Source organism: Paraburkholderia tropica (genome assembly GCF_914484835.1).
In the GTDB taxonomy this organism is placed as follows: domain Bacteria; phylum Pseudomonadota; class Gammaproteobacteria; order Burkholderiales; family Burkholderiaceae; genus Paraburkholderia; species Paraburkholderia tropica_A.
Window position 1 is genome coordinate 115,344 of sequence record NZ_CAJZAR010000037.1, and the last position, 230,686, is coordinate 346,029.

189 protein-coding genes and 4 pseudogenes (1 of these 193 running past the window's edge) are annotated in these 230,686 nt (G+C 64.7%); 88 read left to right on the top strand and 105 right to left on the bottom strand.

Annotation, left to right across the window (positions count from 1 at the left end):
• The 3 genes from dctA to LDO54_RS08755 form a co-directional block, all read right to left on the bottom strand.
• On the bottom strand, positions 1-932 hold the 5' portion of the coding sequence (gene dctA, locus LDO54_RS08745) for a C4-dicarboxylate transporter DctA (RefSeq protein ID WP_224009252.1). The gene continues 427 nt to the left of window position 1, outside the view; 932 of the gene's 1,359 nt are visible here — the first part of the coding sequence; its start codon is at positions 930-932; its stop codon lies beyond the left edge, outside the window.
• A gap of 68 nt (positions 933-1,000) precedes the next feature.
• The gene (locus LDO54_RS08750) at positions 1,001-1,900 is read right to left on the bottom strand and encodes an ABC transporter substrate-binding protein (RefSeq protein ID WP_224009704.1); all 900 of its coding nucleotides are present in this window, start codon (positions 1,898-1,900) and stop codon (positions 1,001-1,003) included.
• A 59-nt stretch (positions 1,901-1,959) separates the two neighbouring features.
• Positions 1,960-2,811 (bottom strand): amidohydrolase family protein, encoded by an 852-nt coding sequence (locus tag LDO54_RS08755; RefSeq protein ID WP_224009254.1) that lies wholly within the window; start codon positions 2,809-2,811, stop codon positions 1,960-1,962.
• Positions 2,812-2,954: 143 nt separating this feature from the next.
• Between LDO54_RS08755 and LDO54_RS08760 the strand changes: the two genes are divergently transcribed.
• Complete coding sequence (locus LDO54_RS08760; RefSeq protein WP_224009256.1) at positions 2,955-4,193, top strand: LysR substrate-binding domain-containing protein; 1,239 nt, start codon at positions 2,955-2,957, stop codon at positions 4,191-4,193.
• Positions 4,194-4,308: 115 nt separating this feature from the next.
• On the opposite strand, the gene LDO54_RS08765 is transcribed toward LDO54_RS08760, so the two are convergent.
• From LDO54_RS08765 to LDO54_RS08790, 6 genes are all read right to left on the bottom strand, one after another.
• Positions 4,309-5,148 (bottom strand): IclR family transcriptional regulator, encoded by an 840-nt coding sequence (locus LDO54_RS08765; protein ID WP_224009258.1) that lies wholly within the window; start codon positions 5,146-5,148, stop codon positions 4,309-4,311.
• Between the two features lie 144 nt (positions 5,149-5,292).
• A complete protein-coding gene (locus LDO54_RS08770) occupies positions 5,293-6,018 on the bottom strand; it encodes an HpcH/HpaI aldolase family protein (RefSeq protein ID WP_224009260.1) in 726 nt (241 codons plus the stop codon).
• 159 nt (positions 6,019-6,177) lie between these two features.
• The gene (locus LDO54_RS08775; RefSeq protein WP_224009262.1) at positions 6,178-7,554 is read right to left on the bottom strand and encodes an MFS transporter; all 1,377 of its coding nucleotides are present in this window, start codon (positions 7,552-7,554) and stop codon (positions 6,178-6,180) included.
• A 333-nt stretch (positions 7,555-7,887) separates the two neighbouring features.
• Entirely contained in the window at positions 7,888-8,841 is a 954-nt protein-coding gene (locus LDO54_RS08780) for a DMT family transporter (protein ID WP_224009263.1), read from the bottom strand.
• A 159-nt stretch (positions 8,842-9,000) separates the two neighbouring features.
• The gene (locus tag LDO54_RS08785; protein WP_224009265.1) at positions 9,001-9,507 is read right to left on the bottom strand and encodes a 6,7-dimethyl-8-ribityllumazine synthase; all 507 of its coding nucleotides are present in this window, start codon (positions 9,505-9,507) and stop codon (positions 9,001-9,003) included.
• Between the two features lie 110 nt (positions 9,508-9,617).
• Positions 9,618-11,090, bottom strand: a complete 1,473-nt coding sequence (locus tag LDO54_RS08790) for an aldehyde dehydrogenase (NADP(+)) (RefSeq protein ID WP_224009267.1) — start codon at positions 11,088-11,090, stop codon at positions 9,618-9,620.
• Positions 11,091-11,273: 183 nt separating this feature from the next.
• Between LDO54_RS08790 and LDO54_RS08795 the strand changes: the two genes are divergently transcribed.
• From LDO54_RS08795 to LDO54_RS08810, 4 genes are all read left to right on the top strand, one after another.
• Positions 11,274-12,656 carry an LLM class flavin-dependent oxidoreductase gene (locus LDO54_RS08795; RefSeq protein WP_224009268.1) on the top strand — a complete coding sequence of 461 codons (1,383 nt, stop codon included), beginning with the start codon at positions 11,274-11,276 and terminating at the stop codon, positions 12,654-12,656.
• 29 nt (positions 12,657-12,685) lie between these two features.
• Positions 12,686-13,672, top strand: coding sequence for a flavin reductase (locus LDO54_RS08800; protein WP_224009270.1), 987 nt, complete (start codon positions 12,686-12,688; stop codon positions 13,670-13,672).
• Positions 13,673-13,718: 46 nt separating this feature from the next.
• A complete protein-coding gene (locus LDO54_RS08805) occupies positions 13,719-14,501 on the top strand; it encodes a 2-keto-4-pentenoate hydratase (protein ID WP_224009272.1) in 783 nt (260 codons plus the stop codon).
• Between the two features lie 87 nt (positions 14,502-14,588).
• Positions 14,589-15,323, top strand: coding sequence for an SDR family NAD(P)-dependent oxidoreductase (locus tag LDO54_RS08810; protein ID WP_224009274.1), 735 nt, complete (start codon positions 14,589-14,591; stop codon positions 15,321-15,323).
• A gap of 366 nt (positions 15,324-15,689) precedes the next feature.
• Here the strand turns inward: LDO54_RS08810 and LDO54_RS08815 are convergent, their stop codons facing one another.
• Positions 15,690-16,052 carry a carboxymuconolactone decarboxylase family protein gene (locus tag LDO54_RS08815; RefSeq protein ID WP_224009276.1) on the bottom strand — a complete coding sequence of 121 codons (363 nt, stop codon included), beginning with the start codon at positions 16,050-16,052 and terminating at the stop codon, positions 15,690-15,692.
• Positions 16,053-16,172: 120 nt separating this feature from the next.
• Positions 16,173-17,129, bottom strand: a complete 957-nt coding sequence (locus LDO54_RS08820; RefSeq protein ID WP_224009278.1) for a LysR family transcriptional regulator — start codon at positions 17,127-17,129, stop codon at positions 16,173-16,175.
• A 135-nt stretch (positions 17,130-17,264) separates the two neighbouring features.
• On the opposite strand from LDO54_RS08820, the gene LDO54_RS08825 reads away from it, so the two are divergent.
• From LDO54_RS08825 to LDO54_RS08835, 3 genes are read left to right on the top strand one after another with little or no spacing between them, the layout of a single operon-like run.
• Positions 17,265-17,819, top strand: coding sequence for a flavodoxin family protein (locus tag LDO54_RS08825; RefSeq protein ID WP_224009280.1), 555 nt, complete (start codon positions 17,265-17,267; stop codon positions 17,817-17,819).
• 57 nt (positions 17,820-17,876) lie between these two features.
• The gene (locus tag LDO54_RS08830; RefSeq protein ID WP_224009706.1) at positions 17,877-18,782 is read left to right on the top strand and encodes an aldo/keto reductase; all 906 of its coding nucleotides are present in this window, start codon (positions 17,877-17,879) and stop codon (positions 18,780-18,782) included.
• Between the two features lie 35 nt (positions 18,783-18,817).
• On the top strand, positions 18,818-19,384 hold the full coding sequence (locus LDO54_RS08835) for a cysteine hydrolase family protein (RefSeq protein ID WP_224009282.1): 567 nt from the start codon (positions 18,818-18,820) through the stop codon (positions 19,382-19,384).
• A gap of 148 nt (positions 19,385-19,532) precedes the next feature.
• Here LDO54_RS08835 and LDO54_RS08840 read toward each other — a convergent pair whose 3' ends face one another.
• On the bottom strand, positions 19,533-20,246 hold the full coding sequence (locus LDO54_RS08840; RefSeq protein WP_224009284.1) for a hypothetical protein: 714 nt from the start codon (positions 20,244-20,246) through the stop codon (positions 19,533-19,535).
• 171 nt (positions 20,247-20,417) lie between these two features.
• Here LDO54_RS08840 and LDO54_RS08845 point away from each other — a divergent pair, with 171 nt between their 5' ends.
• Together LDO54_RS08845 and LDO54_RS08850 are read left to right on the top strand one after the other, a co-directional pair.
• Positions 20,418-20,645 carry a hypothetical protein gene (locus LDO54_RS08845; protein ID WP_224009286.1) on the top strand — a complete coding sequence of 76 codons (228 nt, stop codon included), beginning with the start codon at positions 20,418-20,420 and terminating at the stop codon, positions 20,643-20,645.
• Positions 20,646-20,758: 113 nt separating this feature from the next.
• On the top strand, positions 20,759-22,339 hold the full coding sequence (locus tag LDO54_RS08850) for an isocitrate lyase (protein ID WP_224009288.1): 1,581 nt from the start codon (positions 20,759-20,761) through the stop codon (positions 22,337-22,339).
• 93 nt (positions 22,340-22,432) lie between these two features.
• On the opposite strand, the gene LDO54_RS08855 is transcribed toward LDO54_RS08850, so the two are convergent.
• Complete coding sequence (locus tag LDO54_RS08855; RefSeq protein WP_224009290.1) at positions 22,433-23,323, bottom strand: LysR family transcriptional regulator; 891 nt, start codon at positions 23,321-23,323, stop codon at positions 22,433-22,435.
• A 110-nt stretch (positions 23,324-23,433) separates the two neighbouring features.
• Here LDO54_RS08855 and LDO54_RS08860 point away from each other — a divergent pair, with 110 nt between their 5' ends.
• Entirely contained in the window at positions 23,434-24,801 is a 1,368-nt protein-coding gene (locus tag LDO54_RS08860; protein WP_224009292.1) for an amidohydrolase family protein, read from the top strand.
• 43 nt (positions 24,802-24,844) lie between these two features.
• Here the strand turns inward: LDO54_RS08860 and LDO54_RS08865 are convergent, their stop codons facing one another.
• The gene (locus tag LDO54_RS08865) at positions 24,845-25,798 is read right to left on the bottom strand and encodes a LysR family transcriptional regulator (RefSeq protein ID WP_224009294.1); all 954 of its coding nucleotides are present in this window, start codon (positions 25,796-25,798) and stop codon (positions 24,845-24,847) included.
• 117 nt (positions 25,799-25,915) lie between these two features.
• Here LDO54_RS08865 and LDO54_RS08870 point away from each other — a divergent pair, with 117 nt between their 5' ends.
• Positions 25,916-26,998 carry an aromatic ring-hydroxylating oxygenase subunit alpha gene (locus LDO54_RS08870; RefSeq protein WP_224009296.1) on the top strand — a complete coding sequence of 361 codons (1,083 nt, stop codon included), beginning with the start codon at positions 25,916-25,918 and terminating at the stop codon, positions 26,996-26,998.
• A gap of 5 nt (positions 26,999-27,003) precedes the next feature.
• Positions 27,004-27,966: a PDR/VanB family oxidoreductase gene (locus LDO54_RS08875; protein ID WP_224009298.1), complete on the top strand. Its 963-nt coding sequence runs from the start codon at positions 27,004-27,006 to the stop codon at positions 27,964-27,966.
• An 18-nt stretch (positions 27,967-27,984) separates the two neighbouring features.
• On the opposite strand, the gene LDO54_RS08880 is transcribed toward LDO54_RS08875, so the two are convergent.
• Positions 27,985-28,701: an IclR family transcriptional regulator gene (locus LDO54_RS08880; protein ID WP_224009708.1), complete on the bottom strand. Its 717-nt coding sequence runs from the start codon at positions 28,699-28,701 to the stop codon at positions 27,985-27,987.
• 197 nt (positions 28,702-28,898) lie between these two features.
• Between LDO54_RS08880 and LDO54_RS08885 the strand changes: the two genes are divergently transcribed.
• The 10 genes from LDO54_RS08885 (at position 28,899) to LDO54_RS08930 (ending at position 40,154) form a co-directional block, all read left to right on the top strand.
• Positions 28,899-29,600 (top strand): RraA family protein, encoded by a 702-nt coding sequence (locus tag LDO54_RS08885; protein WP_224009300.1) that lies wholly within the window; start codon positions 28,899-28,901, stop codon positions 29,598-29,600.
• A complete protein-coding gene (locus tag LDO54_RS08890) occupies positions 29,600-30,550 on the top strand; it encodes a hydroxyacid dehydrogenase (protein WP_224009302.1) in 951 nt (316 codons plus the stop codon). Before LDO54_RS08885 ends, LDO54_RS08890 begins: the two co-directional genes overlap by 1 nt.
• A 25-nt stretch (positions 30,551-30,575) precedes the next feature.
• Complete coding sequence (locus tag LDO54_RS08895; protein WP_224009304.1) at positions 30,576-31,505, top strand: SMP-30/gluconolactonase/LRE family protein; 930 nt, start codon at positions 30,576-30,578, stop codon at positions 31,503-31,505.
• 186 nt (positions 31,506-31,691) lie between these two features.
• On the top strand, positions 31,692-33,005 hold the full coding sequence (locus tag LDO54_RS08900; protein WP_436975542.1) for an MFS transporter: 1,314 nt from the start codon (positions 31,692-31,694) through the stop codon (positions 33,003-33,005).
• A 128-nt stretch (positions 33,006-33,133) separates the two neighbouring features.
• Complete coding sequence (locus LDO54_RS08905) at positions 33,134-34,255, top strand: porin (RefSeq protein WP_224009710.1); 1,122 nt, start codon at positions 33,134-33,136, stop codon at positions 34,253-34,255.
• An 11-nt stretch (positions 34,256-34,266) separates the two neighbouring features.
• Positions 34,267-35,310, top strand: a complete 1,044-nt coding sequence (locus LDO54_RS08910) for an amidohydrolase family protein (protein ID WP_224009308.1) — start codon at positions 34,267-34,269, stop codon at positions 35,308-35,310.
• The gene (locus LDO54_RS08915) at positions 35,307-36,623 is read left to right on the top strand and encodes an MFS transporter (protein WP_224009310.1); all 1,317 of its coding nucleotides are present in this window, start codon (positions 35,307-35,309) and stop codon (positions 36,621-36,623) included. Before LDO54_RS08910 ends, LDO54_RS08915 begins: the two co-directional genes overlap by 4 nt.
• Positions 36,620-37,882 (top strand): MFS transporter, encoded by a 1,263-nt coding sequence (locus LDO54_RS08920; protein WP_224009312.1) that lies wholly within the window; start codon positions 36,620-36,622, stop codon positions 37,880-37,882. The genes LDO54_RS08915 and LDO54_RS08920 overlap by 4 nt, the downstream gene beginning before the upstream one ends.
• A 21-nt stretch (positions 37,883-37,903) precedes the next feature.
• Positions 37,904-39,217, top strand: a complete 1,314-nt coding sequence (locus tag LDO54_RS08925) for an MFS transporter (RefSeq protein WP_224009712.1) — start codon at positions 37,904-37,906, stop codon at positions 39,215-39,217.
• Position 39,218: 1 nt separating this feature from the next.
• Positions 39,219-40,154, top strand: coding sequence for an amidohydrolase family protein (locus LDO54_RS08930; RefSeq protein ID WP_224009314.1), 936 nt, complete (start codon positions 39,219-39,221; stop codon positions 40,152-40,154).
• Positions 40,155-40,265: 111 nt separating this feature from the next.
• Here LDO54_RS08930 and LDO54_RS08935 read toward each other — a convergent pair whose 3' ends face one another.
• Positions 40,266-40,949 carry a potassium channel family protein gene (locus LDO54_RS08935; protein WP_224009316.1) on the bottom strand — a complete coding sequence of 228 codons (684 nt, stop codon included), beginning with the start codon at positions 40,947-40,949 and terminating at the stop codon, positions 40,266-40,268.
• A gap of 303 nt (positions 40,950-41,252) precedes the next feature.
• Here LDO54_RS08935 and LDO54_RS08940 point away from each other — a divergent pair, with 303 nt between their 5' ends.
• The 5 genes from LDO54_RS08940 to LDO54_RS08960 all read left to right on the top strand — a co-directional run bounded on the left by LDO54_RS08940 (position 41,253) and on the right by LDO54_RS08960 (position 46,001).
• Positions 41,253-41,813: a YSC84-related protein gene (locus LDO54_RS08940; RefSeq protein ID WP_224009317.1), complete on the top strand. Its 561-nt coding sequence runs from the start codon at positions 41,253-41,255 to the stop codon at positions 41,811-41,813.
• 126 nt (positions 41,814-41,939) lie between these two features.
• Complete coding sequence (locus LDO54_RS08945) at positions 41,940-42,272, top strand: hypothetical protein (RefSeq protein ID WP_224009319.1); 333 nt, start codon at positions 41,940-41,942, stop codon at positions 42,270-42,272.
• Between the two features lie 183 nt (positions 42,273-42,455).
• Complete coding sequence (locus tag LDO54_RS08950) at positions 42,456-43,610, top strand: LssY C-terminal domain-containing protein (protein WP_356789341.1); 1,155 nt, start codon at positions 42,456-42,458, stop codon at positions 43,608-43,610.
• Positions 43,607-44,860, top strand: coding sequence for an LssY C-terminal domain-containing protein (locus LDO54_RS08955; RefSeq protein WP_224009323.1), 1,254 nt, complete (start codon positions 43,607-43,609; stop codon positions 44,858-44,860). Before LDO54_RS08950 ends, LDO54_RS08955 begins: the two co-directional genes overlap by 4 nt.
• A 91-nt stretch (positions 44,861-44,951) precedes the next feature.
• Complete coding sequence (locus LDO54_RS08960) at positions 44,952-46,001, top strand: esterase/lipase family protein (protein WP_224009325.1); 1,050 nt, start codon at positions 44,952-44,954, stop codon at positions 45,999-46,001.
• Positions 46,002-46,109: 108 nt separating this feature from the next.
• Here the strand turns inward: LDO54_RS08960 and LDO54_RS08965 are convergent, their stop codons facing one another.
• Positions 46,110-46,757, bottom strand: a complete 648-nt coding sequence (locus LDO54_RS08965; RefSeq protein ID WP_224009327.1) for a response regulator transcription factor — start codon at positions 46,755-46,757, stop codon at positions 46,110-46,112.
• An 877-nt stretch (positions 46,758-47,634) separates the two neighbouring features.
• Here LDO54_RS08965 and LDO54_RS08970 point away from each other — a divergent pair.
• The gene (locus tag LDO54_RS08970) at positions 47,635-48,495 is read left to right on the top strand and encodes a DUF2092 domain-containing protein (RefSeq protein ID WP_224009329.1); all 861 of its coding nucleotides are present in this window, start codon (positions 47,635-47,637) and stop codon (positions 48,493-48,495) included.
• Positions 48,492-49,313, top strand: coding sequence for a hypothetical protein (locus LDO54_RS08975; RefSeq protein WP_224009331.1), 822 nt, complete (start codon positions 48,492-48,494; stop codon positions 49,311-49,313). The genes LDO54_RS08970 and LDO54_RS08975 overlap by 4 nt, the downstream gene beginning before the upstream one ends.
• Before the next feature lie 103 nt (positions 49,314-49,416).
• Here the strand turns inward: LDO54_RS08975 and LDO54_RS08980 are convergent, their stop codons facing one another.
• Together LDO54_RS08980 and LDO54_RS08985 are read right to left on the bottom strand one after the other, a co-directional pair.
• The gene (locus tag LDO54_RS08980; protein ID WP_224009333.1) at positions 49,417-50,235 is read right to left on the bottom strand and encodes a hypothetical protein; all 819 of its coding nucleotides are present in this window, start codon (positions 50,233-50,235) and stop codon (positions 49,417-49,419) included.
• Positions 50,236-50,627: 392 nt separating this feature from the next.
• Positions 50,628-51,758: a porin gene (locus LDO54_RS08985; protein ID WP_224009335.1), complete on the bottom strand. Its 1,131-nt coding sequence runs from the start codon at positions 51,756-51,758 to the stop codon at positions 50,628-50,630.
• A 525-nt stretch (positions 51,759-52,283) separates the two neighbouring features.
• Between LDO54_RS08985 and LDO54_RS08990 the strand changes: the two genes are divergently transcribed.
• Positions 52,284-53,342 (top strand): LLM class flavin-dependent oxidoreductase, encoded by a 1,059-nt coding sequence (locus tag LDO54_RS08990; protein WP_224009337.1) that lies wholly within the window; start codon positions 52,284-52,286, stop codon positions 53,340-53,342.
• Positions 53,343-53,400: 58 nt separating this feature from the next.
• A complete protein-coding gene (locus LDO54_RS08995) occupies positions 53,401-54,372 on the top strand; it encodes a sulfonate ABC transporter substrate-binding protein (RefSeq protein ID WP_224009339.1) in 972 nt (323 codons plus the stop codon).
• A 142-nt stretch (positions 54,373-54,514) separates the two neighbouring features.
• On the opposite strand, the gene LDO54_RS09000 is transcribed toward LDO54_RS08995, so the two are convergent.
• The 7 genes from LDO54_RS09000 to LDO54_RS09030 all read right to left on the bottom strand — a co-directional run bounded on the left by LDO54_RS09000 (position 54,515) and on the right by LDO54_RS09030 (position 61,280).
• The gene (locus tag LDO54_RS09000) at positions 54,515-56,515 is read right to left on the bottom strand and encodes a family 2A encapsulin nanocompartment cargo protein cysteine desulfurase (RefSeq protein ID WP_224009341.1); all 2,001 of its coding nucleotides are present in this window, start codon (positions 56,513-56,515) and stop codon (positions 54,515-54,517) included.
• On the bottom strand, positions 56,490-57,422 hold the full coding sequence (locus LDO54_RS09005; RefSeq protein ID WP_224009343.1) for a family 2A encapsulin nanocompartment shell protein: 933 nt from the start codon (positions 57,420-57,422) through the stop codon (positions 56,490-56,492). Before LDO54_RS09005 ends, LDO54_RS09000 begins: the two co-directional genes overlap by 26 nt.
• A 164-nt stretch (positions 57,423-57,586) precedes the next feature.
• A complete protein-coding gene (locus tag LDO54_RS09010; protein WP_224009345.1) occupies positions 57,587-57,850 on the bottom strand; it encodes a helix-turn-helix domain-containing protein in 264 nt (87 codons plus the stop codon).
• Positions 57,847-58,821, bottom strand: a complete 975-nt coding sequence (gene epsC, locus LDO54_RS09015; RefSeq protein ID WP_224009347.1) for a serine O-acetyltransferase EpsC — start codon at positions 58,819-58,821, stop codon at positions 57,847-57,849. Before epsC ends, LDO54_RS09010 begins: the two co-directional genes overlap by 4 nt.
• 60 nt (positions 58,822-58,881) lie before the next feature.
• Complete coding sequence (locus LDO54_RS09020; RefSeq protein WP_224009349.1) at positions 58,882-59,349, bottom strand: rhodanese-like domain-containing protein; 468 nt, start codon at positions 59,347-59,349, stop codon at positions 58,882-58,884.
• 240 nt (positions 59,350-59,589) lie between these two features.
• Positions 59,590-59,859, bottom strand: coding sequence for a hypothetical protein (locus LDO54_RS09025; protein ID WP_224009351.1), 270 nt, complete (start codon positions 59,857-59,859; stop codon positions 59,590-59,592).
• Complete coding sequence (locus LDO54_RS09030; RefSeq protein ID WP_224009353.1) at positions 59,856-61,280, bottom strand: YeiH family protein; 1,425 nt, start codon at positions 61,278-61,280, stop codon at positions 59,856-59,858. The genes LDO54_RS09025 and LDO54_RS09030 overlap by 4 nt, the downstream gene beginning before the upstream one ends.
• Before the next feature lie 492 nt (positions 61,281-61,772).
• Here LDO54_RS09030 and LDO54_RS09035 point away from each other — a divergent pair, with 492 nt between their 5' ends.
• The 5 genes from LDO54_RS09035 (at position 61,773) to LDO54_RS09055 (ending at position 67,764) form a co-directional block, all read left to right on the top strand.
• Positions 61,773-62,681, top strand: coding sequence for a homocysteine S-methyltransferase family protein (locus LDO54_RS09035; RefSeq protein ID WP_224009354.1), 909 nt, complete (start codon positions 61,773-61,775; stop codon positions 62,679-62,681).
• A 113-nt stretch (positions 62,682-62,794) separates the two neighbouring features.
• Positions 62,795-64,360 carry an ABC transporter substrate-binding protein gene (locus tag LDO54_RS09040; RefSeq protein ID WP_224009356.1) on the top strand — a complete coding sequence of 522 codons (1,566 nt, stop codon included), beginning with the start codon at positions 62,795-62,797 and terminating at the stop codon, positions 64,358-64,360.
• Complete coding sequence (locus LDO54_RS09045) at positions 64,345-65,370, top strand: ABC transporter permease (RefSeq protein ID WP_224009358.1); 1,026 nt, start codon at positions 64,345-64,347, stop codon at positions 65,368-65,370. Before LDO54_RS09040 ends, LDO54_RS09045 begins: the two co-directional genes overlap by 16 nt.
• Positions 65,367-66,209, top strand: coding sequence for an ABC transporter permease (locus LDO54_RS09050; protein ID WP_224009360.1), 843 nt, complete (start codon positions 65,367-65,369; stop codon positions 66,207-66,209). Before LDO54_RS09045 ends, LDO54_RS09050 begins: the two co-directional genes overlap by 4 nt.
• A complete protein-coding gene (locus LDO54_RS09055) occupies positions 66,199-67,764 on the top strand; it encodes an ABC transporter ATP-binding protein (protein ID WP_224009362.1) in 1,566 nt (521 codons plus the stop codon). The genes LDO54_RS09050 and LDO54_RS09055 overlap by 11 nt, the downstream gene beginning before the upstream one ends.
• 104 nt (positions 67,765-67,868) lie before the next feature.
• Here LDO54_RS09055 and LDO54_RS09060 read toward each other — a convergent pair whose 3' ends face one another.
• The 6 genes from LDO54_RS09060 to otnK form a co-directional block, all read right to left on the bottom strand.
• Positions 67,869-69,167 (bottom strand): MFS transporter, encoded by a 1,299-nt coding sequence (locus LDO54_RS09060; protein ID WP_224009364.1) that lies wholly within the window; start codon positions 69,165-69,167, stop codon positions 67,869-67,871.
• Between the two features lie 86 nt (positions 69,168-69,253).
• Positions 69,254-70,198, bottom strand: coding sequence for an amidohydrolase family protein (locus LDO54_RS09065; protein WP_224009366.1), 945 nt, complete (start codon positions 70,196-70,198; stop codon positions 69,254-69,256).
• Positions 70,195-71,124 (bottom strand): amidohydrolase family protein, encoded by a 930-nt coding sequence (locus tag LDO54_RS09070; protein ID WP_224009368.1) that lies wholly within the window; start codon positions 71,122-71,124, stop codon positions 70,195-70,197. The genes LDO54_RS09065 and LDO54_RS09070 overlap by 4 nt, the downstream gene beginning before the upstream one ends.
• Positions 71,121-72,536, bottom strand: a complete 1,416-nt coding sequence (locus LDO54_RS09075) for an MFS transporter (protein ID WP_224009370.1) — start codon at positions 72,534-72,536, stop codon at positions 71,121-71,123. Before LDO54_RS09075 ends, LDO54_RS09070 begins: the two co-directional genes overlap by 4 nt.
• A gap of 57 nt (positions 72,537-72,593) precedes the next feature.
• On the bottom strand, positions 72,594-73,241 hold the full coding sequence (otnC, locus tag LDO54_RS09080; RefSeq protein ID WP_224009714.1) for a 3-oxo-tetronate 4-phosphate decarboxylase: 648 nt from the start codon (positions 73,239-73,241) through the stop codon (positions 72,594-72,596).
• Between the two features lie 11 nt (positions 73,242-73,252).
• Positions 73,253-74,545 carry a 3-oxo-tetronate kinase gene (otnK, locus tag LDO54_RS09085; protein WP_224009372.1) on the bottom strand — a complete coding sequence of 431 codons (1,293 nt, stop codon included), beginning with the start codon at positions 74,543-74,545 and terminating at the stop codon, positions 73,253-73,255.
• Between the two features lie 192 nt (positions 74,546-74,737).
• On the opposite strand from otnK, the gene LDO54_RS09090 reads away from it, so the two are divergent.
• The 4 genes from LDO54_RS09090 (at position 74,738) to LDO54_RS09105 (ending at position 78,871) form a co-directional block, all read left to right on the top strand.
• On the top strand, positions 74,738-76,123 hold the full coding sequence (locus LDO54_RS09090; RefSeq protein WP_224009374.1) for a homoserine dehydrogenase: 1,386 nt from the start codon (positions 74,738-74,740) through the stop codon (positions 76,121-76,123).
• Positions 76,124-76,244: 121 nt separating this feature from the next.
• Complete coding sequence (locus tag LDO54_RS09095; protein WP_224009376.1) at positions 76,245-77,597, top strand: GntT/GntP/DsdX family permease; 1,353 nt, start codon at positions 76,245-76,247, stop codon at positions 77,595-77,597.
• A gap of 48 nt (positions 77,598-77,645) precedes the next feature.
• Complete coding sequence (locus LDO54_RS09100; protein WP_224009378.1) at positions 77,646-78,476, top strand: DeoR/GlpR family DNA-binding transcription regulator; 831 nt, start codon at positions 77,646-77,648, stop codon at positions 78,474-78,476.
• A 92-nt stretch (positions 78,477-78,568) separates the two neighbouring features.
• Positions 78,569-78,871 (top strand): hypothetical protein, encoded by a 303-nt coding sequence (locus LDO54_RS09105; RefSeq protein ID WP_224009379.1) that lies wholly within the window; start codon positions 78,569-78,571, stop codon positions 78,869-78,871.
• Between the two features lie 134 nt (positions 78,872-79,005).
• Here the strand turns inward: LDO54_RS09105 and LDO54_RS09110 are convergent, their stop codons facing one another.
• The 4 genes and pseudogenes from LDO54_RS09110 to LDO54_RS09125 all read right to left on the bottom strand — a co-directional run bounded on the left by LDO54_RS09110 (position 79,006) and on the right by LDO54_RS09125 (position 81,255).
• Positions 79,006-79,569 carry an RBBP9/YdeN family alpha/beta hydrolase gene (locus LDO54_RS09110; RefSeq protein WP_224009716.1) on the bottom strand — a complete coding sequence of 188 codons (564 nt, stop codon included), beginning with the start codon at positions 79,567-79,569 and terminating at the stop codon, positions 79,006-79,008.
• A gap of 74 nt (positions 79,570-79,643) precedes the next feature.
• Positions 79,644-80,317: pseudogene (locus LDO54_RS09115) on the bottom strand (alkene reductase); the annotation flags it as partial.
• Positions 80,318-80,485 carry a hypothetical protein gene (locus tag LDO54_RS09120; RefSeq protein ID WP_224009381.1) on the bottom strand — a complete coding sequence of 56 codons (168 nt, stop codon included), beginning with the start codon at positions 80,483-80,485 and terminating at the stop codon, positions 80,318-80,320.
• Positions 80,482-81,255, bottom strand: coding sequence for a glutathione S-transferase family protein (locus LDO54_RS09125; protein WP_224009718.1), 774 nt, complete (start codon positions 81,253-81,255; stop codon positions 80,482-80,484). The genes LDO54_RS09120 and LDO54_RS09125 overlap by 4 nt, the downstream gene beginning before the upstream one ends.
• Positions 81,256-81,382: 127 nt before the next feature.
• Between LDO54_RS09125 and LDO54_RS09130 the strand changes: the two genes are divergently transcribed.
• Positions 81,383-82,309 (top strand): LysR family transcriptional regulator, encoded by a 927-nt coding sequence (locus tag LDO54_RS09130; protein WP_224009383.1) that lies wholly within the window; start codon positions 81,383-81,385, stop codon positions 82,307-82,309.
• On the opposite strand, the gene LDO54_RS09135 is transcribed toward LDO54_RS09130, so the two are convergent.
• From LDO54_RS09135 to LDO54_RS09145, 3 genes are all read right to left on the bottom strand, one after another.
• Positions 82,286-83,002 (bottom strand): SDR family oxidoreductase, encoded by a 717-nt coding sequence (locus LDO54_RS09135; protein WP_224009385.1) that lies wholly within the window; start codon positions 83,000-83,002, stop codon positions 82,286-82,288. The genes LDO54_RS09130 and LDO54_RS09135 overlap by 24 nt on opposite strands.
• Before the next feature lie 75 nt (positions 83,003-83,077).
• A complete protein-coding gene (locus tag LDO54_RS09140; RefSeq protein WP_224009387.1) occupies positions 83,078-83,749 on the bottom strand; it encodes a peroxiredoxin-like family protein in 672 nt (223 codons plus the stop codon).
• A 40-nt stretch (positions 83,750-83,789) separates the two neighbouring features.
• A complete protein-coding gene (locus tag LDO54_RS09145) occupies positions 83,790-84,365 on the bottom strand; it encodes a carboxymuconolactone decarboxylase family protein (RefSeq protein ID WP_224009389.1) in 576 nt (191 codons plus the stop codon).
• Positions 84,366-85,196: 831 nt separating this feature from the next.
• Between LDO54_RS09145 and LDO54_RS09150 the strand changes: the two genes are divergently transcribed.
• Complete coding sequence (locus LDO54_RS09150) at positions 85,197-85,733, top strand: hypothetical protein (RefSeq protein WP_224009391.1); 537 nt, start codon at positions 85,197-85,199, stop codon at positions 85,731-85,733.
• A gap of 475 nt (positions 85,734-86,208) precedes the next feature.
• Here LDO54_RS09150 and LDO54_RS39005 read toward each other — a convergent pair whose 3' ends face one another.
• From LDO54_RS39005 to LDO54_RS09200, 10 genes and pseudogenes are all read right to left on the bottom strand, one after another.
• On the bottom strand, positions 86,209-86,412 hold the full coding sequence (locus LDO54_RS39005) for a zinc-binding dehydrogenase (RefSeq protein WP_224009393.1): 204 nt from the start codon (positions 86,410-86,412) through the stop codon (positions 86,209-86,211).
• Positions 86,369-86,587 (bottom strand): hypothetical protein, encoded by a 219-nt coding sequence (locus tag LDO54_RS09160; protein ID WP_224009734.1) that lies wholly within the window; start codon positions 86,585-86,587, stop codon positions 86,369-86,371. Before LDO54_RS09160 ends, LDO54_RS39005 begins: the two co-directional genes overlap by 44 nt.
• Positions 86,588-87,224: 637 nt before the next feature.
• Positions 87,225-87,482 (bottom strand): annotated as a pseudogene (locus tag LDO54_RS09165) (integrase core domain-containing protein); the annotation flags it as partial.
• Between the two features lie 1,364 nt (positions 87,483-88,846).
• Positions 88,847-90,694, bottom strand: coding sequence for a type VI secretion system baseplate subunit TssF (gene tssF, locus LDO54_RS09170; protein ID WP_224009395.1), 1,848 nt, complete (start codon positions 90,692-90,694; stop codon positions 88,847-88,849).
• Between the two features lie 102 nt (positions 90,695-90,796).
• Positions 90,797-91,060, bottom strand: a complete 264-nt coding sequence (locus LDO54_RS09175; RefSeq protein ID WP_224009397.1) for a PAAR domain-containing protein — start codon at positions 91,058-91,060, stop codon at positions 90,797-90,799.
• Positions 91,061-91,101: 41 nt separating this feature from the next.
• Entirely contained in the window at positions 91,102-91,503 is a 402-nt protein-coding gene (locus tag LDO54_RS09180) for a hypothetical protein (RefSeq protein WP_224009399.1), read from the bottom strand.
• Positions 91,504-91,525: 22 nt separating this feature from the next.
• Positions 91,526-91,840 (bottom strand): hypothetical protein, encoded by a 315-nt coding sequence (locus LDO54_RS09185; RefSeq protein ID WP_224009401.1) that lies wholly within the window; start codon positions 91,838-91,840, stop codon positions 91,526-91,528.
• A gap of 108 nt (positions 91,841-91,948) precedes the next feature.
• Positions 91,949-93,613, bottom strand: coding sequence for a type VI lipase adapter Tla3 domain-containing protein (locus LDO54_RS09190; RefSeq protein ID WP_224009403.1), 1,665 nt, complete (start codon positions 93,611-93,613; stop codon positions 91,949-91,951).
• On the bottom strand, positions 93,613-95,904 hold the full coding sequence (locus tag LDO54_RS09195) for a T6SS effector phospholipase Tle3 domain-containing protein (RefSeq protein WP_224009404.1): 2,292 nt from the start codon (positions 95,902-95,904) through the stop codon (positions 93,613-93,615). The genes LDO54_RS09190 and LDO54_RS09195 overlap by 1 nt, the downstream gene beginning before the upstream one ends.
• An 18-nt stretch (positions 95,905-95,922) precedes the next feature.
• A complete protein-coding gene (locus tag LDO54_RS09200) occupies positions 95,923-98,706 on the bottom strand; it encodes a type VI secretion system Vgr family protein (RefSeq protein ID WP_224009406.1) in 2,784 nt (927 codons plus the stop codon).
• Between the two features lie 645 nt (positions 98,707-99,351).
• Here LDO54_RS09200 and LDO54_RS09205 point away from each other — a divergent pair.
• From LDO54_RS09205 to LDO54_RS09225, 5 genes and pseudogenes are all read left to right on the top strand, one after another.
• Positions 99,352-100,428: a TauD/TfdA family dioxygenase gene (locus LDO54_RS09205; protein WP_224009408.1), complete on the top strand. Its 1,077-nt coding sequence runs from the start codon at positions 99,352-99,354 to the stop codon at positions 100,426-100,428.
• A gap of 250 nt (positions 100,429-100,678) precedes the next feature.
• Positions 100,679-101,374, top strand: a complete 696-nt coding sequence (locus LDO54_RS09210; protein WP_224009410.1) for an RraA family protein — start codon at positions 100,679-100,681, stop codon at positions 101,372-101,374.
• 203 nt (positions 101,375-101,577) lie between these two features.
• On the top strand, positions 101,578-102,552 hold the full coding sequence (locus tag LDO54_RS09215) for a LysR substrate-binding domain-containing protein (protein ID WP_224009412.1): 975 nt from the start codon (positions 101,578-101,580) through the stop codon (positions 102,550-102,552).
• A gap of 99 nt (positions 102,553-102,651) precedes the next feature.
• A complete protein-coding gene (locus LDO54_RS09220; RefSeq protein ID WP_224009413.1) occupies positions 102,652-103,710 on the top strand; it encodes a proline racemase family protein in 1,059 nt (352 codons plus the stop codon).
• Between the two features lie 11 nt (positions 103,711-103,721).
• A pseudogene (locus LDO54_RS09225) lies at positions 103,722-104,153 on the top strand (ornithine cyclodeaminase family protein); the annotation flags it as partial.
• Positions 104,154-104,160: 7 nt separating this feature from the next.
• Here LDO54_RS09225 and LDO54_RS09230 read toward each other — a convergent pair.
• The 6 genes from LDO54_RS09230 to LDO54_RS09255 are packed head-to-tail and all read right to left on the bottom strand — an operon-like array spanning position 104,161 to position 111,573.
• Positions 104,161-105,024, bottom strand: a complete 864-nt coding sequence (locus LDO54_RS09230) for an alpha/beta fold hydrolase (protein WP_224009415.1) — start codon at positions 105,022-105,024, stop codon at positions 104,161-104,163.
• 35 nt (positions 105,025-105,059) lie between these two features.
• Entirely contained in the window at positions 105,060-106,733 is a 1,674-nt protein-coding gene (locus LDO54_RS09235; protein WP_224009418.1) for an ABC transporter ATP-binding protein, read from the bottom strand.
• Positions 106,730-107,599, bottom strand: coding sequence for an ABC transporter permease (locus LDO54_RS09240; protein ID WP_224009419.1), 870 nt, complete (start codon positions 107,597-107,599; stop codon positions 106,730-106,732). The genes LDO54_RS09235 and LDO54_RS09240 overlap by 4 nt, the downstream gene beginning before the upstream one ends.
• Positions 107,596-108,606 (bottom strand): ABC transporter permease, encoded by a 1,011-nt coding sequence (locus LDO54_RS09245; RefSeq protein ID WP_224009421.1) that lies wholly within the window; start codon positions 108,604-108,606, stop codon positions 107,596-107,598. Before LDO54_RS09245 ends, LDO54_RS09240 begins: the two co-directional genes overlap by 4 nt.
• 4 nt (positions 108,607-108,610) lie before the next feature.
• Positions 108,611-110,293 carry an ABC transporter substrate-binding protein gene (locus tag LDO54_RS09250; RefSeq protein ID WP_224009423.1) on the bottom strand — a complete coding sequence of 561 codons (1,683 nt, stop codon included), beginning with the start codon at positions 110,291-110,293 and terminating at the stop codon, positions 108,611-108,613.
• Between the two features lie 11 nt (positions 110,294-110,304).
• Positions 110,305-111,573, bottom strand: a complete 1,269-nt coding sequence (locus LDO54_RS09255; RefSeq protein WP_224009425.1) for an SfnB family sulfur acquisition oxidoreductase — start codon at positions 111,571-111,573, stop codon at positions 110,305-110,307.
• Between LDO54_RS09255 and LDO54_RS09260 the strand changes: the two genes are divergently transcribed.
• The 7 genes from LDO54_RS09260 to LDO54_RS09290 are packed head-to-tail and all read left to right on the top strand — an operon-like array spanning position 111,572 to position 119,787.
• Complete coding sequence (locus LDO54_RS09260; RefSeq protein ID WP_224009427.1) at positions 111,572-112,000, top strand: hypothetical protein; 429 nt, start codon at positions 111,572-111,574, stop codon at positions 111,998-112,000. The two genes, LDO54_RS09255 and LDO54_RS09260, sit on opposite strands and share 2 nt — an antisense overlap.
• The gene (locus LDO54_RS09265) at positions 111,997-114,357 is read left to right on the top strand and encodes a TonB-dependent receptor (protein WP_224009429.1); all 2,361 of its coding nucleotides are present in this window, start codon (positions 111,997-111,999) and stop codon (positions 114,355-114,357) included. The genes LDO54_RS09260 and LDO54_RS09265 overlap by 4 nt, the downstream gene beginning before the upstream one ends.
• 12 nt (positions 114,358-114,369) lie before the next feature.
• On the top strand, positions 114,370-115,761 hold the full coding sequence (locus tag LDO54_RS09270; RefSeq protein ID WP_224009431.1) for an LLM class flavin-dependent oxidoreductase: 1,392 nt from the start codon (positions 114,370-114,372) through the stop codon (positions 115,759-115,761).
• On the top strand, positions 115,758-116,822 hold the full coding sequence (locus tag LDO54_RS09275; protein WP_224009433.1) for an LLM class flavin-dependent oxidoreductase: 1,065 nt from the start codon (positions 115,758-115,760) through the stop codon (positions 116,820-116,822). The genes LDO54_RS09270 and LDO54_RS09275 overlap by 4 nt, the downstream gene beginning before the upstream one ends.
• Complete coding sequence (locus tag LDO54_RS09280) at positions 116,819-117,928, top strand: LLM class flavin-dependent oxidoreductase (protein ID WP_224009434.1); 1,110 nt, start codon at positions 116,819-116,821, stop codon at positions 117,926-117,928. Before LDO54_RS09275 ends, LDO54_RS09280 begins: the two co-directional genes overlap by 4 nt.
• On the top strand, positions 117,925-118,629 hold the full coding sequence (locus tag LDO54_RS09285; RefSeq protein WP_224009436.1) for an LLM class flavin-dependent oxidoreductase: 705 nt from the start codon (positions 117,925-117,927) through the stop codon (positions 118,627-118,629). The genes LDO54_RS09280 and LDO54_RS09285 overlap by 4 nt, the downstream gene beginning before the upstream one ends.
• A 42-nt stretch (positions 118,630-118,671) precedes the next feature.
• Complete coding sequence (locus tag LDO54_RS09290; protein WP_224009438.1) at positions 118,672-119,787, top strand: LLM class flavin-dependent oxidoreductase; 1,116 nt, start codon at positions 118,672-118,674, stop codon at positions 119,785-119,787.
• Between the two features lie 16 nt (positions 119,788-119,803).
• Here LDO54_RS09290 and LDO54_RS09295 read toward each other — a convergent pair whose 3' ends face one another.
• Both LDO54_RS09295 and LDO54_RS09300 read right to left on the bottom strand, forming a co-directional pair.
• A complete protein-coding gene (locus LDO54_RS09295) occupies positions 119,804-120,901 on the bottom strand; it encodes a sigma 54-interacting transcriptional regulator (protein ID WP_224009439.1) in 1,098 nt (365 codons plus the stop codon).
• A gap of 213 nt (positions 120,902-121,114) precedes the next feature.
• On the bottom strand, positions 121,115-121,855 hold the full coding sequence (locus LDO54_RS09300) for a GntR family transcriptional regulator (RefSeq protein WP_224009441.1): 741 nt from the start codon (positions 121,853-121,855) through the stop codon (positions 121,115-121,117).
• Positions 121,856-122,034: 179 nt separating this feature from the next.
• Here LDO54_RS09300 and LDO54_RS09305 point away from each other — a divergent pair, with 179 nt between their 5' ends.
• Together LDO54_RS09305 and LDO54_RS09310 are read left to right on the top strand one after the other, a co-directional pair.
• On the top strand, positions 122,035-123,579 hold the full coding sequence (locus tag LDO54_RS09305) for an SLC13 family permease (protein ID WP_224009443.1): 1,545 nt from the start codon (positions 122,035-122,037) through the stop codon (positions 123,577-123,579).
• A 46-nt stretch (positions 123,580-123,625) separates the two neighbouring features.
• The gene (locus tag LDO54_RS09310; protein WP_224009445.1) at positions 123,626-126,049 is read left to right on the top strand and encodes a hypothetical protein; all 2,424 of its coding nucleotides are present in this window, start codon (positions 123,626-123,628) and stop codon (positions 126,047-126,049) included.
• Positions 126,050-126,424: 375 nt separating this feature from the next.
• Here the strand turns inward: LDO54_RS09310 and LDO54_RS09315 are convergent.
• A pseudogene (locus LDO54_RS09315) lies at positions 126,425-126,676 on the bottom strand (SDR family oxidoreductase); the annotation flags it as partial.
• 165 nt (positions 126,677-126,841) lie between these two features.
• Between LDO54_RS09315 and LDO54_RS09320 the strand changes: the two are divergent.
• The 3 genes from LDO54_RS09320 (at position 126,842) to LDO54_RS09330 (ending at position 129,905) form a co-directional block, all read left to right on the top strand.
• On the top strand, positions 126,842-127,693 hold the full coding sequence (locus tag LDO54_RS09320) for a PadR family transcriptional regulator (protein ID WP_224009447.1): 852 nt from the start codon (positions 126,842-126,844) through the stop codon (positions 127,691-127,693).
• Positions 127,694-127,744: 51 nt separating this feature from the next.
• Positions 127,745-128,554 (top strand): siderophore-interacting protein, encoded by an 810-nt coding sequence (locus LDO54_RS09325; protein WP_224009449.1) that lies wholly within the window; start codon positions 127,745-127,747, stop codon positions 128,552-128,554.
• An 85-nt stretch (positions 128,555-128,639) separates the two neighbouring features.
• The gene (locus tag LDO54_RS09330; protein WP_224009451.1) at positions 128,640-129,905 is read left to right on the top strand and encodes an MFS transporter; all 1,266 of its coding nucleotides are present in this window, start codon (positions 128,640-128,642) and stop codon (positions 129,903-129,905) included.
• An 86-nt stretch (positions 129,906-129,991) separates the two neighbouring features.
• Here the strand turns inward: LDO54_RS09330 and LDO54_RS09335 are convergent, their stop codons facing one another.
• The 3 genes from LDO54_RS09335 to LDO54_RS09345 form a co-directional block, all read right to left on the bottom strand.
• The gene (locus tag LDO54_RS09335; protein WP_224009453.1) at positions 129,992-131,119 is read right to left on the bottom strand and encodes a 3-deoxy-7-phosphoheptulonate synthase; all 1,128 of its coding nucleotides are present in this window, start codon (positions 131,117-131,119) and stop codon (positions 129,992-129,994) included.
• A 195-nt stretch (positions 131,120-131,314) separates the two neighbouring features.
• Positions 131,315-132,322, bottom strand: coding sequence for a sterol desaturase family protein (locus tag LDO54_RS09340; protein WP_224009455.1), 1,008 nt, complete (start codon positions 132,320-132,322; stop codon positions 131,315-131,317).
• Between the two features lie 15 nt (positions 132,323-132,337).
• Positions 132,338-133,369 (bottom strand): YncE family protein, encoded by a 1,032-nt coding sequence (locus LDO54_RS09345; protein ID WP_224009457.1) that lies wholly within the window; start codon positions 133,367-133,369, stop codon positions 132,338-132,340.
• A gap of 288 nt (positions 133,370-133,657) precedes the next feature.
• Here LDO54_RS09345 and LDO54_RS09350 point away from each other — a divergent pair, with 288 nt between their 5' ends.
• Positions 133,658-134,983, top strand: coding sequence for an Nramp family divalent metal transporter (locus tag LDO54_RS09350; protein WP_224009458.1), 1,326 nt, complete (start codon positions 133,658-133,660; stop codon positions 134,981-134,983).
• Between the two features lie 337 nt (positions 134,984-135,320).
• Positions 135,321-136,796, top strand: coding sequence for a glucose-6-phosphate dehydrogenase (gene zwf / locus LDO54_RS09355; RefSeq protein ID WP_224009460.1), 1,476 nt, complete (start codon positions 135,321-135,323; stop codon positions 136,794-136,796).
• Between the two features lie 130 nt (positions 136,797-136,926).
• Here zwf and LDO54_RS09360 read toward each other — a convergent pair whose 3' ends face one another.
• From LDO54_RS09360 to LDO54_RS09370, 3 genes are all read right to left on the bottom strand, one after another.
• Entirely contained in the window at positions 136,927-137,115 is a 189-nt protein-coding gene (locus LDO54_RS09360; RefSeq protein ID WP_224009736.1) for a hypothetical protein, read from the bottom strand.
• Positions 137,116-137,209: 94 nt separating this feature from the next.
• Positions 137,210-137,626 (bottom strand): MarR family winged helix-turn-helix transcriptional regulator, encoded by a 417-nt coding sequence (locus tag LDO54_RS09365; RefSeq protein WP_224009462.1) that lies wholly within the window; start codon positions 137,624-137,626, stop codon positions 137,210-137,212.
• Between the two features lie 125 nt (positions 137,627-137,751).
• Positions 137,752-139,389: a Na/Pi cotransporter family protein gene (locus LDO54_RS09370; protein WP_224009463.1), complete on the bottom strand. Its 1,638-nt coding sequence runs from the start codon at positions 139,387-139,389 to the stop codon at positions 137,752-137,754.
• A 310-nt stretch (positions 139,390-139,699) separates the two neighbouring features.
• Here LDO54_RS09370 and LDO54_RS09375 point away from each other — a divergent pair, with 310 nt between their 5' ends.
• The gene (locus LDO54_RS09375) at positions 139,700-140,752 is read left to right on the top strand and encodes an alcohol dehydrogenase (protein ID WP_224009720.1); all 1,053 of its coding nucleotides are present in this window, start codon (positions 139,700-139,702) and stop codon (positions 140,750-140,752) included.
• Between the two features lie 365 nt (positions 140,753-141,117).
• Here the strand turns inward: LDO54_RS09375 and LDO54_RS09380 are convergent, their stop codons facing one another.
• Positions 141,118-141,933, bottom strand: a complete 816-nt coding sequence (locus tag LDO54_RS09380) for a DNA alkylation repair protein (RefSeq protein ID WP_224009472.1) — start codon at positions 141,931-141,933, stop codon at positions 141,118-141,120.
• Positions 141,934-142,636: 703 nt separating this feature from the next.
• Entirely contained in the window at positions 142,637-143,641 is a 1,005-nt protein-coding gene (locus LDO54_RS09385) for an aldo/keto reductase (RefSeq protein ID WP_224009474.1), read from the bottom strand.
• Positions 143,642-143,984: 343 nt separating this feature from the next.
• Between LDO54_RS09385 and LDO54_RS09390 the strand changes: the two genes are divergently transcribed.
• Positions 143,985-146,117: a tetratricopeptide repeat protein gene (locus tag LDO54_RS09390; protein WP_224009476.1), complete on the top strand. Its 2,133-nt coding sequence runs from the start codon at positions 143,985-143,987 to the stop codon at positions 146,115-146,117.
• Between the two features lie 75 nt (positions 146,118-146,192).
• On the opposite strand, the gene LDO54_RS09395 is transcribed toward LDO54_RS09390, so the two are convergent.
• On the bottom strand, positions 146,193-146,411 hold the full coding sequence (locus LDO54_RS09395) for a hypothetical protein (protein ID WP_224009478.1): 219 nt from the start codon (positions 146,409-146,411) through the stop codon (positions 146,193-146,195).
• Between the two features lie 422 nt (positions 146,412-146,833).
• Between LDO54_RS09395 and LDO54_RS09400 the strand changes: the two genes are divergently transcribed.
• Both LDO54_RS09400 and LDO54_RS09405 read left to right on the top strand, forming a co-directional pair.
• Positions 146,834-147,166 (top strand): DUF1330 domain-containing protein, encoded by a 333-nt coding sequence (locus LDO54_RS09400; protein ID WP_224009480.1) that lies wholly within the window; start codon positions 146,834-146,836, stop codon positions 147,164-147,166.
• A gap of 313 nt (positions 147,167-147,479) precedes the next feature.
• A complete protein-coding gene (locus LDO54_RS09405; protein WP_224009483.1) occupies positions 147,480-148,628 on the top strand; it encodes a porin in 1,149 nt (382 codons plus the stop codon).
• A 1-nt stretch (position 148,629) separates the two neighbouring features.
• Here LDO54_RS09405 and LDO54_RS09410 read toward each other — a convergent pair whose 3' ends face one another.
• Positions 148,630-148,845 carry a hypothetical protein gene (locus tag LDO54_RS09410; RefSeq protein ID WP_224009485.1) on the bottom strand — a complete coding sequence of 72 codons (216 nt, stop codon included), beginning with the start codon at positions 148,843-148,845 and terminating at the stop codon, positions 148,630-148,632.
• An 80-nt stretch (positions 148,846-148,925) separates the two neighbouring features.
• On the opposite strand from LDO54_RS09410, the gene LDO54_RS09415 reads away from it, so the two are divergent.
• The 4 genes from LDO54_RS09415 (at position 148,926) to LDO54_RS09430 (ending at position 155,791) form a co-directional block, all read left to right on the top strand.
• Positions 148,926-149,351, top strand: coding sequence for a hypothetical protein (locus LDO54_RS09415; RefSeq protein WP_224009487.1), 426 nt, complete (start codon positions 148,926-148,928; stop codon positions 149,349-149,351).
• Between the two features lie 59 nt (positions 149,352-149,410).
• A complete protein-coding gene (locus LDO54_RS09420; RefSeq protein ID WP_224009497.1) occupies positions 149,411-151,549 on the top strand; it encodes a phosphocholine-specific phospholipase C in 2,139 nt (712 codons plus the stop codon).
• A gap of 307 nt (positions 151,550-151,856) precedes the next feature.
• On the top strand, positions 151,857-154,121 hold the full coding sequence (locus LDO54_RS09425; RefSeq protein WP_224009499.1) for a TonB-dependent siderophore receptor: 2,265 nt from the start codon (positions 151,857-151,859) through the stop codon (positions 154,119-154,121).
• Between the two features lie 227 nt (positions 154,122-154,348).
• Complete coding sequence (locus LDO54_RS09430; protein WP_224009501.1) at positions 154,349-155,791, top strand: NAD-dependent succinate-semialdehyde dehydrogenase; 1,443 nt, start codon at positions 154,349-154,351, stop codon at positions 155,789-155,791.
• A gap of 60 nt (positions 155,792-155,851) precedes the next feature.
• On the opposite strand, the gene LDO54_RS09435 is transcribed toward LDO54_RS09430, so the two are convergent.
• On the bottom strand, positions 155,852-156,256 hold the full coding sequence (locus LDO54_RS09435; RefSeq protein WP_224009503.1) for a GFA family protein: 405 nt from the start codon (positions 156,254-156,256) through the stop codon (positions 155,852-155,854).
• Positions 156,257-156,479: 223 nt separating this feature from the next.
• Here LDO54_RS09435 and LDO54_RS09440 point away from each other — a divergent pair, with 223 nt between their 5' ends.
• Both LDO54_RS09440 and LDO54_RS09445 read left to right on the top strand, forming a co-directional pair.
• Positions 156,480-157,541 carry a catalase family peroxidase gene (locus LDO54_RS09440; protein WP_224009505.1) on the top strand — a complete coding sequence of 354 codons (1,062 nt, stop codon included), beginning with the start codon at positions 156,480-156,482 and terminating at the stop codon, positions 157,539-157,541.
• On the top strand, positions 157,538-158,083 hold the full coding sequence (locus LDO54_RS09445) for a cytochrome b (RefSeq protein WP_224009506.1): 546 nt from the start codon (positions 157,538-157,540) through the stop codon (positions 158,081-158,083). Before LDO54_RS09440 ends, LDO54_RS09445 begins: the two co-directional genes overlap by 4 nt.
• Positions 158,084-158,150: 67 nt before the next feature.
• On the opposite strand, the gene kdgT is transcribed toward LDO54_RS09445, so the two are convergent.
• From kdgT to LDO54_RS09465, 4 genes are all read right to left on the bottom strand, one after another.
• Complete coding sequence (gene kdgT / locus LDO54_RS09450; protein WP_224009508.1) at positions 158,151-159,167, bottom strand: 2-keto-3-deoxygluconate transporter; 1,017 nt, start codon at positions 159,165-159,167, stop codon at positions 158,151-158,153.
• Positions 159,168-159,474: 307 nt separating this feature from the next.
• Positions 159,475-161,004 carry an efflux transporter outer membrane subunit gene (locus LDO54_RS09455; protein ID WP_224009511.1) on the bottom strand — a complete coding sequence of 510 codons (1,530 nt, stop codon included), beginning with the start codon at positions 161,002-161,004 and terminating at the stop codon, positions 159,475-159,477.
• 18 nt (positions 161,005-161,022) lie between these two features.
• Positions 161,023-162,624: an MDR family MFS transporter gene (locus LDO54_RS09460; protein WP_415774395.1), complete on the bottom strand. Its 1,602-nt coding sequence runs from the start codon at positions 162,622-162,624 to the stop codon at positions 161,023-161,025.
• Positions 162,617-163,792: an HlyD family secretion protein gene (locus LDO54_RS09465; protein WP_436975539.1), complete on the bottom strand. Its 1,176-nt coding sequence runs from the start codon at positions 163,790-163,792 to the stop codon at positions 162,617-162,619. Before LDO54_RS09465 ends, LDO54_RS09460 begins: the two co-directional genes overlap by 8 nt.
• A gap of 102 nt (positions 163,793-163,894) precedes the next feature.
• Here LDO54_RS09465 and LDO54_RS09470 point away from each other — a divergent pair, with 102 nt between their 5' ends.
• The gene (locus LDO54_RS09470) at positions 163,895-164,713 is read left to right on the top strand and encodes a CerR family C-terminal domain-containing protein (RefSeq protein WP_224009515.1); all 819 of its coding nucleotides are present in this window, start codon (positions 163,895-163,897) and stop codon (positions 164,711-164,713) included.
• Positions 164,714-164,897: 184 nt separating this feature from the next.
• A complete protein-coding gene (locus LDO54_RS09475; protein WP_224009517.1) occupies positions 164,898-165,533 on the top strand; it encodes a LysE family translocator in 636 nt (211 codons plus the stop codon).
• A 40-nt stretch (positions 165,534-165,573) separates the two neighbouring features.
• Here the strand turns inward: LDO54_RS09475 and LDO54_RS09480 are convergent, their stop codons facing one another.
• Both LDO54_RS09480 and LDO54_RS09485 read right to left on the bottom strand, forming a co-directional pair.
• Entirely contained in the window at positions 165,574-166,254 is a 681-nt protein-coding gene (locus LDO54_RS09480) for a Fe2+-dependent dioxygenase (protein WP_224009519.1), read from the bottom strand.
• A gap of 81 nt (positions 166,255-166,335) precedes the next feature.
• On the bottom strand, positions 166,336-168,717 hold the full coding sequence (locus LDO54_RS09485; protein WP_224009521.1) for a TonB-dependent receptor: 2,382 nt from the start codon (positions 168,715-168,717) through the stop codon (positions 166,336-166,338).
• A 206-nt stretch (positions 168,718-168,923) separates the two neighbouring features.
• On the opposite strand from LDO54_RS09485, the gene LDO54_RS09490 reads away from it, so the two are divergent.
• Together LDO54_RS09490 and LDO54_RS09495 are read left to right on the top strand one after the other, a co-directional pair.
• Positions 168,924-169,490 carry a TetR/AcrR family transcriptional regulator gene (locus LDO54_RS09490; protein ID WP_224009523.1) on the top strand — a complete coding sequence of 189 codons (567 nt, stop codon included), beginning with the start codon at positions 168,924-168,926 and terminating at the stop codon, positions 169,488-169,490.
• Positions 169,491-169,791: 301 nt separating this feature from the next.
• A complete protein-coding gene (locus tag LDO54_RS09495; protein ID WP_224009525.1) occupies positions 169,792-170,217 on the top strand; it encodes an organic hydroperoxide resistance protein in 426 nt (141 codons plus the stop codon).
• A gap of 198 nt (positions 170,218-170,415) precedes the next feature.
• On the opposite strand, the gene recD is transcribed toward LDO54_RS09495, so the two are convergent.
• From recD to LDO54_RS09525, 6 genes are all read right to left on the bottom strand, one after another.
• Positions 170,416-172,716: an exodeoxyribonuclease V subunit alpha gene (gene recD, locus LDO54_RS09500; RefSeq protein WP_224009527.1), complete on the bottom strand. Its 2,301-nt coding sequence runs from the start codon at positions 172,714-172,716 to the stop codon at positions 170,416-170,418.
• Positions 172,713-176,621 (bottom strand): exodeoxyribonuclease V subunit beta, encoded by a 3,909-nt coding sequence (gene recB, locus LDO54_RS09505; RefSeq protein ID WP_224009529.1) that lies wholly within the window; start codon positions 176,619-176,621, stop codon positions 172,713-172,715. Before recB ends, recD begins: the two co-directional genes overlap by 4 nt.
• The gene (recC, locus tag LDO54_RS09510) at positions 176,618-180,235 is read right to left on the bottom strand and encodes an exodeoxyribonuclease V subunit gamma (RefSeq protein WP_224009531.1); all 3,618 of its coding nucleotides are present in this window, start codon (positions 180,233-180,235) and stop codon (positions 176,618-176,620) included. The genes recB and recC overlap by 4 nt, the downstream gene beginning before the upstream one ends.
• Before the next feature lie 233 nt (positions 180,236-180,468).
• On the bottom strand, positions 180,469-181,761 hold the full coding sequence (locus tag LDO54_RS09515; RefSeq protein ID WP_224009533.1) for an autotransporter strand-loop-strand O-heptosyltransferase: 1,293 nt from the start codon (positions 181,759-181,761) through the stop codon (positions 180,469-180,471).
• A gap of 104 nt (positions 181,762-181,865) precedes the next feature.
• Positions 181,866-183,107, bottom strand: coding sequence for an NAD(P)/FAD-dependent oxidoreductase (locus tag LDO54_RS09520; protein ID WP_224009535.1), 1,242 nt, complete (start codon positions 183,105-183,107; stop codon positions 181,866-181,868).
• Between the two features lie 295 nt (positions 183,108-183,402).
• Entirely contained in the window at positions 183,403-184,341 is a 939-nt protein-coding gene (locus tag LDO54_RS09525) for a transporter substrate-binding domain-containing protein (protein ID WP_224009537.1), read from the bottom strand.
• A gap of 393 nt (positions 184,342-184,734) precedes the next feature.
• On the opposite strand from LDO54_RS09525, the gene LDO54_RS09530 reads away from it, so the two are divergent.
• Both LDO54_RS09530 and LDO54_RS09535 read left to right on the top strand, forming a co-directional pair.
• Entirely contained in the window at positions 184,735-185,118 is a 384-nt protein-coding gene (locus LDO54_RS09530; protein ID WP_224009538.1) for a Rap1a/Tai family immunity protein, read from the top strand.
• 76 nt (positions 185,119-185,194) lie between these two features.
• Positions 185,195-185,719, top strand: coding sequence for a nucleoside 2-deoxyribosyltransferase (locus LDO54_RS09535; RefSeq protein ID WP_224009540.1), 525 nt, complete (start codon positions 185,195-185,197; stop codon positions 185,717-185,719).
• A gap of 60 nt (positions 185,720-185,779) precedes the next feature.
• Here LDO54_RS09535 and LDO54_RS09540 read toward each other — a convergent pair whose 3' ends face one another.
• Positions 185,780-187,441: a S10 family peptidase gene (locus LDO54_RS09540; RefSeq protein ID WP_224009542.1), complete on the bottom strand. Its 1,662-nt coding sequence runs from the start codon at positions 187,439-187,441 to the stop codon at positions 185,780-185,782.
• Positions 187,442-187,678: 237 nt separating this feature from the next.
• Positions 187,679-189,298 (bottom strand): S53 family peptidase, encoded by a 1,620-nt coding sequence (locus LDO54_RS09545; protein WP_224009543.1) that lies wholly within the window; start codon positions 189,296-189,298, stop codon positions 187,679-187,681.
• Positions 189,299-189,740: 442 nt separating this feature from the next.
• Here LDO54_RS09545 and LDO54_RS09550 point away from each other — a divergent pair, with 442 nt between their 5' ends.
• Together LDO54_RS09550 and LDO54_RS09555 are read left to right on the top strand one after the other, a co-directional pair.
• On the top strand, positions 189,741-190,841 hold the full coding sequence (locus tag LDO54_RS09550) for a BMP family ABC transporter substrate-binding protein (RefSeq protein WP_224009552.1): 1,101 nt from the start codon (positions 189,741-189,743) through the stop codon (positions 190,839-190,841).
• Positions 190,842-190,913: 72 nt separating this feature from the next.
• Positions 190,914-191,438, top strand: coding sequence for a nucleoside deaminase (locus LDO54_RS09555; protein WP_224009554.1), 525 nt, complete (start codon positions 190,914-190,916; stop codon positions 191,436-191,438).
• 58 nt (positions 191,439-191,496) lie between these two features.
• Here LDO54_RS09555 and galU read toward each other — a convergent pair whose 3' ends face one another.
• Both galU and LDO54_RS09565 read right to left on the bottom strand, forming a co-directional pair.
• Positions 191,497-192,387 (bottom strand): UTP--glucose-1-phosphate uridylyltransferase GalU, encoded by an 891-nt coding sequence (gene galU / locus LDO54_RS09560; RefSeq protein ID WP_065065473.1) that lies wholly within the window; start codon positions 192,385-192,387, stop codon positions 191,497-191,499.
• Between the two features lie 365 nt (positions 192,388-192,752).
• Entirely contained in the window at positions 192,753-192,896 is a 144-nt protein-coding gene (locus LDO54_RS09565; RefSeq protein ID WP_167371401.1) for a hypothetical protein, read from the bottom strand.
• Between the two features lie 237 nt (positions 192,897-193,133).
• Here LDO54_RS09565 and LDO54_RS09570 point away from each other — a divergent pair, with 237 nt between their 5' ends.
• Positions 193,134-194,294, top strand: a complete 1,161-nt coding sequence (locus LDO54_RS09570) for an acyltransferase family protein (protein ID WP_224009555.1) — start codon at positions 193,134-193,136, stop codon at positions 194,292-194,294.
• A gap of 215 nt (positions 194,295-194,509) precedes the next feature.
• Here LDO54_RS09570 and LDO54_RS09575 read toward each other — a convergent pair whose 3' ends face one another.
• The 3 genes from LDO54_RS09575 to LDO54_RS09585 are packed head-to-tail and all read right to left on the bottom strand — an operon-like array spanning position 194,510 to position 200,709.
• Positions 194,510-197,017, bottom strand: a complete 2,508-nt coding sequence (locus tag LDO54_RS09575; RefSeq protein ID WP_224009557.1) for a glycosyltransferase family 4 protein — start codon at positions 197,015-197,017, stop codon at positions 194,510-194,512.
• Positions 197,014-198,480 (bottom strand): flippase, encoded by a 1,467-nt coding sequence (locus LDO54_RS09580; RefSeq protein WP_224009560.1) that lies wholly within the window; start codon positions 198,478-198,480, stop codon positions 197,014-197,016. Before LDO54_RS09580 ends, LDO54_RS09575 begins: the two co-directional genes overlap by 4 nt.
• A gap of 39 nt (positions 198,481-198,519) precedes the next feature.
• Entirely contained in the window at positions 198,520-200,709 is a 2,190-nt protein-coding gene (locus tag LDO54_RS09585; RefSeq protein ID WP_224009724.1) for a hypothetical protein, read from the bottom strand.
• Positions 200,710-201,102: 393 nt separating this feature from the next.
• Here LDO54_RS09585 and LDO54_RS09590 point away from each other — a divergent pair, with 393 nt between their 5' ends.
• Genes LDO54_RS09590 through LDO54_RS09600 form a run of 3 tightly spaced genes read left to right on the top strand, consistent with a single transcriptional unit; the run spans position 201,103 to position 204,219 of the window.
• The gene (locus tag LDO54_RS09590) at positions 201,103-202,188 is read left to right on the top strand and encodes an acyltransferase family protein (RefSeq protein ID WP_224009562.1); all 1,086 of its coding nucleotides are present in this window, start codon (positions 201,103-201,105) and stop codon (positions 202,186-202,188) included.
• A gap of 44 nt (positions 202,189-202,232) precedes the next feature.
• Positions 202,233-203,276 (top strand): GDP-mannose 4,6-dehydratase, encoded by a 1,044-nt coding sequence (gene gmd, locus LDO54_RS09595; protein ID WP_224009564.1) that lies wholly within the window; start codon positions 202,233-202,235, stop codon positions 203,274-203,276.
• On the top strand, positions 203,263-204,219 hold the full coding sequence (locus tag LDO54_RS09600; protein WP_224009566.1) for a GDP-mannose 4,6-dehydratase: 957 nt from the start codon (positions 203,263-203,265) through the stop codon (positions 204,217-204,219). Before gmd ends, LDO54_RS09600 begins: the two co-directional genes overlap by 14 nt.
• A gap of 108 nt (positions 204,220-204,327) precedes the next feature.
• Here the strand turns inward: LDO54_RS09600 and LDO54_RS09605 are convergent, their stop codons facing one another.
• The 10 genes from LDO54_RS09605 to LDO54_RS09650 form a co-directional block, all read right to left on the bottom strand.
• On the bottom strand, positions 204,328-205,488 hold the full coding sequence (locus tag LDO54_RS09605; RefSeq protein WP_224009568.1) for a glycosyltransferase family 4 protein: 1,161 nt from the start codon (positions 205,486-205,488) through the stop codon (positions 204,328-204,330).
• A gap of 54 nt (positions 205,489-205,542) precedes the next feature.
• Positions 205,543-206,766, bottom strand: a complete 1,224-nt coding sequence (locus LDO54_RS09610; RefSeq protein ID WP_224009569.1) for a glycosyltransferase family 4 protein — start codon at positions 206,764-206,766, stop codon at positions 205,543-205,545.
• A complete protein-coding gene (locus tag LDO54_RS09615; protein WP_224009726.1) occupies positions 206,763-208,190 on the bottom strand; it encodes a glucose-6-phosphate isomerase in 1,428 nt (475 codons plus the stop codon). Before LDO54_RS09615 ends, LDO54_RS09610 begins: the two co-directional genes overlap by 4 nt.
• A 164-nt stretch (positions 208,191-208,354) precedes the next feature.
• On the bottom strand, positions 208,355-209,521 hold the full coding sequence (locus LDO54_RS09620; protein ID WP_224009571.1) for a glycosyltransferase: 1,167 nt from the start codon (positions 209,519-209,521) through the stop codon (positions 208,355-208,357).
• 99 nt (positions 209,522-209,620) lie between these two features.
• Positions 209,621-210,547: a glycosyltransferase family 2 protein gene (locus LDO54_RS09625; RefSeq protein WP_224009728.1), complete on the bottom strand. Its 927-nt coding sequence runs from the start codon at positions 210,545-210,547 to the stop codon at positions 209,621-209,623.
• A gap of 17 nt (positions 210,548-210,564) precedes the next feature.
• Positions 210,565-212,793, bottom strand: a complete 2,229-nt coding sequence (locus tag LDO54_RS09630; protein WP_224009573.1) for a polysaccharide biosynthesis tyrosine autokinase — start codon at positions 212,791-212,793, stop codon at positions 210,565-210,567.
• Between the two features lie 51 nt (positions 212,794-212,844).
• Positions 212,845-214,017, bottom strand: a complete 1,173-nt coding sequence (locus LDO54_RS09635) for a polysaccharide biosynthesis/export family protein (RefSeq protein WP_224009575.1) — start codon at positions 214,015-214,017, stop codon at positions 212,845-212,847.
• Complete coding sequence (locus LDO54_RS09640; protein WP_224009577.1) at positions 214,014-214,463, bottom strand: low molecular weight phosphotyrosine protein phosphatase; 450 nt, start codon at positions 214,461-214,463, stop codon at positions 214,014-214,016. Before LDO54_RS09640 ends, LDO54_RS09635 begins: the two co-directional genes overlap by 4 nt.
• A 52-nt stretch (positions 214,464-214,515) precedes the next feature.
• The gene (locus LDO54_RS09645) at positions 214,516-215,934 is read right to left on the bottom strand and encodes a UDP-glucose dehydrogenase family protein (protein ID WP_074982425.1); all 1,419 of its coding nucleotides are present in this window, start codon (positions 215,932-215,934) and stop codon (positions 214,516-214,518) included.
• A gap of 77 nt (positions 215,935-216,011) precedes the next feature.
• Positions 216,012-217,391: an undecaprenyl-phosphate glucose phosphotransferase gene (locus LDO54_RS09650; RefSeq protein ID WP_224009579.1), complete on the bottom strand. Its 1,380-nt coding sequence runs from the start codon at positions 217,389-217,391 to the stop codon at positions 216,012-216,014.
• A gap of 505 nt (positions 217,392-217,896) precedes the next feature.
• On the opposite strand from LDO54_RS09650, the gene LDO54_RS09655 reads away from it, so the two are divergent.
• On the top strand, positions 217,897-219,417 hold the full coding sequence (locus LDO54_RS09655) for a mannose-1-phosphate guanylyltransferase/mannose-6-phosphate isomerase (protein WP_224009581.1): 1,521 nt from the start codon (positions 217,897-217,899) through the stop codon (positions 219,415-219,417).
• Between the two features lie 350 nt (positions 219,418-219,767).
• Here LDO54_RS09655 and LDO54_RS09660 read toward each other — a convergent pair whose 3' ends face one another.
• On the bottom strand, positions 219,768-221,069 hold the full coding sequence (locus LDO54_RS09660; RefSeq protein ID WP_224009583.1) for a transposase: 1,302 nt from the start codon (positions 221,067-221,069) through the stop codon (positions 219,768-219,770).
• A 744-nt stretch (positions 221,070-221,813) separates the two neighbouring features.
• Between LDO54_RS09660 and LDO54_RS09665 the strand changes: the two genes are divergently transcribed.
• Both LDO54_RS09665 and LDO54_RS09670 read left to right on the top strand, forming a co-directional pair.
• The gene (locus LDO54_RS09665) at positions 221,814-222,302 is read left to right on the top strand and encodes a DUF2501 domain-containing protein (protein WP_224009585.1); all 489 of its coding nucleotides are present in this window, start codon (positions 221,814-221,816) and stop codon (positions 222,300-222,302) included.
• A gap of 342 nt (positions 222,303-222,644) precedes the next feature.
• Positions 222,645-223,031, top strand: a complete 387-nt coding sequence (locus LDO54_RS09670; RefSeq protein ID WP_224009587.1) for a hypothetical protein — start codon at positions 222,645-222,647, stop codon at positions 223,029-223,031.
• A gap of 126 nt (positions 223,032-223,157) precedes the next feature.
• Here LDO54_RS09670 and LDO54_RS09675 read toward each other — a convergent pair whose 3' ends face one another.
• Entirely contained in the window at positions 223,158-223,781 is a 624-nt protein-coding gene (locus tag LDO54_RS09675; protein ID WP_224009589.1) for a DUF4337 domain-containing protein, read from the bottom strand.
• Between the two features lie 345 nt (positions 223,782-224,126).
• Here LDO54_RS09675 and LDO54_RS09680 point away from each other — a divergent pair, with 345 nt between their 5' ends.
• Positions 224,127-225,290 carry a helix-turn-helix transcriptional regulator gene (locus LDO54_RS09680; protein WP_224009591.1) on the top strand — a complete coding sequence of 388 codons (1,164 nt, stop codon included), beginning with the start codon at positions 224,127-224,129 and terminating at the stop codon, positions 225,288-225,290.
• 119 nt (positions 225,291-225,409) lie between these two features.
• Here LDO54_RS09680 and LDO54_RS09685 read toward each other — a convergent pair whose 3' ends face one another.
• The 5 genes from LDO54_RS09685 to LDO54_RS09705 form a co-directional block, all read right to left on the bottom strand.
• Positions 225,410-226,111, bottom strand: coding sequence for an ABC transporter ATP-binding protein (locus LDO54_RS09685; protein WP_224009593.1), 702 nt, complete (start codon positions 226,109-226,111; stop codon positions 225,410-225,412).
• On the bottom strand, positions 226,111-226,881 hold the full coding sequence (gene livG / locus LDO54_RS09690; RefSeq protein WP_224009594.1) for a high-affinity branched-chain amino acid ABC transporter ATP-binding protein LivG: 771 nt from the start codon (positions 226,879-226,881) through the stop codon (positions 226,111-226,113). Before livG ends, LDO54_RS09685 begins: the two co-directional genes overlap by 1 nt.
• Positions 226,878-228,158 carry a high-affinity branched-chain amino acid ABC transporter permease LivM gene (locus LDO54_RS09695; RefSeq protein WP_224009596.1) on the bottom strand — a complete coding sequence of 427 codons (1,281 nt, stop codon included), beginning with the start codon at positions 228,156-228,158 and terminating at the stop codon, positions 226,878-226,880. The genes livG and LDO54_RS09695 overlap by 4 nt, the downstream gene beginning before the upstream one ends.
• A 7-nt stretch (positions 228,159-228,165) precedes the next feature.
• Positions 228,166-229,092 (bottom strand): high-affinity branched-chain amino acid ABC transporter permease LivH, encoded by a 927-nt coding sequence (gene livH / locus LDO54_RS09700; RefSeq protein ID WP_224009598.1) that lies wholly within the window; start codon positions 229,090-229,092, stop codon positions 228,166-228,168.
• A 142-nt stretch (positions 229,093-229,234) separates the two neighbouring features.
• Positions 229,235-230,350 carry a branched-chain amino acid ABC transporter substrate-binding protein gene (locus LDO54_RS09705; protein ID WP_224009600.1) on the bottom strand — a complete coding sequence of 372 codons (1,116 nt, stop codon included), beginning with the start codon at positions 230,348-230,350 and terminating at the stop codon, positions 229,235-229,237.
• Between the last annotated feature and the right edge of the window lie 336 nt (positions 230,351-230,686).

Here is a 230,686-nt window from a genome sequence, read left to right on the forward strand (position 1 = left end):
GCCGTCGGCAGCACCAGTCCGACCACCGACTTCTCGCAACCGAGCCGCTCCAGCTTGTCGATCAATTGCGGGAAAACGGTCTCCGACGAACTCGTGCCGATCACGAGCAACAGTTCCGCACCGATGTAACGCATCAGCCGCAGCAGACTGAAGCCATTGACTTTCGCAATCGGCCAGAGGATCAGCAGAATAAACAGCGCGCAGGTCAAATAGAATTCGAGCACGAGTTTGCCGAGCGATATCAGCGTGCCGAAACCGAACTTGCTGACCGTGAAGGCAATCGCGCCGAATGCGGCGAGCGGCGCGATTTTCATCGTCAATCCGATGATCCAGAACAGCGCGCCCGACACGGAATCGATCAGATTCAAAGCCGGCTGCGCCCGTTCACCGATCGCGGCGAGTCCGAACGCAAATAGCACCGAAAAGAACAGCACCTGCAACACATCGCCGCCCGCGAAAGCGCTGATCGCCGTATGCGGAATCACATTGAGCAAAAATTCACTCGTCGTGACGACATGATGGGCCTTGGCGACGTAGCTATCGACTGCGGCCGAATGCATGCCGTGAAGGTCCACGTTCATGCCGACGCCCGGCTTGAGCACGTTGACGACAACGAGCCCCAGCACCAGCGCGAGCGACGTCACCGCTTCAAAGTAAAAGAGCGCCTTGATAGCCACTCGCCCGACTTTCTTGAAGTCGTTGACACCCGCAATCCCGCTGCATACGGTGCAAAAAATAATGGGACCGATCAGCATCTGAATGACGCGAATGAACGCGTCGCCGACCGGTTGCAGATTGACGCCGAACTTCGGGAAAAAGTAGCCCGTGGCGATACCCAAAGCCATGCCGGCCAGCACCTGGAACGACAGGTCGCGATAGAACGGACGCCGCTCCCTGGGCTTCGCGGCAGAGGATTTGCCCGGCAGGCTCATAGTGTCTCCTTGTCAAACTCTGGCGAATTCGAATTCGCTCAAACATCGTGAAGCAGACGAACACCGCGTCAGCGCGCGGCGTCGCCCAGAATGCGCATGCTGTCGGCAAAAATTTCCTCGACAGTCAGCTTGCGCGGCAGCAGGCCCTGCTGCTCGCAGTACGCGATCGTTTCCGCAAGCGGCTCACGCAGCGCGTCATAACCGAACAGCAGCTTGTTCGCTTTCCCGGCGTCCTGCGCGGCCACCGATTCCTTGCCACGCAGCAGCAGGTCATACACCGCGCGAACGGCCTGCGGATTCGAATCGGCAAGGGCCTGCGTCACCACGACCACATGATTGATCGGCACATAGCGATGACGCCCGTACCATTCGCGGTCGGCGGCAGCGGCATCGTCGATCAGCGGCTTGAATTCCGGGCCGTCCGGCAAATCGTTGCCGAGGATTGCGGCGTCGATCTCGCCTGCACGCAGCATCGGCAATAATTGCTTGCCCGCATCGGCGCGCCGGACGAAAGCGGGATCGGCATATTCTTCCAGGTGGCCGCCCTCGATTGTCACCCATTCGATCTCCTCCAGCGGCACGCCGTACATTTCACGAAGAATCGCGCGTACCCACATGCCCGTGGTCTGCGCATAAGTACGCACGCCAATGCGCTTTCCCGCGAGATGGCCGATGTCCGGCTTCGCACGCTGCGCGTCGTAAATCAGGCAGCCTTGCTGAAAGCGCGCGGCCACGACGGCGGGCAACAGCACGACCGGTTTGCCGTAGGCTTTCGCTTGCAGGTAGCTCACGATGGCCAGCTCGCTGACGTCGTATTCCTGGCGGCGCGCCATCGGTGCGAACGCGCGATGAATCGGCTCGACGTCCTCGAAACGAAGCTCGACGGCCGGATCGCTCAATTCACCCGCTTTCAGCGCTTGCGTGTGCGGATAGGTTTTCAGCGCGGCCTTCAAGACCACGGGATGCATGGGAGTGCTCACGATCGGGTATTCCTGTTGCAAACAAAATCTGCGCCGTGCTCGACGCGTCAGTTGGCGAGCGCCGGATAAATGGCGCGTGCCGTGCCGCCGAAAATTGCTTTTTGTGCGTCCGGGGGCAGCATCGACAGGCTCTCTCGCGCCTGTGCGAGCAACTCGGGCAACGTACCTTCGGCAGCCGGGAAGTTCGAGCCCCACGCAATACGGTGCGCGCCGAATGCATCGAGCACGCGCGGGAAAAACTCGGCAGGCGTCGAGGCGCCCCGGCCCGCTTCGGCGATCGTGCGGTTCGTGAGCTTCAGATACACGCCCTGATGCGACGCCAGACTAAAGAGCGGCGCAGCGGCTTCGTACGGCGGGCCGCCACCGAGTTCAGGGCGCGCAAGGTGGTCGAGCAGCACACGGATGTTCGGGAAGCGTGCGAGCATGTTCAGCAGCGCGGGAATGCCTTGCGCGGTCATCTGCAGGCAGATCGACACGTTGTGGCGCTGTGCGTATTCCCACACCGGGAACGAGCGCTCGTCGTCGAGCCAACCCGCTTGACCAGGCATCGTGCTGCCGGTCGTGAAGAGACGCAGACCCGAGAGGCCCGCGTCGAGCCAGCGCTGCATTTGCGTGACGGCATCGCTCGCCAGCACGTCGATGGAAAACACGCCGGCGAATCGGTCCGCGTGACGTCGCACCGCCTCGACCACATAACTATTGTCGTTTCCATAGACCGTCGACGCTTGCACCACCACGGCGCGGTCAATGCCTGCCTCGTCCATCGACGCGAGCAATGCTTCAAAGCTGACGGGACGCTTCGCCGACCATTCCGACTGATGCCCGCCCACGGGCGCGAGCGGATAACGCTGTTTATCGGCGGAAATGGCGTGCGTATGCGTGTCGATGACAACGGACATGAAGGGGCTCCTGACTGGAAATGTCTTGCTGAATTGAGCTTCACTGTAAGCGAGGTGACGTCCAACGCCTCAATACGAAGTGAGGCCCCTCCCATCAATTTCCGTTAAGCTAAGGGTTTTGGAGCGGGCAGTCTGGAGGCTCGATGCAGGCGGATGGACAGACATCGTCAGGTGACGATCTGGCGCGATTAAGGCAACTCTTTCTGTTCGACGCGGTGTGCGAAGCCGGTGGCATCGGCCAGGCCGCGGTTCGTGCAGGCCGCACGCAGCCGGCCGTGAGCATGGCGATCAGCAAGCTCGAGGCCAGCTTTGGCTGTCAGTTGTTCGAACGCGGCTTTGGCGGCAGCGAATTGACGAGCGACGGCGTGATCGTGCAGCGGCGCGTGCGCCGCATGCTCGATCAGATGGAGCGCGCCGTGCTCACCCTCACCGGCCAGTCTGCGGCCCATGCGGCCAAGATTTGCAGACGCCTGACCGATGCGCAGGTTCGCTGCCACATCGCCATCGCCGACGCGGGGTCAGCCGCCGAGGCAGCGCTCTCACTGGACATCTCGCAACCGGCGGTGCATCGGGCAGCGCGCCAGATTGAGCAGAACGTCGGCGTGTCGCTGTACCGACGCCGTGTGCATAGCGTCTCAGCAAACGCCGCGGGCAGCGAGTTCGCGCGCTGCCTGAGGCTCGCGCTCTACGAAATAACCCAGGCTGTCGACGAACTGGCTTACGCGCGCGGACAACTCACCGGCAAAGTCTCGATCGGCGTGTTGCCGTTGTTGCCGCCCCGTCTCGTCGCGCGCGCGATTCAACGTCTGCGCGAGCGCTATCCGGCGGCGCGGGTCACCGTCGAGGAAGGATCGCATGCGCATTTGCTGCGCGAGCTGCGCAGCGGCGGAATCGATTTCATCGTCGGCGGGCTGCGCGAGCCTCGCCTCTCTGGATCTGTTCTGGAATCCGAACTGTTTGCCGACCCTTACGTCGTCGCTGTGCGCAAAGGGCATAAACTGGCGAGGCGAAAAAGCGTGGTCCTTGCCGATCTGGCCGATCACGACTGGGTCATGCCTCAACACAATGTGCCGCGCCGCGCGGTCATCGATTCGATTTTCGCGCAGTTGCCCGTCAAACCACCACTCGTACTGGAGACCAGTTCCCTTGCGATGATGCTGGCGATGCTCATGGAGAGCGATTGCCTCACGCTACTTTCACGCGCACAGATTCGCGACGCTTATCCGGGGCGCGAGCTGGTTGCCTTGAACCTCGAACTACCTGGCGCGAGCCGAGCGGTGGGTTATACGGTGCGTGCCGACTGGCTCGGCACGGCGGTGCAGCAGACTTTTGTCGAAATGCTCTGCGCGGAAGGCGCGATGGAGCCCGAAACCGAGTCATAACGAGTGGCGCTCGCTCCCGCAAGCACTCACGTATGAACACTGCATTCCTCGATAAATTGCTTAACCGTGTCCGGTCAAGCTGGAACGTTGCAGTAGCGGTCAGTGTACTGAGCCGCTATCGGTTCGACGAAAGAATACGCGCGATATCGGCGGCAGCGACATGCAACTGGTCCGCGATCTCATGCAGGGGCCGCTTCTTCATCCGCTCCGACGGCCCCGTCACCGAAAGCAGGCCGATCAGATCGCCGCGTTCGTCGCGAACCGGCACGGAAATGGCGAAGAGACTCTCCTCCAACTCATCGTCCACCGTCGCATAGTTTTGCTTGCGCACTTCCTGAAGCGCGCGGATCAGCTTCGACCGGTCCGTGATGGTCCGGCTTGCGAATTTCGGCAAGGTCTTCGGCAGGCGGGCTTCGAGTTCTTCATCGCTGAGTTCGGCGAGCGCCACTTTCCCGGTCGCACTCGCGTGGGCGGGAAACTCCGTGCCGATATAGCCCTTCGTCAGCGAAATCAGGCGCGTCGAATGCGCCTCGGCGACGAGGTCGAACTGGCCGTCGCCGCCGTAGACGGCGTAGCCGATCATCTCGTTGAACTCGTCCGCGAGCGCGCGCAGCGTTGGCTGAAGCCGCGAGATGATGCCCCGGTACGGATCGGCGAGACGACCCAGACGCGCGACGCGCCAGCCCAGCCGGTATTTGCTCTCGAAGCGCTCGACGAACCCCGTCTGCTCAAGACTGAGCAGGAGACGAAACACGGTCGGCCGCGACATGCCGACCTGCTGCGCGAGATCCGTCACATTGATGCCGTCGAGGTGGCGGCCGAGTTCGGTGAGCAGGGTCGTCGCCTTGATCACCGACTTGTTGGTCAGATCGCCGGGTTCGTTCGCTTCGTCTTCTGCCCCGGCTTCAGGAACGTCGTTCGTTACCGCGAGTTTCGCCTTTCTTCCAGCCGCCACTTGTTGCCCCCATCCGGCTCCGAGCCTTCCCCGCGCTTCGTTGTCGAATGCGAGTTCAAATCGGACGCTATTTGTTCAAAAGTTGAACAATAACATGCCTCATGGGGTTGGTCACGGCGCTGGGCCGTGAGCGGCACAGCGGTTCTAGCCTTTCACCGATGCGACGATGTTGCGGGCCGCGACGGCGAGCAAGCTCGTATCGGACGCAATCGGCATGAAGCGGTAGCCGAGATTCGCCATGCGTTTCGCGAGATCGGCTTCGCCCGCATAGACGCCGGGAACGACGCCCGCGCGTTCGCAACGGCGTGCGATATCGGCCAGCATCCCGTCGCTGCCTGCGCCGAGCAACACCTCCAGATCGATGCCGAGACTCAGCGAGAGATCGTAAGGTCCGACGAAAATGCCGTCCGGCTGAGTAGCGAGAATGGCGTCCAGATTCCTCAGTCCGGATGCGGTCTCGATCATCAGGATGCAGAGCGGGTCCGCTTCGACGTTGCCCGGCGCGGGCTTCGGATAGCGCGGGCTCAGACGCGTGGGCCCATAGCTGCGCGTGCCGCGCGGCGCGAACCGGCAGGACGATACCAGCGCGGCGGCGGTGGTTTCATCCTCCACGGTCGGCACGATGATCGCGGCGGCGCCGGCATCCACGACGCGGCCGATCATGCCCGCGTCGTGCCCGGCCACCCGCACGGCCGTCGGAACCGAAAACAGGTGCGCCGCCTGAACGAGCGTTTGCAGATCGGCCAGCTCCGCGCCGCCGTGCTGGGCATCGATGCAGATCCAGTCGAAACCCTCGGCGGCCAGCAGGTCGATCGACAAGGGATCGCGCAAACTCGACCACGCGCCGATATGTGTCCGCCCGTCGTTCAAGTTCCAGCGTGGCGCTTGCATCCCGCTGCTACGATCGCTTTCGCCATATATCTTCATCGTCTTGCTCATTGCTCGCTATTTAGTTTGCATCCCGAATTATCTAAAACTGAATGAATCCAGTCTATATTCGTCCTGCCGCCGTTTCTGAATCAGGTGTGCCTAGCCTTTCAAGCTACCTTCGGGATTCGAGGATTCGCCGAGCGTCAGCCCTTTGGTTTCCGGTGCGAGAATCTGCGACACGATCGCACCGAATCCGCAGATCAGCGCCGCAATCAGCATCGTGGGAGCGACGCCGTAATGATTCAGGAAGACCGGCAGCACAAACGTGCCCGCCGCCGCGCCGATACGCGAGACCGCCATGCCGAAACCCACCCCTGCTCCGCGAATCTCGGTCGGATAGACCTCGCCCGGATAGACGCCGGTCAGCGCGGTCGGGATCGCATTAAAGAACGAGAACACGGCGAAACAGAGAATGACGATGACCGGCGAAGCGTGAGAAAAGAGACCGATCACGACCAGCGCGATCGTGCAGATCCACAGAGGCGGAGCGGACAGTTTGCGACGGCCCGCGCGCTCCACCAGCAGCATCGCCGCCAATGACCCCAGAACCACGACACCGTTGATCAGTAGCGCACCGGTCAGCCCGTTCTCCACGCCGAGCCCGTGCAGCACCGCTGGCGCGAAGGTGCCGATCGCGAAATAAGGCGTGACGGTCGTGAGAAAGAAGACGCAGATAAAAAAAGTGGTCTTGAGATATTTCGGCGAGAACAGCAGGCGGAAACTGGTTCGCGTGCGCTGAGTCGTGGCCGCGATTTCCCGTTCGAGATCACGGACATCCTCTTCCTGCATAAACTCCCGCGCGACCGCCATGCCCTCGTCCACGCGGCCTTTGCTGATCAGCCAGCGCGGCGACTCGGGCGAGCCCAGCCGAAGCAGGAACACAATCAGCGAAGGAATGGTACTCATCCCGAGGATCAGGCGCCAATCGGAACTGAACGTCTCCACCATGAAGTAGCCCATCGCAAACGACACCAGATAGCCGACATACCAGGCGACTTCCTGCACCGTAAGCAGTTTGCCGCGCATGCGCGCGGGCGAAAACTCCGCGAGCAGCGGCCAGCCGATCGAATAATCGGCGCCGATGGCCATCCCCATGAATAGCCGCACGGCGAACACTTGCCACGCGTCGTGAAGAAAGAACTGAAGCACGGAGCCGCTCAGGAAAATGCCGAGCGTGACGATGAACATGGGCTTGCGGCCGATGCGGTCAGCGAGATAGCCGCCGATGGGTGCGCCGAAAAAGATCCCGATCAGCGTCGATGCGCCAATCAAGCCTTGCCAGGCCAGCGAAAGCCGCAGACTTTCGGTGATCGCGGGCATGACCACGCCCACGCCGCCCAGAATGAAACCATCGATAAACATGCCGCCTGAAATCAGGAAGGTCAGTTTGGCGATGAACTTTCGCTGCGTCTCGGACATGGGTCGAGGAGGCTGCGCCTCCATAGGCAATGCGCGCGAGGCGATTCTTGAAACCATGAACGTCTCCTTGTCTCTTTGATTCGTCTGATGGAAATCCGTCCTCGCCTGCCGATCAGGATACAGCCTGCGGGAGCGGATTCCTCGACGCCTATTTCGTTCACAATGTAAACGCGGCGTTCATTTATAGTACATCAAGGCCAAGTACTTTGCGCTACATCAATATCCAGGGATGTCCCTCATGGCAGGCGAATTCGTTCGCGCAATTCATTACGATCCGGATACCTAACTATTTCCGTTATTCACGCACGATCGTCACAATGACGACATCGTGCGGAGAAGTGAATGGCCGCGCCGTACGCGGCGCGAGCAGGAATATGTGCTGTGCTGGAGCTACTTCAGCAATTCGCGCGCGGAAAGCCATATGCCGGCAATCGCCAGCACCATGCCCGCGGCCTGCGTTATCGGCGGCATGGTCTGCTTCCACATGCACGTGTAGACGATGCCGAACACCGTCTCGAGCACGATGAGTTGACCCACGAGACTCATCGGCAGCACATGCGAGGCGCGGTTGAAAAGCACCGCCCCAAACCAGGACGCACCCAGGCCCAGCGCGGCGGAAGTCAGCATGAAAAGCACGCCGCTCTGACCATGGAAGATCGATGCGCTCGACGCCAGTCCGTGCCCGCTCAGCGAAGCCACGCAGGCGATCACGACGCCGAGCGCGAACGTCGCCGCGCCGACCGCGCATGACCATTGCGCGCCGCTGATCGACGGATGCGCGCGCAGAAATCGCGCATTCGACAAGGCGTACCACGTCCACGTCACGACGGTCACGACGACCGCACCAACGCCTGGCCAGGACAGCCGCGCTTCATGATCGAGGATGCCGCTTTGCACGACGAGCACGACGCCCAGGCCGATCGCCAGCATCAGGAACGGCACCAGCAGTTTGCGCCACGCGCTCGCCGTCAACGCACCGCTTCCCGCGACCGAAATACAGATCGGGATCAGTCCGGTGATCGGCACCACGACTTCCGCGCCGGTGTCCTGAACGCCGAAGCTGACGAGCAGCGAAAACAGGATATTGCCGACGAATCCATAGAGCGCGGCGCGCATCCAGTGGCCGGAGCGCAGGCGCATGTTGCGATAACGCGTGAGCAGCGCGGCGATCGAGACCAGCCCGTAGAAAAAGAAGCGGCCAACGGTAATCTCGACCGGCGAACAGGCGTCCAGCCACAGCGGCGCGACGAACGACAACGCCCAGAGCGCGGTCGCGAGGATCATGCAGATCAGCGCGCCGTTGAACGACAGGGAACGGGATTGCGGCAAATCGGTTGCGTCCATGTCATTGCCTGGAAAAAGTGTGCGACCTGGCGCGCGCGGGCCGGGAATATCAGCGCGAGCGCGATGAATGTCTGTCGGGAGCCAGCCGTCGTGGCGCGATAACGGCACGATAGCGGCCCGATTGCAACCTGATAGCAGCCGGTTGGCTCCCCGCCCGTTTCAGGCGACGGCTGCGGGCAGCGCGGCCAGCCTCGCGACGGTCTGCGCGCACGCATGCGCGACCTCCGCGCCCTTGACGAGAAAGTGCTCGCGAAAGAAGTCCACGTGCTCGTCGCCGCCATGAAAGTGATGCGGCGTGAGCACGGCGGAAAACACCGGCGTCCCGGTTTCCAGTTGAACGTGCATCAGCCCGTCGATTACCGCGCGCGCGACGAAATCGTGTCGATAAATCCCACCATCGACGACGAGACCGGCAGCGACGATACCCGCATAGCGGCCGCTGCCCGCGAGGCGCTTCGCGTGCAAAGGCAATTCATAGGCGCCGGGCACTTCATGGAAGTCGATATCGCCGGCGGCATAACCGTGCGTCTGGATCGCCTGCAGAAACGCCGTCCGGCATTGATCGACGATGTCGCGGTGCCAGCAGGCCTGCACGAAAGCTAGGCGCGGGCGCGAACCGGCGGGTTGAGCGATGGCGTGGGCTTCGTGTTGGGTGGTCGTGTTCATCGACTGTCTCCTGGAGTGACTCGATACGTCGGCGGCTAAACAGGTTGGCCGCCGACGTCGAATTGATTCGTTATACGTATGAATGATTCAGAGCCGCAATGCGTGCGTATTTAACGCACTGCCGGTTGCCACCGGCCATCGACACGGCGCGTGATGCCGCACGGATTGCCGTCGCGCAGCGCCAGCGGAAGCTGTGCGTCGGGGAAGGTCTGATACGCAACGGGCCGCATGAAACGGCTGATCGCGGCGGTTCCCACCGAGGTCGTTGAAGGCGCGGTCGTGGCCGGATACGGACCGCCGTGATGCTGCGCATACGACACCGTCACGCCCGTGGGCCAGCCATTCCACAGCACGCGACCGCCCTTTTCGCTCACCACGCTCAGCAGCTTCGCGACGTCTTCGTCGGACTCAGCCTGCAAGGTGCAGGTGAGCTGGCCTTCGAGCCGTTGCGCGAGTTCGGCAAGCTCGGATTCGTCGCGGTATTGCACGATCACCGTCGCGGGACCGAACATTTCTTCCTTGAGCACGGCTCCCTGCGCGCGAACGTCGGCGGATGCCGCGATCAGCACGGTCGGGCTGGGCGCGCGTGCGCCATCGCCTTCGATCAGCACGCGCACGCCGGGCAGCGCGCCCACGGCCTTCACGGCGGCATCGAAACCTTCGCGCAGGCGCGGCGTGAGCAGCGGCGCGGCCTGCTTCGACGTGAACACGGCCTGCAATGCCTGCGCGACTTCAGCGGCATCGCATTCGGGAATGAACAGCAAACCTGGCTTCGTGCAGAACTGGCCCATGCCCATCGTCGCCGCGTTCGCGTAGCCCGCGAGAATCTCGTCGCGGCGCGCGGTCCACGCCGCCTTCGTCACGAACACAGGATTCATGCTGCCGAGTTCGCCGAAGAACGGAATCGGCTCGGGGCGTCGGCTCGCGCGATCGAACAGCGCGCGACCGCCTGCGATCGAACCCGTGAAGCCGATGGCCTTGACGAGCGGATGATCAACGAGCGCTTCAGCGGCAGCGTGCCCGCTTATCGTCGCGAACAGACCCGCCGGTGCGCCCGCTTCGCGCAGCGCCGCGACGACAATTTCGCCCGTGCGCAATGCCAGCGTGCGATGGCCGTCGTGAATCTTGTGCACGACGGCGCAGCCCGCCGCGAGCGCCGCCGCGCTGTCGCCGCCGATCACCGAAAACGCGAACGGAAAGTTCGACGCGCCGAACACACCCACCACGCCCAGCGGCACGTTCATGCGGCGGATGTCCGGGCGCGGGCCCATACCCCACGTTGCATCCGCGTGATCGATCGTTGCACCGAGGTGCTCGCCACGCACGATCTCATCCGCGAAAAGACGCAACTGGAACGCCGTGCGCTTGAGCTCGCCTTGCAGGCGCGCCTCGTCCAGATGGGTTTCCTCGCGCGCGATCGGCACGAGTTCGCCCGCGTGCGATTCAAGCGCCGCCGCCACGGCCTCCAGCCACGACGCGCGCTGCGCGAGCGTGGCCTCACGGCTGTGCTCGTAAGCGGTCTGTGCTGCCGTCACGCAGTCGGCGAGCTGCTCCACCGAAGTCGGCATCGATTGATCGGACATATCTGTGCTCCTCACATGTATTAGTCGCCCGCTCCATTGCAGGGCGAGGTTTGAGTCAGCAATCGTCCGATTTATGAACGAAAAAACAACCTTCGTTCACTGCTTGACGACGCATGCGGCTGATTCTACACTACGTTCACACATCAAACATAGTGTTCATTTTGTGAACGTTAGGAGATGAAGATGAGCAAGCAGATCAAGCTTTTTGCCTTTGACTTCAATGGCCCGGCGCACCTGTCCGCCGGCCTGTGGCGCCATCCGCTCGATCGTGGCTGCGAATACAAGTCGCTGCAGTTCTGGGTGGATTACGCAAAGCTGCTGGAGCAGGCATGTTTCGACGGCATTTTCTTCGCCGATAACGTCGGCTATCACGACGTCTACAAAGGCAGCGTCGATGCCGCGCTCAAAGACGCCGCGCAGATTCCCGCCAACGACCCCGCCTACCTGATTCCCGCAATGGCCGCGGTCACCCGTCACCTCGGCTTCGGTGTGACGTCGTCGACGGCTTACGACCATCCTTATGCGCTCGCTCGCAAGTTCGCGACGCTCGACCACCTGACCGGCGGCCGCGTGGGCTGGAACGTGGTGACGTCCTATGCGGACAGCGCCGCGCGCAATCTCGGCAGCGGCGTGCAGCGCGCGCACGACGACCGTTACGCGGTCGCGGGCGAATTCATCGAAGTCGCGCTGAAGCTCTGGGAAGCGTCGTGGGACGAAGACGCCGCCGTTGCCGACAAAGCCAGCGGCACCTATGCGGACCCGCGCCGCGTGCATCCGATCGCGCACACGGGCGAGCATTTCAAGGTGCCGGGCATCTTCCTGTGCGAGCCGTCGCCGCAACGCACGCCGGTGATTTTCCAGGCGGGCGGCTCCAGCAAGGGCGTGGCGCTTGCGGCACAAACCGCCGAGGCCGTGTTCATGAACGCCGTCTCCAAGGCGGGCCTCAAGCAGCAGGTCGATCGCCTGCGCGAGCAAACGGCAGCGGCAGGCCGCGATCCGTCGCACGTCGCGGTGCTCCAGATGATCACCGTCATCACGGGCGCCACCGACGCGGACGCCCAGCGCAAATACGACGAATACCGCGCGCTGGTCGATTACGAAGGCGCGATGGCGCGCTACAGCGGCTGGACCGGTCTCGACATGTCGACGCTCGATCCCGACGTGCCGCTGCGCCATGTGAAAACCAACGCCGGCCAGACGATGATCGACATCTTCTCGAAGCTCGATCCCGAGCGCGAGTGGACGCCGCGTGACATCGCCGAGTACATCGGCGTCGGCGGCACGGCGCCCGTGATCGTCGGCGGCCCGCAGACCGTCGCGGACGAACTGCTCTCGTGGGTCAACGACACCGGCATCGACGGCTTCAATCTCGGCCACGCGCTCAAGTATCAGGACATGAAGGATTTCGCCGATCACGTCGTGCCCGAACTGCAAAAGCGCGGCCTGATGCGCACCTCGTACGACGGCGAGACGCTGCGCGAGAACGTATTCGGCGCGGGCCAGTCGCGGCTCGCCGACGATCACCCCGGCGCGGTGTATCGCAAGAACGCAGTTGAAATGGCCTGAACGGCCGGGACAGCCAAGAGGAGACAACCATGCTGACCGCAACGCAATCCACCGCACCAACCTGCACGCCCGCCGAACAGCGCAAGATTTTCGGGCTTCTGCCCACGGGCGTCGTCGCCATCACGGGCATGACCGCTGACGACAAGCCCACCGGCTTCGTCGTCGGCACCTTCCAGTCGCTTTCGCTCGAACCGCCGCTCGTGACGTTCTGCGTCGCGAAGTCGTCGAGCACGTGGCCGGTGCTGCGCTCGAAAGGACGCTTCACCGCTAACGTGCTCTCGACCGCGCAACTCGACGTCTGCAAGGCGCTCGGCCGCAAGGGCGAGGACAAGTTCAGCGGACTCGCCTACGACAGCAGCGCGATCGGCACGCCGCGCCTCGCAGGCTCGGTCGCGTGGATCGACTGCCAGGTGCTCTCGGAAGTGGTGGCGGGCGATCACTTCATGATCGTCGGTTCGGTCACGGCCATGACGACCGGCGCGGGCGACGCGCTTGTTTTCAGCGGCGGCAAGTTCGGCGCATGCAGTCTGTTCGATGCCCCGGCCGCGCCTGCGGAGATCGACGCCGCCGCCCTGCTGCCGCGTATCGCCGACGCGTGGACCCGCGCGTGGGGCCAAGGCGAAACGGCCGCGTTCGAGAACATCGTCGCGCCCGGCTATGTGCGCTATTCGAAGAACGGCGAGCAGGTGCGTCTGCCCGAAATGCTCAAGCAGATCGAGGAATCGCATGCGGCATTCAGCAATTTCAAGGTCGAGATCCTGCACGCGATCGACCAGAACGACATGGTCGCGCTGCACTGGCGCACGACCGCGTTGCATACCGGCATGTTCATGGACGTGCCGCCCACGCAACGCAAAGTGACGGTGCATGGCTCGTCGTTCCTCAAGCATCGCGATGGCCGCATCACCGAGGAATGGGTTGTGTGGGACCCGCGCGAACTGCTGTCGTGCATGCATATCTGGCACCTCGGCGATCAATCTGCACAATCCTCGCAACCCGCTTCGCGCGCGGCCTGAACGCCCGCCGTACCAAACCGATTAGAACAGTCAAGGAGATTCAGGAATGCCAATCAATATCGACGACCTCGCCGGTCGACTCATCGAGGCGCGCCGCACCGGCACCCCGCTCGACTCGCTGGTGCCAGCCGGCACCGAAACCACCGTTGCCGACGCCGTGCGCATCCAGCGTGAAGTCACGCGCCGCAGCGTGGAGAACGGCGACCACATCGTCGGCTTCAAGCTCGGCAACATCGCGAAGGCCATGCAGAACAAGTTCGGCGTCGATCAGCCCGACTTCGGCTATCTGCTCGACAGCTATCTGCGTTACGAGGGCCATCGCCTCGCGCCGTCCAGCTTCATCGCGCCTTATGTCGAACTCGAACCGGCCTTCGTGCTCAAGGACGATCTCGGCGGCGCGCAGGTCACCGTCGCCGATGTGATCCGCGCGACCGACTTCGTGCTCCCCTCGCTCGAAATCATCGATTCGCGCATCAAGGACTGGCGCATCGGCCTGTTCGAAACGCTCGCCGACGGTGGCTCGGTCGGCTCCGTGCTGCTCAGCTCGCAACCACGTCGTTTGAGCGAAGTGAATCTCGCGGGCACGGCCGGCGAAATCCGCTTCGACGGCGAAGTGGTTGCGCGCGGCAATACCGCCGACGTGTTCGGCAATCCCGTCTCTGCAATCGCGTGGCTGTGCCGCCGCGTCGCGGAGTTCGGCGTGACGTTCAAGAAAGGCGAAATCATTCTGCCGGGCAGTTGCCTCGCCGCGGTCGAACTCAAGCCCAACACGCGTATCACTGGAAGCTTCGCGGGCTGGGGCGAAATCAGCTTCGAATACGGAGATTAATCACGGCTTGAACACACAGGGCGACGATGCATCGCCCTGGCACATTCAACGCTGATTGACCGACTACGTGCCCGGAGGCAAGCCGCAATGAGGTTCGAAAACAAGACCGCTTTGATCACCGGAGGCCGCAGCGGCATCGGGCGGGCGATTGCGCAAAGACTGCGTGACGAAGGCGCGCGGGTCTTCACCGCGCAGCGAGGCGCGGACAGCGAATTCGATGGCATCGCCGCCGATTTCGCCGATCCGTCGGCTGCGGCCAGTGTGGTTGACGAGGTGATCCGACGAGCCGGACGACTCGATGTGCTGGTGAACAGCGCGGGCATGATGCAGGAACGGCTCGCAGAGGAGATGTCGCTCGAGGACTGGTCGCGCACGATCGCCGTGAATCTGACGACGCCTTTCATGCTGATCAAGGCCGCGATACCGCACCTGCGCGCCGTGAAGGGCACCATCGTCAATATCGGGTCGACTGAGGGCATCGGCGCGAATCCGAAACACGCCGCCTATTGCGCGACGAAAGCCGGACTGCATGGCCTGACCCGCGCGATCGCCGTAGATCACAGCCCGGAAGGTGTGCGATGCAATGCGGTCGCTCCCGGCTGGATCGACACCGATCTGAACATGGAATTTATCGAGAGCATGCCGGACCCCGAGCTCTTCCAGCGTGGGCTCGGCGTTATCCATCCAGTCGGGCGAACAGGCAGACCCGACGAAGTTGCAAGCCTCGTCGCCTGGCTCGCGTCTGGCGAATCCAGCTTCGTCACCGGTCAGGTCTGGACCGTCGACGGCGGCCGAATGACGAAGCTCAGTCTGCCGCAATAGTGCGCATCCATCACGCGTCTCTGGACGCGTTTGAAGTGCGCACGTATTTCGGGCGTTCTCCATGCTTCGCTGTTTCGTGTCGCGCTTTGTCCGACAACGGTGTCGAATGGATGCAACATGCGTGCGTCCGCAGTCCGGCGAAATGTCGGTCATTCGGAGATAGCAGGTCGTGTGATCGTATTGGAGCGATACCCGTCCGTCGCACCGGAGATAACATTCGTGAGTGCATAGTCCGGCAAAGATCGGCGTAATGCGCACACACTCTCATACACCTTCCGGGCGGCGCCGCGTTTCCGTCGACCATTCCGGAAACGTCTTCCAAATCTATACCAAGCCACCGCACGGCTTTACGCCGAGGTAGCGCCATCAGCGCTGCGGCAACCCACTCGAATCGATTCCACGTTTCACCAGACTCTCGTGCGCCGCCTGGATGGCGGACAACGCATTCGGCCATCCCGCGTAGAACGCGAGTTGCAGCAGCAATTCCGAAAGCTCGCTGGGCGTCACGCCGTTATCGAGCGCGCCGTCGATGTAATGGCCGTAGCCGACCTCCTGGCCTCGCGCGACGAGTGCCGCCACGGTCACGAGACTTCGGTCCCGCTTCGAAAGACCTGGCCGGCTCCACAGATCGTCGATAACGTGTTTGCGCGTGTACTCCGCCAAAGCCGGCGACACCGCCGCGACCTGCGCAAAATCGACACGCGGCGTGGAATGGTCCTCATGAGTCATGGACAGCCCTCGCAGTGAATATCGGCAGATTATCGATGCGAGCGGCGGCCGTTAAAACCGGCGTGGCGGTCGAAGGTGTTTCAACCCGAGGTTGAAACCCGCGCGATGGCACGCATCAGGTCAGCGCGCGAACTCGTCGAGCGCGGCGAGCGGAATATGCAGCGCGGGATCGGCGGCAAACGCTTCGGTGAGGTAGTCGATCGTGGCCCGCACACGCGGCGCGATCAAGGCGCGATGCGGATACTGCAACACCATTTCGTACGTGCCCGGCAGATGCCACGGGTTCAAAACGACAACCAGCGCGCCCGAGCGCAAATGCGCCTGCGCCAGATGCACGCCGACCTGCGCAATGCCCGCGCCATCGCACGCGGCCTGAATTAGCGCTTCCGGCGCGGACAGCGTCAACACGGCCGACTCGGTGGGATCGAACGTCGTCGTGCTGCCGTCTTCGCCCCGGAAATTCCATGCCGAGACGCGCCCGCCCAGAAAGCGTCGGGCAATCAGCGCGTGACGCGCCAAATCGTCGGGCAATTGCGGAATGCCCGCTCGTGCGAGGTAAGCGGGCGACGCGACAAGCGCGAGATTGATGCGGAAGATCGGGCGCGAGACCAGATTCGAATCGGGAATCGCGCCGCCGCGCAACGCAATATCGTAGCCGTCGCGCACAAAGTCGACTACACGGTCGTCGAAATCGACATCGACCGATAAACCCGGATGACGGGCCAGCAGACCGGGCAGCACTGGCATCAGGTGGTCGCGCCCAAACGCGGCACTGGTGGAAATGCGAATCCGGCCACTCGGCCCGCTGCGTCTCGCCGCAATCGTATCGACGGCCGCATCGAGCGCCTCCAGCGCCACACGCGCCTGCTTGAGAAACGCGCTGCCCTCTTCCGTCAATTGCAGCGCGCGCGTCGTGCGATTCATCAGCCTGACGCCCAACGCACGTTCGAGTCCCCCGACGTTCTTGCTCACTGCCGCCGACGTCACGCCGAGCACGCGGCCGGCCGCCGCGAAACTGCCTGCATCGGCGGCCTGGACAAACGACATTATGGCCCGTACCCGCTGGGACGAATCCATCTAACCTCCGTCACGAAAAATGCCGATACCGCGCGATTATCAACCTTGAGTTTAGGGCCATTCAACCGTCCGGCAACTTCTTGGCGGCCATTCAAATGAAGACAATGCATGCACCGAAACGCACAGAGGTTGGTGATGAAAATTGCAATTGTCTACGACAGCGGTTATGGCCACACCGCCAGACAGGCCGAGGCGGTCGCCGACGGCATTCGTCGAGTGGCGGGCGCCGAGCCGCTGCTGATCAAGGTCGCGGACGGCGAGACGCCGTGGGCTACGCTCGCGGACAGCGACGCGATCATCTTCGGCTCGCCGACGTATAACGGCACGCTCAGTTCGCGGCTCAAGAAGTTCATGGAGGACAGCACACGCCCGGCGTGGCTGCCGCTCGCGTGGCGCGACAAGATCGCCGCCGGGTTCACGAACTCGGGCGCGCAAAGCGGCGACAAACTGAACTCACTCATTGCGATGGCGCTGTTCGCCGCGCAGCACGGCATGATCTGGGCGGGCGTCGACATGATGCCCGGCCGTGGAGCCGACGACATGAACCGTCTGGGCGGCTGGCTCGGCGCCATGGCGCAATCCGACGACGTCGCGCCCGAACTGTCGCCGATTCCGAGCGATCTGCGCACCGCCGCGCACCTCGGCGAACGTGTGGCCAAACTGGCCGCGCGGCTCAAGTCGAACGCCTGAGCTCGCCGCGTGCGAGCCCCTCGATGCTCTATCCCCATGAAAGGCAATTCGATGCTGATGACCGAGCGTTTTCCCCTCAACGACGACACCGCCATTCCCGCAGTGGGATTCGGCACCTATCTCATCGCGCCAGGGCAGACGGCCGACGCCGTGAGCACGGCGATATCCGTCGGCTATCGTCATATCGACACAGCGGCGGTCTACGACAACGAAACGGAAGTGGGACAAGGCGTGCGCGCGGGTCTTCAGCAACTCGGGCTCGCGCGCGCGGATATGTTTCTCACCACCAAACTCTGGCCCGGCTATCCGGGCTGGGGCGAAAAACCCAAATCCGGTGAAGAGACGATCGCGGAATGCCGCGCGAGCCTGCACCGGATGGGTGTCGATTATGTCGATTTCTATCTGATCCATTCTCCGCACGGCGGCAGCGCACGCGTCGAACAGTGGCAGGCACTCGTTGAAATCCAGCGAATGGGGCTTGCGCGCAGCATCGGTGTCAGCAACTTCAATCAAGGCCATCTCGATGAATTGAAATCGCATGGACTGCCCGCGCCCGACGCGAACCAGATCGAACTGCATCCCTGGTCGCAAAAACCGGAACTCATCGCCCATATGAAGGAACAAGGCATCGCGGCGATTGCCTACAGCAGCCTCGCGCCGATGTCGACATGGCGAACGCAGCCTGGCCAGGAAAGCGGCAAGACGGAAACGATGAAGGCCGAAGCCGGTGTACTGGCGCAAATGGCGCAGGCCTATGGCGTGACCGAAGCGCAGTTCCTGCTGAAATGGGGCGTTCAGAACGGCTATGCCGTGCTGCCGAAATCGCTCAATGCCGCGCGTATGCGCCAGAACCTCGATCTCGCGGGATTTTCCATCAGCCATGAAGACATGCAAAAGATCGCGACGATGGACCGGGGCCCCGGAATTGCATGGGCGAGCGGCGATCCCAGCCTCGCGTCATAGCGCATCGGTCAACGTCTTTCATCGCCGGAGCGCTTGTGACCGTTGATGCCGCCACGCGCCACCTACTCCTGATCGATCTGCAGCGGCCAGGCATCAATATGATCGGCACGGTGTTGCCCGATTCACTTTTGCGCGCGGCTGCCGCGCTGAGAAACGCCGCCCGTTTGCTTGGATGGCCGATTACTTATACGGTAACCGGCGACCGCGCATCACCTGGAAAGCTCGCGGGTGAATTGGCGAAGCAGGCTCGCGCTCATGAAAAACTCGTTACCCGCACGACTACGAGCGCGTTCCTGAATGAATCCATCGTAGGCGAGATCGCCGGGGCGGGATGCAACACCCTCGTGATCGCGGGCGCGCCGCTCGAAGGCAGCGTTATTCACACAGCACTGGATGCAATCGAACGAGGTTATACGATCGTGGTTCCAGTGGAAGCCGTCGGCAGTGCATCCGCACGGGTGGAGGCCGCGGCGCTTCGCGAGCTTGAGCGTGCAGGCGCGACCGTCACGTCGCTTCGAACCTTGCTGCTTCGATACGCTCCGGATGACGCGACCACGCTCGGGACTGCCGTTCGCACGTGCCTTGCAACAGTGCTCGACTGATCAAGCCACGCACTAACGCACGCTTGCTCATTCACGATGGCCTGTACTCCATATGACATCGAGAATTGCCATCGTCTGACACGCCGCGCGCACAACGCTTTCACTTACTTCGCGCTTCTGTACACGGTACCGGGCCGTGACGCCAATGCTAGTCAACGCGGAGCAAGCGCCCCGATTGCGGGCACACGCCGGCGGGTGAGCCGTTGGACCAGAGTTGCTCTTTATCGAGTTGCAGCGACGTCTCGGGAGCAATATCGAAATCGACCTTCAGCGCGCTTGCAATATCGGCGTCTTCGATCGGAAGTTCCCACGTCAGGAAAATCTGGACGAAGTCCTGGTCCGGGGCGAAGTCGTCCGCAGAAAAACTGTCGCTGCCGCGCCGAATGACGCCGTGGGGCTGAACCGGATCGAAAATCACGGCTGTTCCCCGCTTGAGGGGGATGCGTTGGCCCGTCAAGGGAAAGTGCACGTCCAGACCCTTGTCTTCACTCAGGAAGAGATTGCAGAAAGCGTTACCGCCGTACTGTTCGCCATCGTGGTGATACCTCGCGCCACGACATCCCATCAGCGCCATGTCGCTATCGGCAAGCACCGCGGGCAGTCCCAGGGCGACGGTCCACTCGGACATCGCCTGCACGCAGCGCCTGTAATCCGGCCAGCGCATTTGCGTGCGCGCCAGAGGCATCACCTCGACATCCCCAGGTTCCAGAGCGAGCCGCACCGCTATCTCTCTTTGCCAATCCGCGCGCACGGCTGCAGAAGGCGTCGGCAGATCGAGCGTTTCGGATAAAACGATGTCGCTTACGCCGCGACTGCGGATGGCGTCGCCGCTCCAGAAAAAGGAGGTCAGGGTATTTCGCATTCAATTCTGTCGATGGGAACTCGTCGACGCATTGTAACGATTCACCCTGGCCAACCCGGCAGAGATCGGGCCGACATCGGAACTCCGGCAGGCGCCCCGCCGCATCGCTAAACGTCGACAGCTGCATCGCCGGGTGCGTCCACAAGATGGCCGCCCACTTTGCAAAGGCCGATGAGTTGGTCCGCGATTTTTGCACCGCATCCCCGCGGATCTGCCACCGGTGCGGTGATTGCCACAAATCAACGCTGGCAGTCACGCGCTTCTCAGGCACCCACTCCAGCAGCCGAAAGCACATTTCACATTACGGAATTTGCGCCATTTTTTTGCGATGCCGTCATTTTGCCCGCTGAAAACCTGTTTTGCATCGCAAAAAATGCAACGTATCTCTTTGAAAAATAACAATTAATTATGTCTTATGTCTTATATAAGAGTTGGCGCCGTGGCGTTACCATTTAGTCATGCAGTCCACGGGACTACCCCGGTTACCCACGCTTCCCTCTCAGGAGATACTCATGGCCCAATATCAAGACGACATCCAGGCAATCGCCGGGTTGAAAGAGCAACAAGGCAGCGCCTGGAACGCGATCAATCCCGAATACGCCGCACGCATGCGCGCGCAGAACAAGTTCAAGACGGGCCTGGACATCGCGAAGTACACCGCGAAGATCATGCGCGCCGACATGGCCGCCTACGATGCCGACCCGGCGAAATACACGCAGTCGCTGGGCTGCTGGCACGGCTTCATCGGCCAGCAGAAGATGATCTCCATCAAGAAGCATTTCAATAGCACCGAGCGCCGCTACCTGTACCTGTCGGGCTGGATGGTGGCCGCGCTGCGCTCCGAGTTCGGTCCGCTGCCCGACCAGTCGATGCATGAAAAAACCTCCGTCAGCGCGCTGATCCGCGAGCTGTACACCTTCCTGCGCCAGGCCGACGCCCGTGAACTGGGCGGTCTGTTCCGCGAACTCGACGCAGCCCAGGGTCCGGCCAAGGCCGCCATCCAGGCAAAGATCGACAACCACGTCACGCACGTCGTGCCGATCATCGCCGACATCGACGCGGGTTTCGGCAACGCTGAAGCCACCTACCTGCTGGCCAAGCAGTTCATCGAAGCGGGCGCGTGCTGCATCCAGATCGAAAACCAGGTGTCCGACGAAAAGCAGTGCGGCCACCAGGACGGCAAGGTCACCGTGCCGCACGAGGACTTCCTCGCGAAGATCCGCGCGATCCGCTACGCCTTCCTCGAACTGGGCGTGGACGACGGCATCATCGTGGCGCGTACCGACTCGCTGGGCGCGGGCCTGACCAAGCAGATCGCCGTGACCAACGCGCCGGGCGACCTGGGCGACCAGTACAACTCGTTCCTGGATTGCGAGGAGCTCTCGGCCGACGCGCTCGGCAACGGTGACGTCATCATCAAGCGCGACGGCAAGCTGCTGCGCCCCAAGCGCCTGCCGAGCAACCTGTTCCAGTTCCGCGCCGGCACGGGCGAAGCGCGCTGCGTGCTGGATTGCGTCACCGCGCTGCAAAACGGCGCGGACCTGCTGTGGATCGAAACCGAAAAGCCGCATATCGCGCAGATCGGCGGCATGGTCAGCGAGATTCGCAAAGTCGTCCCGAACGCCAAGCTGGTGTACAACAACAGCCCGTCGTTCAACTGGACGCTGAACTTCCGTCAGCAGGCCTACGACGCGATGAAGGCAGCGGGCAAGGACGTTTCGTCCTACGACCGCGCGCAATTGATGAGCGTGGAATACGACCCGAGCGAACTGGCGCAGATCGCGGACGAAAAGATCCGCACCTTCCAGGCCGACGCGTCGCGCGAAGCCGGGATCTTCCACCACCTCATCACGCTGCCGACGTACCACACGGCCGCACTGTCGACCGACAATCTCGCGAAGGAATACTTCGGCGACCAGGGCATGCTGGGTTATGTGGCGGGCGTGCAGCGTAAGGAAATCCGTCAAGGCATCGCGTGCGTCAAGCACCAGAACATGTCCGGCTCGGATATCGGCGACGATCACAAGGAATACTTCAGCGGCGAAGCGGCCCTGAAGGCGGCGGGCAAGGACAACACGATGAACCAGTTCTGATCGCCGTTGCGACTCAGGCAAAACGCCAACCCAGCCGGGTTGGCGTTTTTTTTGCTATCGGACGGCGGCTTCTTTCCTGGGCGCCGCTGACGACTAGGCGAACGACGCTGTCCGCATCAATTCCGACTTCAGCCACAGCGCGATCGTCCCTGGCGTGGATTCCGCCTTCCAGAGCAGATCGAGACCCACCGTCCATTCGGTGAATGGGTAGGCCTCGAGCTTCAACTCCACCAGTTCCCCAGCCGCCAGTTCTTTTTCGATGGACCATCGCGGCACGCTGGTCCAGCCGACGCCGTCTTTCAACAGATCGACGAGCATCGCGTGACTCTGCACGGTCCATGTTCTCGGCGACTTCAAGTACTCGGCGGTGAGCAGATGCATGTTCTGCCCCGCCAGCAACAGGTGAAGCTGATCCGACAATTGAGCGAAGCGCACGTTCTCATACCGGGCAAGCGGATGATCGCGATGCGCGACATTCACGAACGTCACCTGTCCCAAGCGGCAAAATCCGATCCCCGCAGGATATTGCGCGCGCGCACAACCCAGCCCAAGCGAAACACGCTCTTTCAGCACCATTTCGAGGAGATCGTCATCGGAAGGCTGGCGAACGTCGACCTGTACGGCGGGAAACCGCTCAGGCAAACGCTTCAGCACGGGCACCAGCGCCGCGCGCGGAAACGCGTCTTCGACGCCAATCGCAATCCGCGCCTCCTGCTTGCTCGTGAGCGCACTCGCGCGCTCACGCAACCCATCGCAACGCGAAAGCACGGCTTCGGCCTCGGACAACAAGGCCTCGCCTTCGGGCGTGAGCACGGGGTAACGGCCGCGACGGTCAAACAGCGTCACGCCGAGATCGATCTCGAGTTCCCCGATCGCGGTGCTCACTGCGGACTGCGCTTTGCCGAGGCGGCGCGCCGTCGCCGAGAAAGACGGCTCACGCGTCGCCGTCACGAAGACCTCCAGCTGATCGAGCGAGAATTGCATCGGACCTATCTCCGTTTCTGATAGATCCCATTTTTACACAAGCGTTTTGCCTGTCGAAAATACGCAAACAGCGTCTGAAACGCCGTACTTTCCACACGACAGGTTCCCTCATGCATGCCTTGATACTTCACGCCGACCATCTTCTGACGATGGACGCCGACAACACGATCGTATCCGACGCCACCGTCCTGATCGGCGACGACGGAAGCATTTCGGCAGTGGGCAAAGCCGCCGATCTCCTCGTTCAGCACCCGACTATTCCGGTCAAGCGACTCAAGGATCGGCTGCTGATGCCGGGGCTGATCAATACGCATGCACACTCCGGGCTGTTGCGCGGCACGGCGGAAGGTCTGCCCGTGTGGGACTGGCTACAGCAATATATCGATCCGATGCATCGCGTCGTTAATGCACACGAAGCCCGAATCGCCTCGCAGCTTTGCTACGCCGAAGCCCTGCTGTCCGGCACCACGACCATCGTGGACATGTGGCGCTTCATGCACGGCAGCGCCCAGGCCGCGAGCGATCTCGGCATTCGCGCCGTGCTCGTGCCCTACGTGGCGGAACATCCCGAGCACAACTATTTCGAAACGCTCGACGCCAACGAGGCCTTGATTCAGGAGTGGCACGGCGGCGCAAACGGACGCATCAACGTCTGGGTCGGGCTCGAACACATGTTTTATGCGACGCCGAGCGCGTGGACGCGCGCCATCGACATCAGCCAGCGTTATCGCGTCGGCTTTCATACGCACAGTAACGAAAGCCGCTTCGATGTCGAAGAAACGCAACGTCGATATGGCGTGCGCCCGATCCAGGCACTGGAACGATTCGGACTCCTCGACGCGCCGCACGTACTGCTGGCGCACGGTGTGTGGCTTTCCGACGAGGAAATCGATATTCTCGCGCGTCGCGGCATTGGCGTGGCGCACAATCCGGTCAGCAATATGAAACTGGCCAGCGGCGCCGCGCCGGTCGAAGCGCTGCTCGCGGCCGGTGTTCCCGTCGGGCTCGGCACGGACGGCGAGAAGGAGAACAACAACCTCGATATGTTCGAGGAGATGAAAACGGCTTCGCTGCTCGCCAAGCTATCGATGCTCGATGCGTCGGCGCTCGGTGCCTGGCCGGTGTGCCGGATGGCGACGATCGGCGGCGCGCGTGCGCTCGGGCTCGATGCGCAGATCGGCTCGATCGAAGCGGGCAAGCAGGCCGACCTGATCGCCGTGCGCACCGACACGCCGCGCATGACACCGCTGCTCGGCGGCGCCGATGGCAATCTTCACCACAACCTCGTCCACGCCGTGCAAGGAGGCGATGTGACCATGACGATGGTGGCGGGTCGCATCGTGGTGGACGATGGCCGCCTCTGCACGGGCGATTTGCCGTCGCTCATCGACGAAGTCAACCGGGCGGTGCCGGATCTCTTCCGCCGCAGGGCGCAATGGCTGCGCGAACACGGCACGGTCGATGCCCTGCGCGCCTAAACGTTGACACCCACGCGAAAGCGCCGCGCGCGCGACGCCTGCATTATTTTCGTTTGCGCGCGGGCGCAGCCGATTCACTCGCGACCGAAGCCGTTTCGCCGAGTTTCTCCATCGCCGCGATCACCTGCTGCATGACCATTTGCGCGGCGCGCGAAAGCTGACGCCGCCGTGCAACGCACAGCGCAAGCGCCAACGGCCGGACCTTTCGCCCGCGCAACGGCACGAATGCCAGCGCGCCGCTCTCGACGTCGCTGGCCACATCCAGCAGGCTCAACACGCCGATCCCGGCGCCGCCGCGAATCAGCGAACGCATCATGCGGATGCTGTTGCACGATACGCTCTCGCTCCCTTCCGCCTGATGACTCGCATAGAGCACGCGCGTGCGCTCGTGCACGATCAGCGGCGCGGCGGGCACGAGCTGCCGATAGTCGAGCAGGCTGCCGAACGTCACGTCGCGGCTCGCGCTCAGCGGATGACCGGGCGGCACCACCGCGCCCAGCGGCACGTCGACCAGCGCGCGAATCTCCAGCCCGCCATGCTCGGTCGGATCGAGCATCAGCCCGAAATCCACTTCCGATGCGGCCACCAGGTCCGCCACGCGCCGGTTCTCCACCACCTGCAAATCGAACGAGAGTTGCGGATACGCGGCACCGACCTGCGCGACCGTATTCGCCACGAGGCCGTCGCTGAGCGCGTCGATCACGGCGATGCTCACATGCCCGCGCCGCAACCCCTGCAACTCGTCGAAACGCTCGACGGTGCGGCGGTACTCCTTGCGCCAGCGCCGCAGATCGTCGAGCAGCAGTTCGCCCGCCGCCGTGAGCTTGAGCCCGGACGGCAGACGTTCGAACAATTCCGTTTCGAGTTCGCGCTCGGCCAGCAGGATCTGCCGGTCGATCGCCGAGGCGGAGACGTGCAGTTCCTCCGCGGCCTTGCGCAGACTGCCCGACTGGGCGACTTCAACGAAGTAACGGGCGAACCGCGAGAATGGCAGCATGGTCGAGGTGTACGAATTTTTGCAACAGGTTCCTGAATTATCTCTGATGGATTGCAATGGGCAATATTCTTAAAGTGGGACTCAACGAAACCCGCCAGACAACGAGCCCCCACCCTCATGAGCGAACTTGCCCCCGTCATCATCCCGATCAGCCCGCCGGTTTCCGCGACGCCTATTCGCGCGCTACCGCCGCATTGCACGTTCGACGCCGACGACTGGCATCGGCTGTCGCGTCACTGGTATCCGGTGGCGCACGCCGACGCAGTCGGTGAAGCGCCCTTCAAGGCCACGCTGCTCGACGAAAACCTCGTGCTCTATCGCGCCGACGGCGAACTGGTCGTGGCGCGCGACGTCTGTCCGCATCGCGGCGTGCCGCTCACGCTCGGCACGCACGACGGACAGGGCGTCGTCTGTCCGTATCACGGCCTGCGCTTCGGCGGCGGCGGACGCTGCAACCGCGTGCCGTCGAGCCCCGACCAGGCGATTCCCGCCAAGCTGCATCTGACGACGTATCCGGCCGTCGAGCGCTACGGTCTCGTCTGGACCTGCCTCGCGCCCGAAGCCGGCGCGGAGCCGGCCATTCCCCGCATGCCGCACTGGGACGATGCCGACTTCCAGCAGATCGTCTGCCCGAAGTTCGATGTCGCGGGTTTCGCGGGCCGTCAGGTCGAAGGCTTTATCGATGTCGCGCATTTCGCGTGGATCCACACCGAGACGTTCGCCGATCCCGACAACCAGACCGTGCCGCCCTATCAGCCGAAAGACACGCCGGAAGGCTTCGAGGTGGACTACCGCAGTTTCGTCGGCAACTATCCGATCGGCGTCGACGGCCGCGCGCCCGCCGAATTCGAATGGCTGCGCCATTTCGAGGTCCATCTGCCCTTCACGGCCACGCTGACGATCCACTTCCCCGAGAACGCGCGCCTCGTCATCATGAATGCGGCGTCGCCGGTCTCGGCGCGCAAGACGCGCCTGTTCGCACCGATCGCGCGCAACTTCGACAAGCATCTGCCGATCGAGGACGTGCATGCGTTCAACCTCAAGGTGTTCGAGGAAGACCGCCTGATGGTCGAAACCCAGCAACCCGAGCGCCTGCCGCTCGACCTCACGCTCGAAGCGCACATTCCGGCCGACCGCAGTTCCATCGCGTATCGGCGCGGACTCAAGCGCATGGGCTTCGGCGACTTCTTCCTGGTGTGATCGTCATGTCGACTATTGCGGTGATCGTGGACACACTCAGCGCGCAGGGCCGCGGCAATCTGGCCGTGCGGCTGGTCTGCGCCGACGGCAGCGCGCTGCCGCCATTCGATGCGGGCGCACATATCGACGTGCATTTCGCTCGCGGTTTGATCCGCCCGTATTCGATTGCGAGCGCGCCGCACGAGCGCGACCACTATGTGCTGTGCGTGAAGCGCGAAGCGGCGTCGCGTGGCGGATCGGCTTACGTGCATGAGCGGCTGCGCGTGGGCGACCGGCTCGATGTGTCGCTGCCGCGCAATCTGTTTGGATTGCGCGAAGGCAGCCGGCATGTGCTGATGGCCGGCGGCATCGGCATCACGCCGCTGCTCTCGATGGCGGAGAGTCTGGAGAAATCAGGCGTGCCGTTCGAATTGCACTACTACGTGCGCGAGCGGATCGACACGGCGTTCAAGGCGCGCTGGGCCGCCGGATTCACGCATGGGCGCGTGCACGTTCATAGTTCGATCGATGGCGAGAGCGCACGCGACGCCCTACCCGCCGCGCTGCACGCGCCGGTCGATGGCATGCAGCTTTATCTCTGCGGGCCAGATAGTTTCATGCGTCACGTGGCGCAATCGGCGCGCGAATTCGGCTGGCAAGCCGGGGCGATCCATCAAGAAGCATTCGGCGCGCCGGCCGTGCAGGCGCGCACCGACGACGAAAGCTTCCAGGTCGTGCTCGCAAGCAGTGGCCAGACGTTCGAAGTGACGGCGCAACGCAGTATCGCTTCCGTGTTGCTGGAGGGCGGCGTGAGCGTGCCGCTTTCGTGCGAGATGGGCATTTGCGGCGCGTGCCTCACGCCGGTGATCGACGGCGTGGCCGATCACCGCGATACGGTGCAAAGCGATATGGAAAAGTGCGCGGCGAATCAGCAGATCGCGCTCTGTTGTTCGCGTGCGCGGACGCCGAGGATCGTTATCGGCCTCTGACGGCAAGCCACCGGTCCCTCACGGCGCGACGCCATACATCCGCTCGCACAAAGCCACGCTGGCGCCGAGTTTCCGCGACAACTCCGACGCACCCCGCAGCATCTGCGCCGCGACATCGCCGGACGTTCGCGCCGCATCGAGCCGCGAAGCCGGACCGGAAAGCGTGAGCGCCGCCATGAACTTGTCGCCGGCCCCGAAGATCGGCGCGGCAAACGCCGCCGTGTGCTGGTCGCGCGCCCCCGACGTGAAGAGTGGCAATTCCGGCGTCGTGTCGAACACCGCATCGCCGAGCCCCCAGAACCTCAGCACCAGACCGATGGCGGTATCGTCGAGCGGAAACAACGTGCCGGGCAAGCGCGTCTCGCGCAACCCTTCGGACGGCTCCGCGCGGAACAGGCAAAGCCGCTGCGCGTGATCGATGACGTAGTACGACGCGCTCTCTTTCGTCGATGTCGCCAGCGCATGCAGCGCCGGTTCGACCACCGACGACAGATGAAACGACTGCTCGTAAAGCTTGCCGAGATACAGCACGCGCGGCCCGAGCGAGTACGAGCCGCTCTCCGCGCGGATCACATAATTCATCCGCTCCAGCGAATTCATCAGCCGATACACGGTCGTCTTGTGCATGCCCGAGGCCTGCGAGAGCGCCGCGAGCGACAGCGACTCCGCGCCAGGCTTGAAGATGTCGAGCAGCGATAACGCCTTCTCGACCGACTGCACGCCGTCGTTACCCATCATCCCCTCCGTTTTTTCCGTTTCGGGATTGTACATCGTACAACTTTCCGGTCTTTTTGTTTTACTCTGTACACCCATGTTGTACATCGTGGAGGGTAAACGCGGATGGCAGGCCAATCCGCTGCGCCGTTATAGTGATTTCACTTTGTACACCACCGTTGTACTAGGTACAACGCAATCGAAGAGGTCGAATCACCATGAGCGCATTTCCCAACACCACGCCGTCCATCGTCCGCGATATCACGCGCGTTTCGCCCGAGCTCGTGCAAGCCGCCGCGCAGTTCCAGGCGGCCATTCTCGCCGACGTCGCGGGCCGCCGCGGCACGCTGCACGGCCGCGTCAAGCCCGTCGCGCCCGGCATGAAGCTCGCCGGCCCGGCCATCACCGTCGAAGTGCGGCAAGGCGACAACCTGGCGATTCACGCCGCGCTCGCAATCGCCCAGCCTGGCGACGTGATCGTGGTCGACGGCAAAGGCGATCTGTCCTGCGCGCTGATCGGCGAAATCATGACGACGCAGGCGCAGGAAAGCGGCCTCGGCGGTCTGGTCCTCGACGCCGCCGTGCGCGACTCCGCCGAACTCGCGAAGAACGGTTTTCCCGTGTTCGCCGCCGGCCTCAACCCGTGCGGCCCGACGAAAAGCGTGGCCGGCCGCGTCAACTTTCAGATTTCCGCCGGCGGCGCGACGATCAATCCGGGCGATCTGATCGTCGGCGACGCCGATGGCGTCGTGGTGATTCCGCGCGAAGACGTCGAACGCATTCTCGTGCTGGCCCAGAAGAAGGTCGATGCCGAAACCGCCCGCATCGCCGCCATCCGCAAGCGCGAGGCGCTGCGTCCGGCCTGGCTCGACAAGGAACTGCGCGCCGTGGGCATGCTGGCCGAAGGCGAGGTTCTGTAATGAACGCGTCGACGCACAAGCCGGTTCTGATCGTCACCGGCAACGATCTCGCCCCTGAAGCGCTCGAGATGTTGCGCGATTTTGAAATCGTGTACGCGGGCCGCACCCCGACCGAAAGCGATCTGGTCACGCTCTGTTCGGCGCACAAGCCGACGGCCATCATCGTGCGCTACGGCAAGATCAACGCGCGGGTGATGGATGCGTGCGGCGGCCAGTTGCAGGTGATTTCGAAGCACGGCAGCGGCATCGACGTGATCGATCAAAGCGCCGCGGCCGAACGCGGCATCGCGGTGCGCGCCGCCGCGGGCGCCAACGCGGCGGCCGTCGCCGAGCATACGTGGGCGCTGATTCTCGCCTGCGCGAACTCCGTCCCGCAGCTCGACGGACGTATGCGCGCGGGCCACTGGGACAAGTCCACGCACAAGTCGCTCGAACTGGCGGGCCGCACCATCGGGCTCGTCGGCCTCGGAGCGATCGGACGGCGCGTCGCGGCGGCGGCCAGCGCGTTCGACATGCGCGTGCTCGCGCACGACCCGTATGCGAAGGAAGCGCCGGACGGCGTGTCGCTCGTCGGCCTCGACGACCTCTTTGCCAGCGCCGACATCGTCTCGCTGCACTGCCCGTTGACCGACGAGAACCGCCAGATGATCAACGCCGCGACACTCGCCCGATTCAAACGCGGTGCGATTCTCGTCAACACGGCACGCGGCGGCCTGATCGACGAAGTTGCGCTCGCCGCCGCGCTGTCGAACGGTCAACTGCTTGCCGCGGGCCTCGATAGTTTCGACGTCGAGCCGATGCCCTCGCCCCATGTTTTCCAGGGCCTGTCGAACGCAATCCTGTCGCCGCACATCGGTGGCGTCAGCGACGCGGCCTACGTGAACATGGGCAAAGGCGCGGCCGCGAATGTGCTCGCTGTCGTCGATTCGCACGCGCACAGCGCTGCGTAGTCCTGAACGAAATCGCAGGTTCGACATGTTTTATCTCAAGCAGCCGGAAGTCAGCACCGCCGACGTATTCACGCGCATGCCCGAGCGTTTTCGCAAGCCGGACGTGCAAACGGACTGGTCGCGCGCGAATCGCGGCGGCCAGCCGACCGACTCGTTTCTCGAAGGTCCGGTCTGGAGTCCCGCCGGCCATCTGTATGTGACCGACATTCCGCATGGCCGCGTGTTTCGCATTTCGGCCGATGGCGACTGGGAACTCGTCGTCGAATACGAGGGCGAGCCCAACGGCATGAAGCTCGTCGACGACGGCCATCTGCTCATTACGGATTACCGCAACGGGCTGATGCTGCTCGACATCGCGCGCGGCGTCGTCACGCCGTATCTGGAGCGCCGCAACACCGAGCGCTTTCGCGGCGTCAACGACCTCACGTTCGACTCGAAGGGCAACCTGTACTTCACCGATCAAGGTCAGACCGGTCTGCACGATCCGACCGGCCGCGTCTACAGGCTCTCGCCGACAGGCAAGCTGGACATGCTGCTCGGCAACTGCCCGAGCCCGAACGGCCTCGTGCTGTCTCCCGACGAAAAAGTGCTGTACGTCGCGATGACGCGCGGCAACTGCGTGTGGCGCGTGCCGCTTCAGGCCGACGGTTCGGTCAGCAAGGTGGGCCAGTTCTTCACGTCATATGGTCCGAGCGGCCCGGACGGTTTGACGATCGACAGCGCCGGACGCCTGTTCGTCGCCAATCCGGGGCTCGGCCGCGCATGGGTGCTGAACCACCTGGCCGAGCCCGAGCGGATTCTGCTCAGCCCGGCCGGCGCATCGCTGACGAACCTGTGCTTCGGCGGCCCGGACATGAAGACGCTGTTCATGACCGAGTCCGTCTCCGGCACCGTGCTCAAGGCCGAACTGGATATTGCCGGGCCGTTGCCCCACCAGGCCCAAGCCACGCGCTGACTCGCGCGGCAAAACCATGACCTGCCCGGCGGCGCGCACGCGAGCGCCGGCGCCAAGACAGCAAGTTGCATCCGACCGAGGTGCAACGGAGGAGCGCACATGCACATTTCCCAGCCCATTCGCGCGGAGAACTCGCCGGTGGCGGCACATCCGCAGGACGAGACCGATGCATCGACGTCGGCCGCGATGCCGGCCGCGATGACGCCGGATCAATTCGCCGCCAGCGAACGCACGCTCGAAAAAGCGTTCCGCCGCATCCTGCCGTTCATTTTCGCGTGCTACGTGATCAGCTATCTCGACCGCACCAACGTCGGGTTCGCCGCGCTCACGATGAACAAGGATCTCGGCCTCACCGCGCAACAATTCGGACTGGGCGCGGGGCTGTTCTTCATCGGCTATTTTCTGTTCGAGATTCCCAGCAATCTGATCATGCAGAAGGTCGGCGCGCGCATATGGATCGCGCGCATCATGATCACGTGGGGCGTGATTTCGATGGCGACGGCCTTCGTGGCCGGGCCGAAAAGTTTCGCCGCTGCGCGCTTCCTGCTCGGCGTCGCCGAAGCCGGTTTCACGCCGGGCATCTACCTCTATTTCACGCAGTGGTTTCCGGGCAAGTGGCGCGCGAAGGTCACCGCCGCGTTTCTCGTCGGCATTCCGGTGGCGAACATGATCGGCTCGCCGGTGTCCGGCGCGCTGCTGCAACTCGGCGGTCTGCATGGCTTGCGTAGCTGGCAATGGCTGCTGCTGATCGAAGGACTGCCCGCGATCGCATTGGGCGTCGCGTGCCTCTTCATCCTCGCCGACCGCCCCGAACGCGCACGCTGGCTGAGCCGCGACGAAAAGGACGTGCTCGCGCAGCGGCTCGCACTGGAACAGCGCAGCATCGCGGGCAAGCACGGCTCCAGCCTGCGCGACGCCATGACGAACTGGCGCGTCTTCGTGCTCGCGCTCGTGAACTTCTGCGGCATCGTCGGCTCGATCGGCGTGGGACTCTGGATGCCGCAAATCATCAAGCAGTTCGGCGTGGGCCACGCGACCATCGGCTGGCTCACCGCCATTCCCTATGCGCTGGGCGCCGTGGTGATGCTCGCCTGGGCCCGTCTTGCGAATCGCTCGGCGCGCCGCATCCCCTACGTGGCGGGCGCGCTTCTCGTCGCCGCCGCTGCGCTCGCGGTCAGCACGATGCTCGATGCGCCGGCGCTCAAGCTCATCGCATTGTGCTTCACCGTGAGCGGCATTCTCGCGTTCCAGGCCACCTACTGGGCGATTCCCTCCGGCTTTCTGACTGGCCGCGCCGCCGCGGGCGGCATCGCGCTGATCGTCTCGATCGGCAATCTCGGCGGCTTCGTCGGACCGTCGATGATCGGCGCAATCAAGGAGCTCTCGGGCGGCTTCACCGCCGCGCTGCTCGCCGTGGCCGCCGTGCTGCTGATCGGCGCGCTGATGATCGCCTGGCTCGGCGACCCCGGCGCGGGCGTCGGCGAAGAACCGCACGCCTGAACCCGCTTCACGCTTTTCGCTTCACCTTGTTTCGCTGCTCACTTCTCGCCCATACCAACACAGATAAACACATCAACGGAGACACCATGCAGGAACGCTTTTCCCCGACGTCGAAGGTCATCAAGCGCATGTCGAGCGCCACGGTCACGGTCTCGGCGGCCGCGGCGACGCTCGCCCTCGCGCCGCATGCCGCCCACGCGCAAAGCAGCGTGACGCTCTATGGCATCGTCGATGTGGGCATCGAACATATCAACAACACGCAGAGCGGCGGCGCGCTCACGCGTGAGGCGTCGGGCAATCTCTCGGGCTCGCGCTGGGGACTCAAGGGCGTCGAGGATCTCGGCGGCGGCCTGAAAGCGATTTTCACCCTTGAAAATGGCTTCAACGTCAACGACGGCACCAGCGCGCAATCGACCAAAGGCCTCGGCTCGAACGCCACGACCACGTCGCGCCTGTTCGGCCGCCAGGCGTGGGTCGGTCTCACGACGCACGGTCAGACGCTCACGCTCGGCCGCCAGAACTCGGTGCTCTACGATCAGGCCGTCGTGTTCGATCCGATGACCGCATCGTCGCGCTACTCCACGCTGTCGATCGACTACGCGATGGCGGGCCGCATCGACAACTCCGCGAAATACGTGGGCGTGCTCGGCCCCGTGACCGTGGCCGCGATGTACAGCACGCGCTACGACACGGGCTATGGCAGCGAAGTGGCGGGCGCCCAGCTGACCGGCCGCTACTTCGGCGGCGCGCTCACGTATGCACGCGGCCCCTTCGCCGCCAGCCTCTCCTACGAGCAGCGCAACAGCAACACGGTCGCGACCAACACCGGCTCGGAACGCCGCGCGACCGCCGCCGCCACCTATGTGATCGGCGGCTTCAAGGCCTTCGCGGGCTATCGCTATCTGCAGGCTTCGCGCGCGTTCGTGCCCGCGAACCCGATTCTCATCACCGCCAACGGGTCGCAATCAAGCTCGGCGAATCTCTACTGGGCCGGCGCGAACTACATGTTCACGCCTGCGTTCTTCATGACGGCGGCAGCCTATTACCAGGACGTGCACTCGACGGGCGCCGATCCGTGGATGGCGGTCCTCAACGCCGATTACCTGCTCTCGAAGAGTACCGACATCTACGCCACGGCCGCGTTCGCGCGCAACAAGGGCGGCTCGGCGCTGGGCGTGAACGGCTATGGCACGGTCGCGGCGAACTACGACCAGACCGGCATCGTGATCGGCATGCGCAAGAAGTTCTGAGCGGATCGACCATGCAGATTGTCCACGCCCCGCACCTTCCCGTCCGCGACGACTGGCTCGCGCTGCGCGAAGAAACCGCGTTGCAGCCCGACTTGCCGATCGTCGATGCGCATCATCATCTCTGGGACCGGCAATCGGGCCGCTATCTCGCCGACGAACTGCGCCGCGACATCGAAGGCCATCGCATCGTCTCCACGGTGTACGTGCAATGCCGTTCGATGCTGCACGCGAGCGGTCCCGAAGCGATGAAACCCGTTGGCGAAACCGAATTCGCCAACGGCGTCGCGGCGATGTTCGCGAGCGGCGCCTACGGATCGACGCGCGCCTGCGAGGCGATTGTCGGCGGCGCCGATCTGTCGCTGGGCGGCGATATCGCGCCGGTCATCGAAGCGATGCTCGCCGCAACGGGCGGCCGCCTGCGCGGCATGCGCAATCCGCTCGCGTGGCACGCGAGCGAGGCCGTGCGTTCGAGTCCGGTCGTGCCGCCCGCCGATCGGATGGAGCAGGCGTCGTTTCGCGCGGGCGTGAGAACGCTCGCGCGCTATGGCCTCGTGCTCGACGTCTGGGTCTATCACACGCAGCTCGACCAGCTCTACGCGCTCGCCGCCAGCGCGCCCGAAGTGACGATCGTGATCGATCACTTCGGCGGCCCGGTGGGCGTCGGACCGCACGCGGGCCAAAGCGCACAGACGCGCGCGGCGTGGACGGCTTCGCTGCGCCGTCTCGCGAGCCTTCCCAACACGCGCATGAAGCTCGGCGGCGCGGGCATGGGCGTATTCGGCTTCGACTTCGCCACGCACGCGCTGCCGCCCTCGTCCGAGACGCTGGCGCGCGCCTGGGCGCCGCTCGTCGAAACCTGCGTCGAGCTGTTCGGCGCGCGGCGCTGCATGTTCGAAAGCAATTTCCCCGTCGACAAGGGCATGGTCGGCTACACGGTGCTCTGGAACGCCTTCAAGCGCATCGCGAGCGGCGTGTCGCCCGACGAGCGCGCCGCCCTCTTCAGCCAGACGGCCGCCTCGACCTACGGACTGGATCTCCCTGGAGACAACACGTGAAGTCAGACACCCTCAATCCCGAAGCGCGCCTCGCTACGCCCGCGGCGGGCACCGCACCGGGCGCCGCGACGAGCCACGCCAGCAAGCGCGTCACGGCCCCCGAATGGCGCGCGCTGTCGCTCGCCGGTCTCGGCTGGACCTTCGAGAGCTACGACTCGTTCCTGCTCTCGCTTCTGCTGCCCACGCTCGCGCTGCAGTTCAGCCTCACGAAAGCGCAACTCGGCCTCTTCACGAGCATCACGGCCGCCGGGCAGATCATCGGCGGCATTCTGTTCGGCTATGTCTCCGACCGGATCGGACGCGTGCGCACCGCGCTGCTGTGCATCGGCATCTATTCGCTGTTTTCGGGGCTGCTCGCGTTCGCGCCGAACGAACACTGGTTCGCGGCGGCGCGTCTGTGCGGCGCGCTCGGCATGGGCGGCATGTGGACGGCGGGCGCGGCGCTGGTGGCGGAAACGTGGCACGCGAGCCGTCGCGGCAAGGGCGGCGCGCTGATGCAGATGGGCCTGCCCGTCGGCGCGATCATCGCGATCACGATCTCGGCCGTCGTCAGCGGCATCAACGGCGGCCTCGCGCACGACGGCTGGCGCGTGCTGTTCCTGATCGGCGCGCTGCCGTTCTTCATCCTCTTCTGGGTCGCGCGCAAGACGCCCGAATCGCCGATCTGGCTCGAACGCCGCGCCGCGCGACAGCAGGCAGGCGCGCGCGCCAAAGAGGCCGGCTCGCAGGAAAAATCACCACTCAACGTGCGCGGCCTGCTCACCGCCTTCACGTTCATTTTCTTCCTGCAATACCTCTACTGGGGCGTTTTCACGTGGACGCCCACCTTCCTCGTGACGGTGAAGCATCTCGACTTCGTGCACAGCCTCAAGTTCGTGCTGGCGTTGCAGTTCGGTGCTATCACCGGCTTCCTGTTGTTCTCGGCCTTTGTCGACCGGCTCGGACGCAGGCCGATGTTCATCGCGTATCTGCTGGTGGGCGCGGCGGCGGTCGGCGTCTATATCGTCAGCGCGAATGCGTGGCTGTTGATGGCGGCGATCTTTCTCACGGGATTCGGCGTGAACGGGATCTTCGCGGGCGCGGGACCGTTTCTCGCGGAAGTGATCGGCGATACGGCCTCGCGCGGCTTTCTCATGGGGCTCGCCTATAACGGCGGCCGGCTCGGCGGCTTTATCGCGCCGCTTGTGATCGGCGCGCTGGCCTCGACCTCGGGCGGCTTCACGATGGGCCTCGCCACCACGATCGTCGCGTTTCTCGCGGCGGCGATCGTCGTGCTGTTCGCCCCCGAAACGCGCGGCAAGACGCTGGCATGAGCGCGACGCCCGACAACACGGCTCGCGCGCAGCCGGGCGCGGGCCTGTACGGCCGCCTCTTCCCCGCGCTCGCGGAACCGGCGCTGCGTCGCTATGCGTGCGGCCAGGTGGTCTCGGTGCTCGGCAGCTGGACGCAGAACATCACGCTCAACCTGCTCGTCTATCACCTCACGGGCATGGCCTCGGTGCTGGCGCTGCTGAACTTCCTGCTCTACGGACCGCAGCTCGTCGTGGCGCCGCTCGCGGGCTCGCGCATCCGCTCGGGCAATGCGCGGCGCGCGACGCTCTGCGTGCTGGCGACCTCGACGCTGCTCACGCTCAGTCTGCTCACGCTCTGGATGCTCGGCTTGCTCGGCGTGAAGCTGATCCTGCTGCACGCGCTCGCGATCGGCATCTCGAGCGCGATCGAAACACCTTCGCGCCAGATGCTGCTCGTGACGAGCCTGCGCGATCCGCGCCTGACCTCGAACGCCGTCGCCATGAACACCACGGTCTACAACGTGGGCCGCATGGTGGGGCCGAGCATCGCGGGCTTCGTCTATCCGGCGTTCGGTCCCGGCGCATCGTTCGGCCTCTATGCCTGCGCGCTCGCCGTCATGGCCCTGTGCGTGCGCTCGATGCCGGCGGGCGGCGCGGCGCGTCCGTCACGCGGCGACAGCAGCCTGCGCGATGCCGTGGGCTACGTGATGTCCGATGCGTTTTCGGCGCGCTATCTGCCCACGCTCGCCTGCATGGGCCTGTTCGCCGCGAGCTACCAGACGCTCGTGCCGCTGCTCGCCGATCACGCCTTTCACGATGCGGCCCATTACACCGGCCTCTTTTTCGCGGCGGCGGGCAGCGGCTCGCTGAGCGCGGCGATCCTGCTTTCGTCGGCATGGGGGCCGAAGGCGAGCGCCCGCTGCATCGCGCTCGGCCCGTGGAGCGCCGTGGCCGCGCTGCTCGTGCTTGCGTGGACAAACGCCGCCGCGCTCTCGATTCCGGCGTTCTGCCTGCTCGGCTTCAGTCTCACCTTTTCGGCGACATCGACCAACGCGACGATCCAGCAGCGCTGCCCCGAGCACGTGCGTGGCGGGCTCGTCGGCATGTACGGCATGGCCTACAACGGCACGATGCCGTTCGGCTATCTGCTCGCGGGCACCGCTTCCGAAGCGCTCGGCGTGCGCAGCACGTTCAGCGTCATGGCCCTCGTGCTGGCCGCCTGCGCCGTCGCCATCAACGTTTTCCATCACATCAGGCAGCGTCGCTCTGGCGCACAATAAACGCAGGAGACATTCATGCACATGCAATCCCGGCCCGACGCCTCCGCGCTCGAACAGCGCACCCTCCGCAAGGTGGTCTGGCGTCTCGTGCCCTTTCTCATGATCTGCTATCTGCTCGCGTTCATCGACCGCGGCAACGTCGGTATGGCGTCACTGCAGATGAATCACGATCTCGGCCTCACCGCGCGCGTGTTCGGCTTCGGCAGCAGCCTGTTCTTCGTCTCGTACTTCTTCTTCGAGGTACCGAGCAACATGGCGCTGCAACGCTACGGCGCGCGCCTGTGGATCGCCCGCATCATGATCACATGGGGCCTGATCTCGGCGGCGACGGCGCTCGTCAGCACGCCCACGGCCTTCTACGCGCTGCGCTTCCTGCTCGGCGCGGCGGAAGCCGGCTTCTTTCCCGGCGTGCTGCTGTATCTCTCGTACTGGGTGCCGGCACGCTATCGCGCGCGCATCATCGCCACGTTCATGGTCGCGATTCCGGCCGCGAGCTTCATCGGCTCGCCCATTTCGGCGGCGCTGCTGCAAATGGACGGCTTCGCGGGCCTGCGCGGCTGGCAGTGGCTTTTCATCCTCGAAGGCATTCCGACTGTGCTGCTCGGCTTCGTGTGCCTCGCGCTGCTGACCAACAAACCGGCTGAAGCGCGCTGGCTCGACGACGACGAGCGGCAGTGGCTCACGGCGGAAATCGCCGGCGAAGCACGCGCGCCCGCCAAGGTGGCGTCGATGCCGCTCACGAAGCTGTTCCGCAACCGCTACGTGCTGTGCCTCGCGCTGGTCGATGTGTGCGCTTCGGGCGCGGGCAGCACGCTGTCGGTCTGGCAGCCGCAACTGCTCAAGTCGTACGGACTGAGCGTGATGGAAACCGGCCTGCTCAATTCGGTGCCGTACGCGCTCGCTTCGGTGCTGATGGTCTGGTGGGGCCGACGCTCGGATCGCCGCCAGGAACGCCGCTGGCACACCGTGATTCCGATGCTGTTCATCGGGCTGGGCCTGTTCGGCACCTCGCTGAGCGGCTCGCTCGTGCCCACCATGATGATGCTCTGCGCGGTGCTCGTGGGCGCCTACGCGTTCAAGGGTCCGTTCTGGGCGCTCGCCTCCAGCATGTTGTCGAACACGACGGCCGCCGCCGGGCTCGCGACCATCAACGCCATCGCCAATCTGCTGGGCGGCGGGCTGATGGTGAACGTCTACGGCTGGGTGAAGGAAGCCACGGGCAGCTACGCGCTCGCGCTGATGCCGCTCGGCATCCTGACGCTCGTGAGCGTCCTCACCTTGCTGCTGCTGAGCCGCACGAGCCGCCGCGTCGAAAACAAAGTCGGGGTGGCCTGAGATGAGCGCATTCGATCGACGCGCCTTTCTCGGCGCGCTGGGCGCGGGCTCGCTCGCGGCGGCGCTGCCGCTTCGTGCGGGCGCCATGGAAACCTGGTCCAGCGGCGCCGAAGCGCCCGCGTTCCGCTTGCCCGAAGGCGCCGTGGACTGCCACATGCACATCTACGACGACCGCTTCCCCAGCGCGCCGGGCACGCAATTGCGGCCGCCCAACGCGAGCGTCGCCCAGTATCGCGCCTTGCAGCAGCGCCTGGGCGTGCGCCGCAACGTCTGCGTGACGCCCTCGACCTATGGCACCGACAATCGCTGCCTGCTCGACGCGCTGGCGCAATTCGGCGCGAACGCGCGCGGCGTGGCCGTCGTCGATACCTCGGTCAGCGACGCCGATCTCGCGCAGATGCACCAGGCAGGCGTGCGCGCGATCCGCTTCAATCTGAGCTATCCGGGCGCAACCACCATCGACATGCTCGCGCCGCTGGCCGCGCGCATCGCGCCGCTCGGCTGGCACATCGAACTCGTCGTGCAGGGCGCGAAGTTGCCCGCACTGGAAAAGAACCTGAGCGGGCTGCCGTGCCCGTTGGTGCTCGACCATATCGCGCATATCCCGCAGCCGGACGGGCTCGATTCCGAAGCGATGAAAACCGCGCGGCGTCTCGTCGACGGCGGCAATACCTGGGTCACGCTTTCGGGTCCGTATGTCGATACGAAACGCGGCCCCCCCGACTATGCCGATGTCGCGCCCGTCGCCAGGGCGTTTGTGGCGATGGCCCCCGAACGCATGCTCTGGGGCAGCGACTGGCCGCATCCAACGGAAAAGACCCGCAAGCCCGACGATGCCGCGCTCGTCGATGTCATCGCCTCATGGATCGGACGCGCCGACTGGCAACGGATGATCTTCGCCGACAACCCGGCGCGGCTGTATGGGTTCACGGTGTAGAGGTTGAGCACGCGCGATGGTGATCGGGTCGCTACGACTTTATGTGAACACGATCGCGCGCATTGCGGCTGCAAACCCACAAAGGCTTGATCGCCGGATCACCGAGCCAGCTCACTGTTTTCCACTATCGTTCGGAGGCGGATAAACGCCTGCAAGCCGCGCGATCAAAATGGCAACGAACAGGGCACCGACAATCTGCTCAACCACACAAATCCCGCGTGCCTGGCGACTGATGGGCGTAATGTCGCCAAAACCGGTGCTGGTCAAAACGGTGAAACTAAAGTACACGAAATCATAGAACGTCAATGACGTTTGATTTCCAAAGAGCGCAAATGATCCTTCATAAAAATACGCGACCAGTGCGTAGATAAATGACCAGAAGACCGCTAGAAGCAGATACGCGGATGCTGCACCGAACAGCTTGTCGGCGGTCATCACCTCATGCCGAAAGACGTAACGCAGCAGATAGATGATGGTTGTCGCGTACAGCAACGCGCCAAAGCACCACGATTTGGCGACGGCGTGCGGATCGGTACCGGACACCGCAATCCATTGAAACGCCAACGCAGGACTGGCAAGAAGTACGGCGATCACGAACGATAGCGTCGAGCGGCCGACTGAGGCCACTGTCGCAATGATAATCAACGCGTTCGAACAGTTGATCGTGAAACGTCCGATCGGCGTCGGCTCGACGAACGGCGCGGTGCAGATGAAGACCATCAGCACGACGAACAAATAGAAGCATCGCTGGAAAAAAATTCTTCCGAAGAATGCCCCTACTGCATTAATTAACATGTCGATACCTCTGGGTCTTCGCCGCCAGGCGGACTAGTCAACGCATCAACAGAAGTTCAACAGCCCGCTGGAATGCGCGTCTGTAAGACCAAGGTCCGATTGACGTCAAATCCCTACGCAACAAGATAGCGCCACGGGCTCGCTGACTCGCGATCAGACTGGATCGTGGTCGATTCGCGACCCGCTTCAGGTCGTGCGCCCTGCCGCACCCTCACCTGCATGATTCCGCAATTGCACAGTCCCGATGCACAGACTGGCTCCCGTTTCTGCGGTTCGTCGTCCGCACTTCAGAAGGAGGCAATCATGAGTCGTCGCGAAGTGATCTTGATGTTAGCTTTCTCGTTTGCGTTGCCACAGATCGCGCTCGCCGCCAGCAAGGAAGAAAAACAGGCCGAAGTTAAAAAGGCGGCTCGAGACGCATTGAGTGCGCTCTACGCGGCCCAACCGTCCGCACGCAAAGCGGTGCAATCTGCCGCGGGTTACGCGGCCTTCAGCAACTTTGGCATGAAGATCCTCCTCGCCGGCAGCGGCAAGGGCGAGGGCCTCGCGGTCAACAACAAGTCCAAGGCAACGACCTACATGAAAATGGCCGAGTTCCAGGCGGGACTGGGAATGGGCGTCAAAAAATTTCAGCAGGTCTGGGTGTTTGAAAACGAAAGCGCCCTGAACCAGTTCATTACTTCTGGATGGCAATTCGGCGGGCAGGCGACGGCCGCGGCAAAATCGGGCGACACCGGAGCCGCATACGAAGGCGCCATTGCGGTGGGGCCGGGCGTCTGGCTTTATCAAATTACGGAAAAGGGTCTCGCGGTCGAATTCACCGCCAAAGGGACCAAATACTATAAGGACGATGAACTCAATTGACCGCATTTCGGCACAACCCTTTCGTGGATGAACAGGGAAAGCCGAAACGCCACGGGGATGTCGTATCGCTCTCGCATTGCGCGAGAAGATGTGGTGCTTTTTAAACTTGAATGAGAGGCCACTGCCATGAGACATCTGATCGTTATTTCCACACTTGCCGTCGCCGCGTGCGCCGCACCGGCACCCGACACCAGTATTCAATCGCTGGGCCAAAGCGCCCACCCGCCAGCCGCCGTCGCGCAATGTATCGCCGCCAACTGGGCCAACAGCTCGGGGCAAACGGTGTATATGCAGCACGTACTCGCGAACGGCACGGCATTCGACGTCTACGCGCCTGGCCAACAACCGCCGGGCGGCACCGCGGCTGTCGTCCGGCCCGCCATGAGCGGCCCGGGATCTTCGGTAGGCTTGCGTGGCAGCGGCGGTAACGCGGCCGGCTCAGTCAACACCTGCCTTTGAGCGGAAGAAGCGATGCCGCGGTCGAGCCCGGTTTGAACAGCGCCTGTCATGTGCCCCTTCCGTTCTCCGTTGCTTGTCGCGGCGCTCGCTGCCATCGCATTGGCGGGTTGCGCGCGCTCTCCGCCGATCAGCGCGGCATCCGACTATCAAAGCCGCGCCGTCACGCGTACCGACGGCGCCGTGATGATTTCAGCCGCAACGCTTTCGGCAGACGAGAGTCAGGCGATTTATGGTGTCGCTCTCGCGGAACACGGCATTCAGCCCGTCTGGATCGAAGTAAAAAACGGCGAAGATCGCGGCTATTTTCTGCTCTCGCCGGGCGTCGACCCGCGCTTCTTTCCGCCTTCCGAAGTCGCCGAAACCTTCGCCGGCGCGCAGTCCCAAAACGCCCTCGCGGCACTCGATCTCCACTTCAGCGAACTCGCCTTTCACAATCCCGTGGCCCCCGGCCAAACAACGTCTGGATTCGTGCTCACGCATCTCGACGAGGGCGTGAAGTTCGTGCAGGCCGATCTGGTCGCGAGCCGGCGCGCGAGGACCGCTTCGCTGTTCACCGTGGTGCCCGGTTTCCAGGCCGATTACAAAACGAGCCGGGTGTTTTCGCAGGATCTCCATGCACACGGAAGCGCCGAAAACTACACCGACGACGAGGCCTTCAGGACAGCGCTCGAAGCGCTCCCTTGCTGCGCGACCAACGCGAGCGGCACGGAAAACGGCGACCCGCTCAACCTCGTGATCGTGGGCGGTCTGGACGACGCGTTCCCCGCACTCGTGCGGCGCGGCTGGGCGCCCACCGAAGAAAAATGGTCCGGCGCGATCATGAAGATGGTGGGGTCCTTCCTGGCGGGCAAGCCCTACCTCAACGCGCCGGTCAGCGACCTTTACCTGTTCGGTCGTCCGCAGGATCTCGCGTTGCAGACCTCGCGCGAAACGATTCACGAACGCAATCATCTCCGGCTCTGGCTAAGCCCGATGCGATACCACGACAAGCCCGTGTGGATCGGCCAGATCAGCCGCGACATTGGCATACGCATCACGACGCGTTCGCCTACATTCACCACGCACAAGATCGATCCCGATGTCGACGAAGCGCGCGCGGCGCTCACGGAGGACATGGCGTACTCGCAGAATCTCGTGAAGATCGGCGCCGTGAAGGGCAGCGCCGCCGCGCCCCAGAGCGCGCCGAAAGATAACCTGACCGGCGACCCGTACTACAGCGACGGATTGCGCGTGGTGCTCGTGTTCGATCAGCATCCCACGTCGCTGGCCGGCATTGCCTTTTTCGAGTGGAGCGAAGGCAACGACGGACAAGGGGCGATCCCAGGAGCCGGTCGATGACCACACGATGGCTATCGGCTCTCGCGTGGCGGCGCGCCTGCATCGGGCCCATCCTGCTGCTTGCGCTCGCGGGCTGCGCGACGTGGCACGAACCCGCAAGCGTCGACGACGCGCCGCTGCGCGAACGGTCCGTCTCGGCGACGAACCGGGGCGTCCAGGTGCGCGCCGCCGTGCTCGGCAAGGACGACACGAAGCGCATGCTCGGCGCCGACCTGGCCAATACGCATGTGCAGCCGCTATGGGTCGAAGTCAGCAACGGTACTTCGCAGACTGTGTGGCTGCTGCGCACCGGCACGGATCCGCGATATTTTTCGCCGCGCGAGGTTGCGTGGTCGCTGCACTCCACATTCGGCGGCGACAGCAACACACGCATCGACGCCTGGTTCGACAAACTCAGTTTCAGAAACCCGATACCGCCGGGCACCACGCAGGCGGGCCTGCTGTTCACCAATCCCGATCGCGGAACGAAGCTCTGCAACATCGACCTGTTCGCAAACAGGACGCTCATTCCGTTCTCGCTCTTTCTGCCGGTGCCGGACGATGTCGGCGATCCACGATTCGCGGAAACGCAATACCGTTACCCCGAATACGCCGTCACCGACTACCACGATGCCGGCGCGTTCAGGGCCGCGCTCGAACGCATGCCGTGCTGCGCGACCGACTCCACCGGCACCGTGCACGGCGATCCGCTCAACGCGGTCTTCGTCGGCAAGATCGACGATCTGGCGACCGCGCTGGTCAGGCGCGACTACCACGGTTACACGCGCGCGGACGATCTGAGCCAGCGCTTCGACGGCCGCGTGCCTGATGTCGTGCTGCGCAAGGAGTCGACGCGCGCGGCGCCCGCGACGTGGCTGCGCATGTGGATCGCGCCGCTGCGCTTCAACGGCGAGCCGGTCTATCTGGTGCAGATCGGCAGACCTATCGGCGGCCGGTTCACCTCGCCCGAGAGAACGATTTTCATCTTGCAGCAGAACGTCGACGAGGCCAGAAATCACTTCGTTCAGGACATGGTGTATTCGGGCGGTCTGGAAAAGATCGGCTTTGTGAATGGCGTCGAGCCCGCGCCACGAACGCGCCCGAACACCACGCTCGACGGCGCGAGCTACCATACCGACGGTTTGCGCGCCGTGCTGTTCTTCACCACTCGCCCGTTGAGCCTGACCGACGTCGAATTTCTGGACTGGGTGCCGTATCTGCAACCGCACGAGTCACTGGATGAAGGGGCGGACGACAATGTCAATCCGTGACCGCATCGAGGGTGTTTTCCATTGGGTTTTCCATTGGGTTTTCCATTTGTCCCGCGCGTTATGTCGTGCGCGCGTTGCGTTTGAAGCGCTCGTGCTGATCGTCGCATTCAGCGCCTGTGCGACGAAGCCGCTGGCGCCCTTCTCGACCGACACGCCGCCGCTGATCCTCGTTCCCGCCGCGCAAGCGGGCGTGATTGACCAGCGCGCGCGATTTCGCGAGATCTACTGTGCCGTGCTGAACGCACACGGACGCGACCTGCCCGATTACCGCCCCTGCGACGACGCCCTCACGCGCGTGGGCAGCGAAACGGCGGGCACGGGCAAACCCGTCGATCTCGGCCCTTCGCGGCTACGGCTGGTCGCCGCGATCGTGGCGGGCGTGGGATACGAATGCTTCGAATCGTGGCTGAATCCGGCCGGTTCCGTTGCCGTGCATCTGCGCGAGTACGGCTATGACGCGATGCTGCTGCCCGTCGACGCGTTGTCGGGCTCCGCGCACAACGCACGCCAGATACGCGACGCGGTCATGGCCATGCCTGCGGAACCGGGCGCACCGAAGCTCGTCTTGATCGGCTATTCGAAGGGCGCGCCCGACATTCTGGAAGCACTGGCCGACTATCCCGAGATACGTCCCAGAGTCGCGGCGATGGTGAGCGCGGCGGGCGCGGTGGGCGGCTCGCCGCTCGCGAACGACGCCGACCAGTCACAGGCGGAATGGCTGCAATACTTTCCCGGCGCCACCTGCACCAAGGGCGACGCGGGCGCAGTGGAAAGCCTGCGGCCCGCCACGCGCAAGGCGTGGCTTGCGCAGCACGCACTTGCACCCGGCCCGCGTTATTACTCGGTCGTCACGTTTCCGCAACCCGAGCGCATCTCGTCGATTCTCAAAGGAAGCTACGACAAACTCGCGCGTATCGACGCCCGCAACGACAGCCAGATGATCTTTTACGATCAGGTGGTGCCGGGCAGCACCTTGCTCGCTTACGTCAACGCGGATCACTGGGCGATTGCCGTGCCGGTTGCGCGCACGCATTCCACCATCGGCGCGATCTTCGTCACGGGAAACGCCTACCCGCGCGAGGCGCTGGCCGAAGCGATCCTGCGTTTCATCGAGGAAGACCTGACGTCGGCACCGCGCTGAATATCGGCGCTAATCAACCGCCCTGGGAAGACACTGAATTACGAATCGCCGGAGAAATAGCGCTAGCCTAGCCACCCGATCTATCTGCGCAGAGTACGGCCAAAATTATCAGTTATGCAGAGCACTTCCAAATGCAGACCGATACGCACGATGTGCATCGCGATGTGCGTCGAGATGAACGAGGTCAGGCAGCGAATTCGCCCCCATCTTTTCCATCACGCGCGCGCGATGAATCTTGATTGTTTTCTCGGCCGCGCCCAGTTCGTCGGCGATGACCTTGTTGGCCCGGCCCGCGACGACGAGTTCCATTACCTCACGCTCGCGCGGCGTCAAAGTGGCAACACGACGCTGGATTTCCTCGCACAACTTCCGGCGTTCGAAGCAACGCCTTCCCGCTTCAAGGGCGCGCTCAACCGCGTCGAACAGGACGGACTCGTGAACGGGTTTTAAAAGGTAATCCATCGCGCCAGCCTTCATTGCCGCGATTGCGGGCGCAAATTCGTCCCGGGCCGAAATGAATACGATTGGCACATTGCCGTCGAGCTGCCGTTGCAACTCGATCCCGCTGATGTCCGGCAACTGGAGATCGAGCAAGAGGCACGCCGGTGCGAGCCTCAGGTCCGCTTCGTGAATAAAAGCGCTGGCGCTCTCATAGATCTGGACGCTATAGCCGTTCGAGCGTAGCAAACGACCTAAGGCATTGCGGACATGCTGATCGTCATCCACAACGAAGACCACGGGATTGGGCGTATTCATGGTGACGTCCACGAGTTCGCTGTCGCGCGTGCCGTTCAGAATTCACGAAGGAAGAACACGCTGCGATCGGCGTTGCGCGCGGTTGGCCGCATTGATTGAGTGGCCGGACGTAAGCGCAATACTCGCTTGCCGACCTGGCCCCGACGAGTCCCGCTAAACCGCCCGATGGCTCCTTACGCTTTCTTTCATGAAACGATTCCGAGCGAGAATATAGGAAAAGAATTCCGCCTGACAAGCCGCAATTCGCGCCTTTCAGAAAATTATTCCCGCTGCATAATTTACGGTACCGAAACGTTTTCAAATATGGACGGAATCGGGAGTGGGTGATAGTTTGTGCGCTGATTGCGTTTTGACACTCCGCAATCATCGGCGCCCCGGCGCCGGCGTGTGAACTCGCCGTCGCGTCGGCTAGATGCGGCGGCCTTTTTTTTCTGGCAATCACCGGTGGCTCTCTCTCTGCCGGGAACTCGCCAGGGCCGCCGCACTGAAACGTTGCGGCGGTTTTTTCCTGTCACCGATAGAGCGCCGCCCCGCTACATCGACACCAAGGCGGCTGGGCATTGTCTCGGCTATCGAAGACGAGTCGAACGGCCATACCGACGCAGAAGGCGACGGCATCCTCTCTCGTTAGCTATCGCCGCATCACTACGTTCGAGTTACGCGACGCGAAAACGGACCGGAACGCACAGGCAATCGTCGGATCAATCCATGGCTATTCTGCGGCCTGCACAATGCCGCGATCGCGGACCCAAATCCTTTCGGAGTGCCACAAATCTATTGGACCAAAGTCCCATTGCGAAGCCGAACGGTCTGTGCCAATACTTTGAGACATCGTTGACGTCTCCCGTTACTCCGATCGATGAGGAAGGGATAACACATGAGCACAAAACGACCCATGCTGCGAGGCCTCAGCTCTGCTTGCCTCGTCTGCGCGCTCTGCACGATGGGCGGCCTGCCAGCTTATTCGCAACAGAACTCGACAGCCAATCCGAATCGAACCGCCGCCGCGAATCCGAGCGCATCGCAGGAGGAAGCCCGGGCGATCCTCATGAAGATGGCCGAGTTCCTTGGCAACGCCAATGCGTTCAGCGTCAACTTGCGCAGCGGCTATGACGCCGTCCAGCCTTCCGGACAGAAAATCGAATTCGGCGAACTGCGAACGATCACCGTAAGCCGGCCAGACCGGTTACGTGTTGAAAGCGAACGCAGCGACGGCACCAGGACCTTGGCCGTATTCAATGGCAAAGACATCACCGTGGTCGATTCTGTGAATAAGGTCTATGCGACCGAGCCGCAGACCGGTGACGTGGACGCCACGCTCGTCCATTTTGTCCGGGATCTCCACCTGCGCTTTCCATTAGCGATGCTGTTGACGACCCGGCTGCCCACGGAATTCGAAGATCGCGTGCGGCAGGTCGATTATGTGGAAAAGACCAATATTGAAGGCATGCCCACGCATCACCTTGCCGCGCGCACCGATACGGTGGATTTCCAGGTCTGGGTCGCCGACGGTAACAAACCTTATCCGGTCCGCGTTGTGCTGACTTATAAGGATGCGCCAGGCCAGCCGCAGTTCTGGACGCAGTTGTCGAACTGGGACTTCGCGCCAAAGCTCACCGACGACACGTTCACCGTGAAAATCCCGGACGGCGCGCAGAAGATCGCGTTCGCCGCCGAGATTCCCACGATGCCCTCCACGGCACGCAGACCGCCCTCGGCCAAAGGAGCCACGAAATGAAAAGCCTTTCATGGAGCCGCGTCGGCACCGTGGTGCTGGCTAGCCTTGTTCTAGCTGCGGGCATGCTCGACGCCGATGCGGCGGGTCGTGGTGACCGTGCTGAACGCGGCGGCCGCGCTGGCGGCGAGCGTGGCGGCGGAGAAGGGGGTTTCTCGCGTGGCGGAGCGGCGGCCGGCGGATCGTTCTCGTCGGGGCGTGGAGGAGGAGCGAGCGCCTCGGCATCCAGCGCAGGCGGCGGGCAAGCAGCCGGTCAGCGCAGGCAGGCGGCCGGTGAAAATCAGGCGCAACGGCAGTCAGCAGCAACGCAGGCGCAACAGACATCGGGCGCCAATCAGGCGCAGCGGCAAGCCTCGGTCAACCAGGCGCAACAGACGTCGAGCGCCAATCAGGCCCAGCGGCAAGCTGCTGCCAGCCAAAACCAGTCACAACGGCAAGCCGCCGCTAGCCAGAACCAGTCGCAACGACAAGCTGCCGCCAGCCAGAACCAGTCGCAGCGACAAGCAAACGTCAACAACAACTGCTACAACTGCGGCAACTCCGATTGGGACAACGACGCAGCCGCCGGATTTGTCGCGGGCGCGATGGTGGTCGGCACGACGGCAGCCATCGCGAACGCGGCGACGGCGCCGCCTCCCGTGAGCACCGCGGCGCCCATGCCCGCCCCGCCACCGCCAGCGGCGCCACCGCCCTGCAACGTCGCCCCGATCCAGGTCAACGGCGCCGCTTATTACAAATGCGGGGCGACGTGGTACACGGCGGGGTACGGAAGCGGCGGTGTGGTGTACGTGCCGACCCAGCCGCCACCGGGACAGTCATAGCGGCGCGGGCGTTCAAGCGCACGGGTGAATCAGGTTAAAGCGCCCGCCTGCTCGCCAACCGATCACGCAGCGCGTTGCGGTTTCGAGGCAGTCCGAGCCGCATTCAGAAGCGGAAGATCACATTCACGCTCGGACCGCTGAAGCGCAGTGTTTGCACGAGCTGATCGCCCGAGCCGTAGAAGGCCAAATATCGATAGGTCAAGCTGAGGTCGCCCCACTTCATCGCGTAGCCTATCCCGGTCATCGCCTGCCATGTGAACGCCGACGTTCCCGCACCCACGTCGAGATAGAACGGCACGTACCAGCGGCCGTCGCCCGTGATCGACACGCGTCCCCGCACGCCCGCGAAGCCGTCGTAAATGTTCTGCACCTGCGAAATGTCGAGTTGCCGGTTCGCGCCGACGCCCGCACTCGTGGTCGACACGGCGGTCGCATCGAGCGTGCCCCTGACGCCGAGATAGCGCATCCCCACCACCGCATCGACATAGCCCCACGACTGCCGCATGACCGTGTACCCGCCACCGATCTCGACCAGCGTGCCGCGAAAGCTCGTCTCGACGTTCTGCTGCGTTTCGCGCGGCCCGAACAGGCCGTTCGCCGCATTGACCGTGCTTCCGTGGCGGCCGAAATCCAGATAGATCCCGTCAGCGAAGATGCTCCAGTCGCCCTTGCGCGCCTCGCCCTGAATCATGAAAACAAACTTGAGATTCTGCAGATAATCGTAGGGACCGGTCGACGCATCGGCGCCGCCGCCGGGCACCGAGAAGTGCATCGTCCCGTCCACGGATGGGAGCCACAGGTAGGGCGCTACGGAGAAATGCCACGCGTTGTCGGCATCGTTTTGCGGCGGCGCAGTGTCCGACGCATGGGCGAACGTCGCGACGAACGCGAGGGCGGCAAAGCATCCGCAGTATCCACGCATGAAAGGCCTCTCCTCTGCTTCCGCTCGCATGCATGAACGCGTGGCGCGTTGGCCGGGCTGCGTCAGCCGCCCCAGGAATGGGCGCTCAACGACGCCGTGTACACCGTGTACCTTGTCGCCATGTCGGCCTGCAACGCAAGCCTATATCGTGACTGCATGATGTCAAATGACGGCACCTGGACCTATCGGACTTTGGGCCTATATCACGCCGGTCACGACAGGTGGATGTAATGCGCGGATCGGCGATGCGATGAGAAGTTTCGAGGTGAGCGCGAGGCAATTTGGCGTTCGCGCTGCCGGTTGCTGGCGCAACGATCGGCACGCTACTTTCCGGCGAGATCATGCTGAAGCAGTCGTCTCCCGCAAAAGACGACTGCTGTTCCGCTAGCGCATCAGAAGCGATGCATGATGCCGACGCGATACACCATCTGGTTCACACCCGACGATGCGCCCGCCGACGCATCGACAATCTGCGCCTCGTCGAAGTCGGTGCCGGTGTGCGCGCTGACCACGTGCTGCCATGCGCCCTGAACATAAAGCGACGTGCGTTTGCTCAGGTCATAGTCGAGCATGACGCTGATCTGATGCCACTTGGGCACGTAGCTGCCGGCCGTCGAGGACAGATGCGCCATCGTGAAGGTGTAGGCCGTTCCGAGCCAGAGCGTCGGCGTGAAGAAGTACTGCGAATTCAGTTCGAAGTTGTCGAACTTCCACGCATTCCAGCTTGCGCCGTTCGAAAGGCTCGTGTTGTTCAGCCAGACATTGCCGGTCGGATCGTACACATCGACATGCGACCACGCGGCCGCGACGGCCACCTTCGGGAAGCGATAGCTCGCCGAGAGACCGATCGTCTGCTGCGATGCGCCGTCGAACAGATCGCCGGTCGGAATCGCGCCGGTCGTGGTCAGGCCCGGGTTGTTCATCTTCAGATACGAGGCTGCGGCCGTAAAGTTGCCGTTCTGATAGTTGAGCGTCGCGCCCCACATGCGGTTGTCGGCAAAACCGCCCGCCTCGTTGCTGAACCCGTACATCGCTTCGCCGGTCAGGCCACGCCATGTCGGCGAGACGTATTTGACGGCGTTATTGACGCGGTAATCCCAGTCGGCGTTGTCGTTGTCGAACGGATGGGCGGAGATATCGCCGGCCCAGTTGCCCGCTGCAGTCAGGCTGGCGAAGCCGTAGTCATCGACGCTCGTATCGTATTGCCGCCCCAGCGTGAGCGTGCCATAGCGCTCCGACGACAGTCCCACGTAGGCCTGACGCCCGAACATGCTGGAGTCCTGGCCGAGCTTGCCTGTGTTGATATTGAAACCGTTTTCCAGTTTGAAGATGGCCTTGTAGCCCCCGCCCAGATCTTCGCTGCCCTTCAGGCCCCAGCGGCTGCCCGCGGTGTCACCGCTCGACATGGCCCATGCCGAATGTCCTCCGGCATTGCTGGTGAAATTGAGACCTTCATCGATGAGGCCATACAGCGTCATGCTGCTCTGAGCGTGCGCAGCGCTCGCGAGAAGAAAAAGCGGCATCACCGCTGCTACCGACATTGCGGTCTTTTTGATTTTCATCGAAACCCTTCGAGACATATTGGATTAATGAAGATGATTGCCGGTGCACCGTCGTGGCGGTCTTGTGCGGCCCTGCTGCGCGTTGCGGCAACAGCAGAACGGGCAGTCTAGGTTTAATCAAAAGTCGCGAGAAATCAGGGATTGAAATTCTGAATTCAAGAAATCGGAATTAGCCGATGATCGGCGGCAAAGCGCGTCTGCGCGGGCCTTTCGTGTCGCGACTCACTTTTTTGGCGGCGGCGTAGTTGTTGGAATTTCGCCAAAGACGAGAGCGGTCGGACCGGGTAGTTCGCCTCATAGTTCGCTTCATTTTCATTCGGCGATCGGTCCCCGACTCTGGAATTTCCTTGGGGAGCACGCCAAATTTCTCGACGTCAAACGAGGACGCGTTAGGAGCCACAGGAAAAACGATAGAAAAAATGCTTCGCTCGCGACGCCGCTCGACGGCGCATCATGTCGGATTGTCCTTCACCACAGATGATGCTCATGTCTCACCCGCTGCCCCGCTTCGGTGTCTGGGCCCTGGTCCACGGCAGCCGCGCCGCCCTGCAAGATCCCGACGAGCCCTACGACGCGTCGTGGGCCCGCAACAAGGCCCTCGTGCTGGAGGCCGAGCGCCTCGGCTACGATTCCGTGCTGGTGGCGCAGCACACGATCAATCCGCACGATCCGCAACTCGACCAGCTCGAAGCCTGGACCGCTTCGGCCGCACTCGCGGCGCTCACGGAGCGCATCGAGATCATCGCGGCGATCAAGCCTTATCTTTACCACCCCGTCGTGCTCGCGAAGATGGCGCAGCAGATCGAACACATCAGCGGCGGCCGCTTTGCGATCAATCTCGTCAACGCATGGAACCGGCCGGAACTGGAGCGTGCCGGTATCGGTTTCGCCGAGCACGACGCGCGCTATGCCTACGGCCGCGAGTGGATCACGGTGGTCGACGCGCTGTTGCGCGGCGAGCGCACGTCGTTCGCCGGAGAACACTTCCGCATCGACGACTACGCGCTTCGCCCCGCCGACCCTTATCGCGAGCGTCCGCGCATTTACGTGGGTGGCGAATCCGAACCCGCGCGTCAGCTCGTGGCGGATAAAGGCGATGTGTGGTTCATCAACGGCCAGCCGCTCGACGACGTGCAGCGCCTCATCGGCGACGTCGGCGCCCGCGCGCGCCCCGCAGGACGCGCCGCGCTGAATTACGGACTGTCGGCCTTCGTGATCGCGCGCGACACCGATGAGCAAGCGCACGCACATCACGCGCATCTGTTCGCGCTTGCCGAGAGGGACCGTCCGCTGCGCGAGCGCCAGCAGGCGAACATCGATCCGAAAGCCGTCATGTTCCAGACCTTCGCGCAGTCAGCCCGCGTGGGTTCGAACGGCGGCACGGCGGCGCAACTCGTGGGCAGCTACGACACGGTCGCGCAACGCATCGCCGAATTCCATCGCGCAGGCGTCGAATTGTTCATGCTGCAATTCCAGCCCTTCGAGTCGGACATGCGAGCGTTCGCGCAACACGTCATTCCGCGCGTGAAGGCTCTGCTCGGCTAATTCCGTCGAAGCCGCGAGATTTCGCGGCTCAAACTCTCTCACTTTGATCAGTCATCCTATGGATATCCGCCGTCGCCGATTCGTCAATACCCTGACTGCCGCCACCTTCGGCGCCGTCGCCGTACCCACGTTCATGTCGCTCGCGCACGCGGCCGAGACACGCACATTGCGGATCGGCTACCAGAAGTTCAACACGCTCAACATTCTCAAAGGCACCGGCAATCTCGAACGCGCGCTCGAACCGCTGGGCTGGACCGTGCGCTGGTCCGAGTTCACCGCCGGGCCGCAACTGACGGAAGCGCTCAATGCGGGCGCGCTCGATTTCGGCCACGCCGCCGATACGCCGTCGGCCTTCGCCAACGCAGCGGGCGTCAACGCCGTCTATCTCGGCGCCGAGCAACCGTACCCGAAGGGCATCGGCATCTTCGTGCCGGACGGCTCGCCGATCCGTTCGATTCGCGATCTGCGAGGCAAAAAAGTGGCGATCGGGCGCGGGTGGAACGTGCAATATCTACTCGTGCGTGCGCTGAACGAAGCCGGATTGCAGTACACGGATATCCAGCCGGTCTACCTCACGAGCGCCGCCGACGTAAGCGCGACGTATCTGTCCGGCAACGTCGACGCAGCCGGTCTCTGGGACCCGTTCCTCGCGAGCCAGCAACTCGCCACGTCGCCGCGCGTGCTGCGTGACGGCACCGGGCTCTCCAATAACCGCACGTTCCATCTCGCGCGCCCGGAATTCGTGAAAGACAACCCGGATGTGATCCGCCTGTTGTTTCGCGAACTGCGCAATGCGAACACGTGGACGCAGAGCCATCCCCAGGAGACGGCCCGACTTCTCGCGCCGCAACTGGGCGTACCGCCCGCGGTACTCGAACTGTCGACGGAACGCCGCCATTACACGACCGTCGCCGTGACGCCCGACATCGTCAAGGAGCAGCAGGACATCGTCGATACGTTCCATGGCCTCGGGCTCATCAAGGAACGCGTCGATGTGGCGCGCTTCGTGTATCCGCAGGTCTTCGTCTGAAATCAATCGGAAAATTGCCCGGCGTAAGACGCTTTTCGCAAGCGTCGTAGCCGGGATTGGCGCCGATCATCCGGCTCGCCGCACGCCGGACCGAGGTTCAGGGCGCCAGCGCCGCTTGAGCGCCAGCGCCCTGACCCAAAGGCTAGCGCCGCGACACGAGCCGCCTCACCACCGCCACCAGCGCATCGACTTCGTCGCAGGTGTTGTAGAACGCAAGCGACGGACGCACGCTCGCTTCGAGACCGAAGCGCCGCAAGATCGGCTGCGCGCAATGATGGCCCGCGCGCACGGCGATGCCTTCCTCGCTGAGCGCCTGCCCGACTTCCGCCGTCGTATAGCCCTTCAGCACGAACGACAGCACGCTCGCCTTGTCGCGCGCCGTGCCCACGAGCCGCACGCCGGGTACGGGCGCGAGCACACTCGTCGCGTAAGCCAGCAGATCGTGCTCGTAGCGCGCGATGTTCTCGATGCCGATGCGGTTCACGTAATCGAGCGCCGCGCCCAGCCCCACCGCGTCCGCGATGTTGCCGGTGCCCGCCTCGAAACGTGCGGGCGGGCCATGAAACACCGTGCGCTCGAAGGTCACGTCCTCGATCATGTTGCCGCCGCCCTGCCAGGGCGGCATGTCGTCGAGCACCTCGCGCTTGCCGTACACCACGCCGATGCCCGTCGGCCCATAGATCTTGTGGCCCGAGAACACGAAGAAGTCCGCGTCGAGCGCCTGCACGTCCACACGCATGTGCGAGATCGATTGCGCGCCGTCCACGAGCGCCTTCGCCCCCGCGCGATGCGCCAGCTCGACGATCTCGCGCACCGGAACCACGGTCCCCAGCGCGTTCGATACCTGGGTAACCGAAACAATTTTCGTGCGATCGTTGAGCAGCTTTCGGTACTCGTCGAGCAGCACCTGGCCCGAATCGTCGACGGGAATCACGCGCAGACGCGCGCCCTTCTGCGCGGCCAGTTGCTGCCACGGCACGATGTTCGCGTGATGTTCGAGATGCGACACGATGATCTCGTCGCCCTCGCCCACGTTCTGCGCGCCCCAGCTTTTGGCGACGAGATTGATCGCCTCGGTGGTGCCGCGCACGAACACGATTTCATCCGGCGACGACGCGTTGATGAAGCGTTGCACCGTCTTGCGCGCGTGCTCGTAGGCGTCGGTCGCGCGCGCCGCCAATGCATGCGCGGCGCGGTGGATGTTCGAGTTCTCGTGCGCATAGAAATACGCGAGCCGGTCGATCACGGCCTGCGGCTTGTGCGTCGTCGCCGCGTTGTCGAACCAGATCAGCGGCTTGCCGTTCACGCGCTCCTGCAAGATCGGAAAGTCGCGGCGCACGGCGTTCACGTCGAACAGCGGATGCGCCGACGATTTCAACCCGTGCGGCACGGCCGCCTCGCGATCGTCGATGAAATAGCGCGCGTTTGTGCCGGGTACGCCCGCGTCGCGCTGCTCAAAGCTGACGAGATCGCGCAACGTGTCGTCGCCGGGCAGGCCGAACGCTTGCGGCGAGGCCAGGCCGTGCGCGGGCACGCCGATGTCCTGCGCCTGCCCCTGCCAGCCGTTCTGCGCGCCGTGCAAAAAGTAGAACGGCGACGGACTCGCCGGCACCGGCGCGGCGCTCGCGGCATCGTGCGCCTGCGGCACGCCGAGCAGCGCGCCGCCCGCGCGCGGTTCGAGCGCGGGCGCAATCGAAACGGCCTGGTCCGGCAGCCCGTTTGCAGCGGCGGCATGCGGGGCGAGCGCGGGCGCGCGATTGCCGAGCGAGAGCACGTGAGTTGGCGCGGACGGCGCGAGGTTCAGGCCCGCGACCTTGCCTTGCGGCGGTGCGAAGCCGGGCACGCCGGTGCCCGTGCCGCCCGGCCCCGCCAGGGGCGAACCGGCCGGCGCGGGATTGCAGACCGAGGCCAGGATCGGCGCGGCAGCCGGCAGCGCCGACGGCACGCCGCCCACCGCGCCACTGCCTGCGGAAACGCCGGGCGTCGCCACGCCGGGCGTCGCTACGCCGGGCGTCGCTCCACCCGGCAGCGAACTGAAGAACTCGTTGGCGAGCCGCGCCAGCGTCGCCGGATCCGGCAAACCACCCGGCAGCGGCGGATGCGCGATCGCCGCGGGATTAACGGTAGGTGTCGGGGTAGTCATGGAACTTGGCGATCTCCACATCATCGAGGACGGCCAGCGCATCAGGAGAATGCACCGCGAGCGAGCAGTACAACGAGATCAGATACGAAGCGATCGCCTGATTGTTGATGCCCATGAAGCGGACCGACAGCCCCGGCCCTTGCTCGCCCGCCACGCCCGGCTGGTAGAGACCCACCACGCCCTGGCGCTTGTCGCCCACGCGCAGCAGCAGGATCTTGGTCTTGCCGTCGGCGACCGGCACCTTGTCCGAGGGAATCAGCGGAATGCCGCGCCACGTGAGGAACTGCGAGCCGAACAGGCTGACCGTCGGCGGCGGCACGCCGCGTCGCGTGCATTCGCGCCCGAACGCGGCAATCGCGAGCGGATGCGTGAGAAAGAACGCGGGCTCCTTCCACACCTTCGTCAGCAGTTCGTCGAGATCGTCGGGCGTCGGCGCGCCGGTCAGCGGGAAAATGCGCTGTTCTTCTTCGACATTGGCGAGCAGGCCGTAGTCGGGATTGTTGATCAGCTGGCTCTCCTGCAACTCCTTGATCGTCTCGATCGTGAGGCGCAACTGCTCCTTGATCTGATCGTGCGGACTGCTATAGAGATCCGAAATACGCGTATGCACGTCGAGCACCGTGCTCACCGCGTTCAGGAAATACTCGCGCGGCTGCTCCTCGTAAGGCACGAAGGTCGTCGGCAAGGTACCTTCGTCTTCGCGCGCGGTGCAGGCCGCGCGCACCGCTTCGGGATCCTTGACGCGATTCAGGCGATAAATGCCCGCCTCGACCGGCACCCATTGCAGCAGATGCGTGAGCCAGCGTGGCGTGATCGTGGAAAGCTGCGGGACAGTCTTGGTGGCGTTCGCCAATTGACGCGCGGCGTTATCGCCGAGCGCCGTCTGACTGCTCAAAGTCGTGGACATGGACAAGGGCTCCGGTTGCTTAGAACAAAAAACACATTGCTTATGACGAGTGGCGATTATGAAAAACCGTTTTGCGCGCTTCAACCGGCTATAGGCGTCAACGCGCAGCGCGGATGCGATCGCGCACGCGCAAGGTCAAACAATCAGGTGGGAGAGAAACAGACTCAGGGGCGCAAGCCGCCTGCCGCGCGCGCGAGTTCGCCCGAGACGAGCAAGGCCGATCCGGCCAGCAGTTCGGCCACGCCCACGCCGAACGCGAGCGCGAGCTTCTCGACAGTGACGATCGACGCAATCACGGTCCCGCGTTCGATCTCGCCGACGTAAGTGCGATTCAGGCCCGCGTGTTCGGCGAGGCGTTCCTGCGACCAGGCGTGCGCCTCGCGCAGGCGCCGCACCGTCGCGCCGAAGTCGTGAACGATGGCGCTCATGAAGGCACACCCGCGCGCAAATCCGCCGATGTGGCCGATGCCGCCGATGCCGCCGACGCCGCCGATGCGCGCGTCTCATGACGCGTCACCGCCTGCGTGACGTGCGAAAACGGCGGCACGCTCTCGGTGAGCCAGACGTTGCCGCCGATCACCGCGCCGCGCCCGAGCGTGACGCGGCCCAGAATGGTCGCGCCCGCATAGATCACGACATCGTCCTCGACGATCGGATGACGCGCGAGTCCTTTTTCGAGGTTGCCCGCCGCGTCGCGCGGAAAGCGTTTCGCGCCGAGCGTGACGGCCTGATACACGCGCACGCGCTCGCCAATCACGGCCGTTTCGCCGATCACCACGCCGGTGCCGTGGTCGATGAAGAACGCGCTGCCGATCTGCGCGCCCGGATGAATGTCGATGCCGGTCGCCGCGTGCGCGAGTTCGGAAATGATGCGCGCGAGCAGCGGCAGGCCGAGCCGGTAAAGCTCGTGCGCGAAGCGGTGATGAATGATCGCGAGCACGCCCGGATAGCAGAGCAGCACTTCGTCCACGCTGCCCGCCGCCGGATCGCCCGTGTAAGCCGCGAGCACGTCGCTGTCGAGCAGCGTGCGGATCTCGGGCAGACGCCGCGCGAACGCCTGCACCGCCGCCGCCGCGCGCGCGTCGATGTCGGCGGAGAGATCGGCATCGGCGCGCCGCGCCTTGTAGCGCAGTTCGAGCCGCGCCTGCGCGAGCAAGCCGTGCAGCGCCGCATCGAGCGCGTGGCCCACGTAGAAGTTTTCGCTTTCCTGACGCAGATCGGGCGGACCGAGCCGCATCGGGAACAACACGCCCTTGAGCGTTTCGACGACCTGCGCGAGCGCCTCGCGCGCGGGCAGGTCGCGGCCGCCCGGTTCCAGCGCGCGGCGCTGGCGCTCGCGCCACTGCTGCCTGACGGCCTGAAGCGCGTCGACGATTTCAGTCACATGAAATGCGGTCACGCCGGGTTCCTCTCTCTGATGGTTCGGGATGTGGCGCGCGGGATCGAATCCGATCTGCGATCAGTCCTGCACCCACGGCAAGCCGCGGAAACGCCAGCCATTGCGCTGACCTCGGTGGCGCGTCTCGTCGAGATCGCCTTCGAAGCCCTCGCTCACATTGAAAACGTGCGCAAAGTCCGCTTTCGCCGCCGCCTCGGCTGCCTGCGCCGAGCGGTTGCCGCTGCGGCACAACAGCACGATCGCGGCGGACTTGCCCGTCTTCGCTTCCAGCTCGCGCACGAAGCGCGGATTGCGTGTGAGGCTCGTGCCCGTCGCCCACGGCACATGCAGCGTGTCGGGCACGTGTCCGACGAATTTGCGCTCCTCCGCCGTGCGCACATCGACGATCACCGCCTCGCCCGCGCCGTGCAGCGCCCACGCCTGCTGCGGCGTCACGCTGCCCGCGTAGGCCAGCCCCGCCGATTGCGCGGCGGCGCGCGCCGCTTCGAGATCCGCGTGCAGCGGCTTTTCATGCAACTCCACCGTCATGTGTGCCTCCATGAGAACAGCGGCAGCGTGCCGGCCATCCCGGCCGCTGCCGTCTATAGACGTCTGGATTCCACTATGCGAGCAAAGTGCAGGGCGCCCAACCAATAAAAGCTGCTATCCAAATACGCGCGCCGACGCTGGCGTGCACGCGATTGATTCCACGATTGATTCCACGATCGATTCCACGATTAATTCCACGATTGATCCGAGGATTGATTCGGTACTTAAACGCGCGAACGGTCACGAACGATCGGCGAAAGCAGCGACCCTTTCCACGAATACCGCGCAACGGTCGGCGGGCTGGGTCAGGCGGTCGTGACGCAGACACAAGCGGCTCTCGCCGACACTCGCGCCATACGCCGAGCCAAACGAAGCCAGCCCCGCGATGCGCGCTTCGAGCAACGCGCGGTCGTCGGCCCAATGCACGCAGCGTGCGCATCCCACGCATTGCGCGCCACGCGAGCGAGCCTCCGCCGCGTTGCCGTTCGTCGTGCGAGCAGGCGCGTTCATTGCCCGAGCGCGAGCCAGTAAGGCGCGAACACATGCACCGACAGCACGTAGCCGATCACCACGTTCACCGCGACGCCCGCCGTGAACGCCGCCAGCGGTTTGAGTCCAGTTGAGGAAAGCGCCGCGAAACGCGTTGTCAGGCCGATGCTGAGAAAGCAGAACGTAAACGCCCAGGTGCGCAAGGCGACGATCGGTGCGACGAACGCAGGCGTCACCACGCTGCGATAGTCGGCCAGTGTGTAGTGCGAAGCGATCCAGGTGACCAGTGCCGAAGCAATCACGAAGCCGATCACGAATTTCGGAAAGCGCGTCCAGATTTCCTTCGCGCGCGTGTGCGTCTGCACGTCGGCGCCCGCCTCGCGGTCCCAGCGCGTCGCGGCGACGATGGCGAGCACGAAGGCCCAGATGCCGATCCAGATGTCGCGGCCCACCACCTTCATCAGCACGAAGGCCTGTAGCGATGCGTCGGGCGCACCGGCCACCGCGCCGGTGGCGTGACGCGCGAAATCGCCATACGCCTGCGCCGCCGCGATGCCCGCCGCATCCGCGAATTCGGATGTGCCGATCCACGCACCGGCGACGCCCGTGGGCAGACCGAACGCCCGCGAGAGCGCAGGCAGCGCGAACACCATGACGATCGCCCAGACCACCACCAGCGAGATCGCCACCGAGGCCTGCTCGCGCCGTGCGCGCACGGCGCCCGCGATAGCGATGGCCGCCGATACGCCGCACACCGCGCCGCCCACGCCGAGCACCGCCGCGAAGCGCTGCTCGATCTTCAAGGCGCGCGCCACGCCGTAAATCACGAAGAAGGTCGCGAGCGACACGACGGTCGCCTGACCGATGGCCACGGGGCCGGCCCACACGATCAGCGTGAGCGGCAGCGTTGCGCCGAGCAGCACGATGCCGACCTTGATGTAGAACTCCACACGCAACGCAGGCACGAGCCACGCGGGCAGCTTGAACAGATTGGAGACGATCAGGCCGAGCGCCAGCGCGATCAGCGGCGGCTCGAAGTTGTAGCGGCTCGCCTCGCTCCAGGCGCCGAGCGCGAAGATCGCCGCCGAGACGACGAACACCACCGCGAAGCCCGCCACGAATTGCAGGACCGGGAAACCCAGTGCTGCAATCGCCACGGAAAACACCACGGCGAAGGCCGCGAACAGCGCCAGATACGCACCCGCGTGCGCGCCCAGATCGCGTCCAAGCACGCCGAGTTCAGACCAGCGCGCGGGCGCGACGGCGAGCGCCTTGATGCTGCCGCCCGAAGCGAACAGCAGGTACGCCACGACGATGGCGAACAGGCCTACCGCCACGGCCCACCAATCCTCGGTTCCGAACGGCTTGCGCCGCTCCTGCACCGCCGCGGCGCTCGCGGCCGCCTCCTTGCTCGCGCTCCCGGCAATCGACGTCTGACTCATGCATGACCCCTGTCTGGTTTGTACGCTATCGGCGCTGGATTTCCACTCGTTCTACGCGAGTGCTGATGGCTAGCCGAGTATAGAAAGCGTGCACACCGCGCTCCAATAACGGATTGGCAATTCGATATCGCACGATTGCTGCAATCGATATGGCGGGACGTGTGGGTAATGCGTCGAAAAAAACGGCACGCCGTTTTCTATAACGAAGTCTTCGCGCTCTGCTCGAAGAGAGTCATCCAGTTTTATTGAGCGATTGCTGTATGTTTTGCTCCGCGCGAGGCGCACGCTTATGCCGGACTGGAGCATGACGGTGCGGTGAATGCGTCGTTCAACGACTCTCTGCCGTTCACAGGTTGGGGCGACCGGTTATCTCAAGTGCGCGTGGCGACGCCAACGCCATCACCCTTTCGAACCGTGATAACGATATCGCCATTTACTGGTTGGGGACGCTACGGTGCGCCCGTATGATCGCCGCTCGGAGGTAACGAGACGATGATCCGCATTCTTGATGGCGGCCTGGGCCGCGAACTCTTGCGCATGGGCGCGCCGTTCAAACAACCCGAATGGTCTGCGCTGGCGCTGATCGAAGCGCCCCACTACGTGCGCGCCGCCCACGACGCGTTCGTGCGCGCGGGCGCCGATGTCGTGACGACCAACTCCTACGCGGTCGTGCCGTTCCATATCGGCGAAGAACGCTTCGCCCAGCATGGGCTCGAACTCGCCGACCGCGCGGGCCGGCTCGCGCGCGAATCAGCCGCCGATAGCGCGCGCGCCGTGCAGGTCGCGGGATCGCTGCCGCCGCTGTTCGGCTCCTACCGCCCCGATCTGTTCGACGCCGAACGCGCCGCGCCGCTGCTCGATACGCTCATCCGCGGGCTCGCGCCGCACGTCGATCTGTGGCTCGGCGAAACGCTGGGCTCGACCGCCGAAGCGCGCGCGATCCGCACCGCGCTGGGCGAAGACGCGCGGCCGCTCTGGCTCTCGTTCACGCTCGACGATGCGGACGACGTGCCCGCGATTGCCGCGGGCCACGCACCCGCGCGCCTGCGCTCGGGCGAAAGCGTGAGCGCAGCGGTCGAAGCCGCGCGCGCGTTGAACGCCCAGGCACTGCTGTTCAATTGCAGCCAGGCCGAGATCATGAAATCCGCCGTGCTCGAAGCGCGCGAACATGCGGGCGCGGCACTCGCGCTCGGCGTCTACGCCAATGCGTTCGAACCCGAGCGTCAGCGCAGCGCCGCAAACGCAGGATTGAGCGCACTGCGCGCCGATCTCGAACCCGACGGCTACCTCGCCTTCGCACGCGAATGGGCCGCTGCGGGCGCATCGCTGATCGGCGGCTGCTGCGGTATCGGGCCCGAGCATATCGAACGCCTGGCCGAAGCGCTGCGCGAAGCTGCGTAGTTGTGTAATCGCTTGATCGCGTAGTAGCCCATCAACAAGCACGTCATAAAGCCGCGATGCGCGCGCCACGCGCGTTCGCTGGCCCGGCTCCTTCACCTCTCTTTTCCCCGCTTATGTCGAACGATACGGATACGTCCGCACCGGCCGCTTCACGCCGCCGCTTCCTGCAACTGACCGGCGGCAGCCTCGCCGCGGGCGCGGCCGCCGCGCTGCTGCCCTTGAGCGCGCGCGCAGCCAACACGCCCAAACGCGGCGGACATCTGATCCTCGGCATCGATACGGCGTCGAGCACCGACCGCATCGACCCGGCGTTCTACTTCGAGGAGTACATGTACAACGTCGGCCGGCAGATCTTCAATACGCTGACCGATCTCAACGACGACGGCACGCTGCGCCCCGGCCTCGCGACCAGTTGGGAAAGCCGCCAGGGCGCGACGGTGTGGGTGTTCAAGCTGCGCCAGGGCGTGCAGTTCCACAACGGCAAGACGCTCGAACCCGCCGACGTCATCTACTCGCTGAATCATCATCGCGCGAAGGACTCGCAATCCGCCGCGAAAAGCTATCTCGATCCGGTACGCGAAATCGCCGCGACCGGGCCGAACGAGCTCACGTTCCGCCTCGCCACGCCGAACGTCGATTTCCCGTGGCTGCTCGGCGACGTTCACTTCGGCATTACGCCGGCAGGCGCGGATTTCGACAAGGGCATCGGCACGGGCGCGTTCGTGCTCGAACGTTTCCAGCCCGGCGTGCGCACACTCACGCGTCGGAATCCTGACTATTGGGACGCGTCGCGCGGTTTCGTCGACTCGGTCGAGACCGTCGCCTACAACGACAGCGCCGCGCGCGTGGCCGCGCTGCTGAGCGGCTCCGTGCATCTGATCAATCGTGTCGAGCCGCGCGTGACAAAGCGCCTCGAAACTGCGCCGAACATCGTCATCCATCGCGCGCGCGACACGCAGAACATTCTGTTCCCGATGCTCGCCGATACCGCGCCGTACACCAGCAACGATCTGCGCACGGCGCTGAAGTACGCGATCGACCGCGAGCAATTGCGCAACTCGCTGCTGAGCGGCTATGGCTCGGTCTCGAACGACAATCCGCTGTTCCCGTCGAACCGTTTCTATACGGCTGACATTCCGAAGCACAGCTACGATCCCGACAAGGCGAGCTTTTACTGGAAGAAAGCGGGCGTGAGCCAGCCGATCGTGCTCACGGCGGCGGACGGCGCGACCTTCAACGGCGCGGTGTCGGCGGCCGAGCTCTATCAGGCGTCGGCGACGCGTGCGGGCATTCCGTTTCACGTCAACCGCGTGCCCGCCGACGGCTACTGGACCCAGGTGTGGATGAAGCAGCCGTTCTGCGCGTCGTCGTGGGCGAACCGCTCGACCGCCGACGCGTATCTCTCGATGGTCTGCGTGTCGGACGCGCCGTGGAACGAGTCGAAGTGGAAGAACCCCAAGTTCGATCAGCTGGTCGCGCAGGCGCGCGCGCAATCCGACGAGACGCGCCGCCGCCAGCTCTATCACGACATCCAGGTGCTGTACGCCGAACAGGGCGCGTCGGTGATTCCGCTGTACGCCGATTCGCTGCGGGCCTCGCGCGCCAATCTGCGCGGCTATGTCGACATTCCGGGCGAAGTCGGCTCGCGCGCCGCCGAGCGGGTATGGTTCGCGAGTTGAACGCGCGCGCAGCGCCCGCCGTGCGCGTCTGGCAACGGGCCTGGCAGCGCACGCGGCCCATGACGGCCTTCGTGCTGCGCCGCCTCGCGCACGCCGCGCTCACGCTGTTCGCGACGGCCACGCTGATCTTCGCCGCGACGAGCCTCCTGCCCGGCAACATCGCCGCGACGATACTCGGCCAGAGCGCGACGCCTTCAGCGGTGCAGTCGCTCGAACACGAACTGGCGCTCGACCGGCCGCTCGCTCAACGATACGGCGACTGGCTCGGCGCGCTGCTGCACGGCGACGCCGGCAAGAGCTTCACCACGCGCACGCCCGTGATGCAAAGCGTGCTGCCCCGTCTCGCCAACACCCTGCTGCTCGCGGGCGCGGCCGCCGCCATCGCGTTGCCGCTCGCGCTCGCGGCGGGCATTGCGGCGGCGCTCAACCCCGGCAGCCTCGTCGATCGCGTCGTGCTCACGCTGATGCGCGTGTCCGTGGCGCTGCCCGAATTCTTCACCGGCTATCTGCTGATCCTGCTGTTCGCGGTCGCGCACGCGTGGCTGCCGAGCAGCGCGGCGAACTTCGGCGCCGACGGCTCCGCGCGCGACAATCTCGCCGCCCTCGCGCTGCCCTGCGCGACGCTCGCGCTCGCCGTGATCGGCCATATGGCGAGCATGATCCGCGCCGCGCTGATCGACGTGCTGGCGCAGCCCTACATCGAAATGGCGCGGCTCAAGGGACTCGGCGCCGCGCGCATCGTCTGGCGCCACGCGCTGCCTTGCGCAATCGCGCCGATCGCCAACATCGTCGCGCTCAATCTCGCGTGGCTGACGGTGGGCGCGGTCGTGGTCGAGACGATCTTCGTCTGGCCCGGCCTCGGCCAGTACATGGTCGACAGCGTCTCGAAGCGCGACATTCCCGCTGTGCAGGCCTGCGGCGTGGTGTTCGCCGCGATCTACACCGGGCTGAATCTCGCCGCCGATCTCGTCGCCATGCTTTTCGATCCCCGTCTGAGACCGACTCGATGACTACGCCCACCGACGCCGCCTCCGCGCGCCACGTCACCGCCGCACGACTGCGCGGACCACGGCGACCGTGGCTCGCGCTCGCCTTTCTGCTCGCGTGCGCGGCGATCTGCGTCGCCGCCCCGCTGCTCGCGCCCCACGCCGTCGACGACGTGATCGGCGGCAACTGGGAACCGCCCTCGCGCCTCGCCTGGCTCGGCACCGACAATCTGGGCCGCGACATGCTCTCGCGCCTGCTCTGGAGCACGCGCACGACGCTCACGCTCGCGCTGCTCTCCGTGCTGCTCGCGGCGCTCACAGGCGGCGCGGCGGGGCTCGTTGCGGGTTTGCGCGGCGGCTGGATCGACAGCGTGCTGGCCCGCCTGAACGACGTGCTGATGTCGATCCCCGCGCTGGTCTTCGCGCTGATCGCGCTGTCCGTCGTCACGCCGGGCGCGCTGACGCTGTGCATCGTCGTCGGCCTGCTCGAAGGCATGCGGCTCTTTCGCGTAACGCGCGCGCTCGCGGCCAGCGTGAGCCCGCTCGATTACGTCGATGTCGCGCGGCTGCGCGGCGACCGGCTGGCGACGATCATCGTGCGTGAAGTGCTGCCGAACATCGCCACGCCGCTCGTCGCCGAACTCGGCTTGCGGCTCGTGTTCGCCGTGCTGCTGATCGCCACGCTGTCGTTTCTCGGCCTCGGGCTGCCGCCGCCTGCGACGGACTGGGGCAGTCTCGCGAAAGACAACAAGGACGGCGTGCTGTTCGGCGTGTCGGCCGCGCTGTTTCCCGGCCTGTTGATTGCCGCGTTCAGCCTGAGCGTGAACCGCGTGCTCGAATGGAGGACGCGCCGTGGCGGATGAAATCGTACTGCGCGTCGACAATTTGTCGGTGCATGGCGACGCGCACAGTACCACCGTGCTCGACGACGTCTCGCTCACATTGCGGCGCGGCGAAACGCTCGGCGTGATCGGCGAGTCCGGCGCTGGGAAGACCACGCTCGGTCTCGCGCTGCTCGGCCATCTGCGCGACGGACTCACGCGCGGCGCGGGCCGCGTGCTGCTCGGCGAAACCGACGTGCTCGCCCTGCGCCCGCGCGAACTCGCCGCGCTGCGCGGCGTACGCGTGGCCTATGTGGCGCAGTCGGCGGCGGCTTTCAATCCGGCGGCGCGCCTGATCGATCAAGTCGTGGAGATCGCCGTCGCGCGTGGCCTGCTTTCCAGGCGCGCCGCGCGCGAGCGCGCCGTGGCCTTGTTCGCGCAACTCGGCCTTCCCGACCCCGAGCACTTCGGCGAGCGTTACCCGCACGAAGCCTCGGGCGGACAACTGCAACGGGCGATGACCGCGATGGCCTTGTGCGCGTCGCCCGATATCGTGGTCTTCGACGAGCCGACCGCCGCGCTCGACGCCGACGCGCGCGCACGCGTGCTCGGCCTGATCCGCGAAACGCTGGCCGCGAACGGCACGGCAGCGGTGTTCATCAGCCACGACCTGCCGTCGATCGGACGCGTGTCCGACGCGTTGCTCGTGCTGCGTCACGGCCGCGTGATCGAGTCGGGCCGCGCCGAGCAGGTGCTCGCCGCGCCGCGCGACGCCTATACGCGCGCGCTCCTCGACGCTCAGCGCGCCGGACGCGACGACAAGCCCCTTCACGCCGACGACGGCGCTGCGTCCACACCACATGACACGCACGCGCCGCTGTTCGAAGCCCGCCACATCGACGCGCGATATCCGAACGGCCGCGTGGCCTTGCGCAATGTGTCGATCGCGCTGCACGCGGGCCGTACATTGGCGGTCGTGGGGCCGTCGGGTTCCGGCAAGTCGACGCTCGCGCGCATCGTCACCGGCTTGCTCGCGCCGTCCACGGGTGCGCTGCGCCTGAACGGCGCGCCGCTCGCACCGGCGCTGCGCCAGCGCGACCGCGAGACCTTGCGCGCCATCCAGTTGGTGCACCAGATTCCCGATCTCGCGCTCAATCCCGCGCAGCGGATCGGCGAGACCATCGGACACGCGCTCGCACTCGCGGGCGTGCCGTCCCGCGCGGCGCGTGACGCCGAAACCGCCGCGCTGCTCGAACAGGTCGGGCTGGACGCGAGTCATGCGCGGCGTTATCCGCGTGAGTTGTCGGGCGGGCAGAAACAGCGTGTCTGCATCGCGCGCGCATTGGCCGCGCGCCCCGCGCTGCTGGTCTGCGACGAGCCGACCTCGGCGCTCGATCCGCTCGTGGGCGCGAAGCTGCTCGAACTGCTGGCGCGGCTGCAGCGCGAACGCCGCTTCGCCATGCTGCTGATCACGCACGACAGCGCGACGCTGCACGCGCTCGCGCATGACGTGCTGCATCTGCGTGAAGGCGCGCCCGTGGGTGAGCAGGCGCGCTATGTCGCGCACGATGCGCTCCCAGTCGGCGCGCCGATCTGAACGCGTCTGATCGGCTCCGGTCACGCGTTACTCGCCGGCCCGCGCGCGATGCAAACGGGCCGGGCTCAGCACCTCGGGCGCAACCCCGCCAACCCTCAACCAACTCAACGCGACGCGTTGACCGTCAGTCCCGGGTGTCGCTTGCGCGTCTGCATCACGGCGGCCACGAGCAGCGCGCCCAGCACGAGTCCGCCCGCCACCACATACAGCGCGACGTCGGTGCGGCCCGTCATCTGCTTGAGCGAGCCGATCATGTACGGCGAGACAAAGCCCGCGAGATTGCCGATCGAGTTGATCATCGCGATGCCGGCGGCAGCCGTCACGCCGCTGAGGAACGAGGTCGGCACGGCCCAGAACAGCGAGGGAATCGACAGCACGCCCATGTTGGCGACGCACAGCGCGACAATGCCGAGCACCGGCTCGCTCTGCCACACCACGCTCAGCACGAAGCCCACCGCCGCCATCGAAAACGCCACGATCAAATGCCATTTGCGCTCGCGGAAGCGGTCGGCGCTGTAGCCGAACGCCAGCATGCAGACGATCGCGCAAAGACCCGGCACGGCATTCAGCAGGCCAATGGCGAGCGCGTCCTTCGCGCCCATGCGCTGAATGAGCGTCGGCATCCAGAAGCTGATCGCGTACAGCCCGACGTTGTAGAGAAAGTAGATCGCGACGAGCGCCCACACATAGCCATTCGCGAGCAGCCCGCCGAAACCGTGCGCCACCTTCGCGCGGTCTTCGGCGGCCATCGCGTCGCTGAGCCAGTTCTTCTCGTCGTCGCTCAGCCAGTTGACGGTGCGAATCTGTTCGCTCATGCGCATGAAGATGTACACGCCGAGCACGATGGTCGGCACGCCTTCACAGAGAATCAGCCATTGCCAGCCGCTCAGCCCGCCGAGCCCGGAGAAGAATTCGAGAATCGAGCCGGAAATCAGCCCGCCGATCACGCCCGACGACGCCAGCGCGATATAGAACGTGCCCCAGGCGCGTCCGCGCCGCGCGGCGGGAAACCACTGCGACATGTAGTAGATCGCGCCCGGAATGAAACCCGCTTCAGCGAGACCGAGCAGGAAGCGCATGACGTAAAACTGCATCGGCGTGCGCACGAATATGGTCGCGCACGACAGCAGGCCCCACGTAATCATGATGCGCGAGATCCAGCGTCGCGCGCCTACGCGATGCAGGATGACATTGCTCGGTATTTCCAGCAGAAAGTAGCCGACGAAGAAAATGCCCGCCCCGAAGCCATAAACGGCGTCGCTGAATTGCAGCTCGTTCGCCATCTGCAATTTCGCGAAGCCGACATTCACGCGGTTCAAATAGGAAAAGAAAAAGCCGAGCATCAGCACCGGCAAGATGCGTAACGACACTTTGCGAAACAGGGCGTTTTCGTCGATGGACATGCTTGTCTCCTGATATATATTTTTTGCGCGCAGCGCGTGCGCGACTTGATCGAGCGTTGCTCGTGCGCCGCTCGCGCATTGCCTTATCAACCGACGCGATAAAAGCGCTGCGCCGTGCCCGCGAACAGCGCGCGCAACTCGCTTTCGGTGGCGTGGGGCAAAGCGCCGATCACATCGGCCACGATCTCGGTGAAGCTCGCCGAGAGATTGCCCACCGGCAGATTGCTCGCGAACATCGACCGCTCGAAACCGAACAGATCCACGGCCTCGCGAATCACGCGGCGGTTGCTCGCGCTGTCCCACGTCCCGTTCGGCAGACCTAGTTCGGAAACCTTAATAAATACGTTGGGGCAATCCGCCAGCGCCTGCATGCCGCGCCGCCAGATCGCCACGCCCGCGTCCGAGCGGTCGAGCGGCAGACCCAGATGGTTCGTCACGATGGGCGTATTCGGAAACGCGCGCGCGACTTCGGCGGCTTCTTCCAGATGCCAGTACGGCACGCGCAAATCCCACGAAAAACCGAAGCGTTCGAGCATGGCGAGACCGCGCAGCCACGCCTCGTCCTGCATCGTGCCGGGCTGGCCGCGCACCGACTCGCCGGGACCCGACGAGATTTCCGGCTTCGAGCGCACGCCGCGCGCGAGCGGGCTTTTCGCGTGCCCCGCGAGGACCGCTTCGCAGTCGGGCTGCACAAAGAACACATGACCGACGATGGCGCTCGGCAAGCCCGTTGCCGCGTTCAGGCGCGTGAGAAATTCAGTTTCCTGCACCTGCTCGCTGCGCGAGCGTTCGGCTTCCACATGCACGGTGCCGATCACGTCGAAGCCCGCCGTCGCCGCGCGATATTGCGGCGGCAGGAAGTTCTGGCACATGCGGCGGTAGTCGCCGAGGAAGAAGTGCTCGTCGTAGTCGTCGGTGAGCCACGGGAAATGGCCGTCGTCGAGATCCCAGAAGTGATGGTGCGCGTCGAAGATCGGCAGATCGAAACCGAGCGCGTTGGCCGGTGCGTTGCCGCTTGCCGTGGAAGTCATCGTGAAGTCCTTGCAGAAGGATTCGACAGGTCGACGGGCCGGTACACCCGCGTCGCCGTGTCGTGAAAAAAGGCGCGCTGCTCCGCGGCGCTCCACGCCGACACCAGCGTTTTAAAGCCGTCGATGAGCGCGTCGAGCGAGAGAAACAGGCCGTCGACGGGAAAATTGCTGCCGAACATGAGCCGTTGCGCGCCGAACAGTTCGCGCAGCGTGCCCAGCACTTCGCGGTTCGCTTCCACGCTCCACGGCTGGCCGGCTTCGCACAGACCGGACACCTTCACGGCGGTGTTCGGCCGCGCCGCGAGCGGCGCGAGCGCTTCGCGCCATCCGTGCAGCGTGCTGGCCGAGCGGTCGCCGGGCACGCCCGCGTGATTGACGATCAGCAGCGTGTCGGGAAAATCGCGTGCGAGCGCCGCCGCTTCGCGCAGGTGATGCCACGGCGTTTGCAGTTCGAAATGCAGGCCGTATTGCGCGAGTTGCGCGTAGCCGTCGCGCCAGCGGCCGTTCGACATCAGCGTGTTGCCCGACGAGGCGTGCGCGTGGGCGGGTTTGTGGCGCACGCTGCGCACGAGTTCGAAGTGGCTTTGCGCGGCCAGCACCTCGCCGACATCGGCGGCGTCGAGCCAGGCCTGCGCCGCCATCGCGTTCGGCAAACCGTGCTCGCGCGCGAGCGCCGTGACGAAGCGCGTTTCGTCGAGCGGCGTGGCCGGGTCCCATTCCGCTTCCACGTAGACGGTGGCGGCCACGTCGTGGCCGGCCGCGTCGCGGCGGTAGTCGGCGGGCAGATAGTCGCGCTTGATGGCGTCGTAATCGCCGTAACGATGCGGCACGCGCACGCCCGGCGCGAGCCACGGATGATGTCGCCCCGCGAGCGCCCAGAAGTGCTGGTGCGCGTCGACGATGGGGCCGTCGTACTTCGTGTTCATGTGCGTTCCGCCGTGTGCGTTGCGGCGCTTGCTGCGCTCGCGCTGCCTGTATGGCCTGCATGGCTCGCAACCGGCTTCGCGCCGAAGTCGATCAGCAGCGAGCCAATCAAATAGGTCAGCGCGCTCGCCGCGAGAAACAGCAGCGCCATGTGATAACCGCCCGTCATCTGCACGATCACGCCGACCACGATCGGCACCGCGATCGCCCCGCCCGTGCCCGCGAAGTTCATCACGCCGCCCACCAGGCCGACTTGCTCGCGCGGCGCGAGCATCGCGGGAATCAGCCAGTAAAGGCCGCCCCACAAGTGGAAAAACACGCCGATCGAGAGCACGGCTACGGCAAGGCGCACGTCCTCGACGAACGGCAGCGCGACGAGGCACAGCAGCGACATGCCGCCCGACACGCCGAACAGCAGTTTCATCGCCCGCGCGCGCGGCATCACGCGTTGCAGCCAGTCGGCGATCGCGCCCGAGAAAATTTCGCCCAGCGCGCCCGCGAGAAAGATCGCGAACGTGGCGATGCCCATGCTGCGGATATCGAGTCCGCGTCCCGCCGAGAGATAGTTAGGACCCCAAGTGACCAGACCGAAGAACACCGTGGCCCAGCCGATGCGCCCGATCACCATGGCGGCGAGCGTGCCGCGCGAGAGCGGTGCGCGTGCGGCGCCACCTGGCATTTCGCCGGCCACGCGTTTGGCTTCGCGAATCTCGTGCGCTTCCGCGGCGTCGAGGCGCGCGTGCTGTTCGGGCGTTTCGCGCAGCATCAGATACACGGCGACGCCGAGCACCACGGTCGAAATGCCGACCACGATGAACGCGGTGCGCCACGAGCCCGACGCGCCAATCAGCGCGCTGATGACGAGCCCGCCCACCGCCGATCCGAGCGGCGCGCCGCTGTCGATCAGCGTGAGACCGCGCGCGCGTTCGCCGGGCGGCAGCCACGCGGCGGCGAGTTTGGTCGCGGAAGGCATGTAGGGCGCTTCGAACACGCCGAGGCCGATACGCGTGAGCAGCAGCATCACGCCGTTGATCGCGAATCCGGCGACGCACTGGAAGCCGCCCCACAGCACCGCGGCGATGCCGATCATGCGGCGCGCGCCGAAGCGGTCGGCGGCCCAGCCCGCGGGAATCTGGAACGTGCTGTAGGTCCAGAAGAACGAGGAAAGCACGAGACCTTGCATCGCCGGACTCAGCGCGAATTCGTGCACGATCGACGGCATGCCCACCGAGAGCGACATGCGGTCGATGCAGTTCACCGTGTAGAGCGCGAACAGCATCAGGATCATGCGCCAGCGCGTGGTGGCGAGCAGCGCGCGCAGCGAGCGCGGCTTGCCCTGCGCCGGCTGAAGCGCATGGGGCGCGTTGGGCGCATGGGGCACGTCGGGCGAATGAGCGTCGGTATCGGTTTGCATGGTCTCCTCCGGGTATCGTCTCGTCTATCGCGTGGCGGGCGTCGCCGCCGAATCCGCTTACCAGCGCGCGCCGAATGTCGTGCGCAACTCGTCGATCTGTTCCTCGCCGAGCGGCTCGACGCTCCTGCCCTGCGCTTGCATCATCAGAACGAGGCGCGCCGTTTCCTCGAGTTCTTCGAGCATCGCGGACGCTTCGCGCAGGCTGCGATGCCATACCACCGGCCCGAGCCGTTCGAGCAGCACGCCGCGCACGCTGCCCGCCAGCTCGCGCACGCGCTCGGCCACCTGCGGGTCGCCGGGGCGGCAATAGGGAATCAGCGGAACGTGGCCGACCTTCATCACGTAGTACGGCGTGATCGGCGGCAGCACATCGTCCGCGCGCCACACGCCCGCGAGCGTGAGCGCGACGAGGTGCGTCGAATGCGTGTGCACGACCGCGTGCATGTCGGGCTGATGGTCGTAGACGGCGCGATGCAGCGCGAGCGTCTTGGACGGCTTGTCGCCGGCCACCCACTCGCCCGCCGCGCTCACCTTGGCGATGCGCGCGGGATCGAGATCGCCGAGACATGCGTCGGTGGGCGTGATGAGCCAGCCGTCGTCGAGCCGCGCGCTGATGTTGCCCGCCGAGCCCGCCGCGTAACCGCGATCGAAGAGACTTTTGCCGATGCGCGCGATCTCTTCGCGCAGCGTGCTTTCCTGATTCATGGAGATCCTGGTCATGACTGAAGCGCGAGGGCGCGCGTGAAGAAGTCCGTGCCGCCGAAATTGCCGGATTTGAGCGCGAGCGCGATGGGGCCTTGCGGGCCGTCGCCGAGCGTCCAGGGCACACCCGGATCGATGGGCGCGCCGATGCGCAGCCGCGACACGTCCAGCGCCTGCACCACCGCGCCCGAGGTTTCGCCGCCCGCCACCACGAAGCGATGCACACCGCGCTGCGCGAGTGCGCGCGCGATGGCGGCCAGCGCGCCTTCCACGAGTTGCCCGGCCCGTTCGACGCCCAGTTGCGCCTGGATCGCGCCCAGTTCCTCGGGCGCAGCCGTCGCGTAGATCAGCACGGTTTCGTCGGGGTGTTGATCGAAGAACGCGAGTGCCGCGTCCACGACCGGCTCGCCAGCGGCGAGCGCGAGCGGATCGATGCGCAGCGCGGGACGGCTCGCGCGCCAGTGCGCGACCTGCGCCTGGCTCGCACGCGAGCTGCTGCCGGCGAGCACCGCCGCGCGGCCGCCCACGGCGGGCAGTTGCGCGGCCTCTTCGCCCGCGCCGAGCAAACCGGCGCGGCGGAAGTTGTCCGGCAGACCGATGGCGAGGCCCGAGCCGCCCGTGAGCAGCGGCGCGTCGGCGAAAGCCTGGCCCAGCGAGCGCAGGTCGTCGTTCGACACGGCGTCGGCGATCGCGAGGCCCACGCCTTGCGCGCGCAGCTTCGCCGCCGCCTCGCGCGTGGCCTGCTCGCCCGCGGCGATGGCGTCGTAGCGCAGCAGGCCGACCGGCAGCGTGCTTTGCGCGGCCAGCACGCGCACGAGGTTCGGGTCGGTCATCGGCGTGAGCGGATGCTTTTCCATCCCCGATTCGCTGAGCAGCGCGTCGGCGACGAACAGATAGCCGCGATACACCGTGCGGCCGTTCTCGGGGAACGCGGGACAGGCGATGGCGAAATCCGTCCCGAGCGCCTTCATCAGCGCCTCGGCGACCGGGCCGATATTGCCGGCGGGCGTCGAGTCGAAGGTCGAGCAGTATTTGAAATAGAACTGGCGGCAGCCCTGCGCCTGAAGCCAGGCGAGCGCGGCGAGCGACTGCGCGACGGCCTCGTCGGCGGGAATCGTGCGCGACTTGAGCGCGACCACGAGGGCGTCGGCCGCGACGGGCTCCGCGCCGCCCGGCACGTCGATGAGCTGCACCGTGCGCATGCCGCCGCGCACCAGCATGCTGGCGAGGTCGGTCGCGCCGGTGAAGTCGTCCGCGATGCAGCCGAGCAGTGGCGCGTTCGGGGCTGTTTGCAGAATAGGGGTCATTGCCTTCTTCTCCTCAATGTCAACCGATTATAGCCTCGATGTTCGAATATGTTAAAGCCTGATAGAAAAGTTGACGACGATGGTAATGAAAGTTAAATTCGCGTTCAGACAACGTGCGATCCGTAGCTCGCGCATCCGTTCGCTGGCGAAGTGCGCAGCCGAGCGGCCACCCAACCACTGGGGACACCCTTTATGAACTTCGAACTGCTTTTCCGCGCGGCTTCCGCGTCCCGCTCGCCCGCCAGCCCGGTCATCCGCTACGCGCTGACCGGCGCGGGCGGCGGCTTCGCGCGCACGCTGCTCGCGCAAACGCGCCTGATCGACCGCCTCGCGCCCACGGTGCTCTGCGATCTCGATCTCGCGGGCCTGCGCGCGCTGTGTCTCGAACTCGGCTACGACGCGGCGTCGCTCGTCGAATGCAGCGACGCCGCCGCCGTGCGCGCGCTCGCGCCGGGCCAGATCGCGCTGGTGCGCGACGTGGCGCTGCTCGATCCGGCCGCCTTCGACATTCTTGTCGAAGGCACGGGCAATCCGTCGGTCGGCTACCGCGCCGCGCGCGCCGCGCTCGAAGCGAAGCGCCATGTCGCGATGGTCAGCAAGGAAGTCGACGCCGTGGCGGGCGTGTCGCTCGCGCAATTCGCGGCGCAGCAAGGCGTGGTCTACACCACGGCGGACGGGGACCAGCCGTCGAACCTGATCGGCTGGGTCTCGTGGGCGCGCACGCTCGGTCTCGACATCGTGGCGGCGGGCAAGTCGAGCGAATACGACCTCGTGTTCGACGAGGCCACCGGCGAAGTGACGCAGCTCGATCAGCGCTTTGCCGCGCCGGAACTGGCGAACCTGATGACGCTCGGCGACGACGTCGCCGCCACGCTCGCCGCGCGCCGCGAAGCGCTGCGCGGCCGCAAGACCTCGGCCACGGCCGACTACTGCGAGATGACCGTGGTCGCGACCAACACGGGTCTCGTGCCCGACGTCGAACTGCTGCACTACCCGGTCGCGCGCACCACCGAACTCGCCGATATCTACGCGCTGCGCGAAGACGGCGGCGTGCTCTCGCGCACCGGTGTGATCGACGTGTTCAACATGCTGCGCCGCCCGGACGAGGCGAGTTTCGCAGGCGGCGTGTTCGTGGTCGTGCGCACGACCGACGCGCCCACCTGGGCGCTGCTCGCGCAGAAGGGCCACGTGGTGAGCCGCAACGGCCGCTATGCGTGCCTCTATCTGCCGTATCACTTCATGGGCGTCGAAACCCCGATCACGCTGCTCGAAGCCGTGCTGCACGACCGGCCCACGGGCGCCGCGCAGCCGACCCAATGCGCGGTGCTCGCAGGCCGCGCAACGAGCGACATCAAGGCGGGCACGGTGCTGCACATGGGCGGCCACCATCACGACGTGACGGGCGTGCAAGCCGTGCTGCTGCCGCGCGAAGCGGCGGGCGCGAACGTCGCGCCGCTCTATCTGGCGGCGCATGCGACGCTCGCGCGCGACGTGGCGGCCGGCGAACTGCTGACGCTCGATCATCTGCAAAACGCGGACGAAGCGCTGCTGGCCGCGTGGCGAGCCGGCGCGAAGTGAGATCGGCGTCGGCGACGCGGCCCGGCAGGCGCTTCGTCGCGGCGATTGCCGCCAGGGCTCCGGTTGCAGCGATGCGCGCCTGAGCCCGCGCGGCGACGCGAAATAAAGACAGGGAGACACCATGCGGGGAGAGATCGCAACCATCGCGATGGCCGTGAGCGCCATCGTCGTGCTGATCTTGCTGATTGTGCGCGTACGGCTGAGCCCGTTCGTGGCGCTGACCTTGTCGGCGCTCGGGCTCGGCCTGCTGGCCGGCGTCACGCCGGAGCACAGCATCGAAAGTTTCACCAAAGGCTTTGGCGGCGCGCTCGCGCGCACGGGGCCGGTCGTCGGTCTGGGCGCCGTGCTCGGCGGCATCCTGATCGGCACGGGCGGCGCGGATCGCATCGCCAATGCGTTCGTCGGCAAGCGGCCGCTCTGGCTCACGCCGTGGACGATCTGCGCGGCGGCGCTGCTGGTCGGCATGCCGCATCTGTTCGACGTGAGCTTCATCATGCTCGCGCCGCTCGTCTACACAATCGCGCGGCGCACGAACAGCCATCTGCTCTATATCGGCTTGCCGGTCGCGGCGGGGCTGTACGTGTCGCACGGCTTGCTGCCGCCGCATCCGGCGCCCACGCAGGCGGTGTCGGGCTATCACGCGAATACGGGGCTCACGCTGCTCTACGGGCTGATGATTGCGATTCCGAGCGCGATTCTCTGCGGCCCGCTATTCACGCTCGCGGCGCGGCGTTTCTTCGGCCCGGCGCCCGATCTCGCGGCGGGCCCCGGCGGCACGCGCGGCGAGGACGTGCGCGAATCGACGGCCTCGCTGCCGTTGTCCGTGATCTCGCTGCTGATACCGCCAGGCTTGATGTTGGCGGGCACGGTGGGCATGGGACATGTCGCGAAAGACAGCAGCGCGTTCGTGTTCTTCCAGGCACTCAACGACCCGATTCTTTCGCTGCTCGCCGCCGTGGTGTTCGCGTGGTTCGCGCTGGGCGTGCGCGGCGGCTACGCGCTGGCGACGATGCAGAAAATGGTCAACAAGGGCGTGGCGCCGCTGAGCACGATCCTGCTGATTCTGGGTGCGGGCGGCGGCTTCAGCCAGATGCTCAAGTCGATTCACCTCGACACGATCATCGTCGACCATTCGATGCACTGGGCGATCAGCCCCCTGCTGCTCGCCTGGGCGCTCGCCGCGCTGCTGCGCATCTGCGTGGGTTCGGCGACGGTGGCGACAGTCGCGGCGAGCGGTATCGTCGCGCCGCTGCTCGTGGCGCATCCGGGCGTCTCGCCGGAACTGATGGCGCTGGCGACGGCCTCGGGCGCGGTGATGCTCTCGCATGTGAACGATTCCGGCTTCTGGCTGTTCAAGGAATACTTCCAGCTCTCCGTCGCGCAGACGCTGCGCACGTGGACGCTCATGCTCTCGCTGCAATCGCTGGTCGGGCTCGCAGGCGTGATGCTGCTGAGCACGTTGATCGGCCGTTAACATCGGTTAACATAGCGGCGTTCCGAACGGCCCCCGCAGAGATTCCGTATGCCGAGCAAGACCAAACCCGACGAAACCCAGACGACGCCGCTGATTCCCGATCAGCGGCGCGAAGCCATGCTGCGCCTGCTGCGGCGCGACAAGGTGCTGTCGCTGCATCAGTTGATGGAGTCGCTGGGCTGCTCGCACATGACGGTGCGGCGCGATATCGCGCTGCTGGAGCGCGAAGGGCTCGTGCATTCGGTGCCCGGCGGCGTGCGCGTGGCGAGCCAGCTGGCGACCGAGCCGAGCCATGTCTCGAAGGCGCTGATCGATCCCACGGAAAAGCGCGCAATCGCGCAAGTCGCGGCGTCGTTTCTGCGACCCGGCATGACGGCGTATCTGGACGCGGGCACCACCACGCTCGCGCTGGTGCCGCACATTCTCGCGCTGCCCGACATCACGGTCATCACCAACGATTTTCCGATCATGCAGGAGTTGATGAACGCCGGGCATGTCGCCGCGATCCACACTGGCGGCCTGCTGGACCATGCGAACCAGTCGAGCGTCGGCGAACTCGCGGCAGCGACGCTGCGCCAGCTCGCCGTGGATGTTGCGTTTATCTCTGCGAGTTCGTGGGATTTGCGCCGCGGCGTGACCACGCCCTCGCCGCCCAAGATCGACGTAAAGCGCGCGGCGATGGAAGTGGCCGAGCAAACCGTGCTGCTCGCGACCAGCGCGAAATACGGCACCTTCAGCACGTACAAGATTGCCGGGCTGGAGCGCTTCGACCATATCGTCAGCGACTCGGCGCTGCCCGAGGCTGCCGCTTCGGGCATTCATGCGGCGGGGCTTTCGTTGAAGCTGGCGTCGATGGGTAAGAAAGCGGTTGATTCGTAGGGGGTGCGGAAGCGGCCTACAACTCTCACGCCATCCAACCGGAAACGCTGCGCTCACGAACGTAAATCCTGCTGCTTTCGAGAACCATCGCCATGGTGAATGTGGCCAATGAAGATACTCGAAAGGCGGGCGGTGACGCCTCTGGTGCTTCTGCGATCGCCATTATGATGATGGTCATCGCGGAAACTCAGGGTGAAGTGGTCGATCAACTAAATAAAGAATATTCAGCAGATCTTCCAGAATTCACGGCATTCGTGGAATCGCCACCGGAACTCGATGAGCTACGTACACTCTACGATGCCTCCCATGCAGCGATTGTTGCGTCTACAAACGCCGCTGTGCGGTTGAATCAGGCATTGGGCGCAGGCATAGATAAATGGCGGCTATTTGCGTAGTCAAGTGATGCTTGCGGGTGGCATTCAGTTGGTCGCCCTGCTTCGATGTCGTTTTGGTTCAGGCGGAGCGCATGAGACGTTACGTGACCACGAACGGTCATACTGCCTCATACCGGAGATCGTCGACAACCTTGTCACCAACGCACGTTTTCATCGCAATATCCATCGTGGCCCAGCGATCGCAGCAGTCTGAATCCTTCAGGCCAATCGCCCAGGGTGCTATCTGCATTGAGATGTCCTTGCCGTCCGACTTCCACAAGCTTGCTGCCCCACGCTTTCGCACAGCGACCTGCGTGCTCTACGCTGCCATACGGGTCATTGGAACTCGATACAACGACGGTAGGAAAAGGTAGCTGTTGCGATGGCAAAGGAGCGAATCCGGTTGCGGCCGCCACGGGAAACGCCGATGCGGAAGGATCCGGCACCGCGACGAGCTGCGCTCCACGAATTCGGGGCGAATATCGACTTCCCCAATGCGCCACCGCGAGGCATCCGGGGCTGTGCGCCACGATGAGCGTGTCGTCGTCGCTTTGCGCCAATTGATGTTCGATTGCAGATACCCAATCTTCGCATGCGACCTGATCCCAGTCTTCGACAACGAGTCGCTTCCAGTCGGGATGCGATGCCTCCCATACACTTTGCCAGTGCAGTGGGCCGGAATTCCCAATACCGGGAACAACGAACACGGGGTAGACCATCTGCAAGCGCTCAGCGCCACACGACCCGCCCCCCACACGGACATGACGGCATCGAGCGTGTCGAACAGAAAGCGCGCGCGAATTTCAATCGCGCCGCCATATTGGTCCGTACGCTGGTTCGTGCCGTCCAGCAGGAACTGCTCGAACAGGTATCCGTTCGCACCGTGCAGTTCCCCCCGTCGAAACCCGCCTGTTTTGCGAGTTCGGCGCCACGTCGAAACTGCGCGACGATCACCGCGATCTCTTCGATCTCCAGTACGCGAGGCACCACCAGTTCCGCTTCGACAATATTTCCATATCCATCGCGGATCACGGCATGTTCGAGTGATCGCAACGCCGACGGTGCAACGGGCGTCAGCCCGCCTGTGTTGGCCGGATGCGCCTGACGCCCTGCATGCCACATTTGCAGGAAGATGCGGGCGCCCTTCGCATGCACGGCGTCGGTCACACGTTTCCACCCCTTCACCTGTTCTTCCGTATAGATCCCCGGTGCGTCGACATAGGCAATACCGAGCGGCGAAACGGCGGTTGCATCGCTGATCAGCAGACCGCCGCTGGACGCACGCTGCGTGTAGTAGTCGACCATCAGGTCGCCCGCGACGTTGCCTCTTTCGGTGCGCATGCGCGTGAGCGGCGCAAGCACGACGCGGTGATCGAGTTCGAAAGGTCCGACGCTAATATGGCTAAACAGTTTGTCCATGTTGTTCACGTAGTTGTTGATGAGAGGATGGCAAATGCTGCGCGGCATCTAGACCATGCCGAAGCCCATGACCCGGGCAAGCTCCGCGCTCACCTCTGCGCCAGATAGCGGCACGGATCGTTGTGTCGGGGCAGGACGGCTAATAACGATCCCCGCTGCGATCGAAAGAATGGCGAACGCAATCAGCGGCCGGGATTTCGACGCGGCCTTTTTCATGCCGCCTTCCTGTCTTCGGCGAGCGATTCGATTCTTGCGATTGCCCGTCCGACCGCCGGGCGATTCGATACAGCGTCGTACCAGCGTTGCACGTTCGGCGTGTCGTCCAGCGTCAGGTCCGGAAATGTCCGGCGCCAGATCCAGCCAAAATGGGCGATGTCAGCGATGGAGAAGTCATTGCCCGCGACGAAGGCGCGTACGGAAAGCACCGCGTCGAGCAATCCGAGTTGACGACGCGCTTCCTGCGCGAAGCGGTCCAGCGCGTGCTCCGATGAACCGGACGGCGCGGAGCGCAGAAAATATCCCGCCTGCCCGAAGGCAGGACTGAGCCCGGACGCATGCACAAACAGCTGCTCGAAGGTGCGCGCGCGTGTGAGCGGCTCCTGCGGCAGCAGCGCGCCGTGACGCTCAGCGAGATAGACCAGGATCGCCGCCGACTCGCTCAGCGTGAAGCCATGCTCATCATCGCGAAGCACCGGCACCTTTCCATTCGGATTCAAGGCGACGAAATCGGCGTGCTTCTGCTCGCCCTTCCTGACGTTCACCGAATGCAGCTCGTATTGCAGACCGAGTTCTTCGAGCGCAATCGGCACCTTGACGGAATTCGGCGTGGAAAACGCGTAGACCTGATACATGGAATTGACTCCTGAGACCGTGAATGGGATGACGTAACTTTCGGCGATTGACGTCTGCCCCGGAAGCGCCGTCGCGGCGATAGAAGTTATTCCGTGCAGGCATGGGCAGGCAGTGTGTCGGTCGCGCAGCGCCATTGCCACGCGGCGCTCGCGGTATCAGGCTGCTGTATAGTTGCGCGGTCATCCGCGTTGAACGCGATACTGCTCGCGCTGAGCAGCGCTGGCCCGCTCTCCTTTCCCCCATTCCCGAGACCCCGCTCGCATGGATCGTCTGGCCGCAATGGAAACCTTCGTCGCCGTCGTAGAGGCCGGCTCGTTCTCGGCGGCGGCGCGCAGGCTCCAGATTGGACAACCCGCTGTTTCGAAATCGATCGCGCAGCTAGAGGAGCATCTGAACGCCCGGCTCCTCCTGCGCTCGACTCGCGGCCTGACACCGACCGATGCTGGCCAGCGGTTCTACGAACACGCGTGCCTGGCGATCGAAGAAGCCGATCGCGCGGAACATTCGGTGCGTGAGTCGTCGGAGGGACTGGTCGGGAGGCTGCGTGTGGGCGCGGCCGTGACCTTCGCGAGGCTGCACGTCATCCCCGCGCTTGGCGCGTTCCTCGAGCAGCACCCGAGACTCGATGTGGAAATCGTGATGGACGACCGTCCGATCGATCTGCTCGAGGAAGGCGTCGACGTCGCGTTGCGCATGGGCCGACTCGACGACTCCGCGATGACGGCGCGTCGCATCGCAAGCGGAAAGCGCCTGGTGGTCGGCACGAAAGCGTACTTCGCACGGCATGGCGTGCCGCGTACACCGGCCGAGCTCAGTCAGCATCGGGCGATCGTTCACGCCATGCGCAGCGGCGGAGACGCGTGGGCGTTCGGACACGCGGACGGCACCGAAGTGGCCGTCACGGTGTCGGGCCGCGTGCGGGTCAGCGCAGCCGAAGGGATGCGCGCCGCCGTCCTCGCCGATCTGGGACTGGCCGTGGCCTCGGAATGGATGTTCGCACCTGAACTCGCGGACGGCTCCGTTCAGGCGGTCCTCACGGACTGGACGCTGCCGGGCGTCGACGTATGGGCGGTCTTTCCTTCCGGACGGATGGCAACGACGAAGGCGCGTGCCTTCGTCACCTTCGTCGAAAGCCTGTTTGCTGGACAGCCCGACAACTTGCCTTCAGATTCCGGCCTTGCCGATTGAGGCGCCACCGTCAACGAAAAGCGTCTGCCCGGTGATGAAACCCGCGTCATCGGAAAGCAGGAACGCGATGGCTGCAGCGATCTCTTCCGGCGTGCCGAAGCGCCCCATCGGCACGCCCGACAGATAGCGCTGCTCGCCTTCGCTTCCAGGTGGATTATTCGCGCGGAACAACTCCGTTTCGGTGGGACCGGGCGCCACCGAATTCACCGTGACGCCTGTCGTTGCGAGTTCCAGCGCCCAGGTGCGGGCAAAGCTCACGAGCGCGGCTTTTGCAGCGGCATAGGCCGTGCGTTGCGTGATGCCCAGAATGGTCAGGCTGGAGATATTGACGATGCGCCCCCAGCCACGCTCGCGCATGCCAGGCAAAAACGCCTGCACGCTCTGAATGGCCGGATGAAGATTCACCGAGAAGACTTCGTCGAGCACATCGAGATCCACAGCTTCGACGCGTTGCGGCCGGACCAGGCCAACATTGTTGATGATGCCGTCGACGCGATGGCGTTGCGCCAACTCGTGTAGTGCAACGTTGGTGGCAGCGCGATCACCGAGGTCCAGCGTGACGAGTTCCCCAGGAAACGCCGCGTGCGAACGCGCGATGCCGATGACTTGATGCCCTGCCTCGACGAGCCGCTCGCTGAGCGCGAGACCGATGCCTTTGGTGGCGCCCGTCACCAGAAAAGTGCGCTTTGTCATGATGGTCATTGGATATGAAAATAAAGCACGCGAAAAGAAAAGCCGCCCGAAGGCGGCGATGACCTGCGCGTTCGCTTACACCTTTGCGTTCGCGCGCCCCAGCACCGGGAACATATCGACCGGATCGGGGCGATGCGTGTAATCGGGATTCACTTCCGAATACAGCACGACGCCATCCTGGCCGATCACGTAACGCGCCGGCATTGGCAATGTCCATGACGGGTCCGCGTTGAACGCAGGTAGATCGTTTTTCAGGGCCTTGTAGAGATCGACCAGGTAATCGGGCAGCGCGAAGCGCAGGCCGAACGCGGCACCGACCTCGCCGTTCGTGTCGCTCAGCACCGGAAAGCCGAGCTTGTTATCGCGTACCGACTTGCGGCTATTCACGGCCGTCTGCGGCGAGATCGCGACGACGCTCGCGCCATATCCTTCGATCTGCGGCAGCACATCGTTGATCGCCTGCAGCTCGATGTTGCAGTACGGGCACCACACGCCGCGATAGAACGTGATGACGAGTGGGCCGCGACGCAGCAGCTCCGCCGACGACACGTCGTTGCCGTCCTGATCCTTGAGCGTGAAGCTGGGCGCGCGCTCGCCCGCCTTGATTGCGCGGGTCGCCTGACCGCTTGCGATCAGTTCGGCGGTGGCGCGCTCCATGATCGGGTGAATCTCGGGCGGCGCGTAGTACGGCGGCTTGCCGCCCTTGAAGTCCGCCTTGAATGCGTCGAGTTTGTCTTGCAGTGACATGCCCTTCTCCTGTGTCGGGTGATTGAGCTCGGACCTGCGCTCACGCGCTGGCCGCAACGGACGTCTGCGGCTTGGTCCACTCGTTGCCCTTCATGAAGGCGTCGTAAGGCGTATGCACGATGTGATTCGTGTAGTTGCTCATCACCTTCGTCGCGACGCCGAGAATCACTTCGAACACATTGCGACGCGTGTAGCCGGCGGCGAGGAACGCGTCGATGTCCGCATCGGTGGCGAATCCGCGCTCACGCACCACGAGGGTCGTGAAGCGATGCAAGGCTTCGAGCTTCGCGTCGGGAAGTTCGGTACCGGCGCGCAGCGCGTCGATCACGGCCGGGTCCATCTTGATCATCTTTGCGAGCGTGCTGTGGCCGGCCATGCAGTAGTGGCAGTCGTTCTCGAAGTTCGAGGTCAGATAGACGACCTGCTGTTCGTGCGGCGTCAGCGTGCTTTTGGAAAACAGGTCCCAGAGCGCCGAGTAACCCGCCAGCAGTTCAGGCGATTCCGCCATGAAGGACTGGAGATTGGGCACAAAGCCGAAGGCGGCTTTCGTGCCTTCGAGCAGGGGCTTCGAGGCGGCCGGCGCGGTGTCGATGGTGTAGGCGTTGAAGGTGTTCATCGTTGATTCCTCGGTGGGTTGACGGTGAACACATGATCGGGCAGACGCCGCGCTGCAAGAAGGCAGGCGGCGGTGATAGAACTTATTCCCTTGCGGAATGGCCAGCCACGTTTGCAAGCGTCAGCGATACTGTCTTGCCTATAGCCCTATTCTTTGCGTGAGCGCGCAGTTCCCCGAAAGATGTTCGCGACGCATCCGGCTACCCGTCACAACTCGCTGTGCGAATTCCGTCCCGCGCATCACCGCGCCACTGCAAGCCGGAATCTGTCACTGAAACGCGCTGCAGGAATGTCCCTTTCCATTTGGTTTTCAGACATTATTTGCCGCTTGAACTGGAATGTCGTAAAGCGTCGCGCGCTACCAATAGCGGCCTTGCGAAATTGAATGTTTTATGCGCCTTGGATTTATTGATAGCCAATCAAAATGCAACATTCGCGCATGCCAGCAAAATTTAAAACAATCGGCTCCAGACGTGACGGCCGCTTCCATTTCACGAAATTATCCAATCAAGGTAACGATTGCGTACATCGAAGAAGTCAATGACTCCATTGATTTGGCCGACGCGATTTTTCGACCATAACGGACACCTACATACAAGATCTTATGCTACTGTACTTGTGCGCCGGTCTACACGCCTTTTAGTAGCCTGCTCGCTAACTCCAAGTCATCTAAACCTATAACGGCGCAGGTTTTCAGAGATATAACAAGTCGGAGTTAAGGAGACGGGCACCGAAGTGGGGTGCGCAAAACTGCGCCCCGAATCAAAGCCGGTATTAAGTTCAGCTCGTTTTCAAGCAACTAAACCGCAGCACCTTCGGTAAAGGATGAGATATGTCTCAAGATAGCTCACAAGATTTCCCCGTCCCAAACCCGGACGATTCCCCTACTGGACCAACCGGAACTCAGCACGACCTCTCCGCGGAGGACTCAGCTTCAATAAGTCGTGCGCCCGGAGAATGGTTTTATCTCCAGGTGACCTATACCGACAAAGGAAAAACTGCTCAAGGATATGTGACCCAATATATAAGCGGAGCGATGTATTGGGATAGCTACATAATCATAACGGATAAACCGCAAACGAAATTTAAAAGCGTTGATTCCGGATCATGGATAAGCGACGTGAGTCAAGTAACGTATAAAAACCCACCGTTTTATCTATGCGTGACAGCCCAGCCAAGGTATTGGGTTTATCTATCAAATTATTATACCAACGTAAAATGGTGGATCGCTGACGGAAAACTGTACAACAACTCTGCGCCCGGCCCTGCTGGTTGTGTTCCCCAGGATCCGCCATTCTACAGCCGGCAACTTTGGGTCTGCTTTAATGCGGGAAATTCTCTGACCGATTGTAAGGCGATTCCAGCATGATGTTACCGGTAGCTGACCTGGAGCGCACGACGTGATTCGCAAAGGTTACGCGGCGTACAAGCGACGATCCTCCGCAATGAAGAGACAAAAGCGCGATAGCCAGGCAACCCCGGAATGCTCTCCGAAAGCGGCGACCCAACAACACCGCATTAGCGGTGTTGTTGCGAAAATTTCTGATCGCCCGATCCCAAGATTGCCTATCTGAATTCCAGTTTGCGTTGGCAACCCGTGACAACTGGCCATAAGTTGGATAAAGGCTAACTATGAGAATCTGACGCATTCGGACATCGACATCAGCAATGTTTGACGATTCAGCAACGCGACAGGTCACAGATCTCCGACCAACCAACGACCGCTTTCGCGGAAGCCGAGCGCCTGCTTAGAGTCAATTACAGCAGTTGCATGCTTTAATGCAGCACACGCAACTGTTGAATCAGGGTCGTTTCCTCCACATCCAGTATGGATTTTATGCATCTCACCACGTGCTATCCGAAGTCGTTCTCGCATGGCCGCTGTGCCTGCGTGGCCCAGCCTGGTTCGTATTCAGGATGATTTTCCCGACGTTTGCCGACGACTCCATACTTCGATGAGCATCGGCTGCGCGCGAAAGAGGAAACGTACTGTCGACAACGGGCTCAAAGGCGCCGGCTACCGGAGAAGCGGTTGAGCCAATGTTCACGGAAACGCCGGACCATCGCGTGCTTTTCAGCTTGGGCGCGCGACGTCATGACCGTGCCGATAATCTGGATGCGGCGATACAGAATGGTCTCCGGGTCCACACTCATTCCGATGTCGCCTGCAGCCATCAGGCGGCCATTCAACTTGCGCTTGCCAGCTACACCTTTTCTCATCATCAGCAAACGTCGCCGAAAGGCTCTAACTTCTCACGCTCAGCACATAGTGCGGCGACATCTATAGCTCGACCACCGGAGCATAGGCGGCCAGCAACGGGCGGTGCCCAGGTACTTTATCTAGCGCCGTCGATGCAGGAGGAGCATTGCCCTGTCGCGGTAGATGATCTCGTTGGTGATGACGTACGAGAGCTTGTTTGCCAGAGCGAGTGATGCAACGTTCTTGGGCGGGATGAGAAAGTCGGGGGCCCCTTGTGAGTCGGAGCCAGCCCCAAATCGATGCAAATTGCATGCGTCGACCGTCGACCAGAAGAGACGTACAGCACTCTGCTCAGCATTGCGAACAATTCATCTGAAAGCGTCTCAAGCCGCCGCCCGACGCTCCGATGGAAACGCTCGCATGACTACTGGTGCGAGGCCAAGGACCACAACGAGTAAACCGACCTGTGCCAAATCGAATCGTGCAAACCATTGATTGTTCGTGGCCACATAGTACGTGTTGTGTATGACGTCGCTCGAAATGATCAAGACTTTAAGCCAGATACCCACTCGTGGTTTTACCAATAAAAGTAAAGCGGCGAGCGGGTCAAGAATGGTCAGCGGTAGTCTCCCCGCTTTTAACGCGGCTCAGAAGTAGATGTCATGTCGCGATGGGCATTTTCTGTTTCGGCGGCACGCCGCCAATGACGGTGTTCGGTCGCTCGTTATTGTATGACCACAGCCGCTGCGTCGCATACTGCTGAACCTCGGCCACTGTCTCGAACAGATAATGGGCGAGCCAGTCGTATCGAACCGTTTTGTTATGGCGCTCGATGTACGCGTTCTGTTGCGGTTTGCCGGGCTGGATAAATTGCAGGACGACGCCGCGTCGAACGGCCCAGTCCCTGAGCGCACCACTTTCCCTTATTTCGGACATTGTCGAAATTTGCGGACCAGACGTGACCGCGGTGGCACTGCCAGGTCAAATGCGTCCGCGCGTTGACGTACGCTTGCGACAAACACGCGCCTCCTCGCTCGCGCACAACCGCCCGGGCCTCCTCAATCGCGCAGCGCTGGCTGTCAACGGCGCATCGCTTACACCATCGGCCTGCCAAAATCGCACTCCCCTTGCCCGACCATTCGTGGCCCTTTGCACAACGAAAGCGGTACGAACGCGCGGTACCGATGAATGTCTCGTCGAGGCATTCCCACCCGAGCGCCTCAGCACGTGACCTGAGCTACTCGAGCCCGTCGCTCAGACGGAGCGACTTGCCCGCCGAGGCCTCCGCGCAAGTCGGGCACCACGCGCCCCTGAGCACCGACTGCGCCGAGGTTACCCAGCGATGCCCTGCGCGCACAAAAACGGTGCCTACCGTGATAGCCGGCGTATCGCTTCGAGAGGCAGCTTCCCTCGCGGGCCTGCGCGGCTTGTTGCAGTAGCACGAGCCTGTCCGCGGCGCGCGAGCCGTCGCGGTGGCAGCGGCGGCACCAGCTTGACGTGTAAAGAACCATCCCTGCGAGTGCCGTCCACGTATGGCCGTGGGCGCATCTGAACCTATGGCGTACAGCGGTCCCGAGAAACCGTGGAGATAGGCACACACCACCGCGGGACTTTGCGGCCGCCTGGAGCCGCTCCAAACCATCTGCGAGCACTTCCCTCGGCAGTTAGCACTCAGAGCACCAGACGCCGCGCTGGAAGACTGCTGAGCCGGGCCTCTCAAAGATGTGCCCGGCGTCGCACTCGAACCGATACGCGTGAGCCATCCCCATGTACGAGTCGGAGAGACACTTCCCCCCCTCGTTCTCGTGCGGCGGCGTTCAGCCGCTCAAGTCCGTCAGAAAGCAAATCGCCGGGTAGAGGCCCCAACTCCCGCTTGCACGCAGCGCAAGCCGCGCCCCGCAACAGGACCTGCCCACCGCACGTCCATTCATGCCCGTGCGAGCAACGAAGTCGATACCTGTCCGCCGTACCACGCCACGGCGAGTCCAGCCACGTGAGACCTGCTCACGCCGACTGTGCATCGCCCGCGCCGTTATGCCTTCTGTCGCGCATTGCTGGCAACCTGCCACGCGCTGGCGGATGAGGTTGCGTGGCGCTACCACGCTTGTGTGCCCGCGGGGGCATGTGAACGGCTGCGCCATCCACATGCCTTGCCACGAGTCGCCAGCAAACACCAGCGCGTGACGCTGCATGGCTGGCACGAGCGCCGAGCTTGGCACCGCACCGGAGGTAGGCGTGAGGGCCGAGCCATCGAGGGGGTGTGCTTCATCGCAGGTCTACAGTTACAGAACCGGAACGGCGCCCGGAATGAGTTGACCGCGCGCCAGCTCTGCGCCATTCGCCGCCGATACGATCACGACCTGCACGAAGCTATGCGCGGGGGCATACCGCACGAAAACGCTCTCAAGCACTCGCGCGAAAATGGCGATCGGCGCTCCGGCCAGCCCTTGCTCGTCAACGGTTAGCCGCACACGCAGACCCCGCGCCATCCGTGACTGGGGTTTCTCGACAATCCACTCCATCGCGGTTTCCCGTGACAGCCCGACTATCGCGTCGATTTGGTCCTCGTTCGTCTGCCCCCGGATTGGTGCGTGAGCTGAAAGCAGCGACTTCAGAGCCGGCAATCCGCTCTGATCGAGGCTGAACGGCCCAGCAGACAGACTCTGAACGACGGACCAGTACTGATTTTTGGGGACCAGGCGCGCGGTGGCACCACTCGGCCGCCGCAGCAGGCTCACCCGGGCAACGACACTCCGGTCAGCAAGGGTGAAGTCGCCACCTCGCTGCCCCCACTGCATCGAGCCGGGCCCAACACCGTTGGTGCAAAGCAGCGTCGCATCAATCTGCTCGTCGCGCGGCGGCTCCGCTGTCTCTCCGCGTGCCGTCACAAATTCAAGCTGGCACCCGCCACCTGCGACGACCGCCTCGTGGCCGCCTGGTCGTGACGCAAGCCAGTACAGCACCTCCCGCCGGTCCGTAGAACTCGCGAGTCCAACACTGTGGTCAAGCGAGTGGAAAGGCTTCACGCCTCGCGTAATCGCCGCGCCGTCGCCGTCCCGCGTGAGCCGTACACTTTGCACAGCCCAGACCTCGGCGCCTTGTGGGTTCACAGTTTGCGCGACCATCGGGTACGCGGAAAACGTCGCGTCCTTCATCGCGATCGGCTCGGCCGCACACGGGAACAGATTCACGACCGGTGTACAGCGCAACCTGAAAGCCGACGCCGACAACGTCGCCAATGCGACCGCTGGTGCCGAATCAGGGTGAAGACCAGAAACCGGCACGTGAATGGACAGGCGCCTGTTCACACGCCGTACAGCGAGAAGTTGGCCAAGCCGGAAATCGAGAAAGTGGAACTTCTCTGGATACGCGAAGTACTCAAGGAGAAGACGGTACGAGGACTCACTGCCGAAGTCGATGAGAGTTTCTCGCTCGCCGAAACCAACCGGAGAGATCGGAACGGAATCGAGCGCAGTCCAGCGTCCACTGGAATCAACTTCCAGAAAGGCGTGTTTGCTGCGATGGACCAGAGCATCAATCACCGCAGCAACTACGGCTTCCTGTGCGTCCACAAAGACCCGGACGTCACCGCGCACGGCACTCGCGAAATCAACCGCACCGGACTGCACCGCAAAGCTGATCGAGAAAACGCCGCTTGTTCCTTCGGGCAACCGGACGTTACTGGGCACGGCGGAAGGTATCTGGTACGCAGCGTCTTCGATGCACAGCGCCGACACGGTCGTATCATAGACCGTCCTGAAGCCGTACTCGCCTGCCCGCGTCGTGAGATGGCTACCCCGTGGCATAACCGCTGGCGACGCAAGCCGCTCAACCGCGGCACTGGGTTCGAAACACGCGATCGAACACGACGGAAATGGTCGAAGGAATTCCGGATAGAGCACTTCGAGCAACGGAACCGTGAAATCCGGGACATCGTCATCCAGACGTTCGCGCACGCGTGCATTGAGGAGCGCGGCAGACTGGATCATCCGCTCGACGTGCATATCCTCTGAGTGCTCGCCGTGCATCGAGAGGCGCCCGGCCGCACGTGAATTACGTGCAGTAAATTCGGCCAGGCCGCGCCGCAAAAACTGCAGCTCGCGCTCGTAGCTCGATTTGAGATCTGACATCAACCGCCCCAATCTGAGTGGTTCACTCTCGCGCCGCATCAGCAGAGCGGCAATCAGAGTGATGCGTGCCGTTTAAAGACACGCCGGGCCCATACGGGCCTATCAGCCCAGCCCCGACGTTGGCACCGACGAAATGAGCGTCGCGCCACATGAAATCTTGTGGCCGTCAAAGGCCACGGCGCGGCCGTTGACGAGGACCGATTCATCGCCCTCGATGATCACGCAGTCATTGTGGCCCGATTGCGGGCAGGTGCACCGGTCGCCAACGCATGCGACCGCTCGGCCCATCACCGTCGAACCGTCGCGGCCAGTCACAACCTTGCCGCCGTGACTCGTCGAATCACCTACACGAATAACGCCGCGCAATACAGCCTCCCAAATTCAGGTTGTCTATTCTCAGCACTGCGCTACATGAGAGCGCACTGCCCGTGCTCGAAGCCATTCACGATCGCCGTCACTAGCCAACCAGCGGCGCCGCCGGCTACCACCGCCACAATCAGGACGCGAAGACCCGGCCTTACGGGCGACCATTTCGCGATCGCAAGCACAACAGCAACGTAGGCCACCACGCCCATCGCGAACTCGCCCGGCCAAGTAACTGCGACCTGGCTTCCCATGACGATCCCGACAATCCCGGCCCACAGCAGCGCGAGAGCAACACCACCCGCGCAATAGGCGAAACAACCGCCTATTAGCGCCGCCCATGCCATCGCGAACAGTATCGCAGCAACAGCCAGGAAGCTTGATAGCAGCCCCCGGCCTTCGCTTTCCGCCTCTGCACGCGAGCCCGAAGACTCCGCCTTGTCCATAGCACCGCTCACCGGTTTGCGTCTACATAAATGCGCAGTTGGTATGGCCGAAGTGATTGACCATGGATGTCACCACCCAGCTTAAGCCCGCGCTGCCCAGGATTGCCGGAACGACGATGCGCACGCCAAACTTTAGTCGCGACAACTTCGCGACTATCAAAACCACCGCGATATACCCCAGCAGCCCCAAAACAAATTCGCCGGGCCACCTCATCAATGCTTCAAACGGAATACCCAAGGTAAAAAACAGCGTCGCGAGCATCGCGCCACCAACGCCGTCGCAATACGCAGATGAGCCACCAACGATCCCACCCAATGCCATCAGCAAGATTGCCACGCCCGCACGGACAATGCTCGATCGCGCTTTGCCGTGCGCCCCCGTCGCCGGGGTACCCGTGCGTGCTCGCTCTGCCCTCTCGATAGATCCCGTCATCGGTAAAAAATATTACGGCTTCAACTGGAATGGATCAGCGCCCTTGGTTTTCTGCGACCAGGCCGCTTTCACCGATGCGTCCGGTGGACTGACCATTACGATGCTCGCCGTGCCGTTTGGCCGGCGATTCACTGTCGCGCTGGCACCACCGTCATCGTAGCTCGCAATCAGGCCCAGACCGATCTGCACCATCGGCGAACTGACTCCGGTGTTACCGATACGAGCGCCAATGTCATAGCCTTCCTTCACCTCATCGATATTAGGCGCCGTTCCGCCCGTCTGAGCCAATGCCTGGCTCAACGGAATCACCCATTGGCGGTCTCCCGTCGTGTCATAGAACACACGCTTCGGCTCCTGGCCGCCGGGCAGCGTCGCGATCGCCGACGCCCATCCTGCCTTCAGCGCTTCGGCTTGCTGCGCAACTTTCAACGGACGTCCGTGATCGTCGGTGAGCTTGACATCAACCGGCCGGTGCAGGTAGCCGAACAACGGGGCATTGTCGAACTGCTTGAGCTGCCATGTTGTCCAGCGCACCGGGATATAGGGCGTCGGCGTAAATTGGCCGGCCCCCTGGTTGCCAAGCGTCCCCCAGAGTTCAGGCAGGCGGGCTTGCCACCAGTCGGCGCGTGGAACGACAGCATTGAAGAAGCCGCCGTTTGCGCGATCGACTTCTTTCTGAAACGCCCTCGATTCGCTCCAGTAGAAATTCCACAGCTTGATGATGTCGTATTCGGTGTTCGTCTTGTTAATGGCGGCTGTCTGGTCAACCGCAAACGGGCGGATCAGCCGATCGACGCGGTCCGAGCGACTCACCATCAATACGCCGATACTGTTGGGTATGGCGGGAATGATGTGCTCGAACGACGGTGCTTTACCGCTACCAGGAGGCCCTAGCAAATCGCGCGTCAACGACCCATCGAAGCTGTATACCAATGCGGCAGGCACGTCCGGGTGCGCATCGAAGAACTGAAACAGCTTATCGAGCATACCCGCGCCATCGTCGGTATTAGCATCGTCCTGCCACAGGAACAACGTCACACCCAGGCCAGCGTCCTGACGGCTGCCCGCGATTTCCGTTGCAGCCCGAAAACGGTTTGCCTTGTCTTTCGGAGGCCCCCAGACGATGACGGGTACCGGCCACCGGTCAACAGCACGTCCAGCGCCAAATTGAAATGCAGCCGAGGTAGCAACCTGCAGATCAGTGAGGCGCTCATCGTCGCTGGCCGGATAGTCCTCCGGATTTTGCGAGAGATACGTCGCGTGGTTGTTCGCTTTCGTCTCGATCGCCTGCCAGATTTCCGAATTACCTTCCCGCCCAGTTACGATCCCGACACCCCGGACTTCGAGCACGAAGTCCGGTCCGGTTTTTGACAGTATCGCCGGTGAGCCGTTGAAACCCGACGCCGTGACCAACGGCGCTTTCTGCTGGGCTATTGTTGTCGAACCGACAGCGCTGGATGCAGCAGCCGACCGGTGCAGCCATGCAAAACTTGCCCCAAAGGCTACGGCGGCAAGCGCCATCACCACTAGAACACCATTCCGAATACTGCTCAACATGCCCGGCATCTCCTGTCCTGTTTCCCGCCAGTAACTATAGTGTCCCGCCGTCACGTAGGCGGTCCAGATGATTGACAGCACGATAAACGCTGCCACGTAAGGCCAGATACGTAGCTTCATCAGAGACCTCCCAGCTTGCCCCAGTTCTGGGCGGCCTGGTTCTGGTAGAAGCGCTCGTCCGCCGCCCTCTGTTGCTCAATGGCCTGCTGTTGCGCAGCGCTAGCCTTCGGCGTCAGTTCGCTGGTCACCAAAGACGGCGGGAGATCAGAAATCTGTCCGTCTGGGAAATCACCGTTTTGGTAGTACGTGGCGCAGGCGTCGATCAAGGCGCTCGTTTGCGGAGGCAGACGGTCATAGTTGGCATTACTCTTGATTTTCGTCATGGCTGCTGGAGTCAGCTTCCAATCCGCGATGCGTACTAGCAAGTCCCCCCACACCGGATCGTCCAGCGTCACCGCCTGACCAACCGCTACGTCCATTGCAGTGACCCATCGGTGATTCTCGGCGCTATGCAGCACCCCTGAATGGTAGTTGTTCGGCTCGTAGCTTTCCGGAAGCGCCAATCGGGCGCGCACCTCATTCGGTGTTTCTTCGCGCAGGATCGCAAAGCCGCCGAGCCCTCCAACCTTCCAGTTCTGCGACTGATCGTCAATTGCCTGGTTCGCGTTGAACGCCGCCTTACGCTCTTCCAATTCTCCAATCGGGTCCATCGAATGCGAATCCGTTACCCAGTTTAGCTTCGCGTACTGGTTCCCAAGAATCACGTCCTTCGTCACGTCGTCATCTGCCATCTGTCCGGCCGCATCAGCGTGGCCGGGGCGGGGGCCGCCCTGAACAGCTTCGCCCCCGTACATCTGTGGCTCGTACGGCGGCTTGAGTTCCTCGCCATTAATGTACCGGATGTCGTTGCGCGCAAAATTCTGCTGCAACGCTGCATTCGTTCCCATTGCCGTAGCTGTCCCAAGCATTGAGGCACCGGCATCCGGGCCTGGCGAGAGGCGTTCGAACGCCTCTCGCACCGGCACCCGCGCAGGCTTCAGGCCGACCAGTACTTTCTTGAATTTCCCGTCGCCATTGTGGTCCCTCTCCATACGCGTCCACATCCGCTGGAAGAAACGCTTCGGCTCCAGCGCCTTCATGGCTGGCATGGATTTCTGTCCGGACTGGGGCTTAAGCGCTGCGCCGTCGGCCGGAACATCATCGGGCACGCCGTACGTGCCGATACCGCGGACGCTCTTCAGACCGACCACCGTGTCCTCCGGGCAAAAGTACAGGTACACCTTGCCGCGGTTATCACGCTCATCGAACGTAATCCAATTCTTGCCGCTCGGGTCAAGACGCTTTCCCTGCGTAGGCGTCCATCCGGTTCCCGCCCGACCAGCGTGCTTCTCCGCGCCGATCAGCAGATCGGCGAGCTTCGGGATGCTGTACGGCTGCTGTGTAACCTCGTTGACGATATCGATCAGCGTCTTCAGCTTGGCGTGCCCGGTCTGGTTGCAGCCGTCTGTTTCGTAAAGGCTGTATGGACTGTCGACCATGATGATGCAGTCAGCGTACCGCTGCCCCTTCTGCTTCAGGATCGCCTGTGCCAAAAGCGTCAGGATGGTGCCCTGGCTGTGGCCCATGACCGTGATCGTTTCGTGCTGTGGATCAAGGCCATGAGCCTCTGCTAGCGCCTTCGGCTTGATCGCCCTAATTGTGGCGATCAGATTGGCCAGCCGCGTTGCGGCTAGCACGAAATACCGTCGGTCCGGGCCGTCGGCAGCATACATGGAGTTGCCGCCCAACGCGTTTTTGGTCACGCGCTGTGTTTTCCAGTCTGCCTTGAAGCCCGGACCATACATGTCCGGGATGTTGTTTGTGGCGTTTGCGAAGAAGCCGCCACCCTTCGCGAAATGCTTGTCGAGCCGGTTGCCGTGGATGTCCTGATACTGGCCGCGCGTCATCAGATTGCCGTCGGCGTCTGCTGTCCGGCTGGTTACGTCGCCCGGATTGTTCACGCGGGCAATATCCTCGCTTTTAGCGCGATAACCCCAATAGAACGGGACGAAGCCGCTGTGCGTACCTTGGACGTTGGCACGCTGGTACAGATTCAGGTCAGGGTCGTCCAGCGTCTGCGCGTCAAGCATCCCGGGCTTTTTCCCCGGTTTTTGCCTCTTTGCCGCCGCTTCGTAAGCCGCGCCATAGCTACCCGGCTTCAGGTCGGCCCGTGACAGGCGTTCGTTTAAGCCCGTACACAGGCCATTCTCAACAAATGAGTACACTGCGCCCGGATCGTTGACGCCATGGATGAAGATGACAATGCCCGGCAGATCACCGGGTAATAGTACCGGGCGGTCACCCGCGCGATTGGCGTGGGTTACTGCTGCCGCCTGGTTCGTCACGTGGTAGTCGTTGCTTGAGTTCGCCATGATTGTGTTGTCCGTCGCTCAAAGAACGGGCTTCAGGATGTCGATCTTCACTACGCGCATCGCGTCATCCTTCACAAGATCGGTCAGGCCGTTCGCGTCGCTCTTGCCCTCGATCACGCGTCCGTCGTCGAGTGCGATGCGGTATGGCTGGTTGGCCGCAGCCGCCGTCTGTCCATCTTCACCGGGATAATGCAACCGGAAGCGCTGATCGGTCGGGACGTTATTGAAGGCGGATTTAGCCCCCTGCTGCGTCGATGGGCCGCCCCACTGATGCGAGGCTGACAGCAGTTTGATGTCACCGTTAGTCCCCAACGTCACACCACCGCCGATCTTGATGAAGCTGCCGTCTTCGGCGACCAGGCGCACGGTCGGCGCCGAAAGCACAATCTCGTTTTCGTTCGTGCTGATCGCCACGCCTTTCTGCGCCGCTGCAGTCAGCGTGTCTGCCTGCGCCTGCAAGATCACGGGGCCTTCACCCGCGACCGCCTGAAACCCCTTACCGCGCGCAAAGAGTTGCATGCCCTGTCCTGCGGTCGCGTTCAGGCGCTGGCCGCTCATGAGCTGCAAATGCTGCTGCGCAATCTGGTCGATGTTCTCTCCCGCATAGGTGACGTGTGTCTTGGGAGTGAGGTTTGCGGAACCCGACTGCGCGCCGAACGCCATCAATGCCTGCTCGCCTCCTTGAGCTGTGCCGGACGTGCCAGACGTGCCAGTTCCCGGTTTCCAGTTCTTCAGCGCGTTCGCGACTTCCGTCTGTCCAGTGCCATCGGCAGCCACGCCACCGTGCTGTCCGGCATAGTCACCCAGCGACTTGAACAGCTCCGTACATTCAGAGAGCAGCGAGACCAGTTCGTCGCGATCCATCTGCCCACCGGCGGCCTGCGATCGGGCATAGGTCGTCAGCAAGATGCCTTGTGCTGCGCGAACGGAGGCCGCAGCGTCGGTGCGCAGCTCGGCGCCCTCACCACGATCGGCGCCGTTACCATCGGAGCGAGGCTGTGTCAGATAACCCAGATTCAGCTGTGACGAAGCATGGTCGCTCGCGAGTTGCGCGCTAATCTGCTGCGGCGTGTCGTCCAGCCGGAGCTGATTCGAGCGCTGTCCGTTAATTTCCTGACTCACGGTTCCGCTCAGGTAGCGGTTGCCCGGGAGCGCGCCAGTGCGGCTAAACATGGCCGGCATATTCTGGCCGTTAGGAAACACGCCCGCCACGTACATACGATCGGGATCGCCATTCAGGAACTCGAGCAGGACCTCCATACCCTTTCGCGGAAGAGCGTTCTGGCCGAAGTTTGCGCCAGACCAGTTACCAAGCACACGAACGGCTGCGCTGTCCGCCGGCGTGCCCTGTGTACCGGCGCCTGCGGCATGGGTGTGGTCCGCCTCGTCGAGCCCCTGAATCTGCACAAAGATGCGGCCGTATTCGTCGGTGTGAACCTGTTCGCCGTCTGGCACGACCACGACCCCGGTAATCGGATAGACGCGGGGAAGATCGACGCGTGGATCGTAGACAGGCGTAAGCGGCGTGCCACGCGGCACACCCGTAAACGTGTTCTCGTACCGGCTGGATTCGGAGTCGCTGTCCTGCGCGCCTCGCATCCGGGTGGCGACAGACGCTGGCGGCGTATCAGACAACCACCGGCTGGCCGTGAACAGCGATTGCGCACGCGAGGAAAGCTCCTTGGGCAGGTTGTTCTCGCCGCGGTGGTGAAGCGACGTGAAGATCACGCGGCGGTCGACTTCCTCGGCCTGATCCAGTTCGGGGTGCCCCGAGACCGTAACCCACGTGCCGACTTCGAGGTTTCGAACGCCACTCGCGCCGTCGATCCTCACGGCTTGCCCACCGTGAGCCATGATCCGCGCCCGGCCGAGACGCTGGTTGTCGTCCGCCGAATCTGCAATGTGAGGCGCGTCGATGCGTGAATCCGACAGCAAACGGCCGAGGTCATTACCAGCAGCACCCTGGTCGACGCGGGTCGGCGCCTGCAGCTTGTCCATCTGGCTGGGCTTGTAATCCCAGCTCACCCGGCGCACCGAACCCGCGACCAGCTGCCGCCCCATCGAGAGAAGCGTGATTGAGTCAGACGTGCCGACGCTGGCGTCCGAGTGGTAAGGAACCGTTCCTGCCGGGCCTTGCTCCAGCTTGATCACGCTGTCGAAGAGCACCAACGTGTGAAAAGGCGATTGGGTGAGGTCCGAACTGCCCTGTCCTCCCGCCTTGATGAACCATGAGATGCCTTCCCGACGGCAAAGACGGCGGATAAAGTCGGCGTCCGACTCATCAAATTGCAGCGTCTGCTCGCGAGTCGGATATTTCGAGGCGTCGATATTCGACATGTCGATGTCGAACGTGGCGGCCAAGGTTGAGCTCTTTGTGCGCCACTCGCGCACGAGCGTCTGAATAATGTCCAGCGCACTCTTCGTCCGGAATATCCGCGTGTTGATGCGACGCTCGAGAACCGACAGCGCATCGCGCACCACCAGCTGATACGTTGCTAGCGATCCATCTGACTCACCCTCGTGGGCGTCCGTCACGATCCCGCATATTGACTGAAGCGCACCGGTATCGGTGACCAATTGCACGGTCACCGGTTGCCCGAGGAAATTCTGGAGCGCAACGCCAGTGCTGGTCGAAATGCACGACAGCCGCCCCTCGATACCGCCGCAAAGATCTTCACGAATATCAAGCCTTTGCAGAAACAGCAAGCCCGCAAGATCTGACTGGGAATTGCGCCAGTAGAGGCGAAAGGCGCGCGTGTCCTGGGACGGGAGCGCGCCAATAAATATTCGCTGAATGTTCACGACCTTCTCCCCCGGAGGATTCTCATTTTATGCGATTTGAATTAGCCTGATATTCACCGCCGATAATCGTGCCGCATAAAACACGAGAGGCCCAAGATTGCGGGGCGAAAATAACAGGCGTTTAAGCTGCTGTCAAATTCTGTAAGAATCACTTTTAATAACCAGCATTAATTGCCGAAACATCTGGCATTTGTGCCAACAGGAAAAATATTCCGCCCCTTCCTGATTCCGGCTATCCTGCTTTGCGCCACTCATCAGAGCCGCACCACAACGCCTACCCAGGCCAGCCTAAGGCACCAAGCGCTCATGCCGAATCTTCCCAAGCCCACCGGATCGAGCGAGACAGAGGCAGACGCGCGAACGGCCGCCTACGCGTGGCACCAGTGAATCCGCATCGGCGCATGGTCCGCATCTGCACTGCCCGTTAATCTTCAGCATCCGACGGCCCGACGCTCGGGTCGGGATGGATAGAGCGTGTTAAGCACTTACGGCCAGACCCGCAGAAGGAACAATTCAATGCGACCAGTCGATGGCACTGGAAATTGCCGCATTGTCATGCTCAGTTCTCGCTGCGGACGACGCTTACCGAATCGCGAAAGGATTGAACCAGCACTACGTTCTGATCCACTCACTCCGGCGGTTCCCTTGACACCGAACGCTAACTTCGACACACCGAATTCATGGAAGAAAGGAGATAAGCATGGTCACGCGCTCGATGCCGGTAACCGATCAAACAGCATGGACAACAGCCAGCCTGCAGGCCGCAGAAAAAAGCTGGATTCTGTGCTTCACCGCCGCGAACTCGCGGAGCTGGACGCCGCCCTCAAGCGCGTACAGCATCTGCCGATCACGGAAATCACCAAGGCTGATTTCCCGTTGGATGTTCTCTTGCCCACGCTGGAAACTGCGTCGCGCGAAATCCATCACGGCCATGGGCTCGTCGTTCTGCGTGGCTTGCCGGTCGAGCGGTATTCGAAAGACGATGCTTCCCGGATCTATGGGGGCGTGGGTCTGCATCTCGGTACGCCCGTCACGCAGAATGCCCGCGCACATCTGCTTGGTCACGTGAAGGACGAGGGGGTGACGTACAGCCAGAAAACCCGTGGCTATAACACCAAGGCTATGCTGAATTTCCACACGGACAATTGCGACATCGTCGGCCTGCTGTGCCTGCGCACGCCGCGAGCCGGTGGTCTCAGCCGCTTCACGAGTTCCACGACGATCTTTAACAGGATCCGCGAGCAACGTCCGGACCTTCTTGCGCCGCTATTCGAAGGCTTTTACTACGATCTCAAGGGTGAAGGTCGCCCCGGCGCAGGCGAGCTGAGCGATCACAAAATCCCGTTCTACAGCGACTTCGAAGGACACCTCAGCTGCCGCTATGTTCGTAACGCGATCGAACCCGCGTTCGCGAAGAGCGGCGAGCCGAAAACCGACGCGCAGGAAGAAGCGCTCAACCGCGTCGACGCGCTCGCCACCTCGGCAGAGTTGTGCTTCGAGATGCAATTCGAGCCGGGGGACATGCAATTGCTGAACAATCACGTGATCGTTCACTCCCGCACTGAGTTCGACGATTTTGAGGAAGATGACCGCAGGCGACACCTGCTGCGCCTTTGGCTGCGTAATGACACGCGCCCGCTCGCGATCGAATTCGCTGAACGCTTCGGCCCTGGAACGGCTCGCATGGGCGTTCCCAATTTCGACCGCACACAGGCAGCGTAAGGGACTAGTCGCGATCGCCAGAAGGAGATCGCGATTCCCCTACCCGATCCCGCGATCGCCGGCTTGCCAGGCATAGCGTCGTCGATGCAACACCGCCGCCGGCTCTGGAACCGGGCTGGATGCTACGGCACGGTGCGCCCGGTCGAACCCGTCTCGTCACCCCGCTCAGTGGGGCGAATCGTCCGCCGAAAGCGAACGCAAGCCCACTGGAAGCCCTACGCCTAACAATCATTTTCCACAGGAATATCCCTTGAATAATTCCAGCCAATCCCGAGCCGTCGTCACCCAGATTGAACGCGTTGCACCAGCGCTCGTTGAGCGCGCGCGGACGGTCCAGGCGGCCATTCTCGCTGACGTCGCCGGCCGCCGCGGCACGCTCAATGGTCGCGTCCAGGCGTTGGGCGCCCACATGAAAGTTGCCGGCCCTGCGATCACTGTCGAAGTGCGCCCGGGCGACAATCTGGCCATTCACGCCGCCCTCGCGGTTGCGAAGCCCGGCGACGTGATCGTCGTCGACGGTAAGGGCGACGTGAGCTGCGCCCTGATCGGCGAGATCATGTCGACGCAGGCGAAGGCCACCGACATCGCGGGCTTTGTCATTGACGGCGCGGTCCGTGATACGGACGAACTCGCGTCCGGCGACTTCCCTATTTTCTCGGCGGGACGCAATCCTTGCGGTCCGACCAAGAGCGTTGCCGGCCGCGTCAACGGGCAGATCTCGGCGGCCGGCGCTTCGGTTAATCCGGGCGACCTGATCGTCGGCGACGCCGACGGCGTGGTCGTCGTTCCACGTGAGAGCGTTGCGGCACTGCTCGATGCTGCGCAAAACAAGGTGAATGCAGAAGCGAAGCGCATTGCGGCGATCCGCGCGGGCGACACACGGGCTCCTTGGCTCGAGCGGGAACTTCGCGCGGTCGGCATGCTGGCCGAGGGCGAAACGCTCTAGTCGACAGGACTGGCCGGCGGCGCATCATCAAATGAACCAGGCTTTTTGGCTTTCTTCTTACAGAGTTTGCCGGACCAAACTCAGGCGCCGCTACTTGAACACGGTCCGTTGGGATATGAGAATAGCGTCGTAGTCTCATGCAATTTCGGGCAAGTCCTCGCTTCGGACTCTGTCCTGATCCCCTTAGACCGGTCGACATAGTCATGGCGCCTCAATTCGAAATTACCGAAACCCTGGTCGGCGCGCTGTCACTGCGGGCCATCAAGTCATTTCTTGCGGCAGCAAAGTTCAGCAGTTTTACGGGGGCTGCCAACGCACTGAGCGTGACCCCGGCAGCCGTAAGCAAACAGGTGCGGGAACTGGAGGACTACCTCGGGACGGCGCTGTTTGTCCGATCGGGCAGAACCGTCGCACTGACGGCCGATGGCGAGATGTTCAAGGATGCCGCCCAGCTTTCGCTGATCAATATTCATCAGGCCGCCGAACGCCTGCGCAAGAGGATTCCCGCCAGGCAGACCCTGATCGTGTGCTGTTCGCCGGCGTTTTCGGCGCTGTGGCTCCACAGGCGGCTCCCCGAATTCCTCCAGGACGCGCCGGATATCGAACTCACCGTACTGGCGACGCAGAATTTCATCTCGATGGAAGCGGGAATGCAGCCGGACGTGTACATCGCGAAACTGGCGAGCTTACGTGAGGGATACGACAGTGAGCATTTGTTCGACGACGAGGTCTATCCGGTTTGCACCCCGCAGTATCTGCAGCGCCATGGCCCGATCTCGGCACCAAAAGGATTGCTCGACATGTCGCTGCTGGATCTCAGCGCTTACGGTCGCTCGCAGATTTCCGAGCATATCGACTGGAAGGTCTGGCTTGCTCTGCATGACGTGGACACCAGCTGGGGCGCCGATATCCCCCGCCAACTATTCACCAGCAGTGATTATCCAGCCATCGTGCAGCTGGCCCTGGCGCATCAGGGGGTGACCCTGGGCTGGCATCATCTCGTCGGACACCTGGTCGACAGCGGCGACCTCGTGCGTCCGTTACCGCAAAAGACCGTCATGAGGAATCGCGGCCACTACCTCTCCGTGCGCAAAGACAAGGCCGACACGAGCGTGTGCAAACGATTCTGCCAGTGGATCAGGCAACAACTCGCCGCGCAATCTTCAACGAAAAGTTGAAGAACTGCCACAGAAAATGTCGTTTTTGTTACCGACGAAACCAGCATAAATTTCTCTTCACGCCGCACAGGAGCGGCGGCACGAGAGAGGAATCAGCACATGGGTTTCAAGAGAAGTATTCAGGCCGTGGAGACCCATTCGGGCATCCCCATGCGCGTCGTGACCGGCGGTATCCCGCACATTCCCGGCGACACGGTCCAGGCCAAGATGAAATGGCTGGAGGCCAATGACGACGGGCTGCGCAAGCTGCTGCTGCGCGAGCCACGCGGTTACCCGGCCCATTGCTGCAATATCGTCGTGCCGCCCTGTCACCCGGAGGCAGACGCCGGCTACATCATCCTTGAGCAGGTCGAATACCCAATGATGTCGGGCGGCAACACCATCTCCGTCGCTACCGTGCTGCTGGAAATGGGCATGCTGCCAATGCAGGAGCCGGTGACCGAGCTGACACTGGAAGCACCGGCCGGCCTGATCCGCATCACCGCCGAGTGCAAGGACGGCAAGGTCAAGAGTGTGAAGTTCACGAACGTACCGGCATTTGCCGCGCATCTGGATGCCGTCATCGACGTGCCGCATCTGGGCAAGGTACGCGTGGATGTCGGCTGGGGCGGCATGTTCTATGCGATCGCCGATGTGCGCCAGTTTCCGGGCCTCGAGCTAAAGCCCGAACACGGCAAGGAGATCGCACGTGTCTCGGCCATGATCCGGCAAGCCGCCATCGAGCAGTTACCAGTTGCACACCCTGACTATCCGGGCGTTGGCATCACGATTTCGCAGCTCTCCGGCCCCACCGACGATCCGCGGGCCGACTGGAAAAACGCGGTCACCATGCCCACCGGGCCGCTCTCGTGGGACGATCCGGCCACCTGGACCGGCGCGATCGACCGTTGCCCCTGCGGCACCGGCACCTGTGCAAAGATGGCCGTGCTGCACGCCAAGGGCGAACTGCCACTCCACCAGGACTTCCGTCACCAGGGCATCCTCGGTACGGTCTTTACGGGCAGCCTCCTGGAGACGACCCGAATTGGCGAGCACGCGGCCGTGGTACCGACACTGGCCGGCACCAGCTGGATCCATGGCATCAACACGATCGTGCTGGATCGCGACGATCCGTTTCCTGAGGGCTACACCCTCGGGGACATCTGGCCGAAACAGTAGGAACGCTGAGCATGCAGACCATCTCCGCGCAACAGATCCAGTCGGTGCTGAACTGGAACGGCGTTCTCGACGCGTTACAGCAGGGGCATTCGGGATCCCGGCCCGTAGGCGACGGCTACTTCATTCGAGATGCGAGCTTTGGCCTGTTCAGCCGGGGTGTCATTTTGCCGGGCGTAGGCGCTGGGGTAAAAATTGCCTCGATCCAACAGGGCAACGGCGCTGCGGATCCGCCCCTACCGACCGAGCAGGCCGCGTTTCTGGCGTTGGACGAACGTACCAGGAGTTTCGTCGCCATGCTTGACGGTCCCGAAATCACGCGATGGAAAACCGCAGCCGACTCGGCGCTGGCAGCACGCATGCTAAGCAGCGAGCACAGTGAGGTTCTGCTGGTCTTGGGCGCGGGTCCGATTGCGCGGTCTATGACAGATGCCTACCTGCACATCCGTCCGTCTATCCGCGAAGTGTTGCTGTGGAATCGACGACCTCGCTCTCGACCTTCTGGAGCAACGATTGCAACGCGCCGCTCACCGCGTCCGGGCGCTCCAGCATTAGTTGATGGCCGCATCGGGCAACGACTTCGAAACGTGCTTGAGGCAAAGCGAGCGCCAAAGCGCGCCCGCCTTCCGCAGGCGTCAGCCCATCCGTATCGCCGGAAAGCACGACGATCGGCAGATCCAGTTGCGATAACCCAGCCGGATTCGCCCACGGCGCGTCTTCGATAATGGCCTTGAAGGTCGCCATGCGATTGCGGCGTGCGACCTTCGACTCATAGCGGACCAGCACGCGGCTCGCATCGGGATGCCATGCAAGACGTCTGAAGCCGCGCGCGAACCACGGCTTCAGCCATTCGAGCAACCAGACAGGCAGCGATGGTGCGCGCGGCTGCGGCCGCGCCAGTTGCGTCCCCAACAGCAGCGCGGCATCGATTTCGCGTAGACGTCCATCGCGCGACAGCCTGTCCAGCAACGCGAGCGTGCTGCCCGTGCCAAGCGAATGCGCGACCAGCACATTGCGTTTGCCTTTGAAGCGCTCGAACAGCGCGAGATAGTCGGCGATTGTTTCCTCGCCGCGGTAAGCACCGCTTTCTGGCGGCGCGTCCGGGCTGTCGCCGTGGCCCGTGAAGTCCCAGGCGACCAGTTCGTAGCCGTCGGCGGCGAGCGCGTCCCACTGATAACGCCACTGGTTCTTGTTGCCGCCGCCACCGTGCGCGAAGAACAACACCGTCCCGCCATGTGGCGAACCGGACGGCGCCGCTCGATGGGCGACGCTCAACGCCCGGCCCGGACGCACTTCGATACGGTCGCCCGTCACCACGACCGACGTCGCGATGTCTCGTCCCACATGCTCGCTCATGAAAGCTCCTTATCTATCGCTGGATCGAGCGCGCGTACGCGCTCGGGCAAAGCCGGCGTCGCGGCGATGAGACTGCGCGTATAGGCCTCGCGCGGCGCCTCGAAAATCTGCCTGGCTGTGCCGGTCTCGACGACGCGGCCGTTGTGCATCACCGCGATCCGGTCGCTGATCTGGGCCGCGACACGCAGATCGTGCGTCACGAAAATCGTCGCCATGTCGCGCTCGCGCTGCACCGAGGCGAGCAGGTCCAGCACCTCGGCCTGCACGGCGACGTCGAGCCCCGAGACAATCTCGTCGGCCACGAGGACCTTCGGTTCGAGCGCGAGCGCGCGGGCGAGGCCAATGCGCTGGCGCTGTCCGCCTGAGAACTCATGCGGATAGCGATGCAAGGCGCCGGGCGGCAGCTTGACCTGCGCGAGCAGTTCCGCCGCGCGTTCGAGCGCCTGGACGCGCGGCATGCCATACGCGAGCAGACCCGTGGCAACGATCTGGCCGATCGTATGGCGTGAGTTGAGCGACGCATACGGGTCCTGAAACACCAGCTGAATGTGGCGGCGCCACGGCCGCAGCGCGCGCTCTGGCATCTGCGCGATGTCCTGCGCGCCGTCGAGCACGATGCGTCCCGCGTCCACGCGAACGAGCCGCGTGAGCGCGCGCGCAAGCGTCGATTTACCGGAACCCGATTCGCCGACGATACCGAGCGTCTCGCCTGCCCGAACGGCGAGGCTCACGCTCGACAGCGCATCGACCGCGTGGCGTCCGCGGCGCGCCCGCCATAACCCGCCTCCGCGCGCCGCGTAGCGCTTGTGCAAGTCTTCGGCGAGCAGAGCGGGCATCCCGCCATCCGCCTGCGGACGCGATACGAAACGCCCGTGCGGAATCGCATCGAGCAACGCCTGCGTGTACGGATGCGCGGGCGAGCGCAGCACATCGGCGGCCGGCCCGCTTTCGACGATCTCGCCGTCGCGCATCACGGCAACGCGGTCGGCGATTTGCGCGACCACGCCGAAGTCGTGCGTGATGAACAGCACGCCTGTGCGCGTGGCGCGCGTCGCCGTGCGCAGGCGTTCGAGGATGCGCGCCTGCGTCGTTACGTCGAGCGCGGTGGTCGGCTCGTCGGCGATCAGCAGCCTGGGTTCGAGCGCCAGCGCCATCGCAATCAGCACGCGCTGACGCTGGCCGCCGGAAAGCGCATCGGGAAACGCGTGACGCAGCCGCTCCGGTTCGGGCAAACCGACGTCGCGCAGCAATTCGATCACACGCGCCGCGCATGCCGCCGACTCGCGGCGCGACGACAGCACGCCGTGCACGCGCAGCACCTCGTCGATCTGCGCGCCCACGGTCATCAGCGGATTGAGCGCGGAGAGCGGCTCCTGAAAGATCATCGAGATCTCGCGCCCGCGCAGCGTGCGCCAGTCGGCCTCGCGCTGGCTGCTCAGATCGCGTCCCTGCAATACGATCCGCCCGCCCGTGCGCAGCACGCCGCGCGGCAGCAGCCCCGCAATCGATGCGGCCAGCAGCGATTTGCCCGAGCCCGACGCGCCCACCACGCACAGCACCTCGCCCGCGCCGATCGTCAGCGACACATCGCGAACGGCGTAAGTGCGCTCGGCGCCGGGCGGCAACGCAAGCGTCAATCTGTCGATATCGAGTAGCGGCGCGGTGCTCATCGTCCCCGCTCCCCGCCTGCCGCCATCGCCAGCCGCAAGCCTTCGCCGACGCGATTGATCGATAGGGCCGTCGCCACGATCGCCAGGCCCGGCCAGACGCTCAACCACCACGCTTCGCGCATCACCGTGCGCGCCGCGCCGATCATGAAACCCCAGCTCATCTGCGAGGCGTCGCCGAGCCCGAGAAAGGACAAGGCCGATTCGGTCAGGATCGCCCCCGACACCATCAACGCCGCGAGCACTGCGAGCGGACCCAATGCATGCGGCAGGATCTGCCGCCAGACGATCACAGCGGGACGCTCGCCCGTCACGCGCGCGGCCAGCACGAATTCGCGGCGCGACAGCGTGATGAATTCGCCACGAACGAGCCGTGCGATCGCGGGCCACGACGCCGCCGCAATCGCCACCACGGTCGATTCGAGCGACGCGCCGAGCACCGCCGCGATCGTCACCGCGAGCGCGAACTGCGGAATCGTCTGAAACAGCGCGATCACCGCGCTGAGCACGGCATCGATCCAGCCGCCGCACCAACCCGCCAATGCGCCGATCGTCGCCCCGACCGCAAAGGTCGCGACCGTCGCCGCCACGCCGACGAACAGCGAGACGCGCGCGCCCCACAGCAGGCCCACGACTTCGTCGCGCCCGAGCATGTCGGTGCCGAGCGGATGCGCGAATTGCCGGAACGGCGCGAGCAGCGGATCGGCGGCGATGGCCCAAGGCGACGGCAGCCAGAACGGCGCGGACAGCGCGATCAGCGCCACGATTGCGAGAAACGCACTGCCCGCCAGCGCGCCCGGCGCGCGCGCGAAATCGCGCATCCATCGCTTCGGCGGCGTCGCGGAGACCTCGGGGTACGTCGTGCTCATGCGGCCTCCCGGGCTGCGCCATGGCCGATCCGTGGATCGACGATGCGATACAGCACGTCGGTCAGCAGATTGAAGAACACGACGAGCGCTGCAATCACCGCGAGCAATCCCAGCAGAACCGGATAGTCGCGCTGCACGAGCGAGTCGTACATCAACCCGCCGAGTCCCGGCCACGCGAAGACGATTTCGGTGACGAGCGCGCCGCCCGCCAATTCCCCGAGTTGCAGGCCGCCGAGCGTGACGACCGGCATCAGCGCGTTGCGCAGCACATGGCGGATCATGACGCGCGGCTCGGAGGCGCCCTTGGCGCGCGCCGTGCGCACGAAGTCCTGCGTGATCACGGCGAGCATCGACGCGCGCGTGAGCTGAAGATAGACGGCCGCATAAACGAGACCCAGCGTGCTCGCGGGCAACACGAGATGCTGCGCCACGTCGAGCGCGTGCCGCCAGCCCGTATAGCCCGCGCCCACGCTCTCCATGCCGAACGACGGCAGCCAGTCGAGCAGCACGGAAAACGCGATCAACGCGAGCAGCGACATCCATAAAACCGGCGTGGCATAGACGATCACCGCGAGCGCGCCGAGCACACGTGACACCGCACGCGCGAGCACGCCTTCGTGCGCATCGCCCCACGCGGCCAGCGCGCCCGTGCTGACGCCCACGACAATCGACACGGCAAACGCCGCGAACATCAGCAGCAGCGTCGCGGGCAGGCGGTCGGCGATCAGTTCGAGCACCGGCATCTGATTGCGATACGAATAGCCGAAGTCGCCGTGCAAAAGCTGGAGCAGGTACTGCGCGAACTGCGTGCCGAGCGGACGCGCCAGCCCCAGTTGCACGCGCAGGTGCTCGACGTAGGCGGCGTCGCCCGCGCCCGCGTCGCCCGCGAGCGCGAGCGCGGGGTCGCCGGGTGCGAGCCGGATCAGAAAGAAGTCGACGATCAGCACGCCGAAGACAATCGCCAGTCCCCGCAGCGCCGTCGTTGCAAAGCGCAACACAGTCGTCATCGCGTCAACCTATCCACGTGTCTTCGAGGCTGTCGTTGATGCTGGTCGCGGTGCGCAACAGGTTGTGCACGTTGCGTCGGTAGAGCGTCGGATTGACCATCTCGAAGACGTTGGCGATCGCCGCATCGTTGGCGAGCGCGGTCTGGATCTGCGCGTAGAGCGCGCGGCGGCGGGCCGGATCGGTGGCTTGCGCGGCTTCGTCCCAGAGCGCGTCGACTTTCGGGTTGCGGTAGCCCTCGACGTTGCCGAACGGCGAGCCCTTGGAAATGTTGTCCGAGCGGTACAGCGGCGCGACGCTGAATTCCGGGTCGCCATTCTGGAACAGGAAGTTGTAGCTCAGATCGAAGTCCCAGTTCGCCACGCGCGCGTACCAGCCGGCAGCGTCCGTGGTCTGCACGCGCACGTTGAATCCCACCTGGGCGAGCGCCTGCTGCGTGTATTCGGCCACGCGCTCCCACGCCCCGCCCTTCTCTCCGTTGATGAGCACGAGCGGCGTCTTGCCGACATCGACGCCCGACTGGCGAATCAGCGCACGCGCGCGCTCGGGATCGTGCGCAAAGCGCGGCACACCCGGATCGTAGTAAGGCGACGTCGACAAAAACGGCCCGTTCGCAACCTTGCCGTAGCCATAAAAAATCTTGTCGACGATGAACTGGCGATCGAGCGCATGCAACACGGCCTGGCGCACGAGCACGTTGTCGAACGGCGCCTTGCGCTGGTTCAGTTCGAGAAACGCCATGCCCGAAAACAGTTCCCAACCGCGCGTCGTCAGCTCGACACCGGGCAGCTTCGCGAGCCGCGCGATATCCGAGTAATCGACATCGCCCGCGCGCAGCGCATGGACCTGACCGCGTTCGAACGCGATCGATCGCCCTGCCGCGTCGGGCACGATATTGAAGACGATGCCGTCGAGATACGGCAGACCGGGTTTCCAGTAATCGGGATTGCGCGCGAGGCGGATATACGCGCCGCGCTTCCACTCGCGAAACACGAACGGCCCCGTGCCGACTGGATGCTGATTCGCGGGATTGGTGCGCGCGTCCTTGCCAGCGTAAAGGTGCGCCGGAAGGATCGGCAGCAGGCCGCTGCCGAGCAGGTTCCAGAGACCGCCATACGGCTTCTTGAGTTTGATCGACACCTGCAGCGGCCCGCTGGCTTCGACGCTGTCGATATACGTGTCGTGAATGATCTGCAGACGCGGCAAGGCCTTGGGCGCGATCTCGCTGAGCGTGACGACCACGTCGCGCGCGCCGAACGGCTGGCCGTCGTGCCAGCGCACGTTCGGTTGAAGCTCGAACGTGTAATGCAGGCCATCGGGACTCGCCTGCCAGCTACGCGCCAGCACCGGCACGAGGCGCTGTTGCGTGTCGTAAGCGAGCAAGCCCTGAAAAATCTTGCCGCCGACGTATTGCGACGCGACGTGCGGCGTCAGCGCGTTGATGAGCGACGGCGGCTCCGGCTGCGCGAATAGCGAGAGCGTGCCGCCGCGCACGGGCGACGAAACGCTAGTTGCACTCGCACCGCTGACCTTGCCGGCCTCCGCTGCGAAGGCGAACGGGATACCGCCCGCCAAACTCGCCGCGCCACCCGCGAGCGCGAGCAGATAGCGGCGGCGCGCGGCGTCGGCGATCGTTCGGTGGGCGTCGTCGTCCTCATTCGGCGTGGCGGGACGGAGAGTCTTCTGCATGCGCTCGCTCATCAGAGATATCCGTGACGGGGCGGATTGACTTCGTTGAGCACGAAGTTGCCAATCGCGTGATATTTCCAGCGCACCGGATCGTGCAGCGTGTGCGTGCGCGCGTTGCGCCAGTGCCGGTCGAGGTTGTATTCGGCGAGCACCGAGCGCGTGCCCGCCAGCTCGAAAAGCTTGTTGGTCGCGAGTATCGCCAGTTCCGTGCTCAAGACTTTCGCCACAGCGACATCGACGGACGCGCGGGCAACCTGCGCGTCGTCGACAGTTGCGGGCAAGGCGTCGAGTTGCGCCGCCACGCGATCGAGCACCGCCTCGGCGGCCACGAGGCGCACCTGCAGTTCCGCAACGTCGCGAATCACATAGGGATCGTCGGAGGCGCGGGCAACACCGCTGTCGCCCCACGGACGGCTGCGCGTGCGCACGAAATCGACCGTGTCCGCCAGCGCGGCGCGCGCAATGCCCACGTCGATGCTCGCATGCAGCAACTGCGAGACCGGCCCCGCGAGCGTGGGCGTCTCGAACGCCGCCTGGATCGACACCACGTTTTCCGGCTCGATTTCGACGTCGGTGAACGTCACCGTGCCGCTCGCCGTCGTGCGCTGGCCGAACCCGCTCCAGTCGTCCGTGATGACGATGCCGGGACGCTCGCGTTCGACGAGCACCTGCACGTAGCGGCCGTCGTCGTCGAGCGCCAGCACCGCGATCCAGTCCGCGTACAGCGCGCCGGTCGCATAGAACTTCTGCCCGTTCAGCACCAGACGGTCGCCTTGGCGTGACAGGCGCGTCGAAATTTCGAGCGCCGTCTTCGTGCCGCGCTCCGAGGCCGCGTGACCGATGCGCGCGCCATCGAGCGCGAGCGCAAAGAACTTGCGGCGCTGCGCCTCATTGCCCGTGAGGCGAATCACGTCGAGCGCGTGGAAATGATTCTTCGGCAACTGGCCGATCGACGGGTCCGCCTGCGCGACGATGCGCACCACTTCCCCGAGCGTGGCGAGCGACACGCCCGCGCCGCCATAGGCTCGCGGCACGGTGATGCCCCACAGGCCGCTGCCGGAAAAGAGATCGAGTTCGGCAAACGGCAGACGGCGCTCGCGGTCGCGATGCGCGGCTTCGCGGCCGAGTTCGTCGGCGAGACGGCGGGCGCTTTCGAGCGCGTGCGCATCGTCTGCGATGCGGCTCGCACCTGGGCGCGCCAGCGACGGCGCGGCTTGCTGCGCTTGTTGCGGGCGGCTCGTTACGTCGTCCAGCGACGCCGGCGATGAAGTGGCAGACATGAAAAATCCTCGTCGAGAAAAAGCGTGTGCATACACACACAAAGCACGCGAAACGGATGAGCCGACGGCATCGGCCCGGGATCGTCCGCAATGCAAGGGTCATGCCATTGCCGATTCACGGGCGTTTGCGCCGCTCGTCGCTGCTTGTGCACGCTGGATTTGCAGCGAGATGCGGCGAATCCAGCAGGCGAGCGCGGAGCCACTCGTGCTGCTGGGTTTTCAGCAAAGCGGCTTGAATCAGCCAGCAACGAAGCCGCATCCCTTCACGTTTGCCGCCCGCAAAAGTCCGCAAGCGCCCGTGGCGCAAGCACAAACGCGCACTGGCATGGCTGTTGCAAAGCGTCGCGCCATCCCCGGCGAACGATCGGGGCACGGGGACAGCACGCCCACACATCACACGCAGACACAAGACAGGGATATCGAATGAAAGACACGTTGCTCAGGGCGTCGATAGGCGCGTCGGCCCTGATGGCCGGTTTGCCGGCCGCGCTTCACGCGCAGGAAGCGGCCACGGCCGCACCGGCGAGCGCTGCCGTCGCGACATCGAAGACAGCACCAACGACAGCACCGAAGGCCGCATCGAAGAACACCGCGAAGCCTGGCGAGAAAGAAGCCTCGGCTGCCGCGCCGGACGCCGCGTCCGGCACGCGGCTCTCGGAAGTGGTCGTGACGGCCGAACGCCGCACGCAATCGGCGCAGCGTGTCGGCGCGTCGATCTCGGTGCTGCGCGGAAGCGCCCTCAAGGAACTGAACGTCAACACCGTCAACGACCTTCAGCACGCCACGCCGAGCCTCGAAGTCGAGCCCGCTTTCGGCGGCGGCCAGCCGCAATTCCGCATTCGCGGCGTGGGCTTCAACGACTACACCTCGAACAACGCCTCGACAGTCGGCATCAATGTGGACGATGTCGCCTACGCGCTGCCTATCCAGACACAAGGGCAGTTGTTCGACCTCGCCCGCGTCGAAGTGCTGCGCGGCCCGCAAGGCACGCTCTATGGCCGCAACACGACCGGCGGCACGATCAACTTCATCACCAACAAGCCGACGAAGGATTTCGAAGCGGGCGTGACCGCCGAATACGGTTCGCACAACCTGCTGACCACGGAAGGTTACGTGTCGGGCCCGCTGAGCGACACCGTGCGCGGCCGGATCGCCTTCACAACGCAGGACTTCGGCGCGTGGCAAACGAACCGCGACACCGGTCAGTCGCTCGGCAATCACAACAGCGCGGCCGCGCGCGGACAACTCGACTGGGACGTCTCGCCTGATTTCAAGGTGCATCTCGGCGTGCACGGCGGCTTCGACAAATCGGACGACCAGGGCCTGTATCTGTTCACGCCGTACACCTCGACGCTCACCGGCGTCACGATCCCCGCCGACACCGACATCACCAAGACCGGCTGGGGTGTCAGCCCCGCGTTCGCGCACGTCACGGGCCTGTCGACCGATTCGAAGCCCGGCAAGAACAACGTGAATGCCGGTTTCGATCTGAGTGCAACGTGGAATCTCGGTCCGGTCGATCTCAAGAGCATCACCGCGTTCGACTATCTGCATCGCCGCGAATACATGGATTGGGATGCCACCTCGTATCACGATTCCGACGAGTATTTCGACGACACGATCAACGAGTTCACGCAGGAGCTTCGGCTTTCGTCGCATGCCGACACGCGGCTGCGCTGGGTCGCGGGCCTGTTCTATTCGCACGACGATCTGGACGAAAAGTTCTACTCCGACTTCACGGACCGCCTCGGCTTCATTGCACTCACGCGTTACAAGCAATCGGTCGATACGCTCGGCGCGTATGGTCAGGCAACCTACGACATCACGCCCCGGCTGCGCGGCATCTTCGGCATTCGTCAGGAGCACGAGCATCGCGATCTGACCGACTTCGCCTCGGGCGAACTCACGCCCTCGTTCGTGCCGTTCTCGGGCTTCACGAGCGGCGACGGCAATCAGTCGCTCACGTCGAACGGCACCTCGGGCAAGGTGGGACTCGAATTCGATCTCGCACCGGCCACACTGCTCTATGCGAGCATCAGCCGCGGCTACAAGTCGGGCGGCTTCACCGCGCACAACACGGCGAATTCGAATGCGCTCGTGCCGTTCGAGCCGGAAACGCTGACCGCCTACGAGGCCGGTTTCAAGAGCGACCTCACGCGTTCGCTGCGCTGGAACTTCTCGGCATTCCATTACGACTATCGCGATCAGCAGGTGCTCTCGGCGACCTACGATCCGACTTCGCAATCGCTGATCGGCACCTTCGTGAATGCGCCCAAATCGCGCATCGACGGCTTCGAAACGGAGCTCGACTGGCATCCGGTCAACGGGCTCGTGATCTCGCAATACGTCGGCTACAAGTACGGCAAGTACACCGCGCCGTTCGTCACCTACAACACGGTCGCCTCGGCCGCCGCGGGCACCAACGTCTTCAGCGACTACAACGGCACGTCGCTGAGCTTTCCGCGTCTGAGCTACGGCGGCCAGGTCGCCTATAGCTGGTTCGCGGGCGGCTACAAGTTCCGCGCGGAAACCAACTACAGCTATCGCGATGCCTATTCGCAGCTGCTGTTGCTCGGGCCGAATTACACGGTCGACGGCTACTGGCTGTTCAACGCGAGCGTGACGGTCTCGACGCCCGATCGCCACTGGGACGTGTCGCTGTGGGCGCGCAATCTGTTCAACCGCCAATACGACCTGACGAAAAACTACTTCCTGCCCGGCACCAATGTCGCTGCGGCGGGCGAGCCGCGCACCGTCGGGCTGCGCGTGACGTACACCTACTGAGGAGGATCGCGCATGACCCATCAGACTCATCGCACCGATCGCACCGGCCAGTTGAAACTCAACGCGATGCTCAACGGCGGCGGCAGCCATGTCGCCGGATGGCGGCATCCCGATTCGCATCCGCACGGCACGCACGATTTCGCGCATTGGCGGCGGCTCGCGCAGACCGCCGAGCGCGGCAAGTTCGATGCGATCTTTATCGCCGACGTGGTCGCCACGCAGGGCAGCCACATCGACTCGCTGCGGCGCAGTGCCCGCGCCGAGACCTTCGAGCCGCTCACGCTGCTGGCCGCGCTCGCGGCGGTGACGGAGCGCATCGGCCTGATCGCCACCGCGACGACGACGTATAACGCGCCCTACCATCTCGCGCGCAAGTTCGCCTCGCTCGACCATCTGAGCGGCGGACGCGCCGGCTGGAATCTCGTCACCTCGGTGGTGCCCGACGAAGCCGCCAACTTCGGCGACGCGCCGCATCTCGCGCACGCCGACCGCTACGCGCGCGCCGACGAATTCCAGCGCGTCGTCGCGGGTTTGTGGGACAGCTGGGAGGACGACGCCTTCATCGAAGACAAGGCCGCAGGCTTGCACTTCGACCACGAAAAGCTGCACGTGCTCAACCATCGCGGCCCGCACTTCTCCGTGCGCGGCCCGCTGAACGTGTCCCGGCCGCCGCAGGGGCATCCGGTGCTGGTGCAGGCCGGTTCGTCCGAAGCGGGACGCGAACTGGCCGCGCGCTGTGCGGAAGTCATCTTCACCTCGCAGCATCGTCTCGACGACGCCCGCGCGTTTTACGCCGATGTGAAAGACCGCATGCGGCGATGGGGACGCGATCCCGACCATCTGAAGATCCTGCCTGGCATCGTACCGATCGTCGGCGCGAGCGAAGCCGAGGCGCGCGAGAAACTGGACGCGCTGCAGGCGCTGATCGATCCCGTGCTCGGTTTGCGCCTGCTGGCCGATAACGCGGGCGACTTCGATCTGTCCGGTTATCCGCTCGACGGTCCGCTGCCCGACCTGCCGCCGAGCAATCGCAGCAAGAGCCGTCAGCAACTGATCGTCGACCTCGCGCGCCGCGAGAACCTGACGATCCGCCAGCTCTACGAACGCTTCGCGAGCGCGGGCATCGTGACCGGCACGCCGAAGACGATCGCCGACCACTTCGAAGCGTGGTTCCGGGCATCCGGCGCGGACGGTTTCAACGTCGCCTTCGCGTGGCAGCCGGGCGGCCTCGACGATTTCGTCGATCTCGTGATTCCGGAATTGCAGCGGCGTGGCCTGTTCCGCACCGAGTACGAAGGGCCGACGCTGCGCGATCAGCTTGGCCTGCCGCGTCCGCCGTTCGTCCGGCCCGCCACGAGCGTGCGTGGCGACCAGGCCCCGCCAGTCGACGGGAGGTCGGTATGACGCGCCGCCTGCGCCTGGGGCTCCTGACGCGCGTGTATGCGCCCGACGCGTCGCCGCGCGTCTTGCACGAGACGCTCGAACTGATCGAAGCGGCCGAAGCGCTGGGCTTCGACAGCGCCTGGGTCGCGCAGCATCATTTCGGCCGCGAGACGGGCCGCCTGCCCGCGCCGCTCGTGCTGCTCGCCGCCGCGGCGCGGCGCACGCGGCGCATCGCGCTCGGAACCGGCGTGATCGTGCTGCCGCTCGAGCATCCGTTGCGAGTCGCCGAAGATGCCGCCGTGCTCGATGCGCTATCTGGTGGACGCGTGCAACTCGGTCTCGGCGCCGGGTTCGAGCCCGACGTGTTCGGCGCATTCGGCCGCGACTTCGGCGCACGGGCTGCGCTTCAGGACGCGGCGCTCGGCACGTTGCAAAGTGCATTGGCCGGAACGCCCCTGGACCGTTCGCCGACGGCGGGCAGCGCGAGCGCGGCGCCGTCGCGAGACACCGAGCCCACACTTCAGCCACCCGCGCCAGGGCTCGCGCAACGGATCTGGCTCGCGACTGGCGACGTCGACGCCGCCGTGCGCCATCGCACCGGCCTGATCGTCGCGCGTTCGCGCAGCCACGAAGGCGGTGAAGCCTCGCTGATCGAGCGCTATCGCAGCGCGTGGCAGCACACGCATGCGCCGCGCGTAGCGCTCGTGCGCGCGGTGATTCCGGGCAGCGATGCGCGCAGCGTCGAAGCCGCGCTTGCGCCGGACATCCTGCGCTACGCATCGCGCCTCGCTCAGGCCGGCAGCGGCGCGCCAACGGCGACGCCGGACGCAGGCGCGCTGCTCGACACATTCGGCGTGCTGCGCGGCGAGACGGAATCGATTGCCGCCTCGCTACGCGCCGACGCCGCCCTCCCCATCGCCGACGACCTGATCGTCCAGGTCCAGACGTTCAGCACCTCGCACGCCGATGCCATCCGGCGCATCGAAGCCGTCGCGCGCGAGATCGCTCCGGCGCTCGATTGGCGCGCCGCGTCGGCATCCGAACAGGCGACTTCCGTCGCCGCTCATCTTTCCACGCCATGACATCGACCACATCGACCGCATCGACCACATCGACCACGCCGCATGCTGCGCGCCCTTTCAAACTCGGTTTCCTGACCCACGTGCACGGCACGGGCGACGCCGCGAATGTCTATGCGGAACTGGAGGCGCTGTTCGTCGCCGCCGAGGAACTGGGCTTCGATGGCGGTTTCGTCGCGCAACATCACTTTCGCGCGTCGCACGGCAGATTGCCGTCTCCGCTCGTCCTGCTCGCCTCGATTGCGCAACGCACGCGCCGCATCGAGCTGGGTACCGGCATCGTCACGTTGCCGCTGGAAGATCCGATCCGGCTCGCCGAGGACGCCGCCGTCCTCGACACGCTCGCAGGCAGGCGCGTGCAGCTCGGGCTCGGCAGCGGCGGCGCGAACGTGGATGCGTTTGCGGCTTTCGGCGTCGCGCCCGACACGCGTCAGCGCGATTTCGCCAACGCGCTGACGCGGCTCGAACAGGCGGTCGAAGGACAGCCGCTCGCCCCAACCGCCGATGCCGCTGACGACGCGCCGCTGCGGCTCCAGCCCGCCGCACCCGAATTGCGCCAGCGCCTCTGGCACTCGCATTCGACCGTGGACGGGGCCCGGCTCGCGGCCCAGCACGGCAACGGTCTGCTGCTCGGCACCGCCGTCCACGATCCGCGCACCGTCCAGCTGCCGCTCGCGCGCGCGTATCTCGATGCCTGGCGCGAGCACGCGGCGGCGGGCTCCCACGCGTACGCCGGTGCGCGCGCGGGCGGCCCGCGTCTCGGCATTGTGCGCGCGGTGTTTCCCGCTGCGGATCGCCGCGCGGCCCTCGACGCGCTCGCGCCAGACGTCGTGCGCCACGGCCCGTGGCTCGCCACGGTCGGCCATCCCGGTGTGAGCGACCCCGAACAGATCCTGCGACTCTTGAACGTCCACTACGGACCGCCCGACGACATCGTCGACAGCCTGCGCGCCGACCCCGCGCTGTTCCCATTCGCGAGCTACTTCCTGCCGGTCGTGCAGTCCGAAAGCTCGACGCTCGACGAGGCCATCGACCGCTTGCGCATCCTCGCCGAGATCATCGCCCCGGCACTCGGCTGGTCTCCCGCGAGCGCGAGCGCGAACGCATGAAGCCTCCCGCGCTGCTGCTGAACCTCGCCGTCGACCCCGGCACTTCGCGCGCGGACCCCGCCGCCGACTGGATCGCGCTCGCACGCGCGAGTCTGGCGGCGGGCTGCGACGGCCTGCTGCTGCAGTGCAGCCCCGGCGGCGAGGACCCGTGGACGCTGGCCGCCGTGCTGGTCGATGCGCTGCCCGCTGCGCGCGTCGTGGTCGCCCTGCCGGTCGGCGCGATGCTGCCCGTGGCGGCGGCTCATCTCGCGCAAAGTCTTCAGTCGATCAGCGGTGGCCGCGCGGCGCTCGCCTGCACAGCCGACTGGCCAGGCGGCGCAACGGATGTCGAGCGCGCCTCGATGAATCGCGACCAGCGGCTCGCGCAAGGCATCGAATTTCTGGCGATCCTCGATGCGCTGTGGACTGCCCGCTCGCCGCTCGATCATCACGGTGCGTACTTCCGCGCGAGCGCCGCGCGTTTGCCGGACCTTTACGCGCAGCGTCCGCCGCTGTACTGGTATGGCGCCGAGCCGGATCTGCGCAAACTCGCGGCCAGCGGATGCGACGGCGTGCTGCGCGAAACGCACGCCACGCCACGCCTGCAGGCCGAGATCGGGCGCGCGTATCGCGATCTCGATCTCGCCGCGCCGCCGCCCGCGCAACGCTTGCGCCGCGTCGCGGCGTTCGGGCACGATGCCCCCTGCCGCCCCTGCCTGTAGCCCGGCTCGACACTGAACTGGCCCATCCCGACGGAACGCCTCATGAGCATCGAATTCGGCTGGTTCCTGCCCACCAATGGCGACGGACCGCATCTCGCGAACAGCGGCCTGCCGAGGCCGCCGAACTACCTGCGCGATTTTCGTCCGGCAACGCCCGACTATTTGCGCCGTCTTGCCGCCGCCGCGGAAGCGGCCGGCTTCGACCATCTGCTCGCGCCGACGGCAGCGGGTTTCGAAGACCCATGGCTCGTCACCGCGATGCTCGCGCGAGCGACCCGCCGCATCGACTTCATCGTCACGTTCAGACCGGGCCTCGAACAACCGGAATCGCTGGCGAAGCGCGCCGCAACGCTCCAGCGCATGAGCGGCGGCAGGCTGCGCCTGTTCGCCGCGAGCGGGTCGAGCGCTCACGATCAGCGCGCGCTCGGCGACTTTCTCGATCACGACGCGCGTTATCAGCGGACCTCGGAGTACCTGCGCGTGCTGCGCCGTCTCTGGCAAGGCGCGGGGCACACGGTCGCCGGGCAACATTACGCGCTCAATGCCGCGCATCCCGGCGTGCCGCTCGAGCCTCCGCCGCGGTTATATCTCGGCGGTGCGTCGGCGTTCGCGGAGCGCGTCGCAGCGAGCCAGACCGACACCTATCTGCTCTGGGCCGAACCACCCGCGCTCGTGCACGAGCGCGTCAGGCGGCTGAAGGCACTCGCGGCGATGCATGGCCGCACGATCCGCTTCGGGGTGCGCGTGCATGTCATCGCACGCGAGACGGGGCGCGCGGCGTGGTCGCGCGCCGACGAACTGCTGCGCGGCATTTCCGATCGCAACTTCGTCGATGCCCAACGCGAGCTCGATCAATACGAGTCGGTGGGCCAGCAGCGCCAGACTGCGTTGAGCCGCGGCGCGATGCGCTCGCTACGCGAACTCGAAGTCGCGCCGAATCTGTGGGCCGGTGTGGGCTTGACGCGCGGCGGCGCCGGAACGGCGCTCGTGGGCAGTTACGACGAGGTCGCGCGGCGCATCAGCGAATACCACGCGCTGGGCATCGACGAATTTCTGCTGTCGTCGTATCCGAATCTGGAAGAAGCGACGCGCGTCGGCGAGCATCTGCTGCCGCGCGTGCGCCTGCTGGAGCGCGAGCCCGCGCGACGGCAGACTTGACTTGCATGAAAGCGCTCTAGACCGGCGGCTCCTCGTACAGCGCCTCGGGACGCGGGTCGTTCAGGAGCCCGTAACGCGCGAGCAGCGTGCGCATGGTATTGCGCGTCACGCCCAGCAGCGCGGCTGCGCGCACCTGACTGAACCGGCAATGTTCGAAGGCCTCTTTGACGATCAGCTCCTCCACATCGCGCAGCAGGCTCTCGCCGGGCGAGCGAAACAGACGGCGGACGCCCGCGCGGATATCGTCCTGCGGCAGCGTCGGCGCAGGCTGGTCCGGCGCCGCATTCGCTGCGAGCGCTTCGGAAAATTTCAGGTGCTCGGCGCGGATCAGATTGCCGCTCGACACCAGCAGCGCGAGGTGAATGACGTTTTCGAGTTCGCGGATATTGCCGGGCCACGGATAGGCCAGCAAAGCCTGCACCGCGTCCTCGGAGAACATCGGCTGCGCGCGTTTGAGTTGCGCGCAGTAGCGCGAGCGGAAATGCTCGGCGAGCAGCACGATGTCCTGCGGTCTTTCGCGCAGCGGCGGCAGGCGCACACTCGCCAGATTGATCCGGTAGAGCAGATCCATGCGGAAATTGCCGGCGATCACGGCACGCTCCAGATCGACATTGGTCGCGGCCACAACCCGCACGTCGACGCGCCGCGCGCGCGTCGCGCCCACGCGCGTCACCTCGCCCTCCTGCAATACGCGCAGCAGTTTCGACTGGAGTGGCGCCGCGAGATCGCCGATTTCGTCGAGAAAGACCGTGCCTTCGTGTGCGTCCTCGAAATAACCGGCGCGGCGGCCTTGCGCGCCCGTGAACGCGCCCGCCTCGTGACCGAAGAGTTCCGCTTCGGCCAGTTGCGGATTGATGGCGCCGCAATTCACCGCGATGAACGCCCCCTTGCGGCGGCTGACATGATGGATGTGACGCGCGACCAGTTCCTTGCCGGTGCCGGTCTCGCCGAGTATCAGCGCGGGCGCCGCGCTGGGTCCGATCTGCTCGATGAAGCGCAGGACGGCGGCGGACGCCGGATCGGCGAAAACGAGGGCTTTGGCTCGAATCGAAAGAGGCTGCTGGTCGCTTTCCGGCAAGGCGATCAGATTGGGACGGTGGGCGTGGTTATCCATGATCCGACAGTTAGCGGACCGATGATCAAATTGCACCCGCGTCCGGAGCTTTGATATTAATCAAAATATGCGGACGGCTTAAATGCGAATTGATGCATTACTTGTCGTTACGAACCCGATAACGAAATGAGCGAAATTGGGCTGGGTGGTACGCGCCTCCGAAGCAAGCCGCGTTTTCGCAGGTCGATCCGGGCCTGTCCAGGTTGATCACCGCTATCCAAGCAGCCGCGCTTCCAGCGCGCTGCGCGTCACCAGATCGAATCGCTCCGGGCGGATATGAAAGACCGTGGATTCGCACGCGCGGCCATCGGCGAGCCGCGACGTCCGCCGCAAGACCAGCAGGGGCGCCTGCGCGGGCACGTCCAGATACGCCGCCATATCGCGTGACGCCGCCACCGCCGTAATCGACATATCCGCATCGACGATGTGCCAGCCATCGATCTTCTCCAGCATGTCGTATGACGGCAGCGTTTGCGCCTCTTCACGCGAAATCACGCTGGCCTCCGGCAACATGCAGGTTTGCGCGAGCGCGACCGGCACATCGTCGACGCAATGCAGTCGTTCGAGATAGACACAGTCCGCCACATCGGCAGGGAAAATCTCGCGCAACCCCGGAGGCACTTCGCACGTTTGCATGCGCAGCAACTGCATGCTCGCGCGCGCGCCCTGCGCGGCCAGCGAGTCATAAAAACCGCGCAGTACGTCCAGCCGGTGCTGCAGGCGCGCGGGCTTCACGAACGTGCCCTTGCCCTGCTTGCGCTCCACCACGTGCGCGTCCACCAGCCGCCCGAGCGCGAGGCGCACCGTCACGCGGCTCACCTCGAAGCGCGCGCTGAGTTCCGCTTCCGACGGCAGCCTGCCGCTCGGCGCGTAACAGCCCTGCTCGATTTCCTGCTGCAACGTCGTCGCGATCTGCTCGTAGAGCGACGTCACATCCTCTCGCACCAACGTCATTGATGTCCCTCGTTGCGCGCGCCTCGCGCCTTCTGCGCGATTCGCCATATCGATATGAAAAGCAATTGGATGGCTCAACTTGTATTAATACGTATTATGCCATCCTGATCCACAGCGAGCCGCCTCATTGGTCTCACCGGGCACCCTGGCTCGCTTCACGAACGCACGGAAGCATAACAGTGACAGACAAGACTCTCGACGCCCCGCCGATCGAGCACGCGCCCCACGTCCATCGTCCGCACGCGATCGCCCACGGCCACGCAGGACCTCGCAGTCGTGCCGCATTGCTGCGCGCGCGCCTCGGCTTCGTCGCCGCGTGGCTCGCGTTCTTCGCCGTCGCATGGCTGCTGCCGACGCCCGCCGGTCTCGACGCCGCCGGCAAGGCCACGCTCGCCGTGGTGGCCTGGGTGGCGATTGTCTGGGTGACCGAGGCGATTCCCGTGGGCGTGAGCGGCATCCTGCTGCCGATGCTGCTGGTACTCTCGCACGCGAGCCCGAGTTTCCCGAAAGCGGCGAGCGGTTTCGCCGCGCCGGTGGTGTTCCTGTGCCTTGCCGCGTTTCTGTTTTCCGCGATCATGCAGGCGAGCGGGCTCGACCGGCGCATCGCGCTGGCACTGCTCGACCGTCTCAAGGTGCGCACGGCCAACGGCGTGATCTGGGCGATGTTCGCCGTGAACTTCGTGATGTCGATGGTCGTGCCCGCCGCGAATGCGCGCTCGGCCGCGCTGCTGCCGGTGACCAACGGCATCGTCAAGCTGTTCGGCGACTCCGCGCGTGAACGCGCCGCGAAGAAAGCCATCGTGATCCAGTCGCTGGTGTATGGCGCAATGATCAGCGGCATGTGCATTCTCACCGCGCATTTGCCGAACATGGTGGTGTCCGGCCTGCTCGAAAAGCAATTGGGCATCCGCATTTCGTACTTCACGTGGTTCAAGCTGCAATGGCCGTATCTCGGCATGTTCGCGATCACGCAATGCTGGGTGCAATACTATTTCCGCTCGCGCGCCGTGCAGATTCCGGGCGGCCGCGCCGCCATCACGTCGATGCGCGAAGCGCTGCCGCGCGCGTCGGGCAACGACTGGACCGTGCTCGCGCTATTCGCTTGCGTGGCGATTCTGTGGGCGACGGAGCCGCTGCATCATCTCTCGTCGGAGATCGTCGCGCTGATCGCGCTCGCGATCCTGTTCGCGCCGGGCGTGCTGCGCTTCGGCTGGGCCGAGGTCGAGCAGCGCACGATCTGGGGCACGCTGTTTCTGCTCGCGGGTGCGCTCTCGCTGTCTTCGGCGATCAGCGCATCCGGCCTCGCGCAGTGGGCCGCCGATCACATCTATCTCGTCGCGCACGGGCATGGCTGGTGGCTCGCCATCGGCATCGTGATGCTGGGCACTCACGTCATCCGCATCGGCATGCTCTCGAACGTCGCGGCGGTGACGATGATCGCGCCCATCGCGCTTGCGCTCGCGCCGCGTCTCGGTCTGCATCCGGTGGCCTTCACGATGCTGATCAGCGACACCGACAGCTTCGCCTATCTGCTGCCCACGCAGATCACCGCCGGCGTCATCGCCTATAGCAGCGGCGCGTTCACGACCGCCGACTACGCCAAGGTGGGCGTGGTCTCGGTGCTGATCGCGATCCTCTACGGCCTGTGCGTGATCGCACCGTGGTACGCATTCATGGGCGTGCCCGTGTGGGATGCGTCCGCGGCGTGGCCGTTCGCGCATTGACTTGCCCTACACCTCATCCTCTTTCCCCTGCTTGACACGATCTACCATGAGCGAAGCGAACGAAATCGACCTAAAGGCGCGCGCACGCGCTTTGCGCGAGCGCCTCGGCCAGCACGTCGCCCCGGCCGGCCTCTACGAACAGCTGAAACAGCGCCCCTTCGCGGGCAGCGTACGCTGCAACGTCTCGCGCCTCGAAGCGGGCGACTGGGCCGAAGTCGTGCTCGACTACGAGGTGGGCTCGTCGGGCATCGCCGACGGCGGCTGGCTCAAGGCGACCTTCAAGTTCTATTCCGACTGGGCGCTGTTCCAGACGAGCGACCCGAGCGCCGCGAACTACATCAGCGCGGAATATCATGCGGCGCCGCTGGTGCCGGGACAGAGTCCCGCCACGGTGCAGGCGCTGAATGTGCGCTTCGACCAGAAGGGACACGAGCGGCCCTATCAGAAAGCCGTGATCGTCGATGTCGTCGACGGCTATCTGAACGCGGGCGACCGCATCGTCATTCGACTCGGCGACCGGCGGCGCGGTCCGGGCACGCGCATCCAGACGTTTGCGGAAGACAACTTCCGCTTCCGTCTCTATGTCGATCCGTTGGGCACTTCGCGCTTCGTCGCGGTGCCCGGCGACATTTCGATCGACATTCAGGCGGGCGCGCCGTCCGACGTGCTGCTCAACGGTCCGCGTTTCGTGCGGCCCGGCGAGCGCGCGCCGTTTCGCCTGGTGTTGCAGGATCGTTGGGGCAATGCGTGCCGCGACCTCGGCGCGCGCGCGAACGTGGTGCCTGTGGTCGCGCGCGTGAGCGCCCGCGACGCGAACGGCGAAACGGTTTATGAGCGCGAGCATGCCGTACCTGCGCAGGACTTCGCGACGCTCGCGCTCGACGACCTGCCCACCGGGGCCGGTACGCTGCACATCGTCGCGGATGTTCCCGCGCACCCCGGCATCCGCGCGGCCGAGGCCTGGTTGACCGTCGATGCCGCGCTGCCCGCGCCACGCGCGCTCTACGCGGACCTGCACGTGCACGCGCACGACACGGTCGGCACCAACAGCCCGGCCTACAACGCGCAGTACGCGCGCGACATCGGCGGCATCGACGTGCTCGGCTATACCGCCAACGACTTCCAGATCACCGATGCGAACTGGCAGCTTGGCGTGGAGGCGGTAGAACACTTCAACGAGCCTGGCCGCTTCGTGGTCTATCCGGTGCAGGAATGGTGCGGCAGTTCGACGGCGGGCGGCGATCACAACGTCGTGTTTCTCGGCGACGAGCGACCGGGCTTTCCGTACAACGCACGCGGCGAGCACAACCGCACGCTCGTCTGGAACGAGGATATGAAGGGCAACGCGGTCGAACTCGGACGCTGGCCCGTCGAGGAGTTGTGGGACGCCTACGCCGACGACGCCGAACACCATCTCGTGATGCCGCACGTGGGTGGCCGCCGCTATATCCCGGACTGGCATCATCCGCAGCTCGAACGGCTGGTCGAGATCGCGTCGACGTGGGGCCATTTCGGTTGGCTCTATCAGGACGTGATCGCGCGCGGCTATCAGCTCGGCGTCGCGGCGAGCGGCGACGAGCATCGTGGACGTCCCGGCGGCGGCGCACCCGGCGTGCAGGTCTTCGGCGTGCATGGTGGCCTGACGGGCGTGCTGGCCGACTCGCTCGACCGGCGCACGGTCGCTCAGGCGCTGCGCGCGCGCCATACGTGGGCGACCACCGGCGAGCACAGTGCGCTGCTCGTGCACAGCGGCGACCACCGGCAAGGCGATGCGTTCACGCAGCGCGGCCCGGCCACGCTCGACTACCGCCTGCTCGGCCGCGCGGGCTGGGAATACGTCGCGGCCTACGATCACAACGGCCTGCTCTGGGAGCGCAATCTGCACGAAGAACTCGGTTACGCGGACCGCCTGATTCGCGTGCGCTGGGGCGGCGCACGCATTCGCGATCGCTATCGCTGGGCCGCGTGGCGCGGCCGCATCTGCATTCTCAACGGCACGATCCACAACTTCGGGTCGCACGGTTTCGAGCACGTAGAAGAATCGGCGTGGCGCACCGGCGCGACCGACATCGAGTTCAGCAGCGATACCTACGGCGACGCGGACAGCATCGAGATTGACGTCAGCAATCTGGCCTCCGCGACGATCGTGATCGAAGGCACGATCGATGGTTTCGTGAAGGTCGGCGACCCGCTCGCGGGCAATCCGTTCGCGCATGCGCCGACGTTCCGATTCGAGATTCGCGGCGCGGATCTGCTCGCCCAGGGCAGCGCCACGCATGCGCTCGGCGGCACGGAATTGTTCGTCGCGGTGGAGCGGCTGACCGATCGGCCGTTACCGGTCGACCTGGCGGGCAGTATCAAGATCGACGCGAAAAACGCGCCCTTCGGTTTTCGCCCGGTGTACTTCTTCGGGCGGCAACGCGACGACAGCAAAGTGTGGTCGTCAGCGCAGTTCATCACGTTCGAGTGACCGTGTGCGGGCCGATGTCGCCCGGGAGTGGACGATCGACTGCATCGTGCCATTCATTGACAATCAAGGGGCGGGGATAAAGCTTATGGAAGGAATCTATGCACACCTACTCTGAAAGCGAACGGCGCGAACAGTGGCCAACCTCCAACCGCGCCCGTGTGGTTCAAGCGGCTCGAACGTCTAGAAGGTGAGGTTCAAAGGGCTGCCGAGAAATTGAAAGACAAGGCCACTTCGGGCCTGGCCCGGACTCACCGGAAAATTTCGCGAGAATCAAAACGAACCCCACTCAAGGTCCCGCGAACTCTTGTCAGCAGGCTGGATGAACAACAAGAGTTCGCTGCCAATCAACTACGGACTTATCGGAGATTTCCCTCGTTATAGCGTTGTAGTGACGCCGCCATCGACATAGAGCACATGCCCATTTACGAAATTTGATGCATCGCTAGCCAGGAAAATCGCCGCGCCTGCGAGGTCCTCGACATTTCCCCATCGGCGTGAGGGCGTCCGACCAATCAGCCAGTTGCTGAACGCCGCGTCGTCAACCAACGCCTTCGTCAGTTCAGTCTTGAAGTAGCCCGGTCCAAGACCGTTGACCTGAATCCCATGCTGGCCCCAGTCAATCGCCATCCGCAGATTCCGGCCTTCCCGCAGACTTTTTTGTCTCTGAACAGGGTTTTCGTCGCTCCCGCAGACTTTAGTGTGCGCGGATACCCCAAAAAATAACTTTGACAAACACTCTTAAGATATATATCTTAAGACATGTTTTAAGACACTCAGAGACAAGGAGGCCCCATGCGCCACCCTCATCACGCGTCCGGTCATCACGGACACCCCGCACATCACGGCCGTCGGGGCCGTCACGGCCAGCCGGAGCGCGAATTCGCCGACCGCCGCCGCGAAACGCTCGACCCTTCGGAACGCGCCGGGCGCACCGAATCCGCTGAAGACCGCTTCAACGCCGGCCGCCACGGCTTCAACGCCGCCCGCTTCGCCCTGCACCATCCGCTGCACGCGCTGCGTCACGCAATGGGCCGTCATCGCGGCGGCGAAGGCCCCGGTGATTTCAGCGAGGGCTTCGGCCGCGGCGGCGGTTTCGGCAATTTCGGCGACGGCGACGGTTTCGGCCGCGGCCGCAAGTTCAGCTCGGAAGACCTGCAGCTGATGCTGCTCGTGCTGCTCGCCGAGCGCCCGAGCCACGGCTACGAGCTGATCAAGGCGCTCGACGCGCGCTCGAACGGCTTCTACAGCCCGAGCCCCGGCATGGTCTATCCGGCGCTCACGTATCTCGAAGAACTCGGCTATGTGAGCGTGACGCTCGAAGGCAACCGCAAGCGCTACGAGCTGTCCGACGAAGGCCGCCAGTATCTGGATGCCAATCGCGAACGCGCCGACCTGATCCTCGCCAAGCTCACGCATTTCGGCCGCAAGATGGAAGTCATGCGCCGCGCGCTCGCGGGCGAAGATCCGTCGGACGGCACGGGCTGGGTGCGCGAGCTGATCGAGGCGCGCCGCGCGCTCAAGCGCGCGCTGCTGCGCCGAACCGACGTCGCGCCCGACGAGCAGCGCCGCATCGCGGCGATCCTCGCGCGCGCCACTCAGGAAATCGAAGGCAGCAACGGCGGCGGAGAGAACAGCGGCGCCTGACGCCCCCTTCTCGTTCCCCGTCGATCGACCGCCCCAACATCGGAGTCAAAGATGCAGAATCAAAGCAATCTCGAAGTCGTCCGCGTGCGACATCCGCTCAAGTTCCGCCTGCTGCGCGTGGTGCGCGTCGAGGCGCTGTCGTCCGCGCTCGTGCGCGTCACGCTCACGGGCGATCTCAGCGACTTCGTGTCGGCGTCGTTCGACGATCACGTGAAGGTGTTCTTCCCGCCCGAGGGCGCGAACCAGCCGGTGCTGCCGAGTCTCGGTCCCGACGGCATCGTGTTTCCCGAAGGCGTCGAGCGGCCCGCCGCGCGCGATTACACGCCGCGCCGCTTCGACCCGGTCGCCAACGAGCTCGATATCGAGTTCGCGCTGCACGAAGCCGGTCCCGCTACGGCGTGGGCCGCGCAGGCGCAGCCCGGCCAGTATCTCGGCGTCGGCGGCCCGCGCGGTTCGATGGTGATTCCCACGGGCTTCGACTGGCATCTGCTGATCGGCGACGAAACCGCCCTGCCCGCGATCCAGCGCCGCCTGAGCGAGCTGCCCGCCGGCGCGCGCGTGGCCGTGGTCGCCGAAGTGGCGAACCCCGCGGCGCGCATCGAACTGCCGACCGAAGCCGATCTCTACGCGACCTGGTGCTATCGTGAGGAATCCGAATCGGCAAACCCGCTCGTCGATGCAGTCGGCGAAGTCTGGTTGCCGCCCGGCGACGGCTACGTGTGGGCCGCGGGCGAAGCCTCGGTAATCCGCGCGGTACGCGCGCATCTGTGCAACGAGCGCGGCGTCGACAAGAAGCGCATTCGCGCATCGGCGTACTGGCGGCGCGGCGCGCAGGCCGCGCACGAAACGATCGACGATTGATTCACCGTCGATTGCCGATCGTCGAAACCCGCGCGCGCGGCCCCGCACTTTCGCGGGGCCGCGCGCGCTTGAACAAGGTCCCTGAATGACCCTAACGCTTAATCCGCTGCGCGAACGCACGCTGCTCTGGCTGCTCGCGCTCACGCAGTTCACCATCATCATGGACTTCATGGTGATGATGCCGCTCGGCCCGCAGATCATGGACGCGTTCGCGATCACGCCCGCGATGTTCGCGACGGCCGTGTCGGCGTATTCGTTGTGCTCGGGCTTGTCCGGGCTGTTCGCGGCCACCTATATCGACCGCTTCGACCGGCGCCGTCTGCTACAGGTCTCGTATGCGCTGTTCGCGCTCTCGAACCTCGCCTGCGCGTTCGCGACGAACTTTCATCTGCTGCTGTTCGCGCGCGCGTTCGCGGGTCTCACGGGCGGCGTGCTCGGCTCCATCGTGATGGCGATCGTCAGCGACGTGATTCCGGTGCAGCGCCGCGGCGCAGCGACCGGCGTGATCATGATGGGCTTCTCGATGGCCGCGATCGCGGGCGTGCCGGCCGGCATCGTGCTCGGCGCGCACTTCGGCTGGAGCGCGCCGTTCCTGCTGCTCGTCGTGCTCTCGGCCGTGATCTGGGTGGCGGGTTCGCGCGTGATTCCGCCGCTCACGGAGCACGTCGACCGCGACACGCCGCTCGGCGAAATCGTGCCGCGTCTGTGGCAGTTGCTCACGCTGCCGCGCCATATGAAGGCGTTCGCGCTCACCTTCACGATGATGTGCGCGCACATGCTCGTGATCCCGTTCATCTCGCCGATGCTGGTCGCCAACTACGGCGTCGCGCCCGAGCAGCTGTCGTGGCTCTATGTAGCGGGCGGCGCGTCGACGTTCCTGACGGCGCGCGCGGTCGGCCGTCTCGCGGATCGCTACGGCAAGCGCCGCGTGTTCCGCGTGATGGCGCTCGTGTCGATCGCGCCGGTGCTGTTCGTCACGCATCTGCCGGTGCTGCCGTTCATCGTGATGGTCGGCTTCTTCGCGGTGTTCATGATCGCGCTGTCGAGCCGCATGGTGCCGATGCAGGCGCTGCTCACGACGATTCCCGAGCCCGCGCGGCGCGGCGCGTTCCTGAGCGCAAACAATGCGGTGCAGGCGCTGGGCACGGGTATTGGTGCATGGGTCGGCGGGCTGCTGCTGCAGAACGGTCCGCACGGCACGATTATCGGCTTCGGCTACAACGGCTGGCTCGCGGCGGCGCTGGCCGTGGTGGCGGTGCTGTGGGTCGGCAAGGTGCGTGGGTTCGGCGATGAAACGGGCGATGATGCCGAGCATCGCGCGCCAGACGCGGGCGCAGCGGCCAAGGCCTGATCCAACTTTTACGACGCCCATGAAAAAACGCGCGGCGGACTCGATGTCCGCCGCGCGTTCTTTGACGTCCAGGCCAACCGCGCCGCTTACCCCGCCCGCGCCTTCCTGCGCGCGCGCACCGCTTCCGCGAGCCCATCCAGCACGGGCTCGGTTTGCGCCCAGCTGATGCACGCATCGGTGATCGACACGCCGCGCTTGAGCGGCACGCCCGGCTGTTGATCCTGGCGCCCTTCTTCCAGATGGCTCTCGATCATCACGCCGACGATGCGCGCATCGCCGCCCTTCAACTGTTCGCCGATATCGCGCGCGACATCGATCTGACGCTGATGCTGCTTGCTCGAATTCGCGTGCGAGCAGTCGATCATCACTTCCTCGCGCAGCCCCGCCTTCGTCAGCGAAGCGCAGCACGCGGCCACCGACGCCGCGTCGTAATTCGGCCCGCTCTTGCCGCCGCGCAGAATCACGTGGCACGCGTCGTTGCCGCGCGTTTCGAAGATTGCGGCCATGCCCATCTTCGTCATGCCCATGAACGCGTGGCTCGCGCTCGCGGCCACGATGGCGTCCGCCGCGACCTGCACGCCGCCGTCGGTGCCGTTCTTGAAGCCGATCGGGCAGGACAGCCCCGACGCCAGTTGCCGATGGCTCTGGCTCTCCGTCGTGCGCGCGCCGATCGCGCCCCACGCCACCAGATCGGCGATGTATTGCGGGCTCAGCAGGTCGAGGAATTCGGTGCCGGTCGGCAGGCCGAGCGCGTTGATGTCGAGCAGCAGCTCACGCGCCTTGCGCAGACCTTCGTTGATGCGGAAGCTGCCGTCCAGACGCGGATCGTTGATATAGCCCTTCCAGCCCACCGTCGTGCGCGGCTTCTCGAAGTAGACACGCATCACGATCAGCAGATCGTCCTTCAGCGTGTCGGCCTTCGCCTTGAGCAGCTTCGCGTATTCGATGGCCTGGTCGTGGTCGTGGATCGAGCACGGGCCGACCACGATCACGAGGCGGTCGTCGCGCTGCGCGAGCACCTCGGCGATCTGCGCGCGGCTCGTTTCGACGAGCGTCTGCGTGCTCTGCGGCACCGGCAGTTCGTCGAGCAGCAGCGCGGGCGAAATGAGCGGACGCACGGCGCCGATGCGCACGTCGTCGATGCGGGTGGTGTCCTGGGTGGCGTCGGCAAAGCCGACTTCCTGGTCGTGCTGCGGGTTGTCGATACGGCTCAAGGTGCTCTCCAGTCTCATGCAACGCCTGCGCTTTCCATGCAGATTTCGTGCAGATGAAGCGGACGCGGCGCACGCGTCTCGCGGGGGACAAGCCGCGATTATCGCATCTGCCGCATCTTCGCCGTAAACGAAACGAGGCGGCTCGCGGCCGCCTCGTTGTGTGTTTGCGTCACATGAACGCGAAAGCGCACAGGCTCAGTTCGCCGTGCCGCCCATCGGATAGCCCTTGCCCGCCAGCCGCTTCGCGATGCGCACGAGCGCGAGCCACTGCTGGGCCATCAGGCCTTCGCCGTAGTTCACGCCCTTGCCCTGCGGCGCGGGAAGCTGGTCGCGGATGCCCGTGGGTTCCAGCGTCTTGTCCCAGGACGCCGTGCGGAACATCACGTCCCACCACGAAAACAGCACGCCGAAGTTGCAGCCGTAGCGCGTGCCTTCGTGACCATAGCCAATCGCGTGATGGCGGCGATGAAACGCCGGGCTCACGAGCATGCGCTCCAGCACCCAGCCGTAGTCGAGCCGCGCGTTCACGTGCTGCACGGCCTGCAGGAAGTTGCTCACCGCGATCAGCACGACGAACTGCGCGGGCGGCACGCCGATGAACAGCGAAATGGCCGCGAAGAACGCCGCCTGCACGATGTCGTCGAGAAAATGATTGCGATCGTCACACCAGAGCGACATCTGCTGCTGGCTATGGTGCACCGCGTGCAGTTCCCACCACACGCCGAAGCGATGCTGCCAGCGGTGATACCAGTAACCCGCGAAATCGAGCACGACCAGATAGATCACGAACGAGACGTAGGGCTTGTCGGTCACGCCGGGCCAGAGGCTGTCCACTTCGATGTTCGGAATATTGTGGATCGCCATCGCGCTCTGCAGCCGGTTGAACAGCGGCGTGAGCATGAAGAAGAACGCCATGTTCAGAATGCCGAGCTTCGCGATCCACGTGTACCAGACGTCGGCGCGCAGCGCCTTGCGGTCCTGCCACGCTTCGGCCGGGCGCAGCGCTTCGAGCGGACGCAGCAGCACGTAGGTCAGCAGGATTTCGAGCACGCCGACGATCACCCAGTAGAGCGCGTCGTAGGTGTCCTCGTCGTAGCCCATCAGGCCGACCTTGTAGAAGATCGGCTGCACGACGTCCACGTAGACGAGCGTCTGCAGCCACGAAACGAGGTTGTCGGCCTGCGAAAGCAGCGTGTCAAGCATCGGGACTCCCGCTCGTCAGTCTGGATTCGGCGCGTAGAACGGCGCGCTGTTCGCGAAGTAGATGCCGTGCGGCGAGCGGCCCACGGCGATCGTGTCGATCAGCTTGCGCGTCGTGAGGTCGATGACGCCCACGTGCTTCGCGAAGCGGAACGTAACCCACAGATAGCGTTTGTCGGCGGAAAGTTCCATGTCGTCGGGACCGGGGCGCAGGCCCGTGATGTCGGCGACCTTGGTCAGCGTCGTGTAATCGAGAATACTGATGGTGCTTTCGACGCGATTCGACACGGCGATGTGCTTGCCGTCGTCGAGATTGCGGAAATTGTGCGCGCCGCGCCCGGTCTGGATCTTCTTGACCAGCGTGCGGTTGTGCCAGTCCACCACGGCCACGTCGTCCTCGCCCGTCATGCCGACCAGCAGGTACTTGTCGCCGGGCGTCATCCACAGGCCCGCGGGCGTGTTGCCGATATGCAGCTTCCAGAGCACGGTTTGCGTCGGCAGGTCGATGGCCGCCACTTCGCCGGTGTCCTGCAGCGTCACGAACGCGGTCTTGTTGTCCGACGCGAAGGTGATGTGGCTCGGCGTCTTCGCGAGCGGAATGCGCTTGACGAGCGTGACGTCGTGGCCGTTGTAGCTGTAGATGTCCACGCGGTCCAGACGCAGGCCGGCGGTCACGAACCACTTACGGTCGGGCGAGAAGCCGAGCTGGTACGGATCTTCGATCCCTTCGACGCGACGCTGCACCTTGCCGCTGTGCGGGTCGAGGAACATCAGGTCGTTCGAGACCGAATCGGCGACGATCAGCGACTGGCCGTCGGGCGTGATCATCAGGTGATGCGGTTCCTTGCCGGTGGGCTCGGTGCCCACGACGGTGCGGCTCGCTTCGTCGATCAGCGAGAGCTGCGCCTCGCCGGAGTCGAGCACGATGACCTTGTCGTTCGGATTGACGTTGGCGTCGGCGTGGGCCAGCGCGCTGCACGCGAGGCCGCCCGCGAGGAGCGCCGCTGCGGCGCGTTTGCGGGTCAGGGAGAAAATCGGGAAATGGGACATTTCTTAAGGGCGTCAGACCGGGGGGGATTGCCGGGAAAAGCGCGCGGGGCCGGTTTGTGCTGAGATAGGTGCTGGTGCGCCGCAACGCGGGCGAAAGCCAGATGAAACCTCATTGAAACCGGGCAGCGAATCGCGCGCCGAGGATCATCTGCTTAACGCGCGAGCGATGCATTCCGATGACGCGCGCGGCACATTCTGACGCGCTTTTCTGCTGATTTCCGACAATTTGTGAGCGGCGGCGCGCGCCAGGCGCGTGTGTTCCGGCCCCGCAACCGCGACGAGGCGCCCATGCACCACCGCACCCGCGACGACGATCTGCGCGACGTGCCCGACGGTCTCTCCGCGGGCACGGTGCGCAAGGTACGCGAAGCGCTCGAGGGCCGCCGGCGCGGCGCCGCGCTGCTGCTGCCGCTCGCGGGCCCGGCCGTGATCGTCTCGGTCGCGTACATGGACCCCGGCAACTTCGCGACCAACATCCAGGCGGGCGCGCGCTACGGCTACGCGCTGCTGTGGGTCGTGCTGCTCGCGAATCTCGTGGCGATGCTGTTCCAGGGCCTCTCGGCGAAACTCGGCATCGTCACGGGCCGCAATCTCGCCGAACTGTGCCGCGAACGCCTGCCCGCGCCGCTCGTCTGGTGCATGTGGATCGTCAGCGAGATCGCCGCCATGGCGACCGATCTCGCCGAATTCCTCGGCGGCGCGATCGGCCTCGCGCTGCTGTTCCATCTGCCGCTGATCGCGGGCATGGCCGTCACGGCGCTCATCACCTACGGGCTGCTGTTCTTCGAGCGCGCGGGTTTCCGGCCGCTCGAACTCGTGATCGGCGCGCTCGTGGGCATGATCGGCCTGTGCTATCTGCTCGAACTTTTTATCGTGCCGGTCGCGTGGCCGGGCGTGCTGCGCGGCGCTTTCACGCCGCATCTGCCCGACGCGCAGGCGGTCACGATCGCGGTCGGCATCGTCGGCGCGACGGTCATGCCGCACGCGCTCTTTCTGCATTCGGGGCTCACGCAGGCACGCGTGCAGCCGCGCAACGACGGCGAGCGCGCGCGCCTGTTGCGCTATTCGAACGTCGAGGTGGTGGCCGCGCTCGCGTTCGCGGGCGTCATCAACATGGCGATGGTGATCATGGCGTCGGCGTCGTTTCATCAGGGCCACGCCGATGTCGCCGAAATCGAGACCGCATGGCACACGCTCGCGCCGCTGTTCGGCGTGGCCGCGGCGGGCATCTTTCTGGTCTCGCTGATCGCCTCGGGCATTTCGAGTTCGGTGGTCGGCACGCTCGCGGGACAGATGATCATGCAGGGTTTCGTGGGCTTCCAGATTCCGCTCAGGCTGCGCCGCCTCGTGACGATGGCGCCGAGCTTCGCGGTCGTGGGACTCGGCGTGAACGCCACCGATGCGCTGGTCGCGAGCCAGGTCGTGCTGAGCCTCGCGCTGCCCTTTCCGATGGCCGCGCTCGTGAGCTTCACCTGCCGGCGCGACATCATGGGCGCGTACGCGAACCGCGCGTGGGTGGCGTGGCTCGCGGTGCTCGGCGCGGTGGCCGTGCTCGCGCTCAACGCGCTGCTGCTCGTGCAGGCGCTGGGCGTGAGCGTGCCGGGATTGGGCTAATGGGCTATGAACGAACGCAGCGCCATAAAAACCCTGCACAAAGCGGGGCTAAAAACCTCGACGAGTACCCGCCCTCACCAGACCGCCAACCAACGTTAGCAACGCTTCAGCGCGAAGCGTGCAGCACGCGACGCCCAATCCGAGCGATTCGCGCAAGATCGCCCCTATGCGTGCGCGAACCGTTCATCGACTACCGCGTCGGCGAACGCCGATCGGCGTGACGCGTGCAAACTCGCGCAAAACCATGCACCATTACCGTTTTCAACGCGCCGGCCCTCGCGCCGGATGCACACTTCGCAACTTAGCGCCACACATCGCCACAACCGAGCGACCTGCCATGACGAATCAGCCTGCCCAAGCCGCGCCCGAACAGCCCGTCGACATGATCATCTTCGGCGGCGGAGGCGACCTGGCCGCGCGCAAACTGCTCCCCGCGCTCTACATGGCGCATCTGCACGGCAACCTCCCTGCCGAGACGCGCATCATCGCCGTCGGCCGCAAGAACTGGACCATCGACGACTATCGCAAGTTCATGGACGAGCAGTCGCGTCCGTTCATCGACGCCAAGGCCTTCGACGCTCAAGCGTGGGACCGTTATCTGAGCCTGTTCCAGTACGTGATCATCGACGTGAACGATCCCGCCGATTACGCGCATCTGAAGCAGGCTTCGCGCGAGCACGCGCTGCGCGTGTTCTATCTCTCGACCTCGCCCGAACTGTTCACGACGATCTGCGACAACCTCTCGGCCGGCGGTCTGCTCGACAGCCAGTCGCGCGTCGTGCTCGAAAAACCGCTCGGCCACGACCTCGCTTCGGCGCAGGAGATCAACGAGTCGGTGGGCCGTCACTTCGCGGAATCGCAGATCTACCGCATCGACCATTATCTCGGCAAGGAAACGGTGCAGAACCTGATGGTGCTGCGCTTCGGCAACCCGATCTTCGGGCCGCTGTGGCAAGCGCCGTATATCCGCAGCGTGCAGATCACGGTGGCCGAAACGGTGGGCGTGGGCAGCCGCGCGGGCTTCTACGATCACACGGGCGCGCTGCGCGACATGGTGCAGAACCACCTGCTGCAACTGCTCTGCATCGTGGCGATGGAGCCGCCCGTCTCGCTCGATCCTGACGCGGTGCGCGACGAAAAGCTCAAGGTGCTGCGCTCGCTGCGTCCGATGTCGCTCGCCGATATCGCGCGCGACACGGTGCGCGGCCAGTACGCGGCGGGCGCCGTCGACGGTCAGCCGGTGAAGGGCTATCTGGAAGAAGACAATGTGCCGGCCGACAGCAAGGCCGAGACCTTCGTGGCGATCCGCGCGCACATCAACAACTGGCGCTGGGCCAACGTGCCGTTCTTCCTGCGCACGGGCAAGCGCCTGCAAAAGCGCCAGTCGGAAATCGTGATCGAATTCGCGGACCTGCCGTTCTCGATCTTCCCGAGCGGCCCGCGCAATTACGGCAATCGCCTCGTGATCCAGTTGCAGCCGGAAGAATCGATCCAGTTGCAGATGCTCGCGAAGGAACCGGGCAGCGGCATGAACATGCTGCCGGTGAACCTGAATCTGGACCTGCAGCAGGCGATTCCCGAACGCCGCGCGGAAGCGTACGAGCGTCTGCTGATCGACGTGATTCGCGGCCGTCTCACGCACTTCATGCGCCGCGACGAACTCGAAGCCGCGTGGACGTGGGTCGAGCCGATCCTCGACGGCTGGAAGGAACTGAACGACCGCCCGCGCACGTACACGGCGGGCACGTTCGGCCCGGCGGCTTCGTCGGCGCTGCTCGCGCGCGAGAACATGTCGTGGGCCGAAGAGGCTTGATCGTTTTGCTTTGAGTTTTCAGGCATGAAAAAACGCCGCGCTTCGTGCGCGGCGTTTTCGTTTGAGCGTGCCTGAGTCTGCTTGAGTCTGCTTGAGTGACGATATCGCAGCGATATCCGCCCACTGCGGACTAGCCGCGATCGTTGCGTCCGTCGCCAGGCGGCGCGCTCTCGGCGCCCGCGCGCTCGGGATGAAACAGATCGAGCCCGGCGAACACCACCACGCCGCTCAGCGCCATCATCGGCACCGAATGGCGGCCCAGAAAGAGAATCAACGCGGCCAGCCACGTCGAAATACAAAAAGCGCCGATGCGCCGCATGTTGCCACTCCACTGACTGCCCGCGCGACGTTGGCCCTCGATGGACGGAACGCGCGCGTTCTGCTGTTGTCTGCCTGAAAAAAATCGATGCGTGCTAGCCGAGCGTCGCGCGCGCCGTGCGCAAGCGGCTCACGGTGTCGACGAACGCCTCGCCGCCCAGCGAGCGCTTGATGCGTCCCGTGACCGTCGCGCTCGCGTGATGCAGCGCCTCGCGAATGGCCTGCGCCTGCGCGGTGGGCACGATGGCCACTTCGCGCTGGTCGCCTTCGGTGCGCTGACGCTCGACATAGCCGCGCGCCTCCAGACCGTCAATGACGCGCGTGGCCGTGGGCCGCGCGATCGAGAGCATTTCCGAAAGCTCGTGCTGCAACGAACCCGGCCGCTCCAGCACCGCGCGCAGCATGAAACCCTGCGGCGGCGTGAGGCCGAAAGGCTCGAAAGCTTCGGACCACTCGCGTTCGAGGCGGCGGGCCAGCGCCGACGTGTTGAAGTAAAGACACTGATCGAACATGGCCACAGGATAACCGTTTGTCGTTAGCCATGCAATCAATCGCACGCGATCGAGTCCTTTTTTAAGGCACTTTCGAATTCGTCCGATGCGACTTCGCGCATGTTTCGAACGCGCTTCGGGCACCTTCAATCCGCGAACGAGAGCGCGCGCGAATGCGCCTTCGCGACCTGCTGCAACGCGCGCCGCAACGCGCTGTCACGGCGCAGCAGTTCCTCCATCACCGCGATCGACAACGTGCCCGCCGCGCCTTCGCCGAGCAGTTGCGCCTTGAGCGCTCCATACGCGCCCTCCATCGACTGCGAGAGATTTTCGATCAGCGCGCTGTCTTCGCCGGGCGATCGCGGACGATTTTCCGTGTCCTGCCCCGGCTGATCGGCATGATCGACGGCCTCGATCGCATCGAGCAACGCGAGCGCGCGGCGCTCGAACACCGCGTAGCTTGCGGCGATGTTCGCGTCGGGCAACACGCTCGCGAGCGCCGCCGCCTGCATGGCCTGCTCCGCCGCGCTCTCGTGATAACGCAACTCGCGCAACGACTCCGCGAGCGCGGCCGCCGTCGCGGGCACCATCTCCTGCCGATTCATTCGCTGTGCGAACTTCTGTGCCGCGTTGAACAATCGCGTGGTCGCGCCTTGCTCGTGCGCGAGCGCGTGAGCGTCGCCGCCCGCAAGCGTCATGCGCACCATGCGGCGCACGATCGCGCCGATGCGCGTCACTTCGAGTCGCAGCGCGTCCGCGGCGAGTTCGGGCACCACGGCGACGGTGTCGTCGAGAAATTGCGGCGCGCCCTCGTCGCCCTCGCGCGCGCGAAAGCGGCGCAGCAGCCAGCGCGTGAGACGCCCCGCCAGCGGCACCATGATGACGAGGCCCAGCACGTTGAACGCCGTGTGAAAAAGCGCGAGCGCGATGGCCGGATCGTGCGGCAGATGCAGCCAGTCGCCCACGCGCACGATGAAGTCGATCATCCACGGCAGCAGCGCCGTGGCGACGAGTCCCGTCACCACGTTGAAGATCACCTGCGCGACCGCCGCGCGCCGCGCGTTGGGCGTCGCGCCCACGGCCGCCAGCAGCGCCGTGGCCGTGGTGCCGATATTCGCGCCGATGATCACGGCCGCGCCGCCCTGCGTGCTCAGCATGCCGCCCTGCGCGGCGGCCAGCGTGATGGTCATGGTCGCCGACGACGACTGCACGAGCAGCGTGATCACGAGGCCCGCGAACACCTGCATCAGCACCTCGACGAGCCCTTCGCCCTGCGGCAGCCGATATTGCGCGACGAGGCCCGTGAACGCGCCCTGCAACGTGGCGATGCCGATGAACAGGATGCCGAAGCCTGCGAGCGCGTCGCCGAGCGCGCCGCGCCGCTGCCCCACGCCCGTGAGGCGCAGCGCAATGCCGATGCCGACGAGCGGCAGCGCGAGCGCGTCGATCTTCATCTTCAGGCCGAGCAGCGAGACGATCCAGCCCGTGGTCGTCATGCCGAGATTGGCGCCGAACAGCACCCAGAGCGCGCCGCCGAGATCGAGCAGGCCCGCGTTCACGAAGCCGATCACCGCGACCGTCACCGCGCTCGACGACTGCACCAGCGCCGTGACCAGTACGCCCGACGCGAGACCCGCTGCGGGCGTGCGCGTCGCGCGGCTCAGGATCACCTCGAGCGCGGGACCGGCCGCGAGCTTCAGGCCGTTGGTCATCATCGTGATGCCGAGCAGAAACAGACCGATGCCGCCGATCAGCACGCCCAGCGATTCGACGAGGCCGCTCATGCGCGCGCGCCTTTATGCGCTGCGTGCGCACGCACGCTCGCGGGCATGGGCGATCCGTTAGCGAACCTGAGGCGACGCATGGCAACCTTCGCGCTTTGAACGTGTTGGACCGGCCAATAGTACGTGACCCGCTTTTTATATGACCGCAAAGTGAACGCTCATGCGCGATCATGCTTTCCGGTTATCAACTCATAACAAGCGCCGCATTAAAAACGAACGACCGGACGAATTTCTTCGCGATCCGCTATGATGCAAGGGATTCGACATCGCCCGCCTGCTTGACACAACACACACGGAGACATCCATGCAGATGCGTTGTTATTGCGTGACCCATCACGGCCAGCCGCTCGAACTCGTCCAGCGCGACACGCCGCAACCCAGGGGCACCGAAGTGCTCGTGCGCGTGAAAGCCGCCGGCCTGTGCCATTCCGACCTCCACATCTGGGAGGGCTACTACGATCTGGGCGGCGGCAAGAAGCTGTCGCTCGCCGACCGCGGCATCAAGCTGCCGCTCACGCTGAGCCATGAAATCTGCGGCGAGATCGTCGCGGCAGGCCCCGAAGCGGGCGACGTGAAAACCGGCACGGTGGCCGTGGTGCATCCGTGGATCGGCTGCGGCGAATGCGCGGCCTGCAAGCGCGGCGAAGAGAACATCTGCACGAAGCCGCAATCGCTCGGCGTGATGCGCGACGGCGGTTTCGCCGACTACGTGATCGTGCCGCATCCGCGCTATCTGGTCGATCTCGGCGGGCTCGATCCCGTGAAGGCCGCGCCGCTCGCCTGCGCGGGCGTCACCACGTATTCGGCGGTGAAGAAGTTCGGCGATCGCATCCACGAAGACGCGGTCGTGATCATCGGCGCGGGCGGGCTCGGCATGATGGCGATCGAAGTGCTCAAGGCGCTCGGCGCGAAAGGCGCGATCGTCGTCGACGTGGACGCCGCCAAGCGCGAAGCCGCGCTCAAGGTCGGCGCGCTGGCCGCCATCGACGCGCGCGCGCCCGACGCCGCGAAGCAGATCGCCGAAGCCACGGGCGGCGGCGCGCGCGCCGTGCTCGATCTCGTGGGCGCGACGCCCACGGTGAAACTCGCGCTCGATGCGTGCGCGCGCGGCGGTCATGTGGTGGTGGTCGGCCTGATGGGCGGCGACATCACGCTCTCGCTGCCGATCATTCCGATGCGTCCGCTCAAGATCGAAGGCAGCTATGTGGGCACGCTGCCCGAATTGCGCGAACTCGTCACGCTGATGCGCGAGGGCAAGATGCAGCCTTCGGCGGTGGTGCCGCGACCGCTCGGCGAAGTGAACGACGCGCTCGACGCGCTCGCGCACGGCAAGGTGATGGGCCGTCAGGTGTTGGTGCCGTAGAGGCGCTTTCGATCGATCCAAATAACAAGGTGCTATCGGAAGCGGCGCATAACGTCCCGGATGTTGTAACCCGGGACGGCTCTTTTAAGAATGCAATGGCACGCCCGATCGCGGCCATCGGAATGGTTCGCTGGCCGCTTCAAAGTAACTCAACGCGGCCGCGATCCCGTTTCGATTTTGGAAGCAACGTCAGAAGGCGTATCCGGAGATACCCATCCATGCTGAAATGGCCAGTATTGACCGCGATAGAACGTCAGTACGACAGGGCCATCTTTCAGCAAGTCGTCGAGGCGCACGACGATTCCATGACGTGAGTGCATCGAGTTGAGAGGCGAGTGATATCGCAATGCTCCTTGTTGAAAGACTTAACTCCGATGTGCAGCGCACGCTGCGAGATCGCTCTTCTTTTGCAATGTTCGCAGCGCGCGCTTGATGATTCTGTCTGTGGACGGATCATCCGCAGTCGCCCAGCGGGCACACAGTGCAACGACCCAGTCAGGTTGCGTCTTGCTTGCGTCGTTGAGCCAGTTGGCTACCGAATCCTGAACATAGCGAACGTCGTCTGTCTTAAGCGGCTCCAGCAATGGCAGGGCTATTCCTGGCTCGGCCTTGAGTCGTGCAATGTGTTCGCTCCACACCCCGCGCGGCCGGGTGCTCTCCACGGCGAAGCGGCGAATATTCGCATCCGTTGAAGTTGTCCAGACTCGCAGCAGCGTTATGGCGGATTCGATGTCACTCGAGATATAGGGCCGCGCTGCCATCCACGCCCACTCCCGCACGCCGAAATGACTATCCGCAGCGAATGGCCGTACCGAGTGGAGCCTGTCGTCCAACGAACGTGTTTCATCCGCACACGTCAGTGCGAAGACTGCCCAGGAACGCACCGTGTCCGATGCATGACACTGCAATCGCTCAGTCACCGCAGCAATCGCAGCCCTTCTGGATCCTCGCAATTCCTCGGCAATCGCCATCCCAATTGCACGAATCTGATAGCTGATTCCCTTGTTGGCTACCTCGTTGTGCGCGGCAAGGATGCGAGGTAACGCCTGCTTCAGCCCTACACCCGGAATTGCAGACTGCGCCAACAGGGCTTGGTCGATAGCCAGGCACTCAGCGAGGTTGCTGGTCGCTTCGGTGCCATCGTTCAACGCGGCAAGTCTTTCAGACGTCAATCGAGTCATTCAGGTGCTCCGAATATCAATCTTAAAGAAACGATGCTGCAGTATCTGAAGTCCAACGGACAGGTGACAGCATCTCAAGTGGATCGAGCGCGTTTCTGATTCGTTCGACCGTGCGCCAGTACGGGCTCTCCTTGCCCGCAATCAACGCCCCATGTCCCATATGGACGCGATAAGGCATGCATCCCGTCTCGCGTCCAGTTCGAAACAAGGCGTCCCAACACTCATCTGCGCGAGCGCAGCCCGACGCGTCGGCACCATTGAAAAGCAACGGCAACGTGCAGTCGAAACTGCGTTCCGAAAGGCATATAGCGTCACCGCGCTTTGAGCGAAAGCGTCTTGATGACATGCAACGAATGCAGCCAATCCGAGACAAGAGTCATTCACCTTTCACCTTATTTCGTCTAAATTTTAATTCGCATGACGAAATTATATAATTATTAAAAATTAAGGCGAGGCGAAGTTATTCAACAGTCGATCCTTCGTCACAGAAAATGTTGTAATCGTGGGCTTTTTGTTTAAATAGGAATTTACTGGTTTACGAATCAACTAACTGCGCGGCGGTACCAGTGATGCGCGCACGTGCCTGACTGGTGGCCTTACCCCAATCTTCACAAGTTAAGCCTGCCAAACTAGTTCATCGCGCATCCTGGCGAGCGCATCGTGCTCACCAGGATATGATCACCCAATTAATTCGGATACCTGATCAACGTGCCGCGTCGCCCATACGGTATTCGTGGCTCGCTTCGTCGAGTTGCTGCTTGAGCGCGGGGTCGAGCACGAGATCGGCGGCGGCAATCGACGCATCGAGTTGCTCGGGCCGGCTCGCGCCGATCAGCGCCGACGTCACCTGCGGATGCGCCAGCACCCACGCAATGGAAGCCGTCGTCAACGATTGCCCGCCCTGCTCCACGATCCCCCGCAGTTTCTCGATGCTCGCGAACTCGCGCTCGTGCCAGTAGCGGTCCTGATACATCGAACCGGCCACGCCCACGCTCTGCGTGAAGCGGCCTTCGGACGGCGCGCTGCCCTGCTGATACTTGCCGGTCAGCAGCCCGCCCGCGAGCGGGTTGTACGGAATCACCGCGAGCCCTTCCTCCTGCGCGAGCGGCAGCAGTTCGCGCTCGATCTGGCGGAACAGCAGGTTGTAGCGCGGCTGCACCGAAACGAAGCGCGCGCAGCGCAGAAAATCGGCGCGGCCGAGCGCACGCGCGAGCCGGTACGCCAGAAAATTCGATACGCCGATATAGCGCGCCTTGCCCGAACGCACGATCGTGTCGAGCGCTTCGATCGTTTCGTCGAGCGGCGTGTTGGCGTCGTCGGAGTGGAGCTGGTAGAGATCGACGTAATCGGTGCCGAGGCGGCGCAGCGAAGCGTCGATGGCATCGAGCAGATGCTTGCGCGACGCGCCCTGATCCCACGGCGACGGCCCGACCTTGCCAACCGCCTTGGTCGCCACGATGAAGCGCTCGCGGCGGCCCTTCTCCGCGTTGAGCCAGCGCCCGACGATCTCCTCGGTGCGGCCCGCGCATGTTTCGCCGCCGCCCAGCGGGTAGACGTCGGCGGTGTCGATGAAGTTGATGCCCGCGTCGGCGGCCTTGTCGAGAATGCGGCGGGACACGTCCTCCTCGGTCTGCAAACCGAAGGTCATGGTGCCCAGGCAAAGACGCGAAACGGTGAGGCCGGTCTGGCCGAAACGGCGGTATTGCATCGATGTCTCCTGTGGAAGCGGCGCGCGAATGACGAACGAAACATGCAGCCCAGCGAATGCAGACCGCACGTCAGCGCACGTCGGCGCGCAATGCTGCGAAGCATAACGCGGCTTTGCAGCGGACGCAGAAGACGCCCGCATCGCCTTACGAATCTGCAATCGAACTTCCCGGATTTTTCTAATCCTTTCCGTGCTTTCGCGATCCGTTCGGCGCGCATGGGGACGTAACCGCAATGAAGGTCTTATCGGCGGAACAACCGCAATCTGTGCGCTCTTATCGCGCCGTTGCCCGGGCCGCGCATGCTTTAAGCTCATACGGTCCTTTATTTCGCCCAGCACCACCGTGACCACGACGACGACCGACGCGCCCCTTCGCCCCGACCGCCAGCAAGAGGCGGCCGCCCTGTGCGCGCAAGGCCGTTTCGCGGATGCCTTCGCCGCGATCGCGCCGCTCGTGGGCCAGCAGGCCTGCGCCGACGACGGCACGCGCATCGACGCGCTCAATCTCGCCGCGCTCTGCGCGATGGGATCGGGCCAGGCCGCCGCGGCCGAAGCGCTGTGGCAGCGCTGCATCGACGCGCAGCCGCAACACATGGAGGCCTACAACGGCCTCGCCGCGATGCTCACGGCGCTCGGCAAGCTGCCCGCCGCCGAAACGGTGTGGCGCAAGCTGCTCGCCTTGAACCCCGCGCACGTCGATGGCTGGAGCAATCTCGGCACCGTGCTGCATCGGCTCGGCCGCCATCGGGAAGCGGAAGACGCCTACCGCGCGGCGCTCGCGCTCGCGCCCGCGCACGCCGACGCGCACTACAACCTCGGCCTCGCGCTGCATGAAACCGGCCGCTACGACGAAGCCGAAACGGCCTACCGCGCGGCGATCGAGGCCAATCCGCAAGGCGCGCGCGCGCACAACAATCTCGGCAATCTGCTGCGCGTCAGTGGCCGTCTCGACGAGGCCGAAGAAGCGTTTCGCCAGGCGTTGAATGTGCAGCCTCAGTATCCCGAAGCGCTCAACAACTACGGCGCGCTGCTCAAGACGCTGGGCCGGCTCGGGGACGCGGAAATGGTCTGCCGCCGCGCGATCCAGATCCGTCCCGATTACGTCGAGGCGGTGATCAATCTCGGCTGCGTGCTCGTCGATCTCAAGCGTCTGCCCGAGGCCGAACAGGTGTTCCGGCAAGCGCTCGCGCTGCGCCCCGATCATGCGGAAGCGCACTACAACCTCGGCGTCGTGCTGCGGCAGCTCGAACGCTATCCCGAAGCCGAAACCGCCTATCGCAACGCACTGCGCCTCGCGCCGACGCACACGGAAGCGCTCAACAATCTCGGCGGCGTGCTCATCGCGCTCGACCGATTGCAGGAAGCGCTCGCGGTCTTCGAGGAGGCGCTCGCCTGCAACCCCGGCTTCGCGCTCACGCACTTCAACATCGGCAGCGCGCAGAAGGAACTCGGCGCGTTCGATGCAGCGGAAGCGGCCTACCGGCGCGCGTTCGAACTGAATCCCGCCTACGGCGACGCGCAGTTCCGCCTCGCCACGCTGCTGATCGCGATGGGACGCTACGAGGAAGGCTGGCGTCTTTATGAACGTCGCTACGACAACACCGGCTTCATCCACTATCGCTCGCGCGACATGCTCGACTGCCTGCACTGGCAAGGCGAGCCGATCGCGGGCAAGACGCTGCTGCTGTGGCAGGAAGACGGACTCGGCGACATGCTCCAGTTCGCGCGTTACGCGCGGCTGCTGAAGGCGCAAGGCGCGCGCCATATCGCGTTCGCGTGCGTGAGCACGCTGCATCGCGTGCTCGCGGGCGTCGAAGGGATCGACATCGTGATCGATCATGCCGACGCCGTTTCGCGCGCCTCGCAATTCGATTACTGGGCGAGCCCGCTCAGCCTGCCGATGCATCTGGGCACGACGCTCGACACCACGCCCGCGCCCGCGAACTTCCAACCTGAAGCGGCGCTCGTCGAGCAATGGGGCGCGCGCCTCGATACGCTCGGCCCGGGCACGCGCGTGGGCCTCGTGTGGCGCGGCAACCCGCAGCACCATAACGATCACCATCGCTCGATTCCGTCGCTGGCCGCGCTCGCGCCGCTCTGGCGCGTGCCGGGACTACGGTTCGTGAGCCTGCAAAAAGGCGCGGGGGAAGACGAGGCGCAGCGCCCGCCGCAGAATCAGCCGATCCTGCATCTGGGCAGCGAGGTGACGGATTTCGTCGATACGGCGGCGATCCTTTCGCAACTCGATCTGCTGATCTGCGTGGATACGTCGACGGCGCATCTGGCCGCCTCGCTCGGCGTGCCCTGCTGGGTGATGCTGCCGCGCCGCGACGTGGACTGGCGCTGGCTGCACGCGCGCCAGGATTCGCCGTGGTATCCGCATACCGTGCGGCTCTTTCGACAGGGCAACTACGAAACGTGGGGCGCGGTCATTGAGCGCGTGCGGGAAGCGTGTGCGCAGGAATTTGGTGACTGAAAGCGCGATGCGTGCGCGATTGAAGCCGCGATTGAAGGCGCAAATGAAGGCGCGGCGCGGGTCCGCTGACCCGCGCTAGTCCCAGAAATTGCGGAACGCGACGGCGACGATCACCGGCACGCACATCACGAGCGGAATCGCGAAGTACGGAATTTCCATATCGACGATCCAGCTGCGGATCAGCCAGCCGACGCCCAGCGCGAGCGTGAGCACGCCGACGAGTGCGGTCAGCGTATTGAGCACCCAGGTAGGCGGACGCTTGCGCTTGGGTTCCTGCGCGGGAGACGGTTTCATCGGGATGTCGGGAGCGGAGCGTCGCGAATGGACGCCAATAACGCTATTTTACTCTCGATGGATCGTGACAACCGATGCGGGCGAAGCCGGGGATTACGCGGTAATACGCGGACTCAATCCCACTTGCAAAACCGGCGCCACAAAAGAAAAAGCCCACCTAAGTTGGCGGGCTGAATCCATATCAGGAGGAGACATGGAGGAGACGAGTCAACTATAGGGTTTTCCCCTAAACTTTGCAAGCGATTTTTTGGGTATTTCAATAACTTTCTCTCGATTCAGCCTTCGCTTAGTTCAGACGTTATTTAACGTCGTTGTCATTGGCTTACGTTACCTCCCACGTAATCGCCCCGCCGCGGCACTCGCCCTATCCTCGGTTGCATCGTTTCGCTCCGCGCCACCCGCACCCCGCCCCGAGGACAGCCATGACCGCTTACGCCATCGCCCATTTGCACCGCTGCGAACCTTGCGCGGAGATCGTCGAATACCTGGAGAAGATCGACGCCACGCTCGCGCCGTTCGGCGGTCGGTTCATCGTTCACGGCGGACGCGTCGAGCGGCTCGAAGGCGCATTCAAGGGCGATCTGATCATCATCGAATTCGAGGATCGCGAACGCGCCCGCGCGTGGTATCGCTCGCCCGCCTACCAGGCGATCCTGCCGTTGCGCACGCGGCACGCGAGCGGCGACGTTTTCCTGATCGATCAGGTCGCGCAGCCGCATCGCGCCACCGATGTACTCGCGCGGCACGATGCGTAATTCCGGCACGCGATTCGAACTGCACGAAATGCCCGAAATGCGCGAAATGCGCGATACACGCCGCCCAATCCCCGAACTCGCAAATGTTGTGGAAATGCGACTCAATGGACGCACCGGGCGCTCACATCCTTACTGATTCTTCGGCGCAAGTATTGACTGCGCATGACTTGCGCCGATTTATTTCAATTTTTTGAATCCATTCTTCCAATTCACGGAAGAGTCCTTGCGGACCGCCAATCGCATTTCGCGAATCGACCCTTCCTATACTCGCTCCCGTCTCAACCCGGCGTTTCTACAGGACTGGAGTCCCACAGTGAAAAAAATCTCTATCGCCGCCGCGTGCGTTACTGCATTCGCCGCCGCGTCCGCCCACGCTCAAAGCTCGGTTACCCTCTACGGCCTCGTCGATGCCGGCATCGCCTATACGAACAACGTGGGCGGCAGCGGCCGCGTTGCGCTCGCGAGCGGCAACATCAGCGGCAGCCGCTTCGGCCTCAAGGGCGCCGAAGATCTCGGCGGTGGTCTGAAGGCGATCTTCGTGCTCGAAAACGGCTTCAGCGTCAATAACGGCCAGCTCGGCCAGAACAGCCGCATGTTCGGCCGCCAGGCGTATGTCGGTCTGAGCAGCAACGCGTTCGGCACGCTCACGATGGGCCGCCAGTACGACGACGTCGTCGACTTCGTTTCGCCGCTCTCGGCCACGGCCGGCACGTTCGGCGACTCGGGCTTCGCGCACCCGTACGACAACGACAACCTCCAGCACAGCGTCCGCTTCAACAACTCGGTCAAGTACACGAGCCTGAACTACGGCGGCTTCAAGTTCGGCGGCATGTACGCCTTCAGCAACAGCACCGACTTCGCCGTCAGCCGCGCGTACAGCGCCGCCGCGAGCTACACCTACGGTTCGTTGACGGCCGCCGCGGGCTACCTCCAGACCAACGGTTCGGGCGCGAAGACGGTCACGGGCACGACCAGCGCATACACGAACACGGCTGGCGCGGTCGACCAGGCCGAAGTCAAGGGCAGCCTCACGTCGGACGTGCAGCGCACGGTGGCCGCCGGCCTGAACTACGGTTTCGGCCCGGCCGTTGTCGGCTTCGTCTACTCGCACAGCCAATATCAAGGCACGAGCGCATTCGGCCTGAGCAACGGCTCGGTACGTTTCGACAATTACGAAGTCAACGGCATGTACAACTTCACGCCGGCATTCAAGGCCGGTCTGTCGTATGCGTACACCGATGCGCATCTGAGCGGCGCGACCTCGTATGGCGCCGATCCGAAGTGGAGCCAGGTGAACGCGATCGCGCGCTACTCGCTGTCCAAGCGCACCGAGCTGTACGCCGAAGCGATGTACCAGCACGCGACGGGCAACAAGAACGTCGCGGTGATGTACAACGCGGGCGGCTCGTCGTCGACGGGCAACCAGGTGATGGGCGCGGTCGGCATGCTGACTCGCTTCTAAATCACGCTGCTCGCGCGGCAAGTTTCGCGCGATACGAAAAGCCCGTCTGCGGACGGGCTTTTTTTCGTTCCGCGTTTTTATTCAGCGCAGCAATGCAATAGAAAGCATCGAGAAAGTTTTGTCGGCGATTGGAAAGAATTAAATCGCGCAGCACGCGCTTTTTACGCATTTCGCATTCGCCCAATACCGTTTGCAAAAGAAAATTCATCGCGCGCAAACGTTTTCACTCGTTTCACAATTCTTTCTTCTCCTTACCGGAAACTGTGCGCCGATCCATCTTCGGGAGTGCCCGCGCACATGACTCGACGCCCTCTCGCCGTTAGCACGGCGACCGCGATTTCCGTTGTGCTCGCAACCATCATGCTCGCCGCATGCGGGCCGGGCGACAACGCGTCGTCGGCACCGCCGCAGCAGCAGAGCACGCCGAATCTCACCGCGAACGCCGAAACCAACGCCAAAAACGCTTACGCGAGCGCTGGCAACACCAACGCAGCCACCGCCAGCAGCGACACCCTCGCCGCCGCCCCCGCGAGCTACGCGAGCGACCCGGTGCAAAGCGTGCAGGCGAGCCTCGCGGCGGACAGCGAGCAGATCGCGCCCGTCATGAGCTACGCGCCGGGCGACGAGCCGCCGCAAGCGACTAACGCCAACACAGCCGGCGCAGCCGCCACGGCCGCCCCCACCGGCAACGATTCCAGCAGCACCGTAACAACGAGCCAGTAATGCACCGTTGTGTGCTTATGCACACCTAATTCCATCCGCAAGCAGAAAGGTGAACAACAATGACGTCAACCAGCCGTCGCCGTTTCCTGCAAACCGTCGCTTCCTCGGGCGCAGCCGCCGCCGCGATGACCGTGCTTCCCGAATCGATCCGCAACGCGCTCGCGATTCCCGCGAACTCGCGCACGGGTTCGATCCGCGACGTCGAGCACATCGTCGTGTTCATGCAGGAGAACCGCTCGTTCGACCACTACTTCGGTCATCTGCGCGGCGTGCGCGGCTATAACGACCGCCTGCCGATTCCGCTGCCGGGCGGCCTGCCGGTCTGGTATCAGCCGTCGAAGGAAGATGCCACGAAGCCGGTGCTGCCGTTCCACCTCGACACGCAGACCACCAGCGCGCAATGCGTCGGCGACCTCGATCACTCGTGGTACCCGACGCAATACGCGATCAACAACGGTCTCTACAATCAGTGGCCGCAGTACAAGACCGACATGACGATGGGCTATTACCTGCGCGCGGATATTCCGTTCCACTACGCGCTGGCCGATGCCTTCACCGTCTGCGACAACTACTTCTGCTCGCTGCCCGGCCCGACGCATCCGAACCGTTCCTATCTGATGACCGGCATGGTCGATCCCACCGGCACGATGGGCGGCCCGCTGCTCGACAACAACGATTACGTCGACGGCGACGTGCCGCCCGCGTATCAACTGCTGTCGTGGACGACTTATCCCGAGCGCCTCCAGGCCGCAGGCATTTCGTGGCAGATCTATCAGCAAGGCACCAACGGCAGCGATCCGCTGAACGGCAACTACGGCACCAACATCCTGCAGAACTTCGCGAACTTCATCAACGCGCAGCCGGGCTCGGCGCTCTATCAGCGTGCGCAGACCGCCCGCACGATCGCCGATCTCAAGCAGGACGTGCTCGCGAACAAGCTGCCGCAAGTGTCATGGCTGCTGCCGCCCGCCGCGTTCTCGGAGCATCCGAAATACACGCCCGCGTACGGCGCGGAATACACCTCGCAGATTCTCGATGCACTGACCTCGAATCCCGAAGTCTGGAGCAAGACCGTCCTCTTCATCATGTACGACGAGAACGACGGCTTCTTCGATCACGTCGTGCCGCCGCAGCCGCCCACGACGTCGGCGCAGGGCAAGTCAACGGTGAGCGTGGAAGGCGAAATCCATAACGTGGTGAATCCCGCACGCGGCGGCAAGTACACCGCCGACGGCCTGCCCTACGGGCTCGGTCCGCGCGTGCCGATGACCATCGTCTCGCCGTGGAGCAAGGGCGGTTTCGTCTGCTCGCAGGTGTTCGATCACACCTCGGTGATCCGCTTCATCGAAGAACGCTTCGGCGTGCAGGAGCCGAACATCACGGCATGGCGCCGCGCCGTGTGCGGCGACCTCACGACGGCCTTCGACTTCCGCACGCCCGATGCGTCGATGCCCACGCTGCCCGACACCAGCAATTACATGTCGATGGCCGATAACCAGTGCTCGGTCAACGCCGCGCCGACGGTGCCCGCCACGCCCGGCCCGATCGATCCGCAGGAACCCGGCGTGCGTTACGCCCGCGCGCTGCCCTACGAACTGCACGTGAACGCCCACGTCGATACGACGAAGAACGCGCTCTCGATCACGTTCGCGAACAAGGGCCGCCAGGGCGCGCACTTCTACGTGTACGGCACGAACCGCACCGACGGTCCGTGGCGCTACACGGTGGAAGCGGGCAAGTCGCTCGACGATACGTGGGACCTGAGCGCGACCAACGGCGTCTACGCGTTCGAAGTGCACGGCCCGAATGGCTTCGTGCGCCGCTTCTCGGGCACGGCCGCGGCGTCGCAGACGACGCAGCAAGGCAAGCACACGAGCACGCCGCAACCCGAAGTCACGGCGCAATACGACGTCGCCAACGGCAACCTGTTCCTCAAGTTCACGAACACGGGCAGCGGCCTCGCGCGCCTCACGGTCACGGACAACGCCTACGGTGCGCGCGAGCGCCTGGTCGTGGTGCCCGCGGGCGGACGCATCGAGGAACCGTGGGTGCTGGCGTCGAGCCATCACTGGTACGACCTCACGGTGACGAACCGCGACGACACGAGCTTCGCGCGCCGCTACGCCGGCCACGTCGAAACCGGCAAGCCGAGCATCAGCGACCCGGCTGCGGTCGCGCCGATCACGCAGATCAGCTAAACACCCACTCGCGGCGGGCGCTCGCCCGCTGCTCCGATGTCCTCGCACGGCGCCTTCGGGCGCCGTGTGCTTTGGCGCGCCCGCCTCGCCATCAATCCGCAGATTTCCTGCCACGCGCGCCGGGCTTGGGCACAAAAACGCCGCCCAGGCAAGCCGGTTTCGTACGATTCAGCGCCTTTCAGACACCTTTATGCGTTTTGTTGTAGATGCGAATCATTTCTATTACCATCTGCACGTTTCTTTCATCGCACTTACACGCGAACACCGTCTGCCGGGGGCGCCCGGTCATCCGACTCACCAGAATAATATGAAGAATACTGCTGCCGCGCGCCGATCCGGCCCTGGCTTCGCCGCTGAAAATGTTGGGGGCGCACGCATCTCGTTGAGCGCCGCGCTGCTCGTCAGCGCCGGTATCACGCTTTCCACGCTGTCGACCGCCGGCTGGGCGCAGGCCACCGCGCAGACAGAGGCGAAACCGGCGACGAATAACGACAAGAGCGACAACAACGACAAGAGCGACCCGGCAACCGACACCGCCGCCGACGGCAAGGCGCTGCCCACCGTCAAGGTGAACGCCGCGCGCGACAGCGAAACGGCCTCGCCCAAGCGCGTGACGGCCGGCGCGCTCGGCAACCGGCGCCAGGTGGACACGCCGTTCTCGACCGATGTCGTGACGACGGAGCGCGGCAAGGATCTGCTCGCCAACACGGCCAACGATCTCTTCAAATACGATCCGGCGGTGACCATCGTCGGCGACAACGCAACCGGCGAGAACTCCGCGTTCGCGATTCGCGGCCTCGCCGTGGACATGCTCAACGGCGTGAAAGTCGACGGCCAGAACTTCCCTTCCTGGGACACCGAACTATCGCTCGAACAGTTCGAGCAGGTGGAAGTGCTCAAGGGTCTTTCGGGCTTCATGTACGGCTTCAGCACGCCCGGCGGCATCGTCAATTACGTGCTCAAGCGCCCCACCGACGACCCGTACCGCAGCTTCTCGATCGGCTATCAATCGGCGGGCGTGTTCAGCGAGAAGATCGATCTCGGCGGCCGTTTCGGCAACGACAATCGCTTCGGCTATCGCCTGAATCTCGTCAACGAAGACGGCAACACCGCCGAGGCGAACGGCCACGTGCGCCGCCAGGTAGCGTCGCTCGCGCTCGACTTCCGCATCACACCGGACCTCACGTGGACCGCCGACGCGTTCTATCAGAAGCGCAAGACCAACGGCACGCTGTTCGGCATCTATGTGGGCGGCGGGCTCGGCATTCCCGACGCGGGCAAGGTCACGCGCGACCTCACGCAGCCGCAGAACTTCTATCAAACCGAGATCGCCTCGTTCGGCACCGGCCTCGACTATCGCATTTCGGATGCGTGGCACGCGAGCCTGAAATACCGCTTCGCGAAGGAAAACCGCACCAACTCGGACAGCCTGCTCTACGTCTATAACGCTGCGGGCGATTATCAGAACACGCTGTATGCGGCGTTGACGCGCTACTTCTATCAGAACGTCGACGCAATGGTGGAAGGCAAGTTCGACACCGGTCCGTTCAAGCACGACGTGGTGATCGGCGCGAGCTATCAGACCCAGCAAAGCGAATACGACGACAGCGAAGGCTGGAACGACGGCTATAGCCTCGGCACCGGCAATCTGTACCAGAGCACGCTGCTCACGAACGACGCGGTGCATATCGGCGAAAACCTGTTCCGCCACGAACGCACCACGCAAACCGCGCTCTACGCGAGCGACACGGTGCAGATCACGCCGCGTCTTTCGGCGCTGCTCGGCCTGCGTTATACGCAGTTCCGCGACCGCGTCTATAACGTCGATCAGTCGGTGCAGGCCGATTACAGCGCGAACCCCGTCACGCCCACCGGCGCGCTGATGTTCAAGCTCGATCCCGACACCACGGTCTACGCGAGCTATGTGGAAGCGTTGCAGCAAGGCGGTTCGTCGAGCAACACCAACGTGAACTATCCGCAGACCTTCGGTCCACTCAAGAGCAAGCAGTACGAAGTGGGCCTCAAGGCCGATCATCGCAACTGGGGCGCGAATCTCGCGCTGTTCCGCATCGACCAGGGCTACGAGTACACCAACTCGGCCAACGTGTTCGTGCAGAGCGGCACGAAGCGTTATCAGGGCATCGACGCGAGCGGCTGGCTGCAACTCGCTGCCGACTGGCGTCTGATGGGCGGCGTGATGTGGCTGGACGCGAAGGCCGTCGACGTCGACGATCCGAGCGTGGACGGCAAGCGCGTCTACGGCGCGCCGCGCTTCACGGCGACGGGCCGCGTGGAGTACAACCCGTCCTATCTGCGCGCGCTGACCGTGGCGTTCGGCGGCAAGTACGTCGGCAACATGGCGGTCGATGCGGCCAACACGCAGTTCGTGTCGGCGTACACCACGTGGGATCTGAGCGCGAAATACGAAACCCAGGTTGCGGGCAAGGACGTGACGCTGCGCGCGGGCGTGAACAATCTGTTCAACCGCCGCTACTGGACCGCCGCGTGGGGCTATTACGTGATGCCGTCGGCCACGCGCACGTTCGTTGCGAACGCCACGCTCGAATTCTGATGCGCGCCGTATAGACGCTCTCCGGCGCAACGCGCTTCGGCCCCTGAAACACGGGGCCGTCCACAAGGCCTTTCGCATTTGTCGAAAGGCCTTGTGCTTTGGGGGCCGCCTGCAAGCCTCGCGAAGCGATGGCACAATGAGCGGTCTCGCGGCCCACGCGACGCGCGTTGCCGAGCGCGCCGCCGGCTTCCCCCCACCGTTGCATCGTTGCAAAGGATCGCCCCATCATGAGTTCCAGCGTGAAGCCCTATCCGCATACCCAGATCTACGTCGACGGCGCGTGGCGCGCCGGCGCGAAGACGATCGCCGTGATCGACCCGGCCACCGAAGCGGAAATCGGCCGCCTGAGCCTCGCGAGCGAACAGGATCTCTCGGACGCCGCCGAATCCGCCGCGCGCGCCTTCAACGCATGGCGCAAGGTCTCGCCGCTCGAACGCAGCAAGCTCATGCGCCGCGCCGCCGACCTGCTGCGCGAACGCGCGGGCGACATCGCCGCGATCATGACGCGCGAACAAGGCAAGCCGCTCGGCGAAGCGAAGGCCGAAACGCTCGCGGGCGCCGACGTGATCGACTGGTTCGCCGAAGAAGGCCGCCGCACCTATGGCCGCGTGGTGCCCTCGCGCACCGACGCCGTCCGCCAGATCGTCACGCGCGAACCGGTCGGCCCGGTCGCCTGCTTCACGCCGTGGAATTTCCCGCTGAACCAGGCCGTGCGCAAGGTCTCGGCCGCGCTCGCCTCGGGCTGTACCGTCGTGCTCAAGGGACCGGAAGAAACGCCGGCCAGCTGCGCGGCGCTGGTGCAGGTGTTCGTCGATGCGGGCCTGCCGCAAGGCGCGCTGAACCTGGTGTTCGGCGTGCCCTCGGAAGTGTCGTCGTATCTGATCGCGCATCCGGCGATCCGCAAGATTTCGTTCACGGGTTCGACGCCGGTGGGCAAGCTGCTCGCCTCGAAGGCCGGTGAACACATGAAGCGCGCGACGATGGAACTGGGCGGCCACGCCCCCGCCATCGTGTTCGCCGACGCCGACGTGCCGCGCGCGGCCAAACTGCTCGCGAGCGCGAAGATCCGCAATGCGGGTCAGGTGTGCATTTCGCCGACGCGCTTCATGGTCGAAGACGCCGCCTACGACGAGTTCGTCGAGCACTTCGTGGCGGCCATCAAGACGGTGAAGGTCGGCAACGGCCTGGAAGAAGGCGTGCAGATGGGCCCGCTCGCGAACGACCGCCGCCTCGCCGCGATGGAACGTCTCGTGGCCGACGCACGCGAACACGGCGCGAAGGTGCTCACGGGCGGCGAGCGCGTCGGCCGCGAAGGCTACTTCTTCGCACCGACCGTGCTGACCGACGTGCCGCTCTCCGCGCGCATCATGAACGAGGAGCCGTTCGGCCCGCTCGCGCCGATCACGCGCTTCTCGCGCTACGAAGACGCCATCGCCGAAGCGAATCGCCTGCCCTACGGCCTCGCCGCGTATGCGTACACGCGTTCGAGCGCCACTTCGGCGGCGCTCTCGGAAGACGTGGAAACCGGCATGCTGTCGATCAATCACCACGGCCTCGCGCTGCCCGAAGTGCCGTTCGGCGGCGTGAAGGATTCGGGCTACGGTTCGGAAGGCGGCACCGAAGCCATGGAAGCGTATCTGGTCACGAAGTTCGTCACCGAGCATCGTTGATCGACGCACACGCCGCGGCGCGCTGCAATTGCGCCGCGGCGTTTTTTATCCGCGTATTAATCAGGATTCCGTAGAACTTCGCGGATGCTGCGGCAGATCGTCGGCCAGCTTCACCCATGCGAGCCGTTGGGAGACCCACGAGTGGCGGTCGGGCGGCGCGTCGTCCGGCCGATCGAGCGTGCCGGTCGCCACGTCGATCTCGTCCGCGAATGCCGCGCTGTGGTACGTGACCGGCGTGCCGCAGTCGGCGCAAAAGCCACGCTCCACGTTCGGGCTCGACGCGTACCACTTCAAACTGCCCGCCGTCACGCGAAACGCCGTGCGCGCCACGCTGAGCCACGCGACGAAGGGCGCGCCCGACGCGCGGCGGCAATCCACGCAATGGCACGCCGTATTGCCGATCGCCTCGCCCGCGATCTCGTAGCGGATCTTCCCGCATAGACAGCCGCCCGTCAGCTTCAGCATCGCCTGCTCCTGTGGGGTTTCGTGCGCCTTACGGTTGGGCCGCGGAGGTTGGGCCGCGTAGGTCGGGCCACGTAGGTCGGGCCACGAAGGTCACCGCGAAAAAACTTCTGCACACGTGGAATAGACCGCGTGCCCGCCTTGTTGACGCCAGTAACAGCCCTTATTGGCCACCGACAGGACCGATCATGCCTCATCGTACCCATTCGCGGCGCAGGAGCGCGCCATGAGCCAGAACGCCATCTGCCTGCCGTGCCGGCTCGCGGCCATCGCGGCGGTCGTCGTTGGCGCGGCCGGCGCGTTCGCCTGGACCGCCGGCTGGCTCACGCCCAAACGCGTGAACGCCCCGCACATCATCAACACGTTCGAGTCGAATTACGGCGTGCATGCGGGCTTCCGCCGCAATCACGCCAAAGGCCTCTGTCTCGAAGGCGAATTCGAAAGCAATGGCAACGGCGCCCGCGTCTCGCGCGCGGCCGTGTTCGCGCCGGGCGAGACGCCGGTGATCGGCCGCTTCGCCATTCCGGGCAGCAATCCGTCCGCGCCCGACGCCAGCACGCCGGTACGCAGCATGGCGCTGCTGTTCCAGCTGAAGGACGGCGAGCAATGGCGCACCGGCATGAATTCGACGCCCGTTTTCGTGGTTCGCACACCGAATCAATTTTATCAGCAACTGGTCGCCTCGAAACCCGATCCGGCCACAGGCAAGCCCGATCCCGCGAAACTCAATGCGTTTTTCGCGGCGAATCCTGAAACGCTGCCGTTCCGGCAATGGCTGAAGGCGCATCCGCCTGCGTCGAGTTTCGCCAACACGGGCTTCTACGGCATCAACGCGTTCCTGGCCACCGATGCGGAAGACAATACGCGCGCAATCCGCTGGCAAACCGTGCCCGAGATCGCCTATGCGCCGCAGACCGACGCGCAAAAACGCGATCCCGACTTTCTCGCCGACGATCTCGAAGCACGGCTCGCGCAAGGCCCGCTGCTCTGGCGTCTCGTGCTGACGGTCGGCCAACCCGGCGACCCGACCAACGACGCCACCCAGCAATGGCCCGCCGACCGCGAGCAGATCGATGCGGGCACGCTGGTGCTGCGCCGCGCGACGCCGCAGCGCGAAGGCGCCTGCCGCGACGTGAATTACGACCCGACGATTCTGCCCGACGGCCTGAAGCCCTCCGACGATCCGCTGCTCGCGGCGCGCTCGGCCGCCTATTCCGTTTCGTTCAACCGCCGCACGCGCGAAGAAGCCGCGCAATCTCACGAACAGCACGGAGGAGCCCAGCCATGAAAACCGGCGCCACTCATTTCAGCGGCCTCGCGCGGCTGATTCATTGGTCGATGGCAGTCCTGATCATTGCGATGCTGTTCGTGGGCGTGGGCATGGTCTCGACCGTGTCGCGGCTGCACGAAACGCTGATCGCGCTGCATCGCCCGCTCGGCATCGCACTGCTGCTGCTCGTGATCGTGCGCGTGGCCGTGCGGCTCACACGCGGCGCGCCCGCCCTGCCCGACGATATTCCCGCGTGGCAGCGCGCCGCCGCGCACGCCTCGCATCTCGCGCTCTATGGCTTGATGATCGCGATGCCGCTGATCGGCTGGTCGATGTTGTCGGCGGGCGGCTATCCGGTCGTGCTCGCGAGCGGCGTGCAGTTGCCGCCGATCGTGCCGCGCGACGTCACGCTCTACGCGTGGCTGCGCGCGGCGCATACGTGGCTCGCGCTCGCGCTGTTCGCGACCGTGTTGCTGCATCTCGCGGCGGCGCTCTTTCACGCGCTGATCCGCCGCGACGGCGTGCTCGCAAGCATGGCGCGCGGCGCGGTGCGAAACTGACGCGGCGCGCGCATCGAGCAGAGCGCGGGGCAACGCGAACACCACGCGAGCACCACGCAAGCACGCATCAAACGTGCGCGTCCTGCCCCGTCACGGGCTGCACCGGCGGCCCCATGAACTCCTCCCGCAAGGCCTCGCGCGCGCTCTTTCTGCGCACCCACAACGCGGTGAGGATCGGCACGAGAATCGCGGTGACGAGACACGAGGTCGCGACCATCGCCGTGGCGGCCGGCACGAGCGGTTTGAAACGCGGAATCATCTCGCCGATGATCGCGGGATTCGCGACCGCCGCGCCCGCCGTCGACGACGCCGCGAGTCCCGCCGCGCCATTGCCGCCCGCGATCAGACGATCGGCGAGAATCAGCGGAATGCCGGTCACGACGATCACGCCGAGGCCCAGCATCACGCCCGCGAAACCGCTCGTCGCGATCACGTTGAGGTCGATGCCGTTGCCGAGCGCGAAGCCGAAGAACGGTATCAGCGGATGCACGCAGCGCCCGAACAGATCGCGTAGATCGTGATCGAGATTGCCGAGCACGAAGCCGACGAGAAACGGCAGCACTGCGCCCGCGAACAACCGCGGCTCGAAGAAGGCCACGCCCGTCGCGCCGAGAATGATCATGCTGACGAGCGGCCCCGATTCGATCGACATGAGCACGAACGCGCCCGCCTCTTCCTTCGTGCCGTATTGCTGCATGACGGCGGCATAGAGGCCGCCGTTGGTCATGTCCATCGAGGTCGTGATGGCGAGCACCGAAAGCCCCGCGAACAGCCCGGCCTTGACGCCGTCGGCGGGCAGATAGCGCGCCGCGACCAGCGTGGCGACCCACGCCACCGCCGTTTTCGTCGCGAGCAAGGTGCCCGATTTGCGCAGCACCGCGCCGGTCGCGCGCAGGTCGATGGTCGCGCCCATGCAGAAGAACCAGACCGCGAGAATCGGCACGGTGCCGGCGATCAGTCCATTGGTGAACGACCCGAAGTACTTGCCCGCGCCGGGCGCGAACGTATGCACGCAGGCGCCGAGCAGCAAGGGCACCAGCATCAGGCCGCCTGGCACGCGGTCGATGGCCTTCTTCAGCTTCATGCCTCCTCCTGGATGTCTCATCCACGCCGGATCGGCACGCACGCGCATGGCGTCCGGGTTCTAGTCGCGACTCCCTGACGAAAAAATATAGCAGCCTGAAAGGCGCGCGAATTCGATTTTTAATCGTTGCACGCTCATCGTTTACCCCGCAAATTCAAGGCGTTTTCCCACTATCTGGGGTTTGATGTGTCGTGAATATTTTCGCCGCGCGAATGCGCCCGATGCGAGCGCGCGGCGATTGAATCCGGTCGATCGACCGGAGAGCGTGAAGGACGGCGCGAACGCGCCGCCCGGTTCATTCGTGAGTTCAGCTTTGCGAACTGCTGCGCCAGCCCAGACCGAGACTTTTCTGCAGCGAGACGAAGTCCTTGAGCAACTGTGCCTGCGCCGACACCACGTCCTGCTGCGCGGTAAATTCGGCGCGCTGCGTATCGAGCAGATCGACGAGACTCGATGCGCCCGCGCGATAACGCTGGCGCATCAAAGTCGCCGAGCGCTCCGCCGACGCCTGCACCTTCTGCAAGGTCACCACATGATCGCGCTGATAGCCGTAGCGCGAGAGCGCGCCGTTGGCGTCCTGCAACGCGGCGAGCACGGCCTTTTCGTAACGCGCCTGCGCTTCGTCGCGCGAGGCTTCCGCGCCGCGCACCGCGCCGGCCGTGCGGCCGAAGTCGAGCAGGTTCCATTGCAGATACGGCACGCCCACCCAGCTGAAATTACTCTTGCGCGCGAGGTGGCCCGGATCGGCGGCCGTGAAGCCGAGATCGCCGAACAGCGTCAGCTTCGGAAAATAGTCGGCCACGTGCTGGCCGATCTGCGCGTTGCTCGACGCGAGGCGGCGCTCCGCCGCGCGAATGTCGGGACGCTGCGCGAGCACGGTCGCCGGATCGCTGACCGTGACCGTCGCGGGCAGCGTCGGAAACGGACGCGGCGTGGCCAGCTCCGCATCGAGCGCGCCCGGCGCCTTGCCCGTGAGCACCGCGAGCTGATCGAGCGACATCTCCACTTGCGACGCCAGCGGCGCGAGCCTCGAACGCGTGTTTTCGACCTGCGTGGTCAAGCGCTCGACGTCCACGTCGGCAGCCGTGCCGCCCGCGCGGCGCTGCGTGGTCAGCGTGAGCGACTGCTGCTGGATCTCCGCCGTGCGCTGTGCGATCGCGAGACGCTGCTGCTCGTCGCGCAGATCGATATAGGCCTGCGCGACTTCGGCCGCGAGCGACACCTGCGTGTCGGCGAGATCGGCGGACACGGCGTCGGCCTCGTCGCTGGCCGCTTCCACCGCGCGGCGCGTGCCGCCGAACAGGTCGATTTCCCACGAGGCGTCGAAGCCCACCGTATAGAACTGCAGCGGACCGCGCCCCGCCCCCGAACTGCCCGACGATTGCGAGAACGAGCTGAGATCGGGTTCGCGCATGCGCGGCGCGGCGGCCACCGCCGAGACTTTCGGCATTTCGGCGGCGCGCTGCTGCTGCAATTGCGCGCGCGATTCGCGCAACCGCGCCTGCGCGACGCGCACATCGGGATTGTGTTCGAGCGCCGCCGCGATCAGCGCGTTCAGTTGCGGATCGTCGAGCGCGACCCACCAGTCGCTCGGCGCGCGCGCCATCGTCACGCCTTGCGCCGGCGTGCGCACGAAGGTCGCGGCGCTCGCGGCTTCGGGCGCGACCGCGGGTGCGCCGCGATAGTCGGGGCCCACGGTGCAGGCCGCGAGCAGGCACGCGCCCGCGATCAGCGAGAGTCGCGCGACGGGAAGTGCGAACGGAAGTGCGAAAGGGACTGCGAAAGGGACTGCGAACGGGAGTGCGCGTGGAACGCGGTAAGAACGAGTTGCCGTCATGTGTCGAAAGTGAAAGCGTCAGTGGCCGGCGGACGGCGTCTTCGCGCCGGGCTGCGGTTTCTTGAGCATCAGCGCGAGCGGCACGCACGCCGCGAGCGCGATACCGAGCACCCAGAATGTTTCGGAGTACGTGATGACCATCGATTGCTGGTGGATCTGCGAAGCGATCTGTTCGAGCGAGATCATCTTCGAATACGCCATGTCGCCGGTCTGCGCGAACCAGCTGGCCGCGCCGCTCGCGACGCGTTCCTGACCGATCAGCGAATTCGCGCTGATCGACTCGCGCAGCATGGCCGTATGGAAGGTCTCGCGCCGATCGATCAGCGTGCCGATGATCGCGAGCCCCACCGAGCCGCCCAGATTGCGCGCCATGTTGTAGAGCCCCGCCGCATCGCCGGAATCCTCGCGCGCGACCGCCGCCATCGAGGCCTGATTCAGCGGCATCATCGCGAGCATCTGCGCCACGCCGCGAATGAGCTGCGACCACACGAAATCGTGGCCCACGCTTTGAGCCGTGAGCGAAATATCGAGCATGCAGCTCAGCGTGAACAGCAGCAGGCCGCTCACCACCAGCACGCGAAAATCGACTTTCGCGAGCAGGCGCGGCAGCACCGGCATCACGAGGAACGCGGGCAGCCCGGAAAGCAGCATGATCGCGCCCGACTGCTCCGCGTTATAACCGGCGACGAGGCTCAGGAACTGCGGCAGCAGATACGAAATGCCATAGAGCCCCGCGCCCACTGCCGAGACGATGATGATCACGCTCGCGTAACGCGGATTGCGCATCAACGAGAGCCGCAAGATGGGTTTCTTCGCGACGAACTGCGAGATCGCGATCAGCACCATGCCCGCGAACGACACGCAGGAGAGCGTGACGATCATGCTCGATTCGAACCAGCGCTCGCGCTGTCCTTCTTCGAGCACGACCGTGAGCGTGCTCAGGCCGACCGCGAGGCCGACGATGCCGAGCCAGTCGGCCTTGAAAAAGGCCTCCCAATGCGGACGATCGGCGGGCAGGCCCACGATCAGCAGCGTAATGAGCGCGATACAGACCGGCAGATTGATAAAGAAGCACCAGCTCCAGCTGATGTTTTCCGCGAGCCAGCCGCCCACCACGGGACCGAGCAGCGGCCCGAGCAGCACGATGAGCCCGAACACCGTCATGCCCACCGGTAGCTGCGAGAGCGGCAACCGCGTGCGGATGATGGTCTGCGCCGTGGGAATCATCGCGCCGCCGGTGAAGCCCTGGCCGATGCGGCCCGCGATCATCACGCCGAGCGTGCTCGACCAGCCGCACATCATCGAGAAGCCGATGAACAGCGCCGAATTCGCGAGCAGGAAATTTCGGAGTCCGAACACGCGTGTGAGCCACGCGGCCAGCGGAATCATCACGATCTCGGACATCAGATAGCCCGTGGAAATCCACGTGCCCTCGGTGCCCGTCGCGCCAATTTCGCCCTGTATCTGCGGCAGCGCCGAGTTCGTGATGGAGATGTCGAGCGTGGCCATCAGCGCGCCCAGCGCACCGGCGGCCACCGCGATCCAGTCGGCGACACCCGCGCGCTCGCCGTGCGGCTGCGGCGCGGCGGGCGCGTTGCCCGCGTTGCCGGCCTCAGCCACGATGGTTCTCGGCGTCGATGCGGCGATCGTCCTCGCTCGCGGAACGCGTGTCGACATCGACATTCACGGACATGCCCGGCAGCAGCACCGCGCGCGTTTCCGGCCCGATGTCGAGACGGATGCGCACCGGCACGCGCTGCACGATCTTCGTGAAGTTGCCGGTGGCGTTTTCCGGGGGCAGCAGCGCGAACTGCGCGCCCGTGCCAGGCGCGAAGCTGTCGACCACGCCATGCAGCGTGTGACCCGACAAGGCGTCGACGCGCATTTCCACGGGCTGGCCCACGCGCATGCGGCCGATCTGCGTTTCCTTGAAATTCGCCGTGAGATAGGTCTGCTGCACCGGCACCACGGTCAGCATGCGCGTGCCCGGCTGCACGTACTGGCCCACGCGAACCGTGCGATCGCCCACACGGCCCGCGAGCGCCGACGTCACCACCGTGTGGTCGAGATCGAGCTGCGACTGCGCGGCGCTCGCGCGCGCCGCTTCGAGCTGCGCGCGCGCCTGCGCGAGTTGCGCCGTGAGCGCGGCGGTTTGCGAACGTGCCGCCTCGACCGAGGCCGTGTCCGCCGCCAGCGTGGCCTGCGCCTGATCGCGCGTGCTCTTGAGTTCGGTGAGACGCTCGACCGTTTCCGCGCCCGTGGCCGCCAGCGGCGCGTAACGCGCGACTTCGTCCTGCGCATGACGCAGGCTCACGCGCGCCACTTCCTGCTGCGCCTGGGTCTGCGCGATGTTCGCGCGTTGCTGCACGAGTTGCGCCTCGGCGTGCTGAATGTCGGCCTGGCGCGCGTCGACGGTGGCGTTGGCCTGATCGAGCGCGACCTGATACTGGCGCGCATCGAGTTTCACCAGCGGATCGCCGGCCTTCACGGCCTGATTGTCGGCGACGAAGACATCGGTGATATAGCCGCTGACCTTCGGCGCGACGGTGACGCTGTCGGCCTGCAGATAGGCGTCGTCGGTGCTCTCGATGAAACGCCCCACCAGCCACCAGTGACCGAACCACGTTGCGCCCGCAAGCAACGCGACGACGCCGAGGCCGATCATGACGGCACGCTTATTACCGGTCTTTTTATCGGCCTTGTTATCGGCAGTTTGGATATCGCGTTTATCGGGCGAATTGGCGTCGCCCGACGCATCTCGTCCCGGCGCGCCCGCAGTCGTTGACATGTTTTTGCCAGCCTTAATTTATTCCAGTCGGCAAAATTATTCCATCCGGCAAAATTGTGTCAAGTGATATATTTCGAAAGCTCAGACCGCCACTCGAATCACATGAACGACACGAAACCGCTACGCCGCCCCAAAGCGGGCGGCTACGCCCGCGGCGACGAAACTCGCCGCAAGATTATCGAAGCGGCCATCAGCTTGTTTGGCCAGCACGGTTTCGAAGGCGCCTCGACCCGCGATATCGCCGCACGCGCGGGCGTCAACGCCCCCGCCCTCCAGTACTATTTCGAAAGCAAGGAAGGCCTCTACTGCGCGTGCGCCGAATCGCTCGCCGACGAGTCGTGGCAATCGTTCGAGCCCGCCGTGCTGCGCGCGCGCGCCGTGCTCGACCGCGACGGCAGCACGGCCGAGATGATCGACGCCTTCCTCGACATTCAGCGCGCGGTCGCCGACCGCACCTTCGTCAAGCGCAGCGACCCCGACCAACGGCTGTTCTTCGCACGCGAACAAGGCGGCGGCGAGCCGGCGTCCGGCTCCGAAGTCCTGCGCCAGCGCGTGCGCGCGCCGCTCAACGACGTGAACACCACGCTGCTCTCCCGCATCAGCGGCACGCGCGCGGACGATCCGCTCACCGTCATGCGCATGCTCAGCCTCTACGGCCAGTTCCTGATGTTCTATATCGCGCGGCGCGCAACGCTGACGACGCTGAAATGGGACGACATCGACGCTGAAAAGGCCGAGTTTCTGAAAGCGAACGTTGCCGATCAAACGCGTGTGCTGCTCGAACACTGGAGCCGTCAGGGCGGCACGGACGGCGAACAAGGCGCTGAGCAGCGCATTGAGAAGAAGGCGGAAGCAACGCCCGATCAAGCGGCGGCTTCAGCGCCCCAAAAGACGCGCGCCGCGAAAGCCGCCGCACAATAAGCGAACACACTGCGCGTTTCCTTAAAGAAACGCGAGCGACGATTCATCGCTTATCGGAAACAAGGGAAACCCGCACGCACGCGCGAGTTTTCCTGGTTTCCGATGCGAAACGCACGGCGATGCGCATTTCGGCGTGCTACTGTTAAAAACCCTTTCACCCACTCGCCACCCGCGCGCGATCGCCATGTCCCCCACTACCGCTGTCGTCAGTATTCTTGCCGCCCTGCTGCTGGGCGCCATGAGCCCCGGCCCCAGTTTCGTGATGGTCGCGCGCAACGCGATCGGCCTGTCGCGCCGCGACGGCGTCGCCACCGCGCTCGGCATGGGCGTCGGCGCGATCTGCTTCGCGGGTATCGCGCTCGCCGGTCTCTATACGCTGCTCGCCACCGTGTCGTGGCTCTACGCGGGCCTGAAGATCGCGGGCGGTCTCTACCTGCTCTATATCGCCTCGCGGATCTGGCGCGGCGCGGGCGAGCCGATCGCGATGAACCGCGATGTCGCGGGCGGCACGCGGCCCGGCAAATCGTTCTGGATGGGCCTCACGACGCAATTGAGCAACCCGAAAACCGCCGTCGCCTACGGCAGTATTTTCGTGGCGCTGCTGCCGCAACATCCGCCGACGTGGTGCTACTTCGCGCTGCCGCCGCTCGTGTTCGCGATCGAAACCGGCTGGTACACCGTGGTCGCGCTGTGCTTTTCGAGCCAGCGTCCGCGCGATCTGTATCTGCGCGCGAAGGGCTGGATCGACCGGCTCGCGGCGGGCGCGATCGCCGCGCTCGGCCTGCGCCTGATTCTCAGCGCCGGACGCCGCGGGATCTGAAGCGCCGGGCGCGCGACGCGCCCACCCAACGCGCGCCCGCTCAGCAATCGGCCCACATGCGCAGCAGATTGTGATAACAGCCGGTGAGCTGCACGAGCGATTCGTCATTGGCGTTCTGCATCGTGAGCCGCTGGATCGCGACATCCATATCGAGCAGCAGCGCGCGTTGCGCATCCTCGCGCACAAGGCTTTCGATCCAGAAGAACGACGCGATGCGCTCGCCGCGCGTCACAGGCTCGACCTTGTGCACGCTCGAACCCGGATACAGGATCATGTGCCCGGCGGGCAGCTTCACGCGCTGCTCGCCGTAGGTATCGCGAATCACGAGTTCGCCGCCGTCGTAGCTGGCCGGATCGGCGAGAAACAGCGTGGCGGAAAGATCGGTACGCACACGCTCGCGCGAAGCACGAATCCCGCGCACGGCATTATCGATATGGAATCCGAATGATTCTCCGCCCGCATAGCTATTGAACAGCGGCGGATAAATGCGCTTGGGCAGCGCCGCCGACATGAACACCGCATCTTTCGCGAGACGGTCGATGATTTCATCGCCGATCTCGCGGGCGAGCGGATCGTCGCCGGCGAGTTGCCGATTATGTTTGACGCGCTGCGATTGCGCGCCCGCCGTCGCCTTGCCGTCGATCCACTGCGCCGCGCGCAGCCGCTCGACCAGCACCTTCGATTCCTGCGGGCTGAATACGCCCGGAATTTCCACGATCATCGTTTCACTCTTTGCATCGTCATGAATGCGCGAACGGCGGCACCTCTGGCGACGCGCCGCCGTACCGCTCACGAACACGGGTTAGAAGCGCACGTCCGCCGACAGCAGCACCGTGCGCCCCGCGCCCGGCACGCCATAAAGCTGGAAGCCGTCGAGCGACGCGCCCACCGCCGAGTAGTAGAACGTGTTGAACAGGTTCTGCACGTTGAGGCTCAGCGAGAGATTCTTGTTGACCTCGTAGCGCGCCGCGAGCGAATGCAGCCAGAACGCGGGCGCTTTCTCCGCGTCGTACACATAGGCCGGATGCGTGCCGTTCGCGCCGCTCACCGTGCTGCTGTTATTGCTCTGTCCTCCTACGTATTCGTTGTCGGTATAGCGGCGCGTGCCCACGTACTGCACGCCGTAGCTCACCGAGAACTTCGGCGTGACCGCATACGAGGTCCAGAGATTGAAGGTCGCGTTCGGCACATTGGCCGGACGCTGGCCTTCGTTGATGCCCTTCGTGATGCGCCCGCGCATCGCCGCAAAGCCCGCGAACGCCGACCACTTCTCGGTGATATTGCCCGACACGCCCAGCTCGATGCCATCGACACGCTTGGGCGGCAACTCGCGCACCACGCTCGACGTCGTATCGCCGTAATCCCACGAATCGCTGAGTTCGGTGCGAAACAGCGCGCTCGTGATCGACAGACGCCGGTCGAGCAGATCCCACTTGGTGCCCAGTTCCCACGTCTGCGCGACGGCCGGTTTGAGGCTCGCCGTGGCCGCCGAGGTCGCGCCATAGATCGTGTTGTTGGTCGTCGCGCCCACCGCCGAAGGCTGCGCCGCGCGCCCATAAGTCGCGTAGATGCTGCCGAACGGCAGCGGCTTGTACGTGATGCCGATGCGGCCGCTGAACGCGCCGTCGCTCGTCGTCAGCACCGAATGCGCATTGGCCGCGCCGCTCACCTGCTTGACCCAGAAGCGGTCGTAACGCGCCGCGCCTTCGACGATCCACTTCGGCGTGATCGTCACGGTGTCGCGGATATAGACGCCCGCGTCGTTCACCGCCGCGTAGTCGCCGGTCGTGCCTTCCATCGTGTTCACGCCGCCCATGCTCGTGCCATACGCGTTCGTGAGATCCATCACGGGATTCGTCGATGGCGCGAGCACGCTGCGTGGCAAATCGCCATAACGCTCGTGATAGAACTCCGCGCCGATCACGACGTCGTGATGCAGCCCCGCCGTATCGAACGACGTATTAACGTTGGTCTCGTTGGCGAGAATGTCGTAGCGCTTCGAGGTGCCGTAGTTATTGCCGCGCAGCACCGCGAGCGGCGAGAGATTCGGGTCCGCCGCCACGCCGCTATACGAGAGCACGCCCGACGCGCTCGTGACGAGCGAGCCCGTGCCCACGTATCCGTACGACGTGCCGCTCGTCGAATTGAAACGTGCGGGCGCGAGCACCGTGGTGCGATCGGTCTGCTCCCAGCGCGTCATGTTCGAGATGCGCAGATTGTCGTTGAAATCGTGCTCGATCTTCACGCTCGCGCGGTTGGTGGTCGAGTGATCCTTATAGAGATCCGGGTCGCCGTACCAGCCGTTGCGCGGCACGCCGGGCATGCGCTGGCCGCCCGTGCCGCGCTCGATCGGCACGCCGGTGTCGGGCACGTTGTTGTCCTGCTGATGGAAGTAGTCGAGCGTCACGCGCGTGGGCGTGCCGAGCCCCATCGCGAGCGAGCCGGCCACGCCCCAGCGGTCGTCGTGCACGTTGGCGCGCTCGTCGACATCCTGCGTGTGGCGCATGAGATTCAGGCGCAGCGCCGAATGCTCGCCGATCTGCTTGTTGAGGTCGGCGGTCACGCGTCGATAACGCGCGGACCCGAGCGTGGTCGCGAGGTGATACGCATCGTTGAGATGCGCTTCCTTCGTCACGAGATTGACGCTGCCGCCCGGCGCGGCCACGCCCGATTCGATCGTGCCGGTGCCCTTGAACACTTCGACGCGATCCACGTCGAAGGTGTCCGAACGGCTTGCGAGCCCCGCGTCGCGCAGACCGTCGATCGTGATGCTCTGCTCGCCCGAAAAGCCGCGGATCGTGAACATGTCGCCCCAGCCGAGATTGCCCTCGCCCGACGTGAAGGTGATGCCCGGCACGTTCTTGAGAATGTCCTGGAGACTTTGCGCCTGCTGCTCGTCGAGCACGCGCTTGGGCACGATCGCAATGCTCTGCGCGATATCGAGCAGCGGCGCCGTGAACTGATCCGACTCCACGTACTTCGTCTGATAAGGCGAGCTTTTGCCGCTCACGTTCACGGCGGGCAGCGTGGTGCTGGCTGCGGGTGCCTGTGTGGTTTGCGCTGTCTCTGCGGCTTGCGTCGATTGCGCGTGCGCCGCCGTGAGCGCGACGCACCCGAACGTCGCGCCGAACAGATTGATCAGCAAGCCCGACGGACGGCCTCGCGTTCCCCGATTCAACTGCATGTTGTATTCACCCCAATGACCTGTTGGCATCGCCATCGCAAATAAGAATGATTGCGATTTGCAATGGTAAGAATTCGGGCATCAAGAAAACGTTAAGATCGGGGTTCGATCGGGCAGGCAGGCCGCCGGGCGCCGTTTTCCGACACGAAAAAATATTTCGCTTCGGAAACTTGACAATCTATCTTCCAGTAGATAAATTAACACCCATGGACACGCAATCGACCGTACGCGAACAGCTTCTGGATCACGCCATCACCTTGATGATGCTGCGGGGTTACAACGGCTTTAGCTATCGCGACCTGTCGGAGCTGGTGGGCGTGAAAACGTCGAGCATCCACTACTACTTCCCGTCGAAGGACGACCTGGTGCTCGAAGCGGTGAAGCAGTACAGCGAAGAAGTCGTTCGCGCGCTGCAGTCGATCGACCCGGTGCTGCCCGCGAACGAAAAGCTGAGCCTGTACACGCGTTTCTTCGGCAAGACGCTCGGCGACGGCAACCAGATCTGCCTGTGCGGCATGCTGGCCGCCGACATCGAAACGCTGCCGGAAACGGTGCGCGAAGCGGTGCAGGCGTTCTTCCGCACGAACGAGGCGTGGCTGGCCAAAGTGCTGGCGCAAGGCGTCAAGGAAGGCACGCTGATCGCTCGGGACAAGCCCGAGAGCGCGGCGCGCACGCTGTTCGCGGCGCTGCAGGGCAGCGTGATCGCGAGCCGGCTGTTTCACACGAAGTCGCGTCTGGAAGACGTGGAAGCCATGTGGCGAGTCGCGGCCTGACGGGCGAAGCGGCGCGGCCACAGGCACGAATGCAGAACCGGGGCGGCTCGCCGCCCCATTGCTGGACCCTGATATCTATCTTCTGGTAGATAGTGATGCAGAAATGTTGCAGTAACACTTGCGTCAACATATCTATCTAGTGATAGATAGCATTAGAAGCATAACGATGACGATCACGCGTACGCCACGAATGATTGTTATCGTCGCTGTAGAACCTGTCGCGAAGATCGCCATCGATCTGGACGACTAACGAATCAACCTTGTTGCTTGACCTATCGTTTCTCACACAGGAGAGTCAGTCATGTCGATCGAAAAAGTCCTCTACACCGCCGAAGCCACCGCAACCGGAGGCCGTGATGGCCGCGCCGTCGTGCCCGAGAGCAACCTCGACCTCAAGCTCACGACGCCGCGCGAACTGGGCGGCGCAGGCGGCGCCGGCACGAACCCCGAGCAGCTGTTCGCGGCCGGTTACAGCGCGTGTTTCATCGGCGCGATGAAGTTCGTCGCGGCGCGCGACAAGATCGCCATTCCGGCGGACGTCTCGGTCACGGGCCGCGTCGGCATCGGCCAGATCCCGAACGGCTTCGGCATCGAAGTGGAACTGCGCGTCTCGCTGCCGGGCATGGACCGCGAAGCCGCTCAGGCGCTGGTCGACAAGGCTCATATCGTGTGCCCGTACTCGAACGCCACGCGCGGCAACATCGACGTCACGCTGACGATCGCTTAAGGCCGCGAGACGATCGGAAGCTGCATCGGGAAACCAAAGTTTTGCTGATTGTTTTCCCGATTTCCGATCGGAAATAAACGGGCCGCGCCGGATCATCTGCATGATCCGGCGCGGCCCGTTTGTTTCGTGTGTTACCCGAAGGTTTTCTCGTTTTCCGATGGGAAACGCGAGCGCTCAAGCAGTTAAGCGGTCGAACCTTCAGCCCGCGGCGTCGAACAACGCCGCCATCAAGCCGCTCGCGCGCTGCACGCGGGCGCAGACCGCGCGCTCCAGCACCGAGCGCCCTTCCGGTACGGCCAGCGTGAACCACGTGCGCGCGCGCGTGATGCCCGTGTAGACGAGTTCGCGCGTGAGAATCGGGCTGTACGTATCGGGCAGCACGAGCGCCGCGTGCGTGAACTCCGAACCCTGCGACTTGTGAACGGTCAGCGCGAACACGGTTTCCACGCCCTGCAAGCGGCTCGGCGACACCCACTTCACGCCGCCCACGCCATCGCCCGACGGAAACGCCACGCGCAACACCGGCGGCGCGCCCTCGTCCACCGGCAAATCGAGCGCGATGCCGATATCGCCGTTCATCAGCCCGAGTTCGTAGTCGTTATGCGTGACAAGCACGGGCCGCCCCGCGTACCAATCGCCGAGCGGATCGATCAGGCCGTCTTCCTGAAGCAGCCGTGCGACGCGCCGGTTGAGTCCCTCCACGCCCCAGGCGCCGCGCCGCAACGCGCAGAGCAACTGGAACTGCGTATGCGCCTGCAAAACCGCCGACGCCCATTTCGCCAACGCTTCGGGCGTCGCGCCCGCCTCGGGCCGCAATTTGCGCATGGTCGTCAGATAGTGCCGATAGCCTCGGCGCTCTCCTGCGGGCGCGCCATCCTCGCTCACGTTGCCGTCGGTGATCAGCGCGCGCAACGGCGCATCGTCGCCTGCCGGGCAGACGAGACGCGCGAGATCCGCGTAGCCGCGCGTCCAGATCTTCGCCACGCCCGTGGCATCGCCCGCATTGACGAGATCGGCCAGCGCGCCAATGCCGCTTTCCGACGCGAAGCGATGGCTTTCGCGCAGCATCGCCACGGCCTGATCGAGCGGCATGCCGTGCGCGTCGAGCATCGCATCGTCGATGCGCTCGCCGGTGGCCGCTTCGAGCCACGCGCGCGTGGCCTCCGTATAGTGGCCGTCGCGCGCGCGCTCGCAGAGTTCGCCGAGCACCGCGCCCGCTTCGACCGAGGCCAGCTGGTCCTTGTCGCCGAGCAGGATCAGACGCGCATTCGACGGCAGCGCGTCGAGCACCGCCGCCATCATCTCCAGATCGACCATCGACGCCTCGTCGATCACGAGCACATCGACGGGCAGCGGATTGCCCGCATCGTGACGGAAACGGCGGCTGCCGGGCCGCGTGCCGAGCACGCGATGCAGCGTCGTCACGACGGTGGGAATCGCGCTGCGCAGCGCCGCCGCGTCCACGCGTTGCGCGAGCGCGTCGAACGGCAGACGCTCGACGGCGCCCGCGATCGATTCGTTCAGGCGCGCGGCGGCCTTGCCGGTCGGCGCGGCGAGGCGAATGCGCAGCGGCCGCCCGCCCGTGCCTTCTCGATCGAGCGCGAGAGTTTGCAGGAGTGCCAACAATCTCACGACCGTGGTCGTCTTGCCCGTGCCGGGACCGCCCGTGATGATGCTGAAAGCGCTGCGCGCCGCGAGCGCGCAGGCGAGCTTCTGCCAGTCCGCGCCCTTCGCTTGCGCCGGTCGCGACACGAACAAGGCATCGAGCGCGGCGCGCGCCGCCGCGGCGGGCAGCGCCGCTTCGAGACGCGGCCCCCGCGCGAGCCGCGCTTCGATTCCGGCACGCACGTCCTGTTCATACTGCCAATAACGGCGCAGATAGAAACGATTGCAGGCCAGCACAAGCGGCGCGCTGTTTTGCATATCGTTTTGCGTATCGTTCTGCGCATCGTTCTGCGTATCGTCTTGCGTGCCGTCGTGCCAATGCCCGACCAGTTCGGGCGCGTCGAGCGCCGCGCGCCAGCGTTCGAGCGTCACGCCCGCCAGCACCTCGGCGGGCGGCTGCGGCGGCTCGGCCGTGGGCGTTTGCGGGCCGTCGGGCGGCAGCGACAGCGCGAAGGCGGGATCGTCGAGCGTGGCCTGCAAGTCGAGACAGACGTGACCGCGCCCGAGCTGATGACTCGCGAGCGCGGCGGCCAGCAGCAACAGCGGCGGCGCATCGGGCGTCTCGTCGAGCAGAAAGCGCGCGAACGCGCCATCGAGTGTGCGCAGCCAGCCGCGCTCCACCCAGCGGTCGAGCGTGGCGAGCATCTGCGCGGCGGATTCGCAGGCGTTCGCGCGCGGCGCGGCGGGCTCTGCAGGCTCTGCTGACGCTGGCTTCGCAGGCGCGGGCTGCGCGTCCTGCTCGATCTCTTCCGGCAGGAACGCGTCGAACAGATCGCCGGTCGTGCCGATGGCGCCTTTCGGCAAATCGCTGCGCGTGTTACGTCGCGGGCTCATGCTGCATCCTCAAGCGCGTCGTGATGCGCGAACAGCGCATCGAGTCCTTCGATCAGCTCGCGCGGCGGGCGCTCGCAATGCAAGCCCTGACTCGGCGAGCGGCCGCCGCGCAGGAACATGTAGACCGCGCCGCCCACATGCCGGTCGTAGTCGTAATCGGGCAAGCGCGCTTTCAACAGACGATGCAGCGCGAACAGATACAACGCGTACTGCAACTCATAGCGCGAATGCAGAATCTGCGCGCTCATTCTCGATTCGGTGTACGCATCATCGTCGGCGCCGAGCCAGTTCGATTTATAGTCGGCGACGTAATAGCGGCCCTCGTGCTCGAACACCAGATCGATAAAGCCCTTGAGCATGCCGTTCAAACGCGTGGCGTCGAGCGGCGGACGCGGCGCGCCGTCGAGCGTGAACTCAGTCACCAGCGCGTCGAGTTCGAGCGTGTTCACCCTGTGCGCCGCGACCCAGAATTCCATTTCCGCCATATACGAGGCGCTATCGAGTTTCGCAAGCGTGACGGGCGACACCGCTTCGCCGTCGATCGACGGCAAGCGCAGCGGCGTGCCGATCAGCCCGAGCATCCACGACGTGAGCGTATCGATCCATTGCGACCAGCCGCGCACGTTGCAGCGTCGCGCGATCATGTCGCGCAGCCGCGTGGCATCGTGCGCGACTTCGGCGAAGCCTTCGTTCGCGACCCATTCGATCAGTTCGTGCAGGAAGCTGCCGGCATCGGCGCCACGTTCGAAGCCGTGCATCGGCGCGCCCTCGGGCGCGAGTTCCGCCGACGTTTGCAGCGCGTCTTCCGCATCGGCGTCGTCGAGAATACGTGCGTCGAGCAGTTCGCGAAACACGTCTTCGCTGCGCGTGTCCGGCGCGATGTGATCTTCTTCGGCCATCTGCGCGGCGTACGCGACCTGTGTGCCCTCCACGGTCTTCAGGCTCGAATAGCTCGCGATCCACCACGGTTCGCGGCCACGGCGCGGGAACATGCGCGCGCGTCCGCGCACGACGCCCGGCCCACGCAACGCGAAAGCTTCATGGCTCGGCGCGGGTGCTTCCATGACGTCGATATCCGTGCACGCGCCACGCAGATCGTTTAGCAGTACCGCGCTTTGCTCGGCGGGCAGCTGTGCGCCGCCGCCCATCAGATAGCCGAACGCGCTGCCCTCCACGTTCTGCACGGGCGCATAGCCGATCCACGTCGCGTAGCGCGCGCGCGTGAGCGCCACGTAGAGCTTGCGCAGATCCTCGCCGAGCCGTTCGCGGTCGGCCTGCGCGAGCACGGCGTGATCCGCTTCGAGCGTCACACGCAGATTGCCCGCCTCGTCGTGCCACTTGAACGGCACGTCGTCGGCCTTCACCGCGCGATGCGCGCAAGCGAACGGCAGAAACACCAGCGGATATTCGAGGCCTTTCGACTTGTGGATCGTCACTACCTGCACGAGGCCCGCATCGCTTTCGAGCCGCAACTGTCGCGCGTCGCCGCCTCCGCCCGCGCTCTCGTCGTCGCGTTGTTCGTCGAGATAGCGGATCAGCGCGTGCTCGCCGTCGAGCTGCGTGCTCGCCTGCTGCAACAGCTCGGCCAGATGCAGCAGATTCGTGAGCGCGCGCTCGCCGTTCAGGCCCGCCGCCGCGCTCGCGCCAAGCAGACGCTGCGGCACATGAAAATCGTTGAGCAGGCGGCGCAGCATCGGCAGCACGCCCTTCTTGCGCCACACTTCGCGATAGCCGCGGAATTGCAGCACGCGCGCCTCCCACGCGATCTCGTCGCGGCCGAGCGCATCGAGTTCGTCCCAGCTTAAGCCGAGCGATCCGGTTGCGAGCGCGCTGCGTACGAGGCGGCCGTCGTCGGGCTCCGCGCACGCGCCGAGCCAGTAGCGCAGTTCCTCCGCTTGCGGCGTTTGATAGACGGAATCGCGATCGGACAGATAGACGCTGCGCACGCCGCGCGCCGCCAGCGCTTCGCGGATCGCGCGCGCCTCGTCGCGATTGTTCACGAGCACGGCCATGTCGGCCGGCTGCAGAGCCTTCATGCCCTGCTCGCCTTTGAAGCCCGCCGCGCCCTCTTGCCCGAGATTCAGCAGCCGCGCCATTTCGGTCGCGCAACTCGCCGCCATGCTCGCGAAGTACGCGGTCTTGCTCAACGGCTTGCCGTCCGCCGAACCGGGCAGCCACCACACGTTCAGCGCGGGCACGGCGGCACCGGATGCGATCAGTGCGTCGGGGCGTCCCGCCGCATCCGCCGCGACGAAGGGCAGCGCATTGGCTTCGCCCGGCGCGCCGCGAAACAGAAAGGCGCCGCTGCCTTCGGGACGCTGTTCCGCCGCCTCGAAGCAGCGATTGACCGCATCGACCATCGCGCGCGTGGAGCGGAAATTCTTCTTGAGCGTATAGAGCCGCCCCGCACAGGCCTCGCGCGCGCGCAGATACGTATAGATATCCGCGCCGCGAAACGCATAGATCGCTTGCTTAGGATCGCCAATCAAGACGATAGCCGTCTCGCTCCGGTTCGCCTGGATCGCGTAGACCGCGTCGAAGATCTGGTACTGGACCGGATCGGTGTCCTGGAACTCGTCGATCAGCGCCACCGGATACTGCTTGCGGATGATCTCGGCCAGACGCGCGCCGTTGGGCTTTTTGAGCGCGTCGAGCAGACGCGTGAGCAGCTCGTCGAAGCCCATCTGCGAGCGGCGCGTTTCTTCCTCTTCGAAGCGGCGCGCGATCCAGCGCGCGGCATGGCAGAGGATCGGCAGCTTCGCCGTGGGCCGCGCGGCCAGCGCCTCGCGCAATGCTTCCATCGCCACGAAGCAATCGTGTTCGGGCGGCGGGCCGTCCTTCCAGATTTCCGCGAGACCGGCGGGCGTGAGACGCGTCCACACGGCGGCATCGTCCTTGAAACCCGGATGCAGGCTGTCGGGATCGTTCGCCCATTCGCGCAGCTTGCTGAACCACGTTTCGCAGTTGCGCGTGTTGAGCTTCTTGGCGTCGAACAGTTTCTTTTCGCGCGCAGCCGCGAGCAGGCCTTCCGCTTCGTCGATGCCCGCGCGCCACGGCGCCTTCAGCAATTCGAGCGCGTCGTGCGCCTGCTTGCGGGCTTCGCTCAAGGCGGCGGCGGGCACGTCGGCATCGGGCAGCAGATTGGCGTGACCGAGCAGGCTGCGAACCGCGCCGTGCAACGCGTCGGGACTCGCGAACCACGCGCGCACCTGCGCGGCATCCTGCGCGTCGAGCGGCGCGAGAAACGTGCGCCAGTAATCGCGCACGACTTCGGCGCGCAACTCGGTCTGATCGGCCTCCAGCGTCTGCGAAAACAGGCTGTCGCTGTCGAAGGCGTGTTCGCTGAGCATGCGATTGCACCAGCCGTGAATCGTCGAGACCGCGGCCTCGTCCATCCATTCGGCCGCGAGTTGCAGGCGCCGCGCGCAGGCGGGCCATTGTTCGTGCGGATATTCCTCGCGCAAGTCATGCAGCAGATCGGCGCCCGCCGCGCGCAACGGCACGTCGTCGGGATCGGCGCGGAAATACTCGGCCGCTTCGATCAGCCGCGCGCGGATGCGGTCGCGCAGTTCCTTCGTCGCGGCGTCGGTGAAGGTCACGACGAGAATTTCCGGCGGCGTGAGCGGGCGCATGGCGGGCCGTGCGTCGGCTGCGATCCCGTGGTTCTCGTGTTCGTGCTCGTGCTCGTGGAATTCGTCGAGCGCTTCGAGTCCGTCGAAGTCTTCGTCGTCGGACTCGTCGTGCGCTGCGCGCGCGCCCGTATGGCCCAGCACGAGCCGCACATACAGCATCGCGATCGTGAAGGTCTTGCCCGTGCCCGCGCTCGCTTCGATCAGGCGGCTGCCGTAAAGCGGAAACGACAGCGGTTTCAGTTCGTTCGGGATCATGTCGTCGGCTGGAATCATGCGGCATCTCCCGCGCTCTCCGCGGAACCCGCGGAAGCGCCTTTCTTCTTCGATGAGGCGAGCGGCGCACGCTGCACCGGCAGCAGCAGCGTGGACGCCAGCGTCGCGAATTCGTCGCCGGCGATCAGCGTGTCGAAGTCGGGGAACGCGCGGCGCAGATACGGATTCGTCTCGCACTCGCCCGCCATGCGCGCCGCGCCTTCGAAGGCCGTGCGCGCCGCTTCCCACGCTTCGGCGGGCACCGCGCCCGACGCCGCGTCGTAATCGCCCGGCAATTTGCGCAGCCACGCGAAGGCCGTTTTCACCGCGAGCGGCAACGGCCGCCGCGAACCTTCGTCCCACGCCGCGAGCAGTGCGAGCAGCCACGCACGCGCGGTCTCGCGCGCCAGCGGCGCGAACTCGGCCACGCCCACCTTGCTCACCACGACCGTCGTCACTTCGCCCACCGCAAGCTGCGCGGCGACGTGTGCGACCCAGTACGCGACGAGCCGTTCGCCGCGATACTTGTTGTCCTTGACGAGCGTGCCCGGTTCGAGAATCACACGCCCGAGCAAGCCGTCCTCGCCTTCGCGAATATCGTCGAGCCAGTCCTGCACGTCGAGCGTGCGGCCTTCGCGCTGCGCATCCAGACGAATTTCATATTGATCCGTGCGCAGACGCGGCCAGCGCGCCAGCGCCTTCCGATATTCGATGAACAGTTCTTCCATCGGCGCGAGCAGTTCCTCGCCGATCACTTCGCCGAAGCCGCCGCTCGCGAGATCGCCGCTGCGATGCATGCGTTCGAGCCGTTCGCGCGCGACCGGCTCGAGATCGGTTTCGCCGCGCTCCATCGCCGCCACCTGCGCGCGAATCAGTTCGCCCTGCAGTTGCCACGCCTGCAACGCATCGACTTCGAACGGCTCGTGGTTCTCGCTCGCTTCGTCCTGCATTTCGAGCGCGACGCGCAGACGTTGACGAAAGAAGTTGCGCACCGGATCGCGCAGAAACTCCGCGAGTTCGCGCAGCGAAAGCGGCTCGTCGCGCTCGGGCGCGGGCAGCGTCGGCGCATCCGCGTCTTGCGATGCGCCCGACACGTCGTTCGCAAACGGCGCGGGACGGCTCCATTCGTGCGCAAAGGTGTACAGCGGCGCATGACGCGGATCGGCGGGAAAGTAGTCGGCGCTGAACGGCTGCAAGCGATGTTCGATCGTGAGCGCGTGGATCAGCGCATCGGGTTTGCCAGGTTCGTCGTCTTCGGTTTCGAGCCGCCAGCCCGACTTGATGTGATCGCGCAACTGCGCGACCAGCACCGAGGGCGGACGCGGCGTGTTGTCGGTCACGCTACGGCCGACCCACGAGATATGCAGATGCTCGCGCGCGGACAGCAGCGCTTCGAGAAACAGATAGCGGTCGTCCTCGCGGCGCGAACGGTCGCCGGGACGATAGTCGCGCCGCATCAGGTCGAAGTCGAGCGGCGTGCGGCTGCGCGGATAATCGCCGTCGTTCATGCCGAGCAGGCACACGTGGCGAAACGGAATCGCGCGCATCGGCATGAGCGTGGCGAAGGTCACCGCGCCCGCGAAAAAGCGCTGCGAGAGTCCGCCGCCGTCGAGCTGGCCGAGCCAGTTTTCGGCGACGATGGCGAGCGGCAGCGCGTCCGTGAGTTCGGCTTCGCTGCACGCGTCGCGCCACGTTTCGAGCGCGCTGTCGAGGCGTTCGAGCGTGTACGCGTCCTCGCCTTCGTCGGTGGCGAAGAAGGTCGTTTTCAACGCGCGCAGACGCTCGCACCAGACATCGACGCTCGCCGGTTCGCGCAGCGTGCGCCAGGCGTCGTCGAGCGCATCGATCAGGCGCGTGAGCGGGCCGAGCAAGGCCGCATCGAGCCCGCCGATCTCCGCATACGGTTCGATGCCGCGCCACGCGCTCGCGCGGTCGCCGGCCGCATAACCGAGCAGCATGCGGCGCAGCCCGAAGGCCCAGCTATTGGGCGCGCCGCTTTCGCCGTTCGGCAGCCCGAGGCTCGCGCGCTGTTCGGCATGCAGGCCCCAGCGGATATTCGCGCCGTCGATCCAGTTGCGCAGCGTGGGCACATCCTCGGCGTCGATCTCGAAGCGCGCGCGCACGGCGGGCACTTCGAGCAGGTCGAGCACGTCGCTCACGGTGACGCGTCCGTGCGGCAGCGCGAGCAGCATTTCGAGTGCGCCGATCAGCGGATCGAACGCGCGCTGCGCGCGGTCCGCGACGCTGAACGGGATGTAGCGCGGATCGTCACTGTCGACGAGACCGAACACCGCCTGAATATGCGGCGTATAGATCTCGATGTCGGGCACCATCACGATCACGTCGCGCGGACGCATCGCGGGGTCGGCGGCGAAGGCGGCGAGCAGACGGTCGTGCAGGATCTCCACTTCGCGCTGCGCGCTGTGCGCGACGTGAAAGCGCACCGACTCGTCGGTCTGCGGATCGACGGCGGGCCAATGATCGCGCGTTTCCGGCAGCGGACGCAGATCGCGAATGTCGTCCTGTAGCTGTTGCAGCAGCGTATGCGCGTCGGCGCCGTCGAACAGATCGATACGCTGGCCGATACGCGTGAAATGCGGCGTATAGGTCTCGCGCGCTTCGTCGCTGTCGTATTCGTCGAGCAGGCCGATGAAGTCGCGCCCCTGCTTGCCCCACGCCGCCAGCAAGGGCTGCGCGTGCAGATGCAGTTGCGATTCGTCGAGCACGGCGGGCGCGCCCGCGCGGCGGCGCTGACGCGCGTGACGCGCGCGCAGCAGATCCTGATCGGCGACGATATCGGCCCAGTAATGCATACACGGGTTATGCACGCAAAGCAGCACCTGGCTCCAGCGCGCGAGCGCCGCGAGCACTTCGAGCGACTGGCGCGGCAGGCTCGAAATGCCGAACACCACGAGACGGCGCGGCAGGCCGCGCGGCCTCGGCTCGCCTTCCTGCCACGCTTGCGCGCGGCGCATGAAGAGATCGTGCACGGCGGCGCGGCCGGTTTGCGCGAGCGCGCTGCCGGCGGGCGCGCGCTCGCTCACGTCGGCGAGCAGCGCGCGCCAGAGGGCGGCTTGCCAGCGCGCGTCGTCGGCGAGCGGCACGCGATTGTTGCGCGCATCGATCACCACGTCGTCGTGATCTGCCCACGCCGCCAGCCAGTCGGCGCGATACACCTGGTACTGGTCGAACAGGTCGGCCACGCGCTGCGCGAGCTGGAAGCACTTGCGCTGTTCCTCGTCGTTGGCCATGAAGCGCTTGAGCGGCTCGTAACCCGGCTCGTCGAGCAGCGCGGGCAGCATGCGCATCAGGCGCCAGACGAGACGCGACTTGTCGAACGGCGAGACGGCCGGCACCGCCTCCTCGCCCAGCACCGCGCGATAGACCTGCCAGAGAAAACGCGAAGGCAGCGACATTTCCAGCGCCGCCGCGATCCCGCAGCCGCCGTCCTCGGGATTGGCCGCGAAGGCAAGCTTGAGCCACTGCGCGATGCCGTTACTCTGCACCAGCAGCATTTCTTTTTCGAGCGGCGCAATGGGATGCTGGCCGATCCACTGCACGATCAGATCGCGCAGCCGTTCGGGCTCGTTGCCGTGAACGAGCATCAGGCCGGGCGGCAAGGCGCGCGCGTTCAAACGCGGCTCCCCGGCATCACGCGAGCGGGACGGGAAAGAAGATCGAGCGGGTGGAATGCGGCCATGTCGCCTGGTCGTAGATGTCGCAAATGTTGCCGATAGGAAACTCGGGCGCGGCGCACGGTTTCCCATGCTGCCCAGAAGTTTCGCAAAGGAAACCCGTCGCCCGATGCGACAGTTTACGACATTGGCGGCCCGGACGAGGCCAGGTTTTCAGGCCGTCCCAGCGCGTCTCAGGCCGCGTGTGCCTGCGAATCCAGCATCGCGTCGACGACCCGGATCACGTGGGCCGCCGTGATCGCCGTCGTGCACTGATAACGCATGGCGTCGTGCGCGTGGCGCGGGCACCAGCCGAAATCGCCGTCGAATTCGACGCGCGTGTCGTTCGCGCAGCTATTGCAGGCGTGGAAGTTAATCACGCGCCAGGGCGTGCGGAACTCGGTGTGCGGATGCGAGAAGCCGCTGATCATCGTGACGGGCGCGCCCACCGCCCACGCGAGCCACGACAGCCCGCTGCCCAGGCCGACGAAGCCCGCCGCGTGCGCGAGCAGGCTCGCCCGCTCCTGCAAGGGCCGCTCGCCGGTGTAGTCCTCCGCGCCTTCGGGCATCGTGTTGAGCGCGCCGGGCAAGCCATATTCGCGATCGCGGTCGATGCAGAGCACGCGATAGCCGCGCGTGTTCAGATGCGCGACGAGCGTGCGCCAGCCGTCGGGATGGTTCCAGTATTTGCACTGCGTGGAGGCCTGCGCGGCAATGCAGATATAGGGTTCGGCGATCGTGCGCGCAGGCTGCGCGACGACGACATGCGGACGCCGCTCGATCGCGTCCACGCCCAGCATGTGCGAGGCGAAGTCCTGCAGGCTGCTCACGCGCGGATCGGTGGGCTGATGGTCGCGGTCGGCGTAAGGCGAATAGCAGCCCACGCGATAGGTCGCATAGGGGGCATCGGTGGCATCGGTGCCTCGGCCCGTTTCGCCGCTATCCGCTGCGTGTTGCGCCGTCGTTTCCGATACGAAACGCAGCGCCGGATAGCCCGCCTCGAACAGCGCATGCAGATACGGCCGCATCACCACGCTCACCGTGCAGCCATGGCGCTGCCGGAAAGCCTCGATGGCGGGCACCCAGGCGATGGCGTCGCCGAGCGCGCCCGAGCCGATCACCATCCGCACGTGCTGGCCGGCCGCATCGTATCGATGCTCGAACACGCGCCGCGCGCCGTCGAACACCTCCAGCAGAAACCGCACGAAATACTTGCGGCGGCTCGCGACGATCTCGCCCGCCCCGGCTTCGGCGTCGAACACGAGATTGCCAGTATCGAGATCGTGCAGGCGCACGCGCCAGCCGGCGCGCGGCACCTGCACGCGGCAGCCATAGTTGAAGTCGTAGCGGATGCCTTCCGGGCCGCTCAGCGCGGGCGCGTCGACGCGCGCGAAAGCGGCGGCCGCGCGGCCGCGCTGCTTATCGGAAACTTGTTGATCTTCGGAAACGTTTTGCGTGCGGGAAGGCAGCGGGGGCGGCGTATTCATGATGTGGGGGGGCTCCGTCGGCGTGCGCGCCGGATCATAGTACGCGCCGCCTTCCCCCTACGCCCACGCAGATCAACAGATCGCGTGTTTTGCCCCCCGCGCGCTCAGGCCAGCGTGGCCGCCGCGAACTTGCCGATATCGGTGGCCGGATCGCGCAGCGCCGCGACATCCAGCGTCTTGCCCGAGCCCACCAGCTTCTTGCCGCAGAGGAAATCGGGCATCGAGCTGACCGCGTCGACCGCCAGCAGCGCGCCGTTCTTCAGGTAGTAGACGGCGAAGCGGCGCGCCGCCGGATCGCCGCGCAGCACGGTCTCGTCATAGCCTTCGAGCAGGCCCACGGTCTGCAGCTTGAGTTCGTACTGGTCGGACCAGAACCACGGCGCATCGCAGGCCGGACGCGGCTTGCCGACGATGGCCGCCGCCGCGAGCTTCGCCTGCTCGACCGCGTTATGCACGCTTTCGAGACGGCCGGTGCGGCTGTAGTGCGAGAGCGGACGGCTCGCGCAGTCGCCGATCGCGAACACGTCGGCGTCGGACGTGCGCGCGTCGTCGTCGACGCGAATGCCGTTTTCGCAGACGATGCCCGCCGTCTCGGCCAGCCCCACATTCGGCACGATGCCGATGCCGATCAGCGCCAGCGTGGCCGGCACGACTTCGCCGCCCGCGAGCTGCACGCCCGTGAGCTTGCCGTTTTCGCCCACCAGCGCCTCGATCTTCGCGTTCAGGCGCAAATCGACGCCCTGCGCGCGATGCAGGTCGGCGTAGAACGTGGACACCGTTTCGCCCGTCACGCGGCCGAGCACGCGCGGCGCGGCTTCGAGCACGGTCACGGCGTGGCCGAGCTGGCGCGCGGCGGCCGCCGCTTCGAGGCCGATATAGCCCGCGCCGATCACGACCAGTTTTTCGCCGGGCTGCACGCGTTCGCGCAGCACGTCGGCGTCGGCGAGCGAGCGCAGCGCGACCACGCCCGCGAGGTCGTGGCCCGGCACCGTCAGCGCGCGCGGCAGCGAGCCGGCGGCGAGAATCAGCTTGTCGTAGTGCAGGCTGCTGCCGTCGCTGAGCGTGAGCGTGTGGCCCGCGCGGTCGAGCGATTGCGCGCTCACGCCGAGCTTCAGCTCGATGCGCTGATCCTCGTAGAACTGGCGCGGCTTGAGCCAGAGGCGCTCGACATCGGCCTCGCCCTTCAGATACGCCTTGCTGAGCGGCGGACGATGATACGGCGGCACGGGCTCCTCGCCCACCAGCACGATGCGTCCTTCGAAACCGTATTGACGCAGCAGCGCCGCGGCGTTGCCACCCGCGTGCCCTGCTCCGACGATCACCACCGTGCTGCCCTGTTCCTGCATGTCCGCTCCCTCAGGTGTGCGTGCGCGCGGCCCGCGCGCCTTGTTCGTGTTTCGTATCGGCGTCGCCTGTTTCGTTCAGGCGCGCTTCGAACCCGCCATTTTCGCATCGGAAACACGCGTCTCGCGCCCTGTTTCCGATCGGCAACGCGCGTTCGCGCCGCTGGCCGGGACCGAGATCATCTCACGATCGCGGCGCGTGGCCGGTAAAAGTCCGCCTCGGGATCTTCGGGTTCAGGCGCTTATTCGAGCGATCGAGCGGCCACGCCATCGAACGCCCGATCGACCTCAATCGACCTCAATCGAGCGCGTGGTCGTTCGGCGCGGCGTAGAGCTTGCGCAGCGCGTCGCTCATCGGAAAGCGCAAGTCCGCGCCGCTGCCGGGCACCGGCTGCTCGAACCATTTCGCGTAGAGCTTGCTCATTTCGCCGCTCGTCATGAGGGCGCTCATCGCGTCGTCGACGACCTGGCGGAACGCGGGGTCGCCGTTGCGCATCACGAACGCGTAGGCCTCCGACGACTGCGGCGTGCCGACGATCACCCAGTCCGCCGGCTTCGCCATGTGGGCGCGCGTGCCCGCGAGCAGCACGTCGTCCATCATGTAGGCGACGGCGCGGCCCGATTCGAGCATGCGGCGGCCCTCGCCGTAATCGCGCGCGCTGAGCACCTGCATGTTCATGTGGCGATCGAGATTCATGCGCCGCAGCATGCGCTCGGACGTCGTGCCCTGATTCGTCACCACGGTCTTGCCCGCGAGATCCGGGAAATCGTGGATGCCCGAATTGCGGCGCGTGAGCAGCCGCGTATCGGCGATGAAGAAGGTGCTGGAGAACTGCACCTGACGCTGGCGCGCGTGGGTGTTGGTGGTGACGCCGCAGACCAGATCGACGCTGCCGTTCTGCACCAGCGGCATCAGATTCTGCGAGGTGACGGCGATAAAGCGCACGCCCAGTCCCGGACGCTGCGTGCGCGCCTTCACGGCCGCGATCACGCGGTCGCAGATGTCCTGCGAAAAGCCGACGACCTTGCCGTTCGCGTCGACCGACGAAAACGGCACCGAGGTCTCGCTATAGCCGATCGCGATCGCGTTGGCGTCGCGGATCTTGTCGAGCGTGGGCTGCGCGACCTGCGCGCGCGCCGGTCCCGGCCACGCCACGGCGGCGGCGATCACGACGAGCGCGGCGCAGGCGGCGTGCGCGCCTCGCGGCAGGCGCCTCGGTCGGCTCAAGCGGCTCATGACGGTCTCTCTCCTTGTTGATGGGCAAGCGGCGGTGCACCGCGCGGGCATCCCGAAATCCGATGCCGCCCTGCATCATGCCATGCCCACCGCTTCCCTTTGACGGACGGCAAGCCTGAGATAACGCGGCGCGGCTATCCTTGCGCCCGGCTCGCGCGGGCCGCCACGCGGGTCACGACGCGGATTGCAACGCGGATCGCCACGCGGGTCGCAGCACAAACCGCAGTGCAAGCTGCGGCGCAATCCGCGACGCAATCCGCACCGGAATTCACGCTGCCGTTCGCATCGAAGTCCGTCCGGCTGTCCGCATCGAAATCCGCACCGAAGTCCGCATGACGGACGCGCCACGCTCGCGCCGCATTCGTTCCGCACTCCCATCCCACGGAAAGCATCATGACCAAGGCAATCCTCCCCGCGCTGGCGCTCGCCGCCGCGTTCGCCGCCGGCAGCGCAGCGGCACAAACCGCCCCCGCGCCCGCCGCCAGGCCCGCGCCCTCCATCGATCAGGCCGACGTGTTCTACGCCGCCTGCCAGCAGCCCGAAAACCGCGACGCCTGCCTGCTGTACATGGCCGGCTACGCGAACGGCGCGCTCGTCCAGGCGCTCCTCGACCGCCAGCAGCCGCGCTATTGCCTGCCGCCGAACGCCACGCGTCCGCAGCAGCTCGGCGCGGTGCTCGCGTATATGAAGGGCCATCTGGAAAATATGCTCGAACCCACGGGCGCGGTCGTCTACAAGGCGCTGATCGCCGCGTACCCCTGCCAGGCGAAGCGCTGAAGCTGCGCGCACGCGGGCAACGGGACTAGAATCGGCAAACGCCCCGCCCGCCCGTCCCACCGGAGACTCCGACGCCATGACACTCGCCGCCTCGCCCCGCCGCCCGCGCGTTTATCTCGCGGGCTTCGACGTCTTTCGTCCCGATGCGCTCGAACACGGCGCGCGGCTCGTCGCCGCGTGCGCGGAGTTCGGCTTCGAGGGCGTCTATCCGCTCGACGCCCAGGCGCCCGCCGATCTCGACGGCCCGCGCCAGGCCGCCTGGATCTACCGCGCGAACATCGAGTCGATCCGCACCGCCGACATCGTCATGGCCAACGTCGACGACTTTCGCGGCCCCGGCGAGCCCGATTCGGGCACCGCGTTCGAGATCGGCTTCGCCGCCGCGCTCGGCAAGGAAATCTGGGCCTATACGACCGACGCGGGCACGCTCGCCGAACGCGTGCCCTCGCACGCCGGTCCGCGCGGACGCGTCTGCGAACGCGGCTTTCTCGTGGAAGATTTCGGTCTCTCGAAGAACCTGATGATCGCCTGCGCCGCGCGCATCGTGCAGGGCGACGCGCGCGCGTGTCTCACGGCGCTGTCGCAAGGGCGCACGCTTTAACCCAGCCTCGCGCGCCCTTGCGCACTACACACCACGCACCACGCACCACGCACCACGCGCTCAGTGATGCAGCGCGCTCATCGTGCTCATGCGCTGCAACGCGCGAATGCGCGCCACGGCCGGACGGTTGGCCACCGCGCTATCGTAGAGCTTCGCGAGATCGGCCTTGAGCGCCGTGCGCGACGCGCCGTCGAGATACACCATATGCCCCGACGGATAGAAGCGCGCGCTGAGGTTGTCGCGCACTTTCTGATCGACGAGCGGCATCTTCTGCAAGTCGATCACGGTCTGATAGAACGGCGTGACGAAGTCGTAATAACCGTTCGCCGACAGCACGCGTAAATCGGGATTCAAGGCCATCACCGCGGCCAGATCGCCCGCCGTGTAGAGCACGATATTGCCCTGCGCATCGACGCCCTTCTGCGCGCCGGTCGGATCGATATGGCCGAAGTCCCAGTTCTTGAACGCCTGGTCGTTGAGGTCCGTGAACGACGAGTTGGTGCGGAACTTGAGCGTCTCGTTCAGATAGCTGTTCCACATCGCCGTATAGACGCCGCTCACCGCCGTCATGGTCGGATCGTTGCCGCCCGCGTTCGGATCGACGTTGCCCGCGATGCCCGTGTCGATGGCCGTCACGCGTCCGTCGTAGGAACCGAGCGCCACGCCCTTGTCCTTGAGCAGCGTAGTCAGAAACAGCGAATTGCCGCGGCTGTCGTAAGCAGCGATGTCGAGATTCCACGACTGCAGCGTTTGCGTGTCGATGCCCGTGTATTGCGAGAGTTTCTTCAGCGTCGCCGGAATCGACGGGTCTTTCGGATCGGGAAATTTCGCGAGCGCCTCGCGGTAATCGGTGCGCGCGAATTGCGCGACCTGCGCGACGAAACTCTGTAGATCCTTGGGCGCGGGTTTCACGCCGAGACGCTGATGAAACCACGCATCGGCGGCCACGGTCGGCAACGCGCCGATCGGATTGCCGCTCTGCGTGTAATCGAGTATCGACGATTGCAGCGTGATGCCGTTCAGGTCCACGCCGTCCTCGTGCAGCCGGTACGCGAGCACGCAGCTGCGCGCGGTGCCATACGACTCGCCGAACAGAAACTTCGGCGAATTCCAGCGATCGTTCGCGCTCAGATAGCGCTTGATGAACTGCTTGAGCGAGTCCGCGTCCTGATCGACGCCCCAGAAGTCGCGGTTGTGATGCGGCGCGATGGCCGCCGAATAGCCCGTGCCCACCGGATTGACGAAGATGAGATCGCTCTTGTCGAGCAGGCTGTCGGGGTTGTCTTCGAGCGCATAGGGCGCGGGCGGCGTGAAGCCCGGCATCGACGTCTTGATGCGCCGCGGCGCGAACGAGCCGAGCAGCACGAACACCGACGACGAACCCGGCCCGCCGTTATAGAAGAACGTGACCGGCCGGTCCTGCGCCTGCACGCCGTCCTTCGTGAACGCCACGTAGAAAATCTTCGCGTTGGGCTGCGAACTGCTCGGATCGACGGTGACGAGGTGGCCCGCCGTCGCGGTGTAGGCGATCACCTCCTTGCCGATCTGGATCGCGTGATGCGTGATCGCGGCGTTCTCGGTCATGTCGGTGACGAAGTCGTCGGGACCGTTGCCGTAGGCGGTGGGATCGAAGCACGGCTGGTCGGCGGGGCTGCGGTGCTTGCCGTTGCCGCTCGACGGACCGGCCTGGCCGCCGTTGCTGGACTGAGCCTCTTCGTTCATGTCGTCTCCTTGCTCGTGGTACGCCGGGGGGCGTTCAGCGCCGCGCCTGGCGGCAGGCGTCGGCGGGCTGCAACGTGACGCACCGCGCGCCCTGCGCGCCGGGTCACAACCCACGGCGCGGATGACACGCGGTTTCGCTTCGGAAACCAGGAAAACTTTTGTGCGCGCCGGCATCGAGCCGGGTGAAACGAGTCGATGAGCCGATGTGAGTCGATGCAGGCGCGCCGGCACTCGATGCTACGCCGAGCCGAGCGCCGCTGCCACTTTGCTGCCCACCGGCGTGCCGAGCCCCGTGCAGGCGTCCCAGCCCGGCCCGGCGGTGTAGTCGCCGTTGCTGCCGCTCGTGATGTCGTTGAACGCGCCCGGCTGCGCGTAGAGCTTCGCGTTGACGAAGCCCGCCGCCTTGCCGTTCGCCGCGTTGATGCGCGCGATCAGCGCGGCCCACAGCGGCGCGACCGCGCTGGTGCCGCCCACCACGGTGTCCGCGCCGCCGATGTGCACCGCATAGCCGCTGGCCGGATCGGCGTCGGCGGCCACGTCGGGCACGCCGCGCCGCACCAGCGCGCCCGCCCCGCCGCTGCTGCGCACGAGCCGCAAGCCCTTCTGCCACGCGGGCAGCGCGAAGGTGGCGCTGACGCCGCCGCCCGTCGCGCCGTCGCCCTGCGCGGCGGCGTTGCCCCAGACGGTTTCGCGCGTGATCTGCGCGTTCGCGGCCGTCACGTGCGTGCCGCCGCAGCCGAGCGCGTAGGGGCTCGACGCCGGGAAGTCGACGTGATCGGCGCCATCGCTCAGGCCGTCGGACGAGCCGCTGTCACCCGACGCCGCGCACACCGTCACGCCGAGCGCGACGGCCGTTTGCAGCGCGTCGTTGAGCGCGCCGAGCGTCTGCTGCGACCACGCCGATTCGGGCGCGCCCCAGCTGATCGAAATGACCGAGGGCTTGCGCTGGCTGTCGTGCAGCGCGGCGCTCACCGCATCGACGAAACCGGCTTCGCTGTTGGGCGCGAAGTAGACCGCGATCAGCGCGGCCGGCGCGAGCGCGCCCGCGATTTCGACGTCGAGCGTCACTTCGCCGTCGGGGCCGTTGGGGTCGCCGGTGGGCGCGTTCTTCGCCTGATCGACGGACACCGCTTCGACCTTCGGCATGGCCACGCCGAGCGCGCTGAAATAGGCCTTGAGGTCGGACGCCGCATAACCGCCGCCCATCTCGATCAGCGCGATGCACTGGCCCTTGCCGTCGCCGGGCGGGAAGTCGTAGAGCGTCGCGAGTTCGAGCGGCGTGAACGAACGATTCACCACGCGCGCGGGACGGATGGGCGCGTGGATCGGACTGTCGCCGGACGTGCTCTGGGTCGATTCGATGCGAAAGTGCGGCCGCACCTTCGCGCGATTGTCGAGGCCGACCACGGCGGTGACGATCTCGTGCATGTCGTCGGGCAGATGGACCGGGCCGTTGGGCTGGCGAAAGTGCTGCTTGAGCGTGCCGACCTGATGCTCGAAGCGCTGAAGATCGACGCCGAATGCCGCGTTGTACTGCTGCACGGTGCCCGAGAGCACCACGCGCCGCGCGCCGGAATCGGCGCTCACGACACTGAGGCCGTGCGCCTTCGCGAAGGTCTCGACGCGCTGGATATCGGCCTGTGCCGCGCCGAAGCGCTTCTCGTAGTCCGCGCGCGAAACGGGCTGCGCGCCCGCCGCGCCCGAGGCGATCTTGTCGACGAGTTCGTTGAACGCGGCCTGCGCCTGACGCCGCAGGATGAGGACGATGTCGAAATGCTCCGCGGGATCGCAGGCGCCGACGCACTGCGCGCCGGTCGGCGCCGGATGATCGCTGCCTGCCACGGGATGACGGGTCATGAACGGCTCTCCTGTTTTCGTCGTGAATCCGGGTCGTGAATCTGGGTCGTGAATCTGGGTCGTGAATCTGGGTCGTGAATCTGGGTCGTGAATCCCGGCCGTGCGTCTCTCTCAAATGGAAAAGACCGGCGGCCCGGTGATCGGGTTCCGCACGGCGACGCAGCACCGCGCGGCGTCATTCATCGCGCATCAGTCTTGCGTTCATCGCGTGTTAATCGCGTGTTAATCGCGTGTTCAGCGATGCAAAACGCACAGTCAAAACCGCCCCGCGCGCAACCGGTCGGCGAGCGCATGCGCCATGCCCACACGCCTCATCGCTACTTTGACGCAAGTGCCTTTCATATCCATTCTGTTATACCCGCAATAAGGGACACAAATATTTCCCATATATTTGGCTCGCGAACATGGCGTCGACACGACTTTGCCCTTCACCGGAGAATTCATGAAATTACGCCTGTCCCGCGCGCGCCGCGTCTGCGCACCGCTCCTTGCCGCCCTGTTCACCGCCCTCACGAGCGGCATCGGGCACGCCGCCACCGCGCCGATGGGCGTCGCCTTCGTCTACCTCGGCAACCCCGGCGACGCAGGCTGGACCTATGCGCACGAACAGGGCGTGAAAGCCGTCGAGGCGCAGTTCGGCGACAAGATCAAGGTGACGCGCGTCGAGGACGTGCCCGAATCGGCCGACTCCGAACGCGTGTTCCGCGACCTCGCCGCGAAAGGCAACAAGATCATCGTCGGATCGAGCTTTGGCTTCCAGGACTTCGAACTCAAAGTCGCGAAGGACTATCCCGACACCGTGTTCATGCACGCGACGGGCTACAAGAAAGCGCCGAACTTCGCGACCTACGACGTGCGCACGTATCAGAGCGCGTATCTCGCGGGCGTGGTGGCGGGCTACACGACGAAGTCCAACACGCTCGGTTTCGTCGGCTCGGTGCCGGTACCGGAAGTCGTGCGCAATATCGACGCGTTCACGATGGGCGCGCGTTCGGTGAATCCGAAGGTTCGCACCAAGGTTATCTGGATCAATAGCTGGTTCGATCCGGGCAAGGAAAAGCAGGCCGCCGAAACGCTGATCGGTCAGGGCGCCGACGTGCTGATCCAGAACACCGATTCCACCGCCACGATGCAGACCGCCGAGCAGAAGAAAGTGCACGCATTCGGCTGGGATTCGGACATGAAGAAGTTCGGCCCGAACGCGCAGCTTGGCGCGTGCGTGAGCTACTGGGGCGTGTATTACTCGCACCTGATCCAGCAGGTGATGTCGGGCACGTGGACCAACGCGCCGGTCTGGTGGGGCCTCAAGGAAAAGGCCATCGATCTCGCCAATATCAACACGCAGGCCGTTTCGCCCACCGCGCAAAAGGCGCTGGCCGAGAAGCGCGACGCGATCATCGCGGGCAAGTTCGATCCGTTCGCAGGTCCGATCAAGGATCAGTCGGGCGCGGTTCGCGTGGCCGCGGGCAAGTCGCTTTCGGACACGGATCTGCTGCGCCTGAACTGGTTCGTCGAAGGCGTCGACGGCACGGTGCCGAAGTAATCGCTCGCTCGATCAATACAGAAAAGGCCTGTAAAACAGGCCTTAAATAAAGTCAACAGGAGACAGACGCTCATGACCGCAACACCGGAATCGTCCACCGCGCCGCCCCGCACCGCGCCGACGCACGAACAGATCGTGCGTCATCTGCGGCGCTCGGCGGCCGTGGGCGAACGGGCCGCGTCGTTCGGACACCATCCGTTCGGCGCGATCCTCGTCGGCCCCGATCACGAGACCGTGCTGATCGAGCAAGGCAATGTCGATACCGTGAATCACGCGGAATCCGTGCTCGCGCGCATCGCCGCGATGAATTTCAGCGCCGAGTATCTGTGGGCGTGCACGCTCTACACCTCGGTCGAACCGTGCTGCATGTGCGCGGGCACGGCCTACTGGGCCAATATCGGCCGCGTGGTGTTCGGCATGACCGAAGCACGTTTGCTCGAAGCGACCGGCAATCACGCCGAGAACCCGACGATGAGCGTCGCGTCGCGCTATGTGTTCGATCACTGCCAGAAGCCCGTCGATCTGATCGGCCCCGTAGCCGATGTGGAGGACGACGTGATGCGTGTGCAGCGCGCGTTCTGGCAGCCGCGCGCCTGATTGCGCGAAAACGCATGGCGCGCGTCACGCGCCATGCGCTTCCTGTACTAGTGTTGCATTACGCTGCCGCAGCGAGCGCTTGCGGCAAATGGTTCTGCAAATAGGCCTCGAATTCGTCCTTCACCTCGGGGTGACGCAGCGCGAATTCCACCGTGGCCTTCAGATAACCGAGCTTGCTGCCGCAATCGAAACGCGTGCCCATGTAGCGATAGGCGAGCACCTGTTCCTCGGTCAGCAGCGATTGCAGGCCGTCGGTCAGTTGCAGTTCGCCGCCCGCGCCCGGCTTCAGCGCGCGCAGGTGATCGAAGATCGTCGGCATCAGCACGTAGCGGCCCACCACGCCGAGATTCGACGGCGCGACTTCCGGCGCGGGCTTTTCGACGATGCCCGACAGCTTGAACACGTCCTCTTCCCACTCGCGGCCATCGACCACGCCGTATTGCGCGGTGTGCTCGCGCGGAATGGCTTCCACGCCCACCACCGAGCTGTGATAGTGGTTGAAGGTGTTGACGAGCTGCTTCATGACCGGCGTCGGGCTATACAGCAGGTCGTCGGCGAGAATCACGGCGAACGGGCTGCCGCCCACGAGCTTTTCGGCGCACAGCACCGCGTGGCCCAGACCGAGCGCTTCGGCCTGACGCACGTAAAAGCAGTCGACATTGCTGGGTTTGATGCTGCGGACGAGGTCGAGCAGCTTCTGTTTATTGCGGGCTTCGAGTTCGGCCTCGATCTCGTACGATTTGTCGAAATGATCTTCGATCGCGCGCTTGCTGCGCCCGGTCACGAAAATCATTTCGGTGATTCCCGCAGCGATCGCCTCTTCCACCGCATATTGAATGAGCGGCTTGTCGACGATCGGCAGCATTTCCTTCGGGCTGGCCTTCGTGGCAGGCAAGAAGCGCGTACCGAGGCCCGCAACAGGAAATACCGCTTTGGTAACTTTCAGCATGATGTCCATTCCCAGTTCGATCGTTTGAGTAACGGTCTCGCAGCAAGGCAAGCCGGCATCCCCGAGTGTTCTGTTACAGCAACTTTTTTATATTGAAAGGCATCGGCCTCGTCTTTTGCAGAAAAATAAAAAGACAAAAACCGAATAAAATTTGACGCGGCCTCGATGTCGCCGATTCATCGGCGATACACGGCAGATTCATCGGCGTTGCGCGGAAATTATTACCATGCGATTTGAATAACCGGCATGATTTTCCGGGCGAACTTATCGGCGCGAACCGATGCGTCCAGGCTGCCGCGCGATGCACGGCACACCGAACGAAATGGTACGAAGGGCACGAAATGGCACAAGCATGCCCGCGCAGTCTACTCCGCTTCGTCGGCGGGCGGCAATCGCGCCGATTGCGTGCGCGAGCGCCGGATAGGCTCGTTTCGCAGCGCCTCCCGATACGCCGACACCGCGACGAGTATCAACAGCACGGCAATGCCGGCCAGCAAATGCAGGTTCATCGAAATCTCCAGCGACCATAGGCGATCCCCTTCACGCTAGCATCTAAATTCGCGCAAATAAATCGCTTTAAGGTTACAAGGTTTTATTTCCCGATTTCGACGCATCCGGCGATTTATTCACCGGCCAATTTCCCTCGACGTCCCAATTGCCAGGAATACTTTTCGAAAAACTTTTGCATATTTTCGGCGCGCAGGCCGCCTAAGATCGCGAAGTACCCTAGCCTACCTGTGCACACGATGAGCGAACCCGCATTCGAAACCGTTCTGCCGCCCGCATCCGCCGTGCCTGCCGCCGCGCGTCCCGCTGCCAGCGTCGTCTCCAGCGATCATCTGATCGACGCGCTGCGCGGCTTCGCCGCCTTGCTCGTGGCCTATTTCCACTGCCGCCAGGTCACCTGGATCGGCATGGGCGCGTTCCACCAGACTCACGCGAGCCTCGCGAGCCCCGGCACGATCGCCGCATGGCTCACGCTGCCCGTGGCGTGGGGATCGGCGGGCGTGCCGATTTTCTTCGTCATCAGCGGCTACTGCATTCACCGCAGCGGCGCCGCGCGCCTGCTCGCGAATCCCGGCTTCCAGCTCGATGCGAAACAATTCTGGCTGCGCCGTTTCGTGCGGATCTATCCGGTGCTGCTCGCGGCGCTCGCGCTGACCTTCGTCGCCGATTCGTTCAGCCTGACGATGACGCCCGTGAGCCACAAGATCCTCGACATCGGCCCGCAGTCCTTCCTCGTCAATCTGCTCTCGCTGCAAGGCGTGGCAGGCAAGACCTACGGCTCGAACGGCGCGCTCTGGACGCTCTCGCTCGAAGTGCAGTTCTACCTGCTCTATCCGCTGCTGTTCGCCGCGCGCCGCCGCTTTGGATTCCATGCCGTGCTCGCCGCCGTCGCCGCCATCAACGTGGTGTCGGCGCTCACGCTCGCGCCGCACGACATCGTATTCTTCACGTCCTACTGGTTCTCGTGGATGCTCGGCGCGTGGATTGCCGAAGCGCGTCTGCGTGGCTCCGAGGGCTTTCGCTTCGCCTGGCCGGCCGCTGCCGTGTTCGCGGTCGCGGGCTGCGCCGCGTTCCACTTCGGCCAGTACGGCGCGTTCCAGCTCTGGGCCTGCGCGTTCGCCTGCTATCTCGTCAAGGCGCTCTCGCGCCCGGTCGCGAGCGGCGGCGTGTTCCTGCCGCTGTTCTCGAAGCTCGGCGAATTCAGCTACTCGCTCTATCTGATTCACCTGCCGCTGTTCGTGCTGCTCGGCTCGCTGCTGTTCCGCTCGGAATTGCAGACGTCGATCTGGGCGTCGTTCGGCTTCACGCTCGCGGTGCTGCCGGTGGCGTGGGTGTTCTATCGACTCTTCGAGCGCCCGGCGCTCAACGTGGCGGCACGCTTGCGCAAACGCGCGGCTTGATCCGGCGATCACGCGGCGCGATGGATCCGCCGCGCGATCTTTTCAGATCGCCACGAAGAAAGGGGCCGCACATGCGGCCCCTTCGTTTTGCTGCGTCGGCCTGCGTGGGCCGACGCTTCCTCCCTGAATGTGCTTGCCGTCTCCTTCGAACCTGCTAACTGCGAACCTGCTTACTGCGAACCTGCTTACTGCGAACCGGCTAACTGCGAACCGGCTTATCGCGCGCGCGCCGCCACGCCGTCCAGCACGCGCTCGACCGCCTCGACGTACTGCTCCTTGCCGAAGCGTTCGCGCGCCACCGCGAGGCCGTTCTGCGCAAGACGCTCGCGCAGATTCGCATCGTCGTGGAGCGCGGCCAGCGTCGTCGCGAGTTCGCGTGCGTCGCCCGGCGTGCAGAGCAAACCGCTCTTGCCGTGCGCGACGATCTCCGTCACACCGCCATCGCGCGACGCCACCACGGGCCGCTGCGCGAACATGCCTTCGACCACCACGCGACCGAACGGCTCCGCCGTGATCGAGGTATGCGCGATCACATCCATCGCGCGCATGCAGGCCGCGATATCGTGACGGAAGCCGAGAAAATGCACGCGCGCTTCGAGGCTGTTCGCCTTCACGAAATCGTGCAATTCCTGCGCGTAGGCATCTTCGCCAAACAGCGGCGCGCCGACGAACACGGCATGCGCGCGCGGTTCGAGCAGCAGCGCTTCGAGCAGCACATGCTGGCCTTTCCAGCGCGCGAGACGGCTGAATGCGCCGACCAGAAACGCGTCCTGCGGCAAGCCGATCTGCGCGCGCAACTGCGCCTGCGGCACGCGCGCGAGCGCGCGGAACGGCGACTCGTCGACACCGTTGTGCACCACGTCGATACGGCGCGCGTCGAAGCGCGTGAGATCGGCGAACACTTGCGCCGACGCGTGCGAATTCGCAATCACGTGCGCGAGGCCGAGCTTCGCGCAACCCTTGATGACCGCGCGCTGCACGCGCCCGAAATGCTCGTCGCTGACGATGTCGCGCAGATGCCAGACCACCGGCTTGCGCGCGAGCTTGCCTGCCAGCACGCCGATCACCATCGCGCGCTGCGTATTCGCATAGAGCACGTCGGCTTCGCGCGCACGGCGGCGCGTTTCGCGCACCAGCGAAGCGATGCCCGCGAGCACGCCCAGACGCGGCGCGGCACCGCCGTCACGGCGCACGTTTTTCAGCGCGCCCGAATCGAGCACGTCGACGCGCGCGCCCGCAGCGTCGAGCGCCTCGCGGAACGGCCCATCGTTGAACAGCAGCACTTCGATTCGCGAGCGCAGTCCCTTCACGACTTCGAGCAGCGAGAGTTCCGCGCCGCCGAGCACACCGCTTTGATCGATGGCGAGCACACGCGGCGCATCGCTGGCTTGTGCGTCACCCCGCGTATCGTCCGGCGGTGCATTCGGAGCACGCGGCACGCGCGGAAGTCCCACTTCGGCAATCGCGGGCACGGCTTGCGCGACGCGCGCGAAAAACTGCTCGCGGAAATGCTGCGCCGAAAACTGCTCCGCATTCGCGCGGCACGCCTCGGCGCGAAAGCGCGCGGGATCGCGCTCGAACGACGCCACCGCCGCGATGATCGCCTCGGCGCGCTGCTCGTCGAAGAACAGGCCAGTCTGATGCGGGCCCGTATCGCGCACGGTTTCGAGCGCGCCGCCCTTGCCGTACGCGATCACTGGCGTGCCGCACGCCTGCGCCTCCACCACCGAAATGCCGAAGTCCTCTTCCGCTGCAAACACGAACGCCTTCGCGCGGCGCATGCGATCGTGCAGCACGGCGAATGGCTGATAACCCATCACTTCCACATTCGGCCCGGCTTTCGCGCGGACCTTCTGCATGTCGGGGCCATCGCCGATCACGACGAGCTTCTTGTCCGGCATCCGCGCGAACGCCTCGACGATCAGATCGATCTTCTTGTACGGCACGAGCCGCGACGCGGTCAGATAAAAATCTTCCTTCTTCGTTTCCAGCTCGAACGCATCGACATCGACGGGCGGATAGACGACGTCCGCTTCACGCTGATACACCTTGTGAATGCGCCGCGCGATGAATTCCGAATTCGCCACGAACTGATCGACCGAATTCGCCGTGCGCACATCCCAGTTGCGGATGTAGTGAAGAATCAGCCGCGCGAGCATCGACTTCGGACCGCGCGTGAGACGCGACTCCTGCAAATACTGATGCTGCAAATCCCACGCATAGCGGATCGGCGAATGCACGTAACTGATATGAAACTGGTCCGGCCCGGTCAGCACGCCCTTCGCGACCGCGTGCGAACTCGAAATCACCACGTCGTAATCGGAGACGTCGAGCTGCTCGATCGCGAGCGGCATGAACGGCAGATAGGCGCGATATTTCGTTTTCGCTTTCGGCAGACGCTGCACGAACGAGGTCGTCGCGCGCTTGCCCCGCAGAAAGCCGCGATCCTTGTCCTCGACGAAATCGACCACGGAGAACAGATCGGCGTCGGGGAAACAATCGATGATCTGTTCGAGCACGCGCTCGGCGCCCGCATAGGTGACGAGCCAGTCGTGCACGATAGCCACACGCGGACTGCGCCGCGCGGCGCGTCCTTCGTGCAGCGGCCGCAGCTCGGTAACCGTGCGCGAATCGCCGCGCGCGGAAGCAGTGGAGTCGCGCCGTTGCACAGGCGCGGCGGCGCGTTCGGACGGCGCCGCTTCGTCGATCAGTTCATGACTCATGCGCTTTTCCGTGAGTTGAGACGAAACAAAAGGGAACGGACGTAGCCGCGCAGCAACGGCGTCGTGATCACCGACCACGCGCAGTTGGCGAGCGCCAGCACCACGCCCGCGCCGATCGCGACGAGCGCGTCCGGCACCCACCACGCAATCGCAAGCGCGGCGGCGAGAAAACTCAGGTGTGCAAACATATCGACGACGATCGCGCGGCTATGAATGCGCGACAGCCACAGCAGCACGACGTAATCGAACAGCGAGCGGAACAGCACCGCTGCCGCCGCGCCGGGCAGACCAAATCGGTCGATGCCGAGCCACAGCAAACCCGCGAACAGCGGCAATTCGATCAGGCCCACGCGCGCGGCCACGGCCGGGTTGTTCTGCGACTGGATCAGAATGCGCGTGACGCCGGCCTGCCCGATCAGCCACACGGCGACGATCAGGAAACGGCCCACGGGCGCGCCATGTTCGGCAATCACCGGACCGACCCACACGCGCAGAAACGGTTCGAGCACGACGATCGCGCCAATCGCGACGGGCGTGAAAATCGCGTTGAGAAATTGCAGCGACTGCGCGGCGATCTCGTCGGCGTGTTCGCGGCGCAGCGCGGAAAGACGCGGGAACAGCGTGCGCACGAGCGCGTTCGGCACCATGTTCAGGCGCGTCACGAGGTTCTGCGGCACCGTGTAATAGGTCACGAAACGCGCGCCCAGGCCCGCGCCGAGCATCATGCGGTCGAGCGAGTCGGCGACCATCGTCGTGATGCTCGCGACCAGCATCCAGCCGCCGAAATTGAACAGCGCCTTCGAGGTGTCCAGACGCGGACCGAGCACGCGGCGAATGCCGAGCACGCGCAATGCCGAACGTCCGAGCAGCAGGCCCGCGAACAGGCGCGCCATCACGGCGGCGGCCAGCACGGTTTGCAGATTCGGCGCGATGGCCCAGGCCGCGCCGAGCGGCAGGAGCTGGAACAGGAAGGTGCCGAGCGTCTGATTCGTGTTGTAGATGCCGAAGCGTTCCGCGCCGTTGATCGCGCCCGCGAACACCCACGAAACGTTGGCGATGGGAATCGCCACCGCGAGCCACGGCAGCGCGAGATAGACCTCATGGCGCAGTTCGGGCGTGACGTGCGTGAAGTACGCGGTGTAGAACGCGCCGCCCGAATAGATCAGCAGGCCGCCGATCGCACCCGTGATGAAGTTGAGCCAGAAGGCGCTCCAGAACACGCGCTCGCAGGCGTCGGCGTCCTTCGACGCGTAGGCCTTCGAGATCTGGTTCTGCGCGGCCATGCTCATGCCCAGATCGAGCACGCTGAAATAGCCGATCAGCGTCCACACGAGCGCGATCACGCCGTAGCGTTCGACGCCGAGCATCTTGATGTACGAGGGCACCGTGACGAGCGACACGAAGGTCGGCAGAATGAGCCCGAACAGGTTGATCGCAACGTTGCGCAGAATGCCTTTATCCATAGATTGTCCAGTAGCGTGGCGAGGCGGCGGGCGCGCGCATCAAGCCGGTTTCCAGCGGTACATGAGCACCTTGCCGCGTGCATCCTCTTCCACGAAGATCAGGTATTCGCCGTTCGGCTGGCGATGCGCCGTGATGCCGAAGGGCACATCGACCCAGCCCGACGCATTGCCCACTTCCGCGCCGGGGCCGAAGGTGCCGATCTCCTTCGCGCTCGTCTTGTCGAACACGTGGACGTTGCCCGCGGGCTCGACCACGAAGATGTATTGCCCTTCCACGGTCAGGCCCGCGGGCGTGACGGGCGGCTTCGCCTTCGGGTCCCACGGCAGGCGCAGCACGTAGCGCTGCTCGGGCTGGCCGGTCGACCATTTGTCGTAGCGCACCAGCACGCGGCCCGCTTCCTTCCAGAAGCCCGGATCGTGCGGCGCGTCGGCGGTGTAGCCGGTCACGTAGAGCGTGTCGGTTTCCGGTTCGTAAATCGCGCGATGCACCTCGGTAAACGGCGCGGGAATCGCGTACTTGTCGAGCTTGTCGTACGAGTAGATCGGATTGCCCTTCGCATCGAGGCCGCCGAAACGGAAGCGCCAGATGCCCTTCTCGTCGCGCGCGCGCCAGATGTCGCCGCGCGTGTCGATCCACCAGCCCCAGCCGCCGCCGAGTTTTTCGCGGCCCGGATTGCGCGTGTATTCGTCGGTGTCGAATGCGCCGTTGCCGTTGGTGTCGCGCCAGATCCAGTCGCCGCCCGGCGGCGCGTTCGGCACGTGCAGCACGGGACGCTCGCGGCCCGCGATGAAGCCCGAAGGAATCGCGGTCTCGCCCTGGTGTTGCGGATCGAAGCGATAGATCTTCAGGTGATCCGCATACATGTCAGTCAGGTACAGGAACGTGTGGCCGTTGAGCTGGCGCGCCGTGGGCAAGCCGGGCCACTGATCCGTGTGGAAAACCGGATCGTCTGGATACCTGAATCGATTAGACAGGAACCCTACATATTTCGAGTCCTGCCCCGGCGGCTTCGACAGATCGAGTTCGAAACGCTTGTTGCCGGTGTAGACGCTGTTGGGCCGCGCCGGGTCCATCCACGCGCCGTCGACGAACAGCAGCCCTTCCACGTACCACTGGCGCTTGCCGTCGGGCGCGTAGCTTTCGAGCGTCGCGCCCAGACCCGCGCCGATCGTGTCGTGCTTCGGGCCGATGCCGTTGGTCGAGACGTAGATGTTGCCCTTCGCGTCCGTGCCCACGCCCGTGAGTCCGTTGAAGCGGCCAGGGCCGGGGCGTCCCGCGACGCCCGAGAAGATGCCGCCGCGCTCGCCGAGCGTGCCGCTCGCCGTGTAGCGCTTGCCGCCGCCTTCGCGCGCGTAGATCAGGATCTGCTGGCGCGGGCCGTTGTCGGCGACCAGAATGCGTTGCGACGGGTCCACGGCCAGATCGACGGCCTGCGTATCGGCGGGCAGTTCGAGCGTGTCGCCGAGCAGCTTGCCGTCCGGCGAATAATGCGCGACGCGCGGCGCGCGATCGTCCACGGTGCCGGTCAGCACCCAGAGCGAACCGTCGGCGGCCAGCGCGATGCGGCCCGGCTCGTGCACGTCGAATTGCGATTTACGCTGCATCGAATTCGCGTCGTACACCTCGATGCGGTTCATCGACGTATTGCTCACATAGAGCAGCGCATCGGTGGCCGCGAGACCGCCCACATCGGCATGCTGGCCCGTGGGCACATCGGCGATCTTCAGGAAGGCGCTGGCGAGCTGCGCATGCGGATTGAGCGGCTGTGGCGAGGCCTGGAACGCAGCAGCGCGCTTCGGCTCATCGAGCGGACGGCGCGTGATGCCGAACCACTGGCGGCCCTTGTCGGGCCACACGCCGCCCCCTACGAGATGGCCCTTTTCGTTGCCCACGCCCACGGCCGCATACAAATAGCGATGATTGAGCGCCACGGCGTTGCCGCCCTGCCCGCCCCAACCGTGCGTGCCACCCGCGAAGCCGAGCGACTTGCCGTCCTGGTAGGCGCTGATCTCGCCGCCGCTTTCGTCCCACGGTGCGTTCGTGAAGACCTTGCCTTCGGGCGTCACCGCGATCGCGGTGATATTGATCTGCGTCCACGTCCCCTGGCCATAGCCGAAGGTATTGCCGATCCACGAGGTCGTCACGTTCAGTTGTGGCGCGGCGAGCGTCTGCACCGACGAGGTACAGACGAACGCGCTCAAAGCGGCCAGCGCCAGCGCCCTGCGCATGCGGCGGTCGGGAATCGGAAACGGCAAGGCAATTCCTCCGGTCAGAATACGGCGATTCCGCTGGATCATGCCGTACATTCACGGAGAAAAATCCCCCCACAAAAAGCGAAAATAATTCAAAAAAATTCAATCAAAGCCGGCACCCGTTTTTGCTCTGCGAAATAAATCCGCGCGCGCCGCGCCAAGCCATGCCGCATGGGCGATCAGCAAGTTTTTCCCGATTTCGCAAAGGCCGCTTTGGCACGTGCCGACTCATATTTACCGATCTAAATCGGTTTTCATTTTAAAAATCGGCCCATCAATATATTTCGGCTTTTTGACCATTTAATTCTTTCTAGAATGATCCGGACTGTGCACGTAAAACTGTGCACGCATGAAACCACCGGATCGCCGATGACCGTCAACAGCCTCGCCAGCCCGCCGCAACACGCTCACCGCATCGTCCAGCTCGACGGCCTGCGCGCCATCGCCGTGCTCGCCGTCTTCGCGCAGCACGCGCTGAAGGCGCCGCTGTGGATGGGCGTGGATCTGTTCTTCGTGCTGAGCGGCTTTCTGATCACGGGCATCCTGCTCGAACGCAAGGCGCGCGGGCAGTCGTATTTCAGCTACTTCTACGCGCGGCGCGTGCGTCGCATCCTGCCGCCGTACATCCTGCTGATGATCGTGTCGTCGCTGCTGTTCGGCCTCGGCTGGGCGCGCTACTGGCCGTGGTACGCATTCTTCGCGACCAATATCGGCGATGCGCTCGGCCAGAGCGGCCACGACAGTCTCAACATTCTCTGGTCGCTCGCCGTCGAGGAGCAGTTCTATATCTTCTGGCCCTTCGTGGTGCTGCTGCTGCCGCGCCGTCTGCTCGCCGTGGTCGCCATCGCGCTCGTGCTGATCGTGCCCGTGCTGCGCGCCGTCGCGACACCGTGGTTCGACAGCTACTGGCCGATCTACTACCTCACGCCGTTCCGCATGGACCTGCTCGCCGCGGGCGCGCTGCTCGCCGTGATGGTGCGCCGCGATCGCAACGCGCTCGAACCCTTCAAGGTGCCCGCGGCGATTTTCTTTTTCGCGGCGCTCGCGGTGCTCGCGTGGCTGCATCTGCATTACCCGCGTTTTCGCGGCATGAACACGCCGCTCTCGAACGCGATGCTCTATAGCGTGTCGCTCGTGCTCTGCACCTCGGCGGTCGTGGTCGCGCTGCAATCGAAGGGCATCGTCAAGCGTGTGCTCTGCAACCCGGTGCTCGTGTATCTCGGCACCATCAGCTACACGATCTACCTGATTCACCTCACGATTCTTTATGCGGTGTGGGAGCACCACTACAGCCGCCCGGTGAGCGCGGCCATCGCGCTCGCCATCACGCTCGCCTACGCAAGCGCCAGCTGGTTCCTGTTCGAAAAACGCCTCACGCGTGGTCCGTCGCGCCGCTCGACGCCGGCCGGCGCGAGCGCCACGGTGCGCGTGGGCGCGTCCAGCTCGCAGTCCTGAAAGGCAGTTTCCGTTTCCACGTTCGCTACTTCAAAGGTACACACATGAACGAACGACGCAAAGCGATCATCACCGGCGTATCCGGCCAGGACGGCGCGTATCTGACCAAACTGCTGCTCGACAAGGGCTATCAGGTGGTCGGCACCTATCGGCGCACCAGCTCGGTCAATTTCTGGCGCATGAACGAACTCGGCGTCACCGATCATCCGTCGCTCGAACTCGTCGAGCACGACCTCACCGACGCGGGCTCGACCATGCGTCTGCTCGAACGCTCGCAGGCGGGCGAGATCTACAACCTCGCCGCGCAGAGCTTCGTGGGCGTCTCGTTCGATCAGCCCGTCACGACCGCTGAAGTCACCGGCATCGGCGCGCTCAATCTGCTCGAAGCGATTCGCGTGGTGAATCCGCGCGCGCGCTATTACCAGGCGTCGACCTCCGAAATGTTCGGCAAGGTGCAGGCCGTGCCGCAACGCGAAGATACGCCCTTCTATCCGCGCAGCCCGTATGGCATCGCCAAGCTGTTCGCGCACTGGTCGACCGTGAATTACCGCGAGTCCTACGATATCTTCGCGACCAGCGGCATTCTCTTCAATCACGAATCGCCGCTGCGTGGCCGCGAATTCGTGACGCGCAAGATCACCGACGCCGTCGCGAAGATCAAGCTCGGCAAGCAGAGCGTGCTCGAACTCGGCAATCTCGACGCCAAGCGCGACTGGGGCTACGCCTCCGAATACGTCGAAGGCATGTGGCGCATGCTCCAGGCCGACGAACCCGACACCTACGTGCTCGCGACGGGCCGCACCGAAACCGTCCGCGACTTCGTGACGATGGCCTTCGCGGCCGCCGGTTACCAGCTCGAATGGTCGGGCCGCGGCGAACGCGAAACCGGCATCGACATTTCGAACGGCCGCACGCTCGTGCGCGTGAGCCCGCGCTTCTATCGCCCCGCCGAAGTCGAACTGCTGATCGGCAGCTCGGACAAGGCGCGCAGCAAGCTCGGCTGGGAACCGCAGACCTCGCTCGAACAGCTCTGCCAGATGATGGTCACGGCCGACCTCACCCGCAACGAACGACATGACACGTTCTGACGACACGCGCGCCCCGCGCGCGCTGATCACCGGCGTGGGCGGCTTCACCGGCCGCTACATGGCGGAGCGGCTCGCGGCGAACGGCTATCGCGTCTGGGGCACGGTGCGCCCCGGCGAAACGCTGGCCGACACGAGCCTCGCCGACCTCGTCACGCCGCTGCCCGCCGACCTGCTCGACCGCGGCGCGCTCGCGCACGCCGTGGAAACCGTGCAGCCCGACGTGGTCGTGCATCTCGCGGCGGTCGCGCACGTGGCCGATAGCGATGTCGCGCGCACCTACGTGGTCAACGTCGTCGGCACGCGCAACCTGCTCGAAGCGCTCGCGCATCAGCGCCATGTGCCGCGTGCCGTGTTGCTCGCGAGCAGCGCGAACATCTACGGCAACGCCACCAACGGCGTGATCGACGAAACCGTCGAGCCGCAGCCCGCGAACGACTACGCCGTGAGCAAGCTCGCGATGGAGTACGTCGCGAAGCGCTGGGACGCGCAGTTGCCGATCGTCGTCGCGCGGCCGTTCAACTACACGGGCGTGGGCCAGTCGCCGGACTTCCTGATTCCGAAGATCGTCGATCACTACGCGCGCGGCGAGAAGACGATTTCGCTCGGCAATCTGCACGTGGCGCGCGACTTCTCCGATGTACGCGACGTGGTGAACGCCTACGCGAAACTGATCGAAGCCGCGCCGCGCGGCGCAACGGTGAACGTGTGCTCGGGTACGGGCCACACGCTCGGCGCGCTGATCGACGCGCTCTCGCGCATCGCGGGCTACCGCATCGATGTGAAGGTCGATCCGCGTTTCGTGCGTGCCAACGAAGTGCGTCAGTTGATCGGCTCGAATGCGAAGCTGCGCTCGATTGTCGGCGACAGCGCGCGCAAGCCGCTCGAAGACACGCTGCGCTGGATGTACGAGGAAGCGCGCCAGGTGTGTCTCGATACGCGATGAGGCACACGCCTGCGCGGTTTATTCCACGTCCGCTTTATTCAACTTCGTTGCTGCAAAAAACTGCCGCTCATTCGAGCGGCAGTTTCGTTTCTACGCTTCAATCCGCATTCAATGCGCCGCCGCAATCGCTTCGGCGTAAACATCGGCCACGCGCTTCGCGATTACCGCATTGTCGAAATGCTCGCGCGCGTAGGTCTTGCACGCGTGCTCGTCAGGCATCTTGATGCGGCCGGACAGCGCGCCGTCGATACCTTCGGCAATCGCATCCGCGCCTGTCGAGGGCAGCACGAGATCCTGCGAAAGACCCGCCACCGCTTCGGGCAAACCGCCGACCGGCGTCACCAGCACGGGCGTACCCGCCGACAGCGATTCCACCGTGATCAGGCCGAAGCCTTCGAGCGCGACCGTCGGCACCACGCTCAGCGTCGCGGCGCGATAGAGCGAAGGCAGATGCGCGTCGGGCACGAAACCGAGCAGCTTGACGTTGTCGGTCAGACCGGCGGCATCGATACGCTGCTGTAGTTCGGACTCCAGACGGCCACGGCCCGCGATCAGCAGCAGCACGTCGGGATGACGCTGCTTGACCTGCTTGATCGCGCCGATCAGATCTTCGAGACCCATGCGGCGCACGAGACGGCGCACGGCCAGCACGATCGGACGGTTCTGCGGCAGTTGCAGGCGCAGACGCGCCTCGCCTTGCGAGCAGGCCGGATCGAAATGCGCGGTATCCACGCAGCCCGGCACGATGCGCACGCGCTCGGGCGAAATCGCATAACGCTTCGTGAGGATGTCGCCGAACGCCTTCGACAAAACGATCAGACGCGACGAGCGCTCGTACACCGACTGCTCCAGCGAATGCTTGATGCGCTGGCTCAGCGAGGCCGCGCCTTCGACGAAGCTCTCGTCGGCCCACGGTCCCTGAAAATGCGAGACCTGCGGAATGCCGCGCGTGACGTCGAGGCCGGGGAACGTGTAGAGCGCGAAGTGCGAGGAGATCACGTCCGGGCGTTCGCGGCGCACCTCGCGGCGCAGCGCGCGGCGCGCGTCCATCAAGCGGAACGGCAAGGCGCGCGCGGCCGAGCCGAAGCCCTGGATCGCGCCGCCGCTGTCTTCGGCGACCTTGGGCGAGCCGGCCACCACGCCGCGCACCTTCACGCCCGCGCCGGGCAGCGCGCCCACCAGCGAGTAATACATGCGGTCGAGGCCGCCCGCACGTTCCGGGAACCAGTGCATGCCGATCTGTAGCGAATGGATGGAATGTTTCGTCATCGCATGTCCTTGTTATGGCCGTCTGTGCCGTTGAATTGGCGTTGAATCGTGAGTTCAGGGAGTGTCCGCGCGTTGCAGCGTCTGGCCGCCGGGCAGCGTCGCCGCTGCCGCAAAGGCCCGTTCGCCGCCGCGCGCGGCTTCGTTGGCGTCGCCGGCCAGTTGCCGGTAGAGCGCGATGTACTGTGCCGCCATGCGCGCCCAGCCGAAGCTGCACGCGAGTTCCGCCGCGGCCTCGCCCATCGCGAGGCGGCGCGGCGTGTCGTCGTCGAGTTGCTGGATCGCGTTCGCGAGCGCCGCTGCGTCGTCGGGATCTTCGAGCACGATGCCGCAGTCGGGCGTGATGATTTCCGCGCCGCCCGCCGTGCGCGCCGTGACCACCGGCAGGCCCGACGCCATCGCTTCGAGCAGCGAGAGCGACATGGCTTCGTAGCGCGAAGGAAATACATAGGCGTCGACGCTGCGCATCAGCATCGGCATTTCGCGCACGAGCCCGAGAAAATGCACGCGCGATTCGATGCCGAGCTTGCGCGCCATCTCGGGATACGGGCTGCCCGGCAGATAACCGGCCACCGCGATATGCACGTGCTCGGGCAATTGCTTGAGCGCTTCGAGCACGGTGCCGAGGTTCTTGCGCGGCGTGCGCAGATCGCCCACGAACAGCAGCAGGAACTTGTCGACGGGCAGCTTGAAATGCGAACGGTCCGCGCTCGCGCCCGAGAAGCCGCGCGTATCCACGCCGTTGTAGATCACGTCGAGGCGTTCGACCGGATCGCCGCCGCACGCGCGGATTTCATCGGCGACCTTGCGCGAGACCGCGGCGATCACGCGCGAGCGACGGTAGGCCCAGCGTTCGAGCACCGCGTTCACGCGCGTATAGACGAACTGATACGCCGACCACGCGCCGCGCGTGAGACCGAACGGGTAATACTTGCTGCGCGCCCAGCCGCCGTGCACGAAGTGCGCGGTGTTCACATCGGCGTGCGCCCACGTGATGAAGCCGTTCACGTGCAGCACGTCGTAGTCGCGGCGATGGCGGCGCAGCCACCATGCGCTTTTCAGCGCGAACACCTGCTGGCGCAGCAGATTGGTCGGCCACAGGCGCGAGGGCTGCACGGGCACCCACGTCACCTTCGGATGTTCGAGCAGTTCGGGCGCGACGTGCCGGGCCACCAGCGTGACCTCGAAGCCCTCGTCGAGCGCCGCGCGCGCGATCTCATGGTTGACGCGCCCCTGGCCGTCGTTGTGGCGCACTACGTGCGTGACGATTGCGACTCTCAATCGGAGATCTCCGTAACAGGGGTAACAACAGGCGTGGCGCGCGAGGCCAGACGGTTCAGCCTCGTCCAGTGCCCCGCGCTGAGAATGGAAAACACGCTCGAAAACAGCAGCAGACCGCCCGTGCCGACCAGCGAGTTGGTGAACACGAGCATCGCGAAGATCGAGATCATCAGGCTCATGCAGGCGCAGACGTAGCGGTCTTCGGACAGCCGCAGCGCGATGCGCAGCGCGCGCACCATCAGCCAGATCACGCCCGACATGTAGAGCAGCGTGCCGGGCCAGCCGAGCACGAACGGAATGTTCATCACGCCGCTATCGAAGCTGCCGTACTGGCCGAGCTGGCCGTTGCTGCTGGAGAGCTTCGTCGAAGCGCCGGTGGAGCCGAAGCCCTCGCCCGACACATCGGTGAACGCCTTCTTCGCGAAGTCGGCGTAGAACTGGTTACGCGCTTCGTAACTCTGGTCGTCGCTGAGATTGACGAGCGAGTTCAGGCGCTGCTGCATGCGGTCGGCAACCGGGCCGAAGGTCAGCAGCGGCACGCACACGCCCGCGAGCACCAGCGCGCTCACGATGATGCGGATGCGCACCTTGTTGCTCGACTTCATCAGCTGGATCACCATGGCGATGGCCCAGCCGCCCCACGTCGAGCGCACCAGCGAGAGCGCGAACGAGAAGAAGCCGAAGGCCGCCGCGACCCAGCGCACGCGATGCTTCGCGGCCATCACGAGCACCATCGCGCCCATCATCGCGAACGCGAACGGACCCGACGAATTCATCGTGCTGAACACGCGCACGCCGAGCGGCACGGGGTCGCCCTGCGAGTTCATGTCCGAGCCGATCATCCACATCGCGTCCCACGGCGGCATGATGAAGAACTGCACGAGGCCGTACGCGCCCATCACGAACATGCCCCAGATGAAGGTGTTGATGATGGTGTCGCGCGCGTCGGGATACTGGCGCGTGAGCACCATGATGTGAAAGCCGATCAGCAGCGGATAGACCCAGTTTGCAAGGTCGTAGACGGCCGCTGCGGGGCCGCTCGCGACCACGCCCACCGCGAACCCATAGGCGATGCCGAGCAGCGCCAGCAGCAGCGGCAGGCCGCGCCGCTGCGCGAGGATCGGGTAATAGCGGATCAGCGAAATGCCGCTGATCATCGTGACCGCGAGCGGCGCGACCTGAATCAGGCTCGTGGGCGTGAAGCCGCCCTTGCCGTAGTCCGCGAGACGGCGCACTTCGGGGCTCAGGAACCACAGCCACCACATGAAGCCGATGTAGCGCACCGGATTCACGAAATAGAGCCAGAAACCCACGCCGATGGCGAGCACCGGAAACGCGAGCGTGAGCACCGTGCCCTGATGCGCGAGGATCAGCAGCGCGGTGAAGGTCCACAGCGCGATGACGGGCAGCGTATCGCGGCTCATCGCGCGGCGCAGGCCCGAGCGGCGCGCCGGTTCCGCAGGCGCGCGCGCGGACGCACCGGGGAAGTTCGGCGGCGGATTCGGCGGGAAATTCGGTGGGAAATTCGGCGGCCGGTTCGGCGGCAGATTCGGCGAGCGCGGAGCCGGATAGGAAGGCACACGCATGCTTACATCCCGCGCGGCATCTGGCCGGCCGCATGGCCGCCATTCGCGCCGTTCACCGCATCCGCGCGGCTCGCCTGCGCCGTACGAGGATCGCGCTCGCGCAGCATGTCGCGCGTGAGCTGCGCGTGCTGGCGCGCGAAGTTCTCGGTCGTCAGGTCGCGCGTCTGCAACTGCTCGCAGGCCTCGCGCGCCTGCGCCAGCGCGCGCGCGGGATCGTCCACGAGGGCGTTCACGGCGTCGCGCAACTGCTGCGTGTTGAAGGGCTCGACGTAGTACGCGGCCTTTTCGTCGAAATAATCTTCGAGCGCGCCCACTTTCGTCACGATCATCGGCTTGCCGAGCGCCGCCGCTTCGAGCATCACCGTGATGCCCGAGGCGTGCGTGTTCGGACGCAGCGGCACGACGATGATATCGGCCCAGTCATAGAGCGCGTGCTGCTGCTGAAGGCCCGAGACGCTCACGATTTCCACATTCGGCGCGCGCACTTCGGCCGGTATGCGGCGGCGCGTGGCGATGCGCACCTGATAGCGCGCGTCGTTGCCGAGCGCGGCAGCGAGCGTGGTCCAGTCGCGGTCGCGATCGTTGCCGATGCCCGCGATACGCACGGGCGTATTCGGCTTCCAGTGCGACGGCGGACACAGCGGAAAGTCCTGCGTGTTGAGGCCGTACAGCACATGACGCGCGTCGCGGCCGAAGAAGTCGCCGCACAGCGCCGCGTTCTCGCTCGCGAGCGTGGTCAGCAGATCGGCGCGCTTGAGCAGACGCTTGTACGCGGCGCGGCGCAGCGCGCCATAACCGGGCCAGCGGTCGAGCAGCCACACGCTTTGCGCGAGCAGCAGCGGACGCGCGCCGCCCTTCTTCGCGTACATCAGCAGCACGGCGGCGACGGCCAGATGCTCCTGCTCGGTGTGCGTCCAGATCACGTCCGAGTCGAGAATCGCGCGGCGGTTGCGCCACGCGTGCACGAAGTCGAAACCGAGCGCGGCCTTCAGCGCGCGGCGCGCGAAACGCACGGGCGTGCCTTCGCGCGCATCCTCTGCATAGTTGAGAGCGAATTCCGCGGATTCCGCGTGATGGTAGCCGTAGAGGCAGCCGATATTCTCGCCCTTTCGGTAGCGGCGCGGATCGGCGCCATAAAACAGGTGCACGTGGACTTGGGTACCGCTCATTCGGGGTCCTCCGTAAATTCGATTGCGGGCGTGCGGACAAATCGGCGCTTCAATGCCGATGCGCGAAAACCGCACGCCGCGAAGCGCGTGTTGGGCGTCTCAGACCGGCGCGCGGCGCGCCTCGCGTGCACCGCCGCGCACCGCGCGCCAACGGGCGTACGCGGTGCCGGGCGAGCCCGCTCGCAAGGCGCTCAGGCCCGTATGCAGCAGGCCCGGATACACGCGCGTGCCGACCAGCGTCCACCACCACCAGGCCGTCTCGCGATGCAGCGGCGGCAGATGACTGCGCAGAATCAGATGGAAATTGAACGCGGCGTTATGGATCGAGGCGAGCGTCTGCGCATTGCGCGGATCTTCGCCGGGACGCGGCGCCGGATAGTGATCGACAGCCACGCGCGGGTCATAGACGAGCTTCCAGCCCGCGCGCTTCACGCCCATGCTGAACGCCATGTCGTTGTGCGTCTGCGCGCCCGTGCCGCGCAAACGGCGGTCGAAGCTCAGACCCGCGATCGCCGCGCGCCGGTAGCTCATGTTCGCGCCCTTGAGCAGATCGACTTCGCGCGCCTCGCCCACGCCCAGATGATGATTGCCGACGATGCGGCCCGAGCGCTGCACGCGCCCCACCAGCTGGCGCTCGCCATCGAGCACGCGGCCTTCTTCATGCACCCAGTCGCGGCCGCCGAGCGCGCCGAGTTGCGGATCGGCCTCGAAATGCGCGGCGATACGCGCGACCCAGTCGGCGTGCGGCGCGGCATCGTCGTCGGTGATGGCGATCACGTCGCCCGTCGCCGCTTCGAGACCGCGATTGAGCGCGGCCACCTGGCCCGGTTCCTCGACGCTCGCCACTTCCACGTTGAGCACGCGCGGCGTCACATGTTCGGCGAGGCATGCGTGCGTCGCGGCGTCGTCGGCGCGCGCGACCACCACGATCTGATCGGGCGCGCGCTCCTGGCGCAGCAAGGCCGAGAGGCAGCGCGAGAGATCGTCAGGACGCCTGTACGTTGGTACGAGCACGGTCACTTTCATCGCGTGTTCCCCTTTCATCAGGCGCTCAGGTATTCCTGCACGGCGCTGTAGCCATAGCCGTAGCTGCCGCGCGCGCGCGCCGGCACGCCGTTGAAGACACCGCCCGTCACATGCACGCCCGCCGTGCGCAGACGCTTGAGCGTATCGGCGATTTCGCCTTCGGTATGCATGCCCGAACGCAGCACGAGGAAGATCGAACCCGCATGACCGCTGATGATCGCGGCATCGGTCACGGCCAGCACCGGCGGCGTATCGACGAGCAGAATGTCGTAGCGCTTCGCGAGCCCTTCGAGATACTGGTTAAGACGCGGCGACATCAGCAGCTCGGACGGATTCGGCGGACGGCGGCCGCACGAGATGAAGTGCAGGTTGTCCACTTCGGTCGCGCGAATCGCTTCGTCCAGCGAAATCTGGCCCGAGAGCAGCTCGGAGAAGCCGTTGTCCTGCGGGCCGCCGAGATAGCGTTCGAGCGCGCCGCGGCGCATGTCGCCGTCGATCATCAGCACGCGCTTGCCCGAATGCGCGAGCAGCACGGCGAGGTTCGCCGTCATGAAGCTCTTGCCGACGCCCGGCACCGAGCCCGTGAGCACGACCACGCGATTGCGCGCGTCCATCACGCTGAACTGCAGCGAGGTGCGCAGCGAACGCAGGCTTTCGACCGTGAGATCCTTCGGCGCGGCGCTCGCGAGCACTTCGCGCAGACGCGTGCCGCCGCGCACCGGCGCGCGCTTTTCGAGCGCGGCCTGTTCGGCCGAGAGCGGCACGAGACCGTAGACGGGCAGCTGGAACGTGCGTTCGATCACGTCCGGGTCGACGATGCCCTTGAACATGTTCCGGCGCATCAGCACGAAGCCGGTACCGAGAATCAGGCCGAGCATCGCGGCCGCCGAGACGATCAGCAGCTTCTTCGGCTTCGACGGCTTGCCCGGGCGCATCGCCGGATCGACGATATGCACGTTGCCGCCCGTGCCCACGCGCTGCACCGAGAGTTCCTGAATACGGTTGAGCAGCAGCACGTAGATGTCTTCGGCCACCTTGGCGTCGCGTTGCAGCTGCACGGCCTTCACTTCGGTCGCGGGCAGATTGCGGAATTTCGCGTCGTACTTCGCGCGCTCGCCTTCGAGTTGCGAGAGCTGCTGGCGCGCCGCGATCAGCACCGGATGCTGGTCGCCGAAACGCTGCTGCAGCGAAGCGATCTGCAATTGCAGCGCGGAAATCTGCTGCTCGTATTGCACGCTGCCGTCGAGATAGATCTTCGCTTCGTCGCTCGCGTTGATCGAGCCCGACTTGCTTTGATACGCGGTCAGCGCCGCTTCGGCGTTTTCCAGATCGCCCTTCAGGCGCGGCTGCTCGCTGCGCAGGAAGTCGAGCATCTTGCTCGCGTCGGCCTGCTTGGTGGCCACGTGCTCGCGCAGATACGACTGGGCGACCGCGTTCGCGACAGCGGCGGCGTGCTCGGGATCGTTGTCTTCGAGCGAGATGTCGATCACGCCCGTCTGCTTGCCCTGCTCCTGCACCTTGACGGCGTTCTGGAACGCCGAGACGGCGTCCAGATCGTTCATGCGCACGACGGTGAAGCGCGTGCCGGGGCGCGCCTTCAGCTCGCTCACGAGCATCGTCACGCCGCCGCCCTGCACCTGCTGGCCGACCGTGCCTTCGACCAGGCGGCCGCCGTCGGGACCGGAGATCACGAAGCGGTTGTCGTCGAGCGCGGTCAGCGTGAGCTTCTTGCCTTCCAGCTCGGGCGCGACGTCGATCGAATCGACGTTCGCGACTTCTCCGCCCCAGGCGTAGCCCTTGAGGCCGAACCACGGACGCGCCGGATCGCCCGGCGTCGCGAGACGCGCGGCGAGGCTGCCGACCACCGGCAGCGTGACCGGCGAGACGCTGTAGTTCAGCTTGAACTGCCGGACGACCGGTTCGAGCACGCTGCGGCTCTGGATCATCTGGATTTCGGCGTCGGTCGGCAGCGAACCTTGCTGGCCGCTGGTGATGTTGGCGCCCGACTGCGTTTGCGTGAGCGCCTGCGACGTGTAGTCGGCCTGCTCGACGCGCACTTGCGTGTCGGCGGTGTAGACCGGCTTGGCCACGTAGCAGTAGAACACGGCGCAGCCGACCACCACGGCCGCGATCGCGATGAGCCAGCCGATGTCGTCGATGATGACGCGCAGCAACTGGCCGAGGACGACGTCCTCTTCCTCTGTGCGGGCCGCCGGGGCCGCCTGACTGTTGGCTTGAATGCTCACGTTTTCGATCCCGTTTTAACTCGTGTTGCGTGGGAGGAAGACCTCACGCCCTTAGCGCGTGATCTGCTTCAGGTAGAAGACCGTCTGCACGGTCGGCAGCACCTGTTGCAACAGGCGGTTGAAGGTCGTCGAGGCGGCCGTGCCGACGTACACGACATCCAGCGGCTTGAGCTGGAATTGCGACGACAGCATGATCGCGTCGGGCTTGGTCATGTCGAGGCGATAGATCTCGGGCTGGCTCGGGTTGTCCTTCATGCCGCGCATCACGAAAATCTGGCGCGGATTCGCGTCGGTATCGAGGATGCCGCCGGCGGAAGTGAGCGCGTCGGCGATCGTCAGCTTGCCGCGAATCATGCCGGTCTGGATCGGCGTCTTCACTTCGCCCATCACGAATACTCTGCTGTCCGAACGATCCGGCACATTGATGATGTCGCCGTCCTGCAGCATTACGTTCTGCGTCGCATCGCCCGAATCGAGCATGCGGTTCGCGTCGAGCACGTAGAGCTTGCCGTTGCGCGTGAGGCGCACGCGGTTGATGTCGGCGTTGTCGGTGGTGCCGCCCGAACGCGTGATCGCGTCGACGAGCGACAGCGGCACGTCGCTCACCGCGAGCGGGCCCGGCGTCTTCACGTCGCCGGTCACCTGGATCTTCTGGCTGCGGTAGGCGAGCACGCGCACGTCCACCTGCGGATTCTTGATGTACGGACCGAGGCCCGAGGCGAGCTGGTCGCGCAACTGGCCCGGCGTCTTGCCCGCGGCCATCACGCGGCCGACGAACGGGAAGTAGATCGTGCCGTCCTTCGCCACGGTCTGCCCATACGGGTCGGACTGGCCGGACAGCGCGCTGGTGTACGGCTGCGTGAGCGCCTGCCCCACGGTCTGCGTGGTGTTGCCGCCCTGCGAGAAGGTCGAGCCTTGCGGCGTCGAAATCTCCGGGTGGTCGTAGACGGTCACGCCGAGAATGTCCTGCGGCGCGATGTGATACGTGTAGTCGGCCGCGTTGGCGTACTTCGCCGGCGGCAGGTCGACATGCACGCCCGCTGCGGTCTGGGCCTGCTGCATCACGAGCTGCGACGTGATCAGATGCACGTCGTACTGCTGCTGCGGCTGATTGTTCGGCTGCTCTTTGAGGCTCGACGTGTCGAGATAATTGCCCGGTGCAGTCGAGCACGCGGCTACGAAGGCGCTCAACGCCAGCACGGTCATCAGATTGAGTTTCTTCATTGGCATATTCGGCTTAGCCATCCCTTAACCAGACGATCCATCAATTCGAGACTCTCGCGATACGCGGCTTCGTCGAGGCCATGCGGATCGGAAACGTCCGAGTTCTCCCAATTGCCTAGCGCGAACACCTTGCCGCGCGCGGTCGGCTCGATGCGCTCCACGGCGGCCACCTGGCGGCGCTCCGTGACGAGCACGAGATCGGCGGCGCGTACAAGCTTGCTCGTGAGGCGGCGCGAGCGGTGTTCGCCCACATCCACGCCGCGCTCCGCGAGCAGCCGCTGCATCACCGGATCCATGTCCTCGCCATCGAGCGCCCGCAGGCCCGCCGAGTGGAACGCGCCTGCGTGCGCTTTCGCGCGCTCGCGAAGACCCGCGCGAAAAAGCTGTTCCGCCGCCGGTGAGCGGCAGACGTTCGCGTGGCAGACGATCAATACGTCGTTGAACATGGCCGTGTGGCTCCTTGTTACTGCTTGCGCTCAGCGTCGATCAGGACTTCGATCACGCCGTGACACGCGTCTGCGTGACCGCCTCGGCGCGCGCGCGGCTCGCCTGCGTGGCGCTCGCGCGGCCCACCGCGTGATACTCGAAACCGAGCTCCTGCAACGCGGGCGGGTCGTACAGATTGCGGCCGTCGAACACGATCGGCGTCTTCAGCTGCGACTTCAGCGTTTCGAAATCGGGCGCCTTGAAGACCTTCCATTCGGTCGCGACCACCAGCGCATCGGCGCCGTTGGCGGCTTCCATCGCGTCCTGCGCGTAGCTCAGGCGTTCGAGCTGCTCCGGCGTCTTCGCGAAGTCGAGTTCGATCACGCGCTGCGCTTCCTTGATCGCGACCGGGTCGTAGGCCACCACGCGTGCGCCGCGCGCCAGCAGTTCGGCGATCAGCGTGCGGCTCGGCGCTTCGCGCATATCGTCGGTATTCGGCTTGAACGCAAGACCCCAGAGGCCGAACGTGCGGCCCGTGAGATCCGAGCCGAAGCGCGTGACGATCTTCTGCGCCAGCACCTGCTTCTGCCCTTCGTTGACGTTCTCGACGGCGCGCAGGATTTGCAGCGGCTCGCCGAAATCCTCAGCAGTCCGCATCAGTGCTTTCACGTCTTTCGGGAAGCACGAGCCGCCGTAACCGCAGCCCGCGTACAGAAAGTCGTAACCGATACGCGGATCGGAACCGATGCCGCGGCGCACCGCTTCGATGTCGGCGCCCACGCGATCGGCGAGATTCGCCAGCTCGTTCATGAACGAGATGCGCGTGGCGAGCATCGCGTTGGCCGCGTACTTCGTGAATTCCGCCGAATGCACGTCCATGTAGAGCGTGCGTTCGTGATTGCGGTTGAACGGCGCGTAGAGGCGCTTCATCAGTTCGCGCGCTCGCTCGCCAGGCACGTCTTCATCGCAGCCCAGCACGATGCGGTCGGGGCGCGCGAAGTCTTCGACGGCCGCGCCTTCCTTCAGGAACTCGGGGTTCGAGACCACCGAGAACATGTGGTTTTCGCCGCGCTTGCGCAGCTCGGACGCGATCGCGTCGCGCACGAGCGCCGCCGTGCCGACCGGCACCGTCGACTTGTCGACGATCACCTTGAAACCCGTCATCGAGCGGCCGATGTTGCGCGCCGCCTGCAGCACGTATTGCAGATCGGCCGAGCCATCTTCGTCGGGCGGTGTGCCCACGGCGATGAACTGCACGTCGCCGTGTGCGACCGCCGCTTCGACGTCGGTCGAGAACGTCAGCCGGCGCGCGCGACGGTTGCGTTCGATGATTTCCTGCAGGCCCGGCTCGTGAATCGGCACGACGCCCTGATTGAGCAGGTCGATCTTGCGCTGGTCCACGTCGAGACAGAACACGTCGTTGCCGATGTCGGCGAGACACGCGCCCGTCACGAGACCCACATAACCGCTGCCAATGATCGTCAGATTCATGCCCACCTCAAATGTGATTGCCTGTTGGTGTTCGCGAGAGCCGCGGCGTCATACGCATGCCGCGCGCCCGCCGCGCTTCAATATGCGTTTTGTCCTGCGAAGCCTTTCCACATGGTCATGGCGACGATGCGCAGGTCGAGCGCGAAGCTCCAGTGCTGCATGTAATGCAGGTCGAAACGCACACGGTCGCGCATTTTTTCCACGCGGTCGGTTTCGCCGCGATAGCCGTTGACCTGCGCCCAGCCCGTGATGCCCGGCTTGATGCGATAGCGCGCCATGTAGCCGCGCACGAGGTCCTTGTAGATGTCGTCGTGCGCGAGCGCATGCGGACGCGGCCCCACCACCGACATCTCGCCCTTGAGCACGTTGATGAATTGCGGCAGCTCGTCGAGGCTCGTGCGGCGCAGGAACGCGCCCACGCGCGTCACGCGCGGATCGCCGCGGCGCGCCTGCGTGACCTGGCCCGCGACTTCCGCATGGACCTTCATCGAGCGGAACTTGTAGATCTCGAACTCGTTGCCGTCGAGACCCTTGCGGCGCTGCTTGAAAAACACCGGGCCGCGCGACGTGAGCTTCACCGCGAGACCGACCACGGCGAACAGCGGCGCGAGTGCGATCAGCACGCAGCCCGCGAACAGAAAATCGAACACGCGCTTGGGCAGCACGCGCAGATCCGTGACCGGCGAAGCCGCGAGATTGATCGCGGGCACGCCGAGCAGATCGACCACGGGCTGGCTGAAGAACGAAAGACTGCGCACGTCGGGAATGAAGCGGATGTTCACGAAGTCGTTGCGCAAGGCCATGGTGATGCGGTGAATCGTGCGCTCCTTGGTGATCGGCAGCGCGAGCCACATTTCGCGCACCTCGTGTTCGCGCACGAACTCGATCACGGCCTGGAGATCGCGCGCGACCGGCACGCCATCGAGGAACGCTTCGCCTTCGGCGTCGCTGTCTTCATCGAACACCAGTGCGGGATGAAAGCCCGCCTCGGGACGGCTTTTCATCTGCTCGACGAGAAAGCGCGCGTAACGCGGGCTGCCGACCACGGCCACGGCCTTGTGGTTGTAGCCTTCGCGGCGCAGGCCGCGCAGCACCATATGCACGAGCGCCTTCGAGACGATCAGGAACGCCACCGACGCCACCACCCAGTACGCGAGCCAGATGCGCGAGAGCGAATCCGCGCGGTGGACGCTGAAGCTCAGCAGGATGCCCGTGCATTCCACCGCGACCCACGCGGCGCAGACGCGCGCGAACAGCACGTAGAGCGATTTGCCGCGCCACGATTGATAGATGCCGAACGCCGGGAACATCCAGATCGCCAGCAGGCAGTTGAACGCCAGCGCCACGCTCTCCGCGTCGGACAGCGGCGCGAGCCTTCCGTGGTGCAAGGCAGCCGCCAGCAGCGCGCCTGCGGCGATGGCGGCAACGTCGATGATTCTCGCTAGAACGCTCAGCATGTCCGGCACCTCGGGTTGAAAAAAAATGAACGGCGGCCACACGTTCTGCGCAATAACGCACTGCGGGCCGCACGACGGGAATCAGGGAATTTCACGCCAGAATACCCCGGCGTTGATGAAACGGATCCGAATAAACCCTAATAAAGCGCGATAAAAATTCCGCGCGCAAGGTGCAAAAGTATCTCCAAATGTTTCGTTGCTAACGATAGGGTTTTTGACGCATTTTTTCGGCAACGATTGCCGGATTCGCCCGCCGGACGGCGCGTCTCGGGGTCGAATCCGCGGCAAAATTTGCCGCTTGCCGCGCGCCTCGTATCGATTTATTTTTCTGTGCGCATCGCATTGCGCCTATTTTTATTCGAATTTTTGTTCGCGATGAATTATGACGAATAGTCGACTTTTAATTTAATCCGAATATTTTTCATTTTCTTCTTTACGGCGTTATTTCTGTTGATTTTAAGCATGCTACAAATCGCAGAACCGAAACCCCTTTCAGGAGATCGAGATGACGGATACGGGTTCCGCAACGGCAACGGTGCGAGCGGATCAGCCGCAGAATGCGGCGCGCAGTGCGCTGCAAGTCTGCCCGGTGGTGCTTGCGGGCGGCTCGGGTTCGCGGTTGTGGCCGCTGTCGCGCGAGCAGTACCCGAAGCAGATGATCAACCTCGTCGGCGAACAGTCGCTGCTCGCGAATACTGCGAGCCGCCTCGATGCGCTCGCAGAGCGCGTCACGCTCGCCGACAAGCTGATGATCGTGTGTAACGAGGAGCATCGCTTCACGACCGCCGAACAGGTTCGCGCCGCCGGCAAGGAAGCGAAGCTGATTCTCGAACCGCTCGCGCGCGACACCGCGCCGGCACTCACCATCGCGGCGCTTTCCGTGGTGGCCGAGCAGCAGGACGGCATTCTCGTCGTGATGCCCGCCGACCACGCGCTCGCCGACCTCGATGCGTTCCAGGCCGCGGTCGCCGACGGCGTGCGCCACGCGGCCAACGGTCAGATCGTGACGATGGGCATCGTGCCCACGCACCCGGAAACCGGCTATGGCTACATTCACGTGGGCGAGCCGCTCGCGAGCGGCGAAGAACAGGGCGCGCGGCGCCTGAACGGCTTCGTCGAAAAGCCCTATTTCGAACTGGCGCAGCAATACGTTTCGTCGCAGCGCTACTGGTGGAACAGCGGCATTTTCATCGTGCGCGCGAGCACGTGGCTCAAGGCCATTCGCCACTTCCACCCCGCCATTCACGAGGCCTGCACGGCCGCCGTCGAGCATGGCAAGGCCGACGGCGACTTCTTCCGCGTGGACCGCGAAGCCTTCGAGCGTTCGCCGGCGAATTCGATCGACTACGCGGTGATGGAACCGCTGTCGAGCGACCCGAGCGTGGCGAGCGGCGTGGTCGTGCCGCTCACGGCGGGCTGGACCGATCTCGGTTCGTGGGACACCGTCTGGCAAGTCTCCGACAAGGACGACGCCGGTAACGTGGCGCAAGGCGAAGTCATGTTCGAAGGCGCCAACGATACGTTCGCGCACTCGGACGGCCGCCTGATCGCGTGTCTGGGCACCGAGAATCTCGTCGTGATCGAAACCGCCGACGCCGTGCTCGTGGCCGACCGCTCGCGCGCGCAGGACGTCAAGAAGATCGTCCAGCGCCTGAAGACGCAACGCCGCAGCGAAGCGGTCGCGCATCGTCTCGTGCATCGGCCGTGGGGTCATTACGACAGCGTCGACAGCGGCGAACGCTTCCAGGTGAAGCGCATCGTCGTCGAGCCGGGCGCGCGTCTGTCACTGCAGATGCACCATCACCGCGCCGAGCACTGGGTCGTCGTGCGCGGCACGGCGCTCGTCACACGCGGCGAAGAACGCTTTATCGTTTCGGAGAACGAATCGGCGTATATTCCGCTCGGCGTGTCGCATCGACTTGAGAACCCGGGCAAGATGCCGCTCGAAATCATCGAGGTGCAATCGGGCTCCTATCTCGGCGAAGACGACATCGTGCGTCTCGAAGACGTGTACGGACGCCAGTGAAATTCGAGCGTGGCCGATGCTGTTAAAGCATCGGCCACGCTTGCATGCAGGACGGTTCTGAAGTGCTGAAGCATTACGAGGGCAAGGGCGTCATCAGCAGCGGTATCGCGCTGCACTCGAACGCTCCGCCATGGTGGAGACACGACAAAGCGCAGTAGCGGCCAGACGAACGTGCTAACGAACGTACGTGCTGCTACGGCGTTTTGCGAAAGACGGTGATGTGAGACATGTGCGCAACGCAGTTTGCTACGACACGCGCGACGGTTTTGAAACCTGCTGAATGCGCGGATCGCTCCGCGATGGCGGCTGGCGCGCGTTCGAACGCGCGCCGGCGCCGGTCCGACACGTTGCTAACCCAGGTACGTACGGTAACGCGAGACGTGCACGCGGCGCTCGGCGGCGGGTTCGCAGCCATCGCCGCTCGCCCGCAATGCGGTGCTCGCGGTGAAACGCTGCACGGGCGCGAGCCGCACGCTGCCGCCCACGTTCGCAGCGGCGCTGCGTGTGACCACGCCATTCGTGCTGCGCGTCGTGGTTTGCGTGCCAGCTTCGGTGGCCGATTCAGTGGCCGCTTCCGTGACCCCATCCGTCGCCGCCTGCCCGAGCGTTTCGGCTGCGTGCGTGGCGAGCGCTTCCGGCACGTCGGCGCATTCGCGCTCGACCCATTGGCGAGCCCAGTCGAATGCGAAATTGCGCGCGCTATCGGCGTCTTCGAACGGCGGCCCGATCAGGCCCGAACGTTCGAGACGCTTGCCTTCCTTGAGGATTTCCACGGCCGCGCGATACATGTTGTTGCGCGACGTTTCCACGCTCAAATGCATGGCGTAGCCGCCCCATTCCGCGATCTGCGTGGCTTCGACGATGGCGTTGGTCCAGAGCGGACCGGTGTCGCCGTCGAGGCTCTCGTCGTAACCGGCGTCGAACGACGCGGCATCGGCGGGCACAGCGCGCGTGACGGGCGCGGCGGGCATCGCAGCAGCCTGCGCGGCAAGCGGCGCGCTCACACGCGCGGCCGTGACGCTCGAATCCGCCTGCGGCGGCACGCGGCCAGAACCCAGGCTCGAACCCTGCGCGCGCGGACGCGCCTGCACGGGCTGCGCCACACGCGCCTGGTGGCTGCGCGTTTGCGTTTGCGACTGCGCGCTCATGAGCGCTTCATCGAGACGCGCGAGCTGGCGCGTCATGCTCTCGATCGGATTGGCCAGCGGCGTGTCGGCGACCGAGGCAGGCGCCTGCCAGGCCTCGGGGCTTTTCCAGTAGACGGCGGGCAGGCCGTCGTCTTCGACCGCCTCCTCGACCGCAACCGCCACGGGCTGCACGGCAGGCGCATCCTGCACGGCCGGTTGAGCCGGCACGGGCTCGGGCACGTAGACGAACTGACGCCCGCGCTGCGCGAGCAGTGCGACGAGTTCGCCGAGCGTGCCGCTCACGTGCCATTCCTCGAAACGGCGGCGGCAAGTCGGTCCAGACGGATAGCGTGCGGGCAGACGCGACCAGGACTCGCCTGTCGTCAGGATCCACAGCACGGCATTGGCAACCACACGCGGCTCGGCGCGGGGGCGGCCGCGCCGGTTGAGCCGAATAGGCGGTTCATCGGATACGAGCGAAGACACCAACATCCACTCGTCATCGCTCAGTTCATCGAAATTCATGCTTTTCTCCACGCAGCCGGACCGGGGCTGCAGTGACTGAGCCGTCGCTCGCGAATCTTTGCTGTTCGCGTTGACGTGCTCGGTTGCACCAAATGTTTATATGTCATGTCCGTTTGCGTCACCGACTGCACGAAGGCAGTGCGCGTGTTCACGGTATTGACGCAAAGAACGTGGTCTCACTCGTGCAAGGGAGAATTTGTGCAGGAAGCATACCACCTGAAACCAGCTAATGAGGAGGCCCGTAATAAGTGTTACGGTTAGAAACAAAGTATCGCTTTGTGCGGCGAATTGAAGCCTCGCAGCGCGCTGCAAATGCCCTGTTTTTTCTGCCATTACACGCAATTTCGCGCCTCATCCGCGCATCGCATGCGTGCCCTGTTGACTGAATTCGTTCTCGATTGGCTTCGTGTACCAATGCATTAATTCAATTTGAATCAAATTCAATGAAATCGAATTAAATCGAATTGCAATGCATCGTTACCCGCTTTTCTCTTTTCGATGTTGTGCCTGCAACAAATGACATGGCGATGAAAGCCATGCGCCTCGCGGGTTGCACCTGCGTACATCATGCCGCACACATCGCAGCGATAGGCTCATCACCCTGACGCCGACGCGGCGGCCCATGCCCGACGAATGCGCGGTTCGTATCCACGCTCCACGATCACACCGCGCGGCCACACTCAAAAAGCCCTCAAACGAATCCGTCTATAGTACGAAGGCCACGAACATCCAGGAGATCGAGGTATGCAAACATCAGCACCGCGCATTGCCGGCTCGCACCGGCCGCTTCGACTGCATCGACTGCTGATTCCCGCCACCGTGGCCGCCGCCGCCCTGCTCGCGCCGTGGAGCGCGGCGCAGGCACAGCTCGGCAATCTGCTCAATCAAGGCGGCACGAGCGGCTCGACTTCGGGCGCGCTCAGCAACCTCAGCGGCGCGCTGTCCGGCTCGTCGGTGACGTCGAGCAGCCTCGGCAACGTCACGGGCATCCTGCAGTACTGCATCAAGAACAATTACCTGAACGCCGACGCCGCCAGCAACGTGAAAGACTCGCTGCTCAGCAAGCTGCCCGGCGGCGCGTCCACGACCGATAGCGGCTATCAGCAAGGCAGCAACGGCATTCTCACGACGGGCAACGGGCAGAAGCTCGACCTCTCGGCCAACGGCCTCAAGGAAGCCGCCACGAAGCAGGTTTGCGACAAGATCCTGAGCCAGGCGAAGTCGATGCTCTGATGCCGGACGGCCGCGCTCATTTGCACGCACGAACGCGGCCGCGATCACAGAAAAATTCGGCAGAACAATCCGGCTGAAAAATCCGGCTGAAAAATCCGGCAGAAAAATTCGCTGCAAAACCTTCGCTTCAAGAATGTGCGGCGCGGCGCAGAAGTGCGCAATTAGTGTGCCGCGACGTATCGAAACACTTGAACACCCGACCGGTTTGGGTGTCGAATGAGTTCGAACGGTCTTCACGCGTCTTGATCTCATGCCATGAATCCGCGTCGCGCTGCCCTCGCCCCTTTGCTGTCGTGGTTCGCGTTCGTCTGCGCGTTATGCGCGGGACTCGGCGCACTTATCGTGCCGCACTCCGCCAGGGCGCAGCCGCAAGACGAGCAGTTCGACTGCAAGTCGAATCCCCACGAATTTATTGCATCGCTGATTGAAGAAAAGTCGATCGAGGCGCAGCCGAGCCGCGTGGAAGCCAATTCGGTCAACGCATTCCGTCCGGTGCATGGAACCCGTTTGAGCGCCTTTGGCTTTCCCATTTACGTGGTGATCGGCTATGCGCGCGACGACGATTTATTCCGTCGCGGCGCCGGTAAGGAAATTGCCGCGCCGCTTTATGGCGTGGTGGTGTCGGCGCCCGCGGAATCGGTACGCACACGGGTAAAAGAAGCCAATAGCGACGCCACCGTGCATTCAGTCGTGCCGCTAATGCTCACCGCCATCGTCTGTGGCGGCTGACTAAAAAACTTTCCTGAATGAAAGGAAAATGGCCGCGTGCATTTCAACATGCACGCGGCCATTGCCGATTCACGCCGCACTCGTGCCGAAAGCGCGAGGCGTCGATACGCGAATTGAATCAGTGAATCAGCCCGAGAAAAATGCCAATGCGCCCAGCACCACGCCCACCGCGCCCACGCCCAGCGAGCCACGCAGCAGCCATTTACTGCGCGTGAGCAGCGTAATCGCCGTCAACGCGATGGAAATCTGGATCAGCGTGGTCGCCTGCGCCCAGCGATGATGACCATGCAGCAGCTTCTCGCTGCGCACATCGTCGTCCTCGACCTGCTTTTCCAGCGCCTCGGCCTTCGCGCGGATCGGCTCCTTTTGCTGGCGATAACGATCCGCGTCGGCAGCAAAACGACGCTGCGCATCGCCCGAATTCGGCGCGAGCGCGGACAGCGACGCGCCCAGCTCGGCGAGATTCTGCTTCTCGCCCTTCGCCTGGTAATAGGCCCACTGATTCGCGGCCTCGGTCTTGTGTATCGCCGCTTCGTTCTTGTAATAGAGCGCGAGGTTTTCGCTATTGCCGCTCTGGTACGCGAGAATCGCGCCGATCGACGCAAGAATCGCGGTCATGACCGCCATGCGGCTCGAAAACGGATCGCGGCCGCCTTCGCCGTGGCTTGCGTGGCCGCCGTGTCCATGACCGGCGGCCGCATGCTCGACCGCGTGATCGTGCGGTCCATGCACTTCATACTCTTCAGACATCCAACGACTCTCCGGTGTGACTGGCTGCATGTGTTGTGTCCCGCACTCAAACGCGCGGGAGGCTAAATTATCGTGAGCGCGCAGCGCTTGTCCAGTATTCGAATTGCATGTCACACCGAGAAAGAGAAACGCATCATTTCGAAAGCTATCTGCAAGATTAATCGTCTATCAATAGACGATGCTTTTCGCATGCTGCAGCGCGTTTAATGCGCATGCCGTTTGCTAACGTGGCTTGCGCGCTTTGCTCGGGCATTTTTTTCCGCGCTGCCACATCTCCCTTTATCGATTGAGTGGAATCGGATTGCGTTGGGCGCAGCGGCCTCGCCGCGCGGCCCGGAGCACGCCATGCCCGCACACGCCGCCGCCGACTCGCTCGGCAGCCTGATCGACGCGATTTACGATGCGGGGCTCGACGCGCGCCGCTGGCCGGCGCTGTTCGCGCGCATCGCGCGGCGCATCGGCGCCACGCACGTGAATCTGAGCGTGCTCGCGGCGCACGAGGCGCTGCCGCTCGACGACTGGGGCGGCATCGAGCGCGGTTTTGCGCGGCGCTACGCGCAGCACTATGGCGCGCTCGATCCGCTGGTGCCGCAGGCGCGCCGCTGGCCCGCCGGCACGCTCGTGACCGACACGATGATCCGCCCGCAAGCGGCGCACGCGCGCAGCGAGTTCGTGCAGGACTGGGTGCGCCCGCAGCGCATTCATACGGTCGCGTTCGCCAACGTGATGCGCGAGGACGGCGTGGCGGCGATACTCGGCGCGCTGCGCCAGACGCCGCGTTATTACGACGACGATGAACTCGATCTGCTGCGCGCGCTGCTGCCGCATCTGCGCAACGCGATCCGCGTGCAACGGCGCATGGCGCTAAGCGCGCAAGCCGACCCGCTCGCGGCGCTCGACGCCTTCGACGCGCTCGACAGCCTCGCGCAATGCGTGCTGATCGCCGACCGCGACGCCCACGTGGTCTTCGCCAACCGCGCGGCGAGCGCGCTGCTCGCGCAGCCGCACGGTCTGCGCGAGGAACGCCAGGGACTCTGCGCCCCGACGCTCGACGCCACGCAACGGCTGCGCGCGATGATCGCGCGCGCCTCGGCCGGCGAAACCGGCACGCGCGCGGGCGGCGCGATGCTAATCGAACGCACGGCGCGCGAAGCGCCTTTACAAGTGCTGATCGCGCCATTGGGCACGCATCGCGCGATCGAGGGCGCCACGACCGCCACGACCGTCTCGCGGCGCGGCACGGCCATGCTCGTGATCACCGACCCGCTGGCCGCGCGGCGCGGCGTGGAGCAGCGCCTGATCGCCCTCTTCGGGCTCACGCCCGCCGAGGCGCGCGTGGCGGGCGAAGTCGGCAAGGGGCAGGAACCGCGTGACATCGCGGCGACGCTACAGATCATGCCGTCGACCGTGCGCACGCATCTGCATCACGTGTTCGCGAAAACCGCCACGCGGCGTCAAGCCGATCTCATGCGCCTGCTCGAACAGATCGCCATGACGCGCAGCGATTGAGCAGAACGATTGAGCCCTTGAAAAGCAGCGTAAAAATGAAATCGGCCCGCGCAATTGCCGCTCGAAAGCAGCGGATTGCGCGGGCCGTGTAGCGGTGAATCCGGCTAGAGAGCGATTAATTAACCGCCGAGATAGGCACGCTTGATATCGTCGTTCGCGAGCAGATTGTCGGCGCTGTCCGCCAGCACCACGCGGCCGGTTTCGAGCACGTAGCCGCGGTCGGCCACATGCAGTGCCTTGTTCGCGTTCTGCTCGACGAGGAACACCGTCACGCCTTCCTCGCGAATCGCGCGGATGATGTCGAAGATCTGCGCGATCACGAGCGGCGCGAGGCCGAGCGTCGGTTCGTCGAGCAGCAGCAGACGCGGCTTGCTCATCAGCGCGCGGCCGATCGCGAGCATCTGCTGCTCGCCGCCCGACATCGTGCCCGCCCGCTGCTTCGCACGCTGATTCAGGCGCGGAAACAGCTTGAAGACGTGCTCGATGCCCGCTTCGATCTCGTGCTGTTTCGCGAAGAAGCCGCCCATCTGCAGGTTTTCGAGCACCGTGAGGCTCGGAAACACGCGACGGCCTTCCGGCGAAATCGCCATGCCCTTGCGCATGATGTCATGCGTGGGCAGATGCGTGATGTCTTCGCCTTCGAACGTCACGCGGCCCGACGAGGCGCGCGGCGTGCCGCACACGGTCATCATCAGCGTGGTCTTGCCGGCGCCGTTGCTGCCGATCAGCGTGACGATCTCGCCCTTGTTCACTTCGATCGACACGCCCGCCAGCGCTTCCACCGCGCCATAGTGGGTATGGACCTGTTCCAGCTTCAGCATCAGTCCTCTCCGAGATACGCCTTGATCACGCGCGGGTCGTTGCGCACTTCATCGGGTTTGCCGATCATGATCGGCTTGCCGTGCTCCATCACCAGAATGCGATCCGACACGCCCATCACGAGGCTCATGTCGTGTTCGATCAGGAGTACGGAGATTCCGAACTCGTTGCGCAAGCCGTCGACCATCTGCTGCAACTCGATCTTTTCCTGCGGATTGAGACCGGCAGCCGGTTCGTCGAGCATCAGGAGACGCGGATCGGTAATCATGCAGCGCGCGATTTCGAGCCGGCGCTGATGACCGTACGACAGCGTGCCCGCCTCGCGATTGGCCACGTTTTTCAGGCCCACGCGATCGAGCCAGTACGCGGCGCGTTCGAGCGCGGCGCGCTCGGCGCGGCGATACGCGGGCGTCGTGAACAGGCCGCTCAGCATGTTGCGGTTGACCTTCAGGTGCTGCGCGACCATCAGGTTTTCGAGCACCGTCAACTGCTTGAACAGGCGGATGTTCTGGAACGTGCGCACGAGGCCGCGGCGCGCGACCATGTGGCTCGGCTGGCCCGTGATGGCGTGGCCGTCGAGCACGATATCGCCGGCTGTGGGCTTGTAGAAGCCGCCGACGCAGTTGAACACCGTGGTCTTGCCCGCACCGTTCGGCCCGATGATGGCGAACACTTCGTTCGGCCGCACATCGAAGGCGATGCCGTCGACGGCCAGCAGACCGCCGAAGCGCATCTGCAGGCCCGCTACTTTCAACAAGGTTTCTGCGCTCATTGCGGCAACTCCACATGCGGACGGCTGGCGGGCAACAGGCCCTGCGGACGCCACATCATCATCAGCACCATCACCAGACCGAAAATCAGCATGCGATATTCGGCAAAGCCGCGCGCCACTTCCGGCAGTGCCGTGAGCAGGATCGCCGCGAGCACCACGCCCAGTTGCGAGCCCATGCCGCCCAGCACGACCACGGCGAGAATCAGCGCCGACTCGATGAAGGTGAACGACTCGGGCGTGACGAGACCCTGGCGCGCCGCGAAGAATGCGCCCGCGAGACCCGCGAACGACGCGCCCAGCGTGAACGCCGAGAGCTTGATGCGCGTGGGGTTCAGACCGAGCGAGCGGCACGCGATTTCATCTTCGCGCAGCGCCTCCCACGCGCGGCCCATCGGCATGCGCAGCAGGCGGCTCGTGACGAACAGCGTGAACGCGACCAGCACCAGCGCGAGCAGGTACAGGAAGATCACCATATGCTCGCCGCTGTACTCGATGCCGATCAGGTCGTTGAAGGTCTTCGCGCCGTCCACGCTCGCGTGGCGCGCGAGTTCGAAACCGAACACCGTGGGCTTCGGAATGCCCGAGATGCCGTCCGGGCCGCCCGTGATGCTCGTGAGATTGTTGAGCAGCAGGCGGATGATTTCGCCGAAGCCGAGCGTGACGATCGCGAGATAGTCGCCGCGCAGACGCAGCACCGGAAAGCCGAGCACGAAACCGAACGTGGCCGAGGCCAGCGCCGCGAGCGGCAGGCATTCCCAGAACGTGAAGCCGAAGTACTGGTTGAGCAGCGCATACGTATAGCCGCCCACCGCGTAGAAACCCACGTAACCGAGATCGAGCAGGCCCGCGAAACCCACCACGATATTCAGGCCGAGGCCGAGAATCACGTAAATGAGCGCGAGCGTCGCGACGTCGATCGAACCGCGCGAACCCATGAACGGGAACACGGCGCCGAACGCGAGCAGCACCCAGATCGCCACGCGCTGCTGGCGCGCGCCGAGCGCGGGCGCCTTGGGCAGACGCACGCTGCTCGTCGCGCGCTGGAACAGCGGCTTGACGAGCTGGAACACGAACACCACGGCGGCGGCGATCCACACCGGACGCCAGTGTTGCTGCAGCACGACCTGGTAGCCGTCGAGCGTCAATTGCAGGCCGAGAATCGGCGCGGTCAGGATGATGGTCGCGACCGCGGCGGCGAACGCGCCCTTCACCGTCTCCGACGACGACTGGCCGTGCGCGCGATTGGCGGCCGCGCGAACCGGAACAGATTGGCTCATATCGACCTCACACCTTTTCGACGTCCGGCTTGCCGAGCAAACCGGTGGGACGGAACAGCAACACGAGCACGAGCAGGCCGAAGGCCACGACGTCCTTGTATTCGGACGGCATGTAGCCCGCCGCGAAGGTTTCCGCGAGACCGAGCAGCACGCCGCCGAGCATCGCGCCCGGAATGCTGCCGATGCCGCCGAGCACCGCCGCCGTGAACGCCTTGATGCCCGCGATGAAACCGATATACGGATTGAGCTTGCCGATCGTCAGACCGATCAGCACGCCGCCGACCGCCGCGAGCATCGCGCCGAGCACGAACGTGAACGAGATCACGCGGTTCGTGTCGATGCCGAGCAGGTTCGCCATCTTCATGTCTTCCGCGCAGGCGCGGCACGCGCGACCCATGCGCGAACGCGAGATGAACAGCGTGAGCGCGATCATCAGCACGAGCGTCACGCCGACGATCAGCATGCGCGCGTACGGAATCGTCACGTCGAAGCTGCCGCCCATGTGGAAATCGAGCGCGCCGGAAATGAGTTCCGGCACCGACACGTCGCGCGCGCCCTGCCCGATCTGCACGTAGTTCTGCAGGAAGATGGACATGCCGATCGCCGAGATCAGCGGCACGAGACGCGGCCCGCCGCGCAACGGCCGATACGCCACGCGCTCGACCGCGAAACCGTAAAGCCCGGTGACCAGCACCGAGACGATGAGCGCCGCGCCCAACACGAGCGGCAGCGGATAACCCGCCGAGGTGCCGATGGCCGTGAGCGTGACGAGGCCCACATAGGCGCCGATCATGTAGATCTCGCCGTGAGCGAAGTTGATCATGCCGATGATGCCGTAGACCATCGTGTAGCCGATGGCGATCAGTGCATAGATCGCACCCAGCGTGAGCCCGTTGACGAGCTGCTGGGTGAACTGAGGAAGAAAATCATTCATGCGTAAGCCCCGCGGCCATGAAGCCGATGAGAGACCTTTAAGAGACTCTTGAAACCGTGTCGATCCGTCTGCTGATGCGCATCGTTGGAAAACGCCCCGCCCGCCGCGACGGCGAACGGGGCGTTGCGATGCGCGGCGAGGATCAGTTCGCGGCGGTCTTCGTGGCGTCCTTGTGCCACGTGTAGACGACGAAGCGGAACGACTTCAGGTCGCCCTGCGCGTCGTACTCGACCTTGCCGATCGGCGTGTTGAACGCGTTCTTGTGCAGGTAGGCCGCGACCTTGGTCGGGTCCGTGCTCTTTGCACCCTTGATGCCGTCGGCGATCACTTCGACTGCCGCGTAAGCGGGCATCTGGAACGGACCGTTCGCGTCGCGCTTGGCGTCGGCGAAGGCCTTCACGAGCTTCGCGTTGGCCGGGTCGGCGGCGAAGTCGGCGGGCAGCGTGACGAGCATGCCTTCCGAAGCCGGGCCGGCGATCGCCGTCACGTCCTTGTTGCCCACGCCTTCGGGGCCCATGAACGTGGCCTTCACGCCCTGTTCACGCGACTGGCGCATGAGCAGGCCCATTTCCGGGTGGTAGCCGCCGAAGTAGACGAAGTCCACGCCTTGCGACTTGAGCTTCGTGACGACTGCCGAGTAGTCCGAATCACCGGCGTTGATGCCTTCGAACACGACGACCGGAATGTGCGCCTTGTCGAGCGCGGCCTTGACCGACGTGGCGATGCCCTGACCGTACGACTGCTTGTCGTGCAGGATCGCGACCTTCTTCGGCTTGACCTTGTCGATGATGTACGCAGCGGCTGCCGGACCTTGCTGGTCGTCGCGGCCGATGGTGCGGAAGATGAACTGGCGCTTCTTGCCTTCGGTCAGTTGCGGTGCGGTCGCCGACGGCGTGACCATCACGACGCCTTCGTTTTCGTAGATGTCCGAAGCGGGAATCGTCGAGCCCGAGCAGACGTGGCCAACCACGTACTGGATGTGCTGCGAGACGATCTTGTTCGCGACGGCGACGGCTTGCTTCGGCTCGCAGGCGTCGTCCATCAGGACGGCTTCGAGCTTGTTGCCGTTCACGCCGCCAGCGGCATTGATCTGTTCGATCGCGGTCAGGGCACCCGCCTTGACCATGTCGCCGTACTGGGCGACCGGGCCGCTGAACGGACCGGCGATAGCGATCTTCACGGTATCGGCTTGCGCGGATGCACCAAAGGCGAGCAGCGCGGCAGCCAGGGAAACTGAGGTGAGGCGGGACAACGTCATCAGGAGCTCCTCGATTGTTTTCGGGTCAACCGGTCAGACGGATGACCTGCGCAAACGAACAGCACCCCAATGGCGAGCATTGGAGAACGACAACGACGGGCCAGAAAAGAAAGACGCAACGGGGCCCGGCATATATCACCCGCTTTGTTGCGGTTGAGTTCGGAGAGACCGCGTGGATACGCGACTCTGTTGCGCAAGCGATCCGCCTGCCCCGTTCACTGCATTTCGCGCCGGGAAGGTGGTCCGGGCTCAATCAGCGACCCGCGGATGCTATCAATAAACCCTCCCACTCGCAAGCGAGGGTTTTTTCCGATATCTGGTAGGGGTATTGACTTG

Bases quoted from the DNA above. Each gene is read 5' to 3' on its own strand.
- LDO54_RS09555 (WP_224009554.1), top strand. From the start codon at position 190,914: ATGACCGCAACACCGGAATCGTCCACCGCGCCGCCCCGCACCGCGCCG.
- LDO54_RS08860 (WP_224009292.1), top strand. From the start codon at position 23,434: ATGCATGCCTTGATACTTCACGCCGACCATCTTCTGACGATGGACGCC.
- otnK (WP_224009372.1), bottom strand. From the start codon at position 74,545: ATGACCCCTATTCTGCAAACAGCCCCGAACGCGCCACTGCTCGGCTGC.
- LDO54_RS09280 (WP_224009434.1), top strand. From the start codon at position 116,819: ATGACATCGACCACATCGACCGCATCGACCACATCGACCACGCCGCAT.
- LDO54_RS08885 (WP_224009300.1), top strand. From the start codon at position 28,899: ATGAGCGCATTTCCCAACACCACGCCGTCCATCGTCCGCGATATCACG.
- LDO54_RS08910 (WP_224009308.1), top strand. From the start codon at position 34,267: ATGCAGATTGTCCACGCCCCGCACCTTCCCGTCCGCGACGACTGGCTC.
- LDO54_RS08755 (WP_224009254.1), bottom strand. From the start codon at position 2,811: ATGTCCGTTGTCATCGACACGCATACGCACGCCATTTCCGCCGATAAA.
- LDO54_RS08900 (WP_436975542.1), top strand. From the start codon at position 31,692: ATGCCGGCCGCGATGACGCCGGATCAATTCGCCGCCAGCGAACGCACG.
- recB (WP_224009529.1), bottom strand. From the start codon at position 176,621: ATGATTCCAGCCGACGACATGATCCCGAACGAACTGAAACCGCTGTCG.
- LDO54_RS09615 (WP_224009726.1), bottom strand. From the start codon at position 208,190: ATGAGCCGCGATACGCTGCCCGTCATCGCGCTGTGGACCTTCACCGCG.
- LDO54_RS08995 (WP_224009339.1), top strand. From the start codon at position 53,401: ATGGATATCCGCCGTCGCCGATTCGTCAATACCCTGACTGCCGCCACC.
- LDO54_RS08925 (WP_224009712.1), top strand. From the start codon at position 37,904: ATGCAATCCCGGCCCGACGCCTCCGCGCTCGAACAGCGCACCCTCCGC.
- LDO54_RS09130 (WP_224009383.1), top strand. From the start codon at position 81,383: ATGGATCGTCTGGCCGCAATGGAAACCTTCGTCGCCGTCGTAGAGGCC.
- LDO54_RS08990 (WP_224009337.1), top strand. From the start codon at position 52,284: ATGTCTCACCCGCTGCCCCGCTTCGGTGTCTGGGCCCTGGTCCACGGC.
- LDO54_RS09495 (WP_224009525.1), top strand. From the start codon at position 169,792: ATGTCGATCGAAAAAGTCCTCTACACCGCCGAAGCCACCGCAACCGGA.
- LDO54_RS08945 (WP_224009319.1), top strand. From the start codon at position 41,940: ATGAGACATCTGATCGTTATTTCCACACTTGCCGTCGCCGCGTGCGCC.
- LDO54_RS09040 (WP_224009356.1), top strand. From the start codon at position 62,795: ATGTCGAACGATACGGATACGTCCGCACCGGCCGCTTCACGCCGCCGC.
- LDO54_RS09430 (WP_224009501.1), top strand. From the start codon at position 154,349: ATGAGTTCCAGCGTGAAGCCCTATCCGCATACCCAGATCTACGTCGAC.
- LDO54_RS09665 (WP_224009585.1), top strand. From the start codon at position 221,814: ATGCAAACATCAGCACCGCGCATTGCCGGCTCGCACCGGCCGCTTCGA.
- LDO54_RS08805 (WP_224009272.1), top strand. From the start codon at position 13,719: ATGCCAATCAATATCGACGACCTCGCCGGTCGACTCATCGAGGCGCGC.
- LDO54_RS09545 (WP_224009543.1), bottom strand. From the start codon at position 189,298: ATGACCCGTCATCCCGTGGCAGGCAGCGATCATCCGGCGCCGACCGGC.
- LDO54_RS09480 (WP_224009519.1), bottom strand. From the start codon at position 166,254: ATGATCGTGGAAATTCCGGGCGTATTCAGCCCGCAGGAATCGAAGGTG.
- LDO54_RS09635 (WP_224009575.1), bottom strand. From the start codon at position 214,017: ATGAAGAAACTCAATCTGATGACCGTGCTGGCGTTGAGCGCCTTCGTA.
- LDO54_RS09030 (WP_224009353.1), bottom strand. From the start codon at position 61,280: ATGAGTCAGACGTCGATTGCCGGGAGCGCGAGCAAGGAGGCGGCCGCG.
- tssF (WP_224009395.1), bottom strand. From the start codon at position 90,694: ATGTCAGATCTCAAATCGAGCTACGAGCGCGAGCTGCAGTTTTTGCGG.
- LDO54_RS08865 (WP_224009294.1), bottom strand. From the start codon at position 25,798: ATGCTGCCATTCTCGCGGTTCGCCCGTTACTTCGTTGAAGTCGCCCAG.
- LDO54_RS09375 (WP_224009720.1), top strand. From the start codon at position 139,700: ATGCGTTGTTATTGCGTGACCCATCACGGCCAGCCGCTCGAACTCGTC.
- LDO54_RS09650 (WP_224009579.1), bottom strand. From the start codon at position 217,391: ATGCTGAGCGTTCTAGCGAGAATCATCGACGTTGCCGCCATCGCCGCA.
- LDO54_RS09675 (WP_224009589.1), bottom strand. From the start codon at position 223,781: ATGTCTGAAGAGTATGAAGTGCATGGACCGCACGATCACGCGGTCGAG.
- LDO54_RS09535 (WP_224009540.1), top strand. From the start codon at position 185,195: ATGACACTCGCCGCCTCGCCCCGCCGCCCGCGCGTTTATCTCGCGGGC.
- LDO54_RS09380 (WP_224009472.1), bottom strand. From the start codon at position 141,933: ATGACTCGATTGACGTCTGAAAGACTTGCCGCGTTGAACGATGGCACC.
- LDO54_RS09490 (WP_224009523.1), top strand. From the start codon at position 168,924: ATGGACACGCAATCGACCGTACGCGAACAGCTTCTGGATCACGCCATC.
- LDO54_RS08855 (WP_224009290.1), bottom strand. From the start codon at position 23,323: ATGCAATTCTCGCTCGATCAGCTGGAGGTCTTCGTGACGGCGACGCGT.
- LDO54_RS09540 (WP_224009542.1), bottom strand. From the start codon at position 187,441: ATGAACGAAGAGGCTCAGTCCAGCAACGGCGGCCAGGCCGGTCCGTCG.
- galU (WP_065065473.1), bottom strand. From the start codon at position 192,387: ATGCTGAAAGTTACCAAAGCGGTATTTCCTGTTGCGGGCCTCGGTACG.
- LDO54_RS09020 (WP_224009349.1), bottom strand. From the start codon at position 59,349: ATGACGGTGGAGTTGCATGAAAAGCCGCTGCACGCGGATCTCGAAGCG.
- LDO54_RS09310 (WP_224009445.1), top strand. From the start codon at position 123,626: ATGAGCGAAGCGAACGAAATCGACCTAAAGGCGCGCGCACGCGCTTTG.
- LDO54_RS09580 (WP_224009560.1), bottom strand. From the start codon at position 198,480: ATGGATAAAGGCATTCTGCGCAACGTTGCGATCAACCTGTTCGGGCTC.
- LDO54_RS09680 (WP_224009591.1), top strand. From the start codon at position 224,127: ATGCCCGCACACGCCGCCGCCGACTCGCTCGGCAGCCTGATCGACGCG.
- LDO54_RS08950 (WP_356789341.1), top strand. From the start codon at position 42,456: ATGATTTCAGCCGCAACGCTTTCGGCAGACGAGAGTCAGGCGATTTAT.
- recD (WP_224009527.1), bottom strand. From the start codon at position 172,716: ATGAGCCCGCGACGTAACACGCGCAGCGATTTGCCGAAAGGCGCCATC.
- LDO54_RS09235 (WP_224009418.1), bottom strand. From the start codon at position 106,733: ATGAGCACCGCGCCGCTACTCGATATCGACAGATTGACGCTTGCGTTG.
- LDO54_RS09295 (WP_224009439.1), bottom strand. From the start codon at position 120,901: ATGGATAACCACGCCCACCGTCCCAATCTGATCGCCTTGCCGGAAAGC.
- LDO54_RS09440 (WP_224009505.1), top strand. From the start codon at position 156,480: ATGAGCCAGAACGCCATCTGCCTGCCGTGCCGGCTCGCGGCCATCGCG.
- LDO54_RS09095 (WP_224009376.1), top strand. From the start codon at position 76,245: ATGCGGGGAGAGATCGCAACCATCGCGATGGCCGTGAGCGCCATCGTC.
- LDO54_RS09360 (WP_224009736.1), bottom strand. From the start codon at position 137,115: ATGCGGCGCATCGGCGCTTTTTGTATTTCGACGTGGCTGGCCGCGTTG.
- LDO54_RS09385 (WP_224009474.1), bottom strand. From the start codon at position 143,641: ATGCAATACCGCCGTTTCGGCCAGACCGGCCTCACCGTTTCGCGTCTT.
- LDO54_RS09000 (WP_224009341.1), bottom strand. From the start codon at position 56,515: ATGACTACCCCGACACCTACCGTTAATCCCGCGGCGATCGCGCATCCG.
- LDO54_RS08890 (WP_224009302.1), top strand. From the start codon at position 29,600: ATGAACGCGTCGACGCACAAGCCGGTTCTGATCGTCACCGGCAACGAT.
- kdgT (WP_224009508.1), bottom strand. From the start codon at position 159,167: ATGAAGCTGAAGAAGGCCATCGACCGCGTGCCAGGCGGCCTGATGCTG.
- LDO54_RS09270 (WP_224009431.1), top strand. From the start codon at position 114,370: ATGACCCATCAGACTCATCGCACCGATCGCACCGGCCAGTTGAAACTC.
- LDO54_RS09180 (WP_224009399.1), bottom strand. From the start codon at position 91,503: ATGGACAAGGCGGAGTCTTCGGGCTCGCGTGCAGAGGCGGAAAGCGAA.
- LDO54_RS09110 (WP_224009716.1), bottom strand. From the start codon at position 79,569: ATGGTCTACCCCGTGTTCGTTGTTCCCGGTATTGGGAATTCCGGCCCA.
- LDO54_RS09060 (WP_224009364.1), bottom strand. From the start codon at position 69,167: ATGTCCATCGACGAAAACGCCCTGTTTCGCAAAGTGTCGTTACGCATC.
- LDO54_RS09400 (WP_224009480.1), top strand. From the start codon at position 146,834: ATGACCGCTTACGCCATCGCCCATTTGCACCGCTGCGAACCTTGCGCG.
- LDO54_RS09005 (WP_224009343.1), bottom strand. From the start codon at position 57,422: ATGTCCACGACTTTGAGCAGTCAGACGGCGCTCGGCGATAACGCCGCG.
- LDO54_RS09640 (WP_224009577.1), bottom strand. From the start codon at position 214,463: ATGTTCAACGACGTATTGATCGTCTGCCACGCGAACGTCTGCCGCTCA.
- LDO54_RS09120 (WP_224009381.1), bottom strand. From the start codon at position 80,485: ATGAAAAAGGCCGCGTCGAAATCCCGGCCGCTGATTGCGTTCGCCATT.
- LDO54_RS09140 (WP_224009387.1), bottom strand. From the start codon at position 83,749: ATGTCACTGCAAGACAAACTCGACGCATTCAAGGCGGACTTCAAGGGC.
- LDO54_RS08825 (WP_224009280.1), top strand. From the start codon at position 17,265: ATGAAAATTGCAATTGTCTACGACAGCGGTTATGGCCACACCGCCAGA.
- livG (WP_224009594.1), bottom strand. From the start codon at position 226,881: ATGAGCGCAGAAACCTTGTTGAAAGTAGCGGGCCTGCAGATGCGCTTC.
- LDO54_RS09415 (WP_224009487.1), top strand. From the start codon at position 148,926: ATGACTCGACGCCCTCTCGCCGTTAGCACGGCGACCGCGATTTCCGTT.
- LDO54_RS08940 (WP_224009317.1), top strand. From the start codon at position 41,253: ATGAGTCGTCGCGAAGTGATCTTGATGTTAGCTTTCTCGTTTGCGTTG.
- LDO54_RS09220 (WP_224009413.1), top strand. From the start codon at position 102,652: ATGGGTTTCAAGAGAAGTATTCAGGCCGTGGAGACCCATTCGGGCATC.
- LDO54_RS08850 (WP_224009288.1), top strand. From the start codon at position 20,759: ATGGCCCAATATCAAGACGACATCCAGGCAATCGCCGGGTTGAAAGAG.
- LDO54_RS08905 (WP_224009710.1), top strand. From the start codon at position 33,134: ATGTCGAGCGCCACGGTCACGGTCTCGGCGGCCGCGGCGACGCTCGCC.
- LDO54_RS09395 (WP_224009478.1), bottom strand. From the start codon at position 146,411: ATGAAACCGTCTCCCGCGCAGGAACCCAAGCGCAAGCGTCCGCCTACC.
- LDO54_RS09550 (WP_224009552.1), top strand. From the start codon at position 189,741: ATGAAATTACGCCTGTCCCGCGCGCGCCGCGTCTGCGCACCGCTCCTT.
- LDO54_RS08815 (WP_224009276.1), bottom strand. From the start codon at position 16,052: ATGACTCATGAGGACCATTCCACGCCGCGTGTCGATTTTGCGCAGGTC.
- LDO54_RS09345 (WP_224009457.1), bottom strand. From the start codon at position 133,369: ATGTCCCATTTCCCGATTTTCTCCCTGACCCGCAAACGCGCCGCAGCG.
- LDO54_RS09010 (WP_224009345.1), bottom strand. From the start codon at position 57,850: ATGAGCGCCATCGTTCACGACTTCGGCGCGACGGTGCGGCGCCTGCGC.
- LDO54_RS09570 (WP_224009555.1), top strand. From the start codon at position 193,134: ATGAGCGAACCCGCATTCGAAACCGTTCTGCCGCCCGCATCCGCCGTG.
- LDO54_RS08935 (WP_224009316.1), bottom strand. From the start codon at position 40,949: ATGTTAATTAATGCAGTAGGGGCATTCTTCGGAAGAATTTTTTTCCAG.
- LDO54_RS09290 (WP_224009438.1), top strand. From the start codon at position 118,672: ATGAGCATCGAATTCGGCTGGTTCCTGCCCACCAATGGCGACGGACCG.
- LDO54_RS08840 (WP_224009284.1), bottom strand. From the start codon at position 20,246: ATGCGAAATACCCTGACCTCCTTTTTCTGGAGCGGCGACGCCATCCGC.
- LDO54_RS08870 (WP_224009296.1), top strand. From the start codon at position 25,916: ATGAGCGAACTTGCCCCCGTCATCATCCCGATCAGCCCGCCGGTTTCC.
- LDO54_RS09255 (WP_224009425.1), bottom strand. From the start codon at position 111,573: ATGTCTGCCACTTCATCGCCGGCGTCGCTGGACGACGTAACGAGCCGC.
- LDO54_RS09575 (WP_224009557.1), bottom strand. From the start codon at position 197,017: ATGAGTCATGAACTGATCGACGAAGCGGCGCCGTCCGAACGCGCCGCC.
- LDO54_RS08955 (WP_224009323.1), top strand. From the start codon at position 43,607: ATGACCACACGATGGCTATCGGCTCTCGCGTGGCGGCGCGCCTGCATC.
- LDO54_RS09285 (WP_224009436.1), top strand. From the start codon at position 117,925: ATGAAGCCTCCCGCGCTGCTGCTGAACCTCGCCGTCGACCCCGGCACT.
- LDO54_RS09590 (WP_224009562.1), top strand. From the start codon at position 201,103: ATGACCGTCAACAGCCTCGCCAGCCCGCCGCAACACGCTCACCGCATC.
- LDO54_RS09520 (WP_224009535.1), bottom strand. From the start codon at position 183,107: ATGCAGGAACAGGGCAGCACGGTGGTGATCGTCGGAGCAGGGCACGCG.
- LDO54_RS08810 (WP_224009274.1), top strand. From the start codon at position 14,589: ATGAGGTTCGAAAACAAGACCGCTTTGATCACCGGAGGCCGCAGCGGC.
- LDO54_RS09045 (WP_224009358.1), top strand. From the start codon at position 64,345: ATGGTTCGCGAGTTGAACGCGCGCGCAGCGCCCGCCGTGCGCGTCTGG.
- LDO54_RS08980 (WP_224009333.1), bottom strand. From the start codon at position 50,235: ATGCGTGGATACTGCGGATGCTTTGCCGCCCTCGCGTTCGTCGCGACG.
- LDO54_RS09265 (WP_224009429.1), top strand. From the start codon at position 111,997: ATGAAAGACACGTTGCTCAGGGCGTCGATAGGCGCGTCGGCCCTGATG.
- LDO54_RS08845 (WP_224009286.1), top strand. From the start codon at position 20,418: ATGAGTTGGTCCGCGATTTTTGCACCGCATCCCCGCGGATCTGCCACC.
- LDO54_RS09260 (WP_224009427.1), top strand. From the start codon at position 111,572: ATGAAAAATCCTCGTCGAGAAAAAGCGTGTGCATACACACACAAAGCA.
- LDO54_RS09340 (WP_224009455.1), bottom strand. From the start codon at position 132,322: ATGCTTGACACGCTGCTTTCGCAGGCCGACAACCTCGTTTCGTGGCTG.
- LDO54_RS08790 (WP_224009267.1), bottom strand. From the start codon at position 11,090: ATGTCCGATCAATCGATGCCGACTTCGGTGGAGCAGCTCGCCGACTGC.
- LDO54_RS09330 (WP_224009451.1), top strand. From the start codon at position 128,640: ATGACCCTAACGCTTAATCCGCTGCGCGAACGCACGCTGCTCTGGCTG.
- LDO54_RS09065 (WP_224009366.1), bottom strand. From the start codon at position 70,198: ATGACTTCCACGGCAAGCGGCAACGCACCGGCCAACGCGCTCGGTTTC.
- LDO54_RS09105 (WP_224009379.1), top strand. From the start codon at position 78,569: ATGGTGAATGTGGCCAATGAAGATACTCGAAAGGCGGGCGGTGACGCC.
- LDO54_RS09145 (WP_224009389.1), bottom strand. From the start codon at position 84,365: ATGAACACCTTCAACGCCTACACCATCGACACCGCGCCGGCCGCCTCG.
- LDO54_RS09475 (WP_224009517.1), top strand. From the start codon at position 164,898: ATGTCCCCCACTACCGCTGTCGTCAGTATTCTTGCCGCCCTGCTGCTG.
- LDO54_RS08875 (WP_224009298.1), top strand. From the start codon at position 27,004: ATGTCGACTATTGCGGTGATCGTGGACACACTCAGCGCGCAGGGCCGC.
- LDO54_RS08965 (WP_224009327.1), bottom strand. From the start codon at position 46,757: ATGAATACGCCCAATCCCGTGGTCTTCGTTGTGGATGACGATCAGCAT.
- LDO54_RS08985 (WP_224009335.1), bottom strand. From the start codon at position 51,758: ATGCCGCTTTTTCTTCTCGCGAGCGCTGCGCACGCTCAGAGCAGCATG.
- LDO54_RS09695 (WP_224009596.1), bottom strand. From the start codon at position 228,158: ATGAGCCAATCTGTTCCGGTTCGCGCGGCCGCCAATCGCGCGCACGGC.
- LDO54_RS09365 (WP_224009462.1), bottom strand. From the start codon at position 137,626: ATGTTCGATCAGTGTCTTTACTTCAACACGTCGGCGCTGGCCCGCCGC.
- LDO54_RS08920 (WP_224009312.1), top strand. From the start codon at position 36,620: ATGAGCGCGACGCCCGACAACACGGCTCGCGCGCAGCCGGGCGCGGGC.
- LDO54_RS09025 (WP_224009351.1), bottom strand. From the start codon at position 59,859: ATGAACGCGCCTGCTCGCACGACGAACGGCAACGCGGCGGAGGCTCGC.
- LDO54_RS08880 (WP_224009708.1), bottom strand. From the start codon at position 28,701: ATGGGTAACGACGGCGTGCAGTCGGTCGAGAAGGCGTTATCGCTGCTC.
- LDO54_RS09515 (WP_224009533.1), bottom strand. From the start codon at position 181,761: ATGAATACGCCGCCCCCGCTGCCTTCCCGCACGCAAAACGTTTCCGAA.
- LDO54_RS08780 (WP_224009263.1), bottom strand. From the start codon at position 8,841: ATGGACGCAACCGATTTGCCGCAATCCCGTTCCCTGTCGTTCAACGGC.
- LDO54_RS08800 (WP_224009270.1), top strand. From the start codon at position 12,686: ATGCTGACCGCAACGCAATCCACCGCACCAACCTGCACGCCCGCCGAA.
- LDO54_RS09125 (WP_224009718.1), bottom strand. From the start codon at position 81,255: ATGGCGCTGCGCGACCGACACACTGCCTGCCCATGCCTGCACGGAATA.
- LDO54_RS09050 (WP_224009360.1), top strand. From the start codon at position 65,367: ATGACTACGCCCACCGACGCCGCCTCCGCGCGCCACGTCACCGCCGCA.
- LDO54_RS09470 (WP_224009515.1), top strand. From the start codon at position 163,895: ATGAACGACACGAAACCGCTACGCCGCCCCAAAGCGGGCGGCTACGCC.
- LDO54_RS08975 (WP_224009331.1), top strand. From the start codon at position 48,492: ATGAAAAGCCTTTCATGGAGCCGCGTCGGCACCGTGGTGCTGGCTAGC.
- LDO54_RS09435 (WP_224009503.1), bottom strand. From the start codon at position 156,256: ATGCTGAAGCTGACGGGCGGCTGTCTATGCGGGAAGATCCGCTACGAG.
- LDO54_RS09075 (WP_224009370.1), bottom strand. From the start codon at position 72,536: ATGCAAACCGATACCGACGCTCATTCGCCCGACGTGCCCCATGCGCCC.
- LDO54_RS09605 (WP_224009568.1), bottom strand. From the start codon at position 205,488: ATGACGAAACATTCCATCCATTCGCTACAGATCGGCATGCACTGGTTC.
- LDO54_RS09585 (WP_224009724.1), bottom strand. From the start codon at position 200,709: ATGCGCAGGGCGCTGGCGCTGGCCGCTTTGAGCGCGTTCGTCTGTACC.
- gmd (WP_224009564.1), top strand. From the start codon at position 202,233: ATGAACGAACGACGCAAAGCGATCATCACCGGCGTATCCGGCCAGGAC.
- LDO54_RS09565 (WP_167371401.1), bottom strand. From the start codon at position 192,896: ATGAACCTGCATTTGCTGGCCGGCATTGCCGTGCTGTTGATACTCGTC.
- LDO54_RS09485 (WP_224009521.1), bottom strand. From the start codon at position 168,717: ATGCAGTTGAATCGGGGAACGCGAGGCCGTCCGTCGGGCTTGCTGATC.
- LDO54_RS08970 (WP_224009329.1), top strand. From the start codon at position 47,635: ATGAGCACAAAACGACCCATGCTGCGAGGCCTCAGCTCTGCTTGCCTC.
- LDO54_RS09250 (WP_224009423.1), bottom strand. From the start codon at position 110,293: ATGCAGAAGACTCTCCGTCCCGCCACGCCGAATGAGGACGACGACGCC.
- LDO54_RS09705 (WP_224009600.1), bottom strand. From the start codon at position 230,350: ATGACGTTGTCCCGCCTCACCTCAGTTTCCCTGGCTGCCGCGCTGCTC.
- LDO54_RS08930 (WP_224009314.1), top strand. From the start codon at position 39,219: ATGAGCGCATTCGATCGACGCGCCTTTCTCGGCGCGCTGGGCGCGGGC.
- LDO54_RS09420 (WP_224009497.1), top strand. From the start codon at position 149,411: ATGACGTCAACCAGCCGTCGCCGTTTCCTGCAAACCGTCGCTTCCTCG.
- LDO54_RS08795 (WP_224009268.1), top strand. From the start codon at position 11,274: ATGAGCAAGCAGATCAAGCTTTTTGCCTTTGACTTCAATGGCCCGGCG.
- LDO54_RS09525 (WP_224009537.1), bottom strand. From the start codon at position 184,341: ATGAGCCGCTTGAGCCGACCGAGGCGCCTGCCGCGAGGCGCGCACGCC.
- LDO54_RS09625 (WP_224009728.1), bottom strand. From the start codon at position 210,547: ATGAAAGTGACCGTGCTCGTACCAACGTACAGGCGTCCTGACGATCTC.
- otnC (WP_224009714.1), bottom strand. From the start codon at position 73,241: ATGAATCAGGAAAGCACGCTGCGCGAAGAGATCGCGCGCATCGGCAAA.
- LDO54_RS09660 (WP_224009583.1), bottom strand. From the start codon at position 221,069: ATGAATTTCGATGAACTGAGCGATGACGAGTGGATGTTGGTGTCTTCG.
- LDO54_RS08830 (WP_224009706.1), top strand. From the start codon at position 17,877: ATGACCGAGCGTTTTCCCCTCAACGACGACACCGCCATTCCCGCAGTG.
- LDO54_RS09320 (WP_224009447.1), top strand. From the start codon at position 126,842: ATGCGCCACCCTCATCACGCGTCCGGTCATCACGGACACCCCGCACAT.
- LDO54_RS09240 (WP_224009419.1), bottom strand. From the start codon at position 107,599: ATGAGCACGACGTACCCCGAGGTCTCCGCGACGCCGCCGAAGCGATGG.
- LDO54_RS09275 (WP_224009433.1), top strand. From the start codon at position 115,758: ATGACGCGCCGCCTGCGCCTGGGGCTCCTGACGCGCGTGTATGCGCCC.
- LDO54_RS09455 (WP_224009511.1), bottom strand. From the start codon at position 161,004: ATGACGGCAACTCGTTCTTACCGCGTTCCACGCGCACTCCCGTTCGCA.
- LDO54_RS09325 (WP_224009449.1), top strand. From the start codon at position 127,745: ATGCAGAATCAAAGCAATCTCGAAGTCGTCCGCGTGCGACATCCGCTC.
- LDO54_RS09190 (WP_224009403.1), bottom strand. From the start codon at position 93,613: ATGAAGCTACGTATCTGGCCTTACGTGGCAGCGTTTATCGTGCTGTCA.
- LDO54_RS08750 (WP_224009704.1), bottom strand. From the start codon at position 1,900: ATGCATCCCGTGGTCTTGAAGGCCGCGCTGAAAACCTATCCGCACACG.
- LDO54_RS09100 (WP_224009378.1), top strand. From the start codon at position 77,646: ATGCCGAGCAAGACCAAACCCGACGAAACCCAGACGACGCCGCTGATT.
- LDO54_RS08760 (WP_224009256.1), top strand. From the start codon at position 2,955: ATGCAGGCGGATGGACAGACATCGTCAGGTGACGATCTGGCGCGATTA.
- LDO54_RS09090 (WP_224009374.1), top strand. From the start codon at position 74,738: ATGAACTTCGAACTGCTTTTCCGCGCGGCTTCCGCGTCCCGCTCGCCC.
- LDO54_RS09600 (WP_224009566.1), top strand. From the start codon at position 203,263: ATGACACGTTCTGACGACACGCGCGCCCCGCGCGCGCTGATCACCGGC.
- LDO54_RS09370 (WP_224009463.1), bottom strand. From the start codon at position 139,389: ATGAGCGGCCTCGTCGAATCGCTGGGCGTGCTGATCGGCGGCATCGGT.
- LDO54_RS09620 (WP_224009571.1), bottom strand. From the start codon at position 209,521: ATGAGCGGTACCCAAGTCCACGTGCACCTGTTTTATGGCGCCGATCCG.
- LDO54_RS09035 (WP_224009354.1), top strand. From the start codon at position 61,773: ATGATCCGCATTCTTGATGGCGGCCTGGGCCGCGAACTCTTGCGCATG.
- LDO54_RS08820 (WP_224009278.1), bottom strand. From the start codon at position 17,129: ATGGATTCGTCCCAGCGGGTACGGGCCATAATGTCGTTTGTCCAGGCC.
- LDO54_RS09685 (WP_224009593.1), bottom strand. From the start codon at position 226,111: ATGCTGAAGCTGGAACAGGTCCATACCCACTATGGCGCGGTGGAAGCG.
- LDO54_RS08895 (WP_224009304.1), top strand. From the start codon at position 30,576: ATGTTTTATCTCAAGCAGCCGGAAGTCAGCACCGCCGACGTATTCACG.
- LDO54_RS09160 (WP_224009734.1), bottom strand. From the start codon at position 86,587: ATGATGAGAAAAGGTGTAGCTGGCAAGCGCAAGTTGAATGGCCGCCTG.
- LDO54_RS09070 (WP_224009368.1), bottom strand. From the start codon at position 71,124: ATGAACACGAAGTACGACGGCCCCATCGTCGACGCGCACCAGCACTTC.
- LDO54_RS09465 (WP_436975539.1), bottom strand. From the start codon at position 163,792: ATGTCAACGACTGCGGGCGCGCCGGGACGAGATGCGTCGGGCGACGCC.
- LDO54_RS09425 (WP_224009499.1), top strand. From the start codon at position 151,857: ATGAAGAATACTGCTGCCGCGCGCCGATCCGGCCCTGGCTTCGCCGCT.
- LDO54_RS09195 (WP_224009404.1), bottom strand. From the start codon at position 95,904: ATGGCGAACTCAAGCAACGACTACCACGTGACGAACCAGGCGGCAGCA.
- LDO54_RS09215 (WP_224009412.1), top strand. From the start codon at position 101,578: ATGGCGCCTCAATTCGAAATTACCGAAACCCTGGTCGGCGCGCTGTCA.
- LDO54_RS09135 (WP_224009385.1), bottom strand. From the start codon at position 83,002: ATGACAAAGCGCACTTTTCTGGTGACGGGCGCCACCAAAGGCATCGGT.
- LDO54_RS09350 (WP_224009458.1), top strand. From the start codon at position 133,658: ATGCACCACCGCACCCGCGACGACGATCTGCGCGACGTGCCCGACGGT.
- LDO54_RS09530 (WP_224009538.1), top strand. From the start codon at position 184,735: ATGACCAAGGCAATCCTCCCCGCGCTGGCGCTCGCCGCCGCGTTCGCC.
- LDO54_RS09445 (WP_224009506.1), top strand. From the start codon at position 157,538: ATGAAAACCGGCGCCACTCATTTCAGCGGCCTCGCGCGGCTGATTCAT.
- livH (WP_224009598.1), bottom strand. From the start codon at position 229,092: ATGAATGATTTTCTTCCTCAGTTCACCCAGCAGCTCGTCAACGGGCTC.
- LDO54_RS08785 (WP_224009265.1), bottom strand. From the start codon at position 9,507: ATGAACACGACCACCCAACACGAAGCCCACGCCATCGCTCAACCCGCC.
- LDO54_RS08775 (WP_224009262.1), bottom strand. From the start codon at position 7,554: ATGGTTTCAAGAATCGCCTCGCGCGCATTGCCTATGGAGGCGCAGCCT.
- LDO54_RS09150 (WP_224009391.1), top strand. From the start codon at position 85,197: ATGTCTCAAGATAGCTCACAAGATTTCCCCGTCCCAAACCCGGACGAT.
- LDO54_RS09645 (WP_074982425.1), bottom strand. From the start codon at position 215,934: ATGAATCTGACGATCATTGGCAGCGGTTATGTGGGTCTCGTGACGGGC.
- zwf (WP_224009460.1), top strand. From the start codon at position 135,321: ATGACGAATCAGCCTGCCCAAGCCGCGCCCGAACAGCCCGTCGACATG.
- LDO54_RS09300 (WP_224009441.1), bottom strand. From the start codon at position 121,855: ATGACGTTGGTGCGAGAGGATGTGACGTCGCTCTACGAGCAGATCGCG.
- LDO54_RS09655 (WP_224009581.1), top strand. From the start codon at position 217,897: ATGACGGATACGGGTTCCGCAACGGCAACGGTGCGAGCGGATCAGCCG.
- LDO54_RS09245 (WP_224009421.1), bottom strand. From the start codon at position 108,606: ATGACGACTGTGTTGCGCTTTGCAACGACGGCGCTGCGGGGACTGGCG.